The following is a 226,973-nucleotide window of genomic DNA, read 5'->3' as shown; positions in this document are numbered from 1 at the left end:
GGCCTGAGATTTACAGCGCCTGAAAGGCCATCTTCGCGAGCAAGCCCGCTCCCACATTTGAAATGCGGTCCACCCTGTGGGAGCGGGCTTGCTCGCGAAGGCGGACCATCAAGCGCCGCCTCCCTCAAGACCGATCCTGATGCCTCGGCCAACTCAAGCTGAAACAGGCTCCGCCAAGGCTCTTGCTCTTGCCGATCAGCGCCCGGCCGTCGTGCCAGTGAATGATTCGCCGCACGATTGAAAGCCCCAGGCCGTGGCCGCCGGAAGCCCGGGCGCGGCTGTCATCCAGGCGCAGGAAAGGCTTGAAGACCCGCTCCCACGCCGCCTCCGGCACGCCAGGCCCGTCGTCTTCCACATCCACCCGACAGCGCAACTGGCCCACCTGGTAGCTGACGGTCACCCGTGAACGGGCGTGGCGCATGGCATTGCCCACCAGGTTCTGCAGGGCACGATGCAGGAAGCGTGGCTCGGCCTCGACCCAGGCACCGTCGCAGTCGGCGGCCGACAGGCACAGGCCCCGCTCGACCGTGACCCCGGCCCGCAACGGCCCAAGTTCATCGATCACTTGATTGACCAGCGCATCCAGGTCCACCCGCTGGAAGTTCAGGGCCGGCGACCCTTGTTCCAGCCGCGCGTAGGTGAGCATCTCGTCCACCAGCCGATCCAGGTCTTCGATGTCGTGATCCATGCCCGCCAGGTACTTGTCGCGGGCCTGGGACGTGGTGGCGCTGCCAATCATTTCCAGGCCGAAACGCAGGCGCGCCACCGGGGTGCGCAATTCGTGGGACACCGCCCGCACCAGCTCACGCTGGATCGCCAACAGTTGCTGAAGGTGCTCGGCCATGCCGTTGAACGCTGCCGCCAGGCGCCCGACCGAGTCGGCACCCCGGGCCGGCACGCGGGTTTCCAGGCTGCCCTGGGCGATTTGCGTGGCGGCCGACTCCAGGCCACGCAGGCGCCGCTCCAGTTGGCGCACCAACAGATAGACGATCAGCCCGATCAGGCTCAGCCCCAGCGCTGCGATCAGCACCAGCCACTGCGGCGGATAAGGGTTCATCTGGTACAGCGGACCGATCTCCAGCACCCACGGTGTGCCGACCATGCCGGCGAACACCCGGATAGAGTCGCCGCCTTTGCCCAAGGCCATCACCGTATCGCCCTCGGACACGCGACGGCGCTGGTCTTCGTCCATGTCCGCCTGTTCGGCGGTCATGAGCCGCAGCGCGAAGCCGAAGCCTTTCTCCTGCTCCAATTGCGCGAGCCGCTTGGGCTGCTCGGCTACTGGATAGCGCACCAGCTCGTCGGCCAACAGGTAAATAGTCGCCCGGGCCAGTTGTTCACTGATCTGCTGGACTTCCCCCACCAGCATCAATTGCTCGACATCGTTGACCAGCCGATAAACTTTTGCCGCGTGCGGCCCCGTCTGCTCGACCAACGCCTGGCCGCGCAATACGCGGGTGCGCTGGCCGAGGTCGAGATCGGTCTGGGCGAAGGTCTGCAAGGCCAGCGGAATACCCAGCAGGCGCTCCCAGACCAACAGGGCCCGGCGCCGCTCGGTGTCGTTCATTGGCCGCAGATTGTCGGCCATCAATGAAAACGTGCCGTGGGCCAGGCGCTCGCGGTACTGCTCGCTGCGGGTCTGGTTGAGCAGGTGCAGGGCCAGCACGCCAAGGACCGCCACCAACACCAGCGCCGCACACATGCCGCCATATATACGCAGGAAGATCGAGTTCACGGCGCCGGGTCTACGCAAGCTTCAGGGACGAACAGATAGCCTTTGCTGCGGATGGTCTTGATCAGCCGCGGGTGGTCCGGGTCGTCGCCGATCTTGGGTCGGATGCGCGAGATGCGCACATCGATGGAGCGATCCTGGCCGTCATAGCCGATGCCGCGCAGGGCGGTGAAGATTTCTTCCCGGGACAGGATGCGCCCGGCATTGGACACCAGCAGCCACAGCAGGTCGAACTCGGCACTGGTCAGCTCGATCCCGTTGCCCTGCAACCAGGCTTCGCGCAAGGCATCGTCGACCACCAGCGGGCCGAACTGCAGCCGTCGCTGCTTTTGCGCCACGGACGGCTCCGGCTCGCTGCGTCGCAACAGGGCCTGGATACGCGCCAACAGCAAGCGCGGACGAACCGGTTTGCAGACGTAGTCGTCGGCGCCCAGGTCCAGGCCCTGGATCTGGTCGATGTCGTCGGTGCGGGCGGTGAGCATCAGGATCGGCCCGTCGTATTGCTGGCGGACTTTGCGGCAGATGCTCAAGCCGTCCTCGCCGGGAAGCATCAGGTCGAGGATCACCAGGTCCGGCTGCTCGGCAATGATCCGCGCCGCCGCCACCCCACCGTCACCTTCAATGGCGACGCGCAGCCCGTTGCCTTCAAGGTATTCACGGGTCAGTTCGGCCAGCCGCTGGTCATCTTCGACGATCAATATCTGCCAGGGTTCTTGTTCCACTGGGGGCCTCGTCTTGTTATGAAAATAAAGGACCGGATGGCCACAACCCTTGCAGATGGATCCCTCGCCACAACAATGCCCATTCCAGAGGTTCGAATAGGATCCTCCGTGTTTTTGTCACATTAAAGGAGGATAAACATGCCCATGCATGGGCCGATTGTATAAACGCCGGATGCACAGAAAACAAGCGAACAAATGCGTTCGGTCGCGGCAGGTTTAGTGTGGTAATGTCCGCGCCCGCAAAAACCACGGGGCTGTTTTTCGATCCGGTAATTCGATGAAAAATAGCCCACTCCAGCTAGGTCGCGGCCTACAGCGCAGTTCCACGTTTCGCACACAAATTACGCACAGGCTTATCCACAGGTAGTACGTTGCATTCACCCCCCAAAACGCATTATCTTGTAGCCCGCCGCGTAAAAAACCCTACATGTAGGGTTTTCGGCCCAAAACCAAACACAAGTTGGACAGAGAATTCAAGCGATTTTTCTTGCTTCTGTTCACCGGATACATCGCATTTCCCCAAGCCCAGACCGCCCCTGCGGATGGCAACTGTTTCGAGGTCGAAACGACCGAAACGGTACGGGTGTTGCAGTCCATTGCTGCCACCCTGGCAATCCGGTTTCGAGCCCAGGCTCGCAACTCAGAACTTCGGATGGAAGCGGCATTAAACGCCTGCTTCCTACTGTCCCGAAGTTGTTATGCCCGGCGCCCAGTCGGTTGTAGTGCTTCAGGACGGAACGGTGGGCACCGTAATGGCGCCCAAACAAACATAGAGAATGTGGAGACACCCATGCACACCGACACAACTCGCGAGAACCCGCAGGGCACCGCGCCGCTGGCCAACGATTCGAGCCCGGATCTGTCCGCCACCGCGCCGGGCCAATTGCGTGTGATCAAGCGTAACGGCACTGTCGTTCCCTACACCGATGACAAGATCACCGTCGCCATCACCAAAGCGTTCCTCGCAGTTGAAGGTGGCACCGCTGCCGCCTCGTCGCGAATCCATGACACCGTGGCCCGCCTGACCGAACAAGTCACCGCGACCTTCAAGCGTCGCATGCCCTCGGGCGGCACCATCCACATCGAAGAAATCCAGGACCAGGTCGAACTGGCCCTGATGCGCGCCGGCGAGCAGAAAGTGGCTCGCGACTACGTGATCTACCGTGACTCCCGCGCCAAGGAACGTGCCACGCGCACCCCGGCCGACGCACCGGTCCAGGCCCACCCTTCGATCCGCATCGCTCGCGCCGACGGCAGCCTGGCGCCGCTGGACATGGGCCGCTTGAACACCATCGTCACCGAAGCCTGCGAAGGCCTGGAAGAAGTCGACGGCGACCTGATCCAGCGCGAAACCCTGAAGAACCTCTACGACGGCGTCGCCCTCAAGGACGTCAACACCGCCCTGGTGATGACCGCGCGGACCCTGGTCGAGCGTGAGCCGAACTACTCCTTCGTGACCGCCCGCTTGCTGATGGACACCCTGCGTGCCGAAGGCCTGAGCTTCCTGGAAGTCGCCGAGAGCGCGACCCACCACGAAATGGTCGACCTGTACGCCAAGGCGCTGCCGGCCTACGTCGCCAAGGGTATCGAGTTCGAATTGCTGAACCCGGTCCTGGCCGAATTCGACCTGGAAAAACTCGGCAAGGCGATCAACCACGAGCGCGACCAGCAGTTCACTTACCTGGGCCTGCAAACCCTGTACGACCGTTACTTCATCCACAAGGACGGTATCCGCTTCGAACTGCCGCAGATCTTCTTCATGCGCGTGGCCATGGGCCTGGCAATCGAAGAGAAGCAGCGCGAAGACCGTGCGATCGAGTTCTACAACCTGTTGTCGTCCTTCGACTACATGGCGTCGACCCCGACCCTGTTCAACGCCGGCACCCTGCGTCCACAGCTTTCCAGCTGCTACCTGACCACCGTTCCGGACGACCTGTCGGGCATCTATGGCGCCATCCACGACAACGCCATGCTGTCGAAATTTGCCGGCGGCCTGGGTAACGACTGGACACCGGTTCGCGCATTGGGCTCGTACATCAAGGGCACCAACGGCAAATCCCAGGGCGTCGTGCCGTTCCTCAAAGTGGTCAACGACACCGCCGTAGCGGTCAACCAGGGCGGCAAGCGCAAGGGCGCGGTCTGTGCCTACCTGGAAACCTGGCACATGGACATCGAAGAGTTCATCGAGCTGCGCAAGAACACCGGTGATGACCGTCGTCGTACCCACGACATGAACACCGCCAACTGGATCCCTGACCTGTTCATGAAGCGCGTCTTCGATGACGGCAAGTGGACCCTGTTCTCGCCATCGGAAGTGCCGGACTTGCACGACCTGACCGGCAAGGCCTTCGAAGAGCGCTACGAGTACTACGAAGCCCTGACCGAGTACAACAAGATCAAGCTGTTCAAAGTCGTCCAGGCCAAAGACCTGTGGCGCAAGATGCTGTCGATGCTGTTCGAGACCGGCCACCCATGGCTGACCTTCAAGGACCCGTGCAACCTGCGCAGCCCGCAGCAGCACGTGGGCGTGGTCCACAGCTCGAACCTGTGCACCGAGATCACCTTGAACACCAACAAGGACGAAATCGCCGTCTGCAACCTGGGCTCGATCAACCTGCCGAACCACATCGTCGACGGCAAGCTGGACACCACCAAGCTGCAACGCACCGTGAACACCGCCGTGCGCATGCTCGACAACGTGATCGACATCAACTACTACTCGGTGCCGCAAGCGAAGAACTCGAACTTCAAGCACCGTCCGGTCGGCCTGGGCATCATGGGCTTCCAGGACGCCTTGTACCTGCAGCACATCCCGTACGGTTCCGATGCCGCCGTCGAGTTCGCCGACAAGTCCATGGAAGCGGTCAGCTACTACGCGATCCAGGCTTCCTGCGACCTGGCCGACGAGCGCGGCGCCTACGAGACGTTCCAGGGTTCGCTGTGGTCCAAAGGCGTGCTGCCGCTGGATTCGCAACAGATCCTGATCGCCCAGCGCGGCCAGAAGTACATCGACGTTGACCTGAACGAATCCCTGGACTGGGCACCGGTTCGCGCCCGTGTGCAGAAAGGCATCCGTAACTCCAACATCATGGCCATCGCACCGACCGCCACCATCGCCAACATTACCGGCGTGTCGCAGTCGATCGAACCGACCTACCAGAACCTGTATGTGAAATCGAACCTGTCGGGCGAGTTCACCGTGATCAACCCGTACCTGGTCCGCGACCTCAAGGCTCGCGGCCTGTGGGACTCGGTCATGATCAACGACCTGAAGTACTACGACGGTTCGGTGCAGCAGATCGAGCGCATTCCGCAAGAGCTCAAAGAGCTTTACGCCACCGCGTTCGAAGTGGACACCAAGTGGATCGTCGACGCCGCCAGCCGTCGCCAGAAGTGGATCGACCAGGCTCAGTCGCTGAACCTGTACATCGCCGGCGCCTCGGGCAAGAAGCTGGACGTGACCTACCGCATGGCTTGGTACCGTGGCCTGAAAACCACCTACTACCTCCGTGCCCTGGCCGCCACCAGCACCGAGAAGTCGACCATCAACACCGGCAAGCTGAACGCTGTTTCCAGCGGCGGCAACCACAGTGACGACTCGGTCCTGGCCGCTCCAGCAGGACCTGCGCCAGTGCCAAAGGCCTGCGCAATCGACGAGCCGGATTGCGAAGCTTGCCAATAAGCTGAGTAGGTGGGCGTGTGAAGACGCCTGCTGAAGAAACCCCCGATAGACCGCTGGTTTATCGGGGGTTTTCTTTTGTGTGTAGGAAGCTGGGTAAAAAAAACGGCAAAGCCTGATTGCGGGCTTTGCCGTTGGTGTTTTATCTCACCGCAACATCCGCTGAAATCGACAGATGGTGCGGTGGCCAGATGGACGCTTAGACCGGAAGAGTGAAAGAGTCGCCATTGTTGGTAAAGAACGTCTCGATGGTATTGCTTCCTGCGTACCAGTCTTTCAGGAAAACACCGGAGTCCAGGTTACCGCTCTGGTAATCGGCAGCGTTGAAGATGTAGGCGCCTGCATCGGTCTTGATCACCTGCACGTCGTTGACGCTCTGAATGTTGTTCAGCCTGACAGTGTCCACACCCGTCGTCCCGGTGTCTTCAATGGCGACCATGCTTTTTGAGTTGACGATGTAGGCATCCCCACCCTCCCCACCATAGGCATCGCCAGACGCATTCATATTGAAAATATCAAAACCCGCGCCCCCATGAAGTTCATAGGCGTAGCCGGCTCCCGTCAGGATATCGTTGCCATCGCCGCCATAGGCAATACCGGAGGAGACCGTCAACGTATCACTGCCGGCCTCGCCGTAAAGCGTGCTGCCAACGTCGTTGCCACTACTCTGCATGGTGTCATTGCCATTGCCGCCATACAGCGTATCGGCCTGGGCACCAGTGGAAGGCGTCAGCGCAAGGGTGCTGATATCCGTGACGGTACCGCCATAGATAAAGTCATCGCCATCACCGCCATAAAGCAAGTCGCTACCCGCTCCGCCTTCCAGTTTGTTGGAGTAGGCATTGCCCGTCAGTGTGTCGTTGAATTGCGAGCCGATCAGATTATCGATATTGGCCAGCACGTCGCCTTGCGCATCACCACCCGACGCGGTTCCCGTCAGCAGGTCGACCTGCACGGCATCGCTACTGGTCAGATACCAGGCGCCGTCGCCGCGGCCCAAGCCATTGAGCGTATCAGCGCCTGCACCACCAATGAAGTTTTCCGCAGCACCTGTACTTCCGGTGAAAGCATCAGCCTGGGCAGTTCCTTGGAAAATCTCGATGGAGGTGTAGCTATCGCCCGCAGCGACACCTGTCACCAGAGGCGCACTCAGGTCCAGCGTGATACCTGAGCTCTCATTGGCGAAGCTCAACAAGTCCAGGCCAGTGCCGCCGTTGAAGATGTTGGCGCCTGCGTCACCCACAAAGACATCACTGAAGTTGGAGCCGGTAATGGCTTCAATGCTGCTGTAGGTATCCCCTGTGGCGATGCCCGTGTGGATGCCCGTTTGGGTGTTGATGGTCAAACCCGCAGTGCTGTCAGCGTAGCTGACGGTATCGGTTCCCTCACCACCGATGAACTGGTCGGCCCCGGCCCCACCGAACAGAAGGTCGTTGCCGGCGCCACTGGTGATGATGTTGTCCGAAGCGTTGCCGCGACCGACAAAATTACCCGTGCCGGTGAAGGTCAGGCGCTCCACCTCTGTCGCCAGGGTCACATTGGCCTGATTGGTGCGTACCTCATCATCACCACCGCCAGCAAACTCTCGCACGAACTGGCTGGCAGTGCCGTTGATGACATAAACGTCATTACCGCCATCACCATAAAACTCGGTAGTACCCGCTGTGGTGGTAAATACATCGCCAAAGTTCGAGCCCCTGATGGTCTCGAAGCTGGTGAATGTATCGCCCTGCGCATCACCACCCACACCTGTCCCCGCCGTGGCGGAAGTCATCGTGATGTTGACGCCCTGTTCGGACTGCGAGTAAGTCAGCGTGTCGTTACCGGAGTAGCCATCCAAATTATCAGCGGCAGCACTGGCGTAGAAAGTATCGAGTGAGGCCGAGCCCCGGAAGGTTTCGATACCGTTGAAAGTGTCACCCAGCGCAGCTCCGGTATGTACTCCGGTTTTCAGGTTCAGGGTCACATTGCCAGAGTCTTCGTAACTGGCGGTGTCCACACCGGCACCACCAATCAACTGGTCCGCGCCTGCACCACCGATCAGGGTATCGTTACCCGCGCCGCCGGTAATGATGTTGTCCGAGGCATTGCCGCGACCGATAAAATTACCCGTGCCGGTAAAGGTCAGGCGCTCAACGTTAGCCGCGAGCGTCAGGTCCGCAAGTGTTGTCCGAACCTCATCGTTCCCCCAACCAGCTGCCTCGTAGACTGTTACGCCGATCCCGTTGACGACATAGACGTCATCACCGCCCCCTCCCTGTAGGGAATGTCCATTGGTCTGGGAGATCAGCGTGTCGTTGAAAGACGAGCCCACTACGGCTTCCATGCTTGTCAACGTATCGCCCTGCGCATCCCCACCCAGTCCAGTCCCTGTGGTCAGATTGACTGTCACCCCAGCGGTCGAATTGGCGTAGGACGCTGTGTCAGTCCCTGTCCCGCCATTGAGAGTGTCCGAACCTGCACCGCCCTCCAGCCAATCGTTGCCGTCCCCGCCGCTCAGCGAGTCATTCCCTTCCAACCCATACAACTGATCCGCACCCGTGGTACCAACCAGAGTGTCCGTACCCGATGTCCCATTAATCACTGCCATTTTTTCTTCCTTGCCCTGTTGATGATTCGGTTGCGCGCTGCTGATTCAGCAGAGCCTCATCCTTCCCGGAAGGCCCGCTGAGCATGATCGCTGATCGGTTTAAGCAAATAAGACATGACGTTCCTGGAGCCGGTCTGGATCATCGACTCCACGGGCATCCCCGGCACCAGGGCAAGCCCTTGGAGTTTTGCCAACTCACTTTGGGGAATCTTGATGCCCGCTCGGTAAAAGCCAATTCCGGTACGTTCGTCCTGAATCAAGTCCGCTGACAGGCGCACCACGGTGCCGGTCAGTTCCGGCGTGGTGCTGCGGTTGAAGGCGCTCAATCGCAAGATTGCCGACTGCCCGACCGTCAGTTGATCGATGTCCTGGGCGCTGATTTTCGCCTCCACCAGCAATTCATCATCGGCGGGGACGATTTGCATCAACCCTTCGGCAGGGGAAATCACGCCGCCAATGGTGTGCACCGCCAATTGCTGCACGCGGCCGGCAATAGGCGAGATGATGTCGACGCGCTTGAGCTGGTCGCTGGCAGTGATTTCCCGCTCGATCAACTCACCCTGCCGGGCAAGCAGATCACGCAACTCCTGGGACACCTCACTGCGGAAGGTCTGGTCAACCTGAAGGCGTTGCAATTCGGTTTCGGCGATCTTGCCCCGCGCTTCGGCAATGGAGGCCATCAGCTGGCCCCGCTCCCCACGCAGCCGGGCAATCCCCCGGGCCAAGGCATTGACCCGGTCGAGGGTCATCATGCCTTTGTCGAACAGTTTCTTGACGGCCTGGTATTCGCTGTCGATCAGCTCGATTTCTTCTTGCTTGGTTTTCTGCTGGATGTCGTGGCCGGCAATGGTTTCGTTGAGCTGCTGGACACGCTCACGCAGCTGCTTCTTCTGGCCTTCGCGGGAAGCCCGGCGGTCGAGGAACAGTTGCTGCTCGATGGCCATTACAGCCTTGGCCTCATCCACACTCATGCGGGTCAGCAGCTCTTGGGGTATCGCCACTTCGCTGGCATTGTCTCGCTCGGCCTCCAAGCGAGCCAGACGGGCCCAGGCCTGGTTCAATGATTTACTGACGATGGCCTGGCTGGCAGCGGGCAATGTGGCATCGAGGCGCAACAGCACGTCCCCCGCAGCGACTGCCTGCCCTTCCTTGACCAGGAGTTCGGCGACGACGCCGCCGGTAGGATGCTGGATAGTCTTGACGCTCCCCTCCACAGCCACAACGCCCGTGGCGATCACTGCGCCGGACAGATTGGTGCACACCGCCCAGGTCAACCCTCCACCGAGCAGCACCACCAATGAGATCGCCCCCCAGCGCAGATGACGGGACAAGGAAGCGGTCAGGGTGACTTCTTGATCGGTATGCATCAGTTCGACGCTCCCAGTTCCACCACATTATTGGAAGGCTTGGGAGGCGCTACGGGAGGTCGTTTAAGGACGACATCCCTGGGGCCGTAAGCGACTTGCACGCCGTTTTCGAGGATCAGTACCTGATCGATCACTGCCAGAATATTGGTGCGATGGGCAATCACCACCACGATTGCGCCACGGGCCTTGAGCGCCAGGATGGCCTTGGCCAGCGCCTGTTCGCCTTCGGCATCGAGGTTTGAATTCGGCTCGTCCAAGACCACCAGGAACGGATCACCAAACAATGCCCTGGCCAGGGCCACCCGTTGGCGTTGGCCGGCCGAGAGGTTGACCCCACCCTCGCCCACTTGGGTTTCATAGCCTTGGGGTAACTGCAGGATCAGCTCATGAACCCCGGCCAATTGCGCAGCGCTGACAATCGCGCTGTCCAGTGCCGAAGGATCTAGCCGGGCGATGTTCTGGGCGACGGTTCCAGTGAACAAACCAACGCTCTGCGGCAGATAACCGATCAGCTTGCCGCGAGCCTGCTCGGTCAGCAGGTCCAACGGCGCCCCATCGAGCCGGACATGCCCCCGCGCCGGCGCCCAGGCGTTGACCAGCACGCGCGCCAATGACGACTTGCCCGATGCACTCGGCCCCACCACGCCAACGGCGGTGCCTGCGGCGACCATGAAGTTTATATTCTGCAAGGTCAGGCGCTGCGCGCCGGGCGGCGCAGCAAAAATACTTTCGACCTGCAAACTGCGATGGGCAACGGGCAGCTCGGTCTTGCTCTGGGCATCCGGGAACATGGAAAACACTTCCAGCAACTTCTTCCAAGCAATCTGGGCACCCAACAGGCTGCGCCACGTGGCAATCACCTGCTCCGCCGGCGCCAGGGTCCGCGCCACAATAATCGAGGCTGCGATCATCGTGCCGCCGCTCATGTCCCCCTTGATCACCAGCCACGCCCCCAGCGCCAGGGCGGACGACTGGACGATCTGGCGCAGGGTTTTGGAAATGCCACCGTAAAAACCACCGATGTCGATCGAGCGTCGTTGCAGGGTGATGAAGGTGCTGTGATTCTTCTGCCAGACATTCGACGTGTTAGCCAACATGCCCATGGCCTTGAGGGCCTCGGCGTTCTGGTGGGCTTGCTGGCCCAGATGATTGCGCTTGTTCAATGCATCAGCCGAAGCCTGCATCAGTTTGCGGGTCTGCCGGTCAGTGGTTACGGTCAGCGCGATGAGGATGACCATCAGGCCGGCGGCCAAAAGACCGAACAGCGGGTGAATGTAAAAACACACCGCGAGGTAAACCGGCATCCAGGGCAAATCGAAAAACGCCACCAGACCCGGACCGCCTATGAAGTTCCGGATCTGGTCCAGTTCCTGGGCCGGTTTCAAGGCATCGCCAGTAATCGGCGTTTTCAGCGACGCACCGGCAATCACATTGAAGACCTGGGTGGACAGTGCCAGATCCAGCGAAGAAGCGATTCGCACCATGACACGGGAGCGAATGACATCCAGCAACCCCGAAAGCGCATAGACCCCCAACGCCAGCAAACCAAGCGCTATCAATGTCGGCACGCTCTGGCTGGGAATGACCCGGTCATACACTTCCAACATGAACACCGGGCCAATTAGCGCCAGGATATTGATCACACCGGAGAACAGCGCAGCGCCGAGCAGGCCCCGACGCAGTAGCGATTTCAATGGAGGCGCGACGACAGGCGCAATGACAGCGTTATGAGGTTTCAACGGGTATCCGTCCCTAGGTTCTTGGTGACATCCCTGTCGTCAGTCAATACAGGCTTGATGACAGTCGTATGGAAACTTGACGCTCTTTGAGCGATTTGGACTGAAGTGCAAATTCCGCACCAGCCCCCCGACAAACGGTCAACCGTTCAAAGTTCACCCATAAAAAAACCGACGCCCAAGACGTCGGTTTTTTGAAACAGCCCGCTATCAGGTCATCTGAATAATGGTCTGCATGATGGTGCTCTGGGTGGAGATGGTCTTGGCGTTCGCCTGGTAGTTGCTCTGGGCCTTGATCAGCTCGACCAGTTCGTTGGTCAGGTTGACGTTGGACTCTTCCAGGGAGTTGGAGACGATCGAACCCAGGGTGCCGGTTTCCGGGGCATCATAGCCTGGGATGCCCGACGCGAAGGTTTCCTTCCAACTGGTGCCGCCGACAGGTTGCAGGCCTTGTTCGTTGGTGAAGCTGGCGAGTGCGATCTGACCGATCGGCTTGGTCTGGTTGTTGCTGAAGTTGGCCAGCAAGACACCGCTGCCATCGATGGTCAGGTTGGTGATCTGGCCGGTGGCGTAACCGTTCTGGGCGGGAATCGACCGCGCGGTGTCCGCGTTGAATTGGGTGGTGTTGCCCATGGAGATTGTGATGGTTGGTGCACTCGCGGCGCCGTTGGCGGTCCATACGCCGTTGGTTACGGTGCCGGGAATCCAGCCAGTGAGCTTCAGGTCGCTGTCAGTGAGCGGCGCACCCGGCGGATTCGGGGTGCTGACCTGAACCAGCTTACCGCTTGAATCAAAGGTCATGGTCGAAGGGACCGGCGCATTCGCCCCAGTCGTAGTCGGCAAACTACCATTCAGGTTACGACCATCGATCAGCGTATACACATTCCAGGTATTACCAGCAGTCTTGACCATGTACTGGTCCATGGAATGCTGGTTACCCTGGGTGTCGTAGACCGGCGTGGTGAATTGCTTGGTGAACGTGGCCGTATCGGTCGGATTGAACGCAGCGGTGATCGGCAACGCCGTCGAGTTCAGATTGATCGTCGACGAAATCAGGCTGGTAGCACTCGGCGGCAGGTTCGAGGTGTCGATGCGCAGATCGGTCAGGATCCCGTTCTGGATCTTGCCATTGGCATCCACGCCATAGCCTTGCAAACGCGATGTACCATCACTGTTCGTGACGTAGCCGTCTTTATCGGTCTTGAAAGTACCGGCACGGGTGTAGCTCAAGGAGCCGTTGTTTTCCAGGACAAAGAAGCCCTGGCCTTGGATACCCATGTCCAGCACGTTGCCGGTGTTGTTCACATCACCCTGGCCGAACTGCTGGGAAACGTTGGCCAAGCGCACGCCGTTGCCGACGGTCTTGCTGCCCGAGCCCAGCTTGGTGGCCGAGTAGACGTCTTCGAATTCCGCGCGAGACGATTTGAAGCCGGTGGTCGCCACGTTGGCGATGTTGTTACCGGTCACGTCCAGCTGTTTGTTGGCGGCATAGAGACCGCTAAGGCCGATGTTAAAAGACATGTTGACTCCTTGTGCCGGTTAGTCGGCTCTATATACCAATAGTTTGTACTTTGGACAGGGCGATGCTGCCCAGCCCGGCCAGGTTGAGCATCAGCTCACCGCCCGTCTGGCTGATCGTCACGCTGCTGACCGTTGCCGGCAGGTTGGTGATCAGCGACGTGGCCTTGCCGTCGATGGTGGTCGAGGCCGCGAATGTGTATGTACCCGACTCGACAACCGTGCCCGCGTCGTTCTTGCCGTCCCAGATGAAAGCGGAGTTGCCGGCTTTCTGGGTGCCCAAATCGATGGTGCGGACGGTCTTGCCGTCTTTATCGACGATCTTGACCGCGACGGAGGCTACCGAAGCCGGAACCACCACCGTGCCGTTGAGGCTCTTGGAGGTATCGACCACGGCCTTGTCGCCCGGGGCGATGACTGAGCGCCCTACCAGTGACGAGGCCTGCAATGCCTGGGACGAGTTGTAGTTGCCGGCGATACCGCTCACGGTGGTGTTGAGGGTGGTGATGCCTTCCAAGCTGCTGAACTGTGCCAACTGGGCAACGAATTCACCGTTGTCCTGAGGCTCCAGCGGGTTCTGGTTTTTCAGCTGGGTGACCAGCAATTGCAGGAACGCATCCTTGCCCAGCTCTTTCTTGCCGGTCGCCGCGCCCGCTGCCGAGGCCAGGCCATCGGTGGTGGTGTTGGTCTTGACCGAAGAGTTGGCAAGGATCTCGTTGAGGCTCAAACCGCCAGTGGTATTGGTAACGCTCATGTGACTCGCCCCTTATCACTGACCGAGGGTCAGGACCTTCTGCATCATGGTTTTGGCGGTGTTCATCATTTCGGCGTTGGTCTGGAACGAACGACTGGCGGAAATCATGTCGGCCATTTCTTCGACGACGTTGACGTTCGGGTAGTAGACGTAGCCCTTGGCGTCCGCCGCCGGATGGTTGGGCTCGTAGCGCGCCTCGAGGTTGCTCTGGTCTTCGACCACGCCAAGCACCTGTACGCCCTGACCGGCCGCGTCTTGCTGCTGGAACAGCGAATCGCTGCCACCGGACTGGCCGCCCTGGAACATGGTGGCGAACACTGGATGGCGGGCGCGGTAGGTCTGGTCGATGCTCGAGGAAACGGTCTCGGCGTTGGCGATGTTACTGGCGACGGTGTTCAGGCGAGTGGTCTGGGCACTCATGGCACTGCCGGCGATGTTGAATACGCTCGCTATCGACATGGCTTATTCTCCACGCAGGGCCGATACCAGCCCTTTGAATTTGCTGTTGAGCAGGGTGAAGCTGGCCTGGAAGTTCACGGAGTTTTCCGCGTAGTTGGACTGTTCCAGTTGAGCATCCACGGTGTTCTGGTCGATCGAAGGCTGCATCGGCGTGCGATACATCAGCGATCCATCGCCGTTGCCCAGGCCTTCGGCCTCGATATGACGGCTATTGGTCATGTTCAGGGCGAAGGTGCCGTTCTTGGTCTTCTCGTTCTGCTCGGCGAGCACTTTGGAGAAATCCAGGTCCCGCGCCTTGTAGTTCGGGGTGTCGGCGTTGGCGATGTTGTTGGCCAGGACTTCGGCACGCTGGGCGCGGAAGCTCAGGGCCTGTTCGTGGATACCGAGCGCTTTATCGAAGCTGATGCTCATGTCGGAAACCTTTGGGTGACCAGAATGTACGTGCAGTCGATAAAGCAAGCGTCGTGCCATTTTCAAAAAGCCCGTAAACCGGGGCTTTGCGGGCATCGGCAAAGCGGCAATGCCAGAAAAGCGGCAACTGGCTTCCGCTGCCTGCCGCTTTTCTGCCGCTTTCATGGAGCAAATTCCACTCCATTGTAGGACCGAGCTTGCTCGCGATGGCGGTCTGTCATTTACATCGGTTTTGGATGTGCCACCGCATTCGCGAGCAAGCTCGCTCCCACAGGGGACGGTGGCGCGGGCTAACGCGCATAAAAAAACGGGAGCCTTTTGGGACTCCCGCTTTTTTTTTTGACAACCCAAGCCAATCACTTCGCCTGGTAAATAATCCCCGGACTGCACTGGACCATTTGATAGTGGTCCGGCAAGCCATTCAACGCTTCGGAAGCGCCAAGGAACAGGTAGCCGCCCGGCTTGAGCGTGCTGTGGATACGCAACAGGATGTCCTTCTTCACTTCGGCGGAGAAGTAGATCAGGACGTTGCGGCAGAACACGATGTCGAACTTGCCCAGGCTGGCGTAGCTGTCCAGCAGGTTGAACGAGCGGAACTCCACCCGGCTCTTGATCGGCGCCTTGACCACCCACTTACCCGGCCCTTTCGGGTCGAAGTAACGTTGCAGGCGATCGGGCGACAGGCCACGGCCTATGGCCAGGCTGTCGTACTCGCCGGTCTTGCAGTTGTTGAGCATGGTTCCGGACAGGTCGGTGGCGACGATTTGTACACCACCTTTCAGCTGGCCCAGGTTGGTCCGCTCGAACTCATCAATGGACATCGACAGCGAATAGGGTTCCTGCCCTGACGAACAGGCCGCCGACCAGATCCGCAGGCGTTGGCCCGGGCTGGCCTTGATGGCCGCCGGCAGCACCTTGTTCTTCAACACCTCGAACGGGTAGGTGTCGCGAAACCACAGGGTTTCGTTGGTGGTCATCGCATCCACCACCATCTCGCGCAAGCCGCTGCGCGGCTGCGTCTGGATACGCTGCACCAGTTCGCCCAAGGATTTGAGGCCCTGTTGTTCCATCAACTTGTTGAGACGGCTCGACACCAGGTATTGCTTGTTTTCACCAAGCAAGATGCCACAGGCTTTTTCCAGGAAGACCCGGAACTGTTCGAAATCCAAATTACCCGTAGACAAGATACCGCCTCTTTCATTGTGTTGACTTGCCGGACGCACAACGCGCCCGACCTTTATTCTGCTGCCTTGATCCGCTCGACGACCCGCGAAGCCAGGTCATCGGGCCGAAATTTCGCCAAGAAGTCGTCAGCGCCGACTTTCTTGACCATTGCCTGGTTGAATACCCCGGACAATGAAGTATGCAAGATGATATGCAACTTTTGCATACGCGGATCGCTGCGGATTTCCGATGTCAGGGTGTACCCGTCCATCTCTGGCATCTCGATGTCGGAGATCATCATCAAGAATTCTTCTTCGGGCTTCTTGCCCTCTGCGACCAGCTTTTGCAGGTAATCCAGCGCCTGACGCCCGTCATTCAACGCCACCACTTCGACGCCGACCGTTTGCAGGCAACGGGTCACTTGCTTGCGTGCCACCGAAGAATCATCGACGGTCAGTACGCGCAGCGAAACCGCCTTGTGCTGGGTTTCGGCATCCACCACACCCACGGAAATCGTTTCCGGGGTAGGTGCCACTTCGGCGAGGATCTTCTCCACGTCGATGATTTCCACCAACTGGTTGTCGACCCGGGTCACTGCCGTGAGGTAGTGATCGCGGCCGGTGCCCTTGGGCGGTGGATGGATTTCTTCCCAGTTCATGTTGACGATGCGCTCCACCGAGCGCACCAGGAATCCCTGGGTCTTGGTGTTGTACTCGGTGATGATCACAAACGGATTGCTCTGGTCCAGCAGACGACCGGAACCGGTCGCCATGGCCAGATCGAGAATCGGGATGGTCGCTCCGCGTATGTTCGCCACACCGCACACGACGGGACTGGACTTTGGCATCAGGGTCAGCTTGGGGCATTGCAGCACCTCCCGGACCTTGAATACGTTGATCCCATAGATTTGCTGGCCGTCGAGACGGAACAGCAACAACTCCAGGCGATTCTGACCGACCAGCTGTGTGCGCTGGTTTACCGAATCCATTACTCCCGCCATGCCCTGACTCCTACGTAACGCTAATGTGTCCGACGCGCATTCATCACTAAACGGCACGGGGCTTGCTATTCAACCGGCATGAACGCACAAACGACATTTTCTCGACGCCTGACCACTCGCTGCCGCCACTGGCTCGGTGCACTGCTGGCTGCCAGTCTGCTCGCATCGGGCGGCTTTGCCCGTGCCGATGCTCCGGTCACCTTGCCTGATCTCCTTATCGGCGTCACTCAGGGCTTTCTTGAATTCACCGTAGAAGACTATCTGGCAACCAGTCAAACCGAAGGTCGTTACGAAATCGAAGTCAACCAGCTCGATCCGCGCCTGCGCATGCCGATGTGCGACAAGGAATTGACTGCGTCCCTGGAGAGCCCTGCCAGGCCCCTGGGCCGCGTCACGGTGAAGGTTCGTTGCGACAGCGCCGCGCCCTGGACGGTGTTCGTGCCCGCTCAAGTGCGCCTGTTCCGGGAAATCGTGACCACCACTCGTCCGCTCAAGCGGGCCGGGATCGTCGAGCCTCAGGATGTAACGCTGCGTGAACGGGACATCAGCCAGATCACCCAGGGATTCCTGACGTCGGTGGATCAGGCCATCGGACAGAAACTTGTCCGACCAATGGTCGCCGATCAGATCGTGACGCTCGTGCATCTGGAGCAGGCCGAGGTGGTCCGCAAGGGCGATCAGGTCGTGATTACAGCCCGCAGCGGTACCCTGGCCGTGCGGATGCCGGGCGAGGCCCTGTCCAACGGTGGCATGCGTGAGCAGATTCGTGTGAAAAACCTCAATTCCCAACGGGTTATCAAGGCGCAGGTAATAGCCCCCGGCCAGGTGGAGGTGGCGATGTAGTGACCCGGTAGAGCCCCGGTAGAGACGGTAGAAAGCTGGCGCTTGGACCCGACGTTCCCTAGACTGTGCCTTACGCAAAGGCAAGCGCAGACGTGCGCACGTTCATTGAATAAATGAGCCTAAAGTTTTTTTGGGAATGGCCGAAAACATGGCAAGCGTCCAAATACCCAGAGGTTTTTTACCATGGTCATCGATTTCAACCGTTTGAACAGCTCTTCACCGTTGACAGGCACTACGCGTACCAACGCGAGCAAAGAAGCCGACAAATCTGCGCCGCTGCCTACGCCAGCCGAACAGGTCAGCAACGGAGAGTCCGTACACCTCAGCAATGAGGCTCAGCAGTTGCAGAAGGTCACTGACAAGCTGCGCGATCAACCTATCGTCGACAACGCCCGCGTGGCCGAGTTGAAAGCAGCCATCGCCGATGGCAGCTATAAAGTCGACAGCAACCGCGTAGCCAGCAAACTGCTCAACTTCGAAGCCCAGCGCTAGGCTGCCGCCTGCGCCAGGCTTTTGGACGCTTAAGACCCAAGGCCAGCCATGCACGACTCGACTTTATTGCAATTGATCACCGATGACTTTGTTCCAGCGCAACAACTGCTGGAATTATTGCGGGCCGAATCCCTGGCCCTGCACGGTCGCGACATGCCGCTGCTGGAAAACATCCTGGCGCAAAAACAGGCACTGATCATCTTGCTCGACCAGCATGGCCGCAAGCGCAGCGAGATTCTCGCCAGCCTTAAACTGCCCGCCAACCACGACGGCCTCGAACAGTTGGCGAGCCAGTCGTCGATTGGCGATCAGTTGCTGTCCCAGAGCGCAGTGCTCAATGACCTGCTCGCCCAGTGCCAGGCCACCAACGTGCGCAACGGCCAGTCGATCCAGATGCAGCAGGCCGCCACCGCCAATCAGTTGCGCATCCTCAATGGCGGCGAAGTTCCTACGCTGTATGATGCTCGCGGCTCGACCGCCAACATGGTCAAGCAACGCCCCCTCAGCCAGGCATGAAACGAACCATGGCTGCGCACTATCAACGCGCGATACATGCTGGCAAAATGCTGGCTATTCGTAGTCGTATTTTGCCTGGAGATTGACCCACCGTGTTCAACGACTCAAGCGCGGATGATGCTCCGCAGCCCCCCAAGGTCCTCTCGACGCCCCTGGAAATCGCCGGCAACCTGCGGATGCTTCAAGATAGCCACGACCCGCTGATCATTACCTTCCATGAACGCACCCAGCGCTTCCAAAGCTACCTGGTGGATATCGATCGCGACAACAACACCATCGCCCTGGATGAAATGATCCCCAGGGATGGCGAGCGCTTCCTGCAGGCGGGCGAGCCGTTTCGGGTCGAGGGTTTCCATGACGGCGTGCGCATCGCGTGGGACGGCAACGGCCCGTTCACCATCAAGGAATCCAGCGACGGTCGCTGCTACCGCGGCGCCCTGCCCGACGAAGTGGTTTACCACCAGCGTCGCAACGCCTTCCGCGCTGCCCTGAAGCTGGCGCAACTGGTGAACGTCGAGCTCGGTGGCGATAAGCTCAAGTCGGCGGTAAACGGTAAGCTGCTGGATATTTCCGCCACCGGTTGCAAGCTGCGCTTTGACGGCGACATTACCGAACGCCTGCAATTGGGCCAGGTCTACGAGCGTTTCATCGCCGCCCTGCCCTTTGGCAACATGACCGCGCCGGTCGAGCTGCGTTACCTGCATTTTGAAGAGCGATTCAACACCACCTTCGCCGGCGTTCGCTTCCACAACATCAGCGGCCTGGTGCAACGACAGGTCGAGCGTTTTGTCTACCAGCTCCAGCGTGAAGCCCGTCGTTTCGATAAAGACGACCTCTGATTTCCGAGCACATGAAAAAACGGGCAATCCTCGCGAAGGGATTGCCCGTTTTTTTATGCCCGCTTAAGGCCTGGCCTGAGTGAAATCGGAGGGTGGCGGCTCGTCCGCAGCCCCCTCGGTGACCGGTTCCAGCTCCGGCTCCGGCTCGACGTCCGGGCTGGGCGAGGCCTGCATCTGCTCCTGCACGACCTGTTCGTCAACCCGTGGATCGAGACACGCCACCAAAGGTGAACTGGTCATGTTGTCTGGCATGGCGACGTGATGCAGCGGTGCATCGTCGACCTGGTGCAGATTGGTCACCGCTTTCGGCCGGATCCGCCATACCAGCACCAGCGCGAAGAAGGCAAAAAAACCATACAGCATCTGACTGCCGAACAGTTTCATCAGCACCCCTGCGGCCAACGGCCCAATGCTGGCGCCAACGCCATAAGTCACCAGCAGCATTGCCGTCAGCGACACCCGCCGATCACCTTCTACGTGGTCGTTGGAAAAAGCCACTGCCAGCGGATACAGGCAGAACTGGACCAGCGAACAGAAGAACCCGGCGACGAACAGCACCTCCAAGGGCACCTGCGGCAGGATCGCCAGCGGCAAGGCACAGACTGCCAGGCACAGCGCAAAGCAACGGATCAGCAGTGCCCGGTCGTAACGGTCGGACAGCCAGCCCAGCGGCCACTGCACCAGCAAGCCGGCAAAAATGCAGCTACCCATGAACAGACCCACCTGCTCGGTCGATAGCCCCTGCTGAGACGCGTACAGCGGTGCCAGGCCATAGAACGAACCGACGATCAGCCCCGCGCCCAACACCGTACTCAACGACTGCGGCACACGCTTGATAAAAAAGCGCGGCTCCATCGGCGCCGGATGCAACGGCGCCGGGTGAATCCGCCGCGTCAGCGTCACCGGGACCAGGCACAGGGCGAAACACAGCGCCACCAGCATCAACAGCTCCAGGCCCAGGGCCGGATGCATGACCAGAATCAGCTGCCCCAGCACCAGCCCCAAGTACGAGGCGATCATGTAGCCGCTGAATACCGCGCCGCGCTGCTTGGCGTCGGCCTGTTCGTTGAGCCAGCTCTCGATGACCATGTATTGGCACATCATGCCGAGGCCGACAATCATCCGCAGCACGATCCACGCCGGCAGCCAGTCCACCAGACCGTGGCCCAGCACCGCGGCACCGACGATCCCGGCGCAGGCCGAATAGGCACGGATATGTCCGACGCGGGCAATCAGCCGGTGGCCGATCTTGCCGCCCAGTACCAGGCCGAAATAGTTGGCCGCCATCAGCGCACCGACCCAGAGGCTGTCCACATGGTCGGCGGCCAGGCGCAAGGCCAGGTAAGTACTCAGGAGGCCCGAGCCGATCAACATCATCAGCGAGGCGAAATAAAGCGCTCGAAAAGGTTTCCAGATTTGGCGCATCGACGTTCCGAGCGGCTCCTTGAGTTGAGTAAGGGCTATCTTGAAAGATAGCCCGAATGCGACGGTTCGTTATGCCTGGGCCGCTAGAACACGCCGCTCCCAGGGAGTGATTTCATCAAAGAAACTGGTCAGTTCCAGGGTTTTTGAAGCGATGTAGCCTTCGATGAACTCCGCACCGAACAGTTCCTTCGCCAGTTGACTACGCTTCAGACGCTCAAGGGCAGCATGTAAGGTACATGGCAGGGAAAGATTATCCGGCACTTGGAATTCGCCCTGGATCGCGGCGCTCGGCTCCAAGTGATGCTCGATGCCGTAGAGCCCGGCGGCCAGGCTGGCGGCAATCGCCAGGTAGGGGTTGGCATCAGCCCCGGGCAAGCGGTTCTCGACCCGACGGGCCACTGGCGAACTCGCGGGGATTCGCAAGCCGGCCGAACGATTGTCATAAGACCAACAGGCGTTATTCGGCGATGCAAACGGATGGCACAGGCGCTGGTAGGAATTCACGTTCGGCGCGAACAACGCAGTGAAATCCGCGAGACAGGCCTGTTGCCCACCGATGAAATGCCGGAAGGCCGCCGTCGGCTCGCCCGCCTCGTCGCTGAACACATTGCGGCCGCTCACCGATTCGACAACGCTCTGGTGGATGTGCATCGAACTGCCCGGGGTATGGGCCAGTGGCTTGGCCATGCAGACCACCGTCAGGCCGTGCTTGAGCGCCACTTCCTTGAGCAGGTGCTTGAACAGGAAGGTCTGGTCGGCCAGCAACAAAGGGTCGCCGTGAAGCAGGTTGATCTCGAACTGGCTCACGCCCATTTCATGCATGAACGTGTCACGCGGCAAGCCCAGCGCCGCCATGCATTCGTAGACTTCATTGAAAAACGGGCGCAGGCCATTGTTGGAACTGATGCTGAACGCCGAATGGCCGTCCTCGCGCCGCCCGTCCAGGCCCAGGGGCGGCTGGAACGGTTGGGTCGGGTCAGGATTGGGAGCGAACACGAAGAACTCAAGCTCAGTGGCGACGACCGGCGCCAGGCCCATTGCGGCGTAGCGAGCGACAACCGCCTTGAGCTGGCCGCGCGTCGAAAGGGCCGAGCTTTCACCGGTCAGCTCGTCCGCATCGCAAATCGCCAGGGCGCGTGGCTGCTGGCTCCAGGGCAGGCGGTGGATCTGCTTCGGGTCCGCCACCAGCGCCAGGTCACCGTCATCGCTGCCGTAGAAACGCGACGGTGGATAACCGCCCATGATGCATTGCAGCAGCACACCCCGCGCCAGCTGCAATCGCCGGCCCTCGAGGAAACCCTCCGCGGTCATTACCTTGCCTCGCGGCACGCCGTTCAAATCCGGCGTGACACACTCAATCTCATCAATGCCCGTCAGTCGCTGCGCGAGTGAACGCTGGCCATCGGTCGTCATGACGCAATCCTTGTTATGTGCGAGCCGCGAACGGCAACCCGTACAAAATAGGCTTCGGCTGTTCGGAATATCAAGCACCCGGAGGCAATTAAAATCCTACGCAATACGACCGTGCTCAGGGCAGGTAAAGCCGGAACACGCCTCCACCCAACACACCGCCATTGGCAATTTCCGTCCGCCCGCACACACCGCCGCGCTGATGCAGCCCGGCGATCCGCGCAGCGAAGTACAAGCCAAGTCCGGTGCTACCGCTGCTATGGTTGATGCCCTGCACATATTCGGCCTGACGCTCGATCATCTCGGCCGGGTAGCCTTCGCCATCGTCGTTGATGGTCAGCACCAACTGCCCGGCCTCATCGCTCACACTGATCAACAAGGCCTGGCGCGCGTGGCGAATGGCGTTGTTGATGCTGTTGTCGAGCACCGAGGCGATCAGCTCGCGGTCGAAAAAGCCCAGTGGGCTAAGCGGATCGACTTCGTAAGTGGCCATGATTCCACGGCTGCGAAACACGTCCTGATGCCCGGCCAGCTGCGCCTCGATAAAGTCGTCCAGCTCATGGTAGGCCGGATGCAGCGGCAACTGGTTGACACCGAGCTTGTACAGCCCCAGCAGTTGCACCAGCAAGCTATTGAGATGGGCGAACTCGAACTCGATGACGCCCTGCTCCGAGGACTGGCGCTCAGGCGCCGGCAAACGCTCCAGCCACTGCCCATGGGTCTGCATGAGCAAGGTCAGGGAGTTCTTCATGTCGTGCACGGTAGACGCGATCACCGTGGAAAAATCGAGGGCCTGTTCGCTGTCATTCATCGCCAAATGCCTTGCTTCGCAGTTTCTGATAACGCGCAAAACGCGCATCGGTGTCGGGCATCATGCCCACCAGTTTCAGACAGGCGCGGCACTCCGTCAGCAGCTCCGATTCCACACGGGTATCGGTACCGTGTAACAGAGACTGCGCCATATTCAGGGCAATACTGATGTTCTTCGGTTGCATCTTCAGGGCCCGGCGGAACAGTTCTCGCGCCTGCGGCAAGTCGCCGGTCTTGTAGACACGCACGCCTTCGCGGTTCAGCTCGGCGGCGGCATTGCCCTGGTTGAGAATATTCGGGTCATCGGTGAGCTTGGCGATGCCTTGCATCACGGTCGGATCGTCGCCGTAGATTTCTGCGCAGTTCTTGAGCATGGACTCGCCGGCACTGGCCTGGCCGAGCATCTGCAACTGCTTGGCCACCAGCAACGCGGCTTCAGCGCTCATGAACTGCTCCATGCCGTCGAGGCGCTGCATGGCCTGTTCGGTGAGCTTTTCGGCGGTTTCGGCGTCATTGAGCAGCAAACTCGTGGCTTTCATCAGCCGCGCCCGGATCTGCAACCCCGGATCGTTGAGATTTTCTTTCGCCACCGCACTGAGGGTAGTGTTGATTTCCAACCGGGTGCGGGTATCCAGGCCTTTCGCACTGCCCTTGCTGATCAGCGCATGGGCCAGGCCCAGGTTGCTTTCCGGGTCCTTGAAGCGCGATTGTGCGCCCTGCCCGACCGCCTGGCGATAAGCCTTGGACGCGGTGTCGTAGTCTTCGTTGGTCATTGCCAGCTTGCCCAGCAGCGACTGTCGGCGCACCGCCAGCGGCGACAGGCGCACCGCCTCTTCCAGCACGCTCTGCGCCTGTTTCGTGTCGCCTTCGGCCACCAGCACATCGGCCATGCCGTCATACAACGCTGGCATCATTGGGAATACTTTTAATGCCTTCTCATAAACGGCCTTGGCTTGCCCCACCTGGCCACGTTTGAACATCAACTTTCCCAGCCCCGCATAGGCCCACGGCAACGGGCGATCCGCGATGATCGAGTTGTACAGTCGCTCAAGGGCTTCGTTCTGATTCAGGTCGCGCAACGCATCGGCCCGATAACGCAGGCACAACGGCCCGTAGCGCGGGTCCTGCTTGCACAGGGCGATGCAGGCGTTCAGCACCTCCATCGGCTTGCCACGATCGAGGGCTTGCAGGATCGGCTTGAGCAGGGTTTTGCGCTGCTCCAGCCGCTCCAGCCGCTGGGCAAGGCCAGAGCGGTTGAACGGCTTGGTCAGGTACGCATCGGGTTCATGCTCCAAGGCACTGAGCACCATCGCCTGGCTGGTCTCGGCGGTGACCATGAGGAAGACACTTTCATGGCTGATCAGCTTCTCGACCATCAGGTCTTCAAGCACTTGCTGGCCATTCTTACGCCCATCGCCCAGGTGATAATCCTGCAAGATGAAGTCATAGCGTTTCTGCGAGCACATGCGCAGCGCCACCTCACCGGTGTCGGCGGTGTCCACGTCCTTGACGCCCAGCTCACGCAGCATGGAGCGGATCGAGCTGCGGAAATCCGAGAAATCATCGACGATCAGAAAACTTTTTTGGTGGTACGCCAGCATCGAGGATGTCCAGGCAAATAAGAAGATGCACCCAATGGCAAACAACGAAACATCATGTCGCAGCCCGGTATAGAACGCAGATGATAGCCATCAGCCAACCATGATCGAGGAGTTTTCCGAATCGCTTGGTGTGGCTGTGTTGCGGCGCACATTGCGAGCTGTTCCTGCGCGTCGAAACGCTGGAGAAAACGGGGCTCGACAGGTTATCGGCAGGGAATGGTGTTCCGTTAAGGGGATCGTGCGGGAGCGGTTGCAACGAATACGCTAACCCACTGAATATAATGGTGTCCCAGGGCAGGTTCGAACTGCCAACCTTCCCCTTAGGAGGGGGATGCTCTATCCAATTGAGCTACTGAGACACAAGTCGACCGCGAGAAACGCGGTGTACGGGACGGCGTGCATGTTAACGGCCTACCCTGCGTTTGTCATGTCGTGCATGGCTTTTTAAGTGTAGGCAAATGGTGCCGCCCATGAAGCTTGCATCCACCACTCATCTGTCCTTGGCGTACTAATGCTAGTAAATCGGCCATTTGCCACTATCCTTTACAAGACAAGGACGATAGGCGCCTTTGCTTCATTGCGGTTATCCGCCAGACGGTATGGCACAACGACACGATGCGACGGTCACAGCATGCAAACCTGTGGATTTTTCCAACCAGTCCGCATTTTTTGATGAAGGGTACTGGCATAACGCCTTTACCCGGATCAGAATTTGTCACAGAATTGGCGCCAATGATCTGGCAATTTTGAGGCATGATGCGGGCCTCTTAACAATTCAGGTTGAACATTTGGCCGCTGGGCTTGTCCTATTCGACATCCCGCGGCCAATCCCGAGAACCGCTCCCCTGAACTAACCGGTTAAATATATGCGCCCATTGAAACAGGCAATTTATTCCAGCCGTACGGCTGACAAGTTCGTCGTACGTCTGCCAGACGGAATGCGGGAACGCATTGCCGAGGTGGCTCGCAATCATCACCGCAGCATGAACTCCGAAATCATCGCGCGCCTTGAGCAAAGCCTTATCCAGGAAGGCGCGTTGGGTGAAGAGTTGAGCATGCGCCTGGACAGCCCGGAGCTGTCATTGCATGAGCGTGAGCTGCTTCAACGTTTCCGACAACTTTCTCATCGCCAGCAGAACGCTCTCGTTTCGCTGATCGCGCACGACGCAGAAATGGCCGCAGACGCGTCCTGATCGCAACCTTTTATTAAAGCCAGCCTCGTGCTGGCTTTTTTTTGCCTGGGATTTGGCCCTGATCCGCCTTTCCAGCGCCCATGAAAAAGCCCGCCAAACAGGGCGGGCTTTTTCATGGGAACGATTCAGAGCAGGAAAATAGTCGCCAGCCCCAGGAAAATAAAGAACCCCCCACTGTCGGTCACGGCGGTGATCATTACGCTGGCCCCCATGGCAGGGTCACGCCCCATGCGGGCCAGGGTCATGGGAATCAAGACCCCCATCAACGCCGCCAGCAACAAATTGAGCGTCATCGCGGCAGTCATGACCACGCCCAGCGACCAACTGCCATAAAGCAGATAAGCCACCACGCCGATCACCCCACCCCAGATCACACCGTTGATCAAGGCGACGGCAAGTTCCTTGCGCATCAATCGCGACGTATTGCCGGTACTCACCTGATCCAGCGCCATGGCACGGACAATCATGGTGATGGTCTGGTTGCCGGAGTTGCCGCCAATACCCGCAACGATAGGCATCAGTGCCGCGAGCGCCACCAGCTTCTCGATGGAGCCTTCGAACAAGCCGATGACCCGGGAGGCAACAAAAGCCGTGATCAGGTTGATTGCCAACCAGGCCCAGCGGTTACGCAGGGATTTCCAGACCGAGGCGAAGATGTCTTCCTCTTCGCGCAAACCGGCCATGTTGAGGACTTCGCTTTCGCTTTCCTCACGAATCAAGTCGACCATTTCATCGATGGTCAGACGGCCGATCAGCTTGCCGTTCTTGTCGACCACCGGAGCGGAAATCAAGTCATAACGCTCGAACGCCTGAGCTGCGTCATACGCATCTTCGTCCGGGTGGAACCTCACCGGATCGCTGGCCATGACTTCGGCCACCTGCTTTTCCGGATCGTTGACGAGCAAACGCTTGATAGGCAGTACGCCCTTCAGCACGCCGTCGTAATCGACCACAAAAAGTTTGTCAGTGTGCCCCGGCAGTTCCTTGAGACGACGCAGGTAACGCAATACCACTTCAAGGCTGACGTCCTCGCGGATCGTCACCATCTCGAAGTCCATCAGCGCACCGACCTGCTCCTCGTCGTAGGACAACGCCGAGCGCACACGCTCACGTTGCTGGCCGTCGAGGGTTTCCATCAGTTCGTGGACAACGTCCCGGGGCAGTTCGGGCGCGAGGTCGGCGAGTTCGTCGGCGTCCATTTCCTTGGCCGCCGCCAGCAACTCATGATCATCCATGTCAGCGATCAGGGTTTCACGAACCGAGTCGGACACTTCGAGCAGGATGTCACCGTCGCGATCAGCCTTGACCAACTGCCAGACCGTCAGACGCTCTTCCAGGGGCAACGCTTCAAGGATATAGGCGACGTCGGCAGAGTGCAGGTCATCGAGCTTGCGCTGCAGCTCGACGAGATTCTGCCGGTGGACCAGGTTTTCCACCCGGTCATGATGCGGACCTTCCTGGCGATGCGTCAGGTCTTCAACGACCCGCTGGCGCTGCAGCAACTCAACGACTTGAGCGAGACGATCCTGAAGGCTTTCCTGCGTTTTTTTTACTTCTACTTGGGTCATAGGCGAACTCCACTCCCAGCAGTGGAGCACGCCGGAAGGATCAATCAGTTAATTCATGATTGGTAAAACTGAATATTGAGTAACTACTGGGTAAGTCCATGGAGATATTCCAAAGCCCCGGCGGGGCTGACGGGCGCAATCATACACCGCTTGACGCTTTAAAACGTTAAAAAATCATGGCAAGAACAAGCGCTTGCGAGACATACCTGAACGCAGGCTGAACCTGGGTTTTGCGATGACTTATCCTGAAAAGAAAACACACACCCGGATAGAACGGCAGCGACTAACCTTCTCTTTTTCATCGTCAAGGAGGACGTTCGAATGCTTGTCAGGCGCCACCTGTTTTTGCTCGCTGCCCTGCCCTGCCTGCCCTTGTGGGCTGCCGGACAAACCGTGCATCGCTGCGAAGACCACACAGGGCATGTCACCTTCACCACGCTGAGCTGTAGCCCGGGAGACGCGTTATCGCTTCAGGAAATCCATCCTTTCAACGTGGGCACAATCGAACCAATGACTGAGCCGATGCTGCCCGAAGCCGAGTTTCCGCAAACATCCGGCAACAAAACCAAGCGCAAGGAACCGACAGTGGTCGGCCAGTTCGAAGACCGCTGCGGGAATCTCATCAACGCCAGCCAGCGCCGCGAAGCCATCATGGATCGGCGGATCCTTATCGGCATGAGCCAGTACGACGTGGAAAGCGCGCTGGGCAAGCCGGACGCGATCAAGATCAGGAATTCGAGCACACGGTATACCTACAAGGCGAAGAAGGGTCGCAGTGCAGAGGTCGTGTTCGATGAGAGGGGATGCGTGAAAGGCAAATCGTAGACAGCAAAAAGCCCGCGTTAAACGCGGGCTTTTTGGTGTTTGGTGCACTCGACAGGATTCGAACCTGTGACCGCTCGGTTCGTAGCCGAGTACTCTATCCAGCTGAGCTACGAGTGCAAGTTGTGGTTTTATACCAGATCACAACTGGTTGAAGCCAAGTTATTTGCATTGCTGCAAACAACTCTTAAATGGTGCACTCGACAGGATTCGAACCTGTGACCGCTCGGTTCGTAGCCGAGTACTCTATCCAGCTGAGCTACGAGTGCATTTGTTGCCGCGCATTATAGGTCGTCAAATCCTTTTGTAAAGCGCTTTTTCCAGTAATTTCAAACACTTACTGAACAAGCCAGGTTCTGACGCACTAAACGAATAATGGCGGAGAACGGGGGATTCGAACCCCCGACACCCTTTTGAGGTGTACTCCCTTAGCAGGGGAGCGCCTTCGGCCACTCGGCCAGCTCTCCGCAACACGGGGCGTATATTAACCACCTTCCTCCCCGTTTGCAAACATAAAAATCGATAAAAATTAATGGCTTGGTTCGTCGTCCTTCTCTTTCTTGATACGCAGGTAAATTTCCTCCCGGTGCACGGCAACCTCTTTCGGAGCATTGACGCCGATACGCACCTGGTTTCCTTTAACGCCGAGCACGGTCACGGTGATTTCGCCATCGCCAATAATCAGGCTTTCCGCGCACCGACGAGTCAGAATCAGCATACCTTTCTCCTCACGCAATTCACTTCAGGGACAACAGTCTGCAAAAAGAAGGCATTGGACCTACAACCGGAACGGTCGAAGCCTACAAGCCTCAGTATTGACCAGCGCGGGCAAAAGAACAGTCTTGGGGACGCGCCATTCAAAAAAACAAAGGGCGCGGTCAAGCCGCGCCCTCAAGGCAACGCTTACTCGCCCTGTCGGGCAGCAGCGTCGAGCTCGAAAGCCGTGTGCAGGGCGCGCACAGCCAGTTCCAGGTACTTCTCTTCGATCACTACGGAAACCTTGATTTCCGAGGTAGAGATCATCTGGATGTTGATGCTTTCCTTGGCCAGGGATTCGAACATGCGGCTGGCCACGCCTGCGTGAGAACGCATGCCGACACCGACGATCGAGACCTTGGCGATCTTGGTATCACCCACCACTTCCCGGGCACCGATTTCACCAGCGGTTTTTTTCAGCACAGCTTCGGCGGCCGGGTAATCGTTGCGGTGCACGGTGAAGGTGAAGTCAGTGGTGTTATCGTGCGCGACGTTCTGCACGATCATGTCGACTTCGATGTTCGCGGCGCTGATCGGGCCGAGAATCTTGAACGCCACGCCGGGGGTGTCTGGCACGCCACGGATGGTCAGCTTGGCTTCATCGCGGTTGAAAGCGATGCCGGAGATGATCGGCTGTTCCATGGATTCCTCTTCATCGATAGTAATGAGGGTGCCCGGACCCTCTTTGAAGCTGTGCAGAACGCGCAGCGGAACGTTGTACTTGCCAGCGAATTCGACCGCCCGGATCTGCAGCACCTTCGAGCCGAGGCTGGCCATTTCCAGCATCTCTTCGAACGTGATCTTGTCCAGTCGCTGAGCCACAGGCACTACCCGTGGGTCGGTGGTGTAGACGCCATCCACATCGGTGTAGATCTGGCATTCGTCAGCCTTGAGAGCCGCCGCCAGCGCTACGCCTGTCGTGTCGGAGCCACCACGGCCGAGGGTGGTGATGTTGCCCTGCTCGTCCACGCCCTGGAAGCCGGCGACGACGACGACACGCCCAGCCTTCAGGTCGCCGCGGATTTTCTGGTCGTCGATCTGCAGGATACGCGCTTTGTTGTGCGCGCTGTCCGTCAGGATACGAACCTGATTGCCGGTGTAGGACACCGCCGGCACGCCACGCTTGATCAGCGCCATGGCCAGCAAGGCAATGGTCACCTGCTCACCAGTGGAAACGATCACGTCCAGTTCACGAGGTACCGGTTGCTGGTCGCCACTGATTTGCTTGGCCAGATCGATCAGACGGTTGGTCTCGCCGCTCATTGCCGACAGCACAACCACCAGGTCATCGCCCGCTTCACGGAATTTCTTAACCTTGTCGGCGACCTGCTCGATTCTCTCGACAGTGCCGACCGAGGTGCCTCCAAATTTCTGTACGATCAAAGCCATTTCAAAGCCGCCTCTGCCCATGAAGGGCGCCCAATAATCAATCAACAGTAACCGGGCCCGTTACTAGACCACGAGCCCGGATCGCAGCCTTAAATACCCTGCTCTACAAATGCAACGGTTTGGGCCAGTGCCGCGTCCAGTGCGCCGGCGTCGGTACCACCGCCTTGCGCCATGTCCGGACGACCACCGCCCTTCCCGCCCACTGCCGCAGCGGCCTGCTTCATCAAATCACCGGCTTTGAGTTGGCCAGTCAGGTCTTTGGTCACGCCTGCGACGAGAACGACCTTTTCCTCATGGACACTGCCGAGCAGGATCACTGCGCGGCCGAGTTTGTTCTTCAACTGATCGACGAGCGCCAGCAGCGCCTTGCCGTCCTGGCCGTCGAGACGCACGGCCAGCACCTTCACGCCCTTGATGTCCACGGCCTGGGCCGACAGATCGTCGCCCGCCGCGCTGGCGGCCTTGGCCTGCAACTGTTCCAGTTGCTTTTCCAGCAGGCGATTGCGCTCCAGCACAGCCGACAGCTTGTCGATCAGGTTGTCACGACTGCCCTTGATCAGGCTCGCCGCTTCCTTGAGTTGTTCTTCTGCCGCGTTGAGGTACGCCAGCGCCGCAGCGCCGGTGACCGCCTCGATGCGGCGAACGCCCGAGGCCACGCCGCCCTCGCTGATGATTTTCAGCAGGCCGATGTCGCCGGTCCGGTTGGCGTGGATGCCGCCGCACAGTTCCACGGAGAAATCGCCCATGCTCAGTACGCGTACGCTGTCGCCGTACTTCTCACCGAACAGTGCCATCGCGCCCTTCTTCTTGGCGGTCTCGATGTCGGTTTCCTCGGTTTCTACCGGGGAGTTCTTGCGAATCTCGGCGTTGACGATGTCTTCCAGCGCCTTGAGTTGCTCAGGCTTGATGGCTTCAAAGTGGCTGAAGTCAAAGCGCAGGCGCTGACTGTCCACCAAAGAACCCTTCTGCTGGACATGCTCGCCCAGTACCTGGCGCAACGCGGCGTGCAGCAAGTGGGTGGCGGAGTGGTTCAGCGACGTGGCATGCCGAACGTCGGCGTCGACATGGGCGGCCACCGGGGCGGCGATCATCAGGCTGCCCGATGCCAGCACGCCGTGGTGCAGGAAAGCGCCGCCAGTCTTGGTGGTGTCGCGTACGTCGAAGCGCGAACTGCCGGCCTGCAGGTAGCCGCTATCGCCAATCTGGCCGCCGGATTCGGCGTAGAACGGCGTCTTGTCCAGCACGATCACGCCTTCCTGGCCTTCGCTCAGGATGTCGACCGACTGGCCGTCCTTATAGATAGCAACGATCTTGGCCGAACCGGTGGTACCAGCGTAGCCGGTGAACTCGGTGGCCACGTCAACCTTGACCAGGCTGTTGTAGTCCATGCCGAAGGAGCTGGCGGAACGCGCACGCACCCGCTGGGCTTCCATCTCGCGTTCGAAACCTTCCTCGTCGAGGGTCAGGTTGCGTTCACGGGCGATATCGCCGGTCAGGTCCATTGGGAAACCGTAAGTGTCGTACAACTTGAACACCACATCGCCCGGAACCACGTTGCCCTTGAGCTCGGCCAGGTCCTGTTCAAGGATCTTCAGACCTTGTTCAAGGGTCTTGGCGAACTGCTCTTCTTCAGCCTTGAGCACGCGCTCGATATGCGCCTGCTGGGACTTGAGCTCCGGGAAGGCCTCGCCCATCTCGGCCGCCAGAGCCGCGACGATCTGATAGAAGAAGCTGCCCTTGGCGCCCAGCTTGTTGCCGTGGCGGCAGGCGCGGCGAATGATCCGGCGCAGCACATAGCCACGGCCTTCGTTGGACGGCAGCACACCGTCAGCAATCAGGAAGCCGCAGGAACGGATGTGGTCGGCGACGACTTTCAGCGAAGCCTGGTTGTCGTTGGTGCAACCGATGGCCTGGGCCGAAGCGCTCAGCAGGCTCTGGAACAGGTCGATCTCGTAGTTGGAGTGAACGTGCTGCAACACCGCACTGATCCGCTCCAGGCCCATACCGGTATCGACCGACGGTGCCGGCAGCGGATGCAACACGCCATCGGCGGTGCGGTTGAACTGCATGAACACGTTGTTCCAGATCTCGATGTAGCGGTCGCCGTCTTCTTCCGGCGAGCCGGGTGGGCCGCCCCAGATGTCGGCGCCGTGATCGTAGAAAATCTCGGTGCAAGGGCCGCACGGGCCGGTGTCGCCCATGGTCCAGAAGTTGTCGGAGGCGTAAGGCGCGCCTTTGTTGTCGCCGATACGCACCATGCGCTCGGCCGGGACACCCACTTCTTTGGTCCAGATGTCATAGGCTTCGTCATCGGTGGCGTAGACCGTTACCCAGAGCTTCTCCTTGGGCAGGTTCAGCCACTTGTCGGAGGTCAGGAAGGTCCAGGCGAAGGTGATGGCGTCGCGCTTGAAATAGTCACCGAAGCTGAAGTTACCCAGCATTTCGAAGAAGGTGTGGTGACGAGCGGTATAGCCGACGTTTTCCAGGTCGTTGTGCTTGCCACCGGCGCGCACGCATTTCTGGCTGCTCACCGCGCGGGTGTAGGCACGTTTTTCCTGGCCCAGGAAGCAGTCCTTGAACTGGTTCATCCCCGCGTTGGTGAACAGCAGGGTCGGGTCGTTGCCCGGAATCAAAGAGCTGGAGGCTACTCGGGTATGGCCTTGCTCTTCGAAGAAGCGAAGGAAGGCTTCACGGATTTCTGCGCTTTTCATTAGGTTCTTCCACGGAGGCTGCGGCCAAAGGCCTGTGCAAAACGTCAACAGACGAAGCAACGGCAAAGGGCCGCATTATATCGGCCCTTCGCGTGGGGTACAGCGTGTTTATGCGATAGAAACTGTCAATTGGCCCGCTTGACGGGTCATTGGCAAGAAAATTCGACGAAAGCCTCGACTACCCGGTCGATCTGCGCACTGCTTACGTCCATGTGCGTGACCATTCGCAGCCGTGGGGCTGCGCTGAGCTTGATCCCACGTTCAGCGGCAAACGCCTTGATCGCCTCGGCCCGCTCGCCCATTTGCACGTACACCATGTTGGTCTGCACTGGCTCGACCTGGTAACCCGCCGTCCGCAATCCTTCGGCGAGGCGCTGGGCATTGGCGTGGTCGTCGGCCAGGCGCTGGACCTGATGCTCCAAGGCATACAACCCCGCCGCCGCCAGGATTCCGGCCTGGCGCATGCCACCGCCAACCATTTTGCGCAGCCGACGCGCCTTGCCGATCAGCTCGACGCTGCCGCACAGGACCGAGCCAACCGGAGCGCCGAGCCCCTTGGACAGGCACACCGAGACCGAATCGAAGTGCTGAGCGATCTCTCGGGCATCGACATTCAACTTCACGGCAGCGTTATACAGCCGCGCTCCGTCCAGATGCAGGGCCAGGCCATGCTCCCGGGTAAAACGCCGAGCCTGGGCCAGGTAATCCAGCGACAGCACCTTGCCCTGCATGGTGTTTTCCAGGGCCAGCAAGCGGGTGCGGGCAAAATGAAAGTCATCGGGCTTGATCGCCGCGGCCACATGCGCCAAGTCCAGGGAACCGTCCGCCAGCACTTCGAGGGGCTGGGGCTGGATCGAACCGAGCACCGCCGCACCGCCACCTTCATATTTGTAGGTATGGGCCTGCTGGCCGACGATGTACTCGTCGCCGCGCTCGCAATGGGCCATCAATCCCAACAGGTTGCTCATGGTCCCCGTGGGCACGAACAGCGCCGCCGCGAACCCCAGGCGCCCGGCCAGTTCGGCTTCGAGACGATTGACGGTCGGGTCTTCGCCATACACATCGTCGCCGGTCGGCGCGCTGGCCATGGCGTCGAGCATGCCGGCGGTGGGTTGGGTGACCGTGTCGCTGCGAAGATCGATAACGCTCATGAATCTGGCCTCGGGCTCAAGTGGTGGGAAATTCCTTTCGAACGGCAATTACTGCGGGCATGGCGAAGAATAATCAAGCCTGATCGACGGAATTTCGGTGGCGAGGGAGCTTGCTCCCGCTGGGCTGCGAAGCGGCCCCAAGATTTTTGCGGCTGCTTCGCACCCGAGCGGGAGCAAGCTCCCTCGCCACAGAAAGCTCCTGACTGGCCATGTGTTCGTTGTGGAATCCGCTCATGCGTTACGCTGAAATATGTGTTAAAAATCCTCCGCTGCCAAAACGATGGCGGCAAAAACGTTCTCAGGGCGGGGTGTAACTCCCCACCGGCGGTAATTGCACGCAACGTGCATAGCCCGCGAGCGCTTGGTGGTACACGGCTTTTGCGGTGTAGCGGCAAGGTCAGCAGACCCGGTGTGATCCCGGGGCCGACGGTCATAGTCCGGATGAAGAGAGAACGGGATTGACACCCAAGGGCCGACCGCGACTGTCTTGTATGCGGCGTACCCTCGAATCCCCTTCGATTCATGACGCCCTGTTTTTCACACAAACAGGAACCAGAACATGCAACCCACCGCAATCGACAGCAAGATCAAAAGCCACCCGGGCGAGCGCGTCGCGTTCATCCAAGCCTGCTGGCACAAGGAAATCGTCGACCAGAGCCGTAAAGGCTTCGTCGCTGAAATGGTCAATCAGGGTTATCAGGAGAGCGACATCGATTTCTTCGAAGTCGGCGGCGCCTTCGAAATCCCGCTGCACGCCAAACTACTGGCCAAATCCGGCCGTTATTCCGGCATCGTCGCCGCAGGCCTGGTGGTGGACGGTGGCATCTATCGCCACGAATTTGTCGCCCAATCGGTGATCAGCGGCCTGATGCAGGTTCAGTTGGAAACCGAAGTGCCAGTGTTCTCGGTCGTGCTCACACCGCATCACTTTCATGCTGGCGAAGAACACCAGAAGTTCTTCTTCGAGCATTTCGTGCACAAAGGTCAGGAAGCAGCGAAGACCTGCGCCGATACCCTGCACAAGACCCGGGCGTTGCGCCGCAGTGAGCAGCGGGCGGTAGCGAGCTAAAAACCGCTAGAAAAACCTGTGGGAGCGGGCTTGCTCGCGAAAGCGGTGTATCAGTAAACAATTTTTGACTGACACGCCGCTTTCGCGAGCAAGCCCGCTCCCACATTTGAACGATGTTGATTTCAGGCCAGGTTTTCATCCGTGGCCGGCACGATCAGGATCCCGGCTCGCAAGCCATTCTTGACCTTCGGGTTCGGGAAGATGATCCGCGCGCCCTCTTCTTCGATCACCCAGCGAGTCTGGGCGATGTCTTCGGCCAGTACGTAGCCTTTTTCAAGCTCCGAAAAGTTCTCGATATCCGCTGGCAGGTTCAGGCGGAAGCTGTCGCTGTGCTTGATGATTTCCCGCGCCACGCTGAAGAGTTGCAGGCCATCGAGCCCTTCGTCCAGTTCCGGCTCGTTGCCTTCGATGATCTGTTGCAGGCGGGTTTCCAGCAGGCTCACGTTGACGCCTTCGTTCTCGCCGAACGGCCGGGCCTTGCCCAGCTCCAGGGTAAAGGACTCGGCGTCGAGCTGGTCGTAGGTATAAGAACTGAAGACGATGGACGGTTTGTTCTGCAACAGCACCGCCTCCATGCCCGCCGCACGCAGGCGCGCCAGTTCACGGCGTGAATGCTGGCGGCCTTCTTTCCATGGGTACAGGGCGAACTGCTCGATCTTCGAACCACGGATGGCGGTGTGCAGGTCGTAATGCAGGCGACTGCGCTCGGGCCGATTGAAGAAACTGGCGGCCAGCCGCTCCAGCTCACAGGCCCGCAACGCCTCGGCACCGCCGCTCAGCTCATGGCGACCATTGAACAGCCGGTTGACGTCCTGTTCGACGAAACGCTCGCCGCGCCGAATGGCCTCGGGATTGCCGAACAGAAACAGAATGCGTGCCCGCGGCTTCAAATCCCCACGGGCGATGTCATGCAGCAAGCGGTCGAGCAATTCGATGGGCGCGGTTTCGTTGCCGTGGATACCGGCCGATAGCAGCAGGTCCAGGCCGTTGTCCCGGGCTTCGGGCGGCTTGACCTCCAGCGCGCCCTCGCTCAACCAGCGCATCCGTACGCCTTCGACAGTCAGTTGAGTCTTCTCCGCCGGTTCACGGCCGGCGAGGGTCAGTTCAAGCAGTTTGCCGAGGGCGAGCATAGCGCGGTTTCCTTAATGGTCGTGGCCGCAATCCGGGCCATGGACATGGTCATCGTCGCCGACGTCAGCCGGTTCCATTTCCAGTTGCAGGCTGACCAGGTTGGTCGCCAATGGACGCAGCAACAGGTTGGCGTATTCCTCGTCTCCTTCCTCGACATCCACGCCGATCAGCAACTGACCGCGGCCATCCTGCTGGATCCACAACTCCTTGCCTTGCCACATCACCGCGACGCGGGTGCAGGAGGTTTCCAGTTGGGTGCCGTCGGTGTCTTCAAGGATCAGCTGCAGGGTATCGCTCATGTTTTTACGTTCTCGTCTGGAGATAAAGGCAACGCGCCCTTCCTTGACTGTAGTCAGGTCGCGCGCGCTTTCAATTGATCTGGAAAGGATAAACCGCGCCAAGTTTAAGGATTTGTGTCAGTTCATCCAGTGCCGCACGGCATTCAAGCAGCAACTGCGGGTCCGCCAGATCATTTTCGGTCATGCGGTCGCGGTAGTGCCGCTCGACCCATTGGGTCAGCGAATCGTACAACGGCGCGGTCATGATAACCCCTGGGTTGACCGCCGCCAGCTCGGTTTCATTGAGGGCCACGCGCAACCGCAGGCAGGCCGGGCCACCACCGTTCTGCATGCTTTGCTTGAGGTCGAAGACCTTCACTTCGCGAATCACCCCGCCGGCGCCCGTCAGGCCTTGCAGATATTGCCAGACACGTTCGTTGCTGCGGCACTCTTCCGGCACGATCAATAGCATCGAGCCGTCTGGACGCGACAGCAATTGGCTGTTGAACAGGTAGGAACGCACCGCATCATCCACCGTGACCGCCGAACGCGGCACACACACCGACTGGAATTTGCCACCGACCTTGGCGAGCTTGCTGCTCAGCTCGGCCAGCATCTTGTCGGTCTCCAGAAACGCGTCCTCGTGATAGAACAGCACTTCACCGTTGCCCACCGCGATCACGTCATTGTGGAACACGCCCTGGTCGATCACCGACGGGTTCTGCTGGGCGTAGACCACGCCGTCCTCGCTCAGGCCATGCAGGCGGGCGACAGCTTGGGACGCTTCGAGCGTCTGGCGCGCCGGGTACTTCTGTGGCGCAGGGTAACGGGGATCAAAGGCACTACGACCGAACACAAAGAATTCGACACCGGCCTCGCCGTAGGCGCGGCAGAAACGGGTGTGGTTGGCTGCGCCTTCGTCGCCGAATTGAGCCACCGCCGGCAACGCGGCGTGATGGGCAAAATGCTGCTGATTGGCAAACATCGCCCCCAGGACGCGACTGGTGGTTGGATGCTCGATGCTGCGGTGGTATTTGCAGTTCAGGTTGGCGGCGGTGAAATGCACGCGTCCGTCAGCAGTGTCGGCGCTCGGGCTGACCGTGGCAGCGTTGGCCACCCACATGCTGGAGGCCGAGCAACTGGCAACCAACAACGGCATCGCTTCTTTTGCCGCCTGCTGGATGACCTGCGCATCGCTGCCGGCAAAACCCAACCGGCGCAGGGCCGCCACGTCCGGACGCTCTTGCGGCGCCAGCACGCCTTGCTGGAAGCCCATGTCCATCAGCGCTTTCATTTTCGCCAAGCCCTGCAACGCTGCTTCCTTGGGGTTCGAGGACTGCTGGCTGTTGCTCTGGGACGCGACGTTGCCGAACGAGAGTCCGCCGTAGTTATGGGTCGGCCCCACTAGACCGTCAAAGTTGACTTCATAGGATTTCATCAGCGAGGCTCCACGAGAATCTGTTTTTATAGGCATCAATTGCAACCGCGTCGCGGCCTTCGCGGGCAGGCCCGCTCCCACAGGGGCTTGCGCAATCCATGTGGGAGCGGGCTTGCTCGCGAATGGGGCTACACCATTTTTATGCCGGGGGTCAGGGCAGTCGGCATGACAAGCTTCGGCGTCTCCAGGGAAGCCACCGGATACGCGCAATAATCCGCCGCGTAATAAGCGCTGGCGCGATGGTTGCCCGAGGCGCCGATGCCGCCAAACGGCGCGCTGCTCGCGGCACCGGTCAACTGCTTGTTCCAGTTGACGATACCGGCCCGGCTTTGCAGCCAGAACTCTTCGTAGCGCGCCTGCGAGTCCGAGAGCAACCCGGCAGCCAAGCCATACTGAGTATTGTTGGCCTCGGCGATTGCCGCGGGGAAATCCGCATAGCGAATCACCTGCAGCAACGGTCCGAACAGCTCTTCATCAGGCCGCTCGGTCACTGCCGTCACGTCCAGGATGCCCGGCGTCAGCAACGCAGCCTGGGGCTGGGGTTGGGTCATGGCCAGCAGCGGCACGGCGCCTTTGCCCAGCAAATGGTTTTGCGCATCCATCAGCGCCTTCGCCGCGCCCAGGGAAACCACCGAACCCATGAACGGTGCAGGCTGTTGGTCAAAAGCCCCCACGTCTATGGTCGAGCTGACCGCCACCAGGCGTGCCAGCAGAGCATCGCCCCATGCCCCTTGCGGAACCAGCAAGCGGCGCGCACAAGTGCAGCGCTGGCCAGCCGAAATGAACGCAGACTGGATAATGGTGTAGACCGCCGCATCGACGTCCGCCACTTCATCCACTACCAGTGGGTTGTTGCCGCCCATTTCCAGCGCCAGGATCTTGTCCGGACGCCCGGAAAACTGTTGATGCAAGAGATTGCCGGTGCGGCTGGAACCGGTGAAAAACAGCCCGTCGATGCCCGGGTTGGCCGCCAGGGCGATACCGGTTTCCCGGGCGCCTTGCAGCAGGTTCAGCACGCCTGCCGGCAGACCGGCCTCGACCCAGCATTGAACCGTCAGCTCGGCGACTTTTGGCGTCAGCTCGCTTGGCTTGAACAGCACGCTGTTACCGGCCAGCAACGCCGGGACGATGTGGCCGTTAGGCAGGTGGCCGGGAAAGTTGTAAGGGCCGAACACTGCCACCACACCGTGAGGTTTGTGGCGCAGCACGGCGGTGGCGTCGCCCAGGGGGCCGCTCTTCTCACCGGTCCGCTCGCGGTAGCTCTGCACCGAAATGGCGACTTTGTTGACCATGCTGGTGACTTCGGTGGCGGCTTCCCACAGCGGTTTGCCGGTTTCTTCACCGATGCAACGGGCCAGTTCATCCGCGCGATTCTTCAGGGCGGCGGCAAACGCTTCCAGCACCTGGATGCGTTCGTCCAGCGTACGCCGGGCCCAGTCCGGGAAGGCCTGGCGTGCTGCTTGTATCGCCGACTCAACTTGCGCCGCCGTGGCGCCCTTGCCGGTCCACAGCACTTGCTGAGTCACTGGATTCAACGATTCAAAGACGTCGCCCTGGCCTTCGAGCCAAGTACCTGCGATATACAGCGACTTCATTATTTCGACTCCCGAGCAGCAGACAACGCGACGGCACGTACCTGATCGCCAGCGTTGAGTTGAAGACGTTTGGCGGTCAGCGGATCGACCACCAGAGTGCCTGCGGCAAAGCGCGCCGGCGCAGCGGTGATACGGCAGTCCTCGCGCTTGCGGTTATGGATGAGGAATGGCGTGGCATCGTCGCCCGGCGTGCCGATGGCCAGCACCAGCGCCTGGCTGTCGCGAACCGCACGGATCTTGGCGGTTTCGCACTCTACGGCGGGGCCGGCATCGAAGATGTCGACGTAACCCTGGTAGCTGAAGCCTTCGCTCTTGAGCATTGACAGCGCCGGTTCGGTATCGGGATGAACCTGACCGATCACCGCCCGCGCGTCCTCGGAAAGGAAGCAGGTGTACAGCGGGAATTTGGGCATCAATTCGGCGATGAACGCCTTGTTGCCCACGCCCGTCAGGTAATCGGCCTGGCTGAATTCCATCTTGAAGAAATGCCGGCCCAGGCTCTCCCAGAACGGTGAGCGGCCGTTGTCGTCGGACATGCCGCGCATCTCGGCGATGATCTTGTTGCCGAACAATTGCGGGAATTCGGCGATGAACAACAGCCGCGCCTTGGCCAGCATCCTGCCATTGAGGCCGTTGCGGTAATCGGCGTGCAGGAACAGCGAGCACAACTCGGAATTGCCCGTCAGGTCGTTGGCCAGGAACAAGGTCGGGATTTCCCGGTAGATGTTCAGTTCCTGGGAGGCGCTGACCGTCAGGCCGACCCGGAAGTTGTACCAGGGCTCCCGCAGGCCCACGGCACCGGCGATGGCGGAAATGCCCACCACCCGACCGTCGTCGTCCTCAAGCACGAACAGGTAGTCCGCATCGCCGCGCCCGGCTTCGCCGCGAAAGGTCTTCTCGGCCCAGCCGACCCGATGGGCCAGGCGCTCTTCGTTGGCCGGCAAGGTGGTCAGGCCGGTGCCGGTGCTGCGGGCCAGGGCAATCAGAGCGGGTAAATCGCTGCTGCGTACGGGACGAACGATCATGCTATCTCCTCAAACGGGTCGCTCTCGCCACCCGCGAAACTCAGCTGTAAAGCGTTAAACCGCCACCAGGCGCACGCTGGCACCCTCGCCAACACCCAGGGCTTCGGCCGCTTCCATGTCCAGCGTTACAGGCTTGCCCGGCGCGTAATCAAGCTCAAGCAACACGGCGCGGTAGTCCTGCAGCTGGGCATTGGCCACCAGGTATTGCCGGCCGGCGCCCTTGACCGGTTCGCCGATCTTCACCGGTACCACGCGGCTCTGGGCAATCGAGCGGATCCCCGAGACACGGGCATGCAAGGTCGGGCCACCGTCGAAAATGTCGATGTAATGATCGGTCTCGAAACCTTCGCGCATCAGGATGTCGAAGGTGATCTGCGCACGCGGGTGGACCTGGCCCATGGCTTCCTGGGCGGCGTCCGGCAACAGCGGCACGTAGATCGGGTAATGCGGCATCAGCTCGGCGAGGAAGGTACGGCTTTTCAGCCCGCACAGGCGCTCGGCGGCGGCGTAGTTGAGGTCGAAGAAGTTACGACCGATGGCGTCCCAGAACGGCGAGTCGCCATTTTCATCGCTATAGCCGACGATCTCGGTTACCACCGAATCGGCAAACCGCTCCGGATGGCTGGCGACGAACAGCAGGCGACCACGGGAATTGAGTTCCGACCACGGCGAACCCACCAGCTCCGGCACAACATAGAAACTGGTCAACAGGCTGTTACCGGTCAGGTCATGGCACTGGGAGAGCACGTGGATCTTGTTGTGGATCTTCAGCTCGCGGGAGGCGTGCACGAAGGTCTCGTTGCGAAAGCTGTAGAACGGCTCGGAATAACCGGCCGACGCGACGATGGCCGAACAGCCCGCCAGCTTGCCGGTCGCGGTGTCTTCAAGGACGAAGAAATAGCTCTCTTCACCGTTAAAGCTGACTTCAGCGGCAAACGAGGCTTCGCTCGCGGCGATCTTGTCGCTCAGGCGTTCCACGTCATCCGGCAAGGAAGTGACACCGATCGGACTGTCCGCAGCCAGACGCTGTACCTCGCCCAGATCAGCCATTTGCGCGGGGCGCATCACCAGCATGGTGTCACTCCTTAACTTGAAATAAACGGTTCGACTATTGAGGTCGATACACAGAGAAAAAAAACTGGGCGTGGGAGCGGTTTTGCTCGCGGAGAGGCCATCACTTCCAACGGAAATGTTGACTGATCAATCGCCTTCGCGGGCAAGCCCGCTCCCACATTTGGACCCTGTCAGGCCCTAAGCATCAGGCCTGGGTCAGCTTCGCCGCGGCCCGCTCGAAACGATCCAGGCCGGCATCGATGTCGGCGTCTTCCACCACCAGGCTCGGCGCGAAGCGAATCACGTCCGGGCCGGCTTGCAGGATCATCAGGCCTTCCTGTTCGGCGGCGTTGAAGATGTCCTTGGCCTTGCCTTTCCAAGCGTCGTTCAACACGCAGCCGATCAACAGGCCCAAACCGCGCACCTGGGTAAACAGGCCGTACTTCGCGCCGATCTGCTCCAGGCGTGCCTTGAACTTGGCATGCTTGGTTTTGACGCCGGCCAGCACTTCGGGCGTATTGATGACATCGATCACCGCTTCAGCGACCGCGCAGGCCAGCGGGTTGCCGCCGTACGTGGTGCCATGGGTGCCGACCACCAGGTGCTTGGCCAACGCTTCGGTGGTGAGCATCGCGGCAATCGGGAACCCCCCGCCCAGGCTCTTGGCGCTGGTGAGAATGTCCGGGACCACGCCGTAATGCATATAGGCGAACAAGTGGCCACTGCGGCCCATGCCGGTCTGCACTTCGTCGAACACCAGCAGCGCATCGTGGGCATCGCACAGGTCGCGAGCACCTTGCAGGTAAGCCTGTTCCGCCGGCAGCACACCGCCCTCGCCCTGAATCGGCTCCAGCACCACGGCGCAGGTCTTGTCCGAAATAGCCGCTTTCAGTGCAGCCAGGTCGTTGTAAGGAACGTGGGTGATGCCGGTGATTTTAGGACCGAAGCCGTCGGAGTACTTCGATTGCCCACCGACGTTGACGGTAAACAAGGTACGACCGTGGAAACTGTTGAGCGCGGCGATGATTTCGTATTTTTCGCTGCCGAACCGATCGAACGCGACACGACGGGCCAGCTTGAAGGCGGCCTCGTTGGCTTCCGCGCCGGAGTTACAGAAGAACGCACGTTCGGCAAATGTCGCGTTGACCAACTTATGGGCCAGGCGCAGGGCCGGCTCGTTGGTGAACACGTTGGACACGTGCCACAGCTTGTTGGCCTGCTCGGTCAACGCACCGACCAGCGCCGGGTGGGCATGGCCCAGTACGTTGACTGCGATACCGCCAGCGAAGTCGATCAACTCGCGACCGGACTGGTCCCACACGCGGGAACCGGCACCACGCACAGGAATAAAGGCAGCAGGTGCATAGTTGGGAACCATAACCTGGTCGAAATCGGCGCGTTGTACCGCGGCTTGCTCAACGGACATCGGAGTCTCCTGAAGAGGAACACCCGCCTGGAACTGGCGAGCTTGGTAGGGATTGTAAGGACAGTTTTCAGCCCGGCCTTGCCGCCAAGCGACAACTTCTTATAGCGCCAACCCACGTTTTTCGCGGGTTTACGGCAATGCGACAAATAGCGTCGCAAAGGCGCAGTTTAAACGGTGCAGCGGGATTTGAGGCGCCGGCATTTACATTTCCCTGGCCAGCCACAACTGGAGTTTTAGAGGAGTAATCTGTGGCGAGGGAGCTTGCTCCCGCTGGGGGCGCGCAGCATCCACCAGGAAAACCTCCAATCAATCTGACGCAACAGGGTTACCGTTTGGGCCCGCTTCGCGGCCCAGCGGGAGCAAGCTCCCTCGCCACAGGTAAGTTGCCTTACCGCAGGAGTCTTATCTGCCCTAGCCGCGCTCGGACGGCACCGAGGACAATTCGAACGGGCTGCTGCTGCGCCGCTGGTTGCGATCTTCCCGTGGCGTGGCGCCAAAGAAGTTGCGGTAGGCGCTGGAAAAATGCGGCCCCGAGGAGAAACCGCAGGACAGGCCGATCTGGATGATGGACTTGCTGGTCTGCATCAGCATCTGGCGGGCCTTGTTCAGGCGCAGCTCCAGGTAGTACTGGCTCGGTACGCGATTGAGGTATTGCTTGAAGATCCGCTCCAGCTGTCGACGGGACACGCACACATGCTGGGCGATTTCGTCGGTGGTCAGCGGCTCCTCGATGTTGGCCTCCATCAGCAGCACCGCCTGGGTGAGCTTCGGATGGCTGGAGCCGAGGCGATTCTGCAACGGGATGCGCTGGCGCTCGCCGCCTTCGCGGATACGCTCGACCACCAACTCTTCCGACACCGCACCGGCCAGCTCCGCGCCATGATCCCGGGCCAGCACCGCCAGCAACAGGTCGAGCACTGACATGCCGCCGCAGGCGCTCAGGCGATCGCGGTCCCAATCGAACAAATGACTGGTGGCGATAACCTTGGGAAAGCGTTCAGAGAAATCGTCCTGCCAGCGCCAGTGCACAGCCGCGCGGTAACCGTCGAGCAACCCCAACTGGGCCAGGGGATACACACCGGCGGACAAGCCACCGATCACACAACCGGCCCGCACCAACTGCTTGAGGGCGCTGCTCAAGGGCGACGCCAGGGTGGTCGGCGGTTCGTCGGCCAGCAGGAAAAGCTTCTGCAAGCCTTCAAGCTTGCCGGCCCAGGGTTCGCCCGGCAATTGCCACGGCCCCTCGGCTGCCGGCTCGGCCTGCAGGAACGACAATTCGTAGATCACATCCGGATGCACCCGCTGAGCAACGCGCAAGGCCTCCTCAGCCAGCGCCAGCGTCAAGGCTTTAGTGCTGGGCCAAATCAGGAAACCTATTCGATGGGCAGTCATGGCGGGCGATCCGAAGCGAAAACAGTGTTAAAGCCAAAAGCGGCTGCAACCAAATTAGACCATCTGGCGCGCGGTGCGCAGCATGACCCAAATCAGGTGCGTAGCGGGAGCGATTACTTGAGGCTGCCCGAAAGAAATTGCTGCAGGCGCTCCGATTGCGGATTGACCAGCACTTCGCGCGGGTTGCCGCTTTCCTCGACGACGCCCTTGTGCAGGAACACCAGCTGGTTCGACACTTCACGGGCAAAGCCCATCTCGTGCGTCACCACCACCATGGTCCGGCCTTCCAGGGCCAGGGCCTGCATCACCTTGAGCACATCGCCCACCAATTCAGGGTCGAGGGCCGAGGTCGGCTCATCGAACAGCATCACCTCGGGCTCCATCGCCAGGGCACGGGCAATCGCCACGCGCTGTTGTTCGCCGCCGGACATGTGGCCCGGGTAGGCATCCTTGCGATGCGCCACGCCCACCTTGTTCAGGTAATGCTCGGCCTTCTCGCGAGCCTCGGCCTTGGAAACGCCCAGCACATGCACCGGCGCTTCCATGATGTTTTCCAGCGCGGTCATGTGGGACCACAGGTTGAAATGCTGGAACACCATCGACAGCCGCGAACGCATGCGCTGCAGTTGCTTGGGGTCCGCAGCCTTCAACGCGCCATCCTTGTTGGCCACCAGCTTGAGCTCTTCGTTGTTGAGCAAAATCTTGCCGACATGGGGCTGCTCGAGCAGATTGATGCAACGCAGGAAGGTACTTTTGCCGGAACCACTGGAGCCGATGATGCTGATCACATCGCCAGCGGCGGCTTTCAGGGACACGCCCTTGAGCACTTCGTGACTGCCATAGCGTTTATGCAGGTCTTGGACTTCGAGCTTGTACATGCGGTCGGTTCTCACAAAACGTCAGTCGTTGAGCAGTCGATCGGATCGATGCGTTATCAGTGCTTGCGCGGAGCCAGGTAACCCAGCCAGCGGCGCTCGGCCAATTTGAACAGGCGCACCAGGATGAAGGTCAGGCACAGGTAGAAGACGCCGGCCGTGATGTAGGCCTCGAACGGCAAGTAATACTGCGCATTCACCGTGCGCGCGGCACCGGTGATGTCGATCAGGGTCACGATGGACGCCAGACTGGTGGTCTGCAACATCATGATGACTTCGTTGCTGTATTGCGGCAGCGCGCGGCGCAGGGCCGATGGCAACAGGATCCGGCGATACAGCTTGTAGCGCGACATGCCCATGGCCTTGGCCGCCTCGATTTCACCGTTGGGCGTGGCCCGCAGGCTGCCGGCAATGATTTCGGCGGTGTAGGCGCTGGTGTTGATGGCGAACGCCAGGCATGCGCAGAAGGTCGCGCTGGACAGCCATGGCCAGAGGAAGCTCTCGCGCACAATCGCAAACTGCGCCAGCCCGTAGTAGATCAGGAACAGCTGCACCAGCATCGGCGTGCCGCGAATCACATAGGTGTAGAGCCAGGCCGTCATGTTGACGATTGGCTGCTTGGACACGCGCATCAAACCCAGGGGCAGCGCCGCCAGCAGACCGAAGAACAGCGACAGTGCCAGCAGCTTCAGGGTGGTCACAAGGCCACTGAAGTACAGCGGCAAGGCATCGAAGATGACGTTGTAGTCGAAGATCATAGATCAGCCGCCCTTACGCCTACCGAGTAGCGCTTCTCAAGGTGACGCAATGCCAGCAACGAGACGCTGGTGATCACCAGGTACATCGCCGCCACTGCCAGGAAGAAGGTAAAAGGCTCGCGAGTGGCGTCTGCCGCCTGCTTGGCCTTGAACATCATGTCTTGCAGACCCACCACCGAAATCAGCGCGGTGGCCTTGGTCAATACCAGCCAGTTGTTGGTGAAGCCCGGAATCGCCAGGCGAATCATCTGCGGCACCAGCACCCGGAAAAACACCTGGAAGCCGTTCATACCGTACGCCATGCCCGCCTCGGCCTGCCCTTTGGGGATCGCCATGAACGCACCGCGAAAGGTTTCCGACAGGTACGCACCGAAGATGAAACCCAAGGTGCCAATACCGGCCGCCAACGGGTTCAGGTCGATGTAGTCGTCATAACCGAGCATCGGCGCGACGCGGTTGAGCAAGTCCTGGCCGCCGTAGAAAATCAGCAGGATCAGCACCAGGTCGGGAATGCCGCGAATGACCGTGGAATACAGGTCGCCCAGCCACGCCAGCCAGCGTACCGGCGACAGGCGCAATGCAACGCCGATCAGCCCCAGGACAATGGCCAGGGCCATGGACGACAAGGCGAGCTGAAGCGTCAACCATGCGCCATCGAGGATGACAGCCCCGTAGCCTTTCAACATGATTCAGGTCCTCGAATGTGGGATGAAAAAATGGCGCAAACCGCAGAGATTCTGTTGCTTGCGCCATTTCGCACTTATCAAAGCGACGTATTTACTTGCCGTAAATGTCGAAGTCGAAGTACTTGTCCTGGATTTGCTTGTACTTGCCGTTCTCGCGGATGGCTGCGATGGCAGCGCTGATCTTGTCTTTCAGCGCGTCACCCTTGCGCACCGCGATGCCCACGCCGTCGCCGAAATAGTTGACGTCGGTGAAGGCCGGGCCAACGAACGCGAAGCCTTTGCCGGCGTCTGTCTTCAGGAAGCCGTCATTCAGCAGCGTAGCGTCTGCCACCGTGCCGTCGAGACGACCTGCGGAAACATCGAGGTAGATCTCGTTCTGCGAACCGTACGGCTTGATCTCGGCGCCCAGCGGGGCCAGGACTTCACGGGCGAAACGCTCGTGGATCGAACCGCGCTGCACGCCAATGTTCTTGCCCTTGAGCTCGGTCAGGCCGTCGCTGACCTGGGTGCAGGCCTTCATCACCAGGCGAGCCGGGGTGTTGTAGTACTTGTTGGTGAAATCAACGGACTTCTTGCGGTCTTCGGTGATGGACATGGACGAAAGGATCGCGTCGATCTTGCGGACCTTGAGCGCCGGGATCAGACCGTCGAATTCCTGCTCGACCCACACGCACTTGACCTTCATCTCTTCGCACAGCGCATTGCCGATGTCGTAGTCGAAACCGACGATGTTGCCATCCGGGGCTTTCGAGGCAAACGGAGGGTAAGCCGCTTCGATACCGATTTTCAGAGGCTTTTCATCGGCGAAGGTCGGCAGCGACAGCACGGACAGTGCCAGGGCGCCAAGCAGCACAAGTTTCTTCATCTTGGGACTCCATCGGTAAAGGGCAAAAACGGCAGAGTGAGCAACAGCCCAATATGCGAATGGGTGAAACGAACTTTGGTGCTGCGTCCTAGGAAGCCCACGCTTTATTCAACGCAGGCCACGACGAGCGAGTGATCGGCATTCTAACGACAGGCCCGAAGCCGATATTTCTTCAATGCGACAACAAATTACAGAAGCACCAAGAAAGCGGATCGAGCACATTGACAGCCCCGCAAATTCATGCAAAGGCAAAAGAAGGGAAACCGATCTATGCTGCAAATAGCGGGCCCATTATTCGCAAACCCTTCTAATCCGGCAAGCACAGCGTGTCGGCTTATTTTCAGAGACGTCTGGAGCCGCCCTGTAGCAGGGCGTTACGTTTCACATCGCCCCGTTGTGGCGCCTTTGGTTACACATTTCGAAACATGGGTAACATTCGGAAGCGTCTGACGACAAAGCTCGATATTTATTCGCGGACCATGCCAGCCACACACACAACCCTGTGGCGAGGGAGCTTGCTCCCGCTCGGCTGCGCAGCAGTCGTAGGTCGGCCGATACGGTATGACTGAATGACCGCAGTGTCTGGTTTTGGGGCTGCTGTGCAGCCCAGCGGGAGCAAGCTCCCTCGCCACAGAGCTACGCGCTCGACATCCAAAAAAAGCCCCGCTCGGCACTGCCGGGCGGGGCTTTTCGGTTTTACGGGTTACCGTCAGGCGACGTTCATGGTCTTGTGCGTCTCGATCAAGTGCGCCACCACACTTGGATCGGCGAGGGTGGAGATATCACCCAACGCGTCGTATTCCGCCGTGGCGATCTTGCGCAGGATGCGGCGCATGATCTTGCCCGAACGGGTTTTCGGCAGACCCGGCGCCCACTGGATGACGTCCGGCGAAGCAATCGGACCGATCTCCTTGCGCACCCAGTTTTTCAGTTCCAGGCGCAGTGCCTCGCTGGTTTCTTCGCCAGCGTTCAGGGTGACGTAGACATAAATGCCCTGCCCCTTGATGTCGTGCGGCACACCGACCACCGCCGCTTCGGCGACTTTCGGGTGGGCGACCATGGCGCTTTCGATCTCGGCCGTGCCCATGCGGTGACCGGACACGTTGAGTACGTCATCCACCCGGCCGGTGATCCAGTAGTAACCGTCCTCGTCGCGACGCGCACCGTCACCGGTGAAATACATGCCGCTGAAGGTCTTGAAGTAGGTGTCGACGAAGCGGTCATGGTCGCCGTACAGCGTACGGGCCTGGCCTGGCCACGAATCGAGAATCACCAGGTTGCCTTCGGACGCGCCTTCGATCAGGTTGCCGAGGTTGTCCACCAGCGCCGGCACCACACCGAAGAACGGACGCGTGGCCGAACCGGGTTTCAACGCCGTGGCGCCCGGCAATGGGCTGATCAGCACGCCACCGGTTTCGGTCTGCCACCAAGTGTCGACGATCGGGCAACGTTCCTTGCCGACATTCTTGTAGTACCAGTCCCAGGCTTCGGGGTTGATCGGCTCACCCACCGAGCCCAACAGGCGCAGGCTGCTGCCATCCGCGCCTTCAACAGCGGCGGTACCCGACGCCATCATTGCGCGGATAGCGGTTGGCGCGGTGTAGAGGATATTGACCTTATGCTTGTCGATGACCTTGGCCACCCGGGTAATGTCCGGGTAGTTCGGCACGCCTTCGAACAGCAGCGTGGTCGCGCCGTTGGCCAGCGGGCCATAGACGATGTAGCTGTGGCCGGTGACCCAGCCGACGTCGGCGGTGCACCAGTAGACCTCGCCCGGCTTGTAATCGAACACGCGCTCGTGGGTCAGCGCCGCATACAACAGGTAGCCGGCCGTGGTGTGCTGCACACCCTTGGGCTTGCCGGTGGAACCGGAGGTGTAGAGGATGAACAACGCTTCCTCGGCGCCCATTTCCTTCGGCGCGCAAACGGTGCCGGCGACTTTCATCAGGTCTTCGTACCAGATGTCGCGGTGCTGGTTCCACTTGATGCCACCACCGGTGCGCTTGCACACGATGACTTTCTGGATGCTGCTGGTTTCCGGGTTGGTCAACGCATCATCGACGTTGGCCTTGAGCGGGATCTTCTTGCCGGCGCGAACGCCTTCGTCAGCGGTGATCACCACTTTGGATTTGCAGTCGATGATCCGGCCGGCCAGTGCTTCAGGCGAGAAACCGCCGAACACCACCGAATGAATCGCACCGATCCGGGCACAGGCCAGCATCGCGACCACGGCTTCAGGGATCATCGGCATGTAGATCGTCACCACGTCGCCGCGATGCACGTCCTGGCCGCGCAGGGCGTTGGCGAACTTGCAGACTTCTTCATGCAGCTCGCGATAGGTGATGTTGCGGCTCTCGGCCGGGTCATCGCCCTCCCAGATAATCGCAATTTGATCGCCGCGCTCGGCCAGGTGACGGTCGAGGCAGTTGTAGGAAACGTTCAAGGTGCCATCGGCAAACCACTTGATATCGACATGGTGATCGTCGAAGGACGTCTGCTTCACCGTGGTGAAGGGCTTGATCCAATCGAGGCGCTTGGCCTGCTCGCGCCAGAAGCCATCCGGGTTGACGACCGACTGCTGATACATCGCCTTGTAGGTCGCCTCGTCAGTCAACGTACTGGCCGCAACCTCGGGGCGAACGGGATACAGAGAAGCCGCACTCATCTTTCTTACCTCGGAGACATAGTTGTTTTTGTATGGTCCCGTTGTAGCCCGGGGCGGGCCTATAGAACCATTCGACGATGGTAGTAACAAGTCCCTACAAAATGTCGGTACTAACGTGCAAGGCGTTGCCAGCAGGAATTTCCCTGTGGGAGCCGAGCTTGCTCGCGATGACGGTGTGTCAGTCAACATCAACATTTGATGTAAATGCCGCCTTCGCGAGCAAGCCCGCTCCCACAGTTGAATGTCGGTGAATGCCTACTTTGTGTGCGACACAGATCCCCCTGTGGGAGCGGGCTTGCTCGCGAAGACGGCGGTAGATCCAACACAGATGTAACAGACAGCCACCGCTTCCTACGACGATTATTACCAGATCAACCAACAGTGTTTATCAAAACCGAGTCTGTTTACCCCTACCCTCACCTTCTAAAATCCGCCTCGCCAACCGGCAAACACGATTAACGCAACACAGCCCCCACGAAGGCCGTTAATCCAACTTCCAAAACTTGCTCCACACGCAACCCCAAAAAGGTTGCGTGACCCCATTCGACCTCAAAAAAGGTGAAATAAAGATGAAAGCTTTATGGGTTCTGGTCCTCGGCAGTCTTTGCGCAACCGCAATGGCAGACGAGGCCCCGACCGATGTCGCACAGCAAAAGCCAGCCATTGAGGAGTACACCTACTCCACTCACCTGGATATCGCCAAAGTCATCTCCATGAGCGAAATCCCCAATATCTGCGAAGTGGTCCCGGCAAAGATGGAATACGACGACTCCAAAGGCCAACGTCACATCCTGCGCTACAGCATCATGGGCAACGGCTGCTCCAACGGCTGATCAACGTATGAACGAACCAGGAGCAACCACCATGAAAAGCAAACTGTTCTTCGCCTTGACCCTGTCCGTACTGGCCGCCAATAGCTTCGCCGCCGACGGCTTCGATCGCACCGGTTCCGCCGCCGCCATCGATCGCTACAACCTGACGGATGCAGCCACTATCGCCACCGACGGTTTCGACCACAGCGACTCGGCAACCGTCGCCGCCGATGGCAGCGATCGCACCGGCTCAAGCCGTACCGATTGATCAATACTGGCATTTTCCATGGCCCGATTTCGATCGGGCCTGGTTGTGTCTGCAACCGCTGAAAACCCTTCATAAACACAACATGTAGTGCAAAACTGCAAAAAACGCTCGTTTTTTGATCAAAAAAAACGGCCATCCGACTCATGCAAAAAAAATCTTCAACGGCCAAAGCCTTGTAAACCCTCGCTCCCACGCGGATATGCCCTTCGCCACCCCTTCTGTGAGCCATTTCGCCGCAGCACGTAGGCAAAAAAGTCCTTATAATGCCGCCTTAAACGGGCCTGCAATATTCCCTTACAGGGAGTCAAGCCAACCTGAAGCCCACGCAGGGGCCCCTAGCCTCCTCGCGTACACAGCCGCTTCAGGATCGCCCGTACATTTTTCTGTTTATTGCCTGCGTTAGCTGCTGCAACAAACGATTTTCCAAGATCCACCGCGGCCAGTAGGCCTTCATCGGGCATCTGGCCCTCACGCAGGAGACGACACGTCATGCTGAGCTGGGACGAATTCGACAAAGAAGACGGCGAAGTTGCTGTAAAAGGCGCCAACGCCGGCCACGCTTCTGAAGCCAACATGGACCGCCTCGACAGCGCCGGCGGTGCCGCTGCTCTTGAAGCCCGGGCCGTGACGGCCAGCGACTCGGCCGCGATCATTCGCGCCAAGGCCGCCCTCGACAAACTCGACGTCGCCGAAGGCCTCGCCGAACTCGAAGGCGCCGCCGCCCGTGTCGCCGTCGATGAAAAGCGCATGATCAACTGCCGCGCCGACCTCAACCAGCTCGTGCCATTCAAATACGACTGGGCCTGGCAGAAGTACCTGGACGGCTGCGCAAACCACTGGATGCCGCAAGAAGTCAACATGACCGCCGACATCGCCCTCTGGAAAGACCCGGAAGGTCTGACCGACGACGAACGCCGCATCGTGATGCGCAACCTGGGCTTCTTCTCCACCGCCGATTCCCTGGTTGCCAACAACCTGGTCCTGGCCGTGTACCGCCTGATTACCAACCCGGAATGCCGCCAATACATCCTGCGCCAGGCGTTCGAAGAGGCGATCCATACCCACGCCTACCAGTACTGCATCGAATCGCTGGCCATGGATGAAGGCGAAATCTTCAACATGTACCACGAGATCCCATCGGTCGCGAAAAAAGCCGCCTGGGGCCTGAAATACACCCGTTCGATCTCCGATCCGAAGTTCGAAACCGGCACCCCGGACACCGACAAAGAGTTGCTGCGCAACCTGATCGCTTATTACTGCGTCCTGGAAGGCATCTTCTTCTACTGCGGCTTCACCCAGATCCTCTCCATGGGCCGCCGCAACAAAATGACCGGCGTCGCCGAGCAGTTCCAGTACATCCTGCGCGACGAATCCATGCACCTGAACTTCGGCATCGACGTGATCAACCAGATCAAAATCGAAAACCCACACCTGTGGGATGCCGAGATGAAGGAAGAAGCGACCCAGATGATCCTGCAAGGGACCCAGCTGGAAATCGAATACGCCCGCGACACCATGCCTCGCGGCGTGTTGGGGATGAATGCGGCGATGATGGAGGACTACCTCAAGTTCATCGCTAACCGTCGTCTGTCGCAGATTGGTCTTAAGGAAGAGTATCCAGGCACGACTAACCCGTTCCCTTGGATGAGCGAGATCATGGACTTGAAGAAAGAGAAGAATTTCTTTGAGACGCGAGTGATTGAGTATCAGACGGGTGGGGCTTTGAGCTGGGATTGATTCAGCTAGCTAAACTCACAGAGATTTTAAACACAAATAAAAAGCCCTGAGATATTCAGGGCTTTTTATTTGTACAAAAACTCATAACAATTACCAACTCACTCACACCCACTCTAAAACAGCAATACAATATGAAAGCAGAAACAACAAATAAATCTCGTCGCCTATCCAGCTCACCACAAACTAATTATCAACAATTACTACTGGGTGAGCTCTATCCGCCCCACCGCCAGCATATGAGGAAAACAAAACTCTCGAACCATCCACGATTGGCTTAGGCCCATACACACTTGACTTATGAAAAAAAACCCTTTGGCGATTAGAGTTAATATAGCCCCAAGCTTGATAGTTGAACTCACCAATAACGCCCTCGACACGAGTACTCCTCGCATAGCATAGCTGACCACATGACATTACCAGATCGTCCGCCGTAGGTCTTGCGCCTGGATCTTTATTCATGCATGCATTTGCAATATTTAACAAATCATTCGCAAGAGGACTGAATTGTGGATTATTCAAAACAAACACCGGAATCGCCGATGGAGGATCCCGAAGAATACGCATTACCGCCTTTAATCCGCTACCGAACGGTAGTTGCCCCGTAACGAGCTGAAAGATCATTGCGCCGATTGACCAAACATCAGCTGACGGCCCCACTTCTCTAGGCCTTTCGATTGCTTCAGGCGCCATGTAAGGTAAAGCACCTACTGCCGTCTGTGAGGTTGTTAGGGTCGAGTCACCACCTTCGGCAGCGTCAATAAGCTCCTCATCGGCCATTTTAGCAATGCCAAAATCGGTAATTTTAATATCAGTTAAAGAATACCCCCCACCTATCATTATATTCGTAGGTTTTAGATCCCGGTGCACTACATTCGCATGATGAGCAGCTGCCAATCCTTTAGCCAAATAATGAAATATCCTCGCAGCAAGATAAGGATCGATAAAAGAGTTATTGGTCAGCAATGCTACCTGTAGATCAGCCCCCGCGACATACTCCTCAATCAAATACCTATTATCTCCATCACGAATATAGTCTAGTGTTTTCGCTACGTTATGATGATTTACTTTAGCTGCAACAACTGCGCTACGCTTAAACCTTTTAGTAGCAGAACTATTCTTAGGAGTCTTTAGGGCAACATCTCGAAGCATGACCAAATCGGTCGCTTTATAAACGTATTGCATGCCTCCCTGCCCTATAAATTCTGTAATCTCGTATCGCCCACCAATTACATCTCCCTGACGGTGAGGACCAATCATAAAACTATCTCCGGATGTGAAAGATCAAAGGTTATAAATGCACGATTAAAACTCTCTCGCTGAGAGTTCCCTAACCCAACGACACAGCTTCCAGGTAGCTCATCACCTGTGGCTACAGCGGCGTTATTTATAAAAACCTCACCAGAAACCTTAACCACCTTAAACTGCAGCCCATCGTACTCAATCATTACATTTCCAATATTATTAATGGTTCCTCTCTCATTTAATTTAAGCGTAATCGTACGCTGCCTTGCCCCAAGATATTTAGCTTGACCTTTATATACAACCAACGCCTGGTGCATATCATATAATATGTGTCTCGCCAGCTCATCACGCACCACTGTAATAGGCGGCCTTGCAGTCGGATCAGGGTGTAAACATTGATTCAGCACATCTACAAGTGCCGGAGCGATATAAAATGATAAGCTTGAAAAAAAATCAGAATTCTCAACACGACTATATGAGTGCACTAATTCTTTTGGCAATCTTCCAAGCCCTAAAAAAAGCGCTGTCGCACCAAACGCATAGACATCCACCGCACTTGTAAACTCAGCAGAATGATGATAAAGCTCTGGCGCGGCAAATCCATGAGTACCAATGAACCCTAAAGTGCACGCCTCTGGCCCGTCGTTTCTCGCCAAGCCAAAATCAAAAATTTTTATCACACCCTCAGGATCAGTTTTAATATTATTCGGCTTGATATCTCGATGAATAACTCCCACATCATGAATATCACTAATGCCAGAGGCAATCTGCCATAAATCCTTATAAAAACTATTTGTTGACTGCCTTTTACCTTCCAAGGACTCAAATAAATCCATGCCGTCAATGTACTCTTGGACTATTCCCAATCCGCGTCCATTGATCTCTAGAAAATCATATACCTGAACAACATGCTTTGAGCGAACCTGCATCAATGCCGCCAGTTCATCAAGCATTCTTCTATGATCGGATTTATTGTTGATAATTTTAATAGCTACAGTTCTTTCCAACACCAAGTCATTACAAAAAATTACTGTACCCATCCCTCCCTCTGAGGAGTCCCCTAACTCTTTATAACGCTCCGGCAGATGAAGCATAGACTAGTCCTTACCTGGAAAAGAAATTTTTAGCTGCGGCGGTGTCTTCTCAATATTTTTTTCAGGATTATTTTTGCTTTCGCGATAATCGGCGTCAGCTTCAATATCTACATATCTTTCCTTTAAAACTTTATCCCACGAAGAAGGAAGAGCTTTTTTACCTACACTTAAGTTCTTTGGCTTTGTTTTGGCTCGACTCTTTGACTTACCTTCTTTTACATCCTTTACTTCACTCTCGCCCACCCGAGCATATTTTTTTTCAAAATGCTTCTCTTCGAAGAAAAACTGCAGATCCCCAAATGAGTCCCAAACCTCACAAACACCCCGCCCTGCAAATTCATCTTGAAAAAATAAACTTTCGCTCATAGCAAACATTACGGCACTACAGTTATCTTTTCCTCCGCACCATTTAGAAACATCTACCAACCGCTTTAAGCAAGCACCTGCATCGGGAGCATTGAGAGCAATATCTTGCAAGATTTTCTCATCAAGATAATGAACCCCATCCGTGGTCACAAGAAAATGATTAGCATCACTAAAACCAAAAAGTGAATAGTGCGGTTCCAATTCCTCCCCCATTCCGACAAACTGCAAAAGCTCTGAGCGATTTTTCAAGCCGCCAAATTTGTCGCCCAACTGCCCGGAGATAGTATCATCAGTTGTAAACTGCAATATACCACTATCCCGCACTCCATATATTCTACTATCCCCAACATTCAACCAAATACAATTCCCACTCGCATTAATGAGTAAAGCAGAAAGTGTCGCCCCTCCCCTACCTCCATATAAATCATAAACTGCTCTATTTGCATCCAGAGCAGACTCAATAATGCCCTCATCGAACCTTATACCCTCCCTACTTCGCACCATAAATGATGTAAAGAATGCAGCAAGAGTCGTTGCGGCACAGATGCCTCCAGACTGCATCCCTCCCATGCCATCACTAACCGCAACGAGCGTATACGTTTCTCCGCTGAAATCAGTAACGCGCATTATTGCTGCACGGTCTTGATTCTCCTCTCTAGAAGTTCCTATATCTGACGCTATGGCTCCTGCTATAGCTGACAAGCGTCGAACTCCACCTAAAGGGGTTTTCCGAAGAAACCATGCTTTTAGCCTATCAAAGCTTGTATATGATTCGACTCTCATGTTTCCCACTCAAATCTTAAAAATAGAAAAGCTGTTAACCACTACCGACTTCTACTATCACGCATAACCACAACTGTTATCGAAAAAAGTAAAAAAATTGTAAGGAAATCATAGTGCCATCAAGGCTTGCCAAGCCAACCCTACAACCAATTTAAGCATTTCACAATGCTATTCCCTTGACCATCGTAGTGTATTTCTCTAGCCTTCGCTCTGAGCCTAAGAAACTCGAAAACCAGAGCGGTTCTCCGCACCCGACAGTCATGCGGCTTTTTTTCGTCTGCGGATTTCCAACGCCTACGAAAAATTCCCCGTTAGGTCGGGAGTGGGCGAATACAAGACCCGAAAGGGGAATATGTCCGGCCCGTCTCTGGTGGGTTTCTTAGCTCCCGACACCCTTAACGAATGCCCTAAGAAAGCAGCCAGAGGTAAAGGATATGCCTGTAAATCTAACCTTCACGATGAAGGTAACCAGCCCCACCCGCTCGTCAGCTCATGCACAGCCGCTTCTGGAGGTCTGTCATGTCTGATCCGCTGATTCCGACTCAATTTATTCGACACAATATTCATCTGCATGCCCTCTTGGTTGAAAATCAGGCTTGGTTCAGCGCCTCCGACTTGGGACGCTTGATGAGCAAGCACCTCGATGAGCGCATGACCCGCAAGCTTGACCCTGACCAGCGTCGGATGATGCTCGTGCATATCCACGGTTTGACCGAAGAACGTCTGATGCTGAGCGAGTCGGGCGTTTATGCGTTGCTGGTTTATCATTACTGCCCTGAGTATCGGTTGCTGCGTGAGTGGATCACGCATCAGGTGGTGCCTACGCTGCGGGATGAACGCTGCTCACATAAGGTGGAGCGTCCTACGTTGAGCGTGTTGGATTGGCCGAAGATGTCGCTCTGCATGCTGCACTGGCAGGATGAGCCATGGATTCGTTTGCGGGATATGCCGGCGGTGTTGGTGGATGATCCGTTTAATCAGCATGAATCCTGGTGGCGGAAAGCGTCGCGGTTTTGCGGGGGTTTTGACTGTTGATGAGATGCCGTCGTCCGTGTTCGGGCGGCGGTTTTTTGTTGGCAATACGAATTGGGGCTGCTGCGCAGCCCAGCGGGGATAAATCCCCTCGCCACAATTTAGCGGCGGGCTTCATTACTGTGTTTTTTAAGATCACGAGCAGGCTCCCGTTGAGTTGCTCAAGAACGAGATTTTTGGAGATGTGCCATGGCTGAAAAATACAAAAGTGAAGCTTTCGAATCGATTCACAACTCGGCTGAAGCGCTGCTGAAGATCGGCGCTATCGACACGGCCACTATGCGGGAGTTCGACAAAGCCTGCATTGCTGAGCTGCCTGCTGAAACCTCAAATCAGGAAAATTCGTCCGAACTCACGGCCGCCCCTCAAAACCCTCGATGATGTCCCCGGGGGTGCGGTCAAAATCCGCCGACATCCGAATCTTCCCCTTCAACCGACCTGGCTTGCGCATCTGAGGCGTATCAGCATGAGGTAGCAGATCCAGAGGAGGCTTATCGGCCTTAGTGATCATCACCCTGTCGCCCTGCCATGCACGCGTACCTACGGATTTTGCGTCATCACTCATTCGATCCCCCTTGTCATCAACCTTGGCCTTCGCAATGCCTCACAGCGTAAGCAACGCTCGCTTCAGAAGCAGGCTTGTCCAACATAGTCGGAACTATAATTCCGATTGTCGTGGCTCACCCCTCCACTTCCGGCAATATAGTTCCGGTTATGCACGTGCGTGGTGAAGCGAGTTGTAATTGCGACGCTGTCGTCTGTGTTCGGGCAGTGGTTTTTGTTGGTGATATTGAAATGGGGGCTGCTGCGCAGCCCAGCGGGAGCAAGCTCCCTCGCCACAGGATCGGAGTCGTGCTGGAAGAATATCAGCAACGTCTCGGGCCTTGTCCATGGTCGGCACTGCTACATATTTACTTTGAGCTGAAAACAGTCAGTGCAACCCACCCCGCCTCCCGCTATTAATACCCTTCCCCACTCAAGGACCCGAGCCCCTCATGAAATTCGACCTCGCCTACTGCCGCAGCCTCGACGACAAGCTGTCGATCTATGACGTGCGCGATTTGAATTTCGACGAGACGGTGGCGTTCGATTCAGCGAAAGAACAGTTCCAATGCCCCAACGACGACTGCCGGGCAGCATTTGATGCGGCGAATGTGTTGGGGACGTTCAACGCCAAGAATGTGAACTACGTGCGTACGCCGCATTTCAAGAACATCCCCAGCACGCGGCATGTCGAGGGTTGTCCTTATGTCAGCCTGAAAGCACCGGCGTCGGGCCTGGAAGTGGATGGTGCGGAATCGGATGACGGTCGGGAGGAACATTTCCCTTCGGAGCTGTTGCTGGTTCGACGTGAATACGTGCGTAAGCCGTCCAGCCCGGCGGTGGACGCGGACGTGTTGCGTGATGAGCGAGTGCCTTCGATCGCCAGGCATGACGAGCACCCGAGCCGTGATTCGGCGCCCGACAAGACCCATGTCTTCGCCCATCCGGTGGAGTGCTTCGTGTCGAACTTCGCGGACAAGGATCTGCTCAAGCGCATGCCACTGAAGATTGGCGAGCACACGGCGCCCTACTGTTCTTTCTTCAAGAAAATCGAGTTCTTGCAGGACAACAAAGGGCTGATTTATTGGGGCAAGATCAAGAAAATCGAGGACTATCACAGCGCCAGTTTTCGCATCGATTTCGAACAGAAGGTCTGGGTCAAGCAACCGAGCGAGACAAAGAAGAAGCCTTACTCGGTCAACGTTTACCTGAGCAAGAAGCTGATCGACAACTACCGCAAGCGCAAAGCGTTTCTGGCAGAGATCAAGCACGCCATCGAGAGTGACGCGCCGTTGTATTGCTTCTTTTATGGCGTGACGCCGAAGTTGAAGCAGGTGCCGAGCAAGAAAAACCCCGAGCAGACGTTCGGGGTATTCAGTGCCAATATCGAGAACCTGGACCACTTCATTATCCGGGAAGCGCCGGGGTTGGCGGGTCAATAACGCCCCTACCCCAGCAACATCCCCCCCATCACCACCATCAACAACCCCACATACACTCGCGCATGCAGGCGATCCGGTATCCGCCCGATCCACGGCGTTGCCAGGCGAATACCCAGTAACGCGCCGAGTATGAGTGCAACAAAGGCCAGTAGGTCGACGTAACCGACAAACCATGGGCCGAAGTCTGTGTCAGTGAAGCTGGCCAAGGCCATGTAGGTAAAGGTGCCGGCCAGGGCGACGGGGACGCTCAACGGGTTGGCCATGGAGGTGGCCTGGGACATGTTCAAGCCACACCGGCGCAACAGCGGCACGGTCATGACACTTCCACCGACACCCAGGAATGTGGCAATGATTCCGACAGCAGTACCACCGAACGTCGTCTCCATTGTCGACAATGACCGTGGGATGGCATCGCTGGCGCGTGTCAGAAAACCTCGCCGCAGCAGGCAATCCAAAATGGTCAGGCCCAAGTAGGCAATGAAGGCGTAGCGGATAATCTCGCCGCTCATCCAGGTGGCGGCCGTTGCGCCGAGGGTCGCGCCCAGGGCGATGAAGCCGCCGAATGGCCACAAGTAATGACGAAGCAGTTGTCCGGCGCGGTGATGTTTTCGAGTGGCAACCAGGGCGTTGACGATCATGACGCAGGTGGAAGTGGCCACGGCGATGTGCATCGCCGATTCTCCGATAACGTCACCTGCGTGGCTTGAAACCAGCAGGCGATAGATCAAGGGCACCACGACAAAGCCGCCGCCGAATCCAAACAGCACGGCGGTGACGCCACTCAGGCAGCCGAAACAGGCGAGCAAAACGTAGAACATCTAGGAAAGTCCGAGGAATGGAGGCGTCCACGATAGGGAAACGAGGGCTGGCCTGCTGTAGCAAGTCGGACAATACTGTTCGCGTTCACGCCAATCTCGAGTCACCCTTCAATGCGCAACACTTCGATCGATTTATTGGATGCGACGCCCAGGGCCGTCGTCGCCATTGGTACCGATTACCCTCACGGACATTTACTGCCGCTGCACCATCACCGCCGGGCACAGTTGCTGTATGGCGCCACGGGTGTGATGCAAGTCAGCACCACGAACGGTAATTGGGTGGTACCACCGCAACGGGCAGTGTGGATTCCGCCCGGGGTCGACCATGAGGTGCTGATGGTGGGCGTCAGCACGCGAAGCCTGTATATCGAACCGGCCGCCGTGACGGGCATGGACGATCGTTGCCAGGTCATCAATGTCTCGCCCCTGATGCGCCACTTGCTGCTGGAGGCTGTGGAGCTTGCGCCGGACTATGACGAGGCTGGACGGGACGGCGCGTTGATTAATCTGCTGCTGCACGAATTGTCGCGCAGCGCCCATTTACCGCTGCACCTACCACTGCCCAAGGACCCGCGCCTCTTATCGCTGTGCCAAGCATTCCTCAAGCATCCCGACGCCCATGTTTCACCCGCGCAATGGGCCGCGCAGTTGCCTGTCAGCCTGCGTTCGTTCAATCGGCTGTTCAGCCGACAAACCACGCTGAGCTTCAGTCAATGGCGACAACGGGCGTGCGTGATGTCGGCGCTGCCACGCTTGGCTGAGGGGGACTCGGTGACCCGCATTGCCCTGGACCTGGGCTATGACAGTCCCGCAGCGTTTTCCACCATGTTTCGCCGGGTGCTGGGTCAAGCTCCTAGCGCCTGGCAGGAAGGGACCGCTGGGCATTGATCAAAAAAATGAGATTGATCCGGATTCAAAACAACTGTACAAAAACACAGTATTTTTGAATTCAACAGCTTTGGAGAACTCCCATGGCCTCTCTCGCAATCAAGACCACCCTGCAACGCATCGCTGTGTATCAATTCACCCCCGCCCATAGTGCGCAAGCCCGCGCCATGCTGGGCTGGAGTGTCGAGGAGTTATCGCGTCAATCCGGCGTCTCGGTCCAGGCCATCCGGCGTTTCGAAGCCGGAGGCCAATTGCTCGACGTGACGCGCCTGGCCCTGGCCTTTCGGCTGGAATCCGAAGGCCTGGTGTTCTTTCCCGGCTTCGCCCCGGGGCGTGGGATGAACATCAAGGGCGCCACGCCGGACCCAATGGAGCGGGCGGACTACGCCATGATCGAATGATGGGCATTGCTTCCGTTGTCAGGCCACGCCGGTCTGGTTCTGATAGGCCGAGGCCTCTACATCCAGCCACCAGGCCCGGCCACGTTGCGGCTGGCTCAGGGTGAATGCCTGGCCCATCTGCGGCGTGGTGATGGATACGCTGCGCTCCCACGCCAAGGCCAGGATGCGATCGAAGGGTTCATACCAGGCGTGCATCGCCAGGTCGAACGTACCGTTGTGGATCGGCAGCAGCCAGCGGCCCTTGAGGTCGATATGAGCCTGCAGGGTTTGCTCCGGCTGCATGTGGACATGGGGCCAATCGACGTTATAGGCACCGGTTTCCATCAGCGTCAGGTCGAAAGGTCCGTACTGCTCGCCGATGCGTTTGAAGCCATCAAAATAACCCGTGTCGCCGCTGAAGAAGATCCGCGTGCCGCCGTCGATCATGACCCAGGAGGCCCATAGCGTGCTGTTGCTATCGAACAGACCGCGACCGGAAAAGTGCTGCGACGGCGTGGCAACGAACTCGATACCGTCCACCTCGGTGCCTTGCCACCAATCCAGTTGGCGCACCTTGTTGGCCTCGATGCCCCATTTGACCAAGGTGTCACCCACGCCAAGCGGCGCCAGGAAATACTGGGTCTTGGCGGAAAGCTTGAGGATGGCCTGGTGATCGAGGTGGTCGTAATGATCATGGGAAAGGATCACCGCTTCGATCGGCGGCAAGTCTTCCAGGCTGATAGGCGGCTGATGGAAACGCTTGGGACCGGCCCATTGTACGGGCGAAGCGCGTTCGGAGAACACCGGGTCGGTCAGCCAGAATTTGTCCCGTAACTTGAGCAGCACGGTGGAGTGACCGAGGCGGAATACGCTGTGGTTCGGCGCGGCCAGCAACGCGGCGTGCGTCAACGGCTGAACATCGATAGCGCCCGCAGGCCGGGTGCTGCGCGGTTTGTGGAAGATCATGTTCCAGATGATACGCAGGGTCTTGCCGAACCCTTCCCGCGGTGTGTAGGCGCGATTGCGGTACTTGCCCTGTTCGTGCCGGGACGAATGATCGGCAGGTGGGTTGTCGGTCGAAAAAGAAGGAATGCTCATGGTGCGATAGCTCCAAGGACGTTGTCGCAATTGCGCTTCGCCGTGGTGGGACGCTGGATGGCCGTTGCATGCACGCTTAGCCGTTCGCTCGTGAAGTACACCACTCGGTGTAGTTTCTAGATTGCATGAATCCCGGGAGCAAGTAAACTGCCCAGTGCAAGTTCTCCTCTCTCAACCGACGAACGCCCATGACCGTACCGCAGCGCCTTACCGAACGAAAACGCGAAGCCATCCTTCAGGCCGCGATCGCCGAATTTCGTAGCAGCGGTTTCGAGATCACCAGCATGGACAAGATCGCAGCAACGGCCGGCGTATCGAAACGCACGGTGTACAACCATTTCCCCAGCAAGGAGGAGCTGTTTGCCGAGATTCTGAACCGGTTATGGAACAGCATTACGGCAGAACAAGACACTTCCTACGATTCAACAAAGCCGTTACGGGAACAGCTTCAAACGCTGCTTCAAGCCAAGTTGCACATGCTCGCTGATGAGAACTTCCTCGACCTGGCGCGCATCGCCATCGCCGCGACGATTCACTCTCCTGAACGAGCCCAGGACATGGTTGCGCGCATGGGCGAGCGAGAAGAAGGCCTGACGTCATGGATTCGCCTTGCCCAGGCCGATGGCCGGCTGAAACCGCTGGACCCGGCATTTGCCGCTCAACAGATGCATGGCTTGCTCAAGGCATTTGCTTTTTGGCCACAGATTTCCATGGGCCAGCCGAGCTTGTCCCTGGACCAGCAAACACAAGTGGTCGAATCAGCCTTGGATATGTTCCTGGCCTGTTACCAGGCCTGAACATCGCCTCGCACAGTCAAGCATTGGGACTGCTTGAGGATTACTGCGCCGGTGGGGCACTGACGAATTTCTGATGCATTTCCGTGGTCAAGCTATCGATACGTTCAGTCAACGCCTTGGTCATCTCTGTCAGGCGGGTGTTCTGTTCCAATAACTCAAGCAACTGCGCGGTGTTCTGAGCAGCTTGGGCCTGACGCTCACTGTTGGCGATGGCCAAGGCTTCACGATGCTGGGCATCGGCTTCGGCCTGGGCTTTGTCCCGGGCCGCCTGACGGGTTTGCGCCAGCAGGATCAACGGAGCGGCATAGGCCGATTGCAGGCTGAACGCCAGGTTAAGCAAAATGAACGGATAAGCATCGAAGTGCAAGACCCCCACCAAGTTCAGGCTTACCCATAACAGCACGATCAGCGTTTGCGCCCCCAGGAACATAGGCGTCCCGAAAAAACGCGCGAAAGCCTCCGCTCTCAGGGCGAAGCGGTCATTGCCGAACGTCGGGCCCAGATGAGCGTGGGGGCGATGAAAACGTAGATGGTCAACTGGAGCAGCGGTGGGTTGAGGCGATTTCGTCATCATGATGTTCTCGGCGGGGGTTGGAGCTCACAGCACTATAACCGTTGGCCGCTCATCCTCGATTAAACCGTGCGTACGCCGTTCGTTTAAGGTCAGCGCCAGCGCAGATTGCGCCCCAGCTCGTCGAACAAGGTCACCACCGAACGCAAGGCGCGGCAGTCCGGACGGGTCAGCAGCCAAAGCGCCGTGTCATACCCTGCCAACGGTTCGCCCAACGGAACCAGGCTCTGATGCTCGTCAATCAGGAAGTCCGGCAGCGCCGCAACCCCCAGGCCGGCCCGCACCAGCTCGGTGACCGAGAGCATGCTGTTGCAGCGATAGGCAGGCACGACGCCAGGAAGCTGTTGACGGCGCCAGGCCACGGTGGGGTGATCTGGAAGAAAATCATCCGGTGCTATCCAAGTCATGGAGGCCAGGTCTTGCTGTTGCATCGAGCGAAGGTAAGTGGCGCTGGCACAGACCCGGTACGCCACGTTGCCGAGGTTTCGACCGACCAGGTGTTCTGGCGGCGTACGGGTCAGCCGCAATGCGATGTCGGCGTCGCGGCGGCTGAGGTTGGCGAAGTCGTTCGAAGTGCTCAGTTCGAGGGTCAGCGCCGGATAGTTGGGCATGAACCGCGCCAGCGCAGGCAACAGCAATGCCTGCAGGACTGAGTCACTGCACGTCAGGCGTACCGTGCCGCTGATGACCTCACCGCCCTGCTCCACACCCACCCGCGCCGCCTCCAAGGCCTGCTCGGCGCGCTCGGCTTGTTCGGCCAATGTCTGGGCCAGACTCGTGGGCAAATACCCGGAACGGCTTTTTTCGAACAGAGGCTGACCCAGGGCCGCCTCAAGCCGGCGCACCGAGCGAAATACCGTGGACACGTCCACTTTCAGCAACCGCGAAGCCCGCGCCAGCGAGCCGCCACGGACAAGCGCCAGGATCAGGGAAAGATCGGGGTAGTCCAGACGATAGTGCGTCGATGCATTGATCACTTGGGGAAACGCCAATATTGATTGCGTGAGCGCCAATCTATAGTGGCAACCAGGAATCAACAAGCGGCGAGCCTCCCATGGAAAAACAGCATCCTTTGCACATTGCCTTGATCGGCGATTACGACCCACACATCACCGCCCACCGAGCGATCCCCATCGCACTGGAACTGGCCGGAAAACAAACCGGCCATGACATTCGTTTCCAGTGGGTGGCCACCGAGCTCATCGCCGACGACACGATGCTGAACGACTTCGATGGCGTCTGGTGTGTGCCGGGGAGCCCTTACCGAAACGAAGACGGCGCCTTGCGAGCCATTCGTTTTGCCCGCGAACAACGTCGCCCCTTCCTCGGCACGTGCGGCGGTTTTCAACACTCGGTACTGGAATATGCGCGCAATGTGATGGGCTGGGCCGATGCCGCCCATGGCGAAACCGCCCCCGACGCCGAACGGGCGCTGTTGACGCCGTTGAGCTGTGCCTTGATTGAAACCATCGACAGCCTCCGGTTCGAAGCAGATTCCCTGATTGCCAAAGCCTACGGACAGCAGACAGCTTTCGAGGGCTACCGCTGCCGATTCGGGGTCAATCCGGATTTCGAAAAGGATTTGCTGAGTGAACGCTTGCACGCCGTCTCCAGGGATTCGGCTGGCGATTTGCGAGCCGTGGAACTGCGCGACCATCCGTTCTTTGTCGCGACGCTGTTCCAGCCTGAGCGTGCTGCATTGGAAGGTCACGTACCGCCGCTAATCCAAGCATTCGTCGAAGCATGTGCCCATTCAATTCATAACATTCCTGTCAGCTAAAACAAAAACCTGTGGGAGCGAGCTTGCTCGCGATAGCGGTGGGTCAGTCAACATTGTTACCGACTGACAGTCCGCCTTCGCGAGCAAGCTCGCTCCCACATTTATTTCGGGCGCCTACCGATTCATTGTTCACCGCAAAGCCCAAGTGGGAGCAAGCTCACCCCCACAGGGCTTACATTTCAATTCAAGATTGCGGCTCAGCCTGCCACCAACTGCCGCACCGCCACGATTTCCGGCAGATCGCCGCGGGCCATGTAGACCCGCAGTGGTTCGCTGAGGTTGATGCGGTCGTCGATGTTCTGGTCCAGCAGCAACTGGATCCGCTCGCGCTTGAGGGCCATGGTGCCGTCTGCCGCGGGCGCCCAGACAAATTCGCTGGTGGGAATGATGCCGTCGTCGGCCACGTCCATGCCGAACGCGTCTTCGCTGAATCGCACAATGTATTGGCCGGTCTTGCGGTTCAGGCCAACGAAACCCTTGAGCTGGTCGGCGGCCTGACAGATGAATGTGGAGGTGGTGCGCATGGTAAACCTCATGAATGCGTCCTGCTGGACGTCCGGTCGATGGTTTACACACAGGGCATATGGAGCGATGGCTTCGCGTCTCCCTCTGCCGGGGAAACTGATGCGGCCAAGGGTACTGCAAAGCGACCCAAAAATGCGTGGGGAAAATCTGCTTTGCACATGTTTATGTCGGTATGGCGATAGCGCCAAAAGCGTTCAGTTGCTAAAAGATAGGTTTTGCAGAAAACCTACGAAAGGATCTCGAGCATGCCTGTTACTTTTACCCGCAGCGTCCTGATGCTGAGCCTGTTGCTCGGCTTCGGCCAGACACAAGCCTCGGAGGCGCCGAGCCCCAAGGTCCTGGCGACCCTCCAGGGCATTCCTCACCCAGCGGTCATCGCCCACCGTGGTGCCTCGTTCGACGCGCCGGAATCCACCGCCGCTTCCTACAAACTGGCCCGCGACTTGGGCGCGGATTATCTGGAACTGGACCTGCAACGCAGCAAGGACGGGGTACTGTTCGTGCTGCATGACGACAGCTTGCTGCGCACCACAGACGTCGCGATCAAATTCCCCGAGCGCAAGGACAGCACCGCCAACGCGTTCACCATGGCGGAACTCAAGACGCTCGACGCCGGCAGCTGGTTCAACACCGCCTACCCGGACCGCGCCCGTCCTTCGTTCGCGGGTCTGAAGATCCTCACTCTTGATGAAGTGATCGACATCGCCGAGGGCAACCCGCAGCAAAAACCGGGGCTGTACATCGAAACCAAGGAGCCGAAACTGTTCCCTGGCATCGAGCGCGATCTGAAGGACAAGCTGCAGGATCGCGGCTGGCTGAGCCCGTCCGGTTCCAAACTGGCCAAGCGCGCCACCGGGGTGGGCCAGGGCAAGGGCAAAGTTGTCTTGCAGACCTTTGAAAAAAGCAGCCTCGAATTGCTGCACAAAGAAATGCCGAAAGTGCCGAAGGTCCTGTTGTTGTGGGTCGGCGAAGGCAACATCGAACCCAAGTCCACGGTGCCTTTTGCCCAGTCCGGCGAAACCGACAAGGCGGCCTATTACGCCAAGCAGGAGCCCAAGGACAAGGCCGAGTTCGAAAAATGGGTCCAGTACGCCAAGGCCCAGGGCGCCATCGGCACCGGACCGTCCGCTGCGTTGACCCATGGCGGTAGCCAGAGCTACGCAGACTTGGTGCAACCGTGGATGAACCAATACACCCATGACCAAGGTTTGCTGGTGCATGTCTACACCGTGGATGAAGCGGTGGACTTCAAGAAAGTGATGGATGCCGGCGTCGATGGCATTTTCACCAACCGCGCCAGCGAACTGCTTAAATACTTCAAGCGCCCCGAAACTGGCAGCGTGGCGCAGCTGTTGGAGAAAAGCGGTTACTGACCCGAATACGCCCATGGGACTACGGTTTTATTTCCATGGGCTTATCCCGCGTTTCAAAAGTTTTCCGAATTAAGGGTGAGTTAAGTTGCCAGAGATAATCTGAACCCACTTGAACGACTCACCCTTAATGACACCAAGGAAAGAACTTATGAAAACGTTGACTGCCCTGTTCGCCGCTGCTGCCCTGACCCTCACCGCCGGCCTTGCCCAAGCGGATGTGCGGATCGACCAGATCCCTCAGTTGGTCAAGGATGGCAAGATCAAGTCCCTCGAATCGATGAACGAAGAAGCCCTGAAGTTGCACCCGGGCGCGACCATCACCGACACTGACCTGGACAATCACTTCAATGGCTATGAGTACGAAGTGGAACTGAAAACCGCTGACGGCAAAGAGTTTGATGTGGACTTCGATGCGACCACCGGCAAAGTCCTGAGCAACAAGCAAGACACTTGATCTAAAGCAAAACATAAAGAGCCGCGCAACTTTCGAGTTACGCGGCTCTTTTGCGTGCGCGGTGTAAATCTTTACCGGTCTGGCAAGGCAACCCAAGCTGTCACAAAAGCATCAAGAAAGCTTGCGATGATGCCATTCAAGTGAACCTGTCGCCGCCACAGGCACTTCCCGCCAGCGAGACCTCATGAACCACAGCATCGATCAAAGTCACCGCGATCCGGATCTGTTCGGCCTGCTTTACGGCTTTCGTTTCCGTCCTGGCGAACGCGGACGGGAAATCGATTCGGCCCAAGCCCTGCAAAGCCTGGAACAACCGCAAAATGAAGATGAGTTTCTCTGGCTGCACCTGAACCTGGCCCACGCGGCGTGCGAGCGCTGGATGAAAAGTCATCTGGCCTTGCCCGAGGATTTTTTCGAAGCCTTGCACGAAGGCTCGCGCTCGACCCGCATCGAACATGTGGACTCAGCGCTGTTGGCCGTGGTGAACGATGTCGTGTTCAACCTCAGCAACCTCGTCTCTTCGGATGTCTCCACCTTGTGGGTGTGCGTGCGCAGTCGATTGATCGTCAGCGCGCGGTTGCAGCCCCTGCACTCGGTCGACAAGCTGCGCTCATCGGTCAAGGCCGGCGAATGCTTTCGCTCACCACTGGAACTGCTCGTGCATCTGTTGCGCGACCAAGGCGAAGTGCTGACCCAGATCGTGCGCAAGACCAGCCTGAGCGTCGATCAGATCGAAGACCAATTGCTGTCTTCGCGATTGTCGACCAATCGCAGCGAATTGGGCAGCCAACGCCGGGTGCTGGTGCGCCTGCAACGGCTGCTGGCCCTGGAACCTGGATCGTTGCTGCGCCTGCTCAATCGTCCACCGCAGTGGTTGCAAAAGGAAGACGTCAAGGAGTTGCGCAAATCCACCGAGGAGTTCGCGCTGATCATCAACGACCTCACCGCCCTGGGTGAACGGATCAAACTGTTGCAGGAAGAAATAGCCGCCAACCTCAATGAACAAAGCAACCGCACCCTGTTCACCCTGACGGTGGTCACAGTGCTGGCATTGCCCATCAACATCATTGCCGGTTTCTTTGGCATGAACGTCGGCGGCGTGCCACTGGCCGGTGATCCCGAGGGTTTCTGGATCCTCGTGGCACTGGTGGCGACCTTCACGCTGATTGCCGGGCGATGGGCGTTCCGCAAGCGGCGTGATTATTGAGGTCGACCCTCTAGCCCCTAGCTCATCATGGGTTTTGTGGCGAGGGAGCTTGCTCCCTCGCCACAGGTCAGCAAATGTATGAGATCAAGCACTCAACCGCGCCGTTACTTCGTTCAACTGGCCCGACAGGCCATGCAGATTACGACCAGCGGCCTCGGTGCGCTGGACGTTGTCCAGGTTGGTGCTGGCGATGCTGGTGATTTCAGTGAGGTTGCGCGAAATGTCCTCGGCCACGGAGGTCTGTTCTTCCGCCGCAGTAGCGATCTGGCGGTTCATGTCGCGAATCGCTTCGACGGCCTGGGTGATGCGTTCGAGCATGGCGCCGGCCTGGGTCACCTGTTCCACGCTTTCTTCACTGCGCGACTGCCCGCTCTCGATAGCCTGGGCCGCGTCCACAGCGCCGGTTTGCACGGTCTGGATAATCTGATTGATCTCAATGATGGACGACGCCGTGCGCTGGGCCAGGCTGCGGACTTCATCGGCGACTACCGCAAAACCGCGTCCAGCCTCACCGGCGCGCGCTGCTTCGATGGCGGCGTTGAGAGCCAGCAGGTTGGTCTGTTCGGCGATCCCTCGAATCACCTCAAGCACCTTGCCGATGCGACCGCTGTCGGTTTCCAACTGGCGAATAACCGTGGCCGTGTTGGCGATTTCACCGCGCATGCGCGTGATGGTGTGAATGGTCCCTTGCATGACCTTCTCGCCCTGCTGCGCCGAATGATCGGCATCGTCGGCCGCCCGCGCCGCATCGGCGGCGTGACGGGCAACTTCCTGGGCGGTGGCGGACATTTCGTTCATCGCGGTCGCCACCTGGTCGGTGCGTTCGAATTGCTCATTGGTGCCATGGCTCATCAGGCCGGCGATGGCGTTGAGCTCGCCACTGGCGCTGTTCAGCTCAGTGGCACTGCGTTGCAGGCGAGTAAAGGTTTCGGCGAGGAAATCACGCAAGGTGTTGGCTGCCAGCGCCAGGTCACCCAATTCGTCCTGACGGCTGCTGACCACCCGCTCGGCAAAACGACCGCGACTCAGTTGGGTCACGTATTCGATCAGGCTACGGATGGGCTGCACCAGGCTACGGTTGACCAGCCACAGGCTGAACAGTCCGATGAGCAGGCTCGAAACCAGCATCACCACGGCACCGAGCAGGATCGTGCGTTCGGCCCCCGCGCTGATCGATACCGACTGCTCGGCCCCAAGCTTGTGCAGGTCGATTACCAGTTCGCTCATTTGCTCACTGGCCGCGCGGTCCACACCTTTTACTGCCGCATCGCCCGCTGCCGCATCGCTACCCGCCGCGACAAACGCATCACGTCCCTTCTGATAGGCTGCGCCCAACTGCCGATGCTCGTCACGCAGGCGCTCGATGCGCGCCTTGATCGGCGCCGGAACGCCTGCATGCCCGGTCAATTCGCCCAGAAGCGCCTGGACATCGTGCTGGCGGTCTTCGAATTGCTTCCAATATTTATCCAATTCCGCCGGCTGCTTGCCGCGCAACAGCACGTTTTTCCATTCCTGGACCTGCACCTTGAATTGCAGGTTGGCCTCGTCGATCAGCTGCGAAGCGCGCAACGGGCCGTCGATCAAGTTGCGGTAGTTCTGGACACCGTCGGAAAGGAAATGAAAGGACGCCAGGGCGATCAGCAACATTGCCAGCAGGCTGCCGCTCAGCAGAGCGAGAATCTGGGTTTTCAAGGACTTTTGTAGAAACATGAAGGGCGATCTCAGGGTACGAAAAAGGGCCAGGTTCAGAGAGCGACACGTCCCGACCTCCATGTCCGCGGTACGCGGCGTCGCAACCGAATGCGAGGGGATATGCCTGGGCTATCGGCCCGTAATCCGCGGTCTTGAGCGTTTCCGACCATCGGTCGAGAAAGCGAATCGCTGGTTATCAGACCTCTAAATGGACGTACCTGTGCAGACAACCCCATCTGTCGGCGCAACGGAAATTAATCGTCTATTTGTCATTTTCCCTGCTGTATCCTGCCCAGGCTTTGTAAAAGCGCGGATCTACCCGATCGATCAACAGACTTTGCGAGGAGCGCGATATGCACGAGATCCCTAATCTCCCCTTCCCAAGCCTGCACGACACTGAGCAGACGACCACGCTACAAGCCGGGGGGCAACCAGACGCCCAGCAACCCGAGCCGAAAGAAGCCACTGAACGCCGCCAGGCCGACAACGAAGACTGATACACCCGCATCACCAGACCGTGTGGAAAGCGCTAAGATGCGCTTTCCACACTGCCTGAATCCCGAGCCCCTACCATGACCGATGACCGCGACACCTTCAGCGAAGCCCAAGCCAGCGTGCTGATCGGCACCGCCGAAAAAATGGTCGAGATCTGGACACGCCTCTCCCCTGAGAAACAAGCCGCCCTGCTGGCCCGTTTCGGCACCGAAGAAAATGCCCTCGCCGCGCTGGTCACCACGCAACTGGTCGGCCAACGGCCCGACAGCTGAAAAACCGCTGGGCAAATAGTTTTACTTTTACCTCCGCTGACAGCACGCTCGCCGCTATCATAAGCAGCCTATCTATCCTGCTGCTCCGTGGACCCTTTCCCCATGTCAGATTCCCCGCGCGCCTTGGCGGTCACGCTGCAAGTCGTCTCCATCGTCCTGTTCACCTTCATCGGCTACCTGAACATCGGCATTCCCCTGGCAGTGTTGCCAGGCTACGTCCACAGCGAACTGGGTTTCGGCGCGGTGATGGCCGGGCTGGTGATCAGCGTGCAATACCTGGCCACCCTCCTCAGTCGGCCCTATGCAGGACGAATCATCGATAACCAGGGAAGCAAGCGCGCGGTCATGATCGGTCTCGCCGGCTGCGGGCTGAGCGGTGTGTTCATGCTGGTATCGGTCTGGACGCCGCATTTGCCCACGTTCAGCCTGATCAGCCTGTTGATCGGTCGCCTGGTGCTGGGCAGTGCGGAAAGCCTGGTGGGTTCGGGGTCGATTGGCTGGGGCATCGGCCGAGTGGGTGCGGCCAATACCGCCAAAGTGATTTCCTGGAACGGTATCGCCAGTTACGGCGCGCTGGCGATCGGTGCGCCATTGGGGGTGTGGCTGGTCAATAGCCTGGGGCTGTGGAGCATGGGCGTCAGCATTATCTTGCTGGGTTTGCTGGGTTTGGCACTGGCCTGGCGCAAGACTGCCGCGCCCATCGTCGTCGGCGAGCGTCTGCCGTTCATGCACGTGCTGGGGCGTGTTCTGCCGCACGGCTGCGGCCTGGCCTTGGGCTCCATCGGGTTTGGCACCATCGCCACCTTCATCACCCTGTATTACGCCACCCAGCACTGGGACAACGCGGTGTTATGCCTGAGCTTGTTTGGCGCCAGCTTCATCGGTGCGCGCTTGTTGTTCGGCAACCTGATCAACCGTCTGGGTGGTTTTCGCGTGGCGATTGCCTGCCTATCGGTGGAAACCCTGGGCCTGTTGCTGCTGTGGCTCGCCCCGGATGCCCACTGGGCCTTGGCAGGCGCGGCATTGAGCGGCTTCGGATTTTCCCTGGTGTTCCCGGCCTTGGGCGTGGAGGCGGTCAACCTGGTGCCGGCTTCCAGCCGTGGAGCCGCGGTAGGCGCCTATTCGCTGTTCATTGACTTATCCCTGGGGATTACCGGCCCCTTGGCTGGAGCGATTGCCGCAGGCTTCGGCTTTGCCTCGATTTTTCTGTTCGCGGCCCTGGCGGCCCTCGGCGGACTGGCGCTGAGCGTCTATCTGTACCGGCAGGCGCCGAGGTATCGCGAGGAACGGGAGAGAAGCTAGAAATCCACCTTGCCGCGCCCGGCCTTGATCGAGCCGCGCTTGGTCTTGGATTCCAGGCGGCGTTTTTTCGAACCCAGGGTCGGCTTGGTCGGGCGACGTTTCTTTTCAACCTTGGTGGCGCTCAGGATCAGTTCGGTCAGGCGCTCCAGGGCATCGGCGCGATTCTGTTCCTGGGTGCGATACTGCTGGGCCTTGATGATCAATACACCGTCGCTGGTGATGCGACTGTCACGCAGGGCCAGCAAGCGTTCCTTGTAGAACTCGGGCAAGGACGAGGCCGGGATGTCGAAACGCAGGTGCACGGCGCTGGACACCTTGTTGACGTTTTGCCCACCGGCCCCCTGGGCACGGATGGCTGTCAGCTCGATCTCGGCGTCCGGGATGTGCTCAGTGTTGGAAATCGCCAGCATGGGAAAGGGTCCGAAATCAGGCTCCACAGAATACCGCGAATCCCCAGGGCGACGCGTAACTCCTGTGGGAGCAGGCTTGCTCGCGAAAGCGGTGGGTCAATTTTGATGATGTTGGATGTGCCACCGGCTTCGCGAGCAAGCCCGCTCCCACAGGGGTTGGGGTCTTGCCTGAAACAACAAACCCGGCACTTGGCCGGGTTTGTTGTTTCTTTCAGGACTGCTTACTTGGCAGCAGCCGCCACAGCCAGCTCATGCCGGGCACTGCGCTTGTCCTTGATCAGGTAGCACACCCACATGAACACCAACCACACCGGAATCGCATACACCGAGATCTGGATGCCGGGGATCAGCAACATCACACCCAGGATGAACACCACGAACGCCAGGCAGACGTAGTTGCCATACGGATACCACAGCGCCTTGAACAACGGCGTCTGGCGGGTCTGGTTCATGTGCTGGCGGAACTTGAAGTGCGAGTAGCTGATCATCGCCCAGTTGATTACCAGGGTCGCGACCACCAGCGACATCAGCAGCTCCAGCGCATGCTGCGGGATCAGGTAGTTCAGCAGCACCGCCACCAACGTCACGGCAGCCGAAGCGAGGATTGAACGCACCGGCACGCCACGCTTGTCGATCTTGGCCAGAACCTTGGGCGCATCGCCCTGCTCGGCCATGCCCAGCAGCATGCGGCTGTTGCAGTAAGTACCGCTGTTGTACACCGACAGCGCCGCCGTCAACACCACGAAGTTGAGGATATGCGCCGCCGTGTTGCTGCCCAGCATCGAGAACACTTGCACGAACGGGCTGCCGCTGTAGGCATCGCCGGAGGCGTTGAGGGTGGTCAGCAGACTGTCCCAAGGCGTCAGGGACAACAGCACCACCAAGGCGCCGATGTAGAAAATCAGGATCCGGTAGATCACTTGATTGATGGCCTTGGGGATCACGGTTTTCGGTTTGTCGGCCTCGGCGGCGGTGAAACCGAGCATTTCCAGGCCACCGAAGGAGAACATGATGATCGCCATGGCCATCACCAGGCCGCTCACGCCGTTGGGGAAGAACCCGCCGTGGGACCACAGGTTGGTCACTGAGGCTTGCGGGCCGCCGTGACCGCTGACCAGCAGGTAGCTGCCCAACGCGATCATGCCGACGATCGCCACCACCTTGATGATCGCGAACCAGAACTCGGCCTCACCGAAAACTTTGACGTTGGCCAGGTTGATGGCGTTGATCAGGATGAAAAACGCCGCCGCCGATACCCAGGTCGGGATGTCCGGGGCCCAGTAATGGATGTACTTGCCAACCGCAGTCAGCTCGGACATGCCCACCAGAATGTAGAGAATCCAGCAGTTCCAACCCGACAGGAATCCGGCGAAACCGCCCCAGTACTTGTGGGCAAAATGACTGAAGGAACCGGCCACCGGCTCTTCGACGATCATTTCACCCAACTGGCGCATGATCATGAAGGCGATGAAGCCGCAAATGGCGTAGCCGAGGATCATCGACGGGCCGGCTGACTTCAGCACTCCCGCCGAGCCCAGGAACAGCCCGGTGCCGATCGCGCCGCCGAGGGCGATCAGTTGGATGTGGCGATTTTTCAGGCCGCGCTTCAGCTCGCCTGAATGCGAGTTTTGTCCACTCATGAAAAGGGTCTCACGCAAGGTTTGATGATGTTCGTTAGACGTTGCCGCTCGAATCGGATCTCAAGCAGCGCCGATCAAACCCCAGCGCAGGCACCAAGAATTCAGCGTTGTTTCAACAGTCATGCGTCACCTGTTTGTTTTTATCTGTGACGAAATCGAACCCGACACGCTTGTGACGTGGCGGAGTGAACAAGGTGGATAACCTTGAAAGTGCGTGGGAACGCGAAGGGTCACAGTAAAACGCGGCGCATTGTACACCGCCGACCCCCTGCTGCCAGACACCACCGGATCAGCGTGTCGTTTGCCGGGATTGCACGGGGCCGCCTCGAGCGTCTCGGGCGACTGCAAAAATGCGTCCAGGCCCTTGCGAGCCCTTGAAGGGTGTGGCGCGAAAAACGCCACGACGGGAGAAATGCGGTTGAGCTGCGGCGTTCATTGCGCCTCCTTCTTGTTATTCACCTGCACGACAGGCATGGAGCGCATCTGACCCTCCCCGCGTGTTTGAAACAAGCAGGCCAGAGCCTGCAATGAACCGCTGGGGCGGCGTCTGCGGAAGCTTTTTCTTACAACTCCCTGAGGCTGCCGCTGCGGCCTTCACAACCGGGTCCGGACGTCAGCATTTCTTTACAACCCGTAAGGAATTCTTGCCGAGTAGGAATATTCCGTCGGCTGCCTGCAAATTGACGGTAGGTAGCTACCTAATAAATAAACGCCCCAGACAGCTGTTTTTGAATGAGTAATGTTCGCCTTTCAATTTGGAATAAAAAGTTCATTCAAAAAAAATAAAATTATTTTTTGCAATCCAAAAATCCCTCGACTAGGTTTTCAGCGACTTGCCAAGGCATCGTGCCGACAAGTTTTGCGGTGCCGGTTCTGTGTAGTTTTTGCTCGCCGGATCGGCCCGCGTTTTCCGTAAAAAGTCCTCTAGGAGATTCACTATGCAAGCACTGGACAAAGACTTGGAAACCGAACTGCAACTGGACGAATGGTTTGAAGCGCCAACCCATGAAGCCGCTGTCGAAATGATGCAAGCCGATGCGGTCGTTCCGTTCGGCACGGCGATGTGGCCTCTGTAAGCGATACCCGGCGGAGCTGATCCGGCCGGTCGGCTCCGCCACTTTTGCAGGGACGTCAAATCAATCGTCAGGGAAGAATAAGCATGGACACACAACGAGCCATCTCACATTTCCTTTACTACCTCGAACACCACCCCGCCCTGGCCGGCATCCAGCCCGCCAAGGTGCTGCTCGGCCATACGGCAGACTACGAAGCGTTGGCCGGCGCCATCGCCGAACAGGCTGGCAGCGGCTCGCCCTTCCGGTTCAGCGCGATGCGCCTGGATATTGAATCCACCGAGCGCCTGTCCAAGGCGATTGCCGACAGCGATCTGTACATTTTCTTCTACGACTCATCCACTCTGCCCAACCCACGCCCGGACGGCCCGGACTTTGTCCGTGCGCTGCAAGGCGTCATGGCCGACAACTGGAAGAAATCGCTGCTGTTCAAGGACTACGGCGATTATTTCTACGACACCTTCAGCGTCATTCCCCAGCGTATCGCCGGGCTCAACAGCCATCTGATCCGGCGCATGTCCCAAGCGACTACCTTGAGTTTCGAGGATGACCACGGCTCGTATTTCGACACGGCTCTGAACAGCGTCAAGAAATGGACCGATATCAACGGTGTTGGCAATTACGACCTGGCCCCCGGGGAAATCGCCACCCACAGCGACACCATCAATGGCCGGGTGAAATTTGTCGGCACCTTCCTCAGCACTATTCCGTTCGCGCGCAAATACGGCGTGCTGCAATCGCCCCTGGAATTGTGGATCGAAGATTCGACCATCCAGAAAATCGCCACGGACGTGCCAGGCCTGGAACACGACTTCAACAAATACCTGGACGCCAATCCGTCCAATCGACGCATCGAGGAGCTGGGCATCGGCACCAACGAAGGGGTCAAGAGCCTGTACGCCCGCAATGCCGGTTTCGAGGAGCGCCATTGCGGCCTGCACCTCGGGCTCGGTGGCGGGGCCAAGGGCAGCCATCACCTGGATCTGATTTTCGAAAGCGGTGTGCTGGCGCTGGATAACCAACCGATGTTCGATGGGCGGTTTGTGCTTTAGGGGCAGTTGCAAGCGGCGAGCTTCGAGCGACAAGGAAGAGCGGGCAGTCTCTGGATGGTGGTGAGGCTGCTGGCCTCTTCGCGAGCAAGCTCGCTCCCACAATTGATCTTCGGTGAATGGAAGATTTGCGAGCAACTGCGCCCCACTGTGGGAGCGAGCTTGCTCGCGATAGCGGACGCACCGGCACCCAATCAATAAAGCCAGGGCAAAAAAAAAACGCCAACCCGAAGATTGGCGTTTTTTTCTTGCAGCTTGCAGCTAGAAGCCCACAGCTGCCTTACTCAGGCTTGCGACGCCCAAACCCAGGACGCTGTCCGGAGCCTGCCGGCGCGCCGCGGCGTTTGCCCGATGGCGCGTCGCGATCGGCCAACACGATACCTGGGCGTTTCTTCGGCGCCGGCTTGGCCGGACGCTTGGTGTCGGCCGGACGATCGGCAACTGGCGTACCACGGCCAGCAGGAGCACCACGGCCCTCACCGCGTTCGGTGCGACCGTTGGCTGGGCGTGGCGTGCGTGGACCGCGCTCGCCGTCCTGGCGTGGCGCAGGCTTGCGGGCCGGGCGCTCGCCTTCGATCTGTGGCTCGCGGGAAGGACGCGGGCCGGTCGCAACGCCTTCAGCGGCAGGACGCAGCGTACGTACCCGCTCGGTCTTGCCCATCGGACGCGAGGATTTACGCTGCATCCGCTCCAGCTTGTCCTTGCTCTTGGCGGTCATCTGCGGCATCGCCACCGGCTTGAGGCCTACTTCAGCCGCCAGGATGTCGACTTCGTACTGGCTCATTTCGCGCCAGCGGCCCATCGGCAAATCGGAGTTGAGGAACACCGGACCGAAACGCACGCGCTTCAGACGGCTGACCACCAGCCCCTGGGATTCCCACAGGCGACGCACTTCACGGTTACGACCTTCCATCACCACGCAGTGGTACCAATGGTTGAAGCCTTCACCGCCCGGCGCCTGCTTGATGTCGGTGAAACGCGCCGGGCCGTCTTCCAGGACCACGCCAGCCTTCAGCCGCTCGATCATCTCGTCATCGACTTCGCCACGTACACGCACGGCGTATTCGCGGTCCATTTCGTAGGACGGGTGCATCAGGCGGTTGGCCAGTTCACCGTCGGTGGTGAACATCAGCAAGCCGGTGGTGTTGATGTCCAGGCGACCGATATTGATCCAGCGGCCTTCTTTAGGACGCGGCATCTTGTCGAACACGGTCGGACGGCCTTCCGGGTCGTCGCGGGTGCAGATCTCGCCGTCGGGCTTGTTGTACATGATCACGCGGCGCACCGTTTCGGCGGCCTCTTCGCGCTTGATCACCTTGCCATCGATGGTGATGGCGTCGTGCATGTCGACACGCAGGCCCAAGGTGGCATCTTTACCGTTGACCTTGATGCGGCCCTGGGTGATCCAGGCTTCCACGTCGCGGCGCGAACCGACGCCGATCCGGGCGAGGACTTTTTGCAGTTTCTCGCCTGCTGGGCCGATTTCCTGGCTGTCGTTCTGGTCTAGGTCTTTCATTCTGGGCACCTCCCGGTGTGGTCGGGTCAGGCTTGGCCTGACGCTTTGGAAACAGGTCTGTGGCGAAGGGATCGCCAAAGGGTCGCGAATCATACGCCCGTTGAGGCGTTTGCGCATCAGAGACTAGCTGATGGATGCTGGCCCAGCGCTTTTTCCGCCGACCGGTGGTGCCCTGCTGTACCACATTACTCATGTGGGAGCGGGCTTGCTCGCGAAGAGGGCGTGTCAGGTTAATAGATGCTGGCCGACCCACCGCCTTCGCGAGCAAGCCCGCTCCCACAGGGGAATGACGGTGTATCAGTCAACTCAATCGTCGAACTGGCGCCGTTCGTTTTCGATCGCTTCAGCCAATGCACGAGCCTCGGCTTCTTCGTCGCTCAGTTCGGGTTCCGGCGGCTGGAGGGCGGCGACGGCGGCCAGCAGTTTTTCCCGGGCTTCGGCCACGCCGAGGATATCTTCTTCCGGTTCGGGCTCTGGCTCTGGCTCTGGCTCTGGCTCTGGCTCTGGCTCTGGCTCAGGTTCCACCTTGCTTTCAGGCTCCGGCAACTCATCCGTCTCCCCCTCAGGCCCCTCGCGCAGCAGGTCGTCGAAATCGGTCTTCAAGCCCTCCTCCATGGTGTCCAACTCCAGCAACAACGAGTGGAAACTGGTTTCTTCCTTGGGTTCCTCGGGCTCGGCGCTGGCGTCGGCCAGTTCCTGGAGGCCTTGGGGCACCGGGGCGTCGTCGAACTCCAGCATCGGCTCGGGCTCCAGCTCCCGCAGCTCGGCCAGGGGCGGCAGGTCATCGAGATTCTTCAGGTTGAAGTGGTCGAGGAAGGCCTTGGTGGTGGCGAACATTGCCGGTTTACCCGGCACGTCGCGATAACCGACGACGCGAATCCACTCACGCTCCAGCAGCGTCTTGACGATATGACTGTTGACCGCCACGCCGCGCACGTCCTCGATCTCACCGCGGGTGATCGGCTGGCGATAAGCGATCAATGCCATGGTTTCGAGCATGGCGCGGGAATAGCGCTGGGGCCGTTCCTCCCACAGGCGCCCGACCCAGGGGGCGAATTTTTCGCGGATCTGCAGGCGATAACCGGAAGCCACTTCCTTGAGCTCGAAAGCTCGCCCTTCGCAGGACTTCCCCAACAGCGTCAGGGCTTTCTTGAACACGGCCGGCTCAGGCCGCTCGCCCTCTTCGAAGAGTTCGAACAATCGTTCCATCGATTGCGGTTTTCCGGAAGCCAACAGGAAAGCTTCAAGCAAGGGTGCCAGCTCGCGGGGTTCAGTCAGATTCATTGATTTGCTCGTTATTCGGCTCGTGCCCGCACGTGGATCGCTGCGAACGGCTCATTCTGCACCAGCTCGACCAAGGATTCCTTGACCAGTTCCAGGACCGCCATAAACGTCACCACCACACCCAAGCGCCCCTCTTCGGCGGTGAACAGCTCGACGAAGGGCACGAAACCGCCGCCTTTGAGCCGTTCCAGCACATCGCTCATGCGCTCGCGGGTGGACAGCGCTTCGCGGCTGACCTGGTGACTTTCAAACATGTCGCCCCGGCGCAGGACCTCGGCCATGGACATCAGCAATTCTTCCAGGCTCACATCGGGCAGCAATTTGCGCGCCCGCGCTTCGGGCGCATCGAGCTTGGGCACCACCACATCGCGCCCGACCCGGTTCAAGCCATCAAGGCCTTCGGCCGCGACCTTGAAGCGCTCGTATTCCTGCAAGCGGCGGATCAGTTCGGCGCGCGGGTCGTCTTCTTCCGCTTCGACTTCCGCCGAGCGCGGCAGCAACATGCGTGACTTGATCTCGGCGAGCATGGCCGCCATCACCAGGTATTCGGCCGCCAGCTCCAGGCGCACCGACTGCATCAGCTCGACGTAACCCATGTACTGGCGAGTGATTTCCGCCACCGGAATGTCGAGGATGTTGATGTTCTGTTTGCGGATCAGGTACAGCAGCAGGTCGAGCGGCCCTTCGAAGGCTTCAAGGAATACCTCCAGCGCATCCGGTGGGATGTAAAGGTCCAGGGGCATTTCCATGACCGCCTGGCCATAGACCATGGCGAACGGCAGCTCTTGTTGCGCGCCAGCCTGGCTGTCTGCGCTGTCCACGGCGGTTTCCACAACCGACATTCAGGCCTCGGCCATGAACGGCGCGGGGTCGCCGCAGCCAACGCGGACCACTTGCGGCTCGCCGTCGGCCAGGTTGATCACGGTGGACGCCTTCATGCCACCGAAACCGCCGTCGATGATCAGGTCGACTTGATGCTCCAGCAACTGGCGAATCTCGTAGGGATCAGTCATCGGCTCAGTCTCGCCGGGCATGATCAGTGTCACGCTCATCAATGGTTCACCCAGCTCTGCCAACAGCGCCAGGGCGATGGGATGGCTCGGTACCCGCAGCCCGATGGTGCGCTTCTTCGGGTGCAGTAATAGTCGCGGCACTTCTCGCGTGGCATTGAGAATAAAGGTGTACGGCCCCGGCAAGTGGGCCTTGAGCAGGCGGAAGGTGCCGGTGTCGATCTTCGCGAACAGGCCCAACTGCGAGAGATCGCTGCAGATCAATGCGAAGTTGTGCTTGTCATCCAACTGACGCAGGCGTCTGACTCGCTCAACGGCGTTCTTGTCACCGATCTGGCAACCAATGGCGTACGCGGAATCGGTGGGATAGACCACCACACCGCCGCTGCGGATGATTTCCACGGCCTGTTTGATCAGGCGCGCTTGCGGGTTTTCCGGATGAATCTGGAAAAATTGACTCACGTGTTCTACCTGTTCAGACGGCGGCGGTAACGGGATCATGTTTGAATCTACACCAAAGCGGTGGCAGATCTTCCGGCAACGGGCGGTATTCGCCAATCTCGGACCAGCCCCCAGGGCCATGGAAATCACTGCCGGCGGTCACCAGCAGACCGAACTCACGGGCCAGGATCGCCAGGCTGCCGACCTGCTCGGCCGGCTGATGGCCATTGACCACCTCAATAGCGTGCCCCCCCGCTTGAATATAGTCGGCGATCAGGCGGCGGCGCTTGCTACGGGTGAAATCATAGTGCCACGGATGCGCGAGGCTGACCCAGGCGCCAGCCGCCCGCAGGGTTTCAACGGTTTCTTCCAGCGTCGGCCAATGCTGCTTGACGTCCCCCAGCTTGCCGGCCCCCAGCCATTTGCGAAACGCTTCGGCGCGATCCTTCACGAACCCTTCGCGCACCATCCAGTCGGCAAAGTGTGGGCGGGCCGGGGCGTTGCCGCTGTCGCCCAGTTCCTGCTGGATCTGCCGGGCGCCCTCCAGCGCACCGGGCATGCCCTTGAGGGCGAGCTTGCGGCTGATCTCCTCGGAGCGTAGCCAACGGCCGTCGCGCAATTGGGCGATGGCCTGAACCAGTGCCGGTGCATTCACATCGAAACCGTAGCCCAGCACGTGAATGGTCGCCCCACCCCAGGTGCAGGACAATTCGACCCCATTGACCAGTTGCATGCCCAGCGCGGTGGCAGCGCCGCGGGCCTCGTCGAGGCCTTCGAGGGTGTCATGGTCGGTCAGGGCCAGGACTCGCACGCCGTGCTCGAACGCCCGCGCCACCAGAACCGCAGGCGCCAGGGCGCCATCGGAGGCCGTGCTATGGCAGTGCAAATCAACATTCACGAGAGTTTGTTACCTCAAATCAGCTGGCCCTATCGCGGCCAAGGATGTTTGTTATTATGCCGCCACATCCTGCTTCTGGCTGCCACTGTGAAACAATTCATCGACTTCATCCCGCTGCTGCTGTTTTTCGTCGTCTACAAACTTGATCCCCGGACCGTCGACATCGCCGGTCACTCCTTGACTGTAGGCGGTATCTACAGCGCCACCGCCGTGCTGATCATCAGCTCCCTGGTGGTCTATGGCGCGTTGTTCGTGTCCCAGCGCAAGCTGGAGAAAAGCCAGTGGCTGACGCTGATCGCCTGCCTTGTCTTCGGCAGCCTGACCCTGGCGTTCCACAGCGAAACCTTCCTTAAATGGAAAGCCCCGGTGGTCAACTGGCTGTTCGCCCTGGCCTTCATCGGTAGCCATTTCGTCGGTGACCGCCTGCTGATCAAGCGCATCATGGGCCATGCCCTGAGCCTGCCAGACGTGATCTGGACCCGGCTTAACATCGCCTGGATCGCGTTTTTCCTGTTTTGCGGCGCCGCCAACCTGTTCGTCGCGTTCACGTTCCAGCAGTACTGGGTCGACTTCAAAGTCTTCGGCAGCCTGGGCATGACGCTGTTGTTCCTGATTGGCCAGGGCATTTACCTGTCCCGTCATCTGCACGATGCCGACCCCACCACGCCAAAAACCGAGGACTGACATGCTCTACGCAATCATTGCCACCGACGTCGCCGACTCCCTGGAAAAACGCCAGGCCGCTCGTCCCGCTCATCTGGAGCGCCTGCAAAAACTTCAGGCCGAAGGCCGCGTCGTGCTGGCGGGCCCGCACCCGGCGATCGACAGCAATGACCCGGGCGCCGCGGGTTTCAGTGGCAGCCTGATGGTAGTCGAATTCGACTCCCTGGCTGCCGCGCAAGCCTGGGCCGAGGCCGATCCGTTCGTGGCCGCAGGCGTCTATGCCAATGTCGTGGTCAAGCCCTTCAAGCAAGTCATGCCGTAAATCCCCCTGGCGCGATGAGCCTTCGCGGCTCATTGCGCCCAGTTGTTCATCTTTCCCATTTGCCTGCCGACAACCTGTCTAATCTCGATTGGAATTCAGGAGTTGCAATGCGCAAAGGTCCGTTGTGCCTGTTATTGGTCACGTTGGCGATCGGAGCCCCCGCCCATGGCGAGGACAGCACCGAGGGCAACCATTCGACCCCCTTGTCCCTGAGTGCCGGCGGCCAGATCGCCGAACTGCAGCAACGCTTGAAAGACAGCGAACGCCAGCGCGAAGAACTGAGTAAACAACTGCAAAGCGCCGACAGCGAACGCGAAAGTGCGTTGCTGGCCCGGTTGCGCCAGGAAAACCAGCGTCTGAAGCTGCAACTCAAGGAAGCCTTGGCGAGCCCATTGCCGCGCCTGTTGACCGATCAACAACAATGGTTCGTCATTGGCGCCGGGGTAGCGCTATTGGCCCTGCTCTGCGGTATCTTTGCCAGCGGTGGACGTAGACAACGTCGGCAATGGCTAAATTGAGTGAGTCATGAGCGAGCTGTTACTGATTGATGATGACCAGGAGCTGTGTGAGCTCCTCGTGAGTTGGTTGAGCCAGGAAGGGTTTCAGGTCCGGGCCTGCCACGACGGCCAAAGTGCCCGCAAGGCCCTGGCCGAAACCGCTCCGGCAGCGGTAGTACTGGACGTGATGCTGCCGGACGGCAGTGGCCTGGAACTGCTCAAGCAGTTGCGCAACGACCACCCGGAACTGCCGGTACTGATGCTCTCGGCGCGGGGCGAACCCCTGGACCGGATCCTTGGCCTGGAACTGGGGGCCGATGATTACCTGGCTAAGCCCTGCGACCCTCGCGAACTGACTGCCCGCTTGCGCGCCGTGCTGCGGCGCAGCCATCCGGCGGCAGTGTCCAGCCAGATCGAACTGGGGGACCTGACCTTCAGCCCGGTACGTGGCGTGGTCAGCATCGACGAGCAGGAACAGACCCTCACCGTTTCCGAAAGCCGCCTGCTCGAAGCGTTGCTCAAGCAGCCGGGCGAACCGCTGGACAAGCAGGAACTGGCGCAGATCGCCCTCGGGCGCAAGCTCACCCTCTATGACCGCAGCCTCGACATGCACGTGAGCAACCTGCGCAAGAAAATCGGCCCCCACCCCGACGGCCGGCCGCGCATCGTGGCGCTGCGCAGTCGTGGCTATTACTACAGTCTCTAGGCCCCACCGATCCCCTGTGGCGAGGGAGCTTGCTCCCGCTGGGTTGCGCAGCGACCGCAAAATCTTGGGGCCGCTTCGCAGCCCAGCGGGAGCAAGCTCCCTCGCCACCCGGTTACCTTATATTCAGCACAATCGTTGTGCAGGCTTATTGGTTTTGTAAGCCCCGCACCAAACCGTCTTTACCCAAGCTTTACGCCCCCCTGACCGCCGCTGACCTTGATCTCCGTAACCTGCACACATCCGGAACTGACCGGGAACGAGACAAGGAGAAACACCATGCGCAAGACCCTTATCGCTCTGATGTTCGCTACCGCCCTGCCTACCGTCGCCATGGCCATGCCTGAAGGTCCCGGCCCGATGGGTCCGATGGACGGCCCACGTCACGGCGGGATGATGCACGACAAAGGCCCCTTCAGCGAACTGGACCTGAGCCGCGAACAACGCCAACAGATCCGCAAGATCATGGGCGAACAGCGTCACGAGCGCCGCGAACTGGTAGAGAAGTACCTGGCCAAACTGTCGCCAGCCGACCAGAAAGCCATGAAAGACGAAATGGAAGCCCGGCATCAGAAAGTCGATGCCCAGATCCGCGGGCTGCTCAAGCCTGAACAGCAGAAAGAGTTCGACGCGATCCAGAAGAAGCAGGCCGAGCGTCGCGCCGAATGGGCCGAATTCAAGGCCTGGAAAGCGCAGCAGCCGCAAAAAGCGCAATAATGCGCTGAAGGTACCCAGCCCAACGGCGAATCGCCGTTGGGCTTTCTTTGTTTTCGAGGACTCAACGTGCGTTCATTGTTCTGGCGCATCCTGGCCAGTTTCTGGCTGGCCATCGCCCTGGTCGCGGGGCTTTCGATTCTCATGGGCCACATGCTGAACCAGGACGCCTGGATCCTCAGTCGCCACCCGGGCCTCAACACTCTGCCCGAAGAGTGGACGCAAACCTACGAAAGCCAGGGCGAAGACGCCGCGCAGGAGATCCTGCAGCAGCGCAAGCGCCAGTATCACATCGACGTCCAGGTGCTCAACGAAAGCGGCGACCCGGTGGTGCGCGGCACTTTTCCCCGTCGTGCCGCCGCTTTCGAGGCGCGGCAGAACAACGACGACCGACGCCTGCCCTGGCGACGCCTGACCGATGAATTCACCAGCGCCAAGACCGGCGACACTTACCTGTTCATCTACCGCATTCCCCATCCGGAACTGGACGCCTGGCACCGCGAAAGCCTGCTCTGGCCCCTCAGTGCCTTGGGCATCGCGCTGGTGGTGCTGACCTTGTTCAGCCTGCTGGTGACCCTGTCCATCACCCGTCCGCTGAGCCGCCTGCGCGGTGCGGTGCATGACCTGGGCCAGGCCACTTACCAACAGAACAGCCTCGCCAAGCTGGCCAACCGTCGGGATGAGTTCGGCGTACTGGCCACCGACTTCAACCGCATGGGCGCACGCCTGCAAAGCCTGATCGCCAGCCAACGTCAGCTATTGCGCGACGTGTCCCACGAATTGCGCTCACCCCTGGCCCGGCTGCGCATCGCCCTGGCACTGGCTGAACGGGCCGGCCCCGAGGAACGCGAAAAGCTCTGGCCGCGCCTGACCCGCGAATGTGATCGCCTGGAAGCGCTGATCAGCGAAATTCTCGTCCTGGCCCGGGTCGATGCCGATAACGCCAGCGCGGAAGAGGTGGAACTTAACAGCTTGCTGGTCACCCTGCAGAAAGATGCGCAACTGGCCTCACCCGACCAAAACGTGCAGTTGGACGCGGAGCCAAACCTGACCCTCAAGGGTTGGCCGACGATGATCGAACGGGCGGTGGACAACCTGTTGCGCAACGCCCAGCGCTTCAATCCCGCCGGGCGTTCGATCGAAATGCACGCGGTGCGCCAGGGCGAACGGATCCTGATCAGCGTGCGCGACCACGGGCCGGGGGTGGAAGCCGAACACCTGGGGCAGTTGGGCGAACCCTTCTACCGCGCGCCCGGCCAGACCGCTGCCGGTCATGGCCTGGGCCTGGCAATCGCTCGTCGCGCCGCCGAGCGCCATGGCGGTGCGCTGGTGTTGGGCAACCATCCGGGAGGTGGGTTCATCGCGACGCTGGAGCTGCCGTTGGTGCCGGGGGCTGTTGTCCAACCGTAGCCCGCAAATGAACAGTTAACTGTTTAGCCCAAGGCAACACTGCCCCCTGTGGCGAGGGAGCTTGCTCCCGCTGGGCTGCGAAGCGGCCCCAGGATTTTCGCGGCTGCTGCGCAACCGAGCGGGAGCAAGCTCCCGCGCCACAGGGAATCGAGCAAGCCTAAGCGAGCAGTGTTGCCAACCCAATAGCAAGAGCCCCTCAAACCAAACGATAATTCCTCTTATTCAAACTGCGCCGCCCTGTTAGACTTTGCGCCCCGTTTCACTCCTCTTCCAGGATGCCCGATGCCGTCGTTGCCTCTTCGTCTATGTGCACTGTTCATGGCCTTGGGCCTGAGTGCCTGCGATGATGCCCCGCGCTTTACCCAGGCCGAGCCCGGGGAAGCCCGGTCCGGTGGCGCCGCGACGGTACGCAAGACGGATCAGAATGCCTTTTCCCTGCCTTCGGCCAACCTGCCGCCTTCGCGGCGGGTGGATTTCAGCGTCGGCAACAGCTTTTTCCGCAGCCCCTGGGTGATCGCCCCTTCGACCACCACCGCCCGCGATGGTCTCGGCCCGTTGTTCAATACCAACGCCTGCCAGAACTGCCACATCAAGGACGGCCGCGGCCATCCTCCCGCGCCAGACGCGGCCACGGCAGTATCGATGCTGGTGCGCCTGTCGATTCCTGACGCAGCGCCTTACGCCAAGGTCATCGAACAATTGGGCGTGGTGCCAGAACCGGTCTATGGCGGGCAGTTGCAAGACATGTCCGTACCCGGCGTCGCTCCGGAAGGCAAGGTACGGGTCGATTACAGCCCCGTCCCGGTCAGTTTCACCGACGGCACCGTTGTGGAACTGCGCAAGCCAAACCTGCAGATCAGCCAGCTGGCCTATGGCCCGATGCACCCCGACACGCGGTTTTCCGCCCGCGTCGCACCGCCGATGATCGGCCTGGGATTGCTGGAGGCCATTCCCGACGAAGCCATCCTGGCGAACGCCGAGGCCCAGGCGCGGGAGAACAAAGGCATAGCCGGTCGTCCCAACCAGGTCTGGGACGATGTCCTGCAAAAAACCGTGCTGGGGCGTTTCGGCTGGAAGGCCGGACAGCCGAACCTCAACCAGCAGAACGTCCATGCATTCTCCGGTGACATGGGCCTGACGACGAGCCTGCGGCCCTTCGACGACTGCACCCAGACCCAGCTCGACTGCAAGCGCGCCCCCAGCGGCAACGGCCCGGACGGCGAGCCGGAAGTCAGCGACAACATCCTGCGACTGGTGCTGTTCTACAGCCGCAACCTCGCCGTGCCGGCCCGTCGTGAGGTGGGTTCGCCCCAAGTGCTGGCGGGCAAGAATCTGTTTTTCCAGGCCGGTTGCCAGTCCTGCCACACGCCGAAATACACCACGTCCGCCAACGCTGCCGAGCCGGAGCTGGCGAACCAGGTCATACGCCCCTACACCGACCTGCTGTTGCACGACATGGGCGAAGGCCTGGCCGACAACCGCAGCGAATTCAAGGCCGGCGGCCGTGACTGGCGAACACCGCCCTTGTGGGGCATCGGCCTGACCGAAACCGTCAATGGCCACACCCAGTTCCTGCACGACGGACGCGCCCGCAATCTGCTCGAAGCCGTGCTGTGGCATGGTGGCGAGGCGCAGGCGGCGCAACGACAAGTATTAGCGTTCGATGCCGAGCAGCGCACCGCGTTGCTGGCTTTTTTGAATTCCCTTTAAACGCACTTTCCGAAACACGGGAGCCCGACATGTTCCGTCCCAAGCTGTTGTTCACCAGCCTCGCCGCCATCGCCCTCGGCGCCTGCTCGCCCCAGGATCCGCAAGCGGTCACCTCGGCGGCCATCGCCAAGCAAGTGATCCTGCCGACCTACAGCCGCTGGGTCGACGCCGACCGGCAACTGGCGAGCAGCGCCCTGGCGTTCTGCCAAGGCAAGGAAAACCTGGAGGCCGCCCGCGCCGACTTTCTCAAGGCGCAAAAAGCCTGGGCTGAGCTGCAACCATTGCTGATCGGGCCGCTGGCCGAGGGCAACCGCGCCTGGCAGGTGCAGTTCTGGCCGGACAAGAAAAACCTGGTGGGCCGCCAGGTCGAGCAACTGGTCAACAGCGAGCCGCAGATCGACGCCGCCGGCCTGGCCAAGTCCAGCGTCGTGGTCCAAGGTCTTTCGGCCTACGAATACCTGCTGTTCGATGCCAAGATCGACATGGCCGACAACGCGCAGAAAGCCAAATACTGTCCGCTGCTGACCGCCATCGGTGAGCGCCAGAAGCAACTGGCCGAAGAGATCCTGTCGCGCTGGAATACCAACGACGGCATGCTCGCCCAGATGAGCAAGTTTCCTAACCAGCGCTACGCCGATTCCCACGAAGCCATCGCCGATCTGCTGCGTGTCCAGGTCACCGCCCTGGACACGCTGAAGAAGAAACTCGGCACACCGATGGGCCGCCAGAGCAAGGGCGTGCCCCAACCGTTCCAGGCCGATGCCTGGCGCAGCCAATCATCACTGCAAGGCCTGGAAGCCAGCCTGAGCGCGGCCAGGACCGTGTGGGCAGGCGTGGATAACAAAGGCTTGCGCGGCTTGTTGTCCAGCGAGCAGAAGCCTCTGGCCGACAAGATCGATGCCGCCTACGATGCGTCGTTGAAGTTATTCGCCAGCAGCCAGCGTTCGCTGACCGAGATGCTCAACGACGATGCCGGGCGCCAGCAACTCAACGATTTGTACGACAGCCTCAACGTCGTCCATCGCCTGCACGAAGGCGAACTGGCCAAGGCGCTGGGCATTCAACTGGGCTTCAATGCCAACGACGGTGACTGATCATGCTACGACGTCAGGCCCTGGCACTGGGCAGCTTGCTGCTCGGCGCCGTTACCCTTGGCGGCTGGACGCTGTTCAAGCAAAAGGACAAGAGTCCGCTATTGCTTTCGGCACGGGACGATGACGATGGCAAGCATTATGCCGTGGGCTATCGACTGGACGGTAGCCGGGTGTTCGCCACCCAGGTTGGCCAGCGCTGCCATGACATCATCAATCATCCGGCGCACCCGATCGCGCTGTTCGTCGCCCGTCGCCCGGGCACCGAGAGCTACCTGATCGATCTGCGCGACGGCACACTGCTGCAAACCATCACCTCGTTGCCGAACCGGCATTTCTACGGCCACGCGGTAATCCACAACAGCGGCGAATGGCTGTATGCCACCGAGAACGACACCACGGATCCGGGTCGCGGCTTGCTGGGCGTCTACCGATTCGAAGGCGAGCGGCTGGTCCACAGTGGCGAGATCCCCACCCACGGGATCGGCCCTCACCAGGTGTCGTGGATGCCCGACGGCGAGACGCTGGTAGTGGCCAATGGCGGCATCCGCACCGAGGCCGAAAGCCGCGTCGAAATGAACCTCGACGCCATGGAGCCGAGCCTGGTGCTGATGCGCCGCGATGGCACCCTGCTGAGCAAGGAAACCCTCGGCCAGTCGATGAACAGCGTTCGTCACCTGGGCATCGCCAGCGACGGCACCATCGTTTCCGGCCAGCAGTTCATGGGCCCTGCCCACGAGCCCTCGGAGCTGGTGGCGATCAAGCGGCCGGGCCAGCCATTTCAGGCATTTCCGGTGGCTGACGAGCAATTGCAGGCCATGGGGCACTACACCGCCAGCGTCGCCGTGCACAGCGACCTGCGCCTGGTCGCCCTGACCGCCCCACGGGGCAACCGGTTCTTCATCTGGGACCTGGACAGCGGCGCGGTACGCCTGGATGCGCCGCTGCCGGACTGCGCCGGCGTGGGCGCCGTGGCCGACGGCTTCGTCGTGACCTCGGGCCAGGGACGCTGCCGCTACTATGACTGCCGGCAATCGAACCTGGTGGCAAAACCGCTGGATCTGCCGGCGGGGCTCTGGGACAACCATTTGCATTTGGCCTGACGAGAGGACGGGAAACGTTAAAGAAAAGTTCTTACACATTAGCGGCAAACATCATTTGGAATGGCTGGCGTAGTCAGAGTAATGTGCCCGCCTGCCTGTCTTTTCTCTCAGTTTATTTCCAAGGAAGTGGAACATGCTGCGACGCCGCATGCTGATCATGTTGGGTGTTGTCCTGCTGGTGGTGCTGTTATTGGCCGGCTACAAGGCCTTTTCCGTTTATCAGCAAATCCAGATGTTTTCCGTGCCCAAGCCGCCGGTCAACGTTGCCGTGGCCAAGGCCACCGAGCAACCCTGGCAGGCCCGCCTGCCCACGGTTGGCAGCCTCAAGGCCCTGCAAGGCGTCGACCTGAGCCTGGAAATTGCCGGGACCGTGCAGAAGGTACAGTTCCAGTCCGGGCAGAAGGTCAAGTCCGGCCAGCCGCTGCTGCAACTCGACAGCGAGGTGGAAAGCGCCCTGCTGGAAACCGCCGAGGCCGACCTGGGCCTCTCCCAGCTGGATTTCGGTCGCGGCCGGCAACTGGTGGGCAGCCAGGCGATCTCCAAGGGCGAATTCGACCGACTCTCGGCACAGTTGAAAAAGAACCAGGCCACGGTCAACCAACTCAAGGCCTCGCTGGCCAAAAAACACATTCTTGCGCCATTCAGCGGCACCATCGGCATTCGCCAGGTGGACGTCGGCGACTACCTGGCCAGCGGCACGGTCATTGCCACCCTGCAGGACCTCAGCAGCCTCTATGTGGACTTCTACGTACCCGAGCAGATGGTGCCCCGGCTCGCGGTTGCCCAGCCGGTCAACGTCAGCGTCTCGGCCTATCCCGGGCAGAACTTCGTCGGCGCCATCAGCGCAATCAACCCCAAGGTCGAGGACAGCACCCGCAACGTGCTGGTGCGCGCCACCCTGGCCAACCCCGACGGCAAGCTGCTGCCTGGCATGTTCGCGGATCTGCAGGTGATTCTGCCGGACATTGCGGCCGGAATCGTCGTGCCGGAAAGCGCCGTGACGTACACCCTCTACGGCAATTCCATGTACGTGGTCACGCAGAAGAAAGCCGCGGACGGCAATGTCGAGAAGGATGACAAGGGCCAGCCGGTGCTGATTGCCGAGCGCCGCTTCGTCGAGACCGGTGAACGCCGTGACGGCCAGGTGCTGGTGGCCAAAGGCGTACAGAGCGGCGAACAAGTCGTGATTGCCGGCCAGATCAAGCTCGACAACGGTACGCACATCGCGATCAGCGATGACAAGACCCTGACCGAACAGAACAGCCCGCCACGCGCGGACTGATCAAGGAACCCCCATGGCTTTTACCGATCCGTTCATCCGCCGTCCGGTGCTCGCTACCGTGGTCAGCCTGTTGATCGTGCTGCTGGGCTTCCAGGCCTGGAGCAAGCTGCCGCTGCGGCAGTATCCACAAATGGAGAACGCCCTGATCACGGTGACCACCGCCTACCCCGGGGCAAACGCCGAAACCATCCAGGGCTACATCACCCAACCGATGCAACAGAGCCTGGCCAGTGCCGAGGGCATCGACTACATGACGTCGGTCAGCCGGCAGAACTTCTCGGTGATCTCGGTCTACGCCCGCATCGGCTCCAACAGCGACCGACTCTTTACCGAACTGCTGGCCAAGGCCAACGAGGTCAAGAACCAGTTGCCCCAGGACGCCGAGGACCCGGTCCTCAGTCGCGAGGCGGCCGATGCCTCGGCGCTGATGTACATCAGTTTCTTCAGCAAGGAACTGAACAACCCGCAGATTACCGATTACCTGTCACGGGTTATCCAGCCCAAGCTCGCGACGCTGCCTGGCATGGCTGAGGCAGAAATCCTTGGCAACCAGGTCTTTGCCATGCGCCTGTGGCTGGACCCGGTCAAGCTCGCCGGTTTTGGCCTGACCGCCGCCGACGTGACCAACGCCGTGCGCCAGCACAACTTCCTTTCCGCTGCCGGTGAAGTCAAGGGCGAGTACGTCGTCACCAGCATCAACGCCAACACCGAACTCAAGTCGGCCGAGGCCTTCGCAGCGATCCCGCTCAAGACCGACGGGGACAGCCGCGTACTGCTGCGGGACGTGGCTCGCGTGGAAATGGGCGCCGAGAATTACGACACCATCAGCTCCTTCGGTGGCACGCCCTCGGTGTACATCGGGATCAAGGCCACGCCCGGCGCGAACCCGCTCGATGTCATCAAGGAAGTGCGCAAGATCATGCCGGAGATGGAGGCCCAGTTGCCGACCAATCTCAAGGCCGAGATCGCCTACGACGCCACCCTGTTCATCCAGGCATCCATCGACGAGGTGGTGAAAACCCTGTTCGAGGCGGTGCTGATCGTCATCGTCGTGGTGTTCCTGTTCCTCGGCGCCTTGCGTTCAGTGCTGATCCCCGTGGTGACCATCCCTCTGTCGATGATCGGCGTGATGTTCTTCATGCAGTTGATGGGCTACTCGATGAACCTGCTGACGCTGCTGGCCATGGTGCTTGCCATTGGCCTGGTGGTGGACGACGCCATCGTCGTGGTGGAGAACATCCATCGGCACATCGAGGAGGGCAAGACGCCCTTTGACGCCGCAATCGAAGGCGCCCGGGAAATCGCCATGCCGGTGGTCTCGATGACCATCACGCTGGCGGCGGTGTACGCGCCGATCGGCCTGCTGCAAGGCCTGACGGGGGCCTTGTTCAAGGAGTTCGCCTTGACCCTGGCGGGGGCGGTAGTGATTTCCGGAATCGTCGCCCTGACCCTCTCGCCGATGATGTGCGCGATGCTGTTGCGCCATGACGAAAACCCGTCTGGGCTGGCCCATCGGCTGGACGTGATTTTCGAACGCTTGAAGAACCGCTACCAGCGCCTGCTTCACGGCACACTCAATTCCCGGCCGGTGGTGCTGGTGTTTGCCGGGATCATACTGCTGCTGATTCCGGTGCTGATCATGTTCACCAAGTCCGAACTGGCGCCCGACGAAGACCAGGGCATCATCTTCATGATGGCCAACGCCCCGAAGACGACCAACCTCGACTACCTGAACGCCTACACCGACCACTTCCTCACCATCTTCAAGGAATTCCCCGAATACTATTCCTCGTTCCAGATCAACGGCTACAACGGTGTGCAGTCCGGCATCGGCGGCTTCCTGCTCAAGCCCTGGAACGAACGCAGCCGCACCCAGATGGAAATCCTGCCAGAGGTCCAGGCCAAGCTGGAGACTATTCCTGGCTTGCAAATCTTCGGGTTCAACCTGCCCTCATTGCCCGGCACCGGCGAAGGCCTGCCATTCGCCTTCGTCATCAATTCGCCGAAGGATTACGCCACGCTGCTGGAGATCGCCGAACGCGTGAAGAAACGCGCCTTGGAATCGGGCAAATTCGCCTTCATGGATATCGACCTTGCGTTCGACAAACCCGAGGTCGTGGTCGATATCGATCGCGCCAAGGCGGCCCAGATGGGCGTTTCGATGCAGGACCTGGGCGGCACACTGGCGACCCTGCTAGGTGAGGCGGAAATCAATCGTTTCACCATCGAGGGGCGTAGCTACAAGGTCATTGCCCAGGTCGAGCGATCATTTCGGGACAATCCGGACCGGTTGAACAACTACTACGTAAAAAATGCCAAGGGCGAGTCCTTGCCGCTGTCGACCCTGATCAAGGTCAGCGACCGGGCGCGACCGCGACAACTGAATCAGTTCCAGCAGCTCAACGCGGTGACGATCTCAGGCTTTCCCATCGTGAGCATGGGTGAAGCCATCGAGACGGTCCGCCAGATCGCCCGGGAGGAGGCTCCGGTGGGCTTCGCCTTCGATTACGCCGGGGCTTCGCGGCAGTTCGTACAGGAGGGCAGCGCGCTGTGGGTCACCTTTGCCCTGGCCCTGGCAATCATCTTCCTGGTACTGGCCGCCCAGTTCGAGAGCTTCCGCGACCCGCTGGTGATCCTGGTGACGGTACCGCTGTCCATTTGCGGCGCATTGATTCCGCTGTTCCTCGGCTGGTCAAGCATGAACATCTATACCCAGGTGGGCCTGGTGACGCTGATCGGCCTGATCAGCAAGCATGGGATCCTGATCGTCGAGTTCGCCAACCAGTTGCGCAAGGAACAGGGCCTGACGCCGCGCGAAGCCGTGGAACTGGCAGCGTCGATTCGTCTGCGGCCGGTGTTGATGACCACCGCAGCCATGGTGTTTGGCATGGTGCCGTTGATCCTCGCCACAGGTGCCGGCGCGGTGAGCCGCTTCGACATCGGCACGGTGATCGCCACGGGCATGTCGATCGGTACGTTATTTACGCTGTTCGTGCTGCCCTGCGTCTACACCTTGCTGGCCAAGCCGGACAAACCCTGAGGCATCGGGTCCTGCTGGAGACTTGTGGCAAGTGGGAAAAATCCAAAAAAAAGCCTCGCACAAGCGAGGCCTTTTATCCTGGTTCCATGATGCTCAACTCTGCGGCTTCATCCCCTGGGAAAGACTGAACATGAACAGCAGCAGATCGTTGTCCGGCCGGATCGCCTCACTGGCCTTCGCCACGCGTGGCAAAGGACAGTGCGCATCAGCATTGGACACACTAAGGATCTGCGCGCGTGGCTGCTCCCAGACAGCCACCGCCATCGATGCAACTGCCAGGGCTCCCACTAAAAACACACCTCTAGCAATTTCTAGTTTCATGGCTATAAACCTTTGATAGCGCTGCCAAACGCCGCCTCATAAAAGTAGACGAGTTTTTTCCAGTCGGCATCGCTGAACGACGAATGGCGCCGCAGTTGCTTCATGTCGTGGGAAGCCGCTCGCTGAGCGGTCAGGCGCTGGCGACACTTCTCGAAATCAAGCAAGGCCACCTCGGGTTTGGCCGCCTCGCCTTCTCCCGTCACACGCACAAAAACGTGCTTGATGTAGATGCAGCCATGCTGCCAACGGCCCTTGTGCATGCGAGCCAGGCTTTCAGCCAGTGCCTGGAGCATTTGATCATGCACCGCTTCACCGTGACGCTCGCGCCCACCTGCGGCATACCAGTGTTCGATTTCTTCAAAGCCGTCGAGCGCCTTGGTCACCAGCAGCGCTCGCCACTTATGAACCGGGTCCCGCTGGGCGCCACAGAAAATCAGCTGGGGAACACGCACATCGAGCCGGGTCAACGCCAGCAGTGCATCCTGCTCGCGCAGCACCGTCGGTCGACCGAATGGGTGCAACCAACTGCGATAAATATGTCCGGTCTGACGCTTGGCATAAAGCAGCTTGCCGTCCTTGCTCCTGATCCGTTGCACACCGCTTTCACCGCCGCGACGCACGTTGGGTTCTTCCACCCACTCCCCCTGCTGGCTCCAGAAATGCTCGAAGTCATCGAGGGGGGTCGTTGATGTCTCTGCTGCTTGTATACCCATGCCATTACCTCTTGCGTAATACATAAACTCGCCACATGGCATAGAGCGGTAGAAAGTCCAGTCGTTCCTGAATGCGAAACCCGGCCTGCCGAAACTCTTCTTCTACTGTAGCAACCGGTAACACAAATCGATTCTGGTAGTCTTTCTGCCCACGAGTGCGTTCCTGACGCTTGCGTTTCCAGGCCTTGAAATTACCATCGACCCATAACGAAACAATCACACTGTCACGACTCACGCGCCCGAACTCCTTGAGGATCGCCAGGCGGTGCTCGGCTTGACCGATGTGATGCAACAGGCGCATGCAAAAAATGCTGTCGACGGCATTATCAGGTAACGCAATGTCGAACGCAGAAGTGTGCAAGGGTTGTACCCGTTTTACGACATCCGCCGGTTGAGCCTCCAAAGCAGTCTTGAGCATGGCCTCGGAATTGTCCGCGCCAATGATGACGCGATTCGGCTTTTCGGCCAATAAGGGCCAGAAACGCCCCGCGCCACAGGGCAAATCCAATACCAGCCCCGGGTCACCGGCGAGCGCCAGTGCGTGCCGGGCCAGTTGTTGATCACGAAGGTTGGAAAGGCGACGACTCAGACCGCTACGATGCTTTTGAAAATATTTACGGGCATGTTGCTCGTCGTACTTTTCAGAAAAATCGAGCTTGATGGGTTTGGACATGGGGAAGAGCTCCATAACTGATCAGCTCAACCTTATGAATCCCCATGTCATCTATTTGTGAAAAAGAAGTCATTTGACTGACGCAATGGTTACAAGATTTTTCAATCGAAGCTGTCAGGCTCCTGGGTCCAGCTGCACCTCGAAGCGGCAACCGTTGGGCTCCATTGTGCTGAGGCTCACCGTCCAGCCTTGGTTCTCGCAGATTCGTTGCACCAGGGAAAGCCCCAGCCCAAGCCCTTCGCCGCGCTGTTCATTACCGCGCACGAACGGCTCGAACATCGCCTCGCGCTTCTCTTCGGGAATGCCCACGCCACTGTCCTCGACCACAAATCCGGTGGCGGACAGTGAGAGGCGGATAAACCCCTGATCGGTGTAGTGCAAGGCATTGCGCAACAGATTGCCCATCACTGCCGTCAGGAATGTGGCGTTATACAGGGTATCGACGGGGTGCCCCGGTACGAAGACCAGCGTCAGGCCTTTGGATTCGATGGCAGCGCGCCACACACCAATGAGGTTCTCCGCCACCTGTCCAAGGGTCAAGCGAGGCGACATGCCGTTGTCTTCACGTTGGGCCCTGGCGAGCATCAGAAAGGTTTGCACCAGCTCGCGCATTTCTTCGCTGGCTCGGTTGATACGCTCGACCTGGGTACGGCCACGCTGGTCCAGCGCCGGGTTCTCCAACAGCAACTCGCATGAAGTCGCCAAGACCATCAACGGCGTACGCAACTCGTGGCTCACGTCGCTGGTAAACAACCGCTCGCGCGTCAGGGCCTGGCGTAACCGTCCCAGCGTTGCGTCGAACGCCACCGCCAGCTCACCCACCTCATCGGCGGCATAATCCGGTGCCAGCGGCGGAGCGAGCCCCAGCAGTTGATCGCGATGACGCACTTGCCGGGCGAGGCGAACCACGGGCGCCATTACCCGGCGCGCCAGCACCCAACCGAGGAAAACCGCCAGCGCCAGGCTGAGCACGAAGCCCACCAGCACCACGGCGAACAACACCCGTTCGCGCTCCTCGAAATCGCTCTGGTCTTGCAACAGCACGTAGTGTCGACCGTCGACGACTTCGACCATGGCGTGATACGACAACTGTTCGCGAAACACCTCGTGGAAACCGCGCTCCAGATGACGCAGATCCTTGGGCAGCTCGAAGTCACCGGGACCGCCACTGAAATAAAACAGCTGGTCGGGTTCCGGACGATGGCTCCAGTCAGAGACGCTGTCCATCAACAGCAGGCGTTGCAGATCGCCGCCAAGCCCGGCGGAAATCAGTTTCTCTTCCACCAAGTGAACCGTCGCCACGATGCCCATGGCGAATGCTCCTGCCACCAACGCGCTCATCAGCGCGAAAGCGATAATGATCCGTTGAGCAAGGCTCTGCTTAAACTCCATCTCGGCCCTCGGCCAGGCGATAGCCGACGCCGTGTACGGTGTGCAACAGCGGTTTGTCGAACGGTTTGTCGATCACCTGGCGCAATTGGTGGACGTGGCTGCGCAGGCTGTCGCTGTCCGGGCAATCATCACCCCACAATGCTTCTTCGAGAATTTCCCGGCGCAGCACATGAGGGCTTTTCTGCATCAACACCGCCAGCAGCTTGAGGCCTACAGGGTTGAGCTTGAGCAGTTTGCCCTGGCGGGTCACCTCAAGGGTATCGAGGTCGTAGGTCAGGTCGCTGACCTGCAAGGCCCGACGGCCGCCGCCCTGGGCCCGACGCATGACGGCTTCGATCCGTGCCGCCAGCTCCGACAAGGCAAAAGGCTTGATCAGGTAGTCATCGGCGCCGGACTTGAAGCCTTGCAGGCGATCATCCAATTGATCCCGGGCTGTGAGCATGATCACCGGCGTGTCGCGCCGGGCGTCTTCGCGCAGGCGCTTGCACAGGGTATAGCCATCGATGCCCGGCAGCATGATGTCCAACACGATCAGGTCGTAGTGCTCGGTAGCGGCCAGGTGCAACCCCGACAAACCGTCCTGGGCGCAATCGACGGTATAGCCCTTGAGGCCCAGGTAGTCGGCCAGGTTGGCCAGGATATCGCGGTTGTCTTCGACCAATAGAATTCGCATGGGCACCTCTGCGTACACGTTAACAGCCATCTTGGCCCGCGCAGCTTACGGCCAATGCCGACTCAGGGCTAGGCCTTGCGGCGCGCCAGCCATGACCTTCATTCCATCAGTTTTTTTTATGGATTTTTCACTATCGATTCACAAACTGACTACAGTCACAAGGCAACACTCTCGCACTATCGGATTGATCTAATAAGGAAATGTAGTAAATGGACTTTATTAAAATGGCGCCAATGCGCCTTCTGCTGCTGATCATCGGCATCTGGCTGTCGATTTTTTTCCTGACCCGAACCGTTTTGTTACTGACCCATCTGGATGAGGCGGCGGGATTCAGCGTTTCCACGTTCGGCATCGGCCTGCTGTATGACCTGGGTTTCCTTGCCTATGCGATCCTGCCGATGGGCCTGTATCTGCTGCTTTGCCCTCCGGCCTTATGGCGCCGTCGCGGTCACCGCTGGTTCCTTCAAGCGCTTTTGACCGTGAGTATTTTCATCATGCTGTTCACCTCTGTGGCCGAATGGCTTTTTTGGGATGAATTCGGCGTGCGCTTCAATTTCATCGCTGTTGACTACCTGGTCTATTCCGACGAAGTGCTCAATAACGTGCTGGAGTCGTATCCGATCGGCACCCTGCTGACGATTCTCGCCGTGCTGGCCGTGGGCTTGAGCCTGGCCTTGCGCAAATCCTTCAATGCCGCCCTGAGCGCCCCGTTACCGCCTATCAGAGGCCGCCTGTTCGGCGCGTTGGGCCTGCTGGCCATGGCCGGGTTGAGCCTACAGTTGCTTAGCCAGGACGCTCCGCGCGCCCACGGCGGTAATGCCTACCAGAACGAACTGGCGAGCAACGGCCCGTATCAGTTCTTCGCCGCATTCCGTAACAACGAGCTGGACTACGGACAGTTCTACAGCAGCCTGACCCCGGCCACTGTGGCCCAGCAGATACGTGCCGAATTGAACGAGCCCAATACCCGTTTCATCGGTGAAGACCCGCAAGACATCCGTCGAATGATCGACAACCCTGGCACCCCCCGTAAACCGAACATCGTGCTGGTGACCATCGAAAGCCTTAGCGCCAAATACCTGGGCAGCAATGGCGACAAACGCGACTTGACGCCCAACCTGGACGCCTTGCGTAAACAGAGCCTGTATTTCAACAATTTCTACGCCACGGGCACTCGCACCGACCGTGGCCTGGAAGCCATCACCCTGGCTATCCCCCCAACCCCGGGGCGTTCGATCGTCAAGCGCATCGGGCGTGAGAGCGGTTTTGCCAGCCTGGGCCAGCAATTGAGCGCAGTCGGTTACGACAGCGTATTTGTCTATGGCGGACGCGGTTACTTCGACAACATGAATGCATTCTTCAGCGGCAACGGTTATCGGGTTGTCGATCAGAGCAGCATCGACGAATCCGAGATCCATTTCAAAAATGCCTGGGGCATGGCCGATGAGGATCTGTATAAACAGACACTGAAGCTGGCCGATGCCAATTTCGCCAAGCAACAGCCCTTCTTGCTGCAGTTGATGACGACCTCCAATCACCGCCCCTACACCTATCCCGATAACCGGATAGACATCAAATCCGGCAATGGCCGTGATGGCGCGGTAAAGTACACCGATTACGCCATCGGTCAGTTTCTGGAACAGGCGCGGCAAAAACCGTGGTTCGATAACACCCTCTTCGTCTTCGTCGCCGACCACACCGCCGGCAGCGCAGGGAAGGAAGACCTGCCGATCAGCAACTATCAGATCCCGCTGTTCATCTACGCGCCGAAGCTGATCGAACCGCGGGAGAGCGACCAACTGGCCAGTCAGATCGATCTCGCGCCCACCTTGCTTGGATTACTGAACCTGGATTATCAATCAACGTTCTTCGGTCGCAACCTGTTGCAGGACAACCCGACGCCACCCCGCGTTGTCGTGGGCAATTACCAACACCTGGGTCTGTTCGATGGCAAGGATCTGGCAATTCTCAGTCCGCGCCAGGGTCTGCGACGGCATGACGATGCGCTGACCGAGAGCCGCGAGTCCAAGGCAACCGGCGACGATCCGTTGATCAAACGCGCAATCACGTATTACCAAACCGCCAGTTATGGCTTCAAGCAACAGCTGCTTGGCTGGAAGGCACCCAAGGAGGGTGTCGAGCAAATCAGCGAACGTTAACCGAACTGCCCCAGGCTGATGCCCTGGGGCGCTTTCATTGTTCAGGACCTGTCATGTCATCAAGCGTCATATGTTCCGCCCCTCGCCCATTGAACTTTTGGCTATGCCTTGCCATTCCCGCCGTCACAGCGGTCATCCTGGTTCTGCTGGAGTGGACCGATCTGGACATGGTCCTGGCCCGATTGTTCTATGATCCGGCCGTGGGCACCTTCATCGGACGTCACAGTTATTTCCTGGAAGATATTCTCCACGACCGGGCGAAGCAGGTGGTCATCGCCTTCTCGGTGTTTTCCATCGTCGGGTTCATAAGCGCGTTTTTTGTGCCCCGGCTCAAGCCGTTCAAGCGAGAACTGGGCTGCCTGGTGCTCTCCCTGGCGCTGGCGACGTCTTTCGTCACGCCAATGAAAGCGGTGACAGCAGTGCAATGCCCCTGGAGCCTGAAGGAGTTCGGGGGCAAGGAAACCTACAGTGAACTGCTGAGCCCACGCCCGGCCACCGATAAACCCGGCCGCTGCTGGCCCGGGGGGCATGCCGCCACCGGGTTCACGCTGTTCGCGCTGTTCTTCGTATTGCGTGACCGCCGTCCGCGCCTGGCGCGCCAGGCACTCATCTTTGCCTTCACCCTGGGAACGGTGTTCTCCATCGGCCGCATGATGCAGGGCGCACACTTCTTTTCCCACAATGTGTGGACCGCCGTATTCTGTTGGCTGATCTGCCTGGGCTGTTATTACTTCATCCTGTATCGCCCGGCTTTAAAGGCCGGGTCTGTAGCCGCCACCTTGCCTGTAAATGCTTGAAAATACATATCCCTGTGGGAGCGAGCTTGCCCGCTCCCACAGGGAACCCGTGTATTTCATAAACCGGGGTAAACCCAAGGCAATAAAAAACCCCGCCTGCTTTCGCAAGGCGGGGTTTTTCGCTACAGGGGTAAGGCTGGCTTACATCATGCCGCCCATGCCACCCATGCCGCCCATGTCTGGCATACCGCCGCCAGCACCGCTGTCTTTCTTCGGTGCATCAGCGATCGCCGCTTCGGTGGTCAGGATCAGGCCGCCGATGGAAGATGCTGCCTGCAGCGCGGAACGGGTCACCTTGGTTGGGTCCAGGATGCCCATTTCGATCATGTCGCCGTAGACGCCAGTCGCAGCGTTGTAACCGTAGTTACCTTTGCCGTTCTTGACTTCGTTGACCACAACGCTTGGCTCGTCGCCGGAGTTGGCAGCGATCTGGCGCAGCGGTGCTTCAACGGCACGGCGCAGTACTGCGATACCGACGTTCTGGTCGGCGTTGTCGCCGGTCAGGCCGGTCAGGGCTTCCAGAGCACGGATCAGCGCAACGCCACCGCCAGGTACCACGCCTTCTTCAACGGCTGCACGGGTTGCGTGCAGGGCGTCTTCAACGCGGGCCTTCTTCTCTTTCATTTCGACTTCGGAACCAGCGCCAACCTTGATCACTGCAACGCCACCGGACAGCTTGGCCAGACGCTCTTGCAGTTTTTCACGGTCGTAGTCCGAGGAAGTCTCGGCAACCTGGGCGCGGATCTGAGCGATACGCGACTCGATGTCGCCTTCAACGCCAGCACCGTCAACGATGATGGTGTTTTCCTTGGAGATGGTCACGCGCTTGGCGCTACCCAGGTTTTCCAGGGTGGCGCTTTCCAGGCTCAGGCCGATCTCTTCGGAGATAACGGTACCGCCGGTCAATACGGCGATGTCCTGCAGCATGGCCTTGCGACGGTCGCCGAAGCCTGGAGCCTTGACGGCTGCGACTTTGACGATGCCACGCATGTTGTTCACGACCAGGGTCGCCAGGGCTTCGCCTTCAACGTCTTCGGAAACGATCAGCAGTGGGCGGCCGGCTTTGGCGACGGCTTCCAGTACTGGCAACATTTCGCGGATGTTGGAGATCTTTTTGTCGACCAGCAGGATCAGCGGGCTGTCCAGCTCGGCAACCATGGTGTCCGGCTTGTTGACGAAGTACGGGGACAGGTAGCCACGGTCGAACTGCATGCCTTCTACAACCGACAGTTCGTTTTCCAGGCCCGAGCCTTCCTCAACGGTGATCACGCCTTCTTTACCAACTTTTTCCATGGCTTCGGCAATGATGTCGCCGATGGAGCTGTCGGAGTTGGCGGAAATAGTACCTACCTGAGCGATAGCCTTGGTGTCAGCGCATGGCTTGGACAGGTTTTTCAGTTCGGCAACGATGGCGATGGTCGCCTTGTCGATACCGCGCTTGAGGTCCATCGGGTTCATGCCGGCAGCGACGGCTTTGTAGCCTTCGTTGACGATGGCCTGAGCCAGAACGGTGGCGGTGGTGGTGCCGTCGCCAGCGTCATCGTTGGCACGGGAGGCAACGTCTTTGACCAGCTGCGCGCCCATGTTTTCGAAACGGTCTTCCAGTTCGATTTCCTTGGCTACGGAAACGCCGTCCTTGGTGATGGTCGGAGCGCCGAAGCTCTTCTCGATGATCACGTTACGGCCTTTCGGGCCCAGGGTCGCTTTTACTGCATCAGCCAGGATGTTGACACCGGTGAGCATTTTCTTGCGGGCGGAGTCGCCGAATTTAACTTCTTTAGCAGCCATGATCGATATTCCTTAAATACTTTGGTAGTAGCGGGAAAATGAGCGGGGGTATCAGCCTTCGATGACAGCGAGGATTTCGCTTTCGCCGATCACCAGCAGGTCTTCGCCATCTACTTTCACGGTGTTGCTACCGGAGTAAGGGCCGAAAACAACCTTGTCACCCACTTTCACGGACAGCGCACGTACTTCACCGTTTTCCAGTGCTTTGCCTGGGCCAACAGCGAGAACTTCACCCTGGTTTGGCTTTTCGGCAGCCGAACCTGGCAGGACGATACCGCCAGCGGTTTTCTTTTCTTCTTCGCTGCGACGGACGACGACGCGGTCATGCAGAGGACGAAGCTTCATTGTCGATCTCTCCTAATTTTTGGTTTTCATCGGCCGGTGTAGTCCCGGCGGGTTTTACAAAGCCGGCAAAGCCGGGTGCGGTTCGTCAGTCGAACCGCGGAAGTCTGTCCGGTGTTGCCACCGGAAACCTTGCGGTGACCCATACATAAGGGCGGGCAAGCCGATTACAAGGGCGGGGTAGAAAATTTTTTAGCTCGATGGCTTGAAACGAACACGGCACCCGAAGGTGCCGTGCGCAGTTTTTTACTTGGAGTCGCGGTGTTCGAATTCGCCTTCGATCACCTGGGGGTCGCGGCCCACGGGCTCGCGCGGAGCCGGACCGCCACGTGGCTGCAGGTCATCGGCAAAGGCCCGCTGGCGCATCGCCTGCTCTTCGGCGCGCTGGCGCATTTTATTGGCCAGCAATCGACGGGTGAAAGGCAACAGCAGCACCAGGCCCACCACGTCGCTGATAAAGCCAGGCAGGATCAGCAGGCCGCCACCCAAGGCCAGCATCAGGCCTTCAAGCATGGTCTGGGCCGGCAGTTCGCCACGGCTCAGGCTTTCACGGGCACGCAATGCGGTGGCGAGGCCGGCGATACGCAGCACGAACACACCGAGCATCGTGCCTAGAATGACCAGCAGCAGCGCCGGGAAAAACCCGATCGCACCGCTGATCTTGACGAATACGAACAGCTCCAACACCGGGAACAGCAGAAAGAGCAACAAAAAAGGGCGCATCAAATGGTTCCTCAACGCAAGAATGCCTTGCTATGAAACCTTAAATGACGTCGCCCTTTCGTGAAATCAAGCGTCGGCCTCAGCTTTTTTCGGCCAATGGACGGCGTGAGCCAGATAAACCAAGGCTTCGCGCACTTGTGTCGGCGTGTTGCAGGGTGCTTGGAAAGCCAGCCAATACAAGCCCTGGCCAATGCGCAAATGCATGCCTTCGCTGTCGATGCCCACCATTTGCGCCGGCTCGGTTGTCGGCAGGCCGGCCAGTTCCACGTAATGGGCGATGGCCTTGGCGTGATCAGCGTTCATATGCTCGATCATGCCCGCCTCGGCCTTGCCGGCGAACGGGTTGGCGAGGGTGACCTGGTCGAGCCAGTGGATGGCGCCAAAGCCACCGATATAGCGATGACGCACCGGATTGAGCACCCAGAAATCGAAATCATGGGCCTTGTGGTAGTTACGGGAGTCGGGGAAATAACGGTAGTAGCGCTCAGCGGCGGCGTCGATAGCGGCTTCATCCTGCAATTGCTGCGCTTCGGCCAGGTAGGTCAGGCGCCCGACAGCCTGCACATCCTCGGCGCCCCGCTCCCCCACCAGCATCGAGCACTTGGGATCTTTTTGCAGGTTGTGGGTGTGCTGGGCGATTCGACTGATCAGGATCAGCGGCCGGCCCTGCTCGTCCAGGCAATACGGTACGACGGAGCCGAACGGAAAACCGGGCATGGATTTGGAATGGGTGGAGAGCATTCCACGGTATTCCTTGAGCAGCAATTCTCGTGCATGCTTGGCAGCGTCAACGCTCAATTTATGACTCCTTTGATGAAATCCGTTTAAAAACCGGTCGGACAGCTGGGCAATGTTCCAGCGAGTCGTCGGGGCAGTTCTGCGCAGCCAGGCTGCACGTCGCAGATCGAGAAGCTTTCAAAGGACCTTATCCATCGTTCTGCCCGGGACATACGAAATGCAACTCACCGACAAAGTAATCATTATCACCGGCGGTTGCCAGGGTTTGGGCCGCTCCATGGCCGAGTACCTGGCCGGCAAAGGCGCAAAGCTGGCCCTGGTGGACCTCAACCAGGAAAAACTCGACCAGGCCGTTGCCGCGTGCGTGGCCAAGGGCGTCGAGGCCCGGTCGTACCTGTGCAACGTTGCCAATGAAGAACAGGTGAGCGACATGGTCGCCCGGGTGGCCGAGGATTTCGGCGCGGTACATGGCCTGATCAACAACGCCGGGATCCTGCGCGACGGCCTGCTGCTGAAGGTCAAGGATGGCGAAATGACCAAGATGAGCCTGGCCCAGTGGCAGGCGGTCATCGACGTCAACCTGACCGGTGTATTCCTCTGCACCCGTGAAGTGGCGGCGAAAATGGTCGAGCTGAAGAACAGCGGCGCGATCATCAATATTTCGTCGATCTCCCGCGCCGGCAATGTCGGCCAGACCAACTACTCGGCCGCCAAGGCCGGTGTGGCCGCCGCCACCGTGACCTGGGCCAAGGAACTGGCACGCTACGGCATTCGTGTCGCGGGCATCGCACCGGGCTTCATCGAAACCGAGATGACCCTGGGCATGAAACCCGAGGCCCTGGAAAAAATGACTTCGGGGATTCCGCTCAAGCGCATGGGCAAGCCCGAAGAGATCGCCCATTCGGCAGCCTATATCTTCGAAAACGACTACTACACCGGTCGGATCCTGGAGATGGATGGCGGGTTGCGGATCTAAACTCCGCGAAAACCAAATGTGGGAGCGGGCTTGCCCGCGAAGGCGGTGTGTCATTCAACAGATAAGTTGATGCTCTACCGCATTCGCGAGCAAGCCCGCTCCCACAGAGCCAGCGCGTAATTAATCGTCGCTGACGGTGATGTTCGGCATCGCCGGCGAGGCTGCTTCCTGCAACACGATCCGCGCGCCGACGTGGCGGGCCAGTTCCTGGTAGACCATGGCGATCTGGCTGTCCGGTTCGGCGATGACCGTGGGCTTGCCGCCGTCGGCCTGTTCGCGGATGAGCATCGACAGCGGCAGCGAGGCCAGCAGTTCGACGCCGTACTGGGTCGCCAGTTTTTCCCCGCCGCCTTCACCGAACAGATGCTCGGCATGCCCGCAGTTGGAGCAAATGTGCACGGCCATGTTCTCCACGACGCCCAGCACCGGAATGTTCACCTTGCGGAACATTTCGACACCTTTACGCGCGTCCAGCAGCGCCAAATCCTGGGGAGTGGTGACGATCACCGCGCCGGCCACCGGGACTTTCTGCGCCAGGGTCAATTGGATGTCGCCAGTGCCTGGCGGCATGTCGATCACCAGGTAATCCAGGTCGCCCCAGGCGGTTTGCGTGACCAACTGCAGCAAGGCGCCGGACACCATCGGGCCGCGCCAGACCATCGGCGTGTTGTCGTCGGTGAGGAAGGCCATGGACATGACTTCCACGCCATGGGACTCGAGCGGGACGAACCACTTCTGTTCCTTGATCTGCGGGCGCGTGCCTTCGGCAATGCCGAACATGATGCCTTGGCTCGGACCGTAGATGTCCGCGTCGAGAATCCCGACCTTCGCCCCTTCACGGGCCAGGGCCAGGGCCAGGTTGGCGGCGGTGGTGGACTTGCCCACGCCGCCCTTGCCCGACGCCACGGCGATCACATTCTTGACGTTCGCCAACCCCGGCACCTGCGCCTGGGCCTTGTGGGCGGCGATCACGCTGGTGACTTCGACCTTGGCAGCCGTTACGCCGTCCAGGGACTCGATGGCCATTTGCAGCATCTGCGCCCAACCGCCCTTGAACAGATCGGCGGCGTAGCCGATTTCCAGCTGGACGCTGACGCGATCGCCCTGGATATCGATGGCGCGCACGCATCCGGCGCTGATCGGGTCCTGGTTCAGGTAGGGGTCGGTGTACTGGCGAAGAACGGCTTCCACCGCTGCGCGATTGACGGCGCTCATGGGCAACTCCGATAGCAAGACTTGAAAAACAGGCCGCTATCCTACGCCGCGCGTGCCTGTGTGGCGAGGGAGCCTGCTCCCGCTCGACTGCACAGCAGTCGCCTTAAGGCTGACTCAGCCCAGTTATCAGGGCGCACAACCATTTTGGGGCGGCTTCGCCCCCCAGCGGGAGCAAGCTCCCTCGCTACAGAAGCCCTGCCAGCATTCGGAAACAGGCTCACAGGGTGAAAAAAAGCCGCCAGCGCTTTATAGTGGCCGACCTCCGTTTCATCAAGTAGCCGAGCCCCATGTCCGAGCCACGCAAGATTCTCGTCACCAGCGCCCTGCCCTACGCCAATGGTTCGATTCACCTCGGCCATATGCTGGAATACATCCAGACCGATATGTGGACGCGCTTCCAGAAACATCGCGGCAACCAATGCATCTATGTCTGCGCCGACGACGCCCACGGTTCGGCCATCATGTTGCGCGCGGAAAAAGAAGGCATCACCCCGGAACAACTGATCGCCAACGTCCAGGCTGAACACAGCGCCGACTTTGCCGAGTTCCTGGTGGACTTCGACAATTTCCACTCCACTCACGCCGAAGAAAACCGTGAGCTGTCGAGCCAGATCTACCTGAAGCTGCGTGACGCCGGCCATATCTCCACCCGCTCGGTCACCCAGTATTTCGACCCGGAAAAGAAAATGTTCCTGGCCGACCGCTTCATCAAGGGCACCTGCCCCAAGTGCGGCACCGAAGACCAGTACGGCGACAACTGCGAAAAATGCGGCGCCACCTACGCACCCACCGACCTGAAAGACCCGAAGTCGGCGATTTCCGGCGCCACGCCGGTGCTGAAGGACTCCCAGCACTTCTTCTTCAAGCTGCCGGATTTCCAGCAGATGCTGCAAGCCTGGACCCGCAGCGGCACGCTGCAGGACGCGGTTGCCAACAAGCTCGCCGAGTGGCTCGATTCCGGCCTGCAGGAATGGGACATTTCCCGCGATGCGCCGTACTTCGGCTTCGAAATTCCCGGTGAGCCCGGCAAATATTTCTACGTATGGCTGGACGCGCCCATCGGCTACATGGCGAGCTTCAAAAACCTCTGCGACCGGACGCCGGCGCTGGACTTCGATGCGTTCTGGGCGAAGGACTCCACTGCCGAGGTGTATCACTTCATCGGCAAGGACATCGTCAATTTCCACGCGCTGTTCTGGCCGGCGATGCTCGAAGGCGCCGGCTATCGCAAACCGACTGGCATCAACGTACACGGCTACCTGACCGTCAACGGCCAGAAAATGTCCAAGTCCCGTGGCACCTTCATCAAGGCCCGGACCTACCTGGATCACTTGTCGCCGGAATACCTGCGCTACTACTACGCGGCCAAGCTTGGCCGTGGCGTCGACGACCTGGACCTGAACCTCGAGGACTTCGTGCAGAAGGTCAACTCCGACCTGGTGGGCAAGGTCGTCAACATCGCCAGCCGCTGCGCCGGTTTCATCCACAAAGGCAACGCGGGCGTGCTGGTGGCCGGCAACGCCGCGCCGGAACTGACCGACGCCTTCCTGGCGGCGGCGCCCAGCATCGCCGAAGCGTATGAAGGTCGTGACTTTGCCCGTGCCATGCGCGAGATCATGGGCCTGGCCGACCGTGCCAACGCCTGGATCGCCGACAAGGCCCCGTGGTCGCTGGCCAAGCAGGAAGGCAAGCAGGACGAAGTCCAGGCCATCTGTGCCCTGGGTATCAACCTGTTCCGCCAGTTGGTGATTTTCCTCAAGCCGGTGCTGCCATTGCTGGCCGCCGATGCCGAGGCGTTCCTCAACGTCGCGCCGCTGACCTGGAACGATCACCAGACGCTGTTAAGCAACCATCAGTTGAACGAGTTCAAGCCGTTGATGACCCGTATCGACCCCGCCAAGGTGCAAGCCATGACCGACGCCTCCAAGGAAGACCTCACCGCCAGCCAGACCGACACCGGCGCCCCAGCCGGAAACGGCGAGTTGGCCAAGGACCCGTTGTCGCCGGAAATCGAATTCGACGCGTTTGCCGCCGTTGACCTGCGCGTAGCGCTGATCGTCAAGGCCGAGGCCGTAGAAGGTGCCGACAAACTGCTGCGCCTGACCCTGGACATCGGCGATGAGCAACGCAACGTGTTCTCGGGCATCAAGAGCGCCTATCCGGATCCAGCCAAGCTCGAGGGCCGGCTGACCATGATGATCGCCAACCTCAAGCCGCGCAAAATGCGCTTCGGTATTTCCGAAGGCATGGTCATGGCAGCGGGCCCCGGCGGTGAGGAAATCTACCTGCTGAGCCCCGACAGCGGCGCCAAGCCGGGCCAGCGGATCAAGTAACACGGTTGCGTGCTGCACCGATCCCACAGTCGCCTTGCAGGCGGCTGTGGGATTTTCATATCTGGCCCACGCTCCTCGGGTGCCGGATAATGCCTAATCTTGCAACAGGCCCTTTGTCGCCAACACGCCCATGACCGAAATTCTCCTCACGCTGTTCAGCGCTGCCCTGATCAACAACCTGGTGTTGCATTGGCCGCTGGGCGTCGATCCGCTGCTGGCGACCAACGGTAGAAGGCAAATGCATGCCTTGGGCCTGGCGACGGCGTGCCTGATGTTGGTTGTCGGCACCCTGGGTTATCTGGTCGATCACGGGGTGCTGGCGCCGACGAACCTGACCTCGCTGCGCCTGCTGGCGTGGCTGTGCTTGAACGTGTTGCTGATCGGCCCCTTGCTGCGCCTGTTGGCGCGCTGGCTGCCAGCGCTGCCGTTCGAGGGGTTGTGGCCATTGCTGCTCGGCAATGCCGGCGTATTGGGCGTCCCGCTGCTCAACGGCCAGGATGACCGAGGCCTGGGCCACGCCATGGCGCTGAGCCTGGGTGCCGGGCTGGGCTTCTGGTTGGTGCTGAGCCTGTTCGACGATCTGCGCCGGCGCACTTTGAATAACGATATTCCCTTGCCCTTTCGGGGCCTGCCGATCCAGTTGATCAGCGCCGGACTGATGGCGGTGGCATTTCTGGGTTTGCGCGGTCTGGTCAAAACATGAGCCTGATTCAACGTATCGACGCCCTGCTGCCGCAGACCCAATGCGGCAAATGCGGTCACCCTGGCTGCAAGCCCTACGCCGAAGGCATCGCCCAGGGCGAGCCGATCAACAAATGTCCACCCGGCGGTCGGGAAACCATCGCCGCCCTGGCCGACCTGATGAAGATACCGGTGCTGGAACTGGACACCAGTCGCGGTTCAGCCCCGGCGCAAATCGCCTTCATTCGCGAGGCTGAATGCATCGGCTGCACCAAGTGCATCCAGGCCTGCCCGGTGGACGCAATTGTCGGCGCGGCCAAGCTGATGCATACCGTTCTCATCGACGAATGCACAGGCTGCGATCTCTGCGTGGCGCCCTGCCCGGTCGACTGCATCGAAATGCGGCCCTTGCCAGTGGCGACCGTGGTGCCGATTGTCGCAGGCTTGGCCTTCAGCCTGGAAGAACAGCAGGCACGCGCCGTCAAGCGCAACCACGCCCGGCGGCGGTTCGAACAACGCAATGCGCGCCTGCGCCGCGAAGAAGAGCAGCGTCAGGCTGAACGCCTGGCCCGCTCCCAGCGCGCCGCCCAGGCTCAAACCCAGGCCCTGGATCCGGTGCAAGCGGCACTGGAGCGCGTGCGTGCGCAAAAAGCCGCCACTGCCGATGCTGCCCTGAAAAAAGCCAAGGTCGACCTGGCCATGAGCCGGGCACAGTTGAACAAATCCTTGAAAGCCTTCGGCCACCCGCCGACCTTCGAGCAGCAATCGCAATTGATCGTCCTGCAGCGTCAGTTCGAAGCAGCGGAACAAGCCCTGGCGCAGCTCGAGAGCGCCGCGTCGCCCGTGGCCCAAACCGTGGCACCGGTACAAAGTGCCGAGCTGAAGCGGGCCAAGATCCAACTGGCGATGCGCCGCGCCGAACTCAGCAAGGCCCGGACGGCGGCCGCATCGGATGAGCAGGTGCAGGCGTTGGAGCAAGCCGTGAAGGACGCCGAACGCCAGGTGGACGCTCATGCCACGGCCTGAGCCGCTGGACGAACGGCTGCGGCCAACGATGCAGCGCGTGCTGCTGGCGACGGTGCCCGGCGGGCTGGCATTGCTGTGGTTCCAAGGCTGGGGCATCGCGCTCAACCTGATATTGGCCGGGCTCACCGCACTGGCGGTCGAAGCACTGATGTTGCGTCTGCGCCGCCGTCCCCTCACACCCGATCTGAACGACGGCAGCGCGCTGGTCAGCGCCACGCTGCTGGCCCTGGCCTTGCCGGCCTATTGCCCTTGGTGGCTGACCGTCACAGCGGCCGCCTGCGCCTTGCTGTTTGGCAAGCACCTGTGGGGCGGTGTCGGCGCCAACCCCTTCAACCCGGCGATGCTCGGATACGCGCTGGTGCTGGTGGCATTCCCCGCCCACATGAGCCAATGGCCGGCGGCCCATGGCGTGGGTTTGCTGGACGGCTTGCAGCAGGTGTTCGGCGCTCAGCAAACGCCGGATGCCTGGGCCGGAGCCACCGCCCTGGATACCCTGCGAATCAACCGGAGCCTGACGGTCGACGAGCTGTTCGCCCACGATCCGGCATTCGGGCGCTTCGGTGGCCTGGGCAGCGAGTGGGTCAATCTGGGGTTCCTGGTTGGGGGGGTGTTCCTGCTGCAGCAACGGGTGTTCAGCTGGCACGCGCCGGTGGGCATGCTCGGCAGCTTGTTTATCGTCAGCCTGCTGTGCTGGAACGGCTCGGGTTCCGATTCCCACGGCTCATCGCTGTTTCATCTGTTCACGGGCGCGACCATGCTCGGAGCGTTTTTCATCGCGACCGAACCGGTCTCGGGCGCCAAGGCCCCCTTCGCACGGCTGTTATTTGGCGCCGGCATGGGCTTGCTGGTCTATCTGATCCGCACCTGGGGAGGCTATCCCGACGGCGTAGCATTTGCCGTGTTGTTGATGAACCTTGCCGTACCAGCCTTGGAGCGATTTGCCGAGGCGCGACAACGGCGGCAACCGGCATGAAGCATCCCGGCGGCGTGGCAATCCTCATTCTCTTGATCGCCCTGGGGATCGGTGCCACTTACTTCACGCACATCGGCACGGCCGGACGTATCGAGGCCCAACAGCACGCTATCGCCAACAGGAGCGTGCTCGAGGTACTGCCGGCCGACCGCTATGACAATCAGCCGCTGGCCCAGCCTGTGCTGACAGGTCCGCTGGCCTTGGCCCATAGCACGCTACTGGGCGGTTACCTCGCCACACGCAACGGCCAGCCCAGCGCCGTGTTGTTGCGCAGCCAGGCGCCAGGCTACGAAGGCAGCATCGAACTGCTGATCGCCATTGACCCGTTGGGTCGGTTGCTTGGGGTGAAAACCCTGCGCCAGTCCGAAACGCCCGGATTGGGCGCGGCGATTGCCGGTTGGCCGAACGCCTGGTTGCAGGCCTTTACCGGAAAATCACGGCAGGCGCCCGAGGACAGCGGTTGGGCCTTGAGCAAAGACGCGGGGCAGTTCGATCAGATCGCCGGCGCGACCGTGACCTCTCGAGCCGTGCTGCAGGCGGTTCATGATGCGTTGCGTTATTTTGACGAGCACAAGGCTCAATTGACCGGAGTGGCTGCAAATGAGTAAGCCATGGGTACTGACGCAGGGCCTGCTGCTCGTCCCGTTGGTCGGCGCGAGCGACTCGTTCGCCGGTGCACTGGGGTTATGGCTGGCCTGGACGTTGGTCATCCTCGGCCACGGCTCGGTGATGGGGCTGATTCGGCCCCGCCTGACTACGTATCAGCGGCTGCTCGCCTCGGTCGTGCTGGCCGCCACCCTGGCCACTTGTGCAGGCTTTGCCGTACAGGCCGGGGCGCTGGAAATGTTTCAACCGCTGAGCCTTTATTTTGGCTGGATCGCCTTGAGTTGCGTAGTGCTGGAGTATGAGGGTTTCTTCGCTGAATCCTCCCTGCCCGCGCGCCTCAGGCTGGTCGGGCTGTTTGGCCTGTGGATGACAGGGCTGGGAGCCTTGCGCGAGCTGACCGGCAGCAACATCCCCATGATCTTGCTCGCACCGGGCGGGTTCATTCTGCTGGGCCTGCTATTGGCTGCACACCAGGCCTGGACAACCGTCGCCCCCCATTCAATCGTCGAGGAAAAGCCGCGCCCATGAACGCCGCAAAACGCCTGGAAATATTCCGTCGCTTTCACGAGGACAACCCGGAACCGAAAACCGAACTGGCCTATTCTTCGCCGTTCGAATTGTTGATCGCGGTCATCCTGTCGGCCCAGTCCACCGATGTCGGGGTCAACAAGGCAACGGCCAAGCTGTTCCCAGTGGCCAATACGCCGGAAACGATCTACGCCCTGGGCGTCGAAGGCCTGTCCGAGTACATCAAGACCATCGGCCTGTTCAACAGCAAGGCCAAGAACGTGATCGAAACCTGCCGCCTGTTGATCGAACGCCACGGCGGTGAGATCCCGCAGACGCGTGAAGCATTGGAAGCCCTGCCCGGCGTCGGTCGCAAAACCGCCAACGTGGTACTCAACACCGCATTCCGGCAACTGACCATGGCGGTCGACACTCATATCTTTCGCGTCAGCAACCGGACCGGGCTGGCCCCAGGGAAGAATGTGGTGGAGGTGGAGAAAAAACTGCTGAAATTCGTTCCCAAGGAGTTCCTGCTGGACTCCCACCACTGGCTCATCCTCCACGGACGCTACGTCTGCCTGGCACGCAAGCCCCGCTGCGGCAGCTGCCGAATCGAGGATTTATGCGAATACAAGCACAAGACGTCCGACGATTGAGGCGCTATTGGTTTAATTGATCCATCGATTGAAAAAATCTTTTTTACCCGCCCGTGGTTTATCGATATAAGGAGCGCCAATGGCAGTCTTAGCCTGGAGTCGAACCCATGAGTGCTGGTAAAGAACAACTGGATGTGGAAGACGAATTCATCGCCGTTGAGGCCGACGACGTGGAACCTGTGGTCGTGGAAGTGGCGAAAACCAACCTGAGTAAACGCCGCACCATCGATAATCTGCTCGAAGAGCGCCGCTTGCAGAAGCAACTGGCCGATTACGACTTTGATCTCTGACACGTAAAAGCCTCCCTGATGGAGGCTTTTTACTGAATACGCGCTATCTGGGGCTCACACCAAACCATTACGTTGCGCCAGCTCGATCAGATCGACCAACGAGCGTGCGTTGAGCTTCAATAACAAGCGCGTCTTGTAAGTACTGACGGTCTTGTTGCTCAAGAACATGCCATCGGCAATTTCCTTATTGGTTTTTCCGCGAGCCAATTGCTGCAGGACCATCATTTCCCGTCCCGATAGGCGATCAACCATATCGGACTCGCTGGCGTTACCCAGACTTGAACGCACTGTATGCAGCGCCTGGTTGGGGAAATAACTGTAGCCCGACAGGACCGCCTTGATCGCACTCAATAATTCAGTCAGGTCCTGTTGCTTGCATACATAACCGGCGGCCCCCGTTTGCATGCATCGCATCGAGAAATGCCCGGGTGCCTGGGAGGTCAGTACCAACACTTTCAATGGTGAAGGGTTGGCGGTCAAGCGGGCAATAACCTCCAATCCGTCAAGTTTCGGAATGCCTATATCGAGAATGACAATATCGGGCGCCAAGTCGCGGGCGAATTGTAACGCATCGACGCCGTTATCCGTTTCGGCAACAACTTCATAACCATGACGCTCCATCAGCAAACGTACAGCAAGACGAATGACGGGATGATCATCCACGATCAGCACTTTATTCATGGGCAAATCCAACTTCGCTGTTCGAATTTTTAGAGCACGCACAATAGCCTAGTCATTTCTACCTTGGCATGCTGCCCCCCCCTGACCGCTCGCACCGAGAGACGCAACCTACAAGCTATACAGAAAAATCCTACAAATTACCCTGGAAAAAATGTGACATGAATTTGTCTGGCGAGGGGGAGCGAGTCTTCTTCATCACCCGTTGCCCCTACGGGTCGTGTGCTCTTTGATCGCCAAACCCGGCCGCGAGCAACCCGATAAAACAATTTCATTCATAAAGCGTAACTGAATTATTTACCGGCCATGCCACTTCCAATGCACTTCCAGCACCGAAACTCATATATAAAACAGACGTCACTCGAACCACTACTTCTTACTCAACACGGCCAGTCTAACCTGTGCCTACACTCGATCAACCACAGCCACTTCCAATTCATTCACGAGCCAGAACAATCCATGAGCCACCACCATGAACAAACCCTTGAAGACCATTACCAACCCCATGACACTTATCGCGATATTCGCAACTTTATCCGAAACTTCGGCGGCGATTTCCCTGCCCTTTCTCGATGACGACGATCGTGAATACTATCTTTGGTTCTTGATCAGTTTTCCGTTCTATCTGTTGCTGCTTTTCTTCATCACACTGAACTTCAACTATCGCTCACTCTATTCGCCCTCGGATTTTCGCAAGAGCAAGCATTTCATCAGAACCATGACTGACTCGACTTCCCGGCGTAAACGAATGCTGCGCAGGACCGCCCAGGCCAAGGCATCATTGCTCCCACATCGAGGTCGAAAACAGCCACTGCGGGTCATTTGTATTGTCTGCAGCCAATCGCAACCCCCGACCGAGGCTTGTCATTCAAAACCGGTCGCAGGCACCACGGACGTCATCGTGTACATCATTTACAACTATGCGGGCACCAAGGCGGGTATACACGCAGGTGAGCGGCCACGGGATGGTGCCGCGGCAGACGAGCGACCTGCGCACCAATAGGTACGCACCAAAAAAAACGGCCTGCTCAAAGGCAGGCCGTTTCTCGTATCACCCGGGTCAGAACAGCTTGCGACCCTTGTTCGCCGCGATGCGCATGCGCAGGGCGTTGAGCTTGATGAAGCCGGCTGCGTCGGCCTGGTTGTACGCACCGCCGTCTTCCTCGAAGGTCGCGATGTTGGCATCGAACAGCGAGTCGTCGGACTTGCGCCCGGTCACGATCACGTTGCCCTTGTACAGCTTCAGGCGCACGACACCGTTCACGTTGGTCTGGGAGGCGTCGATCATCTGTTGCAGCATCAGGCGCTCAGGGCTCCACCAGTAGCCGGTGTAGATCAGGCTCGCATACTTGGGCATCAGCTCATCCTTGAGGTGAGCCACTTCGCGGTCCAGGGTGATCGATTCGATCGCCCGGTGAGCGCGCAGCATGATGGTGCCGCCCGGGGTTTCGTAGCAGCCACGGGACTTCATGCCGACATAGCGGTTCTCGACGATGTCCAGGCGACCGATACCGTGTTCGCCACCGATGCGGTTCAGCGTAGCCAGCACAGTGGCCGGGCTCATTTCCACGCCGTCGAGGGCGACGATATCGCCGTTGCGATAGGTCAGCTCAAGGTATTGCGGAGCATCTGGGGCTTTCTCCGGGGAAACGGTCCAGCGCCACATGTCTTCTTCGTGCTCGGTCCAGGTGTCTTCCAGCACGCCGCCTTCGTAGGAAATGTGCAGCAGGTTGGCATCCATCGAGTACGGGGATTTCTTCTTGCCGTGACGCTCGATCGGGATCGCATGTTTCTCGGCGTAGTCCATCAGCTTTTCACGGGACAGCAGGTCCCACTCGCGCCATGGGGCGATGACTTTCACACCCGGCTTGAGGGCATAGGCACCCAATTCGAAACGTACCTGGTCGTTGCCTTTGCCGGTGGCGCCGTGGGAAATGGCGTCGGCGCCGGTTTCGTTGGCGATTTCGATCAGGCGCTTGGCGATCAGCGGACGGGCGATGGACGTACCCAGCAGGTACTCACCTTCGTAAACTGTGTTGGCGCGGAACATCGGGAACACGAAGTCGCGGACGAATTCTTCGCGCAGGTCGTCGATGTAGATCTCTTTGACGCCCATGGCCTGAGCCTTGGCGCGTGCAGGTTCAACTTCTTCGCCCTGCCCCAGGTCAGCGGTGAAGGTCACCACTTCGCAGTTATAAGTGTCCTGCAGCCACTTGAGGATCACCGAAGTGTCCAGGCCGCCGGAATACGCCAGAACGACCTTGTTTACGTCCGCCATGCCATCACTCCACGGGTTGTACGGAAAGCCGGGAAGTCTAACGTCCAGCGCGGATAATTTACAGGGGCGCGACAGCTTATGACGACGAAGCGACAGATTATGTCGATTGCGCGACGATCAATCTCGAATCAGGAGGTGCGCGCGGTCGCCGGGGCGGGCGTCGCAGCGGGAGCCTTGACTGGCGCCGCAGCCGGGGCCGGAACCTTCGCTGGCGCCGCTGTTGGCGCGGGCTGCGGCGCTGGCGTGGCCGGCACCTGGGTCACCGCCACGCGCTCCAGGCGCACGGCCACTCGCCGGTTCTTGGCCCGGTTGGCGGCGTTGGTATTGGGTACCAAGGGATAACGTTCGCCATGGAAACGCAAGGTGATCTGCGATTCCTGAAAACCGTTGGCCTTGAAAAAATCCTGCACCGCCAGGGCCCGGCGGCGTGACAACTCGCGGTTGGTCAGGCGATTGCCGCTGTTGTCGGAATGACCGTCAAGCTCGATGTGGTTGACGCTCGGGTCGGCCTTGATGAAGTCGAGCATCACCTGCAACTGGGCCTTGGCCCGTGCATCGAGCTCGACTTCTTCGCCAGGGAAACCGATCTGGGTCTGTTTCACCTGCTCGAAATTTTTCGGCAGCAGTTTCGCCACGCAGCCTTGATAGTCGTTGAAAGCCTTATTGAAACGTACAGGCAGCAACCGGACCTCCGACACCCGTCCGTCCTCGGTGTTGCGGCGCACGACCGGGCTACGGCCCTCCATCAACCCGCTGATCAAGCGACCAGCCTGGATCTGCGAGCTGTTGAACAGCACGTCGCCGCTGCCAATGCTGACCGACCCCAAGTTGATATCGCCCCGCCCCGGTTGCCACGGCGCAGCGGCCGCCAGCAAGGTAGCGGAACCGCCGCCGAGCATCGGGTTGTAAGCCTTGAGGCGGAACGTGGCCTGCTCGCCTGCCCGGCGCACGAATTCACCGCTGCCGAAATCGGTGATCGGCTGGCTCAGCCGGCACTCGAACTTGTCGCCTTCGACCGTCCACTCAATGCTCTCCAGACGGGTCTGGAAAGTGAGCGCCATGGCAGGAAAACTGGCAAACACACTGAGCAAGGCTAGATAACGCTGGCGCACGGGAGGCTCCACTGGCTTTTATACAAAAAATCGACTCGCGCTGAGAGTAAGACGCAGGTCCTCGGCGCTGCACGGATTCATGGCGCACCTATAGGCTCTATCGGTCACTGGGGCCAGAACTTGATAGCGGGTGCCTGAATCGGTCTTTTCCGGTAGCATTCCCCAGAGTTTGACCCGCCTGGAAGCCCCCCAATGTCCAACCGCCTGACCCTGCTGCGTCCCGACGACTGGCATATTCATCTTCGCGATGGTGCTGTGTTGACCCATACCGTCGCCGATGTCGCGCGTACCTTCGGGCGCGCAATCATCATGCCTAACCTGGTTCCGCCAGTGCGCAACGCCGCCGAGGCCGATGGCTATCGGCAGCGCATCCTTGCCGCGCGCCCGGCCGGCAGCCGCTTCGAGCCGCTGATGGTGCTTTACCTCACCGACCGCACCCAGCCCGAAGAGATCCGCGACGCCAAGGCCAGCGGCTTTGTCCACGCCGCCAAGCTGTACCCTGCCGGCGCGACCACCAACTCCGATTCCGGCGTCACCAGCATCGACAAGATCTTCCCGGCGCTGGAGGCCATGGCCGAAGTGGGAATGCCCTTGCTGATCCACGGTGAAGTGACGCGCGGCGACGTCGACGTATTCGACCGCGAGAAAATCTTCATCGACGAGCACATGCGCCGCGTCGTGGAGCGTTTCCCGACACTCAAGGTGGTTTTCGAACACATCACCACCGGTGACGCCGTGCAGTTCGTCAACGAGGCCTCGGCCAACGTCGGCGCGACCATTACCGCGCATCACCTGCTGTACAACCGCAACCACATGCTGGTCGGCGGAATCCGGCCGCACTTCTACTGCCTGCCGATTCTCAAGCGCAACACCCATCAGGAAGCCCTGCTGGACGCCGCCACCAGCGGCAGCGCCAAGTTCTTCCTCGGTACGGACTCGGCGCCCCACGCCCAGCATGCCAAGGAAGCCGCTTGCGGCTGCGCCGGCTGCTACACCGCCTATGCCGCCATCGAGCTGTATGCCGAGGCGTTCGAACAGCGCAACGCGCTGGACAAGCTCGAAGGCTTCGCCAGCCTGCATGGCCCGCGTTTCTATGGCCTGCCGGTGAACACCGATCGTATTACCCTGGTCCGCGACGAGTGGACCGCCCCCGCCAGCCTGCCGTTCGGCGAGCTGGCTGTCATCCCGCTGCGCGCCGGTGAAAAACTGCGCTGGCGCCTGCTGGAGGAAAACGCGTGAGTGAAGATCATTTCGACGAAGAACTGGACGGCAACGGTGGTTCGGGCGGCGCCCGTCACCCCATGGCGGCCCGGTTCCGCGGCTATCTGCCCGTTGTCGTCGACGTAGAAACCGGCGGCTTCAACTCCGCCACCGACGCCTTGCTGGAAATTGCCGCGACCACCATCGGCATGGACGAAAAAGGCTTCGTGTTCCCTGACCACACCTATTTCTTCCGCGTCGAACCGTTCGAAGGCGCCAACGTTGAAGCCGCCGCGCTGGAGTTCACCGGGATCAAGCTCGATCACCCGCTGCGCATGGCGGTGAGCGAAGAGACGGCCCTGACCGACATCTTCCGGGGCGTGCGCAAGGCGCTGAAGGCCAACGGCTGCAAGCGGGCAATCCTGGTCGGCCATAACAGCAGCTTTGACCTGGGCTTCCTCAACGCCGCTGTCGCGCGCCTGGACATGAAGCGCAACCCATTCCACCCGTTCTCCAGCTTCGACACCGCGACCCTGGCCGGTCTGGCGTATGGCCAGACGGTATTGGCCAAGGCCTGCCAGGCAGCGGACATCGATTTTGATGGCCGTGAAGCTCACTCGGCCCGCTACGACACCGAAAAGACCGCCGAGCTGTTCTGCGGCATCGTCAATCGGTGGAAGCAGATGGGTGGGTGGCAGGATTTCGACGACTGACCTAAAGCCTGGCTCTTTGTGGCGAGGGAGCTTGCTCCCGCTTGAGTGCGCAGCGCTCACAATATCTTGGGGGCGGCTGCGCACCCAGCGGGAGCAAGCCCCCTCGCCACGGGGGGCTGTGTTTTCATTTTGAAGTCCCATAAAAAAACCGGCCCATCGAGGGCCGGTTTTTTTATGCCTTGTGCGCTTACAGCTTGTCGCCGTGCTCGCCCAGGTAAGCAGCAACGCCTTCAGGCGATGCGGTCATGCCCTTGTCGCCTTTTTTCCAGTTGGCAGGGCAAACTTCGCCGTGCTCTTCGTGGAATTGCAGTGCATCGACCAGGCGGATCAGCTCTTCCATGTTACGGCCCAGCGGCAGGTCGTTGATGATCTGCGAACGGACAACGCCCTTGTCGTCGATCAGGAACGCGCCACGGAAGGCCACGCCGCCTTCGGACTCAACGTCGTAGGCCTTGGCGATTTCGTGCTTCATGTCGGCAGCCATGGTGTATTTCACCTGGCCGATGCCGCCACCGTTGATTGGGGTGTTGCGCCAGGCGTTGTGAGTGAAATGCGAGTCGATCGAGACAGCGATCACTTCAACATTGCGTGCCTTGAAGTCATCCATGCGGTGATCCAGTGCGATCAGCTCGGATGGGCAGACGAAGGTGAAGTCCAGCGGGTAGAAGAACACCAGGCCGTATTTGCCTTTGATGGCCGAGGACAGGGTGAAGCTGTCGACGATTTCGCCGTTGCCGAGCACGGCTGGGACGGTGAAGTCAGGGGCTTGTTTGCCTACGAGTACGCTCATTGGATATCTCCTGGTGTAATAACGTGAAAACAAGGTCCGGGCCAGCCTGCCACCCTCAGGCGACAGCCCTGTGACACGAACCCGCTTTGCAAGGACCGACCATCATACACCGCACATTTGGACTGTCTTCAACGGTTTTTAGGCGATGGCGCAAATTCCTGATTTCGTTTCAGCGCGCCTTCACACTCGATGAGAAAACCGTTCGTCAGTCAGGCGACATTCTGGCGCAAGGGCTTCAGAAACCACTTTGACAATCATTCTCGTTAACATTAAGATCCGTCTCAATTGAGTCACAACCAGCGACGGTTCTCACTTATGTATGTATGCCTCTGCACTGGCGTCACCGACGGGCAAATCCGCGAAGCGATCTATGAAGGTTGCTGCAGCTATCGCGAAGTCCGCCAGGCCACCGGCGTAGCCAGCCAATGCGGTAAATGTGCATGCCTGGCCAAGGAAGTGGTTCGTGAAACCCTCGCCAAGGTGCAAACCGCACAGGCGTCGATCCCCTACCCGGTAGAATTTACCGCCGCGTAAACATCAGCATTTCAAGGAACCGGACTTCATGTCCGGTTTTTTTATGCTCTTAAATCAGTTAGTTAGCTTCCAGACGCGGAACACAAACATTCTTATTCCGATTAATTTTCATTTATTATTCAATAACTTAGGTTTGACACTGGTAAATGCGCGGCTCAAACTCCGCTTTATACACAGCAATTACAGGACAGGCCCTCACCATGAAAGGCGACATTACAGTCATCCAGCATCTCAATAAGATCCTTGCCAATGAGCTGGTCGCGATCAATCAATACTTCCTGCATGCGCGCATGTATGAGGATTGGGGCCTGAACAAGCTGGGCAAGCACGAGTACCACGAATCCATCGACGAGATGAAGCACGCGGACAAGCTGATCAAGCGCATCCTGTTCCTCGAAGGCCTGCCGAATGTCCAGGACCTGGGCAAGTTGCACATTGGCGAGCACACCCGGGAAATGCTCGAGTGCGACTTGCGCATCGAACGCACCGGCCACGCTGATCTCAAGGCCGCCATCGCCCACTGCGAAAGCGTTGGCGACTTCGGTAGCCGTGAACTGCTCGAAGACATTCTCGAGTCTGAAGAAGAGCACATCGACTGGCTGGAAACCCAACTGGGCCTGATCGATAAAGTAGGCCTGGAAAACTACCTGCAATCGCAGATGGGTGAAGAGTAACCTTCACCGAAAGCGAGCCATTAAAAAGCCCCGCCCTCTTCGAGAGGCGGGGCTTTTTAATGCCTGGACTCCAGACAACTGCGATCTCCTGTGGGAGCGGGCTTGCTCGCGAAGGCGGTGGGCCAGATAAAAAATGCTAACTGACACACCTTCGCGAGCAAGCCCGCTCCCACAAAGTCCGTGTTCGACCACAACACGTGAGGCGAACAGGGCCTTCTCGATCACGCTTCGGTCTTGTTCGCCGCAGCTTCAACCGCTTGCTTGATCGTAGCCTGCAGCGAGCCGTCAGCGGCCATTTCGGTCATGATGTCGCTACCGCCGACCAGCTCACCGGCTACCCACAATTGTGGGAAAGTTGGCCAATTGGCGTACTTGGGCAGGTTGGCGCGGATTTCCGGGTTCTGCAGGATGTCCACGTAGGCAAACTTCTCGCCACACGCCATCACAACCTGAGCAGCCTTGGCCGAGAAGCCGCACTGGGGCGCGTTCGGCGAGCCTTTCATGTAGAGCAGGACGGTGTTATTGGCAATCTGGTCTTTAATCGTTTCGATGATATCCATGGAGCACCTCGGCTTAAACTTTCGCGACTTAAGTTGTCGACACGGTGGCGCATTGTAACGGAAAGCCGAGCATGCTGCTCGGTCTGGCCGAGAGACAAATTCACGCAGCAGCCACCTTCACCGGTACGCCATTGAGCGCCGCGTTGCCGGACAACTCGTCGAGCTGATGATGGTCGGTCAGGTCGTTGGCACTGGAGCCCGGCTGCTCGCAGGCGATGGTCATCTGCACGCCCGGCCGGGCATGGCCCCAGCCATGGGGCAGGCTGACCACACCTTTCATCATATCCAGGCTGCCCTGCACTTCGACTTCGATCACGCCCACCCGGGAGCTGACCTTCACCCGCTGGCCGTCGACAAGGTCGCGACTGGCGAGGTCATCGGGGTGCATCAGCAACTGATGACGGGGCTTGCCTTTGACCAGCCGATGAAAGTTATGCATCCAGGAATTGTTGCTGCGCACATGGCGACGGCCAATCATCAGCAGCTCATCGGGTGTGGGCGCCTGCAATGCGGCGAAGCGTTCAAGGTCGGCGAGAATCACGGCCGGGGCAGCTTGCACGCGCTGGTTTTCGGTCTTCAGACGCGGGGCCAGGTTAGGCTTGAGTGCGCCGAGGTCGATGCCATGAGGGTGATCGAACAAGGTGGCCAGCGACAGCTTGTGCGGCGAAGCATCACCATAGGCTCCACTGCGCAGGCCCAGGTCAATCATTTGTGCCGGCGGCAGGGTCGGCTTGAGTTCCTTGCCGGTTCGGGCGGCGAAGGCCTTGGCCAGGCCGACAAAGATTTCCCAGTCATGCAATGCACCCTCGGGCTTGGGCAGGATCGCCCGATTGAATCGCGTTACGTTGCGCACCGCGAACACATTGAACGTGGTGTCGTAATGATCGTTCTCCAACGCCGAGGTCGATGGCAGGATCAGGTCGGCGTAACGCGTGGTTTCGTTGATGTACAAATCGACGCTGACCATGAATTCCAGCCCATCGAGGGCCTGCTCCAGTTGTCGCCCGTTGGGTGTGGACAGCACCGGGTTGCCGGCCACGGTCACCAGTGCACGGATCTGGCCCTCGCCCTCGGTAAGCATCTCTTCGGCCAGGGCCGAAACCGGCAACTCGCCGGCATACTCGGGACGCCCGGATACCCGGCTCTGCCAGCGGTTGAAATGGCCTCCCGAGGTCGTCGCCACCAGATCCACCGCCGGCTCGGTGCAGAGCGCCCCGCCCACCCGGTCGACATTGCCGGTGACCAGATTGATCACTTGGATCAGCCATTGGCACAGCGTGCCGAACGCTTGGGTCGACACCCCCATTCGCCCGTAACACACCGCTGACGGCGCCGCGGCGAAATCCCGGGCCAATTGACGGATCTGCTCGGCCGGCACCGCACAGAGTGGGCTCATCGCTTGCGCCGTGAAGGGTGCGATGGCTTCACGCACCTCTTCCAGGCCGTCCACCGGCAAGTGGCTGTCACGGGTCAGATTTTCGCTGAACAAGGTATTGAGCAAGCCAAACAGCAATGCGGCATCGCCACCGGGGCGGACGAAAATATGCTGGTTGGCAATGGCTGCCGTTTCGCTGCGACGCGGATCGATCACCACCACCTTACCGCCACGGGCCTGGATCGCCTTGAGGCGTTTTTCCACGTCGGGCACAGTCATGATGCTGCCATTGGACGCCAGCGGGTTGCCGCCCAGGATCAGCATGAAATCGGTGTGGTCGATATCCGGGATCGGTATCAGCAGGCCATGGCCGTACATCAGGTGGCTGGTCAGGTGATGGGGCAACTGATCCACGGAAGTTGCCGAGAAGCGGCTGCGGGTTTTCAACAGGCCCAGGAAATAGTTGCTGTGGGTCATCAACCCATAGTTATGCACGCTGGGGTTGCCTTGATAAACCGCCACTGCATTCTGGCCATGACGTGCCTGGATGTCCGCCAGACGCTCGGCCACCAATGCGAAGGCGTCATCCCAGGCAATGGGGTGCCATTCGTTGCCAATTCGCTGCATGGGCTGGCGCAGACGGTCCGGATCGTTCTGGATATCCTGCAGGGCCACGGCCTTGGGGCAGATGTGACCGCGACTGAAGCTGTCCAGCGCATCGCCCTTGATCGACGTGATCGCCACGCCCTGGCCGTCGGTCTCGGTGGTTTCGAGGGTCAAGCCGCAGATGGCTTCGCACAGGTGGCACGCACGGTGGTGGAGAGTCTTGGTCATGGCCAGTCTCTGTTTTATTCGTGGCGGGCACTTTTGGCCGCGGGAACAAAACTATGGCGCGTGATTCGCGCCGGCGCCAGCGACGTTCGTCCTGTGAATCGCCGGGCATCAGGCGCACCCATGGCTGGCCTTACGATCAGTCGGGAGGCGGCGCCAGCAGTTGGATTTCCTCAACGGTTTCCACTTCCTCCTGGGCAATGGGCACCCCCGTCAGCTCGCCGATCAACCGCCAATGCTCATCGAGCCCGCTGCTGATCGTGGCCATGCGATCGATCATCCGGCGACCGGCCGCCTTGGTCACCTCGTCGTCGCTGCGCAACAACTCGAATGACATCGACGTGACCGATGCGGTCAGGTGCGTCAACGAGCGTGCCGTCAGCCCCAGCAATTCCATCAGTTGTTGCTCTTTCGAATCCATTTCGGGCCTCCTGTGTCGCTCGGGACTCATTTATAACCCAGCCCTTTGCATTAGGAAATGTTTCACAGCCTCCGGCCAGCGGTCCAAATCCGCTAATCACGGGCGGCAAATCGCCTGCCGACGCGGGGATGAATGCCGTGCTCAATTGCCAAGCCAAGCAACGCCAGTGTACAAATGGGTCGCTGCTGTCAGGAAACCGGCCTCAAAAACGTCATCACAGCCTCGTAATGACCTCGCTGAAATCCCCAAATACCGTAGCCCTATTGGTAAGACGCGACATTTCCTTATAAGATCGCGCCTTCCCCTATTTCGTCGCCCCGTGCGGCTTTTGCCGCAGGTCTCGCCCGTTTTTTCATTAGACAAGGCTTTGAGCATCTGCGGTCAGTTACAAAAAGGTAGTCAATCATGAGCGCAAGGCACTTTCTCTCCCTGATGGATTTCACGCCCGAAGAGTTGCTGGGCGTGATCCGTCGAGGCGTGGAGCTCAAGGACCTGCGTAAGCGCGGCGTACTGTTCGAGCCCTTGAAAAACCGTGTGTTGGGGATGATTTTCGAAAAATCATCGACCCGCACACGCATCTCTTTCGAAGCCGGCATGATCCAGTTGGGTGGCCAGGCTATCTTCCTGTCGCCCCGTGACACCCAACTGGGCCGTGGCGAACCTATCAGCGATTGCGCCATCGTCATGTCGAGCATGCTCGACGCCATGATGATCCGTACCTTTGCCCACAGCACCCTGACCGAATTCGCGGCCCATTCCCGCGTGCCGGTGATCAATGGCCTGTCCGATGATCTGCACCCCTGCCAGTTGCTGGCCGACATGCAGACTTTCCTCGAACACCGTGGCTCGATCCAGGGCAAGACCGTGGCCTGGGTCGGCGACGGCAACAACATGTGCAACAGCTATATAGAAGCGGCGATCCAATTCGATTTCCAGCTGCGCATCGCCTGCCCTGAAGGGTACGACCCCAACGCCGCGCTGCTCGCCAAAGCCGGGGACCGGGTGTCTATCGTCCGTGATCCGAAGCTGGCCGTGGCCGGTGCGCACCTGGTCAGTACCGACGTCTGGACCTCCATGGGTCAGGAAGAAGAATCCGCCAAGCGCCTCAAGCTTTTCGCGCCGCTCCAGGTCAACCGGGCGCTGCTCGACCTGGCGGATCCTGACGTACTGTTCATGCATTGCCTGCCGGCTCACCGTGGCGAAGAGATCAGCGTCGACCTGCTCGACGATCCGCGCTCGGTCGCCTGGGACCAGGCCGAGAATCGTCTCCATGCGCAAAAGGCCCTGCTCGAGTTCCTGGTCGAGCCGGCGTACCACCACGCATGAGCCATTCCCTGCTACTGAACCTGCACAACCTGGCGTGCGGCTACCAGGACCAACGGGTTGTCCAGCACCTCAACCTGCACCTCAATGCCGGTGACATTGGTTGCCTGCTCGGTTCGTCCGGGTGCGGCAAGACCACGACCCTACGGGCCATCGCCGGCTTCGAGCCGGTGCACGAAGGCGAAATCCAGCTGGCCGGGGAAACCATTTCCCGCCCAGGCTTTACCCTCGCCCCGGAAAAACGCCGTATCGGCATGGTGTTCCAGGACTATGCACTGTTTCCCCACCTGAGCGTGGCGCAGAACATTGCCTTTGGCATTGGCAAGCATCCGGACAAGCATCGCGTCGTCGAAGAGCTGCTGGAACTGGTCAACCTGAAGAACCTGGGCAAGCGTTATCCCCATGAGCTGTCCGGCGGCCAGCAGCAGCGCGTGGCCCTGGCCCGTGCGCTGGCACCGGAGCCGCAGTTGCTGTTGCTCGATGAACCCTTTTCCAACCTCGATGGCGAGCTGCGACGCAAGCTCAGCCATGAAGTGCGGGACATCCTCAAGGCCCGCGGCACCAGCGCGATCCTGGTCACCCACGACCAGGAAGAAGCCTTCGCCGTGAGCGACCATGTCGGCGTGTTCAAGGAAGGTCGACTGGAACAATGGGACACGCCCTACAACCTCTACCATGAACCCCTGACGCCTTTCGTCGCCAGTTTCATCGGCCAGGGTTATTTCATTCGCGGCCGCCTCGAAAGCCCGGAATCGGTGCAGACCGAGCTGGGCATCCTGCAGGGCAACCGCGCCTACACCTGGCCCATTGGTGCTGCGGTGGACGTGCTGCTGCGCCCGGACGACATCGTCTACGCACCGGACAGCCCGCTCACAGCCCATATCGTCGGCAAGACGTTCCTGGGGGCTTCCACCCTGTATCGCCTGCAATTGCCAACCGGCGCGCAACTGGAATCGATTTTCCCCAGCCATGCCGATCATCAGATCGGGGCCAGCGTCGGCATCCGCGTGGCGGCTGAGCATTTGGTGTTGTTCCAGGCTTCGGGCAGCACGGCGGCGCAGATACCGCTGGTGGAAAGCGGCGTGCGGCGATATAGCGCGGCCAGTTAACCCCAACAATAGGGGAGCCGCTTCTGTGGCGAGGGAGCTTGCTCCCGCTGGGCCGCGAAGCGGACCTCAAAACAGTCACCTCAGTCTGCGAACCTGATGAACCACCAGGTTGGTAGGTTTTGGGGCTGCTTCGCAGCCCAGCGGGAGCAAGCTCCCTCGCCACCCAGGTCAAAAAGCTCAAAGAAAGCGATCTCAGCCCAGCGTCAACGTCCCACTGGCCACCAACGTCGCGTCTCCGCCAATCTTCACCCGATCGCCCTCCAGCCGGCAAAACAGCGCCCCGCCGCGAGCTGAACGCTGATAAGCCGTCAGCCCGTGTTTACCCAAGCGCTTGGACCAGTATGGAATCAAGCTGCAATGGGTCGAGCCGGTCACCGGGTCTTCGTTGATGCCTATCGCCGGGGCAAAGTAGCGCGAGACGAAATCATGCTTGCTTCCAGGGGCCGTCACGATAGCCCCCGGCCATGGCAGTTTCGCCAGGGCCGCCATGTCCGGCTTGCAATCGAGTACCGCCTGCTCCGATTCCAGTACGACGAACAACTCATTGGAGCTCAACACATCCACCGCCTCGACACCCAACGCGCTCTGGACTGCCAGCGAAGCGCCCAGCTCGACCGGCACGATGGCCGGAAAATCGAGCCATAGCCGATCGCCTTCGCGGGTGACGCTCAACGGACCGGATCTGCAGATGAAATCCAGCCGCTCGGCGGTTTCGTGATAAATCTCGAACAGCACATGAGCGCTGGCCAACGTGGCGTGCCCGCACAGCGGCACTTCCGTGGTGGGTGTGAACCAGCGGATGTGCCAATACTGACCTTCGCGTACGAGAAATGCCGTTTCCGCCAGGTTATGTTCGGCGGCGATCTTCTGCATCAAATCATCGGCCAGCCAGGCGTCGAGACGATAGACCATCGCCGGGTTACCGCCAAACGGCCGGTCGCTGAACGCATCGATCTGATGAAACGCAAGCTGCATGGCACTTCTCCTTATTATTGATGTGCGAGCATGAGTTGCTTGGACACCGGTTTTCCAGTGACAGATCCGTTGAATTTTCGCCCTACAGCCCCGGATGAAGAATCGTATACCTCTCAAGCACGCCCGATATCGGCGAACGTCGCCCCGGTATGCTCCGCCAGGACTGCCGGCGCCAGTTCGACCTCCAGCCCGCGCCGTCCGGCACTGACATAAATGCTGGAATGTGATCGTGCGGATGCGTCGATAAAAGTGCGCAGCCGCTTCTTCTGCCCCAGCGGGCTGATGCCGCCGAGTAGATAGCCGGTCGAGCGCTGCGCCGCGGCCGGGTCGGCCATCTCGACCTTTTTTACCCCAGCCGCATGAGCCAGTCCTTTCAAATCCAGGCTTCCGGCCACCGGTACCACCGCTACCAGCAGTTCGCCTTTTTCGCTGGCCGCCAGCAACGTCTTGAACACTTGCGCCGGCTCCAACCCCAGCTTCTCAGCCGCCTCCAAACCGTAGGACGCAGCCTTGGGGTCGTGTTCGTAGCTGTGGATGCGATGTTCGGCACGCACTTTCTTAAGCAGATCCAACGCGGGTGTCATGACGGCCCCTCGATACGCTAATCAAAAAACATGGAGCGGATTCTAAGCGATCAACCGCAAAAAGGCTGCGACCCCATCGCCGCACCGTTATATGTCGCCGCTCGAAGAGACATTCACGAGACGAATAGTTGAAATGTGACCGATGGTTCACTTTCGACCTTTGACACCAGCGTTTCTTGTCTATATTTTTTCGAAACTGAAAGCCAGAACACAGGTCTCAAGCAACAACCCGAGAACAGGATGGGGATCCTGCCTCGGGGGACATCGCGCTATCGAGCTTTTTCGGATGCGCAGCAAAACAACAAAAAACCGAGGTTTGAATGACAACTGCTTTACAACAGCCATCCCTTTCCAGCCAATGCCTGGCCGAATTCCTGGGCACTGCCCTGCTGATTTTTTTTGGTACCGGTTGCGTTGCAGCGCTCAAGGTCGCGGGTGCAAGTTTCGGCTTGTGGGAAATCAGCATTATCTGGGGCGTCGGCGTCAGCATGGCCATTTACCTCAGCGCGGGCATTTCCGGCGCGCACCTGAACCCAGCCGTCAGTATCGCCCTGAGCCTCTTCACTGACTTCGAAAAGCGCAAACTTCCGTTCTATATCGTTTGCCAGATCGCCGGTGCTTTCTGTGGAGCCCTGCTGGTCTATACGCTATACAGCAATCTATTTTTCGATTTCGAACAGTCGCGGCACATGATTCGCGGCACAGAAGCCAGCCTCGAATTGGCCTCGGTGTTCTCGACCTACCCGCACCCGGCGCTGTCCACAGGCCAGGCCTTCCTGGTGGAGACGATCATCACTGCCATCCTGATGGGCGTGATCATGTCCCTGACCGATGACAGCAATGGCCTGCCTCGCGGCGCATTGGCGCCGCTGCTGATCGGCCTGCTCATTGCAGTGATCGGCAGCTCGATGGGGCCACTTACCGGCTTCGCGATGAACCCGGCGCGAGACTTCGGCCCTAAACTGATGACTTTCTTTGCAGGCTGGGGTGAAATTTCCCTCACGGGCGGGCGCGATGTCCCGTACTTCCTGGTTCCGATTTTTGCACCGATTCTTGGTGCGTGCCTTGGCGCTGCGGCTTATCGCGGGTTGATTGCCCGTCATCTGCCCAGCGCCATAACTGCTACAAAGGATGCAACACCTTCCATTGACGGGAAGCCCAGAACGTCCTGAAACAGTCGGCGCAGGCTTGTGCCATTCAAGCGTGCGCCGTGGCCTCTCCCCTTATTTTCGTCCCAAGGCAATCGACATGACCGATATTGAGAACAAGAACTACATCATTGCCCTCGACCAGGGTACGACCAGCTCGCGCGCGATCATTTTCGACCGTGACGCCAACGTGGTCTGCACCGCCCAACGCGAATTCGTCCAGCATTACCCGCAGCCCGGTTGGGTCGAACACGATCCAATGGAAATCTTCGCCACCCAAAGCGCGGTCATGGTCGAAGCCCTGGCCCAGGCCGGCCTGCATCATGACCAGGTCGCCGCCATCGGCATCACCAACCAGCGGGAAACCACTGTGGTGTGGGACAAGACCACCGGCCGCCCGATCTACAACGCTATCGTCTGGCAATGCCGCCGCAGCACCGAGATCTGCCAGCAGCTCAAGCGCGACGGTCACGAGCAGTACATCAGCGAAACCACCGGCCTGGTCACCGATCCGTACTTCTCCGGGACCAAGCTCAAGTGGATCCTGGACAACGTCGAAGGCAGCCGCGAGCGCGCGCGCAACGGTGAGTTGCTGTTCGGCACCGTCGACAGCTGGCTGATCTGGAAATTTACCGGTGGCAAGGTCCATGTCACTGATTACACCAATGCCTCGCGCACCATGCTGTTCAATATTCACTCGCTGGAGTGGGATGCGAAGATGCTCGACATCCTCGACATCCCTCGCGAAATGCTTCCGGAAGTGAAGTCTTCTTCGGAAATCTACGGCCGGACCAAAAGCGGTATCGCCATCGGCGGCATCGCCGGCGACCAACAGGCCGCCCTCTTCGGCCAAATGTGCGTGGAGCCGGGCCAGGCGAAAAACACCTACGGCACCGGCTGCTTCCTGCTGATGAACACCGGTAGCAAGGCCGTGAAATCCAACCATGGCATGCTCACCACCATCGCCTGTGGCCCGCGCGGCGAAGTGGCCTATGCCCTGGAAGGCGCGGTATTCAATGGTGGCTCTACCGTCCAATGGCTGCGCGACGAGCTGAAAATCATCAATGACGCGCTGGACACCGAATACTTCGCCAATAAGGTCAAGGACAGCAACGGCGTGTACCTCGTACCGGCCTTCACCGGTCTTGGCGCGCCGTACTGGGACCCCTATGCCCGCGGCGCGCTGTTCGGCCTGACTCGTGGCGTGCGGGTCGATCACATCATTCGCGCAGCGCTGGAATCGATTGCCTACCAGACCCGCGACGTACTTGACGCCATGCAGCAGGATTCGGGCGAACGCCTCAAGGCCCTGCGCGTCGACGGCGGTGCGGTGGCGAACAACTTCCTGATGCAGTTCCAGGCGGATATTTTGGGCACCCAGGTCGAACGCCCGAAAATGCGCGAGACCACTGCCCTGGGCGCCGCCTACCTGGCCGGCCTGGCGTGCGGCTTCTGGGGCAGCCTGGAAGAATTGCGCGGCAAAGCGGTGATCGAGCGCGAATTCGAACCGCAACTGGACGAGCAAGCGAAGGAAAAACTCTATGCCGGCTGGCAGAAAGCAGTCAGCCGCACCCGTGACTGGGAGCCTCACGAAGACGCTGAATAAGCCACGATAGGGTTCTGAAACTGGTCGGGAGTGGATTCCTGCGGCATCATGGGCAAATTTTGTACGGCAGCCCAAAGGAAGCCCCATGAATCTGCCTCCCCGCCAGCAGCAAATTCTCGAACTGGTCCGCGAACGCGGCTATGTCAGCATCGATGAAATGGCGCAGTTGTTCATCGTCACCCCGCAAACCATCCGCCGTGATATCAATCAATTGGCGGAAGCGAACCTGCTGCGCCGCTACCATGGCGGCGCAGCCTACGATTCAAGCGTGGAAAACACCGCCTACGCCATGCGCGCCGATCAGATGCGTGATGAGAAACAACGCATCGCCGAAGCCATTGCCGCGCAGATCCCCGACCACGCCTCGCTGTTCATCAACATCGGCACCACCACCGAATCCATCGCCCGGGCGTTGCTCAATCACAACCATCTCAAGGTCATCACCAACAACCTGCACGTGGCTTCGATCCTCAGCGCCAAGGACGACTTCGAAGTCCTGATCGCCGGCGGCAATGTACGTCGCGACGGTGGTGTAGTCGGCCAGGCCAGCGTCGACTTCATCAACCAATTCAAGGTCGACTTCGCCTTGGTGGGCATCAGCGGGATCGATGAAGACGGCAGCCTGCTGGATTTTGACTATCAGGAGGTTCGGGTTTCCCAGGCCATCATCGCCAACGCCCGGCAAGTACTGCTGGCGGCCGACTCCAGCAAGTTCGGACGCAATGCCATGGTCCGCCTGGGCCCCATCAGCCTGATCGATTGCCTGGTGACCGACCAGCAACCGGTGCCGGCCCTGGCGCAATTGCTCAGCCAGCACAAGATTCGGCTGGAAGTGGTTTAACCCCCTCCCTCTGTACCGGTGAGAGGATCACCCCTCACCACCTTCCATTCAGCATCTTCATGTTCGTAAATTTTCCTTTCAGCTTCCTTTGATCAGTATTTTCAATCGAAGTCGGCTGGCTGTTGCTGTGTTTATGGGCTAGTATTTTCGCAAATGAACATTTATGTTCGAATTCAAATATTACGAAAAGAGCCCGAGGCCAGCCGATGCCCACTTCTACCTTGCCTACGCCCCCTCTCGCCGAGATTTACGATATCGCCGTCATTGGTGGTGGAATCAATGGCGTGGGGATTGCCGCGGACGCTGCCGGTCGCGGTCTTTCGGTGTTCCTTTGCGAAAAAGACGACCTGGCCAGCCATACCTCCTCGGCCAGCAGCAAGTTGATCCACGGTGGCCTGCGCTACCTTGAACATTATGAGTTTCGCCTGGTGCGTGAAGCGCTGGCCGAACGGGAAGTGCTGCTGACCAAGGCTCCCCATATCGTCAAGCAGATGCGCTTTGTCCTGCCCCACCGTCCACATTTGCGTCCCGCCTGGATGATTCGAGCAGGCCTGTTCCTTTACGATCACCTCGGCAAACGCGAGCAACTCGCCGGCTCGAGAAGTTTGAAGTTCGGTGCCGACAGCGTACTGAAAAGCGAGATCACCCGCGGTTTCGAATACTCCGACTGCTGGGTCGATGACGCACGCTTGGTGGTGCTCAACGCCATGGCCGCCCGGGAAAAAGGCGCGCATATCCACACCCGTACACGCTGCGTCAATGCTCGGCGCAGCAAGGGCCTGTGGCATTTGCATATGGAACGTGCCGACGGCAGCCTGTTTTCGATTCGCGCCAAGGCGTTGGTGAACGCCGCCGGCCCGTGGGTCGCCAAGTTCATTCGCGACGACCTGAAGATGGAATCGCCCTATGGCATCCGCCTGATCCAGGGCAGTCACCTGATCGTGCCGAAACTCTACGAAGGCGAGCATGCGCACATTCTTCAGAACGAAGACCAGCGCATCGTGTTCACCATTCCGTACCTGAACCAGTTCACCCTGATCGGCACGACCGATCGCGAATACACTGGCGACCCGGCCAACGTGGCGATTACCGACGGCGAAACCGATTATCTGCTGAAGGTTGTCAATGCGCACTTCAAGAAGCAGGTCAGCCGCGACGACATCCTGCACAGCTATTCCGGTGTGCGCCCACTGTGCAATGACGAGTCCGACAACCCGTCGGCCGTGACCCGGGACTACACCCTTGCGCTCTCGGGCGGTGGCGAAGAAGCGCCATTGCTGTCGGTGTTCGGCGGCAAGCTGACCACCTACCGCAAACTGGCCGAATCGGCCATGGCGCAACTGGCACCTTATTTCACCCAGATGCGCCCAAGCTGGACCGCCGTAGCCACGCTTCCTGGCGGTGAGAACATGACCACCCCGCAGGCTTTGTGCTCGGCGATTCGCGACAAGTACGACTGGTTGCCGAAGGACATCGCCCGTCGCTGGTCCACCACCTACGGCAGCCGTACCTGGCGCATGCTCGAAGGCGTCCACACCCTCGGCGACATGGGCGAGCACATCGGCGCTGGCCTCTACACCCGGGAAGTCGATTACCTGTGCAGCGATGAATGGGCCCTCGACGCCCGAGACATCCTGTGGCGCCGCAGCAAGCTGGGCTTGTTCACCACCCCGGCCGAGCAGGAAAAGCTGCAGCAATACCTGGACAAGGTCGAGCACAACCGGCGCAAGATCGAAGCGGCGTGATCCGCTAGCGTGCCAAACCAAAGCCCCTGAATCTGGCGATTCAGGGGCTTTTTGCATTTTTGGCCCCGCTGAATATTCCTGTGGGAGCGGGCTTGCTCGCGAAGAGGGCAGTTCATCCAACATCGATGTCGACTGATCTACCGCTTTCGCGAGCAAGCCCGCTCCCACAGGATTGGGGACGGACTCAATTCATTCGGTTTTCCGAACGCGACCCATTGGTCAATTCGGTCAACCGGATAACCAGCGAGCCACTAAACCTGACACAGAACATTATTGTCGTTATTAAACAAAGATTTAGCCTTAAGCGCCTGGCCTGGCACGACTCATGCTCTACACTCCTGGAGACGAATACCTGCATGCCAACACAACAGGAGCTGCAGGCACTTCGAAGCACTCAGGGCCGACAAATCGGTCGAATAAAAAAAACAATGTCGAGGAAACATCGATGCGTATCGTTCCCCATCTCCTGGGCGCAGCCATTGCTGCCGCTCTGATCAGCACCCCGGTTTTCGCAGCCGAACTGACCGGCACGTTGAAAAAGATCAAAGAGTCCGGCTTTATCACGTTGGGTCATCGCGACGCTTCCATTCCGTTTTCCTACATCGCGGACGCCTCGGGCAAACCGGTTGGCTATTCCCACGACATCCAGATGAAAGTCGTCGAAGCGATCAAGAAAGACCTGGCTATGCCCGACCTGCAGGTCAAATACAACCTGGTCACCTCGCAGACCCGAATCCCGCTGGTCCAGAACGGCACCGTGGACCTGGAATGCGGCTCGACCACCAACAACGTCGAGCGTCAGCAGCAGGTTGACTTCTCCGTTGGCATCTTCGAGATCGGCACCAAGCTGCTGTCCAAGAAAGACTCCAAGTACAAGGATTTCGACGACCTCAAGGGCAAGAACGTCGTAACCACCGCCGGTACCACGTCCGAGCGCATCCTCAAGGCAATGAACGCCGACAAACAAATGGGCATGAACGTCATCTCCGCCAAGGACCACGGCGAGTCCTTCCAGATGCTGGAATCGGGCCGTGCCGTCGCGTTCATGATGGACGACGCCCTGCTGGCAGGTGAGGCAGCCAAGGCCAAGAAGGCCGATGACTGGGCCGTGACCGGTACGCCACAGTCCTATGAAATCTACGGCTGCATGATGCGCAAGGGCGATGAGCCGTTCAAAAAGGCTGTCGACGACGCCATCGTGGCAACCTACAAATCGGGCGAGATCAACACGATCTACGAAAAATGGTTCATGCAACCTATCCCGCCAAAAGGCCTGAACCTGAACTTCCCGATGAGCGACGAGCTCAAGGCCCTGATCGCCACGCCGACCGACAAAGCGGCTGACGACAAGAAATCCTGATTACTGACTAACCTTACCCTTGGAAGGGCTTGCCCCTTCCAAGGGATGGTCACTCCCTGCTGGCACTTCTGGAAACACTCGAACCGGTGGCTGTCGAGCCGATAGCGTGTGCCTGATCAACACGATCAGGATGGGAACGGAGCTTCCCCAGGCGGGCATTTGTACATCGAACGATCTGAGGGGAGACCCTAATGAATTACAACTGGGACTGGGGCGTGTTCTTCAAGTCTACCGGCGTGGGCAGCGAGACTTATCTCGACTGGTACATCGCCGGCCTGGGCTGGACCATCGCCATCGCCGTCGTGGCCTGGATCGTTGCCCTGCTGCTGGGCTCGATCCTCGGTGTAATGCGCACCGTGCCGAACCGGCTGGTGTCGGGTATCGCCACCTGCTACGTGGAGCTTTTCCGTAACGTGCCGCTGTTGGTGCAGTTGTTCATCTGGTACTTCCTGGTGCCCGACCTGCTGCCCGCCGATATGCAGGAATGGTACAAGCAGGACCTGAACCCGACCACTTCGGCCTACCTGAGCGTAGTCGTGTGCCTGGGCCTGTTCACCGCCGCGCGGGTCTGCGAACAGGTTCGCACCGGTATCCAGGCGTTGCCACGCGGCCAGGAATCGGCCGCCCGCGCCATGGGCTTCAAGCTGCCGCAGATCTACTGGAATGTGCTGCTGCCCCAGGCCTACCGGATCATCATTCCGCCGCTTACCTCGGAATTCCTCAACGTCTTCAAGAACTCTTCCGTGGCCTCGCTGATCGGCCTGATGGAACTGCTCGCGCAGACCAAGCAGACCGCCGAGTTCTCCGCCAACCTGTTCGAAGCCTTCACTCTGGCGACGCTGATCTATTTCACCCTGAACATGAGCCTGATGCTGCTGATGCGCATGGTCGAGAAGAAAGTCGCGGTGCCCGGCCTGATTTCCGTGGGGGGTAAATAATGGAATTCGACTTCACTGGCATCATCCCCGCCATTCCCGGCTTGTGGAACGGCATGGTGATGACCCTCAAGCTGATGGCCATGGGCGTGGTCGGCGGGATCGTCCTGGGGACCATCCTGGCGCTGATGCGCCTGTCCCATAACAAGCTGATTTCCAATATTGCTGGCGCCTACGTCAATTATTTCCGTTCGATTCCGCTGCTGCTGGTCATCACCTGGTTCTACCTGGCGGTGCCGTTCGTGTTGCGCTGGATCACCGGCGAAGACACGCCTATCGGTGCGTTCGGCTCCTGCGTCGTGGCGTTCATGATGTTCGAAGCCGCGTACTTCTGCGAAATCGTGCGGGCCGGCGTGCAGTCGATTGCCAAGGGCCAGATGGGCGCCGCCCAGGCACTGGGCATGAATTATGGCCAGACCATGCGCCTGATCATCCTGCCCCAGGCGTTTCGCAAGATGACCCCGCTGTTGCTGCAACAAAGCATCATCCTGTTTCAGGACACCTCGCTGGTCTACACCGTCGGCCTGGTGGACTTCCTCAATGCTTCGCGGGCCAATGGCGACATCATCGGCCGCTCCAATGAGTTCCTGATCATCGCAGGTCTCGTGTACTTCACAATCAGCTTTGCCGCCTCGCTGCTGGTCAAGCGTCTGCAAAAAAGGTTCGCCGTATGATCTCTATCAAGAATATCAACAAGTGGTATGGGGACTTCCAGGTACTGACCAATTGCAGCACCGAGGTCAGCAAGGGTGAAGTCGTGGTGGTGTGCGGCCCTTCGGGTTCGGGCAAGTCCACGCTGATCAAGTGCGTGAACGCGCTGGAACCGTTCCAGAAAGGCGACATCGTGGTCGACGGCACCTCCATCGCCGACCCGAAGACCAACCTGCCGAAACTGCGCTCCCGAGTGGGCATGGTATTCCAGCATTTCGAGCTGTTCCCGCACCTGACCATCACCGAAAACCTGACCATCGCGCAGATCAAGGTGCTGGGCCGCAGCAAGGAAGAAGCCACCCAGAAAGGCCTGCAATTGCTTGAGCGAGTCGGTCTGTCGGCCCACGCCCACAAGCATCCGGGCCAGCTCTCCGGCGGCCAGCAGCAGCGTGTGGCGATTGCCCGCGCCCTGGCGATGGACCCGGTGGTGATGCTGTTCGACGAACCGACTTCGGCCCTTGACCCGGAAATGGTCAACGAAGTGCTCGACGTCATGGTGCAACTGGCCCACGAAGGCATGACCATGATGTGCGTGACCCACGAAATGGGCTTCGCCCGCAAAGTGGCGAACCGGGTGATCTTCATGGACCAGGGGCAGATCATCGAAGACTGCAAGAAGGAAGAGTTCTTCGGCGACATCAGCGCCCGCTCCGAACGAGCGCAGCATTTCCTCGAGAAAATCCTGCAGCACTAAGCGCCACTTCCTTTGGACCGGCTCCTGTGGCGAGGGAGCTTGCTCCCGCTGGGTCGCGCAGCGACCCCAAAACCGGCGAATGCGGTGTATCTGGCACACCGCATCAACCCTATTGCGACTGCTTCGCAGCCGAGCGGGAGCAAGCTCCCTCGCCACAGGACCGCGTTCGAAGGACGACCGCCGCCACACTGGTTGACCCAAGGCTTCTGTGATGAAATGCGACCCCACCCTTTATCGCGCCGCGCCGCCATCACTTGCCGTGAAGCCCCGTCTGATTCGCCATCTGTTCCTGCCGCCGTTGGTCATCGCGTTGATGATCGGCCTGGGCTACCTCGGCTTTTGGATCAGCGAGCACTACGGCGTGCGCGGCCTTGCCGAGAACGGCGAGCGCCAGCTGGAGCTGCATGCCCGCGCGGTCGAAAGCGAGATCAGCAAGTACACCTACTTGCCCAGCCTGCTGGAGTTGGAGTCGAGCGTCTCCGTACTGCTCGACGACCCGACACCCGAACACCGCAAGACCGTCAACGAATACCTCGAAGGCCTGAACCGGCGCAGCCGCAGCCGGGCCATTTATGTCATGGACACCACCGGCCGGGTCTTGGCCACCAGCAACTGGCGCGACGTCGATAGCTATCTGGGGGAAGACCTGTCCTTCCGCGCCTATTTCCAGAACGCCGTGCGCGGTCAGCCGGGGCGCTTCTATGGGATCGGCAGCACCAACGGCGAACCGGGCTATTACCTGGCCCATGGCCTGGAACAACAGGGCAAGATTATCGGCGTCGCCGTGGTCAAGGTACGCCTCGAAGCCATGGAGGAACGTTGGCAGCGGGCGCGCCTGGAGGCTTTCGTCAGTGATGAGAACGGCATCATCATTCTCTCCAGCGACCCGGCGCGACGGCTCAAGTCGGTGCGCCCGCTGAGCGACGACACCAAGGAACGCCTGGCCCGCAGCCTGCAATATTACTGGTTCCCGCTGAACGAACTGGTGCCCCTGGCCCGGGAAAAACTCGCCGAAGGCATGGAGAAGCTGACCTTCCCGGCCAATACCGAACTGGTGTCCGACGAGCAGGCCATCAGTTACCTGTCGCAGACCCGGCCGCTAAGCGACACACCGTGGAATTTCACCTTGCTGACCCCGCTTGAAGACCTGCGGCGCCAGGCGATCAACCAAGGCATCCTGGTGGCCGTCGCCTTCGCCCTGGTGGCGTTCCTGTTGATCGCCTGGAATGAGCGACGCAAGGTCATCGCCACCCGCCTCGCGGCCCGGGAAGCCTTGCAGGAAGCCAACAACCAGCTCGAGCGTCGGATTACCGAACGCACCACCGACCTGCGTGCCAGCAACGAACGACTCAAGGGCCAGATCCGCGAGCGACGCCAGGCTGAAGAGACATTACGCAGGGCCCAGGACGAACTGGTCCAGGCCGGCAAGCTGGCGGCCATCGGTCAGATGTCCACCAGCATCGCCCACGAACTCAACCAGCCGCTGGCGGCGTTGCGCACCTTGTCCGGCAATACCGTGCGCTTTCTGGAGCGCGGTCAGTTAGACGTCGCCAGTACCAACCTCAAGACCATCAACGAACTGATCGACCGCATGGGCCGCATCACCGCCAGCCTGCGCGCGTTTGCCCGCCGAGGCGACGACCAGGGCCGGGCGAGCCTGGGCAAGGCCGTCGCGGCCGCCCTGCAACTGCTGGGCGGGCGCCTTGAACACCTGGATATCGAAATCCACAACGGTTTCGACGACGTCCAGCTGCAAATCGACCAGACGCGCCTGGAGCAGATCCTGGTGAACCTGATCGGCAATGCCCTGGACGCCATGCAGGCCCAACCCGAGCCGCGGCTGTGGCTCGAAGGCGAAATCAGCGACGGCAAATATCGCCTGCGGGTGCGCGACAACGGCCACGGCATCGATCCGCAGGCACGCAAGCACCTGTTCGAACCGTTCTTCACCACCAAGCCCGGCGAACAGGGGCTGGGCCTCGGCCTGACGCTTTCGGCGAGCCTGGCCGCAGCCGCCGGCGGACACCTGGGTGTCGAGTATCCGGTTGAGCGTGGCACCATTTTTGTCCTCAGTTTACCGTTGGTAAGCCTTTCTCCTGCCGAGCCGCTATGAACAACGACCTGAGCGTATTGATCGTCGAAGATGATCCCCATGTCCTGCTGGGCTGCCAGCAAGCCCTGAGCCTGGAAGACATTCCTTGCATCGGCGTGGGCAGCGCCGAAGAGGCCCTGGAGCGAGTCGACGATAACTTCGCCGGCATCGTCATCAGCGACATCCGCCTGCCGGGCATCGATGGCCTGGAGCTGCTGACACGCCTCAAGGCCCGGGATCGCAGCCTGCCGGTGGTGCTGATCACCGGCCACGGCGACATCTCCATGGCCGTCGGCGCCATGCAAAAAGGCGCTTATGACTTCATGGAGAAACCCTTCTCCCCGGAGCGCCTGGTGGACGTCGCCCGTCGCGCCCTGGAACAGCGCAGCCTGGCCCGCGAGGTTTCATCGCTGCGCCGGCAATTGGCCGAACGCGACTCCCTGGAAGGCCGGATCATCGGGCGCTCGCCAGCCATGCAACACCTGCGAGCGCTGATTGCCAACGTCGCCGACACCTCGGCCAACGTGCTGATCGAAGGCGAGACCGGCACCGGCAAGGAACTGGTTGCCCGTTGCCTGCACGACTTCAGTCGACGCCACGATAAGCAATTCGTCGCGCTGAACTGCGGCGGCCTGCCGGAAAACCTCTTCGAAAGCGAGATTTTCGGCCACGAGGCCAACGCCTTCACCGGTGCCGGCAAACGCCGGATCGGCAAGATCGAGCACGCCGATGGCGGCACGCTGTTTCTCGATGAAGTGGAAAGCATGCCCCTGCCCTTGCAGATCAAGTTGCTGCGGGTGTTGCAGGAACGCACCCTTGAACGCCTGGGCTCGAACCAGAGCGTGGCCGTCGATTGCCGGGTGATTGCCGCGACCAAATCCGACCTGGACGAAATGAGCCGCGCCGGGCAGTTTCGCAGCGACTTGTATTACCGCCTCAACGTGGTGACCCTGGAACTGCCGCCCCTGCGCGAGCGCCGCGAGGACATCCTGCAATTGTTCGAGCACTTCCTCCAGCAGTCGTCCCTGCGCTTCGACCGCACGGTGCCACAGCTGGACAACCAGACCCTGTCGAACCTGATGAGCCACGACTGGCCAGGCAACGTGCGCGAACTGCGCAACGTCGCCGAACGTTATGCCCTCGGCCTCCCCGCCTTCAAAAGAGCCGGCGCCAGCAGCGGCAACCAGAGCCTGGCCTTCGCCGAAGCCGTGGAAGCGTTCGAACGCAACCTGCTGGTGGACGCGTTGCAACGCAGCGGCGGCAACCTGACCCAGGCCAGCCAGGAACTGGGCATGGCCAAGACCACGCTGTTCGACAAAGTCAAAAAATATGGCCTGAGCCATTAACCGGACGGTGGATTTGTGGATCTGATTTTCAAAGCAGCGCTGGGTGCAGCCGTGGTGGTCATCCTGGCGATGCTGGCCAAGACCAGGAATTATTACATCGCAGGGCTGGTGCCGCTGTTCCCGACCTTTGCCCTGATCGCCCACTACATCGTCGGCAAGGGCCGTTCGGTCGACGAACTGAAGACCACCATCGTGTTCGGTATGTGGTCGATCATTCCTTATTTCGTGTACCTGGCGACACTCTATGTGATGGTCGATCGCATGCGCCTGGAGACGTCACTGGCCGTAGCGGCGGTGGCGTGGCTGATGGCGGCGACCGTGCTGGTCAGCGTCTGGGTGAGGGTTCACGGCTGAATCGGGAAGAATGTGGGAGCGAGCGTGCTCGCGAAAGCGCCGGGTCAGCTTGCATCGATGCAGGATAAGACGGCCCCTTCGCGAGCAAGCCCGCTCCCACACGGACTCGCGACGTGGTGGATCAGTAGCCGACGGTGTAGCGCGCGCGCGAAAACTGCGGTGTTTCCACTTCATCGATCAGCGCAATGGCGTAGTCGGCAAAGCTGATCCAGCTGCGTCCCGCGTCATCGAACAGCAGGTGATCCTTGCCGACACGGAACTGGCCGGTGCGCTCGGTTTCGACGAACTCCGCCGAAGGCGAGAGGAAGGTCCAGTCCAGGTCCTGCTCCTTGCGCAGCACGTCCAGGAACAACGCACCGGCCGTGGCTTCGGCCAGGTATTCCTCCGGGAAACCATCACTGTCGATCACTCGGCTGTTATCCGGTAGCAGCAACGAACCGGCCCCACCAACCACCAGCAAGCGCTTGACCCCGGCGGCTTTCACCGGGGCGACGAGTTTGTCGGCCGGCACGGTGGCGAAGTGAGCCGCGCTGATGACCACGTCGTGGCCGGCGACCGCAGCGGTCAGGGCCTCGCTGTCCAATATATCCACTTGCTTGCTGACAACCCCTGTCCTTTCGCCGATTTTCGTAGTGTTACGGGCAATGGCCGTCACGCTGTGGCCCCGACGCAGGGCTTCTTCCAACAGTTGGCTGCCGGCACGACCGGTGGCGCCGATGATTGCGATTTTGCTCATGATTTACTCCAGTGATGACCTATGGATGCCATTGAAGGTGTGCTCGAAACGGGCACGACAAATCTTTTGCGGTGGTACATCGTTGTGGCGAGGGAGCTTGCTCCCGCTCGGCTGCGAAGCAGTCGCTAAACGGTTCACGCGGTGTGTCAGGTACGCTCCATTTGCTGAAATTGGGCCGCTTCGCAGCCCTGCGGGAGCAAGCTCCCTCGCCACATGAAATCAATGAGTCACCACTTCATCTCGCCTTTAGCCACCTTGGCACTGAGCTCCAGCGAACTGTCTTCGCCCAGGTTCGGGTAGCGTTTTTTCATGGCGGCGATCAGCGCAGCGGAGTCCTTGGCGCGGGCGGTCTCCTCATCGAAGGCCTTGATGTAATTGGCGGTAAATCTGACCGGGGCCAATGAGCGGTCGCTTTCGCCCAGGTAATGACCCGGAATCACCGTGACCGGTTGCAGTTTCTCGATGCCTGCCAGCGTCGCCAGCCAGTCCTTGTGGGATTGCGGCGTCTGGGTGTCAGCCATCCAGACATGAATGTTCTGCGCCACCACCACACCGCCAACGACCGACTTGATCGATGGAATCCACACGAAGCTGCGGTCCGGCTGCGGGCCGTCGAGGCCGATGATCTGCAAACGCTGGCCCTCCAGGGTCAGGCTGTCGCCCTTGAGTACCTGGGGCAGGATGGCCTTGGCCGGTGCATCGGCCTTCAGGATCGGTCCCCAATATTTCAGCTTGCCGTCCATGGTTTGCTTGATGTGCTCGACCGTCGGCGCGGACGCCAGCACCTTGGCCTCAGGGAACGCGGCGGTCAGGGTTTCCAAGCCAAAATAGTAGTCTGGATCGCCATGGCTGATGTAGATCGTGGTCAAGCGCTTGCCGCTGGCGCGGATTTTTTCCACGACTTGCGCGGCTTGGGTCTTGCCGAACTGGGCGTCCACCAGAATCGCTTCTTTTTCACCGCTGACCAGGACCGAGGTCACCGGAAAAACCGCCGCTGCGCCTGGGTTGTAGACATCCAGTGTCAGGTCGGCCGCCCAGCTATGCGCCGCGAACGCCAGGGTTGCGGTTGCCAGCAGCAGTCGCTTGAGTGAAATGAAACCGGTCATGGTGTGCTCCGTTGTCCAAAAGCCCGAAGGGAATGAAAGGGAGCTTAGTGGCGCGGCTCGTTTCAAAAAATGCGATGCTTGGACATAGTTTGTTTCTGAAACCGGGCAAATCATGGATCGTCTACAAGCAATGCAGGTGTTCGTCACAGTGGTGGATCTGGGCAGCCAGTCGGCAGCAGCCGAACACCTGGAACTCTCCCGGCCGGTGGTATCGCGGTACCTGGCGGAGCTGGAAGACTGGGTCGGCGCCCGCCTGATGCACCGCACCACCCGCAAGCTGAGCCTGACGGCCGCCGGCACGGAAATCCTGCCGCGCTGCCGACAGATGCTGGAGCTGTCCGGTGACATGCAAGCGGCTGTCGGCACACCGGACGACGCCCCCCGGGGCATGCTGCGTATCAGCGCCAGCACCTCGTTCGGCCAGGCTCAACTGGCAACCGCCATGGCTGAATACGTCACGCGCTACCCAGGCGTGAGCGTCGACCTGCAGATGCTCGACCGCACGGTGAACCTGGTGGACGAGCGCATCGACCTGGCGATCCGCATGAGCAACGACCTGGACCCGAACCTTATTGCCCGCCGTCTCACGGTCTGCCGCTCGGTGATCTGCGCGTCGCCCGGTTACCTGCGTGGACACTCGACACCACAACGGGTCGAGGACTTGAGCCAGCACAACTGCCTGACCCATTCCTACTTCGGCAAGAGCCTGTGGCATTTCGAACAGGACGGCGAACAGGTTTCGGTGCCGGTGCAGGGCAATATCAGCGCCAACGAAGCCAGCACGCTGCTGTGCGCCACCATGGCCGGCGCCGGGGTGGCGATGCTGCCCAGCTACCAGGCCGGCGCCCACATCAAGAACGGTGAACTGATCCGCCTGCTGGCCCATGCCGAGCCCCGCCAGATGAGCATGTACGCGGTGTATGCATCCCGCAGGCACATGCCGTCGGCGCTGCGCAGCATGCTGGATTTCCTGGTGCTCAAGTTTCCCGAGACGCCTGAATGGGACGTGGGGTTGTAGGCAATATCGACTGCACCGCGCCCCCTTGTGGGAGCGGGCTTGCTCGCGAAAGCGGTGTATCAGTCGATATCTGCTTTGCTGACACTACGCTTTCGCGAGCAAGCCCGCTCCCACAGAGAAGTTCGGCATATTTCTCGAGAGCTGCACCAGTTTCACCAACACCCCGGCCCAAGGCATACTTGCCACCCTTCGCACTCCAGAAGCCAAAACCGCCCCATGCGTATCCACGTCAGCTTCATCGACCGCGTCGGCATTACCCAGGAAGTCCTGGCCTTGCTCGGTGGGCGCAATCTCAACCTGGATGCGGTGGAAATGGTGCCACCCAACGTCTATATCGACGCGCCGACCCTCAGCCCGCAAGTACTGGATGAGTTGCGCGAGGCGCTGTTCAGCGTGCGTGGCGTGCAGGCGGTGACGGTGGTGGACATCCTGCCGGGCCAGCGCCGGCATTTGCAGCTCGACGCGTTGCTGGCGGCCATGACCGACCCGGTGCTGGCCCTGGACAGCGCCGGCAAGGTGTTGCTGGCCAACCCGGCGCTGATCGCCTTGTACGGTCGGGAACCCGCCGGGCAAAGCGTCGCCGAGCTGTTCGGTGACGAAGCCCTGTTGGGTGCGCTGCTGGAAAATGGTTTTCGCCTGCCGCTGCGGGAAATCACCCTCAACGGCCAGACCTTGCTGCTGGACGCCACGCCCATCACCGACGCTGGCGCCCTGCTGACGCTCTACCAGCCCAACCGCATCGGCGAACGTTTGTCGGCCCTGCACCACGATCACGCCGAAGGCTTTGATGCATTGCTGGGCGAATCCCCGGCGATTCGTACACTCAAGGCTCGGGCCCAACGGGTCGCAGCGCTGGATGCACCGCTGCTGATCCAGGGCGAAACCGGCACCGGCAAGGAGCTGGTGGCCCGTGCCTGCCACGCCATCAGCGCCCGTCATGGCGCACCGTTCCTCGCCCTGAACTGCGCCGCGCTGCCGGAAAACCTGGCCGAAAGTGAACTGTTCGGCTACGCCCCCGGCGCCTTCACTGGCGCGCAACGGGGCGGCAAGCCAGGGCTGATGGAACTGGCGAACCAGGGCACGGTGTTTCTCGATGAGATCGGCGAGATGTCGCCGTATCTGCAAGCCAAGCTGCTGCGTTTCCTGAACGATGGCAGCTTTCGCCGAGTGGGCGGTGACCGGGAAATCAAGGTCAACGTGCGCATCCTCAGCGCCACCCACCGCAACCTGGAGAAAATGGTCAGTGAAGGCTCGTTTCGCGAAGACTTGTTCTATCGCCTGAACGTGCTCAACGTCGAAGTGCCGCCGCTGCGCGAGCGCGGCCAGGACATCCTGTTGCTGGCGCGTTATTTCATGCAGCAGGCCTGTGCGCAGATCCAGCGTCCGGTCTGCCGCCTGGCCCCCGGCACCTATCCGGCGCTGTTGGGTAACCGCTGGCCGGGCAACGTGCGGCAATTGCAGAACGTGATCTTCCGCGCAGCGGCCATCTGCGAAAGCAGCCTGGTGGACATCGGCGACCTCGACATTGCCGGCACCTCGGTGGCGCGCCAAGGCGATGTGGAGGTTGAGAGCCTGGAACAGGCCGTGGAGACCTTCGAGAAAGACCTGCTCGAAACGCTTTATGCCAACTATCCCTCCACCCGCCAGCTCGCCGCCCGCCTGCAGACTTCCCACACTGCGATCGCCCATCGGTTGCGCAAGTACGGGATTTCCGGAAAGCCATAGCTTTACTCGGTCCATGTGGGAGCGGGCTTGCTCGCGAAAGCGGTGTGTCAGTCGACATCAACTTAGCTGGCACACCGTCTTCGCGAGCAAGCCCGCTCGCACAAGGGATCTGCGTCTGCCCCAAAGCCGATCAAAAACGACCTCCACCTGTACTGAAAGCGCTACAGCGGAACGATATCGATACACTCATCGCTAAGCAGCGCTGCGCAAGGCTTTGATCCCACAACGATTTTTTCCAGCCTCCCAGCTGTAGCGATTTCGCTACAGCGAAGTCGATCCAAGCTTCGACAAAACCATTCAACCGATTGATATATAAGCAATTATGAAGATTGGCCGCATTCTTGCTATGGGTATAACCATTCGGCCGGGCCAAGCCCCGTGCCTTTCATCGCGTCCACCAGACGAGTCTGGCCCCAGGAGTTTCCATGAGCGAGTTGCGTTTCACTGAAGATCACGAATGGCTGCGTGCCGAAGCCGACGGCAGCGTAACCGTGGGCATCACCGCTTTCGCCCAGAATGCACTGGGTGATGTGGTCTTCGTGCAACTGCCTGAGCTGCAGGCCTACGCCAAAGGCGCCGAAGCCTCTACCGTAGAGTCGGTCAAGGCCGCCAGCGGTGTGTACATGCCTTTGGACGGTGAAGTCCTGGAAGTGAATGACAAACTCGACGCCAGCCCGGAACTGGTCAACGAAGACCCGATGGGCGAAGGCTGGTTCTTCCGCTTTAAACCGACCGATGCCGACGCAGTGACTAAGCTGTTGGATCAAGACGCCTACGACCGCTTGATCAAAGCCAACGCCGAAGCCTGAGGAGCGCACCATGACCGTTAATCTCGGCACCGCCAACGAATTCATCGCCCGCCACATCGGCCCGCGCGCCAGCGACGAGCAAGCCATGCTCGAACGCCTGGGCTACGACTCCCTGGAAGCCCTGAGCGCCAGTGTCATCCCGGAAAGCATCAAGGGCACCAGCGTCCTGGACATGGGCGACGGCCAGAGCGAAGCCGATGCACTGGCCTCGATCAAGGCCATCGCCGCCAAGAACCAACTGTTCAAGACCTACATCGGCCAGGGCTACTACAACTGCCATACCCCGGCGCCGATCCTGCGCAACCTGCTGGAAAACCCGGCCTGGTACACCGCCTACACCCCCTACCAGCCAGAAATTTCCCAAGGCCGTCTCGAAGCACTGCTGAATTTCCAGACCCTGATCAGCGACCTCACCGGCCTGCCGATCGCCAACGCCTCGCTGCTGGACGAAGCCACGGCCGCCGCCGAAGCCATGACCTTCTGCAAGCGCCTGAGCAAGAACAAAGGCAGCAACGCTTTCTTCGCCTCGGTACATAGCCACCCGCAAACCCTCGATGTATTGCGCACCCGCGCCGAGCCCCTGGGCATCGACGTGGTGGTCGGCGACGAACGCGAACTGAGCGACGTCAGCCGCTTTTTCGGCGCGCTGCTGCAATACCCGGCCAGCAACGGTGACCTGTTCGACTATCGTGAACTGACCGAACGCTTCCACGCCGCCAACGCCCTGGTGGCGGTCGCGGCTGATTTGCTGGCCTTGACCCTGCTGACCCCGCCAGGTGAGTTCGGCGCCGACGTCGCCATTGGCAGCGCCCAACGCTTCGGCGTACCGCTGGGCTTCGGCGGTCCGCACGCGGCGTACTTCTCCACCAAGGACGCCTTCAAGCGCGACATGCCCGGCCGCCTGGTCGGTGTTTCCGTAGACCGTTTCGGCAAGCCGGCCCTGCGCCTGGCGATGCAGACCCGCGAACAACACATCCGTCGCGAAAAAGCCACGAGCAACATCTGCACCGCCCAAGTGCTGCTGGCCAATATCGCCAGCATGTACGCCGTGTATCACGGCCCCAAGGGCCTGGTGCAAATCGCCAACCGCATCCATCACCTGACCGCGATTCTCGCCAAGGGCCTGGGCGCGCTGGGCCTGAGTGTCGAGCAAGAAAGCTTCTTCGATACCCTGACCCTGCACACCGGCGCACAAACCGCCGCCCTGCACGACAAGGCCCGTGCCCAGCGCATCAACCTGCGTGTGGTGGACACTGAACGCCTGGGCTTGTCCCTGGATGAAACCACCAGCCAGGCTGACGTCGAGGCCTTGTGGAACCTGTTTGCCGAGGGCAAGGCCGTGCCTGACTTCGCCGCCCTGGCCGCCAGCGTGCAAAGCCGTATCCCGGCCGAGCTGGTGCGCCAATCGGCGATCCTCAGCCATCCGGTGTTCAACCGCTACCATTCCGAAACCGAGCTGATGCGCTACCTGCGCAAGCTCGCCGACAAGGACCTGGCCCTGGATCGCACCATGATCCCGCTGGGTTCCTGCACCATGAAGCTCAACGCCGCCAGCGAAATGATCCCGGTGACCTGGGCCGAGTTCGGCGCCCTGCACCCGTTCGCCCCGGCCGAGCAAAGCGCCGGTTACCAGCAACTGACCGACGAATTGGAGGCCATGCTCTGCGCCGCCACCGGTTATGACGCGGTGTCGCTGCAACCCAACGCCGGTTCCCAAGGTGAGTATGCCGGCCTGCTGGCAATCCGCGCCTATCACCAGAGCCGTGGCGAAGACCGCCGCGACATCTGCCTGATTCCGTCCTCGGCCCACGGCACCAACCCGGCTACCGCCAACATGGCCGGGATGCGCGTGGTGGTCACCGCCTGCGATGCTCGCGGCAACGTCGACATCGAAGACCTGCGAGCCAAGGCCATCGAGCACCGCGAGCACCTCGCGGCGCTGATGATCACCTACCCGTCCACCCACGGTGTGTTCGAAGAAGGCATCCGCGAAATCTGCGGCATCATTCATGACAACGGCGGCCAGGTGTACATCGACGGCGCCAACATGAATGCCATGGTCGGCCTCTGCGCACCGGGCAAGTTCGGCGGCGACGTCTCCCACTTGAACCTGCACAAGACCTTCTGCATTCCTCACGGCGGTGGCGGCCCGGGCGTCGGCCCGATTGGCGTCAAGTCGCACCTGGCGCCGTTCCTGCCTGGCCATGCCAACATGGAACGCAAGGAAGGCGCGGTCTGCGCGGCGCCATTCGGCAGCGCCAGCATCCTGCCGATCACTTGGATGTACATCCGCATGATGGGCGGCGCCGGCCTAAAGCGCGCTTCGCAACTGGCGATCCTCAACGCCAACTACATCGCCCGTCGCCTGGAAGAGCATTACCCAGTGCTTTACTCCGGCAGCAACGGCCTGGTGGCGCACGAGTGCATTCTCGACCTGCGTCCTCTCAAGGACAGCAGCGGCATCAGCGTCGATGACGTGGCCAAGCGCCTGATCGATTTCGGCTTCCACGCCCCGACCATGTCGTTCCCGGTGGCCGGCACGTTGATGATCGAGCCGACCGAAAGCGAATCCAAGGAAGAACTGGACCGCTTCTGCGACGCCATGATCTGCATCCGCAAAGAAATCCGCGCAGTGGAAAACGGCAGCCTCGATAAAGACGACAACCCGCTGAAAAACGCCCCGCACACCGCGGCGGAACTCGTCGGCGAATGGACCCACCCCTACAGCCGCGAACAGGCGGTGTACCCGGTGGCGTCGTTGATCGAAGGTAAATACTGGCCGCCAGTGGGCCGGGTCGACAACGTGTTCGGCGACCGCAACCTGGTCTGCGCCTGCCCATCGATCGAAAGCTACGCTTGACCTGTGGAGGGGGCGGGTTTGCACGCCCTCTCAACAACACCGCATATCCCCTTGTGGGAGCGGGCTTGCTCGCGAAGGCGGTGTGTCAGCCAAGTAAATATCGACTGGCACACCGCCTTCGCGAGCAAGCCCGCTCCCACACTGGATCTGCTTCAACCTCACAGAACCGTCGATCCTCATAAAAAGAAACCGGAGAAACACCATGTCGTTAAGCGTGTTCGACCTGTTCAAGATCGGCATCGGCCCGTCCAGCTCCCATACGGTCGGCCCGATGCGTGCCGCTGCTCGTTTCGCCGAAGGGCTGCGTCGGGACGATTTGCTCGAAACCATCACCAGCGTCAAGGTTGAGCTCTACGGCTCGCTCGGCGCCACCGGCAAAGGCCACGGCAGCGACAAGGCCGTGCTGCTGGGCCTGGAAGGTGAACACCCGGACACCGTGGACACCGAGACAGTCAACGCCCGCCTGCAGGATATTCGCAGCAACGGTCGCCTTAACCTGCTCGGCCAGCACCCCATCGAATTCAATGAAAAACTGCACCTGGCGATGATCCGCAAACCGCTGCCCTTCCACCCCAACGGTATGATTTTCCGCGCCTTCGATGCGGCGGGGCTGCAAGTGCGCAGCCGCGAGTATTACTCGGTGGGTGGCGGTTTTGTCGTGGACGAAGGCGCGGCCGGCGCCGACCGGATCGTCGAAGATGCCACGCCCCTGACCTTCCCGTTCAAAAGTGCCAAGGATTTGCTGGGCCACTGCACCACTTATGGCCTGTCCATCAGCCAAGTGATGCTGACCAACGAAAGCGCCTGGCGCCCCGAAGCCGAAACCCGCGCCGGCCTGCTGAAGATCTGGCAGGTGATGCAAGATTGCGTCGCGGCCGGATGCCGCAACGAAGGGATCCTGCCGGGCGGGCTGAAGGTCAAGCGTCGGGCCGCGGCGCTGCACCGCCAATTGTGCAAGAACCCTGAAGCCGCCCTGCGCGATCCGCTGTCGGTGCTGGACTGGGTCAACCTGTACGCCTTGGCGGTCAACGAAGAAAATGCTTATGGCGGACGCGTAGTCACCGCCCCCACCAACGGCGCGGCGGGGATCATCCCGGCCGTGCTGCATTACTACATGCGCTTCATCCCCGGTGCCAACGAGGATGGCGTGGTGCGGTTCCTGCTGACCGCCGCCGCAATCGGCATCCTGTACAAGGAAAACGCCTCCATCTCGGGTGCCGAAGTCGGTTGCCAGGGCGAAGTCGGCGTGGCCTGTTCGATGGCGGCCGGCGCCCTCTGCGAAGTGTTGGGCGGTACCGTCCAGCAAGTGGAGAACGCCGCCGAAATCGGCATGGAACACAACCTTGGCCTGACCTGCGACCCCATCGGCGGCCTGGTACAGGTGCCATGCATCGAGCGCAACGCCATGGGTTCGGTGAAAGCCATCAACGCGGTGCGCATGGCCATGCGCGGCGACGGGCATCACTTCGTCTCTCTCGACAAAGTCATCCGCACCATGCGCCAGACCGGCGCCGACATGAAAAGCAAATACAAGGAGACCGCCCGCGGCGGTCTGGCGGTCAACATCATCGAATGCTGATGCGCCCGCTTTCTTCAACATTTTCCAGGAGCTGATATGTCCACCGAACAACTGCTGAAAACCCCGCTGCATGCGCTTCACCTTGAACTCGGCGCCCGCATGGTGCCGTTCGCCGGCTATGACATGCCGGTGCAATACCCACTGGGCGTGATGAAAGAACACCAGCACACCCGCGCTCAGGCCGGACTGTTCGACGTATCCCACATGGGCCAGATCCGGTTGATCGGTGCTGAAGCTGCCAAGGCCCTGGAAACGTTGGTGCCGGTGGACATCATCGATTTGCCGGTGGGTATGCAGCGCTACGCCATGTTCACCAACGCGAACGGCGGCATCCTCGACGACCTGATGGTTGCCAACCTGGGCAACGACGAGTTGTTCCTGGTGGTCAACGCGGCTTGCAAGGATCAGGACCTGGCGCATCTGCGTGCCCACATTGGCGAGCAGTGCAGCATCGAGCCGCTGTTCGAAACCCGTGCCCTGCTGGCCCTGCAAGGCCCGGCGGCGGTCACCGTGCTGGCACGCCTGGCGCCGGACGTGGCGAAGATGACCTTCATGCAGTTCCAGCGCGTCACGCTGTTGGGCGTGGACTGCTTTGTCAGCCGTTCGGGCTACACCGGTGAAGATGGCTTTGAAATCTCCGTACCTGCCGCTGATGCGGAAAAACTCGCCCGCGCCCTGCTGGCCGAGCCGGAAGTCGCGGCCATCGGCCTCGGTGCTCGTGACTCCCTGCGCCTGGAGGCCGGACTGTGCCTTTATGGCCACGACATGAACACCGAGACAACGCCGATCGAAGCCAGCCTGCTGTGGGCCATCTCCAAGGTGCGACGTGCCGACGGTGCTCGCGCCGGTGGTTTCCCCGGGGCTGAAACCGTATTCGCCCAACAACAGGGCGGCGTGAGCCGCAAGCGCGTCGGCCTGCTGCCCCAGGAACGTACCCCGGTGCGCGAAGGCGCCGAGATCGTCAACGAAGCGGGCGACATTATCGGAACGGTGTGCAGCGGTGGTTTCGGCCCGACTTTGGGCGGTCCGTTGGCGATGGGCTATCTGGACAGCGCCTATGTTGCGCTGGATACGCCTGTCTGGGCTGTTGTGCGTGGGAAAAAGGTGCCTTTACTTGTAAGCAAAATGCCATTCGTTCCACAACGCTACTACCGTGGTTGATTGACTGTTTCTATACGTAACGCAGTTGCGTTATACGTGCACTAATGTGTAACGCAACCGCCATAAAAAGGTGCATCTTAGACATTTCTGGATGCTTATAACGGTCACAACTTATTGAACTAGCCTATCGAATAAGCCCCGCCCGACAACCCCTGTAAATGGTGGCAGGCTGAGCAAATACGGGCTTCTGCGTGGGGGTTGTTTTTTCGTTGGTAGTTGGCGTAGAGTTTGATCACTGTGTTTGCATGGGTCGCTTGGAATCGTGACCTGGGCAGTAGCTAATGAAGTTCGCTACATCCCGTTCGACGTCTCTTACTTTCCTGCAACCCAGCCCCAGTACTCTTTCATGTGAAAGAGGCTGTCATCAATTTTAGCGTCAAAGGAAATAAGAAAATGTCTCAACGTCAGAGCGGTACCGTCAAGTGGTTCAACGACGAGAAGGGTTTTGGTTTTATCACTCCTGAAAGCGGTCCGGACCTGTTCGTGCATTTCCGAGCTATCCAGGGCAACGGCTTCAAGAGCCTGAAAGAAGGCCAGAAAGTCACTTTCGTTGCTGTGCAAGGCCAGAAAGGCATGCAGGCTGACGAGGTTCAAGCCGAGGCCTAAGGCTTTCGCGAACTAAAAAGCCCCTGATTGATATCAGGGGCTTTTTTATGGGCGTAAATCCGTAAAATGGCTTCTTTTTCATCCGAGGCCGTCATGCCCAAACACCTGCTCACTCCCCAAGGCGACTTTCCCCCCGTCGGCCTGGGCCGTCGCCTGGCAGCGATGTTCTATGACTTTTTACTCTGCACGGCCCTGCTGATTGTCACCAGCGGCGCCTACAAGATGATCCAGATGGCGATCATCGGTGAAGAAAAAATGCGCTCGCTCACCGAAGCCGGCGCGTTGGATGGCGACCCGCTGCTGTCCAGTGTGCTGCTGTTCGTGCTCTTCGGCTTCTTCGCCAAGTTCTGGACTCATAATGGCCAGACCCTCGGCATGCAGGTGTGGGGTGTCCGCGTACAGAACGCCGATGGCACCGCCATCAGCCTGTGGCAGGCGCTGCTGCGATTCGTCGTGTCGATTGCGTCGTTGCTGCTGCTGGGGCTGGGCTTTATCTGGGCGCTGTTCGATAAGCGCAAGCGCAGCTGGCATGACATCTATTCGGATACGCAGCTGGTGCGGATTCCGAAGAAGACCAAGTAAGAACGCACCACAAGCCCCGTGGCGAGGGAGCTTGCTCCCGCTCGACTGCGCAGCAGTCGTGGATGGCTTGTGTGGTTTATTTGAAGGTATCGGGCGCTGACAAGAGGGGCTGCTTCGCAGCCCAGCGGGAGCAAGCTCCCTCGCCACGGAAAGCCCCGCAAGTCTCAAGACCTCGACAATCAGGCATTTCCCGCCAGCTTCATCCGCGCCGCCTGGGTGAAGTCCAGCATGCGCTTGAGCGGGCGAATCGCCTGGGGGACCAGCGCCGGGTCGACAAAGATTTCGTTGGTGCCCGCCTGAAGACTCTTGAGCATCCGCTCCAGGGTATTCATCGCCATCCATGGGCAGTGTGCGCAACTGCGGCAGGCCGCGCCGTTGCCGGCGGTGGGGGCTTCGATGAAGACTTTGTCCGGGCACAGCTGCTGCATCTTGTAGAAAATGCCGCGGTCAGTGGCGACGATCAGTGTCTTGTTCGGCAGGCTCTGGGCCGCAGCGATCAACTGGCTGGTGGAGCCCACGGCATCCGCCAGCTCGATCACCGAGGTCGGCGACTCAGGATGCACCAGGATCGCGGCGTCCGGGTACAGGGCCTTCATGTCCTCCAACTGCTTGGACTTGAACTCTTCATGGACGATGCAGGCACCGTCCCAGAGCAGCATGTCGGCACCGGTCTGGCGCTGGATGTAGGTGCCCAAGTGCTTGTCCGGGCCCCAGATGATCGTCTCGCCGTTGTCCATCAGGCTCTCGACGATTTCCAGCGCACAGCTGGACGTCACCACCCAGTCGGCCCGGGCTTTGACCGCTGCCGAGGTGTTGGCGTACACCACCACGGTGCGCTCCGGATGCTGGTCGCAGAACGCCGAGAACTCGTCCACCGGGCAACCCAGGTCCAGGGAGCAAGTGGCTTCCAGGGTGGGCATCAGCACGCGTTTTTCAGGGTTGAGGATCTTGGCGGTCTCACCCATGAACTTGACCCCGGCCACCACCACCGTCTTGGCCGGATGGGCATTGCCGAAGCGAGCCATCTCCAGGGAGTCGGATACGCAGCCACCGGTCTCTTCGGCCAGGGCCTGGATGATCGGGTCGCAATAGAAATGCGCGACCAGCACCGCGTCCTGAGCCTTGAGCTCAGCGGCGATGGCGGCGCGATACCAGGCCTCCTGTTCGGCAGTCAGCGGCTTGGGCTGCTTGGCGTCGAGGTGGGCTTGAACCAGAAGACGTTCGGAAATTTGCGTCATGTTCGCAAGACCTGCAAGCGCGTATTGCGCGAAAGTCGAGTATACACCCGGCTCCGGACCACTCGGGTACCGCCGGGAAAGTGGGTATCAATCAGGCACGGACTGCGTGAAGCCGGCAAGGCTACAGGTTATCCCACCGTTGCAAAAGATCATTCTGACCTGCGCCCGCCCAAGCACCGGACGCGTTCCCCCGTGGCGAGGGAGCTTGCTCCCGCTGGGCTGCGAAGCAGCCCCAAAATGGCCGGTTCAACATCGATCACCCCACTTGCGCGCCCCTTCAAGCTGACTGAAATGTAATCACTCGCCCCGCTCGCCTGTGTCATCTTTTCGTTCAAACCTGCCCAGGGAATTTGCCCTGGGCACGTAGCGAATCGACTGACGGACTTCCATCGCATGCAAACAAAGACTTCCCGGCGAACCTTCGTCAAAGGCCTGACCGCCGCCGGTATCCTGGGCGGCCTGGGACTGTGGCGCGCGCCTGTCTGGGCGGTCGCCGGCCCCGGCCAGCCCAACGTGCTGACAGGCACTGAATTCGACCTGTTCATCGGCGAAAGCCCGGTCAATTTCACCGGCAACCCGCGCACCGCACAGACCATCAATGGCGGCGTCCCCGGCCCGCTGCTGCGCTGGCGTGAAGGCGACACCGTGACCTTGCGGGTGCGCAATCGCCTGAAGGACACCACGTCCATCCATTGGCACGGTATCTTGCTGCCAGCCAACATGGACGGCGTTCCGGGGCTGAGCTTCAAGGGCATCGAGCCCGATGGCATGTACGTCTACCAATTCAAGGTCCGGCAGAACGGCACTTACTGGTACCACAGCCATTCCGGTTTCCAGGAGCAATCCGGGGTCTACGGCCCGTTGGTGATCGACGCCAGGGAACCCGAGCCTTTCCAGTACGAACGGGACTACGTGGTGATGCTCACCGATTGGACCGACGAGGACCCCGGCGACGTCATTCGCAAGCTCAAGAAACAGTCGGACTACTACAACTACAACAAACGCACCGTCGGCGATTTCATTGACGATGTGAGCAAGAACGGCTGGGCCGCCACCGTGGCCGATCGCAAGATGTGGGCGCAAATGAAGATGAATCCCACGGACCTGGCCGATGTCAGCGGTGCCACCTACACCTATCTCATGAACGGCCAGGCGCCGGACATGAATTGGACCGGCTTGTTCAAGCCAGGTGAACGCATCCGCCTGCGCTTCATCAATGGCTCCTCCATGAGCTATTTCGACGTCCGCATCCCTGGCCTGAAAATGACGGTCGTGGCCTCCGATGGCCAATACGTCAAGCCGGTGAGCGTCGATGAATTTCGAATTGCCGTGGCTGAAACCTACGATGTCATCGTCGAGCCCACCGCAGAGGCCTATACCCTGTTCGCCCAATCCATGGACCGCACCGGGTATGCCCGCGGCACGCTCGCAACCAGGGCCGGGTTGTCGGCACCAGTGCCGCCCCTCGACCCTCGGCCACTGGTGACCATGGAAGACATGGGCATGGGCGGCATGGATCACGGCGGAATGAGCGGCATGGGCGACATGAAAGGCATGGACCACGGGTGGATGGCGGGCATGGCGGGAATGGATCAGGGCCAGATGCAAGGCATGGACGATGGCGACATGCAGGGCATGGATGACATGGCCGGCATGGACCATGGCGCCATGTCAGGTATGGGCGGAATGCAGGCCCATCCCGAATCGGAGAAAGACAACCCGCTGGTGGACATGCAGGCCATGAGCGTCAAGCCCAAGCTGGACGACCCCGGTATCGGCCTGCGGAATAACGGTCGCAGGGTGCTGACCTATTCGGACCTGCGTAGCACCTTTGCCGACCCGGACGGACGGGAACCGGGCCGCACCATCGAACTGCATCTGACCGGGCACATGGAGAAATTCGTCTGGTCGTTCAACGGCGTGAAGTTCTCCGATGCCGCACCGCTGCTGCTCAAGTATGGCGAACGCCTGCGCATCGTACTGATCAACGACACCATGATGACCCACCCCATCCACCTGCACGGCATGTGGAGTGATCTGGAGGACGAAAACGGTCAGTTCATGGTGCGCAAACACACCATCGACGTGCCACCGGGCTCGCGACGCAGTTACCGAGTCACCGCGGACGCCCTCGGGCGCTGGGCGTATCACTGCCATCTGCTGTACCACATGGAAATGGGCATGTTCCGTGAAGTCCGGGTGCAGGAATGAGGAGCCGACCATGACCACTGTTTTTCAATACCCCATGGCACTCATTGCCAGCCTTGCCCTCGGCGTCACCGCCCCGGCCTGGGCGGCAAGCAACGATATACAAGGCATGGATCACAGCCAGATGCCGGGAATGGATCACAGCCAGATGCAAGGCATGGACTCGATGCAGGGCATGGAACCCATGCAATCGGCGCCCACCATCAGCCGCACGCCGATTCCCGCGCTGACCGCCGCCGACCGCGCCGCCGTCTATGACGATCACGGCGGGCATGCGGTGCACGACAGCGCCGTCAATTCATTCTTCCTGATGGACCAACTGGAGTGGCAAGACGCCGACGACGGCAGCGCCCTGAGCTGGGATGCGTCGGGCTGGATCGGCGGCGATATCGACCGTTTATGGCTGCGCTCCGAAGGCGAACGCCTCAATGGCAAGACTGAAAAGGCCGAACTCCAGGCCCTGTGGGGCCACGCCATCAGCCCTTGGTGGGATGTGGTGGCCGGGGTTCGCCAGGACTTCAAGCCGGGCGATTCGCAAACCTGGGCCGCCTTCGGCCTGCAGGGCCTGGCGTTGTACAACTTCGAAGCCGAGGCCACCGCCTTCATCGGCGAAGACGGACAGAGCGCGGCGCGCCTGGAAGGGGATTACGACATCTTGTTGACCAACCGCTTGATTCTGCAGCCCACCGCCGAAGCCAATTTCTATGGCAAGAACGATCCGGGCCGCGGCATCGGTTCGGGGCTGTCGGACACCGAAGTGGGCCTGCGGTTGCGTTATGAAATACGCCGTGAGTTCGCACCGTACATCGGCGTCACCTGGAACCGCGTCTACGGCAACACTGCCGACTACGCCCGGGACGAAGGCGAGGACCGCAGCGAAGCACGCCTGGTCCTGGGCCTGCGCCTGTGGTTCTGACCCGCTGATCTGTTTCACTAAAACTAAAAACCAAGCTGTAGGAGTCCTTGCATGTCATACATCAAAACCGCTGTCGCCTTGTCCGTCGGCCTGTTGTTCAGTGGCCTGGCCCAGGCCCATCCAAAACTGCTGTCCTCCACTCCTGCCGAAGGTGCGGAGGGCGCGGCGCCGGCAAAAATCGAGCTGCACTTTTCCGAGAACCTGATGACCAAATTCTCCGGCGCCAAGCTGCTGATGACCGAGATGCCCGGCATGTCGGCGCATTCGCCGATGCCCATGCCAGCAAAGGTTTCCGGTAGCGATGATCCGAAAACCATGGTCATTAGCCCGAACGCCCCCCTCGCTGCCGGCACCTATCAAGTCCAGTGGCGCGCGGTGTCATCCGACACCCACCCGATCACCGGCAACGTCACGTTCAAGGTGAAATGAGTTGATGAGCGACTCGATCAACATCGCGCTGCGTTTTGCGCTGTACCTGGATTTGATGTTGTTGTTCGGCCTGGCTGCGTTCGGTCTCTATAGCCTGCGAGGCCAAGAGCGGGTGTCAGGCGCGCAGTTGCCTTTCGTACCGCTGTTGGGGACCACGGCGATGCTTGGCGGGTTGCTCTCCCTGGCTGCCATGGCCTGCATGGCCTGGGCCATGAGCGGTGTCTCGGACTGGGCCGAGTTGTGGCCGCACATTGAAATGATGGTGTTCGAGACGGATGTCGGCCTGAGTTGGACGCTGCGCATAGCGGTGCTGTTCCTGGCCGGGGTCGCCGTGACGCTCAATCGACGCTGGCCGACCGCCAGCCTCGGCCTGGTCATGCTGGGCGGGGCCGTGGCCTTGGCGACGCTGGCCTGGGCAGGACACGGCGCCATGGACGAAGGCACCCGTCGTAGCTGGCACTTCATCACCGACTTCCTGCATCTGTGGGCAGCGGGCGTTTGGGTCGGGGCCTTGGCCGCGTTTGCCCTGCTGCTTCGCCAGGCCAAGCCCCAACTGCCGGTACTGGCTCGGACGCTGACCGGATTTGAAACCGCCGGGGCGGTGATTGTGGCAGTCATCAGCGTGACAGGGGTGGTGAATTATCTGTTCATCGTCGGCCCCAGCGTCGAAGGGCTGCTCGACAGCCGCTACGGTCAGTTGCTGGCGCTCAAACTCGTCTTGTTCGCGGCCATGCTGGTGTTCGCCGCGCTGAACCGCTTTCATCTGAGCCCACTCCTGGAGAAAGCCCGACAGACCGGTGAACACGACGTCGCGGTGAATGCGCTGAGGCGCAGCATGGTGCTGGAGTTCTCCGTGGCGGTGATCGTCCTGGGGTTGGTGGCTTGGTTGGGGACGCTGAGCCCGGAGATGGAATAGGAAGCTGCGGGCTGCTTGTGGAGAGGGAGCTTGCTCCCTCTCCACACAAGTTCCTGAACCTTGATTGATTGAGTACGGTATTTAATTTTTCAATATTCCCCGCCAGTTTTCAGTTTGCCCATGACAAGCCGCACCCGCCTAAATGACGCTTTGTTAAGCCAAGGCCTTGTCATGGAAAACGTTAAAACCTCAAGCACCCATGCCGTCTGGCTGATGGTGAGCATCGTGCTGGTGGCGCTCAACTTGCGCCCCTCAATGGCGGCGGTGGGGCCGTTGTTGTCGGCCATTCGCGGCGAGGTGCCCCTCAGCTTCAGCACCGCCTCGCTGCTGACCATGCTGCCGGTCATGGCGATGGGCATGGCGATGTTCCTGGGCATGCGCATCGCCCTGCGCATCGGCGAACACCGCACCATCGTACTGTCGCTGTTGATCATCGGCATCGCCACCGCGTCGCGCCTGTACCTGAACAGTGCCGCCGATCTGATCATCAGTGCGGTGTTGGCCGGGATCGGCATCGCCCTGATCCAGGCGGTGATGCCGGCGCTGATCAAATCGCGCTTCTCCAATAACGTTTCATTGCTCATGGGGTTGTACGTCACGTCGATCATGGGAGGCGCTGCCATTGCCGCGTCCTTCTCACCCTTCGTCCTGGCACAGACCGGCAGCTGGCGCATCGGTCTGGCGATCTGGGCGCTGCTGGCGCTGGTCGCACTGGGTTGCTGGTACGCTCAGCGCTCGGCCGTCACGCCCTTGCCCGACGCACCGACACGGCGGCAGGAATCGTTCTTCGCCAACGGCCGGGCCTGGTTGCTGGCGATCTTTTTCGGCCTGGGTACCGCCTCCTACACCTGCGTGTTGGCCTGGTTGGCACCGTACTACGTGGAGAAAGGCTGGAGCGAACAGCACGCCGGCTTACTCCTGGGGTTTCTCACAGCGATGGAAGTATTGTCCGGCCTGCTCACCCCGGCGATTGCCAACCGCAGCCAGGACAAGCGCCTGGTGCTGGCCGTGTTGCTGGCCCTGATCATCGGCGGCTTCTGCGGCCTGATCCTCAGCCCGGAACGCTTCAGCCTGCTATGGCCCTGCCTGCTGGGGCTGGGCATCGGTGGCCTGTTCCCAATGAGCCTGATCGTGTCCCTCGATCACTTGGACAACCCCCGCCGGGCCGGCAGCCTCACCGCGTTCGTGCAGGGTATCGGCTACCTCATTGCCGGGCTCTCGCCGCTGATTGCCGGGATGATCCGCGATCAATTGGGGAGTTTCGAGTGGGCTTGGTGGTCGCTCACGGCGGTCATGGGGCTGATGATGGTGATGGTGTTGCGCTTGGACCCAAAACATTACGAACAGCACATCCGCTAAACCTATGGATCGAATATTTGGCGGCTGCGACTTGGCGTTACTATACCTGCCGGGAATTTTACCTCGTAAGGGAGCTACGCCTTGTCCGCTACACCTGACAGAACCTTCAACGAAGTGTTCAAGCACACCGCCAAACGCATTCTTTCCTATTGGACCCAGATCACCGTGAGCTTAGGCCTGTTCGCAACAGGGTTAGGGTTCACCACACTGTATCTTTATACCCGTACGATTGGACGAATCGACCTATTCCTGCCATCCATTGATGTGAAGTCCGCATTGTTGGTCTGGGTAGTCCTGGTCCTGTTGCTAATGCTTTCGTATCTATTCATCCTGGGCGCAACAACGTGGATGTTCGGTTGCTCGGTTTCGCTGTTTTCAAATATGAAGGACAACCAACCGAAAATTGTCTTCTATTTGATGCTCCCCACTGTTGTCGGCTTTAGTTCATTCATCTGGGCGACCTTCTTTTGGTCAAAATTGAATGCCTGGGTGACATTTTCAGGATTATTCCTGATCGTCTTCGCTGCGTGCTTTCTGATGTACGCACTCACGCCCTTCAAAAGAATCATCAGGAAAAGCATAATTGTCCAAGCCAGGTTAAATCGAGCTCGCTTGAAGCGTTTGGCGACCCATCAACCAGCAAAGCGAAAAAGACGACAAACGCATAAGACTGCCCGCACCCCAAGTGCTCGCCAACAAAAATGGCGCACCCGTTGGCAGGCAATCAAAAACAAGATAACTCCAGCGTGGCGCAGGGTAAAAGGAGCATGGCAGCGGCGACTGTCGTGGATACTCGCTCGTCAGGAATTCTGGCTCGTCACCTTGCTCTCGATCTCCATCTTTGTCACCGTTATCTTCGCAGCCTTCCCAATACTGTTGACGATACGTTCATATATGGAGAAGGAAACCTCGGGCACCGTCCCCTACGTGGCGGGTTTGTCCTGGCTGACACTCATTTTTACCCTGCTACCGGTCGTCATATTTTATTGCTTCAAGGGGGACATCTACAGCCGTACCTCCAAGGGCCTGGTGGCGATGATATTCGCCTTTGGCGCCTTCACATTGATTTCGCCAGGCAGTTTGAGCCAGATAACCTACATTGCAGCGGGAGGTTTATCAGTTCGCCAAAAAACGACTGAGCGATACGCCTTGCCAGAAGATATAAAGCTGCAGGACCTGAGCGCAACCATGTGGAAAACACGCCAAGTCACTTCGCAAAAAATAGACGTCGAGGCGTTCCAGTTGTATTCCTTTGGCGACGTACTGTTACTGTGCCCAAACGATATGCTGTCACTTGAACTCAAAGAACTTAAGAACTACTCGAAGTTCTGTATCAGCACGCTCAATAGCAAAGTTGTACGAAAGCCCCGGCTGCTCGCATTTGCCTCGCGACCACAGAGCGAATGGATCTGTCGGGTGCCTTCATGGCGGATCCTTGCAGGACGCTGGCTAGGGTGGGAAGCGCTGGGTCCGGGAATTTACCGCTCCGCTTCGGGCGAGAAAAAAGGCTGATAGCCCATCAAGCCATGAGCGTATGCCCCTTCGACTCCATTCCCCGCCCCTTGGGCGGGACCGGTTTATTCCAGACAAAAAAAAACCCGGAAATCCTCACTTACGTGGGCCTTCCGGATTTTCTAAACTGCTAAAAATGGTGGGTCGTGTGGGATTCGAACCTACGACCAATTGGTTAAAAGCCAACTGCTCTACCAACTGAGCTAACGACCCGCTGTGTGGTGGCGCGTATAATACTGATTTCTAAGGACTATTCAACACTTAATTTGAAATAAATCAAAAATAAGGGGTTGGATCGCTCACGCCCGCCGCTGCGAAGCCTTCCGCACGCAATCGGCAGCTGTCGCATTTGCCGCAAGCACGGCCCTGATCGTCGGCCTGATAGCAGGAAACAGTGAGCCCGTAGTCGACGCCGAGCTTCACACCGGCCCTGACGATGTCTGCCTTGCTGAGATTTTGCAGCGGCGCCTGGATGCGGAAGCCTTGTCCTTCTACGCCGGCTTTTGTCGCCAGGTTGGCCATGCGCTCGAACGCTTCGACGAACTCCGGACGGCAGTCCGGATAGCCGGAGTAATCCACCGCATTGACGCCGATGAAGATGTCGCGAGCGCCCAGTACTTCGGCCCAACCCAATGCCAGGGACAGGAATACGGTGTTACGGGCCGGCACGTACGTCACCGGAATGCCTTCGCTTGGCGCTTCGGGCACGTCGATGGAGCTGTCGGTCAGGGCCGAGCCGCCAATGCCGTTGAGGTTCAGGCCGATCACCTTGTGCTCCACCACGCCCAAGTCCCTGGCAACCCGCTCGGCAGCATGCAGTTCAGCACGATGACGCTGGCCGTAGTCGAAACTCATGGTGTAGCACCGGTAGCCTTCGGCACGGGCCATGGCCACCACCGTCGCCGAATCCAGGCCGCCGGACAGCAGGATGACCGCACGTTTCTCGGTATTCGATTGTTCAGTCATGTCAGCGCCCCGGCTCGTCGTTCCAAAGATATTTATGCAGCTGCAATTGCAGGCGTACCGGCAGGTTGTCCGCTACCACCCAGTCCGCCAGATCACGGGCGTTCAGGTCGTGATGGCTTGGCGAAAACAATACCTCGCCGGCCCGCTGGTCGAGCCCGTACTGGATCAACTTGGACGCCGCCCAGTCGTAATCGTCCCGCGAACAGATGACAAACTTGACCTGATCATGGGGCGTCAGCAGCTCGATGTTCTCGTAGCGGTTGCGATGCGCTTCCTTGGAGCCTGGGGTTTTCAGGTCCACGACGCGGCTGACACGCGGGTCGACGGCCGAGATATCCAGCGCGCCGCTGGTTTCCAGCGAGACCTCATAACCGGCATCGCACAACTGCTTGAGCAAAGGGATGGCGTTGGGTTGCGCCAACGGCTCGCCGCCTGTGACGCAGACATAACGCGGACGATAGCCGGCAACTTGCTCGAGGATATCGTCGAGGGAGCGCAAAGTGCCGCCGTTGAAGGCGTAGGCACTGTCACAGTATTGGCAACGCAGCGGGCAGCCGGTCAACCGCACAAATACGGTGGGCAGCCCGGCCGTTCGCGTTTCACCCTGCAACGAGTAAAAAACTTCGGTAATTCTCAATGTGTCTTGCATAGTCGCCACGGGCGTAACAGCTAAACAGGCTGTCCGCCTCCGTCAGGCACTTCAAGGAACCCCGCCAACGCGCAGATCCCAAAAAGCGTGTTTCATAAAAAGGGCGTGAATTCTAACGAAAAAACCCGCGACAAGCGCGGGTTTCTTCAATTCAACGTCAAGCCGGCTTACATGCGTTGCAAATCACGCTGGGCCAACTGGGCGGCGGATGTACCCGGATACTGGGCCACCACCTGCTGCAGGATGCCCTTGACCTTGTCGGTGTGACCCAGGCGGCGCTCTACGTCAGCCAGTTTGTACAGCGAATCCGGTACCTTGGCGTGCTTGGGATACAGCTGGGAAACCTTGGCAAACGCCTGGCCGGCACCTTGTAGGTCGCCCTTGGCCAGGTTCACTTCGCCCAGCCAGTATTGGGCGTTGCCCGCGTACTGGCTGTTGGGGTATTTGCGCAGGAAAGCGGCAAAGGCCTGGCTGGCCTTGTCGAAATCCTTGGCCTTGATCAGGTCGAAGGCAGCGTCGTAATAGAGCTTTTCCTTCGCCGGATCAGCCGGCTCGCCACTGGCGGCAGGTGCTGCCGGAGCAGCGGCCCCCGCGCCAGCGCCTGCGGCTGCACCGGGGGCGTTCAAATCGCCACCGGCATTAGAATTCTCAGGAGTCGCGGCAGGTGCAGCACCACTTCCTATGCGCCGATCAAGATCCTGGTATCGCTCCAGGTTTTCCTGTTTCATGCGCGAAATATCATTCTGCAGAACTTCGATCACGCCTTGCTGGCGCGACAGTTGATCCTGCATTTGCTGGAGCTGGTTGAACAGCTCGCCCTGTGCCGAGACAGGGGCCGAAACCCCTCCCCCGGCATAGGCGCCGTTCGTACCGTAACCTGCAGGCGGATAGCTGCTCCCGCTATTGTTATAGCCGGCATCGTTATCGACCACAGGAACCGCAGCCCACGCCGCAAGCGGCGCGAGGCTGAGAGCCAGAACAGTTACAGCACGACGGCACGTTCGCATGACGAATTACTTACGCAGTTCGACGCGACGGTTTTGAGCCCAGGACTGCTCGTCGTTGCCGGTAGCAACTGGACGCTCTTCGCCGTAGGAAACCAGTTCCAGCTGAGCTGGGGAAACACCTTGCAGTACCAGGTAGCGTTGAACGGCTTTCGCACGACGCTCGCCCAGTGCCATGTTGTACTCACGAGTACCACGTTCGTCGGTGTTGCCTTCCAGAACAACGCGAGCGCCGTTTGCTTTCAGGTCTTTGGCGTGAACGTCCAGAGCGCGCATGGCTTCTGGCTTCAGGTCCGAGCTGTCGTATTCGAAGTAGAAGGTGGTGATTGCGCGCAGAGCAGCTTCTTCGCTCAGGGAGCCATCAACAGCACCAGTGTTAGCGCCGTAACCAGCGTTTGGATCGACAGCGCCTTCACCGGCATTGTCGCCGCCTTTGGACGAGCAACCTACAGCTACAGCCATGGCCAGAGCCAGCGCAGCAAATTTACCAAACTTCAGCATTTCCATCGTGAAACTCCTAATGAACCCCAGTGTGTTAAGTAAAACGTATTGCGCCGCGTCAGTTCAGGTAAGGGGACCAGGACGGTTCTCTGACTTCGCCTTGTGCGGTAGGAAGCGGGAGCCTCACGCGTCCATTAATGGACACGAGCATCAAGACTCCCCGGCCCTGCTGGCGGGTGGCGTAGATTACCATGGTGCCGTTGGGCGCAACAGTAGGTGACTCGTCCAGAGTGCTATCAGTGAGGATTTTTACGCTACCGCGCTGCAAATCCTGGGCCGCCACCTTGAAATTGGTGAAACCATCCTGGCGATGGATCATCACCAGGGTCTTTTCGTCCGCCGACAATTTAGGGTTGGCGTTGTAGTTACCGACGAAAGTCACGCGCTCGGCACCACCGCCACCGGCGCTGGTCTTGTAGATCTGAGGCTTGCCGCCACGGTCGGAGGTGAAGTAGATGGTCGAGCCATCCTTTCCCCAGAACGGTTCGGTGTTGATGCCCGGGCCATTGGTGACGCGAGAGATCGAACGCGAGGCCAGGTTCATCACGTAGATGTCCGGGTTGCCGTCCTTGGACAGCACGAACGCCAGGCGCGAACCGTCCGGCGACCAGGCTGGCGCGCCATTCAGGCCTTCGAAGTTGGTGATCTGCTCACGACGACCGGTGTCGATGTGCTGCACGAAGATGCGCGGACGCTTCTGCTCGAACGACACATAGGCGATGCGCTTGCCATCGGGGGCAAAACGCGGCGACAGGATCGGCTCGCGCGATTGCAGCAGGGTCACCGCACGGGCGCCATCATAGTCGGAACGCTGCAGGGTGTAGCGGGTATTGTTCTCGGAGAAACGTTCCGCCGTCACGTAGAGCATGCGAGTGGAGAACGCGCCCTTGATGCCGGTGAGTTTCTCGAACGACTGGTCGGCGATGTAGTGCGACATATCGCGCAACTGATCGACACTGCCCGATACGCTGCCGGTCAGCACTTGCTGCTCGGTGGCGACGTTGAACAGGGCGTATTGCACCTGCAGGCGACCGCCGGCCGGGACAATGCTGCCGACCATGATGTACTGGGCGCCCAGGGCCTTCCAGTCACGGTAGATGACTTCACTGGCCTGGGTCGGCAGGCTGATCATGTTCTGTTTCGGAATCGGCGAGTAATAGCCCGAGTTGCGCAGGTCGTTGCCGATGATCTCCGCCATGTCGTCCGGCAGGACACTACCGCCCTGCCAACCGAATGGTACGACGGCGATCGGGGTAGCCCGATCGCTGCCGCTGGTGACCAGGATGTTCTTTTCCTCTGCTACCGCTATCCCTGCCAGGCAGCAGATAACGACAAGCATTCCTCGAAGAAGGTTTCTCACAAGGCTAGATCCTCAGGTGTGAATGTCATCTTGAATGAACGATAGGGAGCGAAGTCGCTCGGTTTCATTCCTTGCATTTCCGTCAATCGTCCAATGTTCTTGACCGCTGCGACCGCCGAGGCGTCGAACGGACCGTCACCGCTGGACTTGTTAACCGTGACCGAGGTAACCGTACCGTCGGGCAGCATGCCAATTTGCAACTCTACGCTCATGCCTTTGCGCGCCGAAGGTGGACGAGCCCAGCCTTCCGCCGCTCGGGCGCGAATCAAATCGTCGTAACTGCCGGCGACTTCATCGCCCTGTTCATCGGCCAATGCCTGCTGGCGCTCTGGCGTGTCGGAAAGCAAATCTGCCAGGGCCTGGGCCTTTTTGTCTTCGGCGGATTTACGCGCTGCGTCCTGGGCCTTTTTCTTGGCGGCGTCGGCGGCGGCTTTCTTCTTCGCGTCTTCGGCGACTTTCTTTTTCGCCTCGTCAGCTTCAGCTTTCTTCTTGGCGTCTTCGGCCGCTTTTTTCTTCGCGTCCTCGACGATTTTCTTCTTCGCTTCTTCCGCGGCCGCTTTCTTGGCCTCTTCTTCAGCGGCTTTCTTGGCTTCTTCTTCGGCCTTCTTCTTGGCTATATCAGCCAATTGTTTCTCTTCTGCCTTTTTCGCTTCGGCGGTTTTCTTCGCTTCGTCGGCCTTCTTGGCTTCGTCAGCCTTTTTTGCCTCGTCCGCTTTCTTCGCCTCATCGGCCTTCTTGGCTTCTTCGGCCTTTTGAGCGGCTTCCTCTTTCTTTTGTTCCGCAGCCTTTATTGCTTCCTGCTCAACCTTCTTCTGTTCCATCTGCTCGACTTCGGTCTGGCGCGCGGCGGATTTTTTCGCCTCACCGGCAAGCTTCTGGTTCGTCTGGGTCGTAGCCTGGCTTTTGGACTTGAGCTGATACAACGTCGCCTGCACGATCGGCTTGGCCGGCGGCAATTCAGGCGTCATGGCAAAACTGACGAACAGCATGCCGAACACCAGCACATGCAAGCCGATGGCAAGGACACTGGGCCAGAAGTAGCTTTCCGAGGCGGACGGCTCTCGCTGTTGCTGCATCAGGGCGCCTCGGTAATCAAGCCAACATTACCGACCCCGGCTTTCTGCAGGCCACCCATGGCGCCCATCACGGCGCCGTAGTCGACGGTCTTGTCGCCACGAATGAAGACTTGCGTGCGCTTGCCGGCGTCATTGCCGACACGAATGATCTTGGTCACCGCGTCGGTCATCTGCGGCAGGGTCATGGCCCGGTCCTGCTGCTTCTCGGTATCGACTTCGCTGCCAAGGTTCCAGTAGTAGGTCTTGTCAGCCTTGATCGAAATGGTCAGGACCTGGGTGTTGTTGTCCTGCGGCAAGGCTTCGCTGGAAACCTTGGGCAGATCGACCTTTACGCCCTGATTGAGCATGGGCGCGGTCACCATGAAGATGACCAGCAGCACCAGCATCACGTCGATGTAGGGCACCACGTTCATCTCGGCAACCGGCTTGCGCTTTTTTCGGGCTCGAGCGATTAAAGCCATTGGGAAATACCTGCTTATTCTTCGCTGGTGTGCACTTTGCGGTGCAGGATCGCCTGGAACTCATCGGCGAAGGTGTAGTAACGGCCAGTCAGCGTTTCGCTGCGGGCAGCGAAGCGGTTGTAGGCGATAACGGCTGGAATCGCCGCGAACAGGCCGATAGCGGTGGCGACCAATGCCTCGGCGATGCCCGGGGCCACGGTGGCCAGGGTCGCTTGCTGGGCGGAAGCCAGGCCACGGAAGGAGTTCATGATCCCCCACACGGTGCCGAACAGACCGATGTACGGGCTGACCGAACCGACGGTGGCCAGGAACGACAGCCCCTGCTCGAGTTTTTCTTCCTCGCGGGAGATGGCGACGCGCATGGCACGGGCCACACCTTCCATGACCGCTTCCGGATCGACGCCGGGTTGCTGGCGCAGGCGGGAAAACTCCTTGAAGCCGGCACGGAAGATCTGCTCCACGCCCGAATCCGGGTCCGGGTTGCTGCCGGCCTGGCGGTAGAGTTTGGACAGGTCGATGCCGGACCAGAAGCGCTCTTCGAAGCTCTCCAGGGCACGGCGACCGGCGCGCAGCATGTTGCTGCGCTGAAAGATCATGATCCATGAGGTCACCGATGCGGCTACCAGGATCAGCATTACCAACTGCACCACGACGCTGGCATTGCTGACCAGGCTCCACATGGAGGAATGGTCGACGACGTTAGCTTCCACGCTTTATCTCCTGCTCTGAGTGTGTACCCGCGCCGCTCACGTCGGCAAAGGCCGCACGTAGAGCTTCGGGAATGGCCCGGGGTTTCAAACTATAGGTGCGCACACAGGCCACCAAAAACTGCCCTTCGCAGAGCAGCACGTTATCCGTAGCCCGCCTGACCTGCTGCTTGAAGCGCAGGCTGACACGGTTCAACTCGATGACATCGGCACTTACCAGAAGCTCATCGTCCAGTCGCGCCGGCGCGTGATACCGCGCTTCGCTGGAATGCACGACGAATAACAGGTCCTCCCCTGCCAGCGCGGATTGGGCAAAACCCAGTTCCCGCAGCCGTTCGGTTCGAGCCCGTTCCATAAACTTGAGGTAATTGACGTAGTAAACGATGCCGCCGGCATCGGTGTCCTCGTAATAAACGCGACAGCGATGTGCGAACGACTCCAGCCCGTTTTGCGCGCGCATACTCTAGTGCTTACTCCTCAGGTTGCCAATCGGCCAGGCAACTGTTTTTTCATTCTCGAACGCATTGACGCTCCGGGCCTCGTCTGGGACAGCACGAACCAGGAAAAAGTCGGCGTATAGAGGCTCGTTCAATCGTCCACGGCATCGAGGAATTCGTCTACCACCGGCATCTCGCCCATTCGTGTCGGGATGTTTAAGCCAAAATGCAAATAAGCATGGCGGGTCACTACGCGTCCGCGTGGGGTGCGCATGATATAGCCCTGCTGGATCAAGTACGGTTCCAGCACATCTTCAATGGTATGGCGCTCTTCGCTGATGGCCGCTGCCAGACTGTCCACACCCACCGGGCCACCGTCGAACTTCTCGATCATGGTCAGCAACAGGCGCCGGTCCTGGTGATCGAAACCACGCTCATCGATGTCCAGCAGGTTCAACGCCAGGTCGGCAATCGGTTTGGTGATGTGCCCCTTGGCCCGGACTTCGGCGAAATCGCGCACCCTGCGCAACAGCCGGTTGGCGATCCGCGGCGTTCCCCGGGCCCGACGAGCGATTTCATAGGCGCCGTCCGGGTCCAGCGGCAGCCCGAGGATACCCGCCGAGCGGCTGACGATCGTCGCCAGGTCTGCGTTGTTGTAGAACTCCAGGCGCTGGACGATACCGAAACGGTCGCGCAGCGGGTTGGTGAGCATGCCGGCGCGGGTGGTGGCGCCCACCAAGGTGAAGGGCGGCAAGTCGAGTTTGATGGAACGCGCCGCCGGCCCTTCGCCGATCATGATGTCGAGCTGGAAATCTTCCATGGCCGGATACAGCACTTCTTCGACGATCGGCGACAGCCGATGAATTTCGTCGATGAACAACACGTCATGGGGTTCCAGATTGGTCAGCAGCGCCGCCAAATCGCCCGGTCGTTCGAGGACCGGCCCCGACGTGCTCTTGATCGACACGCCCATTTCCTGGGCAATGATGTTGGCAAGCGTGGTCTTGCCCAGGCCCGGCGGGCCGAAGATCAGCGTATGGTCCAACGACTCGCTGCGCCCGCGGGCTGCCTGGATGAACAGCTCCATTTGCTCGCGCACGGTCGGTTGGCCGATGTAGTCGGCCAGGCTGGCTGGGCGAATCGCGCGGTCCTGGATTTCTTCGCGGTCACGGGGCGCACCCGTGGCCGCGATCAGACGATCAGCTTCAATCACTTAAATCATTCCCTTCAGGGCGCGACGAATCATGTCTTCAGTGCTCAAGCCTTTTTCCTTGATGGCGGAAATCGCCTTGCTGGCTTCCTGCGGCTTGTAGCCCAGGGAGATGAGCGCGGTGACCGCATCGTTTTCGGCGCTGATGGCAGGCGCCGGCGCGTCTGGCTGGTTCGGCACCAGCGCGAACATGGCCGGTACCGCTTCCCAGGCCTTGAAGCGATCCTTGAGCTCGACCAGCAGGCGCTCGGCGGTTTTCTTGCCGACACCCGGCACCTTGGTCAGGGCCGAGGTGTCCTGGGATTGCACGCAGCGCACCAGCTCATCGACTTCCAGGCTCGACATCAAGGCCAGGGCCAGTTTCGGACCGACACCATTGAGACGGATCAACTCGCGGAAAAAGTCTCGCTCGCGCTTGCCGACGAAACCATAGAGTAACTGCGCATCTTCGCGTACGACCAAATGGGTATGCAGTGTCAGCGGCTCGCCGACCGACGGCAGGCGATACAGGGTGGTCATGGGCACTTCCAGCTCATAGCCGAGCCCGTTCACATCCAGAATCAGGTGCGGCGGCTGTTTTTCAGCCAGGGTGCCACGCAAGCGTCCAATCACGTTTCAGATCCTTGGGCATAGGCCAGCCGCTGGCTGGCGAGTAACAACCGGAGCAGGAACGCCGACAACACAGGCGTAAAAAGGCTCGGGCTCACGAGAGATTGCGCTGATGCTATCAGAGACGCAGGCGCCCGCCACGACTGCGTGCGGTTCCCAAGCCATGGGGCAACAGACTGGAACGGGTATGGGCGTGGCAAATGGCGATAGCCAGGGCGTCGGAGGCGTCGATCTGCGGTTTGCTGACCAGCTTCAACAGGTGCATCACCATCATCTGTACCTGTTCCTTGTTTGCCGCCCCGGTTCCGACGACCGCCTGCTTGACCTGGGTCGCGCTGTACTCGGCGATCTCCAGGTTTTCCTCGGCGCCGGCAACGATCGCCGCGCCCCGGGCCTGCCCCAGTTTCAGGGCAGAATCGGCATTGCGCGCCATGAAGACCTTTTCGATGCCCATAGTGACCGGACCGTAGGTCTGGATGACCTCACGCACGCCGCGATAAACAATCTGCAGGCGCTCATGCAGCTCGCCGGCACCGGTGCGGATGCAGCCGGACGCAACGTACACGCAGCCGCGCCCGGTATCACGAACCACGCCGTAGCCGGTGATGCGCGAACCGGGGTCGATGCCAAGGATTAGAGTCATAGCGCCTGCGGTTTGAAGAGGGGGTTACCTGGACATGTGGGAGCGGGCTTGCTCGCGAAGAGGGCGTCACATCCGACATGAATATCGACTGATGCACCGCATTCGCGAGCAAGCCCGCTCCCACCCTGGCAATCATGCATTTGGGTAGAACGCGTTGCACACAAGAATATCAGCCTAGCTGCTCAGCCACCGACTCCGGGATATCGGCATTGGAATAAACGTTTTGCACGTCGTCCAGGTCTTCGAGCATGTCGATCAGCTTGAGCACCTTCTCGGCGCCTTCCAGGTCCAGTTCGGCGCTGGTGGTCGGCTGCATGACGATTTCCGCATCGGCGGGCTTGAAACCGGCCGCCTCCAGGGCGTTGCGCACGGCGTAGAAGCTGGCGAACGAGGTGAACACCTCGAACGAGCCGTCGTCATGACCGATCACATCGTCGGCGTCGGCTTCCAGGGCCGCCTCCGTCAGGGCGTCCTCATCGAGGCCCGGCGCGAAGCTGATCTGCCCCTTGCGCTCGAACAAATAGGCCACCGAACCGTCGGTGCCCAAGTTGCCGCCGCACTTGCTGAAGGCGTGACGCACGGCTGCCGCGGTGCGGTTGCGGTTGTCGGTCATGCACTCGACCATCACTGCCACACCGCCCGGACCGTAACCTTCGTAGGTCAGCTCTTCGACGTTATCGGCCTCGGTCGCACCCGCGCCACGGGCGACGGCCCGGTCGATGATGTCGCGGCTCATGTTGGCACTCAACGCCTTGTCCAGGGCAAGGCGCAAGCGCGGGTTGGAACCCGGATCACCGCCACCCTGGCGTGCCGCGACCGTCAGCTCACGGATCCACTTGGTGAAGATCTTGCCTCTCTTGGCATCCTGACGTTCTTTGCGGTGCTTGATGTTCGCCCACTTGGAATGACCTGCCATAACTCGCTCCGGTTTCTCTTTGGAACATTGCCCGCCCCGCGCATGCGCAGCCGGCAACCAGAAATATCGACCCCAACGAAAAGGCGCATCCGAAGATGCGCCCTTCTCAGGTGCCGGCCTTACTCAGCCTTGGGCTGTTCACGCAGACGGATGTGCAGCTCACGCAGGGCTTTGGCATCCACCACACCCGGAGCCTGGGTCATGACATCGGCCGCGCTCTGGGTTTTCGGGAACGCGATCACTTCCCGGATCGATTGGGCGCCAGTCATCAGCATGACCAGTCGATCCAGGCCGAAGGCCAAGCCACCGTGGGGCGGCGCACCGTATTTCAGCGCATCGAGCAGGAAGCCGAACTTCTCTTCCTGCTCGGCTTCGTTGATGCCCAGCAGGCGGAACACTGCCTGTTGCATTTCCTTGCGATGGATACGGATCGAACCGCCACCCAGCTCGGTGCCGTTAAGAACCATGTCATAGGCACGGGACAGGGCGGTGGCCGGGTTGGCCTCCAGCTCTTGCGGCGAGCACTTCGGCGCGGTGAACGGGTGGTGCAACGCGGAGAAGCTGCCGTCGTCGTTTTCTTCGAACATCGGGAAGTCCACGACCCACATCGGTGCCCATTCGCACGTCAACAGCTTCAGGTCATGACCCAGCTTGATGCGCAGCGCGCCCAAGGCTTCGCTGACGATCTTGGCCTTGTCGGCGCCGAAAAACACGATATCGCCATCAACCGCGCCAACGCGGTCGAGGATTACGTTGAGGTTGGCCTCCGGGATGTTTTTCACGATCGGCGATTGCAGGCCGTCAATGCCCGCGGCGCGCTCGTTGACCTTGATGTACGCCAGGCCCTTGGCACCGTAGATGCCGACAAACTTGGTGTAATCGTCGATCTGCTTGCGCGGCATGCTGGCGCCGCCTGGAACACGCAGGGCCGCAATGCGGCATTTCGGGTCGTTGGCCGGGCCGCTGAACACCTTGAATTCAACTTCTGTAAGCTGGTCGGCCACGTCGACCAGTTCCAGCGGGTTACGCAGGTCTGGCTTATCGGAACCGTAGCGGCGCATCGCCTCTTCGAAAGTCATGTGGGGGAATTCGCCGAATTCCAGGCCCAGCACTTCCTTGAACAGGTTGCGGATCATGCCTTCGGTCAGGCCCATGATGTCTTTTTCGTCGAGGAAGCTGGTCTCGATGTCGATCTGAGTGAACTCAGGCTGACGGTCGGCACGCAGGTCTTCGTCGCGGAAGCATTTGGCGATCTGGTAGTAACGGTCGAACCCGGCCACCATCAGCAGTTGCTTGAACAGCTGCGGCGATTGCGGCAAGGCGAAGAAGCTGCCGGGGTGGGTACGGCTCGGCACCAGGTAGTCGCGGGCGCCTTCCGGGGTGGCGCGGGTCAGGATCGGCGTCTCGACGTCGAGGAAGCCGTTCTCGTCCAGGTAACGACGGATACTGGTGGTCATGCGCGAACGCAGACGCAGCTTCTCGGCCATTTCCGGGCGACGCAGATCGATGAAGCGATAGCGCAGGCGGGTTTCTTCGCCGACGTCGGAGTATTCGTTGAGCGGGAACGGCGGGGTTTCCGATTCGTTCAGAACCTCCAGCTCGTAACCCAGCACCTCGATCATGCCGGAGGCCATGTTGGCGTTGCCGGCACCGGCTGGACGCAGGCGCACCTTGCCAGTGATCTTGACCACGTATTCGCTGCGCACGCGGTCGGCGGTGGCGAAAGTTTCCGCGCGGTCCGGATCGAACACCACTTGGGCCAGGCCTTCCCGATCACGGATATCGAGGAAAATCACCCCGCCATGGTCACGGCGACGATGGACCCATCCGCAAAGAGTAATTTCCTGACCTTCCAGGCTTTCGTTCAGTTGGCCGCAATAATGGCTGCGCATCATGGTAGTGGTTTCACTTCTCGTAATTCGAAATTCGGTTGGAGGCCCTGCCCGTGCAAGAACTCGCGCGTGTTCAACTCAGTCAGCTTTGTCGCCACCGGCCAGGTTTTTCTTGGCACCGGTCTTGAAGTCGGTTTCATACCAGCCCGTGCCGCCGAGGCGGAAACCAGGCATGGACAGCATCTTTTTCAGTTCCGGCGCCTGGCAGGCAGGGCAATCGACCAGCGGTGCCGCGCTGATCTTTTGAATGGCTTCCATCTGATGACCACAGGAAGCACATTGATAGTCGTACATCGGCATGGGGTTGTCTCGGCGATCAGGTTACACGCGCAAAGGCTGGGCTTTGCGGCAAAGAGCGGGATTATATCCATTAAATGCAGCCTGTGCAGCCGTTAGACAGCACAGGCCGCTGCCATCATCGACAGGGCTCAGGGACTCGCCCTGCCGAGGAAGGCTCTACAGCCGCGACCCCGGTTTCCTTCAAGCTGTGCACCACACAGACCACTCGCACCAGGCCGCTGAAATTGCGTACGCCGCCATGACGCAGGTGCACCTCCCGGTCCACATGGGACAGTAAGGTGCTGATGGAGCAGCTGTTGAGCAGGGCCATGTCCCTGAGAATATCCCAATAGACCTGCTCCAGCCGCAGACAAGTAGCGAACCCGTTCAGGCGGATGGAACGAGCCAGGGGCCGGGCCAGCTGCATGTCGAACCCCCTGACGAACGGATCGACGTGTATGAGCGGCAAGCGCCCACGCACCGCTTCGCCGGATTCTTTTCCTTGGATCATACCGTTGACACTCCTTTGCCATACGAGCCTCTCAATTGGAACAACCAATCTGTGGCTCTATGGAAGCTCAACGGCATCGCCAGATCCAGCCGACTTTATGACCATGGACGTAGGACAAGCCAACAGCAGGCAGGCGACGAATTACGCCGTCCTACCCACGAGGCGCAGGCAATATCGCACCTCGCCACCCCATACAAAGCGCGCCTTACTGGTTTTCCAGGAGCGAGCGCAGCATCCAGGCGGTCTTTTCGTGAACCTGCATACGCTGGGTCAGCAAATCGGCTGTGGGCTCATCGCTGACCTTGTCCAATAAAGGAAAGATGCCGCGAGCGGTACGTGTCACCGCCTCCTGGCCTTCGACCAGCTGCCGGATCATGTCTTCCGCGCCCGGCACGCCCTCCTCCTCCTTAATAGAAGAAAGGCGCGCGTACACCGAATAGGCACCGGGAGCCGGGAAGCCGAGGGCGCGAATCCGCTCGGCAATTGAATCGACCGCCAGCGCCAGCTCGTTGTACTGCTCCTCGAACATCAAGTGCAGCGTCCGGAACATCGGGCCGGTAACGTTCCAGTGGAAGTTATGGGTCTTGAGGTACAGCACATAGGTGTCCGAGAGCAGGCGCGAAAGCCCGTCAACAATGGATTTGCGATCCTCTTCACTGATTCCGATATCAATAGCCATGTGGGTTGAACTCCTGACGGTGATGAATTCGACAGCGGCCACCGCAACTCTAGTGGTTTTTGCCGCCTTCGGCCTGCGACAGATCGCCGGCCCCTCCTGAACCGACAAGCCGGAACACCGGACGGTTCCGACCATCAGGGGAATTCAACACCCAATGCCTGCGCCCCTCAAGCACCAGCTGGGCGTCTTGGCCGACGAACAGCGTGGTGGGCGCCCGTAACGCGTTTGAGAAGGCCGAGGCTTTGCTGTTAAATAGGCAGTGTGTCGCTACGCCTATTTTCCCGGGCATGGCGCATAGGCTGATTCGGGTACGTGTCCAACGCCTCTCATTGTTTCGAAGCGAACCGCCCCGACCAGCTCTTCCTTGTGATCTGTCTTAACCGTGAGCCAATCAAAATGTTGAAAATCGTCCACTTGCTAATGGGCGCAGCTGCCCTGCTGCTGTCCTTCATCCCTAGCCTGGGTTCCGAAGCCACACCTTACCTGCAACACCCCGATGCGCTGTACCTGGCCTTTTTCGGCCTGCTCAACCTGACCCTCGCCCCTGTTATCCCTTACTGGAACAAAGGTCCTCGTCATCAACTGCAAAACCTCGTCAGCGTCTTGCTGGTACTGGCCGTTGCCCTGCAAACTTTGGCGCTGCTGGCACCCATGCCGGAAATCGGCGGCCAACCGGCCATTCTGTTCAGCCTGGGCGCGGCACTGCTGGCCGTCGCTCTGCACCTGGCCGTGAGCTTCTACAAGAAGTCGTCGCCAGCCGCTGCGACGCAGAACTACGACATGTCCAACCGCGATACCGGCACGGTGAAGTGGTTCAACACGTCCAAGGGGTTCGGTTTCATCTCCCGCGATTCCGGCGATGACATTTTCGTGCACTTCCGGGCGATTCGTGGCGAAGGCCACCGCGTCCTGGTGGAAGGCCAGCGCGTGGAATTCTCCGTCATGAACCGCGACAAAGGTTTGCAAGCCGAAGACGTGATCGCCGCGCTGCCGCGTCGCTGATCCGAGCGTAAAAAAACCGCGATGCAGCCTGGCTGCTCGCGGTTTTTTATTGCCTGCCCGTCGGAGCCATCAATAATGAGGGGGCGGTGCCTCTTCTTCAAAAGCCTCGAATTGCCCCGCCATGTCCTCCTGACGCTTGAGCAACGCCGCCATCTGCAGCTGCAAACGCTCGACGACCCGCTGCTGCTCCACCAGTACGTCATTCAATGCCTGGATGGTGTCATCCTGAAATGCCAGGCGGCTTTCCAGATCGGTTACTCGCTGTTCAAGGTTCATGGTTCAGCCCTCCAGAAACTTGAAATCATCGGCCAGGACCCTGCGCAACCGTTCGCGAATGGCTGCGACCTGTTCTTCATTATAAGGCCGGGCCGGATGTTTGCCCCAGACCGGCGCCGGCCAGGCGGCATCGTCATGCTTGCGAACGATGACATGCATGTGTAACTGACTGACAACGTTACCCAAGGTTGCAACGTTCAGTTTATCGGCATCGAACGAATCCTTGAGGGTCTCGGCCAACGTCGTGGTTTCCCGCCACAGCTGCAATTGACCAGCGTCATCCAACTGAAACAATTCGCTGATATCTTCCCGCCGCGGCACGAGGATGAACCACGGGTAATTGGAATCATTGGACAGCAGCAGCCGGCACAGTGGGAAATCGCCGATAGGCAATGTGTCTTGTTGCAGTCGTGGATCTAAGGCAAACACCGCGCGTACTCCTCGTTATTGATTCTGCCCGGCCCGACAGCCCGCAGGCCTGTCTCGGGCGCAGGCTTGCAGCATACCCGCGAATGCCGGTCTGATCACTGCGTACCGTCCAGGCCGAAACGGGTGATTACACGATTTTCCGAGAGCGTGGCATCAACAGGTGCAGCCTCACGCACCAACACAGCGCAAAAGACCTCGCCCAAGGCAGGAACGATCGCCTGGCGCTCAGGCTCGGCACCCGAACTGTTGGATTTTCGTACAGCTTGTAAATTTTTTGCACCAAAACAGCACAGTGAGTCTACGCTCAGTGCACAAAGCATCCGGGATTTACCCAACAGGTAGGGTGAACCGGTAACGTTTTTGGTTGTCGGGTGATGCTTTCCGGTTTCAAACACGGGAGCCGTACTCAGTCAACCCTATTTAAAACAAGGCCTTTGGAGCCCGGTTTCATGAGCTTTCACCGAGTCCACCCGTAAAATGTGAAAAAAATGTAAAAGAAATTCGGGTTTGTGCATGCTTGTTGCATTCATCCCCGCATCATCTAAAGGCCCCGCCGGAAGCGGACCCCGCAGATACTTAGAATTAAAGTGGCAAGGCTGCCCTCAGGAGCTTCAAGCGCGGTAATGACGGACTCTTTGCACCGATGCCGGAGAAAAAAAACAACATCCAAGTTGTGAATCCGATTGCGTCGGCTCAGCCAAAATGCGACATGGATCGAGCCATTGGCGACATGGTCGTAAAGAAGCTGAAAGGTTGTATGGGCAAGTATCGCCAATAGGGTCGGCGTGATATAAGTTTGCGCCGACACAAAAAGAAAGAGCCGCCCAGATAATAAAACAGGTGGGACGGCAGTACTCTTCTAAAACCAAAGGAGCAAATCACGATGCGCGTGATGAAGTGGAGCATGATCGCACTGGCCGTTGCTGCAGCAGCCAGTACTCAAATGGCTACGGCCGCACCTTTCGTAAGTGACCAGGCTGAAGCCAAAGGTTTCGTTGAAGATGCCAGCGCTAAACTGCTGCTGCGCAACTACTACTTCAACCGTGACCGCAAAGACGGCGCTACCGATCAGAAAGACTGGACCCAGGGTATCTGGGGCAACTTCAACTCCGGTTACACCCAAGGTACCGTAGGCGTCGGCGTCGATGCATTCGGTTACCTGGCAGTCAAGCTGGATGGCGGTGACGGTACTGGCGGCACTGGCAACATGAGCCGCGATGCCGATGGCGACGTCAACGACAGCCAAGGCAAGGCCGGTGCGGCAATCAAGTTCCGCGTATCCAAGACCGAGCTGAAAATCGGCGACCAACAGCCAAGCACTGCTCCAGTGTTCGCTGTAGGTGGTTCCCGCGTCCTGCCTCAATCTGCCAGCGGTTTCCAACTGCAGAGCAGCGAAGTCAAAGACCTTGACCTCGAAGCCGGCCACTTCTACTCGGCAACCAGCCAGGACCGCAACGCTCGCAATGGCGGCCTGTTTGCAACCTACGCTGGTGTAGAAGCCAACACCATCGACTACGCTGGCGGCAAATATGCATTCAGCGACAACCTGAGCGCATCGATCTATGGCGCCCAGTTGGAAGACATCTGGAACCAGTACTACGGCAACCTGAACTACACCATCCCAATGGGTGGCGATCAGTCGTTGAACCTGGACGGTAACATCTACCGCACCACTGACACCGGCAGCTCCAAGGCCGGCGACATCAGCAACACCGCGTTCTCCCTGGCAGCTGCTTTCTCGTTCCTGAAAGCGCACACCATCACCGTAGCCTTCCAGAAAATCAACGGCGACACGCCGTTCGACTACATCGGCGTGGGCACGAACAACCGTGGTGGCGACTCGATCTTCCTCGCCAACTCCATCCAGTACTCTGACTTCAACGCCCCTGGCGAGAAGTCTGCCCAGATCCGTTACGATCTGAAAATGGCTGAGTATGGCGTTCCTGGTCTGAGCTTCATGACCCGTTACGTCAAAGGTTGGGACATCGACGGCACCAACACTCCAGCAGGCAGCCCTTACGCTGGTCTGTACGGTGAAGATGGCAAGCACAACGAAACCAACTTCGAAGCCAAATATGTTGTTCAGTCTGGCCCGGCAAAAGATCTTTCCTTCCGTGTTCGTCAAGCCTGGCACTACGCTAACGCTGATGAAGGCGAAGGCGATATCAAAGAGTTCCGCCTGATCGTCGACTACCCGATTTCGGTTCTGTAATTGCCGAAGCTTAGTTCGCGGTAATCAAAAAAAGGCCCATCTTCGGATGGGCCTTTTTTGTTGAATCAACTTTTTACGCAACGCCTGACTTTAAAGTCAAACAACAACCGATCGAGCGTTAAGCCAACGTAGATTCCTGAACCACCCGAATCACTCGCTGTGGAAACGGGATATCGATGCCCGCATCCTTCAAACGATCCCGCGCCTGTTCATTCAGCATGAACATGACACTCCAGTAGTCCGCCGTCTTGACCCAAATACGCAGCGACACCGTGATGGAACTGTCGCCCAAGGTGGAAATCACCGCCTCAGGTGCCGGATCGGCCAGCACGCGCTCATCCTTGGCCAGCGCCAACAGTACTTCCCGGGCCTTTTGCAGGTCGGCCTGATAATCCACGCCCACATCGAACACGACCTTGCGAGTCGGTTGGCGATTGGTGTTGGTGATGATGCCGTTCGACAGGTTGCCGTTGGGCACGATGACGGTCTTGTTGTCACCGGTACGCAACACCGTGTGAAAGATCTGGATGCTATCGACCGTACCGGCTACGCCTTGGGCTTCGATCCAGTCACCGATGCGAAACGGGCGGAACAGCAGGATCAGCACGCCGCCAGCGAAGTTCGCCAGACTGCCCTGCAATGCCAGGCCAATTGCCAGGCCTGCTGCACCGATGGCGGCAACGAACGAGGTGGTTTCCACACCGATCATCGACGCGACGCTGACGATCAGCAGTATTTTCAGAATGATGTTCGCCAGAGTACTGATAAACCCCTGCAACGCGAGGTCAGCATTGCGCAGGGCCAGCAAAGCGCCCAGTTTCTGCGTCACCTTGTTGATCAACCACCAGCCGACGGCCAGGGTGATGATCGCCAGCAGCACCCGGCTGCCGTATTCCATAATCATCGGGATCCAGGCTTGGGAAACCTTGACCAGGTTGTCCACTTCAGCATTCAAGTCCATCGTTATCTCCTATTCCTGTCACCACTAAAAGACCTGCAGAGGCACATTGTGGCGAGGGAGCTTGCTCCCGCTGGCTGCGTAGCAGCCCCTTATAGGTGGGCACTTCACTTCGCACCCAAGCGGGAGCAAGCTCCCTCGCCACAGGCCTCCATACAACTGAAGGATCAGTCGCGGAAGTTATTGAACTGCAGCGGCATGCCGAATTCCTTGCCCCGCAGCGCCGCGATGGCTTCCTGCAGGTCGTCACGCTTCTTGCCAGTGACTCGCACCTGTTCGCCCTGGACGGCAGCCTGCACCTTGAGCTTGGCGTCCTTGATGTGAGCGACGATTTTCTTCGCCAGCTCCTTATCGATGCCTTCCTTGAGCACAGCTTCCTGCTTCATCAGCTTGCCCGAGGCATAAGCGTCCTTGACCTCGAGGCACTGCACGTCGATCTTGCGCTTGACCAGCGCCAACTTGAGGATCTCGATCATCGCCTCGAGCTGGAACTCGGCCTCGGCGGTCAGATTGACGGTCAGTTCCTTGAACTCGAAACTGCCCTTGCCCTTGAGGTCATAACGACGGTCGAGTTCCTTGACGGCATTTTCAACCGCGTTGGTGACTTCGTGCTTGTCCAGTTCGGATACCACGTCGAATGACGGCATGTAGTGTTCTCCAAATAAAAAGGCGCGCCAGTACAAAGGCGCGCGCTTGGCTTGTGGTTAAAATCGGGCTCATTATAACGGGTCTTTTCCCGCCGATACTGCGAGCCCTGAGATGCCTGCGCCAATCCGAGCAAAAAACTGATGTCTACGACCTGGCATGTCCTGGGGGCCGGCAGCCTCGGCACGTTGTGGGCCGCGCGCCTGGCCCGGGCCGGTTTACCGGTGCGCCTGGTGCTGCGCAACGAGGAGCGCCTACAGGCCTATCGAGCCGTCGGCGGATTGACCCTGGTGGAACAGGGCCAGGCGCAATGCTACCCGGTACCTGGCGAAACGGCCCACAGCCCGGAACCGATCAAGCGCCTGCTACTGGCGTGCAAAGCCTACGACGCGGTGGCGGCGGTCAGTTCGGTGGCCCATCGACTGAGCGCCGATTCGGAGCTGATCCTGTTGCAGAACGGTCTCGGCAGCCAGGACGCCGTGGCCCAGTGCGCGCCCCTGGCCCGCTGCATCAGCGCCTCGAGCACTGAAGGTGCGTTCCGCGACGGTGATTGGCGCGTGGTGTTCGCCGGCCATGGCTTTACCTGGCTCGGCGACCCCGCCCATCCGGTGGCGCCGTTCTGGCTGGACGACCTGGCCATCGCCGGCATCCCTCATGAATGGAGCGCCGATATCCTCACCCGTCTCTGGCGAAAGCTGGCGCTCAACTGTGCGATCAATCCCCTGACCGTACTGCACCATTGCAACAACGGCGGCTTGCAGGCACATCGCTGCGAAGTGGCTACTTTGTGCGCAGAACTCACCGACCTGCTCGAACGCTGCGGCCAACCCTCGGCGGCCGAAGATCTACAACCCGAAGTGGAGCGGGTGATCCAGGCCACCGCCGTCAATTACTCCTCGATGTACCAGGATGTCAGCCATCGGCGCCGTACCGAGATCAGCTACCTGCTCGGCCATGCCTGCAAGGCCGCGAGACGACATGAGCTGGCGGTGCCACACTTGGAACAAGTGCGACAGCGACTGATCGCCCACCTGGAAAACCTTGGATTGCCCAGCGACTGACCAGCGGCTACGCTGGCCCTCGTGTTCCTTTTTTAGCGACGAGTCTGATGCCATTGCGCCAGCGCCTTGAAAACCTCCCGGTCGGCCAGAAACTTTTAGCCGCCCTGTTGGTGTTATTGACCACTGTCCTGCTGGTGGCCAACCTGACCTTTATCAGCGCCGCCTACTACATCTCCCAGGAAAGCATGGCGCCCCAAGCTCTGCAAACCATCGGCCGGCTGGTGGCCAACCCGAGCCTGATCTCCGATGCCCTGCAATCGCCACAGAGCGCCAAACGCCTGCTCGACGAACTCAACAGCTACGCACCGCTGCGGGCGGCGGCGCTGTATGACGGCCAGGGCGAACGTCTCGCGCAATTGCAGCATGCCGAAAAACTCAAGCTGCCGGACCATTTCCGGCACTTGCAGGCCTGGCAGGCCAGCGAGTTCCGCAGCAACCAGGTCATTACCCTGCCCCGCCCCGGTACCGAGCCCGGCCATCTCTTGCTGGTGGCCAGCAGCGAACTGCCGACAGCGTTCTATACCGGCACCCTGACCGCCAGCCTTGGCATCCTGATTTTCAGCGTGCTGCTGTGGCTGGTCATCGCACAGCAGATCAAGCGGCTGATCACCCAGCCGATTCACCAGCTCGAAGAACTCTCACGCCAGGTCACCCGTGAGGAGAACTACGCCCTGCGCGCTGCTCGCGGCAATCACGATGAAATCGGCAGCCTGGCCGAAGCATTCAATACCATGCTGTCGCGGATCGAAGCCCGGGAGCAGCAACTCAAACGTGCGCGGGACGACTCCCAGGCGGCCTATGACCAGGCCCAGGGCCTGGCGGAAGAAACCCGCCACACCAACCGCAAGCTGGAACTGGAAGTCCAGGTGCGCAGCAAGATCGAGAAAAAGCTCACCGGATTCCAGAACTACCTCAACAGCATCATCGACTCCATGCCCTCGGCGCTGATCGCTCTCGACGAACAGCTCTACGTCACCCAGTGGAACCAGGAAGCCAGCGCCCTCTCCGGCACGCGCCTGGACGAGGCCCTGAACCAGCCGATCTTCCTTGCCTTCGAACCACTCAAGCCGTACCTGCCACAGCTCAAGCAGACCGTCGAGCAGCATACCGTCGCCAAGATCGAACGCGTCACCTGGACCAAGGACGACGAGGCCCGGCACTACGCCCTGACGTTTTACCCCTTGATGGGCGGCGCCGGGCGTGGCGTGGTGATCCGCATCGATGACATCACCCAGCGTCTTTCATTGGAAGAAATGATGGTGCAATCGGAGAAAATGCTCTCGGTCGGCGGCCTCGCGGCAGGCATGGCCCATGAGATCAACAACCCGCTGGGCGCCATCCTGCACAACGTGCAGAACATCCGTCGACGCCTGTCCCCGGAACTGCCCCGCAATCTCGAACAAGCCGAGCAATTGGGCATCGCCCTGGAAGAGGTCAATCGTTACCTTCAGGGCCGGGAAATTCCACAGCTGCTCGATGGCATCCAGCAAGCCGGTGCCCGGGCGGCGAAGATCGTCACCCACATGCTCAGCTTCAGCCGCCGCAGCACCCGGCAAATGGCGCCTTGCGATTTGCCGGCGCTGATCGACCAGGCCGTGGAAATCGCCGGCAATGACTTTGATCTGGCGATCGGTTTCGACTTCAAAGGCCAGGCGATCATCCGCCAGTTCGACCCGAACCTGGGCCCGGTGCCCGGCACGGCGAACGAGCTGGAGCAAGTGCTGCTCAACCTGCTGAAGAACGCCGCCCAGGCGATCCACCAGCGCCAGGACGATGGCGAACCCGGGCGCATTATCCTGCGCACGCGGTTGAATCCGCCGTGGGCGGAAATCCAGGTCGAAGACAACGGTATCGGCATGAGCGAGAACGTACGCAAGCGGACCTTCGAGCCGTTCTTCACCACCAAGGAAATCGGCCAAGGCACCGGCCTGGGATTGTCGGTTTCGTATTTCATCATCACCAACAACCACAAGGGCCAGATGGAAGTCCAGTCGGCGCCGGGCCAAGGCACCTGCTTCACCTTGCGCCTGCCCTTGGCGGGCACTTCAATCGTGCCGCAGGAAAACAAGCAATTGGAGCGTTGAACATGGGCTTTCGCCTGTCGAAGATTTACACCCGCACCGGCGACAAAGGTGAAACCGGGCTGGGCGATGGTCGCCGCGTGGCGAAGGACCATCCACGGGTCGAGGCCATTGGTGAGGTGGATACGTTGAACAGCCAGCTGGGTTTGCTGCTGGCTGGCCTCGCCGCTGAAACAACTCAATACCCGGCATTGCAGGAGATCAGCGAGGTGTTGGCACCGTGTCAGCATCGGCTGTTCGACCTGGGCGGCGAACTGGCGATGCCGGCCTACCAGGCGCTAAACATGGCGGAAGTCGAGCGGCTGGAAGCGGCAATCGACGTGTGGAACGAGGAGCTGGGGCCGCTGGAGAATTTCATCTTGCCCGGTGGCTCGTCCCTGATCGCCCAGGCTCATGTCTGCCGCAGCCTGGCCCGCAGCGCCGAGCGGCGTTGCCAACAGTTGAATGCGGTGGAACCACTGGAAGGACCGGGGCTGGCCTACATCAATCGGTTATCGGATCTGCTGTTCGTAGCGGCGCGGGTCATTGCCCGGCGACAAGGAATAGCCGAGGTGCTTTGGGAGGCGGCTGCCAAGCCTGAGGTTTGAACCGGGAACTGTATTGCCTGACAGACCGTATTCGCGAGCAAGCCCGCTCCCACAGGGGATCTATTTCGTACACAAAGTCTGTGTCCGCTGATGACTCATGTGGGAGCGGGCTTGCTCGCGAAGGGGTCAGCAGCCACACCCCAGAATCAAACCCCAGGCCAAAACGCCCGAATCCCCGCCACGCCTTGCGCCCCCGCTTCCCAAGCCTGCTGCCGCTCACCAGGCCCCACCCCACCTAACAGATAAACCGGCCGATTGAAGCCCTCGATCAAGCGCGCAGCCTCGGCCCAGCCCAACGGCTGGGCGTCGGGATGGGTCTCGGTCGGTTGGACCGGTGACAGGGTCACGAAGTCCACGTCCATCTGTTGCGCCAGGGACAGCTCCTCGACGCTGTGGCAAGACGCGGCCAACCAGCGGTCCTTGCCAAATGGTCGACCGGCCGCCGCATGCTTGCGCAATTGCGCGGCGGTGATGTGCCAGCCGGCGGAAGGGAAATCCCCCAGCCATTCGAACGGCCCCTTGAGCATCAATTGGGCCTTGCCGGCACACAACCCCACCGCGTCCACCGCCAGGTCGCGGTATTGCGGGTCGTAGCCGTTGGGGGCACGCAGCTGGAGCAACTTGATCCCGCCAGCGATGGCCTTCTGCATGCCGCGCAACAAAGCAGGGGTTTCGAGGCCTTCCGGCGTAATCAGGTATTCGCCCGGCAGACGAGCCGCCGCGACAATCGGCTGGTTGGCCGCCGGAAATTCATAGCTCGTCAGGTCGCGGGCCGTGACCCAGGCCAGCGGTTGCCCTTCGGCACCATGGGGCTCGCCGGTGAATGTCGAGACCTCCCAGACATCCAGCAACACCTGTTTGTCCGGGTAATCGTGGCGCACCTTGATCAGCGGCCGGGCGACGCCGACGACAATGCCCAACTCTTCATGAAGCTCACGGGCCAGGGCGGTCTCGACGGACTCATCGGCCTCGACCTTGCCGCCGGGAAACTCCCACAAGCCGCCCTGGTGCTGGGTATCGGCCCGTCGGGCGATCAGGATTTTGCCGGCGGCGTCACGAATGACCGCCGCCGCTACGTGTATTCGTTTCACCGTGCAATTCCTCCAGGCCGGTGGTGGCTGTCCTGGCCCCATCGCGAGCAAGCTCGCTCCCACAGGTGATCATCATTGTGGGGGCGAGCTTGCTCGCGATGGACGCCACTCGATCCCGAACCGTTAAGTCCGATACTCGGCGTTGATCTTCACGTACTCGTGGGACAGGTCGGTGGTCCAGATGGTTTCGCTGCAATCACCCCGTCCAAGTTCGATGCGGATAGTGATTTCTTCCTGTTGCATCACCGCCGCCCCCTGGGCCTCGGTGTAGGTCGCAGCGCGGGCGCCTTCACTGGCGATGCAGACTTCACCGAGGAAGACATCGATCTTGCTCACGTCCAGCTCAGGCACGCCGGCCCGGCCCACGGCAGCGAGAATCCGGCCCCAGTTCGGATCGGAGGCGAACAGTGCGGTCTTGATCAGCGGCGAGTGCGCCACGGTGTAGCCGACGTCCAGGCATTCCTGATGATTGCCACCGCCGTTGACCTGCACAGTCACGAACTTGGTCGCGCCTTCGCCGTCACGGACGATGGCCTGGGCCACTTCCATGCACACCTCGAAAACCGCCTGCTTCAGCGCTGCGAACAGCGGGCCGCTGGCTTCGGTGATCTCTGGCAGGTTGGCCTTGCCGGTGGCGATCAGCATGCAGCAGTCGTTGGTGGAGGTATCGCCGTCGATGGTGATGCGGTTGAACGACTTGTTGGCACCGTCAAGCATCAGGTCCTGCAACACCTGGCGGGAAACCTTGGCGTCGGTGGCGATGTAGCCCAGCATGGTCGCCATGTTCGGGCGGATCATCCCGGCGCCTTTGCTGATACCGGTCACAGTCACGGTTACGCCGTCGTGCTGGAACTGGCGGCTCGCGCCCTTGGGCAGGGTGTCGGTGGTCATGATGCCGGTGGCGGCCGCGGCCCAGTTGTTTTCCGACAGGTCGTCGAGCGCGGCTTGCAGCGCGCCTTCGATTTTCTCGACGGGCAGCGGCTCGCCGATCACGCCGGTGGAGTACGGCAGCACTTGGCTGGCGCCGACACCGGTCAGCTCGGCCAGCTTGGCGCAGGTGCGCTCGGCGGCGGCCAGGCCAGGTGCGCCGGTGCCGGCGTTGGCGTTACCGGTGTTGGTCAGCAGGTAGCGCACCGGCCCTTGCACACGCTGCTTGGCAAGGATCACCGGCGCGGCGCAGAAAGCGTTGAGGGTGAACACGCCCGCCACCGTCGAGCCTTCGGCGCAACGCATGACCACGACATCCTTGCGCCCGGGGCGCTTGATGCCCGCCGAAGCGATACCAAGTTCAAAACCGGCAACCGGGTGCAACGTTGGCAACGGACCAAGACCAACAGCCATGAATGCGCTCCTTAAATAGATGTATATCGGCACCGTTTTTATCGGAACGGTGGATCAAAATGGCAAAACGCCGCGAGGGTTGGTCGCGGCGCGGGTCGTTCTGCGTTGAAACGGGGTTACTGGATCTGCCCGTGGCAATGCTTGTATTTCTTGCCCGAACCGCAATAGCACAGTTCGTTACGGCCCAGCTTCTGTTCGTTACGCACCGGCGCGGTAGCCAAGGCCACATCCACGTCTACGCCCTCTTCGGCGACCACTTCCAGGCCTGGCGCTTCGGCATGTTCGAACTGCATCCGCGCGGCCAAGGCTTCGGCCTCCTGGCGCAGGCGAGCTTCTTCTTCGGCCGGGTCTTCGCGGCGAACCTGAACGTGGGACAGCACACGGATCGAGTCGCGCTTGATCGAATCCAGCAGCTCGGAGAACAGCGTGTAGGACTCGCGCTTGTACTCCTGCTTCGGGTTCTTCTGGGCGTAGCCGCGCAAGTGGATACCGTGACGCAGGTGATCCATGGTCGACAGGTGGTCTTTCCACAGGTCGTCCAGGACTCGCAGCACAATCTGCTTCTCGAAGGAGCGCAGCGCTTCGGCGCCGGCCTGGTCTTCTTTCTCGTTGTACGCGGCGATCAGTTCGGCCAGCAATTTCTCGCGTAGGGTTTCTTCGTACAGGTGGTCGTCTTCGTCGAGCCATTTCTGGATCGGCAATGCCACGCCGAAGTCGCTCTGCAACGCGGCCTCCAGACCGGCCACATCCCACTGCTCGGGCAGCGACTGCGGCGGAATGTGCGCACTGACGGTGGCGTTGAGCACATCCTGGCGGAAATCGGCGATGGTTTCGCCGATGTTGTCGGCGGCCAACAAACTGTTACGCATGTGATAGATCACTTTGCGCTGTTCGTTGTTGACGTCGTCGAATTCCAGCAATTGCTTGCGGATATCGAAGTTGCGGCCTTCGACCTTGCGCTGGGCTTTTTCGATGGCGTTGGTCACCATGCGGTGCTCGATCGCCTCGCCTGGCTGCATGCCCAGGGCCTTCATGAAGTTCTTCACCCGGTCAGAGGCGAAGATGCGCATCAGGCTGTCTTCCAGGGACAGGTAGAAACGGCTGGAACCGGCATCGCCCTGGCGACCGGCACGGCCACGCAACTGGTTGTCGATACGACGCGATTCGTGGCGCTCGGATGCGATCACCTGCAAGCCGCCCGACTCGAGCACTTGCTGGTGGCGCTTCTGCCAGTCGGCCTTGATCTGTGCGATCTGCTCGGGGGTCGGGTTTTCCAGGCTGGCGACTTCCACTTCCCAGTTGCCGCCCAGCAGGATGTCGGTACCCCGACCGGCCATGTTGGTGGCGATGGTCAGCGCACCCGGGCGACCGGCCTGGGCGATGATCTCGGCTTCTTTTTCGTGGAACTTGGCGTTGAGGACCTTGTGCTCGATGCCTTCCTTGTTCAACAAGGCGGACATGTGCTCGGAGGTCTCGATGGTGGCGGTACCCACCAGGATCGGCCGGCCCTGGGCCATGCCTTCCTTGATGTCATTGATGATCGCCGCGTATTTCTCTTCGGCGGTCAGGAACACCAGGTCGTTGTAGTCCTTGCGAGCCAGCGGCTTGTTCGGCGGAATCACCACCACTTGCAGGCCGTAGATCTGGTGGAACTCGAACGCTTCGGTGTCGGCGGTACCGGTCATGCCGGACAGTTTGTTGTACAGGCGGAAGTAGTTCTGGAACGTGGTCGAGGCCAGGGTCTGGCTCTCGGCCTGGATGTTCAGGCCTTCCTTGGCTTCGATGGCCTGGTGCAAGCCTTCGGACAGGCGACGGCCCGGCATGGTACGGCCGGTGTGCTCGTCCACCAGCACGACCTGGCCATCCTGCACGATGTATTCGACGTTGCGATGGAACAGCTTGTGGGCACGCAGGCCGGCATAGACGTGGGTCAACAGGCCCAGGTTATGGGCCGAGTACAGGCTCTCGCCCTCGGCCAGCAGGCCGACGCGGGTGAGCACTTCCTCGATGAACTGGTGACCGGCTTCGTTGAGTTCGACCTGGCGGGTCTTCTCGTCGATGGTGTAGTGACCGGCCTGGGTCACTTCGCCTTCGACTTCCTCGACGTGCAACTTGAGCTGCGGGATCAGTTTGTTGATCTCGATGTACAGCTTGGAGCTGTCCTCGGCCTGACCGGAAATGATCAGCGGGGTACGGGCTTCGTCGATGAGGATGGAGTCGACTTCGTCGATCACGGCAAAGTTGAGTTCGCGCTGGAATTTTTCTTCCATGCTGAACGCCATGTTGTCGCGCAGGTAGTCGAACCCGAATTCGTTGTTGGTGCCGTAGGTGATGTCGGCGGCGTAGGCGGCGCGCTTCTCTTCCGGCGGCTGGAACGGCGTGACGACGCCGACGGTCAGGCCGAGGAATTCATAGAGCGGACGCATCCAGTTGGCGTCGCGACGGGCCAGGTAGTCGTTGACCGTTACTACGTGCACACCCTTGCCGGACAGTGCGTTGAGGTACACGCCCAGGGTCGCCACGAGGGTCTTGCCCTCACCGGTACGCATCTCGGCGATCTTGCCTTCGTGCAAGGTCATGCCACCGATCAACTGAACGTCGAAGTGGCGCATGCCCATGATCCGCTTGCCGGCTTCACGGGCAACCGCAAAGGCTTCGGGCAGGAGCTGGTCAAGGGTTTCACCCTTGGCGATGCGGTCCTTGAATTCGGCAGTCTTGGCGCGTAACTGATCGTCCGAAAGGGCCACCATTTGCTCTTCGAAGGCATTGACAGTCTGTACCGTCTTGAGCATGCGCTTGACTTCACGCTCGTTCTTGCTTCCAAAAAGTTTCTTTAACAAAGGCGCAAACATATCGGCAGGATCTTCCACACTAAAGGGATGGAGGGCGGCCCCGTGAGTCGCCCGTGCAGCCCTCATGGCCGCATGCGAACGAGCATTCTACCCGGAAACGATGGAGAGGAAAGTGGCGTTATTCCACGATGCTGGCACAGCGCTGTGGCGGGGCTTGCATAAAATAAGGGCTTTTGCGCGAACTTCAACCCACCAGGCGCAGAAGTTACTTATCGATTGGGCAGGTAAAACGCCGCTGGGCGAGAGGGTCGAGGCGCATCCGGCGCTTTCTGCTACCATGGCGCCTCTGTCATTTGCGGTATTAGTTCATGGCCTTCCGCCCTCTTCCAGCCAAGGCACCCGCCGTTCTGCTGCGCGAAGCCAAGCCGCTCAAAGCCATCTTCGGCCACGCCAAGCGCCTGGGCCACCTGCAACGGCTGCTGGACAGCCAACTGCAACCCGCCGCCCGTGAGCATTGCCACGTTGCGTCCTGGCGCGAAGGCAGTTTGTTGCTGATCGTCACCGATGGCCATTGGGCCACGCGTTTGCGCTATCAGCAAAAGCGTCTGTTGCGTCAATTGCAGGCCTTTGAGGAGTTTGCCAGCCTGACGCGGATTTTGTTCAAGGTGCAGCCGCCTACGGTGCAGGTGGGCGTCAAGGGACACACGCTGGACCTGTCTACCGATGCGGCCGCGACCATCCAGGCTACGGCGGATGGTATTAGCGATCCTAATCTGCGGGCGGCGTTGGAGCGGTTGGCTGCGCATGCTCGGCCCAAGGATTGACCTGAGTTTCTTGGTTGGGTGTAGGACCGCTATGGGTGGGGGGTTGTAGTTTGTGTGTATATCCGTTTTTTTGGTAACGGCTGCTGGCGGTTCCGCTCTTACAGCGGCTCACTTTTGAGAAGCCTGCGCGGCCCGGCGAAAAGTAAGCAAAACGCTACATGCCCCACCACTCGGTGCCTCGCCTAGGCTCGGCATGCCCTCACTCCGGCATTGCTCCGTGGGCCCGCTGCGAAGGGCCATCCATGGCCCAGCGCAGCTATCCCGGCATCCATGCCGGGATGCCCACTCCACAATGCCTGCGTTCGGCCAGCGTGGTTAATGGGGCGCCGAGATCAACGTCCATCGCGAGGCGGCCTGATAGCCGACCTAGTTCAGGTGGGACCGCGTTCTTCCTGTGGGAGCGGGCTTGCTCGCGAAAGCGGAGGATCAGTTTGTGATGATGTTGGATGTGCCGACGCCTTCGCGGGCAAGCCCGCTCCCACAGGTTTTTGTGTCGCTTGCAAATGCTGTGAACACCCGCAACTCCATGTGCGAGCTTGCTCGCGATAGCGGTGGTTCAGCCACATAGATGCTGGAAGTGCCTTGCTCTTGCTCTTGCTCTTGCTCTTGCTCTTGCTCTTGCTCTTGCTCTTGCTCTTGCTCTTGCTCTTGCTCTTGCTCTTGCTCTTGCTCTTGCTCTTGCTCTTGCTCTTGCTCTGCTTTTGATCTTGATCTGGCCGCCCCGTTAAACCACGCTGGCCGAACGCAGACATTGCGCAGTGGGCACCTCGGCATGGATGCCGAGGTAGCCGCGCTGGACCATGGATGGTCCTTCGCGGCGGCCCACGGAGCAATGCCGGAGTGAGGGCATGCCGAGCCTAGGCGAGGCACCGAGTGGTGGGGCAAAGCGTTTTTGGTTACTTTTGGCGCTCTTCCAAAAGTGACCCGCTGTAAGAGCGGAACCGCCAGCAGCCGTCACAAAAAAAACGGATATACACACAAAATACCCCCCTGTGAACGCTATCTTGAAGGGGCTAACTCAGTCTTGCCTACCGGCGCTTGCTCCTGCCCAGCAATGACCCCATCAACCCCCGCACCAATTGCCGCCCCAACTGATTGGCCGCCTGGCGCATCGCCGATTTCAACGCCTGGCCAGCCGCCGTGCCAAGGAACTCCCCAGCCTTTTCGGTAAAACTCGGCTCTTCGCCCGCCGGTTTGCCCGGAACCACTTCGGCCTGAGGCTCCAACCCCTTACGCCCCATCAACACTTCATAGGCCGACTCGCGATCAATCGGTTTGTCATAGCGCCCCTGCAACGGCGAACTGGCGATCAGCCCGGCGCGCTCGGCCTCGCTCAGCGGCCCGATGCGCGACTGCGGTGGCGCCACCAACACGCGCTGAACCATCTCCGGCGTACCTTTTTCCTGCAAGGTGCCCACCAGGGCCTCACCGATACCCAGTTCGGTGAGCACCGCCAGGGCATCGAACTGCGGATTAGGCCGAAAACCATCCGCCACCGCCCGCAACGACTTCTGCTCCTTGGCAGTAAACGCCCGCAGGCCATGCTGGATGCGCAACCCCAACTGAGCCAGAACATCATCCGGCAAGTCGCCGGGCGACTGGGTGACGAAATACACCCCCACGCCCTTGGAGCGGATCAGCCGCACCACCTGTTCCAAACGCTCCTGCAAGGCCTTGGGCGTGCCGGCAAACAGCAGGTGCGCCTCATCGAAGAACAGCGCCAGCAGCGGTTTGTCCGCATCGCCGCGCTCGGGCAATTGCTCGAACAGTTCGGCCAGCAGCCACAGCAGGAACGTCGCGTAGACCTTCGGTGCTTCATGCACCAGGCGGCTGGCATCCAGCAAGTGAATGCGGCCACGGCCATCGCTGGCCGGTTGCAGGATGTCTTCGAGCTGCAAGGCCGGTTCGCCGAACAACGCTTCCGCGCCCTGCTGTTCCAAGGTGGACAGGCGCCGCAACAAAGCCTGGCTGGAGCCGGTGGTCATCAACGCCGCGTCATCGCCCAGCAACTCGGGGTTGTCCCTGAGGTGATTGAGCAGCGCCTTCAGGTCCTTGAGATCCAGCAGCAACAAGCCTTCGCGGTCGGCCACCTTGAAGGCGGCATACAACGCCGATTGCTGGCTGTCCGTCAGTTCAAGCAGGCTGCCGATCAGCAAGGGGCCCATTTCGCTCAATGTGGTGCGCAATGGATGACCCGATTGACCGTGGATGTCCCACAACGTCACGGGATAAGCCTGAGGCTTGTGGTTTAGCCAAGGCATGCCGGCGATCCGCTCGGCGATCTTGCCCTGGGGGTTGCCGGCGGCGCCGAGGCCGCACAGGTCGCCCTTGATGTCTGCGGCAAACACTGCCACGCCGGCATCGCTGAACATCTCGGCCAGGCGCTGCAAGGTGACGGTCTTGCCGGTACCGGTGGCACCCGCCACCAGACCATGACGGTTCGCCAGGCGCATGGCCTGGGCGACAGGCTGGCCGGCAAGGTCGGCCCCGATTATGAGTTGCGATGAGTCAGGCATTTGGTCACCTGTGAGAGTTGCGATATGACGCCATTTTGCACGCTTATATAAAAGCACGCCTGGCGCATCAAGGCCCCGGGCGCTGGAAATAAAAATGTGGCGAGGGAGCTCGCTCCCTCGCCACCTCATTTGCAGAGCCGCTACGTCACCACAACCCCAACCGAACATCTATTCTTCATAAAGGTCAACACAGGAGAACACTGACCGGAGGGATGTTCATCGTGCATATAGCGGACATAACCATGTTCTACGCCCCCGCCAGCGGAGGCGTGCGCACTTATCTGGATGCCAAGCATCGGCGCCTGGGTGATCGGCCCGGTATTCGCCATAGCCTGCTGATTCCCGGCGCACATTTGAGCGAGCACGACGGGATCTACAAGGTTCCGGCCCCTGCACTGCCGTTTGGCAAAGGCTATCGCTTCCCGCTTCGCCTGGCGCCCTGGCGTAATGTCCTGCGTGATCTACAGCCGGATCTGATCGAAGTCGGCGATCCCTACCTCACCGCATGGGCGGCGCTGGATGCCCGCCGTCAGCTCGACGTGCCCGTCATCGGTTTCTATCACTCCGACCTGCCATTGCTGGTCAGCAACCGCATGGGCAACTGGTTCACCCCCAATATCGAAGCCTATGTCAGCAAGTTGTATGGCAATTTCGACCGGGTCCTGGCGCCCAGCCAGGTCATGGCCGACAAACTGACCGGCCTGGGGGTTCGCAACGTCTATGTGCAGCCTCTGGGCGTCGACTTGCAAACCTTCAACCCCGCCGCCCGCGACCCGGAGTTGCGCGCGGAGCTGGGCATCGCCGAAGACACGCGCCTGCTGATATTTGCCGGTCGCGGCTCCAAGGAGAAAAACCTGCCGGTGCTGCTCAAGTGCATGAAGCGCCTGGGCGAGCGCTACCACTTGCTCTTGGTGGGCTCGTCGATGCCCGCCGTGGTGCCGGACAACGTCACGGTGGTCGATGAATTCTGCCCGGCGCCGCAGGTCGCCCGGCTCATGGCCAGCGCCGACGCCCTGCTGCATGCCGGCGACCAGGAAACCTTCGGCCTGGTGATTCTCGAAGCCATGGCCAGCGGCATTCCGGTGGTGGCGGTGGCGGCCGGGGCGTTCACCGAAATCGTCCATGAAGACTGCGGCTTGCTGTGCACGCCCAACAACCCCCAGGCCATGGCCAACGCCGTGCGCCAGCTCTTTTCCGAAGGCTGCCAGCGCCGCGGCATCCTGGCGCGCCGTCATGTGGAACGGCATTACGCCTGGGACTGCGTGGTCGACAGCCTGCTGGGGCATTATCACGCCGTGCTCGGCGAACAGATGCCGTTGCTGGCCAACGGTTGAGGCGAGGTCCGTGTCGATGAATCATTCGCCCACCGTATTATTGGTGTTGCACGATGTCGCGCCGCAAACCTGGCCCGATTACCAGCCTTTCGTTGAAGCCGTTGACGCCCTCGGCCATGTGCCCATGACCTGGCTGGTGGTGCCCGACTTTCACCGCACCAACGCGCTGCAAGCCCATCCCGGCTTTCGGCACCTGCTCGACAGCAGGGTCGAGCGCGGCGACGAACTGGCGCTGCATGGCTACTACCATTGCGACGATGGCCCTGCGGTCCGTCACCCCAAGGACTGGTTCATGCGCCGGGTCTATACCCATGAAGGCGAGTTCTACGGTTTGTCCGAACAAGCCGCCCTCGCCCGCCTGCGCGCTGGCATCGAAACCTTTGAGCGCTACCAATGGCCGCTGGAAGGTTTCGTCGCCCCGGCCTGGCTGATGAGCGAAGGCACGCGCCAAGCCCTGCGCCAACTGCCACTGAGCTACACCAGCGATCCCCAGCATCTTTATCGTCTGCCCGACTTCACCACCATCGATGCTCCGGGACTGGTCTGGAGCGCCCGCAGTGCCTGGCGTCGAGGCCTGTCGAAAGTCATCAGCGACCAACGTGAACAGCGCTGGCGCCAGGCGCCGGTGATTCGCCTGGGCCTGCACCCGGTGGACATGCGCCACCCGTTCTCCCGGGATTATTGGCTGCGAACCCTCGAACGCCTCCTGGAGGACGGGCGCGTGCCGATGACCAAGATCGGCTGGCTGGCGAACCAGGGCCTGCGGGTCAGCAGCGCCGCATGAAACGGCTGATCTGGCTGGGCGCCGCGCTGCTTACGGCGTTGCTGATTCCATTGTTAGTGGGCGGCGGGGAAATGTGGTCGCGGGTGCAGCGCTTTCCCTTGTCGCTGCTGCTGGCCATGCTCAGCATGATTGTCCTGTGCTGGGCCCTTAACTCGGTGCGCCTGCGCTTGTTGTTGGGCGAGCACCGTGGGCGCATCGGCGGTCTGAAAAGCCTGGGCGTGGTGATGTCCACGGAGTTCGCCATGTGCGCGACGCCCGGTGGCAGTGGCGGCCCGCTGACCTTGATGGCCCTGCTGGCGCGCAACGGCGTGCGCCCAGCCCATGGCAGCGCGGTGTTTGCCATGGACCAGTTGAGTGACCTGCTGTTTTTCCTTTGCGCCTTGGTGGGCATTCTGTTTTACGCGTTGTTCCAGAACCTCAGCCAGCGCATGGAATGGATGCTCGCCTTGAGCGCGATTTCAATGTTTGGCGGGCTGTTCGGCTGCGTGCTGGTGGCCCGCTATCACCGCCGGCTGATCCTGCTCGGGGCGCGACTGTTGCGGCATTTGCGGGTGAAGAGCACCACCCGGCGACGCTGGGGGCGCAAGATCCTGCATTTCCTGGCGGCGTTCACCGACACCTTGAAATTGCCGCGCCAGACCCTGTTCCAGGTGTTCGGCCTGACCTGCCTGCATTGGGCCTTGCGCTATAGCGTGTTGTATCTCGCACTGAAGGGACTGGGGGCGAATTTGCAGTGGGCCTGGAGTTTCCTGATCCAGATGCTGTCCTTGAGTGCGGGACAATTCAGCCTGCTGCCGGGCGGTGCCGGGGCGGCGGAGTTGACATCGGCGGCTCTGCTGGCGCCCATGGTGGGCAAATCCACAGCCGCAGCGGCCATCCTGATCTGGCGGGCGGTGACCTATTATTTTTATCTGGTGGCCGGCGGGCCGGTGTTCTTCTTGATGGTCGGACGACCGTTGATCAAGAAGCTGATCAAATTCAGGCAGGCCTGATCGATCAGCGCTTCTGTTCGGGCTCATCCTGGGGATGTAACTGTTCCCACAATTGCGCCGCATCGGGAAACTCCGTGCCGTCGTCCGGACTCAACGCGTCGGGGTCGTAGCGGCTCAGGCAGCCCTCGCCCAGGGTTGCCGGCGCTTTTGAGGTGGCTTTATCCAACGGATCGGTCATGGCTGGCCTCATGAAAAAGGGCCTGGCGATTGCTCGTCCAGGCCCCTTGAGTGTACTCAGAACACCACGGTCTTGTTGCCGTGCACCAACACCCGATCTTCCAGGTGATAGCGCAAGCCCCGCGCCAGGACCATTTTCTCCACGTCACGGCCGAAACGCACCATGTCTTCAATGCTGTCGCTATGGCTGACGCGCACCACGTCCTGCTCGATGATCGGCCCGGCGTCCAGCTCCTCGGTCACGTAATGGCAGGTGGCGCCAATCAGCTTCACGCCCCGCATCGAGGCCTGATGGTACGGCTTGGCCCCGACGAACGAGGGCAGGAAGCTGTGGTGAATATTGATGACCTTGTGGGCGTATTCGCTGCACAAGGCTGGCGGCAGGATCTGCATGTAGCGGGCCAGGACCACCACCTCGGCGTCGTGCTGCTTGACCAGCCGCGAGACTTCGGCGAACGCCGGCTGCTTGTCCTGCGGATTGACCGGTACGTGGTAATACGGAATGCCGTGCCACTCCACCATGCTGCGCAAGTCGTCATGGTTGGAAATGACACAAGCGATGTCGCAATCGAGCTCATCGCTGTGCCAGCGGTGCAACAAGTCCGCCAGGCAGTGAGACTCGCGGCTGGCCATCAGTACCACGCGCTTTTTCTGCGCGGTGTCGGTGATGCGCCAGTCCATCGAGAATTCTTCGGCAATCGGTGCGAAGGCCTCACGAAAAGCTTCGATGCCAAAGGGCAGCGAGTCGGCACGAATCTCGTGACGCATGAAAAACCAGCCGCTCTGATTGTCCGAGTGATGGCTCGCTTCAGTGATCCAGCCGTTGTGGGACGCCAGGAAGTTACTGACTTTAGCAACGATACCGACGCGGTCCGGGCAAGCAATCACCAACCGAAAAGTGCGCATTAGGGAACTCCAGAACTTCGCAAAGGCGGCCATTCTAGCCATTGCGCAGCAAAACTGCAGTATTCGATGACACGCCGTGCCGTCCGAGGCGAAGCCAGCAGCGCTGGTCGGCCCGATGAGAGCCGCTATATGGCGGAACAAAGGCTCATCGATATTTAAACTGCAATAGCTTTTTTGTGGCACAGCGCTAGTTAATTAAATAAAACACCGGTTAAATGTTTACTTGATGAAACTGTCTGATTACTATTACCGCACTGTCTCCTTGTCACCCGCGTCCTACATAAGGTAGTCCAAATGTCCTTGATCAACGAATACAACGCCACAAAACAAGCCATTGAAGATCTGCAACAACGTCTGGCCGACCTGTCCAAAGACGACAAACTGCAAAAAGAGCTGGAATTCGAAGGCAAACTGCGCACGCTGATGGGTGAATACTCCAAGTCCCTGCGTGACATCATTGCCCTGCTGGATCCAGAAGCCAAGTCGAGCAAAGCACCGCGTGGCGCCGTGAAAACTACCGGCACCAAACGCGCTCGCAAAGTTAAGCAATACAAAAACCCGCACAACGGCGAAGTCATCGAAACCAAAGGTGGCAACCACAAGACTCTGAAAGAGTGGAAAGCCAAGTGGGGCGGTGATGTGGTTGAAGGCTGGGCAACCCTGCTGGGCTAAGCCTCATCGGTTCGCGCTGTTCTTTGCGAACAAAAAACGCCAGCATTTGCTGGCGTTTTTTTATGCCTGTGATTTTGTCTTCATTGTGTCTCGAGGCTAAAACGTTTGCGCAATTGCTGGCTGTAATCCTGCCATTGCAGCAGTACTTCTCGCTGCGCAGGCGTAGCAAGCACCGTCCACTCGGCCATCGCCTCGTCAAAACTTTGCAGGGTATTAGGTGCCCCCCATTGCGGAGCGGTCAGACGTTGTCGGCAGAAAACTCTCCAGCGCGCCTGCTCTTCAGGACTCAACGTATCTGCAAAGTTGCGTGCGCGATAACGGAACAATAGTTCCGGCAAACGTTCATCGTCGAACGGCCAACGCTCCCGTGCCAATTGCGCTGGGTCCGCCAGGCGCACTTGTTCACATAAACGCCGATCACGATCCCCCATGAAGCCTGTGTATAACTGCTGTTCGGGATCCTCACTGGCGGTGAAATCTTCGCGACCATAAATAGCTTCAAGTTTGTCTTGCCAAACTTTCTGTGCGTCAGTTAGCCGCAACGCCCGCTCCCGGTACCCCTCCATATCCAGTTGCAGCCGCTCCTGATCTTCGGCGCGCAGTACCGTCAACGGCGCAATCACCGGGCATTTGTTGATATGAATGAGTTTGAGCGGCACCGGCAATTCGCCTTCGAGCAACGCGTCACGGCGAGTGTATAAGCGCTGACGAAGGTGATCGGCATCGTGGTCCAGCAGACCCTGGGGATCGAGGTGCAGATCGCAGACAATCAGGGCATTGCGGTTTTTCGGATGCCAGGCCAGCGGCAGGACGACGCCGATGTAGTTTCGCTCGGCCGAGAAACGTCCGGAAATATGCACCATCGGTTGCAGCAGGCGCACCTGATCCATCACCTTTTGCTTGCTGCGCAACTGGAACAGCCAGTCGTAGAGCCGTGGCTGTTTTTGGCGGATCAGTCGAGCCAGGGCGATGGTTGCGCGCACGTCCGACAAGGCATCATGGGCCTGTCCATGATCGATGCCATTGGCGGCGGTCAAGCGCTCGAGCTTGAGCGTGACGCGGCCCTCCTCCTGCGGCCAGACAATCCCTTGCGGACGCAGCGCATAGGCGGCGCGCACCAGGTCGATCAGGTCCCAGCGGCTGTTACCGCCCTGCCATTCCCGGGCGTAGGGGTCGAAAAAATTTCGATACAGGCTGTAGCGGGTCATCTCGTCGTCGAAGCGCAGGGTGTTGTACCCAGCGCCGCAAGTGCCGGGGGCGGCCAGGTGGCCATGGACACGGGTCATGAAGTCAGCTTCGCTCAGGCCTTTTTCGGCCAGGCACGCCGGGGTAATCCCAGTGATCGCGCAGGCTGCCGGATGGGGCAGGATGTCATCGCTGGGCCGGCAATACAGGTTCACCGGTTCGTCGATTTCATCGAGTTCGAAATCGGTACGAATACCCGCCACTTGCAGGGGCCGGTCGCAACGCGGGTTGATGCCGGTGGTTTCGTAGTCGTACCAGAAGATGGAAGTCACGGGCTGTTCCTGAGCTGAAGACTGGCGAAGTCTAGGCGCTGCAACCCGCCTGAGACCAGCAATCCTGTAACTTTTGAATTCCGTATGGGAGCGGGCTTGCTCGCGATGGCGGTGGGCAATTTGCAGCAGTGTTGGCTGTGCAGCCGCCTTCGCAAGCAAGCTCGCCCCCAACAGTTAACCTTGGTGCCGGCAGATTCCCGTATCGTTTGCCCGCACAAAGGCTGCTAGCATCGACGCCAAACTTGAACATTCGAACCGGCCCATCATTCAGGTAGCCCATGCTCGAGACACCAGCACTGCAAAGGAACGCGACGCTGCCTGCGCCCCTGGACACGCGCTATCAGGTCGAAACACCCGAAGGTATCGACCTGCCCTTGCGTCCGGCGGGGTTGATGTCCCGCGCAATCGCCTTCGCCATCGACCTGGCTATCCGCGGTCTGGTGCTGGGTGTGTTCTTTCTCGTGCTGGCGTTTTTCGGTGAACTGGGGGTCGGCCTTGGTTCCATCCTGCTGTTTGTCGTCAGCTGGTGGTACATGGTGCTGTTCGAAGTGCTGAACCAGGGGCGATCCCCCGGCAAACAGTTCATGAAGCTGCGGGTGGTGCAGGACGATGGCCGACCCATCGGCTGGTCGGCTTCGCTGATCCGCAACCTGTTGCGCTTTGTCGACATGCTGCCCTTCGGCTACACCTTCGGTGCGATCAGTTGCCTGCAACATCCAGCCTTCAAGCGCCTGGGCGACATCGCGGCGGGCACGCTGGTGGTGTATCTGGAACAGCCGATCAAACGCCCGGCATTGCCCATGGCCCAACCGCTCAGGGCGCCTTTCGCCCTGAGCCTGAACGAGCAACGCGCCGTACTGGGCTTTGCCGAACGGCGGGCAGACCTTTCCCCCGCGCGGGTCAACGAACTGGCAGCCATCCTGGCCGCGCCGCTGAACGTGCCGACGCCAAACGCTGCGGCCGAACTCGATGGCATCGCCCGCGGCCTGCTGGGGTCCGCATGAAACAAAGCCAATTCGAAAGCCGTTATCAAGGGGAATGGGAGCAGTTGTCGGGCCTGCTCGATCAACTGGAGCGCAGCCGCAACGTGGCCCAGAGCAGCGACTTTCCCGGCGCCTATCGGCGGCTGTGCCATCACTTGGCGTTGGCCCAGGCCCGGGGCTACAGCAGTTTGCTGGTGGATACCCTGCAACAATTGGCGCTGCGCGGTCATCAGCAACTCTACCGGGACCGCGGCCGGCCATCGGCCAGCGTCTCGACGTTCATCCTGGCCGGTTTTCCCCGGTTGGTCCGCGAACAGTGGCCGTTCGTATTGGCTGCCAGCCTGATCTTCCTGGGCAGCCTGCTCGGCATCGGGCTGCTGGTCTATCTGTTTCCAGAGCTGATCTACAGCGTCGTGAGCACCGATGAAGTCAACCAGATACGCAGCATGTACGACCCCACTTCCGGGCACCTGGGACGTTCGGTCGAGCGGGCTTCCAGCGAAGACTGGGTGATGTTCGGCTACTACATCATGCACAACATCGGCATTGCCTTTCAGACCTTCGCCAGCGGCCTGATGTTCGGGTTTGGAACCGTGTTCTTCCTGCTCTTCAACGGGCTGACCATCGGCGCGATAGCCGGGCACCTGACCCAGATCGGTTCCGGTGGGACATTCTGGTCGTTCGTGATCGGCCATGGCGCCTTCGAACTCACCGCCATCGCCCTGGCCGGTGCCGCCGGCCTGCAACTGGGCTGGGCCCTGATCGCTCCGGGACGCTTCAGCCGGGGTGAAGCCTTGCGGCTCGCCGCCGGCAAAAGCGTGCTGATGATCGCCGGCGTGATGCTGTTTTTGCTCACCGCCGCGTTCATCGAAGCGTACTGGTCCTCCAGTGCCGTGACGCCGGCGACCAAATACACAGTCGGCGCCCTGTTGTGGCTGCTGGTCATCAGCTATCTGTCGCTTGCCGGACGGGCCCGCCATGCGCCTGAGTGATGCCACGGTTGTCATTCGCCCGCGCACGAGCTGGGAAGCCATGGACCTCGGCGTGCTGATGAGCCAGCAACATCGGCGCCTGCTGATGACCAGTTGGGCGATTGTCACGCTGCCGGTCTACGCATTGTTGGCCGTGTTGCTGTGGGATTCACCGTCCCTGGTCGTGATGCTGTTCTGGTGGTTGAAACCGGCCTTCGACCGCCTGCCGCTGTACATTTTGTCCAAGGCCCTGTTTGGCGAGACGCCCACGTTGTGGCAGGCCTTGCGCCAGTGGCCGGCGCTGCTCAAGCCCCAGTTACTGGCCAGCTTGACTTGGCGCCGGCTGAGCCTGAGCCGCAGCTTCCTGATGCCCGTGGTGCAACTCGAAGGGCTCGCCGGTGAGGCGCGGGAGCAGCGCTTGCGCGTGTTGCTGCAACGCAACGGCGGTGCCGCGCAATGGTTGACCATCATCGGCGCGCACCTGGAAACCGCCCTGTGGTTCGGCCTGATGGTGCTGTTCTATCTGTTCGTGCCGCAACAGGTTGAATTGGAATGGGACTGGCAGATGCTCGTTGCCGCAGCCGAGCACGACTGGCTGTGGTTCGAACACCTGATGAATTTCCTTTACCCGCTGTTGCTGATCGTCTGGGAGCCGATCTACGTCGCCTGCGGCTTCAGCCTCTATCTGAACCGACGCACCATTCTCGAAGCCTGGGACATCGAGTTGGTGTTTCGGCGCCTGCGCCAGCGCCTGAGCGCTGTAGCACCCGTATTGTTGCTGCTGGCGCTGATACTGCTGCCGCCATCGCCAGCGGCGTGGGCCGGCGAAGATCCCATTGCACCCGACAGCCCGCGGCTACTCAACCAGCCGCTTACCAGCGAAGCCTCCCGGGACAGTATCAAGGCGATCCTCGACGCCCCGCCCTTCAAGAATCCGCAGACGGTCACCCGCTATCGCTTCGGCGAGGAAACCCCCAAAGAAACCGCCGAAGCGCCCGAGACCGACGCGAAACCGGGCTGGCTCAGGGGCTTGCTCAAATGGCTCGGCAGCCAACGCTTCGACTTGGCCGCCGCGCTGATCCAAGTGATGCTCTGGGCCTGGCTGGCCGGCGCCATCGCCTGGCTGGTCTGGCGTTATCGCGACCGGCTCAAGCAATTGGCGAATCGCCGGCCGACACAACGGTCAAGCGTGGAACGAGCGGCGCCCGCCCGGATGTTCGGCCTGGATATTCGCGAAGAGAGCCTGCCGGCCGACGTGGCGGCCAGCGTCGAGCAACTGTGGGCCAGCCAACCTCGCGAGGCGCTGGGCCTGCTGTACCGGGCGCTGCTCAGTCGCTTGCACCATGACTACAACATCGCGTTGAAACCGGCCGACACCGAAAGCCAGGTCCTGCAACGTGTCGAGCAGCTTCAACATGAGGACCTGCTGGCGTTCGGCAAAAGCCTGACCCTGCATTGGCAGAACATTGCCTATGGACACCGCGCACCACCGCCCCATCTGCAACACGAATTGTGCGACGGCTGGCGCGGCCTGTTCGGCCCGGGAGCGTCTCGATGAGCCGGCGCGCAGGGATGCTGACCGGAGCATTGCTGGCCGCGCTGGTGTGCGCCCTGGCTATCTTTCTCTACGCCAAGGCGGTGCCGTACCAGGAGATCGTCGAGCACGGCCCATCCCCCGAAGCCCAGGCCAATCCATACCTGGCCGCCGAGCATTTCCTGCGCCAGCAAGGCATCAACGTCGAGCATGCCAACAACCTGAGCGTGCTGCCCAACCTCGAGCCTCGCCAGCGCAGCCTGCTGCTGTTGGGTGAACGCACCCAAATGACGCCACGGGAAGTCGACCAGTTGATGAACTGGACCCGGGCCGGTGGGCGACTGCTCTTCGTGGCCGAGGCCTTGTGGGACGACAACACCGGCAGCAGCGGCGATTTGCTGCTCGACCGGGTGCACCTGCATCAACTCTTGAGCAAGGATCTCAAGGCGCAGGCACCCGAACTCATCAAGGACCGTTATCCGGAACTGACCAAGTTGTATCTGGAAGACGAAGAGGCACCGGCGTATGTCGGTTTCGACACGGCCTTCCATCTCGAAGACCCGCAGAACCTGGCCCAGGCCTGGGCGAACAGCGCATTGGCGACCCACATGATGCAACTGACCCTGGGCCTGGGCTCGATCACCGTGATCACCGACGCCGAGCTGTGGAAGAACGAGCACATCGACCAGTACGACAATGCCTGGCTGCTCTGGTACCTGAGCGCCGATACCGACGTCACGCTGCTGTTCAACACCGATCACGACAACCTGCTGACCTTGCTGCTGCGCTATTTTCCCCAGGCGCTGGTCGCGCTGCTGGCCTTGGCAGGCCTGTGGCTATGGCGCTCGGCGGTGCGGCATGGCCCGCTGCAGCAACCGGCGCCCAAGGCGCGGCGTCAACTGGAAGAACACTTGCAGGCCAGCGCCGCTTTCCATCGGCGGCACAACGGCCAGGAGCACCTGTTGCACGCCTTGCAACAAGACGTGCTGCGCCGCGCACGCCATCTGCACCCAGGCTTCGAACAACTGGTCGTCGCCGAACAATGGCAGGTGCTCGCCCGCCTGACCCGGCAACCCACCCGGGCCATCAGCCAGGCCTTGAGTCCCCGGCCGAAACAGCGCCTGTCCAGCGCCGAGTTCTGTCGCCAGGTCGCCCATTTGCAAACGATCAGGAATGCCTTATGAGTTTTCCGCAAAAAAATCCGCAAAAACGCTGCACATCATCTATCGTACGGTATCGCCATACCTAGCATTTACGGGAATTAAAGACCATTTAACTTTCCGAAAAAATTTCCGCAGATTTACCTAAAAAGTAGCCGTTTGTGTTCGCTGGAAACAAACCGATGATCACCTCGAAAACGTACCTTGACCCTGTACTGCCAGAGAATCTGCCCGACTCGATCATCCAGGCGGCGGACCAATTGCCGCGAAAGGCAGAGTTTCTTGCCGGACGGCTCGCTGATGAAACATCCAGGCAACTAGCGAGCCTGTTGCGCATCACCAATACCTACTACTCGAACCTGATCGAAGGGCATCGAACCGAGATCGCTGACCTCCAGGCTGCTCGCACGACGCCAAAACGGGAACGAAAAGAGCTCAAAGCGCTTGCGGTGCACCACATGACACAGCAGGAGGTGATGGAGCGGCTGCTTCGCATGCGTCCTGTGAACAGCTTCTCTGCCATGTTCGATCCCAAGTTGATCGCTAACCTGCATCGTCGGCTGTTCAAGGACGCTTCGACGCAAGAACTGACCCTGGGCGATGGTCGCTTGATGGAACCCGGCCGATTGCGGGCCGAAGAGAACGAACAGGTCCAGGTCGGCGCTCATATCGCCCCAGCGGCTGCGGCTGTATTGCCCATGCTTGAGCACTTGCAGTTGCACTATGGCCGAATCAAGGATCCGCGGCGCCAATTGATCGCAGCCCTGGCCGGCCACCATCGAGTGGCGCTCGTTCACCCGTTCCTGGATGGCAATGGCCGAGTGATTCGGATGCTCACCCACCTGCAACTTGTTCAACTGGGGCTAAAACCTTTCCTCTGGTCACTGTCGCGCGGCCTGGCTCGCAGGCAAGATGACTATTACCGCTTCCTGGCCTTGGCTGATCGCCCTCGTGAAGGTGACCATGACGGTCGCGGCCAACTCTCGCAGCGGCACTACTTCAACTTCATCGAGTTCATGCTCGATGTCTGCCATGACCAGATCGACTACATGACGACCGCGCTGAACCCGGCCAAGCTGCGCGAGCAGGTTGTCCATGTGTTTTCAACGGATCCTGGCCTTCGCGATGCTGGCATCCGGCCCACCAGCGCAGCGGCCGTGCTGGCGCTTCTCACCCAGGGGGCGATGCCGCGTGCGGAGTTCAAAGTGTTTACCGGCTTGAAGGATCGGCTTGCAACAGAGGAACTGAGCCGCTTGATCGACGCGGGGATCGTGGTCAGCAGCACCCCCAGGTCCCGCACGGTGGAAGCGGGTTTGCCCGCACGCTTCGCCGGATTGATCTTTGCGAACCTGCATTTTCAAATGGGCTAAGGTGTGCCAGGGACTCAGTTGTCACCACCCGGCACTCCAAGCATGAAAGAGTTGGATCATGTAACCGCAGCATGTCGCTAGTCATAGGATTGAACCGTTAGGAGAACGCCAGAATTGACGACTGAACAGAACGAACCTGCCGACGGCCAGACCCACGCCGCCCAACAGCGCCAGCGCGCCAGCCAACTGGCCCAGGCCATCCGCACCGAACTGCATAAGGCGGTGGTCGGCCAGGGCGCGGTGATCGACGACGTGCTGACGGCGCTGATCGCTGGCGGCCACGTCCTGCTCGAAGGCGTCCCGGGGCTGGGCAAGACCTTGCTGGTACGGGCCCTGGCCCGTTGTTTCGCCGGGGAGTTCGCGCGCATCCAGTTCACCCCCGACCTGATGCCCAGCGATGTCACCGGGCACGCGGTGTACGACTTGCAGACCGAGCAATTCAAGCTGCGCAAAGGGCCGGTGTTCACCAACCTGCTGCTGGCCGACGAGATCAACCGCGCCCCGGCCAAGACCCAGGCCGCGCTGCTCGAAGCCATGCAGGAGCGCCAGGTCACCCTGGAAGGCCGTGCCCTGCCCATCGCCCAGCCGTTCATGGTGCTCGCCACCCAGAACCCCATCGAACAGGAAGGCACCTACCCCCTGCCGGAAGCCGAGCTCGACCGTTTCATGCTCAAGGTGCGCATGGACTACCCCGACGCGGACCAGGAATTGAACATGGTGCGTCAGGTCAGCCGCTCGACCCGCGCCGACATGCTCGATGTGCAACCGTTGCGCACCGTGTTGCAGGCCAAGGATGTGCAGGCGCTGCAGCGCATTGCCAGCGATTTGCCGATGGACGACCAAGTGCTCGACTACGCCGTGCGCCTGGCCCGCACCACCCGCACCTGGCCGGGGCTGACCCTCGGCGCCGGGCCTCGCGCCTCGATTGCGCTGGTGCGCTGTGCCCGGGCAAGGGCGTTGTTGCGCGGCGGTGAATTCGTGGTGCCGGACGACATCAAGGGCTGTGCCCTGGCGGTGCTGCGCCATCGGGTAAGGCTGGCGCCGGAGCTGGACATCGAAGGGCTGTCGGTGGACCAGGTGCTCGGGCAGTTGCTCGACCAAGTGCCGGCGCCGCGGTTGTGAATGCCCACATCATGAGCCCGAGGGGGCCGGCCGTGGCAATTAAGCCGCATCAAGCAACACATTCCCCCGTGGCGAGGGAGCTTGCTCCCGCTGGGCTGCGAAGCGGCCCCCTGGTTTTGCCTGACACACCGCAAGGGGACGCTGCGCGTCCAGCGGGAGCAAGCTCCCTCGCCACGGGGAATCTCACAGCCGCAGATGCCCTTGCCGAGGCAGACGGCCTCTGCGAAGGAATTCAGCCATGAAACCCTCACGCCTGTTGCTGACCTGGCTCGCGGTCTTGCTGGCGGTGAGCATCGTGCTGGGCGCGCTGCGGGCACTGGGCGTGGCGCTGCCATCGGCGCTGCTGTCGATCAATTGGGGCCTGCTGCTGGCCTTGCTGGCCCTGGCGCTGCTCGACGCGGTGCGCCTCAAGCGCTTGCCCTCGCCGCGGGTGCAACGGCAAATGCCCGGGAGCCTGGCGCTCGGGCGTTGGAGCGAAGTGCGCCTGCACATCCAGCATGAATGCGCGCAACCCCTGGCCATCGAGATTTTCGACCATATCCCCCAAGGCCTGGACTTCGAAAACCTGCCCTTGTCGGTGGAGCTGCAACCCGGCCAACACAGCCAGGTCGGCTATCGCCTGCGCCCGCTCAAGCGCGGCCATTTCACCTTCGCTCACTGCGAAACCAGCCTGCCGAGCCCATTCGGTCTGTGGGCGGACAAACGCCTGCTGGATGTGGTCGACCACACCCGCGTCTACCCGGATTTCGCCCGGCTCTACGACGGCCAGCTATTGGCTGTGGATAACTGGCTCAGCCAGCTCGGCATCCGCCAACGTCAACGGCGCGGCCAGGGTCAGGAATTCCATCAACTGCGCGAATTTCGCGAAGGCGACAGCCTGCGCCAGATCGACTGGAAGGCCACCGCTCGCCACCGCACCCCGATCGCCCGGGAGTACGAAGACGAGCGCGACCAGCAGATCATTTTCATGCTCGACTGCGGCCGGCGCATGCGCAGCCAGGACGGCGAGCTGTCGCATTTCGACCACGCCCTCAATGCTTGCCTGTTGCTCAGCTACACCGCGCTGCGCCAGGGCGATGCCGTGGGCCTGAGCACCTTCGCCAGCGAGCAAACCCGCTACCTTGCGCCAGTCAAGGGCAGCGACCAGCTCAAGGTCTTGCTCAACGCCGTCTACGACCTGGACAGCAGCCAACGCCCCGCCGATTACCAGGCGGCCGTGACCCAACTGCTGGCCCGGCAAAAACGCCGGGCCCTGGTGGTGCTGGTGACCAACCTGCGCGACGAAGACGACGAGGAACTGCTGGCGGCCGTCAAACGACTCGGCCAGCAACATCGCGTGTTGATCGCCAGCCTGCGGGAGGAGGCACTCGACCGCTTGCGCCAGACGCCGGTGCAAACCTTGCCTGAAGCCTTGGCCTATTGCGGGACGGTGGACTACTTGAACGCCCGGGCCGAGCTGCACAAGCAATTGAGCGCCCACGCCATCCCGGCCCTGGATTCACGCCCGAGTGAATTGGGGGCGCAATTGGTGACGCAATATCTTGCATGGAAAAAGGCGGGGACCGCATAGGTCCTACGGCGAGCAAGCCAAACTCCGGCTGACTACAACGCCTTGCGTAACGGACTACAGATCCGCCAGAATCCGCCGGCTTGTGCGCCTTGGCCCTGCCCCGTAACTTGATTCGCATCGCTGATATCCAGCGATCGGGTTTAGTCGCCCGGTGGTAAGAACGGTATGCACAAGCGTCATCCAGTCGGGTTCCCCTATCCCCGCACTTGATGGTGGCTGTGCGCAGGGCGCCCTCGGGCGCGCCGGTCTTCGTTTTTCCACCGGTCGACTAACCTGCGTCCAGCCGCCACCCCTCGTTTAGTCGCGAACAGGGTGGCAGCGCCAATCATGGAAAAACGAATATGATCAAACCAACCCCCAATCCACCCCATACCGACCCGCTCTCCCCCCACGAAACCCTCGACCCCGAAAAGCTCGACCAAGCCGCCCAAAGAGCCCTGGATTATTACCTCAAGCCCAACAACGGCCAGCCCGAGCAGAAAACCGCCAAGCAAGTGGATTACTTCATCGTCGCCCCCGACGCCGATCCCGAAGGCATGCTCGCCCACACCTACGAAACCTTCTGCTCGGTGAGTACGTTGATCCTGGATTTATCGGAAGACCTGGAAGGCGCCCCGCGCAACCTGGCCCTGGCGATTCATCAGATGGGCGAGATGGGCGTGTTGTTGCTGGAGAAGATGCTGGATAACGAGGCGAAGGTTCAGCGCTGAAGATCGAACGCCCCATAGCAGTACAGGATGCATGGAGAACCTGTGGGAGCGGGCTTGCTCGCGAAAGCGGCGGTACATTCAGCGTCGATGCAAGCTGAACCTCCGCCTTCGCGAGCAAGCCCGCTCCCACAGTTGAAGTGAGGTATACCCACGAGAGTCAGGCCAGCTATCAGGCCGATTCCGGCAACGGATGAAAACTGAAATATTGCTGCAACGCGCTGATCAACTGCCCGTACTCAGGCGGTGCCCACTGCAGGCTGAAACCGGCGTCGAAATGCTGTGGCGTTACGTCTTCGCGGCACCACAGGCAATTGGCCCTGAGCACGATGTTCTGCTGCGGCCCTTCGTCGGCCGGGATTTTAAGTTGCAGATCAAAATCTGCACCCACCATCAACGGCAAATGGCTGATCAGCATCAAGCCATCTTCGGAAACGTTGCCCAGGAACCCGATAGGCCTACCGTTCACACCATTGAATACCTTGAGGAAATACGGCAACTGCTGCCGCTCGATTTTCCGTTTTTTGTACATGTCTTGCATCGCTTTTTGAACGAGCCCGAACAAGGGCAACCGAACACTTCGGAACGAGCACACATCAGCCCGCTCTCCCCGATCCCGGTGCCAGACGCTCATACGCGTCTCAGCCCTGTTGCCGCCGGTCACAGGTGCCTCTTAAATTTAGAGGTTAAGCTCTAATACAACTTGTACAATATAGCTCAAGGTTGGAGGGGAGCCAGTGCCGACACGAACCTTTCATCCAACCCATGGAACAGGCGCAGCGGTACCCAGCCGCAATCTTAAAACCAGGTCAGGAAGCTGTCGGGCGGACCGCCGAGGCGCTGCGGGTCGGATAATGGCCCAGGCTCTGCAAGGTTTCGAGACGGGCGCGGGCGCGGAAGGCGTATTCGCTGTTAGGGTACTGCATGATGATGAACTGGTAGGTCTGCGCAGCATCGACAAACAGCTTCTGCCGCTCCAGGCATTGGCCACGCAGCATCGAGACTTCTGGCTGCATGTAGCGGCGGGCACGGCTGGCGCGGTCGACCTGGGACAGTTCGAGCATGACCTGCTCGCAATTGCCGCGGTCATAGGCTTTGTAGGCCAGGTTCATGTGGTGGTTCATCGACCAACGGGTGCAGCCCGTGATGCTCAGGGCCAGGGCAACAAAAAGCACGAATCGCATGGGGAGGTTCTCCTGTCTTGAGCCCTGTATCGGCCTGGGTGGGAAAATCTTCAGCCTGAAGCTGCAAGCGCAAATCCCGTGGCGAGGGAGCTTGCTCCCGCTGGGGCGCGCAGCGGCCCTGAAACCGGCCCCTCGGTGTATCAGGCAGCCCGCGTCCGACGTGTTTGGGGTCGCTTCGCAACCCAGCGGGAGCAAGCTCCCTCGCCACAACTACCTTTGGCAAGCTTTAAAGAGGCGTGAAAATTTTCAAGAATGTTCATTTCGAAAAACAAACGAAAAAGTAGTGCATATGAACAATGACTACACCCAAAGAGCATAGTAGCCTTCGCTGGCGCTTGAACTTGAGGAGTCTTGCATGTCCGTCCGTCGTACCAAAATCGTCGCTACCCTTGGCCCGGCCAGTAATTCGCCGGAAGTTCTCGAACAGCTGATTCTGGCTGGCCTGGACGTTGCCCGCCTGAACTTTTCCCACGGCACCCCCGAAGAGCACAAGGCTCGTGCCAAGCTGGTGCGCGACCTCGCCGCCAAGCACGGCCGCTTCGTTGCCCTGCTGGGTGACCTGCAAGGCCCCAAGATTCGTATCGCCAAATTCGCCAACAAGCGCATCGAGCTGAAGATCGGTGACAAATTCACCTTCTCCACCAGCCATCCGCTGACCGAAGGCAACCAGCAGGTGGTGGGTATCGACTACCCGGACCTGGTCAAGGATTGCGGCGTGGGTGACGAGCTGCTGCTCGACGACGGCCGCGTGGTGATGCGCGTCGACACCGCCACTGCCACCGAACTGAACTGCACCGTGACCATCGGCGGCCCACTGTCGGACCACAAAGGCATCAACCGTCGCGGCGGTGGCCTGACGGCACCGGCCCTGACTGAAAAAGACAAGGCCGACATCAAGCTGGCCGCGGAAATGGAAGTCGACTACCTGGCCGTGTCCTTCCCGCGCGACGCCGCTGACATGGAATACGCTCGTCAGCTGCGCGACGAAGCCGGCGGTACCGCTTGGCTGGTGGCCAAGATCGAACGCGCCGAAGCCGTGGCCGATGACGAAACCCTCGACGGCCTGATCAAGGCTTCCGACGCCGTGATGGTTGCCCGTGGCGACCTGGGCGTGGAAATCGGCGACGCCGAGCTGGTGGGCATCCAGAAGAAGATCATCCTTCACGCACGCCGCCACAACAAAGCGGTGATCGTGGCGACCCAGATGATGGAGTCGATGATCCAGAACCCGATGCCGACCCGCGCCGAAGTGTCCGACGTAGCCAACGCCGTGCTCGACTACACCGACGCCGTGATGCTCTCGGCCGAAAGCGCCGCCGGCCTCTACCCGCTCGAAGCGGTGCAGGCCATGGCGCGAATCTGCCTGGGCGCCGAGAAGCACCCCACCGGCAAAACCTCCAGCCACCGCATCGGCAAGACCTTCGAGCGCTGCGACGAGAGCATCGCGCTGGCGACCATGTACACCGCCAACCACTTCCCGGGCGTGAAGGCGATCATCGCCCTGACCGAAAGTGGCTACACGCCGCTGATCATGTCGCGCATCCGTTCCTCGGTGCCGATCTACGCGTTCTCCCCGCACCGCGAAACCCAGGCCCGTGCCGCCATGTTCCGTGGCGTCTACACCGTGCCGTTCGACCCGGCCGCCCTGCAACCGGGCGAAGTCAGCCAGGCGGCAGTGGACGAACTGGTCAAGCGCGGCGTGGTGCAAACCGGCGACTGGGTCATCCTGACCAAGGGCGACAGCTACCACACCATCGGCGGCACCAACGGGATGAAGATCCTGCACGTTGGCGACCCGATGGTCTGAGTGAGCGCTTGCTGAAAACAAAAGCCCCGCCATGTGAATGGCGGGGCTTTTTGGTTTTTGCCTTCTGAAGAATGTGCTGCCTGATCTACCGCCTTCGCGAGCAAGCTCGCTCCCACAGGGGATCTGCGTCGTTAACAAAAAGCGGTTCAACGCAAAACCAATGTGGGAGCGAGCTTGCCCGCGAAGGGGCCTGGCCAGGCGCTACCAATTCAATGCCTGTTGATAAACCCCGACAACGCCGCCAGCGCCTCGGGCGAGCGCAGGCGTTGGGTGAACAGCGTGCCCTCTTCTTCGATTACCTTGCGCAGGTGTTCCCGGTCCGGCGCTTTCATCAGTTGCTTGCTGATGCGCACCGCTTCAGGTGGCAATGACTCGAAACGCAGCGCAGCGTCCCGTGCCCGGGCGAATGCGGCATCGCCGCTGTCCAGCGCTTCGGTGGCGATGCCCCAAGCTGCCGCCTGCTCACCGCTGAAACCCTCGCCCAGCAGCAACAATTGCGCAGCCCTGGCCTGGCCGAGCAGGCGTGGCAGGATCAGGCTGGAGCCGAACTCCGGGCATAACCCCAGGTTGACGAACGGCACGCGCAGTCGCGCATCGCGGCTGACGTAGACCAAGTCGCAGTGCAGCAACAACGTGGTGCCGATGCCCACCGCCGGCCCGGCCACGGCGGCGATCACCGGTTTGCGGCAATCGAGCAACGCAAGCATGAAGTGGAACACCGGGTTGTCGAGGTCGTTGGGCGGCTGTTCGAGGAAGTCGACGATGTCGTTGCCGGCGGTGAAGCAATCGCTGGAACCGGTGAGCAGCACCGCGCGAATCTGCGGGTCCGCATCGGCCATCGCCAGGGCCTGCGCCAATTGACTGTACATGTCCCGAGTCAGGGCGTTTTTCTTGTGCGCGCGGTTCAAGCGCAGGGTCAGCAGGCCGCGTTCGCGTTCGAGCAACAGGGTTTCAGTCATGGTCGGTCTCGCGTCTGGAAATCAGCGCTCAACCACGGGGCAGGAAGACGTCGGCCAGCAGTTGATTGCGCGGCAAGCCGGCCAGGTACAAACGTTTGGCAAAGGCCTCGACCCGGTCGGGATGGCCGCAGAGTAAGGCTTGGGTTTGTCGGGAAACAAGCCGCAGTTGCGCCAACGCAGGCGGCGCCTCGGCCGTGGTCAGCAGCTCGACGGTGAGATTTTCATGCTTGGCCGCCAGCGCCTCCAGGGGTTTGGCCAGGTAATGCCCCGGCGCATCATGGGCCACATGAATAAGACGTATCGCGCCTTGGTGATGTTGACGCAGGGCTTCGCGCAGCAGACCGAACAGCGGCGCCAGGCCGGTGCCGGCGGCGAGCAGCCACAGCGGCTTCTCGCGCCAGTCAGGGTCGTAATGCAGGGCACCGCCGCGCAGTTCGCCAAGGCGGATCGGATCGCCAATCTTCAGCTGTCGAGCCACGTTGACGAATTGGCCGGGCTCGCGGCAATCGAGGTGAAATTCCAGGAAACGATCCTCCTCGGGCAGGCTCGCCAGGGAGTACGGCCGGGCGACACCGTCAGCCCACAACACCAAGTGTTGGCCGGCCCGATAACGCAGCGACCGCTGCGGGACGACGCGCAGGCGCAGCACCTCGGCGCCCAACCAATCCACAGCCGTCACCTCGGCGGCCTGGCCGTCGCGTTGCGGGTCGAAGGTGTGGATCTGCACATCCTCGACCACCTGGCATTGGCAAGCGAGCCGCCAGCCCTGGTCGCGCTGCGTCGGGCTCAAGGCGTCGGGCCGGCTGTCGCGCACGTCGCCGCCCACGCATTGCACCAGGCACGCATGGCAGCTACCCGCGCGGCAACTGTAGGGCACCGGCACACCGGACTGATTCAACGCGTCCAGCAGGTTACTGCCCGCCGCCACCGTCCATTGCCGACCGGCGACCGTGAGTTCAGGCATCGACATTCTCCCAGGCGGCGGCACAACGATTGCGCCCGTCTCGCTTGGCCCGGTACAGCGCCTGGTCGGCACGCTGCAAGGCGTTGTCGAGGTCGTCGCCCATCTCCAACATGGTCAACCCCGCTGACAGACTGAGGGGGCCGACCTGCAAGCCGATCAGTTCGACTTCGGTAAAGGCCAGCCGCAACCGCTCGCAGCAGGCCGTCAGGCGCGAAGGGTCACAGGCGGGCAGCAGCATGACGAACTCTTCGCCGCCATAACGCGCCAGTACGTCGCCTTCGCGCAGGCACGCCGTGGCGACGGCGGCAAACGCCTGGAGCACCTGGTCGCCGGCAGCGTGGCCGTACAGGTCGTTGATGCGCTTGAAATGGTCGAGGTCGATCAAGGCCAGGCCATGGGCGACGCCAGGCCTGAGGGTGTTGAGTTCGCGGGAAGCCAGGCGCAGGAAGTGTCGGCGATTGAACAGCCCGGTCAGCTCATCCGTGGCCACCAGGTCTTCGAGCTGGCGCATCATGCCGCGCAGGGTGTCCTGGTGTGCCTGCAAGGCAAACCGCCGCTGGCGCATGCGCTGGCGGGAGGTCTGGACGTAGCGGGCATAGAACACCAGCCATACCAGCACCATGAACAACACGCACACTTGCAACCCGGCCAGGGTGGGATCGGGAAGCCGGAAAAAGTAACCGTCCCAGAGCGTTATGCCGGTAAAGCTGAAAAACACCAGGGCCGCGCAACGCACGAAGGCCCGGCGCGAAAGATGAAACAGACCGAACAGCAGGATCAGCACATAGAACACCAGGAACACGCCCCGGGCCTGATCCAGGTGGGCCATCATCCAGGTCTGCCAGCCCAGGCCGATCAACACCTGGATTTCGGTGAGGCTGGGGTCGGCGAACCGCAGGTTGCGGTCAGTGATAAACAACGCGAACAGCCCCGCCTGGCACAACACCACCAACACGCTGCCGACGATCGCGCCGCGCAACGAATCCAGGTAATGACCACTGAAAAATGCCAGCCACAACAACACCAGTGCCAGCGCGTAAGTCGCGGCCGCCAAAGCGAAGCGTTTCAGCAAAAGACGTTGAATGGCGTTATGGGTCAATCGTTGACTCACCATGGGAAAAATAAACTGACAGGAGGCGTCCTACGCTACAGGCCAGACGCCACTTTAGTGGCGTGTAGGACAAATGACCATTCAATTCTGGAGCAGAAAAATGGCGTCAAAGCAATGGCCCGATTGACGCATCACTGAGTGCTGGCAGATGCCCCCTGTGGCGAGGGGATTTATCCCCGCTGGGCTGCGAAGCAGACCTGAAAGCTGCCACTGCGGTGTGTCAGGTTAATGGCCATCTGTCTTTTTGGGGCTGCTTCGCAGCCCAACGGGGATAAATCCCCTCGCCACAGACAAATCCCCTCGCCACAAAGGCAGCTCGCTCCCACAGGGTGCCAGCCTGCGATATACTGCCGCGCCTTTTTAGCGTCGCGCCAGCATGCCCGGCGTGCCTTATAGAGGTGCCGCCCGTCGACCGATGCACCCAAGCGGCCGGCACCTTATTGAATGTTCCCGTCTTTAGAGAGGAGCGCGACTCATGACCGTGATCAAGCAAGATGACCTGATTCAGAGCGTTGCCGACGCCCTGCAGTTCATTTCCTACTACCACCCCGTGGACTTCATCCAGGCGATGCACGAGGCCTACCTGCGCGAAGAATCGCCGGCAGCCCGCGATTCCATGGCGCAGATCCTGATCAATTCGCGCATGTGCGCCACCGGCCATCGGCCGATCTGCCAGGACACCGGCATCGTCACCGTGTTCGTGCGTGTGGGCATGGACGTGCGTTGGGATGGCGCGACCATGGGCCTGGACGACATGATCAACGAGGGCGTGCGTCGCGCCTACAACCTGCCGGAAAACGTCCTGCGCGCCTCGATCCTGGCCGACCCGGCCGGTGCGCGTAAAAACACCAAGGACAACACCCCGGCGGTCATCCACTACTCCATCGTCCCGGGCAACACCGTGGAAGTGGACGTGGCGGCCAAGGGCGGCGGTTCCGAGAACAAGTCGAAGATGGCCATGCTCAACCCGTCCGACTCCATCGTCGACTGGGTACTGAAAACCGTTCCGACCATGGGCGCCGGCTGGTGCCCACCGGGCATGCTCGGCATTGGCATCGGCGGCACCGCTGAGAAAGCCGCAGTGATGGCCAAGGAAGTGTTGATGGAGTCCATCGACATCCACGAACTCAAGGCCCGCGGCCCGCAGAACCGTATCGAAGAGATGCGCCTGGAGCTGTTCGAGAAGGTCAACCAACTGGGCATCGGCGCCCAGGGCCTGGGTGGCCTGACCACCGTGCTCGACGTGAAGATCATGGATTACCCGACCCACGCCGCCTCCCTGCCGGTGTGCATGATCCCCAACTGCGCCGCCACCCGCCACGCCCACTTCGTGCTCGACGGCACTGGCCCGGCGTCGCTGGAAGCGCCACCCTTGGACGCCTACCCGGAAATCGTCTGGGAAGCCGGCCCGTCGGCCCGTCGCGTCAACCTCGACACCCTGACCCCGGAAGACGTGCAGAGCTGGAAACCGGGCGAAACCGTGCTGCTCAACGGCAAGATGCTCACTGGTCGCGACGCGGCGCACAAGCGCATGGTCGAGATGCTGAACAAGGGTGAAACCTTGCCGGTGGACCTCAAGGGCCGCTTCATCTACTACGTCGGCCCAGTCGACCCGGTAGGCGACGAAGTCGTCGGCCCGGCCGGCCCGACCACCGCCACGCGGATGGACAAGTTCACCCGCCAGATCCTCGAGCAGACTGGCCTGTTGGGCATGATCGGCAAATCCGAGCGCGGCCCGACCGCCATCGAAGCGATCAAGGACAACAAGGCGGTCTACCTGATGGCCGTCGGCGGCGCCGCCTACCTGGTGGCCCAGGCGATCAAGAAATCCAAAGTCCTGGCGTTCGCCGAACTGGGGATGGAAGCGATCTACGAGTTCGAAGTCAAGGACATGCCAGTGACCGTAGCGGTCGATAGCAAAGGCGAGTCGGTGCACATCACCGGCCCAGCCATCTGGCAGAAGAAAATCAGCGACAGCCTGGCGGTAGAAGTGCAGTAACAAACACTTTGATGCTGTAGAAAGGCCGGTGGGGCAACAAGCTCACCGGTTTTTTTTGTCGTCGAGAAACCCTGCGGGATGGGCGGTGGGCGAAGATTTTTGTTCGCGTGCGATCTGGTGTGGGAACGAGCTTGCTCGCGATGAGGCCAGGTCAGATAACCAGGATTTAATGCTGGGCAGGAAAACGCTTGTGGCGAGGGAGCTTGCTCCCGCTGGGTCGCGCAGCGGCCCCAAAACCAGACGCTGCGATGTGTCAGCCAAGTTGAGTCGGCTGCCTTGGGTCTGCTGCGCAGCCCAGCGGGAGCAAGCTCCCTCGCCACATAGACAGTGGCCTGTCAGATCCGCCCGGGTAGCGTTCCGGGCAGGGGGCGATAAGTACCGACGTCATCGCGAGCAAGCTCGCTCCCACAGGGGATGGGCGGTGGGTTTGAAGTACATGATCGCTCCGGGCAAGCGCCATGCTATCGTGCCCGCCCCGACTTTTGACCTGTTCGCGCCAGCATGCTGCCAACCACCCGTACCCTGCGTCTGTCGTTGTACACCCTGCTGATCCTCACCGGTGCGGCGGTTGCCGCCGGCCTGGCCGTGCGTCACGCCGAGCGCGAGGCGCTGGAGGAAGACGCCAACCGTGCCAACCAGCAACTGGCGCTGTACGCCAATTCGTTGCACACCCTGATCGAACGCTACCGCGCCCTGCCCGCCGTGCTGGCGCTGGATCCGGAGTTGCGCTCGGCCCTCCAGGCACCGGTCAGCCCCGCGCAACAGGATGCATTGAACCGCAAGCTGGAACAAATCAACGGTGCCGCGCAGTCGTCTACCCTGGAATTGCTCGATCACAACGGCCTCGCCGTCGCCGCCAGCAACTGGCGGCTGCCCAGCAGTTATGTCGGGCACAACTACGGCTTTCGGCCCTATTTCCTCCAGACTCGCACCCAGGGCACCGGGCGTTTTTATGCGGTGGGTGTGACCAGCGGCATTCCCGGGTATTTCCTGTCCAGCGCCGTGACCGGGGACAACGGCGAGTTCCTCGGTGCGATGGTAGTGAAGCTGGAATTTCCAGAGCTTGAGCGCGAATGGCGCCAGGGCAGCGACACGCTGCTGGTCAGCGATGCCAAAGGAATTATCTTCATCGCCAACCGACCCGGCTGGCGTTATCGCCACCTGCTACCCCTGACCGACAGCGACCGCGCCGAACTCAAGACGACCCGCCAATACGACAAGCAGCCGCTGCAACCGCTGCTCTTTGAGCCTCTGCGTAACTTTGACGAGAACAGTCGCCTGGCCCGGGTCGAGGCTTTCGACGGTCCGGCGCAATATCTCTGGGAATCCCTGCCGCTGACCGCCGAAGGCTGGACACTGCACTTGCTGCGCCGTCCGCAGATCGCCTTCGAAGACCTTCGCAACGCCGGGCTTGCCGCCGCCGGCTTGTGGTTGGCGCTGGTATTCCTGCTGCTATTCCTCAACCAGCGCTGGCGCCTGGCGAGACTGCGGCAGCGCAGCCGCGAAGAGCTTGAGCGATTGGTGGAAGAACGTACCCGGGATTTGCGCACGGCCCAGGACGGCCTGGTGCAGTCAGCCAAGCTGGCGGCGCTGGGGCAGATGTCGGCGGCCCTGGCCCATGAAATCAACCAGCCGTTGACGGCCCAGCGCATGCAACTGGCGACCTTGCGCCTGCTGCTCGATCACGGTCGGGTCGACGACGCCTACAAGGCCCTCAAGCCGGTGGACGATATGCTGACCCGCATGGCGGCCCTTACCGGTCACCTGAAGACCTTCGCCCGCAAAAGCCCCAGCGGCCTGCGCGAGCGCCTGGACTTGGCCGCGGTGGTGGACCAGGCGCTGCAATTGCTGGACGCGCGCCTGCGGGACGAACAAGTCAGCACCGTGTTGCACCTGACCCGTCCGGCGTGGGTGCGCGGCGATGCGATCCGCCTCGAACAGGTGCTGATCAACCTGCTGCGCAATGCGCTTGACGCCATGGCCGAGCCGCCCCTCAAGCGCCTGGAAGTACGCTTGGAGGCGGATGATCAATTGTGGCGCCTGACGGTCAGTGACAGCGGCACCGGAATCGCCGAGGAACACTTGGCCCAGGTGTTCGATCCCTTCTTCACGACCAAGGCTGTGGGCGATGGCCTGGGCCTGGGCCTGGCGGTTTCGTTTGCGATTGTCCATGAATCCGGCGGGCGACTGACGGCGGACAATCACGCGAACGGCGCGGTGTTCTGCATGACCTTGCCTATCGATCAGGAGGCGCAGCGTGCTTGATTCAGTGATGGTGGTGGACGACGAAGGCAGCATTCGCAGTGCCGTCGAGCAATGGTTGAGCCTGTCAGGGTTCCAGGTACAGCTGTTCAGTCGCGCCGAGGAATGCCTGGCGAAACTGCCGGAGCACTTTCCCGGGGTGATCCTGAGCGACGTGCGCATGCCGGGTCTCAGTGGCCTGGAACTGCTGGCCGAAGTACGGCGCCGGGATCCGGACCTGCCGGTGATTCTGTTGACCGGCCACGGCGACGTACCGATGGCCGTGGAGGCCATGCGCGACGGCGCCTACGACTTCCTCGAAAAACCCTTCAGCCCCGAAGCCCTGCTCGGCAGCCTGCGCCGCGCCCTGGACAAGCGCACGCTGGTACTGGAGAACCGCCGCTTGCATGAACAGGCCGACGCCAGGGCCCGGCTCGATGGAACGCTTTTGGGCGTGTCCCGTGCGCTGCAAAACCTGCGGCGCCAAGTGCTGGACCTGGCGACCCTGCCGGTCAACGTGTTGATCCGCGGCGAAACCGGCAGTGGCAAAGAACTGGTCGCCCGTTGCCTGCACGATTTCGGCCCCCGGGCGAACAAGCCCTTCGTCGCGTTGAACTGCGCGGCGATTCCCGAACCGCTGTTCGAGGCCGAACTGTTCGGCCATGAAAGCGGCGCGTTCACGGGCGCCCAGGGCAAGCGCATCGGCAAGCTCGAATACGCCGACGGCGGCACACTGTTTCTCGATGAAATCGAAAGCATGCCCTTGGCCCAACAGGTCAAGCTGCTGCGGGTCTTGCAGGAACAGAAACTCGAACGCCTGGGTTCCAACCAGAGCATCCCGGTGGACCTGCGTATCATCGCCGCCACCAAACCCGACCTATTGGACGAGGCCCGCGCCGGGCGTTTTCGCGAAGACCTGGCCTACCGCTTGAACGTCGCCGAACTGCGCTTGCCGCCGCTGCGTGAGCGGCGCGAAGACATCCCGTTGCTGTTCGAACATTTCACCCACAGCGCCGCCGAACGCCTCGCTCGTCCCGCCGCGCCCCTGAGCGGCCCGCAACTGAGCCATCTGCTCAGCCACGACTGGCCGGGCAACGTTCGCGAGCTGGCCAACGTCGCCGAACGCCAGGTGCTGGGGCTGGATCAACCGCACACCCTGGAGGCCGAGCCCGGCCAGTCCCTCGCCGCCCAGCAGGAAGCTTTCGAAGCCCAATGCCTGCGCGCCGCCCTGACGCGACACAAAGGCGATGTGAAAGCGGTGCTCGAAGAACTGCAACTGCCGCGCCGCACCTTCAATGAAAAAATGCAGCGGCATGGGTTGAATCGGGAGATGTTTTTGTCGGGGGGCTGAATTTTCTGCGCCTGTTCCGGCCTCTTCGCGAGCAAGCTCGCTCCCACAGGGTTATGTGTACACAGGATAAAGTGTGGGAGCGAGCCTGCTCGCGATGAGGCCGGTACAAACAACACTGCCCCCCAAGTAAGCGGATTCCCGCTCATCCACAATCAAAAACAAGCGGATTTCCGCTCACCAAAGCACCCCACCCCCTCTAAACCGGCCCTGTGCCATGTGGCACAGCTCCTGCTATAGCCCTGGCAGGCTGCGTTCCCACGCGCTCCACAAAAACAATTAAACGAAGGATCCTTCAATGGATAACTCCAACGCCCTGCCCATTGGGTCGGCCGCCGTGCCCGCCCGTGAAAGAACCACCGCCAGCCGGATCAAATCGATTTTCAGCGGCTCGGTCGGCAACATGGTCGAGTGGTATGACTGGTACGTCTACGCCGCGTTCTCGCTGTACTTCGCCAAAGTCTTCTTCCCCAAGGGCGACACCACCGCCCAATTGCTCAACACCGCCGCGATCTTCGCCGTGGGCTTCCTGATGCGCCCGATCGGTGGCTGGCTGATGGGCCTGTACGCTGACCGCGCTGGTCGTAAACGTGCGTTGATGGCCTCGGTGTACTTGATGTGCTTCGGCTCGCTGATCATCGCCCTGAGCCCCAGCTACGAAACCATTGGCGTCGGCGCACCGATCCTGCTGGTATTCGCCCGTTTGCTCCAAGGCCTGTCGGTGGGTGGCGAGTACGGCACTTCGGCGACCTACCTGAGCGAGATGGCGACCAAGGAACGTCGCGGTTTCTTCTCCAGCTTCCAGTACGTGACCTTGATTTCCGGCCAGCTCATCGCCCTGGGCGTGCTGATCGTGTTGCAACAGTTCCTCACCACCGAACAGCTGTACGCCTGGGGCTGGCGCATCCCGTTCGCCATCGGCGCGCTGTGTGCGGTCGTGGCGCTGTACCTGCGACGCGGCATGGAAGAAACCGAGTCGTTCACCAAGAAAGAGAAGTCCAAGGAAAGCGCGATGCGCACCTTGATGCGCCATCCCAAAGAGCTGATGACCGTGGTCGGCCTGACCATGGGCGGCACCTTGGCGTTCTACACCTACACCACCTACATGCAGAAATACCTGGTGAACACAGTCGGCATGAGCATTTCCGACTCCACCACCATTTCCGCTGCCACGCTGTTCCTGTTCATGTGCCTGCAACCGGTGATCGGCGGGCTGTCGGACAAGATCGGTCGCCGGCCGATCCTGATTGCCTTCGGCATTTTGGGCACGCTGTGCACCGTGCCGATCCTCACCACCTTGCACACCATCCAGACCTGGTGGGGCGCGTTCTTCCTGATCATGGCCGCGCTGATCATCGTCAGTGGCTATACCTCGATCAACGCCGTGGTGAAAGCCGAGTTGTTTCCCACCGAAATCCGCGCCCTGGGCGTCGGCCTGCCCTACGCGCTGACCGTGTCGATCTTCGGCGGCACCGCTGAATACATCGCGCTGTGGTTCAAGAGCATCGGCATGGAAACCGGCTACTACTGGTACGTGACGGCATGCATCGCCGTCTCGTTGCTGGTGTACATCACCATGAAAGACACCCGCAAACATTCGCGGATCGTGACCGACTGACGAGGTTTCACAGTCACTGCAACGGTGACTCTCATGGCCCCATCGCGAGCAAGCTCGCTCCCACAGGGTTAGCGTAAATCCCTGGGGGAGCGAGCTTGCTCGCGATGGGAGACGACCAGGTCTCAAGTCAACTCAGCGGTGCCCTGCTTGCCATAACGGTTTTGCGCATACGCCGCGCCAGCGATCATCACAATCAAAACCCCCGCCAATACCGCCGATGAGCCGACAGTGCCGAAGTCCAGGCCGCCCTTTTCGTGAGGCTTGGTCATCAAGTCGCCCAACGTCGCGCCAAGGGGACGGGTCAGCACGAACGCTATCCAGAACAACACCACCGACGAAATCCTGGTGAAGTACTTGAGCAGTACGACCACGGCAATGGTCGAGCTGATCAGCAATGCGCCGCCAGCAAAACCCAAGCCCGAATCGTCGGCCAGGTAGTCACCGAGCGCGGTGCCCAAGGTGTTGGAAAATAGAATCGCCATCCAATAGAACATCTCGCCGCGAAAGGTCTGCACCTTGGTGACGTTGAGTGAATCACCGCTCAGGCGCCAGGCAGCGAAGATTCCCAGCAGAATCGCGATCAGGATCATCGACCCGGTGGCGTACCCCAACTCAAGGGTGCGGTCCATGAAGTCGGACATGGTGGTGCCCGCCGTGCTGGTGGACAGGATCACGATCCAGTACAGCAGCGGCTTGTAGGTCTTGGCCATCAGTTGCATGACCAGGGTCAAGACAAACACGCTGATCAGGATCAGCGAGCTGATGGCGTAACCGACGTTGAGGGTCATCGAGAGCAAATCCCCTGCGGTTTCGCCCAGGGTCGTCGCGCAGATTTTCATCACCCAGAACGCCAGGGTGATTTGGGGCAGTTTATTCATCGCTAGGTCAAGCTCCAGTGTGGGTGTCGGCCGGCTCTTGGCGGCCATGCGCCGCAGACTGGGGGCGCGACGGTGAAAAACAGGTCGGGAATATATGAAAAAACTGTCATGCATGCCCCCAACAGCGATTAATCACCGCTTAACGCTGGCACCGCACCCTGGTTGCATGTGATCGGAGACCCGCGCGACGTTCGCCCCAATGGGCAGGCGATTTAATTGGGCCCCGCTTAACATCTACTTAATCGATTAAATTCAGCATTATTTTGCGCTTTTTAATCGATTTAATTGGCGTAGCATTCAATCCATGCAAGACACATCGCCAACGAACCTGGAGTAACAAATCATGAAAACCAAACTGATTCTCGCCCTGACCCTGTCCGTACTGGCCGCCCACACCTTCGCTGCCGACGGCTTCGACAAAACCGGTACCGCCTCCTTTGGCTCCGGCGCCAGCGCTGCCATCGAACGCAGCCACGCGGGTAGCCACGCCGCCGATGGTTTCGACAAGACCGGCACCGCCGACGCCATCGCTGCCGATGGCTTCGACAAGACTGGCACCGCTGACGCCATCGCTGCCGACGGCTTTGACAAGACTGGCACCGCTGACGCTATCGCCGCCGACGGCTTCGACAAGACTGGCACCGCTGACGCCATCGCTGCCGATGGCTTTGACAAGACCGGTACTGCCGAAGCAATCAGCTGATTGATGAAGCTCATGCCAAAGGATCGCAGCCTTCGGTAGCGCTGTCGGGTGGGCTGGCCCGCTGGCCGCGACCACAGGCTGCGATGTTTTTTGCGTAATCCAATCTGGAAATAAAAGGCTGCGCCTTGCACTATTGGCCGCCTACGAAGGCTCTTCCAGGACACCCGCTAATGCCCGATGACATCCATTTCTACGAACCCGCCAACGGCCACGGCCTGCCTCACGATCCGTTCAATGCCATCGTTGGCCCGCGTCCCATCGGCTGGATTTCCTCGCAGGATGCCGAGGGTCGCCTGAACCTGGCGCCCTACAGTTTCTTCAATGCCTTCAATTACATTCCGCCGATCATTGGTTTCTCCAGTGTCGGGCGCAAAGACAGCCTGAACAACATCGAACAGACCGGCGAGTTCGCCTGGAACTTGGCCACTCGCCCGCTGGCCGAGCAGATGAACCAGAGCTGCGCGATGGTGGCGCCTGAGGTCAACGAATTTGAGCTGGCCGGCCTGACGACAGCGGCGTCACGGGTGATTCGCGTGCCGCGGGTGGCTGAAAGCCCGGTGTCTTTCGAATGCAAG

At 60.0% G+C, this 226,973-nt stretch carries 211 protein-coding genes, 5 tRNA genes, 1 pseudogene and 1 riboswitch (2 of these 218 cut by a window edge); of the genes and pseudogenes, 106 read left to right on the top strand and 111 right to left on the bottom strand.

Translation table 11 applies throughout. From position 1 onward, the window contains the following. A protein-coding gene (locus AD663_RS06140; protein ID WP_003178941.1) for a 4'-phosphopantetheinyl transferase crosses the window boundary here: on the top strand, positions 1 to 7 show its final stretch. It extends 719 nt beyond the left edge of the window; 7 of the gene's 726 nt are visible here — the last part of the coding sequence; its start codon lies off the left edge, out of view; it ends in the stop codon at positions 5 to 7. Positions 8 to 124: 117 nt separating this feature from the next. Here AD663_RS06140 and AD663_RS06135 read toward each other — a convergent pair whose 3' ends face one another. Together AD663_RS06135 and AD663_RS06130 are read right to left on the bottom strand one after the other, a co-directional pair. Then, entirely contained in the window at positions 125 to 1,735 is a 1,611-nt protein-coding gene (locus tag AD663_RS06135) for an ATP-binding protein (RefSeq protein WP_003178938.1), read from the bottom strand. Then, the gene (locus AD663_RS06130; RefSeq protein WP_053213437.1) at positions 1,732 to 2,454 is read right to left on the bottom strand and encodes a response regulator; all 723 of its coding nucleotides are present in this window, start codon (positions 2,452 to 2,454) and stop codon (positions 1,732 to 1,734) included. The genes AD663_RS06135 and AD663_RS06130 overlap by 4 nt, the downstream gene beginning before the upstream one ends. Positions 2,455 to 3,244: 790 nt before the next feature. Here AD663_RS06130 and AD663_RS06125 point away from each other — a divergent pair. Next, complete coding sequence (locus AD663_RS06125; protein WP_053213436.1) at positions 3,245 to 6,136, top strand: ribonucleoside-diphosphate reductase subunit alpha; 2,892 nt, start codon at positions 3,245 to 3,247, stop codon at positions 6,134 to 6,136. Positions 6,137 to 6,332: 196 nt separating this feature from the next. Here the strand turns inward: AD663_RS06125 and AD663_RS06120 are convergent, their stop codons facing one another. From AD663_RS06120 to AD663_RS06080, 9 genes are all read right to left on the bottom strand, one after another. Continuing rightward, positions 6,333 to 8,723: a calcium-binding protein gene (locus tag AD663_RS06120; protein ID WP_053213435.1), complete on the bottom strand. Its 2,391-nt coding sequence runs from the start codon at positions 8,721 to 8,723 to the stop codon at positions 6,333 to 6,335. Between the two features lie 56 nt (positions 8,724 to 8,779). Continuing rightward, a complete protein-coding gene (locus tag AD663_RS06115) occupies positions 8,780 to 10,090 on the bottom strand; it encodes an HlyD family type I secretion periplasmic adaptor subunit (RefSeq protein ID WP_053213434.1) in 1,311 nt (436 codons plus the stop codon). Next, complete coding sequence (locus tag AD663_RS06110) at positions 10,090 to 11,829, bottom strand: type I secretion system permease/ATPase (RefSeq protein ID WP_003178928.1); 1,740 nt, start codon at positions 11,827 to 11,829, stop codon at positions 10,090 to 10,092. The genes AD663_RS06115 and AD663_RS06110 overlap by 1 nt, the downstream gene beginning before the upstream one ends. Positions 11,830 to 12,036: 207 nt before the next feature. Then, complete coding sequence (flgE, locus tag AD663_RS06105; protein ID WP_003178926.1) at positions 12,037 to 13,347, bottom strand: flagellar hook protein FlgE; 1,311 nt, start codon at positions 13,345 to 13,347, stop codon at positions 12,037 to 12,039. 28 nt (positions 13,348 to 13,375) lie between these two features. Next, complete coding sequence (gene flgD, locus AD663_RS06100) at positions 13,376 to 14,098, bottom strand: flagellar hook assembly protein FlgD (protein WP_003178924.1); 723 nt, start codon at positions 14,096 to 14,098, stop codon at positions 13,376 to 13,378. A 15-nt stretch (positions 14,099 to 14,113) separates the two neighbouring features. Next, the gene (gene flgC / locus AD663_RS06095; RefSeq protein WP_003178923.1) at positions 14,114 to 14,557 is read right to left on the bottom strand and encodes a flagellar basal body rod protein FlgC; all 444 of its coding nucleotides are present in this window, start codon (positions 14,555 to 14,557) and stop codon (positions 14,114 to 14,116) included. A 3-nt stretch (positions 14,558 to 14,560) separates the two neighbouring features. After that, positions 14,561 to 14,968: a flagellar basal body rod protein FlgB gene (gene flgB, locus AD663_RS06090; RefSeq protein WP_003178921.1), complete on the bottom strand. Its 408-nt coding sequence runs from the start codon at positions 14,966 to 14,968 to the stop codon at positions 14,561 to 14,563. 356 nt (positions 14,969 to 15,324) lie between these two features. Beyond that, the gene (gene cheR / locus AD663_RS06085; RefSeq protein ID WP_003178919.1) at positions 15,325 to 16,152 is read right to left on the bottom strand and encodes a protein-glutamate O-methyltransferase CheR; all 828 of its coding nucleotides are present in this window, start codon (positions 16,150 to 16,152) and stop codon (positions 15,325 to 15,327) included. A 53-nt stretch (positions 16,153 to 16,205) separates the two neighbouring features. Further along, complete coding sequence (locus AD663_RS06080) at positions 16,206 to 17,132, bottom strand: chemotaxis protein CheV (RefSeq protein ID WP_003178917.1); 927 nt, start codon at positions 17,130 to 17,132, stop codon at positions 16,206 to 16,208. A gap of 78 nt (positions 17,133 to 17,210) precedes the next feature. On the opposite strand from AD663_RS06080, the gene flgA reads away from it, so the two are divergent. The 4 genes from flgA (at position 17,211) to AD663_RS06060 (ending at position 19,822) form a co-directional block, all read left to right on the top strand. Further along, positions 17,211 to 17,975: a flagellar basal body P-ring formation chaperone FlgA gene (flgA, locus tag AD663_RS06075; RefSeq protein WP_003178915.1), complete on the top strand. Its 765-nt coding sequence runs from the start codon at positions 17,211 to 17,213 to the stop codon at positions 17,973 to 17,975. 183 nt (positions 17,976 to 18,158) lie between these two features. Then, the gene (flgM, locus tag AD663_RS06070) at positions 18,159 to 18,467 is read left to right on the top strand and encodes a flagellar biosynthesis anti-sigma factor FlgM (RefSeq protein ID WP_053213433.1); all 309 of its coding nucleotides are present in this window, start codon (positions 18,159 to 18,161) and stop codon (positions 18,465 to 18,467) included. A gap of 48 nt (positions 18,468 to 18,515) precedes the next feature. Further along, entirely contained in the window at positions 18,516 to 18,983 is a 468-nt protein-coding gene (locus AD663_RS06065; RefSeq protein WP_003178911.1) for a flagella synthesis protein FlgN, read from the top strand. A gap of 92 nt (positions 18,984 to 19,075) precedes the next feature. Then, positions 19,076 to 19,822 (top strand): flagellar brake protein, encoded by a 747-nt coding sequence (locus AD663_RS06060; RefSeq protein WP_003178910.1) that lies wholly within the window; start codon positions 19,076 to 19,078, stop codon positions 19,820 to 19,822. 63 nt (positions 19,823 to 19,885) lie between these two features. On the opposite strand, the gene AD663_RS06055 is transcribed toward AD663_RS06060, so the two are convergent. The 5 genes from AD663_RS06055 to AD663_RS06035 all read right to left on the bottom strand — a co-directional run bounded on the left by AD663_RS06055 (position 19,886) and on the right by AD663_RS06035 (position 25,427). Further along, positions 19,886 to 21,247 carry an MFS transporter gene (locus AD663_RS06055; RefSeq protein WP_003178908.1) on the bottom strand — a complete coding sequence of 454 codons (1,362 nt, stop codon included), beginning with the start codon at positions 21,245 to 21,247 and terminating at the stop codon, positions 19,886 to 19,888. Between the two features lie 69 nt (positions 21,248 to 21,316). Further along, complete coding sequence (locus tag AD663_RS06050) at positions 21,317 to 22,558, bottom strand: glutamine synthetase family protein (RefSeq protein ID WP_172680587.1); 1,242 nt, start codon at positions 22,556 to 22,558, stop codon at positions 21,317 to 21,319. Between the two features lie 217 nt (positions 22,559 to 22,775). Further along, a complete protein-coding gene (locus AD663_RS06045) occupies positions 22,776 to 23,468 on the bottom strand; it encodes a sensor histidine kinase KdpD (RefSeq protein WP_003178904.1) in 693 nt (230 codons plus the stop codon). After that, on the bottom strand, positions 23,461 to 25,068 hold the full coding sequence (locus AD663_RS06040; RefSeq protein WP_003178901.1) for a tetratricopeptide repeat-containing response regulator: 1,608 nt from the start codon (positions 25,066 to 25,068) through the stop codon (positions 23,461 to 23,463). The genes AD663_RS06045 and AD663_RS06040 overlap by 8 nt, the downstream gene beginning before the upstream one ends. Before the next feature lie 282 nt (positions 25,069 to 25,350). Next, positions 25,351 to 25,427: transfer RNA gene (locus AD663_RS06035), tRNA-Arg, on the bottom strand. 507 nt (positions 25,428 to 25,934) lie between these two features. Between AD663_RS06035 and AD663_RS06030 the strand changes: the two genes are divergently transcribed. Next, complete coding sequence (locus tag AD663_RS06030) at positions 25,935 to 26,261, top strand: Arc family DNA-binding protein (protein ID WP_003178899.1); 327 nt, start codon at positions 25,935 to 25,937, stop codon at positions 26,259 to 26,261. Positions 26,262 to 26,386: 125 nt separating this feature from the next. Here the strand turns inward: AD663_RS06030 and mgtE are convergent, their stop codons facing one another. Further along, positions 26,387 to 27,829, bottom strand: a complete 1,443-nt coding sequence (gene mgtE, locus AD663_RS06025) for a magnesium transporter (protein WP_003178875.1) — start codon at positions 27,827 to 27,829, stop codon at positions 26,387 to 26,389. A 321-nt stretch (positions 27,830 to 28,150) separates the two neighbouring features. On the opposite strand from mgtE, the gene AD663_RS06020 reads away from it, so the two are divergent. After that, positions 28,151 to 28,654 carry a hypothetical protein gene (locus AD663_RS06020; protein ID WP_003178874.1) on the top strand — a complete coding sequence of 168 codons (504 nt, stop codon included), beginning with the start codon at positions 28,151 to 28,153 and terminating at the stop codon, positions 28,652 to 28,654. A gap of 40 nt (positions 28,655 to 28,694) precedes the next feature. Here the strand turns inward: AD663_RS06020 and AD663_RS06015 are convergent. The 7 genes from AD663_RS06015 to ltaE form a co-directional block, all read right to left on the bottom strand. Beyond that, positions 28,695 to 28,771, bottom strand: a tRNA-Arg gene (locus tag AD663_RS06015). Between the two features lie 72 nt (positions 28,772 to 28,843). Continuing rightward, positions 28,844 to 28,920, bottom strand: a tRNA-Arg gene (locus AD663_RS06010). A gap of 107 nt (positions 28,921 to 29,027) precedes the next feature. Continuing rightward, positions 29,028 to 29,118: transfer RNA gene (locus tag AD663_RS06005), tRNA-Ser, on the bottom strand. 62 nt (positions 29,119 to 29,180) lie between these two features. Then, a complete protein-coding gene (csrA, locus tag AD663_RS06000; protein ID WP_003178872.1) occupies positions 29,181 to 29,369 on the bottom strand; it encodes a carbon storage regulator CsrA in 189 nt (62 codons plus the stop codon). Positions 29,370 to 29,554: 185 nt separating this feature from the next. Then, a complete protein-coding gene (locus AD663_RS05995) occupies positions 29,555 to 30,796 on the bottom strand; it encodes an aspartate kinase (protein ID WP_003178870.1) in 1,242 nt (413 codons plus the stop codon). Between the two features lie 89 nt (positions 30,797 to 30,885). Beyond that, positions 30,886 to 33,507 (bottom strand): alanine--tRNA ligase, encoded by a 2,622-nt coding sequence (gene alaS, locus AD663_RS05990; protein WP_003178868.1) that lies wholly within the window; start codon positions 33,505 to 33,507, stop codon positions 30,886 to 30,888. 146 nt (positions 33,508 to 33,653) lie between these two features. Beyond that, positions 33,654 to 34,658, bottom strand: coding sequence for a low-specificity L-threonine aldolase (gene ltaE / locus AD663_RS05985; RefSeq protein WP_053213432.1), 1,005 nt, complete (start codon positions 34,656 to 34,658; stop codon positions 33,654 to 33,656). Positions 34,659 to 34,948: 290 nt separating this feature from the next. Beyond that, a riboswitch (FMN riboswitch) is annotated at positions 34,949 to 35,116 on the top strand. A gap of 101 nt (positions 35,117 to 35,217) precedes the next feature. Here ltaE and AD663_RS05980 point away from each other — a divergent pair. Further along, complete coding sequence (locus tag AD663_RS05980; protein WP_003178865.1) at positions 35,218 to 35,727, top strand: 6,7-dimethyl-8-ribityllumazine synthase; 510 nt, start codon at positions 35,218 to 35,220, stop codon at positions 35,725 to 35,727. Positions 35,728 to 35,849: 122 nt separating this feature from the next. Here AD663_RS05980 and astE read toward each other — a convergent pair whose 3' ends face one another. The 13 genes from astE to acs all read right to left on the bottom strand — a co-directional run bounded on the left by astE (position 35,850) and on the right by acs (position 50,914). Then, positions 35,850 to 36,857: a succinylglutamate desuccinylase gene (gene astE, locus AD663_RS05975; RefSeq protein ID WP_053213431.1), complete on the bottom strand. Its 1,008-nt coding sequence runs from the start codon at positions 36,855 to 36,857 to the stop codon at positions 35,850 to 35,852. A 12-nt stretch (positions 36,858 to 36,869) separates the two neighbouring features. Beyond that, positions 36,870 to 37,157 carry a hypothetical protein gene (locus AD663_RS05970; protein WP_003178862.1) on the bottom strand — a complete coding sequence of 96 codons (288 nt, stop codon included), beginning with the start codon at positions 37,155 to 37,157 and terminating at the stop codon, positions 36,870 to 36,872. A 70-nt stretch (positions 37,158 to 37,227) separates the two neighbouring features. Beyond that, on the bottom strand, positions 37,228 to 38,574 hold the full coding sequence (gene astB, locus AD663_RS05965; RefSeq protein WP_003178860.1) for an N-succinylarginine dihydrolase: 1,347 nt from the start codon (positions 38,572 to 38,574) through the stop codon (positions 37,228 to 37,230). Positions 38,575 to 38,702: 128 nt separating this feature from the next. After that, a complete protein-coding gene (gene astD / locus AD663_RS05960) occupies positions 38,703 to 40,172 on the bottom strand; it encodes a succinylglutamate-semialdehyde dehydrogenase (RefSeq protein ID WP_172680586.1) in 1,470 nt (489 codons plus the stop codon). Then, positions 40,169 to 41,194 carry an arginine N-succinyltransferase gene (gene astA, locus AD663_RS05955; protein ID WP_003178854.1) on the bottom strand — a complete coding sequence of 342 codons (1,026 nt, stop codon included), beginning with the start codon at positions 41,192 to 41,194 and terminating at the stop codon, positions 40,169 to 40,171. Before astA ends, astD begins: the two co-directional genes overlap by 4 nt. A gap of 54 nt (positions 41,195 to 41,248) precedes the next feature. After that, positions 41,249 to 42,268 carry an arginine/ornithine succinyltransferase subunit alpha gene (gene aruF, locus AD663_RS05950; protein ID WP_003178851.1) on the bottom strand — a complete coding sequence of 340 codons (1,020 nt, stop codon included), beginning with the start codon at positions 42,266 to 42,268 and terminating at the stop codon, positions 41,249 to 41,251. 184 nt (positions 42,269 to 42,452) lie between these two features. Beyond that, on the bottom strand, positions 42,453 to 43,673 hold the full coding sequence (locus AD663_RS05945; protein ID WP_003178849.1) for an aspartate aminotransferase family protein: 1,221 nt from the start codon (positions 43,671 to 43,673) through the stop codon (positions 42,453 to 42,455). A gap of 411 nt (positions 43,674 to 44,084) precedes the next feature. Beyond that, entirely contained in the window at positions 44,085 to 45,065 is a 981-nt protein-coding gene (locus AD663_RS05940; RefSeq protein ID WP_003178842.1) for a GlxA family transcriptional regulator, read from the bottom strand. A 113-nt stretch (positions 45,066 to 45,178) separates the two neighbouring features. Continuing rightward, positions 45,179 to 45,943: an ABC transporter ATP-binding protein gene (locus AD663_RS05935; RefSeq protein WP_053213429.1), complete on the bottom strand. Its 765-nt coding sequence runs from the start codon at positions 45,941 to 45,943 to the stop codon at positions 45,179 to 45,181. A gap of 56 nt (positions 45,944 to 45,999) precedes the next feature. Next, the gene (locus tag AD663_RS05930) at positions 46,000 to 46,698 is read right to left on the bottom strand and encodes an ABC transporter permease (RefSeq protein WP_003178837.1); all 699 of its coding nucleotides are present in this window, start codon (positions 46,696 to 46,698) and stop codon (positions 46,000 to 46,002) included. Continuing rightward, on the bottom strand, positions 46,695 to 47,384 hold the full coding sequence (locus AD663_RS05925) for an ABC transporter permease (RefSeq protein ID WP_003178836.1): 690 nt from the start codon (positions 47,382 to 47,384) through the stop codon (positions 46,695 to 46,697). Before AD663_RS05925 ends, AD663_RS05930 begins: the two co-directional genes overlap by 4 nt. A 91-nt stretch (positions 47,385 to 47,475) precedes the next feature. Beyond that, complete coding sequence (locus AD663_RS05920; protein ID WP_053213428.1) at positions 47,476 to 48,249, bottom strand: ABC transporter substrate-binding protein; 774 nt, start codon at positions 48,247 to 48,249, stop codon at positions 47,476 to 47,478. A gap of 709 nt (positions 48,250 to 48,958) precedes the next feature. Further along, positions 48,959 to 50,914, bottom strand: a complete 1,956-nt coding sequence (gene acs, locus AD663_RS05915; RefSeq protein WP_003178833.1) for an acetate--CoA ligase — start codon at positions 50,912 to 50,914, stop codon at positions 48,959 to 48,961. A gap of 569 nt (positions 50,915 to 51,483) precedes the next feature. Between acs and AD663_RS05910 the strand changes: the two genes are divergently transcribed. The 3 genes from AD663_RS05910 to AD663_RS05900 all read left to right on the top strand — a co-directional run bounded on the left by AD663_RS05910 (position 51,484) and on the right by AD663_RS05900 (position 53,731). After that, a complete protein-coding gene (locus AD663_RS05910; protein WP_003178831.1) occupies positions 51,484 to 51,747 on the top strand; it encodes a DUF2790 domain-containing protein in 264 nt (87 codons plus the stop codon). A gap of 31 nt (positions 51,748 to 51,778) precedes the next feature. Beyond that, a complete protein-coding gene (locus AD663_RS05905; RefSeq protein WP_003178829.1) occupies positions 51,779 to 51,994 on the top strand; it encodes a hypothetical protein in 216 nt (71 codons plus the stop codon). Between the two features lie 489 nt (positions 51,995 to 52,483). Continuing rightward, positions 52,484 to 53,731 (top strand): ribonucleotide-diphosphate reductase subunit beta, encoded by a 1,248-nt coding sequence (locus tag AD663_RS05900; RefSeq protein ID WP_003178826.1) that lies wholly within the window; start codon positions 52,484 to 52,486, stop codon positions 53,729 to 53,731. A gap of 183 nt (positions 53,732 to 53,914) precedes the next feature. Here AD663_RS05900 and AD663_RS28195 read toward each other — a convergent pair whose 3' ends face one another. Genes AD663_RS28195 through AD663_RS05895 form a run of 3 tightly spaced genes read right to left on the bottom strand, consistent with a single transcriptional unit; the run spans position 53,915 to position 57,216 of the window. Beyond that, positions 53,915 to 54,988 carry a serine/threonine-protein kinase gene (locus tag AD663_RS28195; RefSeq protein WP_083455107.1) on the bottom strand — a complete coding sequence of 358 codons (1,074 nt, stop codon included), beginning with the start codon at positions 54,986 to 54,988 and terminating at the stop codon, positions 53,915 to 53,917. After that, entirely contained in the window at positions 54,985 to 56,067 is a 1,083-nt protein-coding gene (locus AD663_RS28190; RefSeq protein WP_083455106.1) for a serine/threonine-protein kinase, read from the bottom strand. The genes AD663_RS28195 and AD663_RS28190 overlap by 4 nt, the downstream gene beginning before the upstream one ends. Before the next feature lie 3 nt (positions 56,068 to 56,070). Beyond that, complete coding sequence (locus tag AD663_RS05895; protein WP_157062706.1) at positions 56,071 to 57,216, bottom strand: PP2C family serine/threonine-protein phosphatase; 1,146 nt, start codon at positions 57,214 to 57,216, stop codon at positions 56,071 to 56,073. A gap of 519 nt (positions 57,217 to 57,735) precedes the next feature. Between AD663_RS05895 and AD663_RS05890 the strand changes: the two genes are divergently transcribed. The 3 genes from AD663_RS05890 (at position 57,736) to AD663_RS05875 (ending at position 60,233) form a co-directional block, all read left to right on the top strand. Next, positions 57,736 to 58,251, top strand: coding sequence for a Bro-N domain-containing protein (locus AD663_RS05890; protein ID WP_053213426.1), 516 nt, complete (start codon positions 57,736 to 57,738; stop codon positions 58,249 to 58,251). Positions 58,252 to 58,437: 186 nt separating this feature from the next. After that, entirely contained in the window at positions 58,438 to 58,629 is a 192-nt protein-coding gene (locus AD663_RS05885) for a DNA-binding protein (RefSeq protein ID WP_053213425.1), read from the top strand. 614 nt (positions 58,630 to 59,243) lie between these two features. After that, complete coding sequence (locus AD663_RS05875; RefSeq protein ID WP_053213424.1) at positions 59,244 to 60,233, top strand: hypothetical protein; 990 nt, start codon at positions 59,244 to 59,246, stop codon at positions 60,231 to 60,233. Between the two features lie 5 nt (positions 60,234 to 60,238). On the opposite strand, the gene AD663_RS05870 is transcribed toward AD663_RS05875, so the two are convergent. Next, positions 60,239 to 61,051, bottom strand: coding sequence for a sulfite exporter TauE/SafE family protein (locus AD663_RS05870; protein WP_003178813.1), 813 nt, complete (start codon positions 61,049 to 61,051; stop codon positions 60,239 to 60,241). A gap of 111 nt (positions 61,052 to 61,162) precedes the next feature. Between AD663_RS05870 and AD663_RS05865 the strand changes: the two genes are divergently transcribed. After that, a complete protein-coding gene (locus AD663_RS05865) occupies positions 61,163 to 61,939 on the top strand; it encodes a helix-turn-helix domain-containing protein (RefSeq protein ID WP_003178811.1) in 777 nt (258 codons plus the stop codon). Between the two features lie 83 nt (positions 61,940 to 62,022). Beyond that, positions 62,023 to 62,340, top strand: a complete 318-nt coding sequence (locus AD663_RS05860) for a helix-turn-helix transcriptional regulator (RefSeq protein WP_003178809.1) — start codon at positions 62,023 to 62,025, stop codon at positions 62,338 to 62,340. 18 nt (positions 62,341 to 62,358) lie between these two features. On the opposite strand, the gene AD663_RS05855 is transcribed toward AD663_RS05860, so the two are convergent. Further along, complete coding sequence (locus tag AD663_RS05855; RefSeq protein ID WP_053213423.1) at positions 62,359 to 63,417, bottom strand: MBL fold metallo-hydrolase; 1,059 nt, start codon at positions 63,415 to 63,417, stop codon at positions 62,359 to 62,361. Positions 63,418 to 63,605: 188 nt separating this feature from the next. On the opposite strand from AD663_RS05855, the gene AD663_RS05850 reads away from it, so the two are divergent. Next, positions 63,606 to 64,214: a TetR/AcrR family transcriptional regulator gene (locus AD663_RS05850; RefSeq protein WP_003178805.1), complete on the top strand. Its 609-nt coding sequence runs from the start codon at positions 63,606 to 63,608 to the stop codon at positions 64,212 to 64,214. A 40-nt stretch (positions 64,215 to 64,254) separates the two neighbouring features. Here the strand turns inward: AD663_RS05850 and AD663_RS05845 are convergent, their stop codons facing one another. Both AD663_RS05845 and AD663_RS05840 read right to left on the bottom strand, forming a co-directional pair. Then, positions 64,255 to 64,785, bottom strand: coding sequence for a DUF1003 domain-containing protein (locus tag AD663_RS05845; protein ID WP_053213459.1), 531 nt, complete (start codon positions 64,783 to 64,785; stop codon positions 64,255 to 64,257). A gap of 92 nt (positions 64,786 to 64,877) precedes the next feature. Next, positions 64,878 to 65,825 (bottom strand): LysR family transcriptional regulator, encoded by a 948-nt coding sequence (locus AD663_RS05840; protein WP_083455105.1) that lies wholly within the window; start codon positions 65,823 to 65,825, stop codon positions 64,878 to 64,880. Positions 65,826 to 65,839: 14 nt separating this feature from the next. On the opposite strand from AD663_RS05840, the gene AD663_RS05835 reads away from it, so the two are divergent. Next, a complete protein-coding gene (locus AD663_RS05835) occupies positions 65,840 to 66,565 on the top strand; it encodes a CTP synthase (RefSeq protein WP_053213422.1) in 726 nt (241 codons plus the stop codon). Between the two features lie 197 nt (positions 66,566 to 66,762). On the opposite strand, the gene AD663_RS05830 is transcribed toward AD663_RS05835, so the two are convergent. After that, the gene (locus tag AD663_RS05830; RefSeq protein WP_003178797.1) at positions 66,763 to 67,089 is read right to left on the bottom strand and encodes a DUF2025 family protein; all 327 of its coding nucleotides are present in this window, start codon (positions 67,087 to 67,089) and stop codon (positions 66,763 to 66,765) included. Positions 67,090 to 67,335: 246 nt separating this feature from the next. Here AD663_RS05830 and AD663_RS05825 point away from each other — a divergent pair, with 246 nt between their 5' ends. The 3 genes from AD663_RS05825 to AD663_RS05815 all read left to right on the top strand — a co-directional run bounded on the left by AD663_RS05825 (position 67,336) and on the right by AD663_RS05815 (position 70,124). Then, positions 67,336 to 68,463, top strand: a complete 1,128-nt coding sequence (locus tag AD663_RS05825; RefSeq protein ID WP_053213421.1) for a glycerophosphodiester phosphodiesterase — start codon at positions 67,336 to 67,338, stop codon at positions 68,461 to 68,463. 148 nt (positions 68,464 to 68,611) lie between these two features. Next, on the top strand, positions 68,612 to 68,917 hold the full coding sequence (locus AD663_RS05820; protein ID WP_003178793.1) for a PepSY domain-containing protein: 306 nt from the start codon (positions 68,612 to 68,614) through the stop codon (positions 68,915 to 68,917). 184 nt (positions 68,918 to 69,101) lie between these two features. Then, positions 69,102 to 70,124, top strand: coding sequence for a transporter (locus AD663_RS05815; RefSeq protein WP_003178791.1), 1,023 nt, complete (start codon positions 69,102 to 69,104; stop codon positions 70,122 to 70,124). A gap of 84 nt (positions 70,125 to 70,208) precedes the next feature. On the opposite strand, the gene AD663_RS05810 is transcribed toward AD663_RS05815, so the two are convergent. After that, positions 70,209 to 71,834 carry a methyl-accepting chemotaxis protein gene (locus tag AD663_RS05810; protein ID WP_053213420.1) on the bottom strand — a complete coding sequence of 542 codons (1,626 nt, stop codon included), beginning with the start codon at positions 71,832 to 71,834 and terminating at the stop codon, positions 70,209 to 70,211. Positions 71,835 to 72,169: 335 nt separating this feature from the next. Here AD663_RS05810 and AD663_RS29040 point away from each other — a divergent pair, with 335 nt between their 5' ends. The 3 genes from AD663_RS29040 to AD663_RS05800 all read left to right on the top strand — a co-directional run bounded on the left by AD663_RS29040 (position 72,170) and on the right by AD663_RS05800 (position 73,885). Next, entirely contained in the window at positions 72,170 to 72,313 is a 144-nt protein-coding gene (locus AD663_RS29040; RefSeq protein WP_003178787.1) for a hypothetical protein, read from the top strand. A 75-nt stretch (positions 72,314 to 72,388) separates the two neighbouring features. Further along, positions 72,389 to 72,583: a hypothetical protein gene (locus AD663_RS05805; protein WP_003178786.1), complete on the top strand. Its 195-nt coding sequence runs from the start codon at positions 72,389 to 72,391 to the stop codon at positions 72,581 to 72,583. 102 nt (positions 72,584 to 72,685) lie between these two features. Then, complete coding sequence (locus AD663_RS05800) at positions 72,686 to 73,885, top strand: MFS transporter (protein WP_003178785.1); 1,200 nt, start codon at positions 72,686 to 72,688, stop codon at positions 73,883 to 73,885. On the opposite strand, the gene arfB is transcribed toward AD663_RS05800, so the two are convergent. Both arfB and AD663_RS05790 read right to left on the bottom strand, forming a co-directional pair. Next, positions 73,882 to 74,295, bottom strand: coding sequence for an alternative ribosome rescue aminoacyl-tRNA hydrolase ArfB (gene arfB / locus AD663_RS05795; protein WP_003178784.1), 414 nt, complete (start codon positions 74,293 to 74,295; stop codon positions 73,882 to 73,884). The two genes, AD663_RS05800 and arfB, sit on opposite strands and share 4 nt — an antisense overlap. 221 nt (positions 74,296 to 74,516) lie before the next feature. Next, on the bottom strand, positions 74,517 to 75,935 hold the full coding sequence (locus AD663_RS05790; protein ID WP_003178783.1) for an amino acid permease: 1,419 nt from the start codon (positions 75,933 to 75,935) through the stop codon (positions 74,517 to 74,519). Between the two features lie 938 nt (positions 75,936 to 76,873). Here AD663_RS05790 and AD663_RS29035 point away from each other — a divergent pair. After that, entirely contained in the window at positions 76,874 to 77,011 is a 138-nt protein-coding gene (locus tag AD663_RS29035; RefSeq protein ID WP_003178782.1) for a hypothetical protein, read from the top strand. Between the two features lie 83 nt (positions 77,012 to 77,094). Further along, positions 77,095 to 78,060 (top strand): hypothetical protein, encoded by a 966-nt coding sequence (locus AD663_RS05780; protein ID WP_003178781.1) that lies wholly within the window; start codon positions 77,095 to 77,097, stop codon positions 78,058 to 78,060. A gap of 277 nt (positions 78,061 to 78,337) precedes the next feature. Here the strand turns inward: AD663_RS05780 and rluB are convergent, their stop codons facing one another. From rluB to AD663_RS05755, 5 genes are all read right to left on the bottom strand, one after another. Continuing rightward, entirely contained in the window at positions 78,338 to 79,573 is a 1,236-nt protein-coding gene (rluB, locus tag AD663_RS05775) for a 23S rRNA pseudouridine(2605) synthase RluB (protein WP_003178780.1), read from the bottom strand. Positions 79,574 to 79,879: 306 nt separating this feature from the next. After that, positions 79,880 to 80,857, bottom strand: a complete 978-nt coding sequence (scpB, locus tag AD663_RS05770) for an SMC-Scp complex subunit ScpB (protein ID WP_053213419.1) — start codon at positions 80,855 to 80,857, stop codon at positions 79,880 to 79,882. Positions 80,858 to 80,868: 11 nt separating this feature from the next. Beyond that, on the bottom strand, positions 80,869 to 81,567 hold the full coding sequence (locus AD663_RS05765) for a ScpA family protein (RefSeq protein WP_165826070.1): 699 nt from the start codon (positions 81,565 to 81,567) through the stop codon (positions 80,869 to 80,871). Positions 81,568 to 81,699: 132 nt separating this feature from the next. After that, entirely contained in the window at positions 81,700 to 82,329 is a 630-nt protein-coding gene (locus AD663_RS05760) for an L-threonylcarbamoyladenylate synthase (protein ID WP_003178777.1), read from the bottom strand. Between the two features lie 13 nt (positions 82,330 to 82,342). Then, positions 82,343 to 83,206: a PHP domain-containing protein gene (locus tag AD663_RS05755; RefSeq protein ID WP_003178776.1), complete on the bottom strand. Its 864-nt coding sequence runs from the start codon at positions 83,204 to 83,206 to the stop codon at positions 82,343 to 82,345. A gap of 87 nt (positions 83,207 to 83,293) precedes the next feature. On the opposite strand from AD663_RS05755, the gene AD663_RS05750 reads away from it, so the two are divergent. The 11 genes from AD663_RS05750 to AD663_RS05700 all read left to right on the top strand — a co-directional run bounded on the left by AD663_RS05750 (position 83,294) and on the right by AD663_RS05700 (position 95,741). Beyond that, entirely contained in the window at positions 83,294 to 83,890 is a 597-nt protein-coding gene (locus tag AD663_RS05750) for a septation protein A (RefSeq protein WP_003178775.1), read from the top strand. A gap of 1 nt (position 83,891) precedes the next feature. Further along, a complete protein-coding gene (locus tag AD663_RS05745; protein ID WP_003178774.1) occupies positions 83,892 to 84,191 on the top strand; it encodes a YciI family protein in 300 nt (99 codons plus the stop codon). A gap of 107 nt (positions 84,192 to 84,298) precedes the next feature. After that, positions 84,299 to 84,709, top strand: a complete 411-nt coding sequence (locus AD663_RS05740) for a hypothetical protein (RefSeq protein ID WP_003178773.1) — start codon at positions 84,299 to 84,301, stop codon at positions 84,707 to 84,709. 7 nt (positions 84,710 to 84,716) lie between these two features. Further along, a complete protein-coding gene (locus AD663_RS05735) occupies positions 84,717 to 85,394 on the top strand; it encodes a response regulator transcription factor (RefSeq protein ID WP_003178772.1) in 678 nt (225 codons plus the stop codon). Between the two features lie 276 nt (positions 85,395 to 85,670). Further along, complete coding sequence (locus AD663_RS05730; RefSeq protein ID WP_003178771.1) at positions 85,671 to 86,108, top strand: Spy/CpxP family protein refolding chaperone; 438 nt, start codon at positions 85,671 to 85,673, stop codon at positions 86,106 to 86,108. Positions 86,109 to 86,174: 66 nt separating this feature from the next. Next, positions 86,175 to 87,515 (top strand): HAMP domain-containing sensor histidine kinase, encoded by a 1,341-nt coding sequence (locus AD663_RS05725; RefSeq protein ID WP_003178770.1) that lies wholly within the window; start codon positions 86,175 to 86,177, stop codon positions 87,513 to 87,515. 282 nt (positions 87,516 to 87,797) lie between these two features. Further along, a complete protein-coding gene (locus AD663_RS05720) occupies positions 87,798 to 89,225 on the top strand; it encodes a di-heme oxidoredictase family protein (protein WP_003178769.1) in 1,428 nt (475 codons plus the stop codon). Positions 89,226 to 89,254: 29 nt separating this feature from the next. Then, the gene (locus tag AD663_RS05715; protein WP_003178768.1) at positions 89,255 to 90,319 is read left to right on the top strand and encodes an imelysin family protein; all 1,065 of its coding nucleotides are present in this window, start codon (positions 89,255 to 89,257) and stop codon (positions 90,317 to 90,319) included. Between the two features lie 2 nt (positions 90,320 to 90,321). After that, complete coding sequence (locus tag AD663_RS05710; protein WP_003178767.1) at positions 90,322 to 91,419, top strand: DUF1513 domain-containing protein; 1,098 nt, start codon at positions 90,322 to 90,324, stop codon at positions 91,417 to 91,419. Between the two features lie 133 nt (positions 91,420 to 91,552). After that, on the top strand, positions 91,553 to 92,701 hold the full coding sequence (locus AD663_RS05705; protein ID WP_003178766.1) for an efflux RND transporter periplasmic adaptor subunit: 1,149 nt from the start codon (positions 91,553 to 91,555) through the stop codon (positions 92,699 to 92,701). Positions 92,702 to 92,714: 13 nt separating this feature from the next. After that, on the top strand, positions 92,715 to 95,741 hold the full coding sequence (locus AD663_RS05700) for a multidrug efflux RND transporter permease subunit (protein ID WP_003178765.1): 3,027 nt from the start codon (positions 92,715 to 92,717) through the stop codon (positions 95,739 to 95,741). A 93-nt stretch (positions 95,742 to 95,834) separates the two neighbouring features. Here AD663_RS05700 and AD663_RS05695 read toward each other — a convergent pair whose 3' ends face one another. From AD663_RS05695 to colR, 5 genes are all read right to left on the bottom strand, one after another. After that, positions 95,835 to 96,062 (bottom strand): hypothetical protein, encoded by a 228-nt coding sequence (locus AD663_RS05695; RefSeq protein ID WP_033045933.1) that lies wholly within the window; start codon positions 96,060 to 96,062, stop codon positions 95,835 to 95,837. 2 nt (positions 96,063 to 96,064) lie between these two features. Next, complete coding sequence (locus AD663_RS05690) at positions 96,065 to 96,775, bottom strand: lipopolysaccharide kinase InaA family protein (RefSeq protein WP_003178761.1); 711 nt, start codon at positions 96,773 to 96,775, stop codon at positions 96,065 to 96,067. 4 nt (positions 96,776 to 96,779) lie between these two features. After that, a complete protein-coding gene (locus tag AD663_RS05685) occupies positions 96,780 to 97,448 on the bottom strand; it encodes a class I SAM-dependent methyltransferase (protein WP_003178759.1) in 669 nt (222 codons plus the stop codon). A gap of 114 nt (positions 97,449 to 97,562) precedes the next feature. Then, the gene (locus tag AD663_RS05680; protein WP_053213418.1) at positions 97,563 to 98,840 is read right to left on the bottom strand and encodes a HAMP domain-containing sensor histidine kinase; all 1,278 of its coding nucleotides are present in this window, start codon (positions 98,838 to 98,840) and stop codon (positions 97,563 to 97,565) included. Beyond that, positions 98,830 to 99,513, bottom strand: a complete 684-nt coding sequence (gene colR, locus AD663_RS05675) for a two-component system response regulator ColR (RefSeq protein ID WP_003178755.1) — start codon at positions 99,511 to 99,513, stop codon at positions 98,830 to 98,832. The genes AD663_RS05680 and colR overlap by 11 nt, the downstream gene beginning before the upstream one ends. A 209-nt stretch (positions 99,514 to 99,722) precedes the next feature. Between colR and AD663_RS05670 the strand changes: the two genes are divergently transcribed. Beyond that, positions 99,723 to 101,672 (top strand): LTA synthase family protein, encoded by a 1,950-nt coding sequence (locus tag AD663_RS05670; RefSeq protein ID WP_053213417.1) that lies wholly within the window; start codon positions 99,723 to 99,725, stop codon positions 101,670 to 101,672. A 53-nt stretch (positions 101,673 to 101,725) separates the two neighbouring features. Further along, positions 101,726 to 102,469, top strand: coding sequence for a phosphatase PAP2 family protein (locus AD663_RS05665; protein ID WP_003178750.1), 744 nt, complete (start codon positions 101,726 to 101,728; stop codon positions 102,467 to 102,469). Positions 102,470 to 102,610: 141 nt separating this feature from the next. On the opposite strand, the gene groL is transcribed toward AD663_RS05665, so the two are convergent. From groL to AD663_RS05645, 4 genes are all read right to left on the bottom strand, one after another. Further along, on the bottom strand, positions 102,611 to 104,257 hold the full coding sequence (gene groL, locus AD663_RS05660) for a chaperonin GroEL (protein WP_003178748.1): 1,647 nt from the start codon (positions 104,255 to 104,257) through the stop codon (positions 102,611 to 102,613). A 51-nt stretch (positions 104,258 to 104,308) separates the two neighbouring features. Further along, positions 104,309 to 104,602, bottom strand: a complete 294-nt coding sequence (locus AD663_RS05655) for a co-chaperone GroES (protein ID WP_003178744.1) — start codon at positions 104,600 to 104,602, stop codon at positions 104,309 to 104,311. 243 nt (positions 104,603 to 104,845) lie between these two features. Then, positions 104,846 to 105,322 (bottom strand): FxsA family protein, encoded by a 477-nt coding sequence (locus AD663_RS05650; protein ID WP_003178741.1) that lies wholly within the window; start codon positions 105,320 to 105,322, stop codon positions 104,846 to 104,848. Positions 105,323 to 105,388: 66 nt separating this feature from the next. After that, entirely contained in the window at positions 105,389 to 106,120 is a 732-nt protein-coding gene (locus AD663_RS05645; protein ID WP_053213416.1) for a HugZ family protein, read from the bottom strand. A 157-nt stretch (positions 106,121 to 106,277) separates the two neighbouring features. On the opposite strand from AD663_RS05645, the gene AD663_RS05640 reads away from it, so the two are divergent. After that, positions 106,278 to 107,036, top strand: coding sequence for an SDR family oxidoreductase (locus AD663_RS05640; protein WP_003178736.1), 759 nt, complete (start codon positions 106,278 to 106,280; stop codon positions 107,034 to 107,036). A 120-nt stretch (positions 107,037 to 107,156) separates the two neighbouring features. On the opposite strand, the gene apbC is transcribed toward AD663_RS05640, so the two are convergent. Continuing rightward, entirely contained in the window at positions 107,157 to 108,251 is a 1,095-nt protein-coding gene (apbC, locus tag AD663_RS05635; protein ID WP_053213415.1) for an iron-sulfur cluster carrier protein ApbC, read from the bottom strand. A gap of 287 nt (positions 108,252 to 108,538) precedes the next feature. Between apbC and metG the strand changes: the two genes are divergently transcribed. The 8 genes from metG to AD663_RS05595 all read left to right on the top strand — a co-directional run bounded on the left by metG (position 108,539) and on the right by AD663_RS05595 (position 115,323). Next, entirely contained in the window at positions 108,539 to 110,584 is a 2,046-nt protein-coding gene (metG, locus tag AD663_RS05630) for a methionine--tRNA ligase (protein ID WP_053213414.1), read from the top strand. Between the two features lie 130 nt (positions 110,585 to 110,714). Further along, on the top strand, positions 110,715 to 111,287 hold the full coding sequence (locus tag AD663_RS05625) for an Rnf-Nqr domain containing protein (RefSeq protein WP_053213413.1): 573 nt from the start codon (positions 110,715 to 110,717) through the stop codon (positions 111,285 to 111,287). Beyond that, positions 111,284 to 112,291 carry an electron transport complex subunit RsxB gene (rsxB, locus tag AD663_RS05620; protein WP_053213412.1) on the top strand — a complete coding sequence of 336 codons (1,008 nt, stop codon included), beginning with the start codon at positions 111,284 to 111,286 and terminating at the stop codon, positions 112,289 to 112,291. Before AD663_RS05625 ends, rsxB begins: the two co-directional genes overlap by 4 nt. Next, positions 112,278 to 113,264: an RnfABCDGE type electron transport complex subunit D gene (locus AD663_RS05615; RefSeq protein WP_053213411.1), complete on the top strand. Its 987-nt coding sequence runs from the start codon at positions 112,278 to 112,280 to the stop codon at positions 113,262 to 113,264. Before rsxB ends, AD663_RS05615 begins: the two co-directional genes overlap by 14 nt. Then, on the top strand, positions 113,261 to 113,872 hold the full coding sequence (locus AD663_RS05610) for an RnfABCDGE type electron transport complex subunit G (RefSeq protein ID WP_053213410.1): 612 nt from the start codon (positions 113,261 to 113,263) through the stop codon (positions 113,870 to 113,872). The genes AD663_RS05615 and AD663_RS05610 overlap by 4 nt, the downstream gene beginning before the upstream one ends. Further along, positions 113,865 to 114,398 carry an Rnf-Nqr domain containing protein gene (locus AD663_RS05605; protein ID WP_053213409.1) on the top strand — a complete coding sequence of 178 codons (534 nt, stop codon included), beginning with the start codon at positions 113,865 to 113,867 and terminating at the stop codon, positions 114,396 to 114,398. The genes AD663_RS05610 and AD663_RS05605 overlap by 8 nt, the downstream gene beginning before the upstream one ends. Continuing rightward, positions 114,395 to 115,033 (top strand): endonuclease III, encoded by a 639-nt coding sequence (gene nth, locus AD663_RS05600; RefSeq protein WP_003178720.1) that lies wholly within the window; start codon positions 114,395 to 114,397, stop codon positions 115,031 to 115,033. The genes AD663_RS05605 and nth overlap by 4 nt, the downstream gene beginning before the upstream one ends. A 107-nt stretch (positions 115,034 to 115,140) precedes the next feature. Next, the gene (locus AD663_RS05595) at positions 115,141 to 115,323 is read left to right on the top strand and encodes a PA3496 family putative envelope integrity protein (RefSeq protein WP_003178717.1); all 183 of its coding nucleotides are present in this window, start codon (positions 115,141 to 115,143) and stop codon (positions 115,321 to 115,323) included. 54 nt (positions 115,324 to 115,377) lie between these two features. On the opposite strand, the gene AD663_RS05590 is transcribed toward AD663_RS05595, so the two are convergent. Next, positions 115,378 to 116,004, bottom strand: coding sequence for a response regulator transcription factor (locus tag AD663_RS05590; protein ID WP_003178715.1), 627 nt, complete (start codon positions 116,002 to 116,004; stop codon positions 115,378 to 115,380). 469 nt (positions 116,005 to 116,473) lie between these two features. Between AD663_RS05590 and AD663_RS29030 the strand changes: the two are divergent. Further along, positions 116,474 to 116,723, top strand: a pseudogene (locus tag AD663_RS29030) (hypothetical protein); the annotation flags it as partial. Positions 116,724 to 117,061: 338 nt separating this feature from the next. Here AD663_RS29030 and AD663_RS05580 read toward each other — a convergent pair. Together AD663_RS05580 and AD663_RS05575 are read right to left on the bottom strand one after the other, a co-directional pair. Further along, on the bottom strand, positions 117,062 to 118,279 hold the full coding sequence (locus tag AD663_RS05580; RefSeq protein ID WP_003178711.1) for an argininosuccinate synthase: 1,218 nt from the start codon (positions 118,277 to 118,279) through the stop codon (positions 117,062 to 117,064). 128 nt (positions 118,280 to 118,407) lie between these two features. Further along, positions 118,408 to 119,391, bottom strand: coding sequence for an OmpA family protein (locus AD663_RS05575; protein WP_003178710.1), 984 nt, complete (start codon positions 119,389 to 119,391; stop codon positions 118,408 to 118,410). 192 nt (positions 119,392 to 119,583) lie between these two features. On the opposite strand from AD663_RS05575, the gene pyrC reads away from it, so the two are divergent. Together pyrC and rnt are read left to right on the top strand one after the other, a co-directional pair. Beyond that, positions 119,584 to 120,630, top strand: coding sequence for a dihydroorotase (gene pyrC, locus AD663_RS05570; protein ID WP_003178709.1), 1,047 nt, complete (start codon positions 119,584 to 119,586; stop codon positions 120,628 to 120,630). Continuing rightward, positions 120,627 to 121,304, top strand: coding sequence for a ribonuclease T (gene rnt, locus AD663_RS05565; protein WP_003178708.1), 678 nt, complete (start codon positions 120,627 to 120,629; stop codon positions 121,302 to 121,304). The genes pyrC and rnt overlap by 4 nt, the downstream gene beginning before the upstream one ends. A gap of 187 nt (positions 121,305 to 121,491) precedes the next feature. Here the strand turns inward: rnt and AD663_RS05560 are convergent, their stop codons facing one another. Next, on the bottom strand, positions 121,492 to 122,094 hold the full coding sequence (locus AD663_RS05560; RefSeq protein WP_003178707.1) for a peroxiredoxin: 603 nt from the start codon (positions 122,092 to 122,094) through the stop codon (positions 121,492 to 121,494). Positions 122,095 to 122,409: 315 nt separating this feature from the next. Between AD663_RS05560 and AD663_RS05555 the strand changes: the two genes are divergently transcribed. Both AD663_RS05555 and bfr read left to right on the top strand, forming a co-directional pair. Continuing rightward, positions 122,410 to 122,628: a bacterioferritin-associated ferredoxin gene (locus AD663_RS05555; RefSeq protein WP_003178704.1), complete on the top strand. Its 219-nt coding sequence runs from the start codon at positions 122,410 to 122,412 to the stop codon at positions 122,626 to 122,628. A gap of 200 nt (positions 122,629 to 122,828) precedes the next feature. After that, positions 122,829 to 123,302, top strand: a complete 474-nt coding sequence (bfr, locus tag AD663_RS05550) for a bacterioferritin (RefSeq protein WP_003178701.1) — start codon at positions 122,829 to 122,831, stop codon at positions 123,300 to 123,302. A gap of 221 nt (positions 123,303 to 123,523) precedes the next feature. Here bfr and grxD read toward each other — a convergent pair whose 3' ends face one another. The 3 genes from grxD to AD663_RS05535 form a co-directional block, all read right to left on the bottom strand. Next, positions 123,524 to 123,862, bottom strand: coding sequence for a Grx4 family monothiol glutaredoxin (gene grxD / locus AD663_RS05545; protein WP_053213407.1), 339 nt, complete (start codon positions 123,860 to 123,862; stop codon positions 123,524 to 123,526). Positions 123,863 to 123,962: 100 nt separating this feature from the next. Beyond that, positions 123,963 to 126,071 carry a molybdopterin oxidoreductase family protein gene (locus AD663_RS05540; protein ID WP_053213406.1) on the bottom strand — a complete coding sequence of 703 codons (2,109 nt, stop codon included), beginning with the start codon at positions 126,069 to 126,071 and terminating at the stop codon, positions 123,963 to 123,965. Between the two features lie 136 nt (positions 126,072 to 126,207). Continuing rightward, positions 126,208 to 126,489, bottom strand: coding sequence for a hypothetical protein (locus AD663_RS05535; protein ID WP_003178697.1), 282 nt, complete (start codon positions 126,487 to 126,489; stop codon positions 126,208 to 126,210). Between the two features lie 405 nt (positions 126,490 to 126,894). Between AD663_RS05535 and argF the strand changes: the two genes are divergently transcribed. Together argF and AD663_RS05525 are read left to right on the top strand one after the other, a co-directional pair. After that, the gene (argF, locus tag AD663_RS05530; protein ID WP_003178695.1) at positions 126,895 to 127,815 is read left to right on the top strand and encodes an ornithine carbamoyltransferase; all 921 of its coding nucleotides are present in this window, start codon (positions 126,895 to 126,897) and stop codon (positions 127,813 to 127,815) included. Beyond that, complete coding sequence (locus AD663_RS05525; protein ID WP_003178693.1) at positions 127,812 to 128,921, top strand: ABC transporter ATP-binding protein; 1,110 nt, start codon at positions 127,812 to 127,814, stop codon at positions 128,919 to 128,921. The genes argF and AD663_RS05525 overlap by 4 nt, the downstream gene beginning before the upstream one ends. A 192-nt stretch (positions 128,922 to 129,113) precedes the next feature. Here AD663_RS05525 and AD663_RS05520 read toward each other — a convergent pair whose 3' ends face one another. After that, positions 129,114 to 129,896: a PhzF family phenazine biosynthesis protein gene (locus AD663_RS05520; protein WP_003178691.1), complete on the bottom strand. Its 783-nt coding sequence runs from the start codon at positions 129,894 to 129,896 to the stop codon at positions 129,114 to 129,116. 113 nt (positions 129,897 to 130,009) lie between these two features. Further along, on the bottom strand, positions 130,010 to 130,480 hold the full coding sequence (gene ybaK / locus AD663_RS05515; protein WP_003178690.1) for a Cys-tRNA(Pro) deacylase: 471 nt from the start codon (positions 130,478 to 130,480) through the stop codon (positions 130,010 to 130,012). Between the two features lie 320 nt (positions 130,481 to 130,800). Between ybaK and AD663_RS05510 the strand changes: the two genes are divergently transcribed. The 11 genes from AD663_RS05510 (at position 130,801) to AD663_RS05460 (ending at position 143,312) form a co-directional block, all read left to right on the top strand. Next, a complete protein-coding gene (locus tag AD663_RS05510; protein ID WP_003178688.1) occupies positions 130,801 to 131,652 on the top strand; it encodes an MIP/aquaporin family protein in 852 nt (283 codons plus the stop codon). A 76-nt stretch (positions 131,653 to 131,728) separates the two neighbouring features. Further along, positions 131,729 to 133,234 (top strand): glycerol kinase GlpK, encoded by a 1,506-nt coding sequence (gene glpK / locus AD663_RS05505; RefSeq protein ID WP_003178687.1) that lies wholly within the window; start codon positions 131,729 to 131,731, stop codon positions 133,232 to 133,234. Between the two features lie 85 nt (positions 133,235 to 133,319). After that, positions 133,320 to 134,075: a DeoR/GlpR family transcriptional regulator gene (locus AD663_RS05500; protein WP_003178686.1), complete on the top strand. Its 756-nt coding sequence runs from the start codon at positions 133,320 to 133,322 to the stop codon at positions 134,073 to 134,075. 206 nt (positions 134,076 to 134,281) lie between these two features. Further along, positions 134,282 to 135,820 carry a glycerol-3-phosphate dehydrogenase gene (gene glpD / locus AD663_RS05495; protein WP_003178685.1) on the top strand — a complete coding sequence of 513 codons (1,539 nt, stop codon included), beginning with the start codon at positions 134,282 to 134,284 and terminating at the stop codon, positions 135,818 to 135,820. 445 nt (positions 135,821 to 136,265) lie between these two features. Then, positions 136,266 to 137,180, top strand: a complete 915-nt coding sequence (locus AD663_RS05490; RefSeq protein WP_003178683.1) for a glutamate/aspartate ABC transporter substrate-binding protein — start codon at positions 136,266 to 136,268, stop codon at positions 137,178 to 137,180. A 191-nt stretch (positions 137,181 to 137,371) separates the two neighbouring features. After that, positions 137,372 to 138,118 (top strand): amino acid ABC transporter permease, encoded by a 747-nt coding sequence (locus AD663_RS05485; protein WP_003178681.1) that lies wholly within the window; start codon positions 137,372 to 137,374, stop codon positions 138,116 to 138,118. Next, on the top strand, positions 138,118 to 138,789 hold the full coding sequence (locus tag AD663_RS05480) for an amino acid ABC transporter permease (RefSeq protein WP_003178680.1): 672 nt from the start codon (positions 138,118 to 138,120) through the stop codon (positions 138,787 to 138,789). Before AD663_RS05485 ends, AD663_RS05480 begins: the two co-directional genes overlap by 1 nt. Continuing rightward, positions 138,786 to 139,520: an amino acid ABC transporter ATP-binding protein gene (locus AD663_RS05475; RefSeq protein WP_003178678.1), complete on the top strand. Its 735-nt coding sequence runs from the start codon at positions 138,786 to 138,788 to the stop codon at positions 139,518 to 139,520. The genes AD663_RS05480 and AD663_RS05475 overlap by 4 nt, the downstream gene beginning before the upstream one ends. A gap of 211 nt (positions 139,521 to 139,731) precedes the next feature. Then, entirely contained in the window at positions 139,732 to 141,633 is a 1,902-nt protein-coding gene (locus AD663_RS05470) for an ATP-binding protein (RefSeq protein WP_003178676.1), read from the top strand. Then, on the top strand, positions 141,630 to 142,958 hold the full coding sequence (locus AD663_RS05465) for a sigma-54 dependent transcriptional regulator (RefSeq protein WP_003178674.1): 1,329 nt from the start codon (positions 141,630 to 141,632) through the stop codon (positions 142,956 to 142,958). The genes AD663_RS05470 and AD663_RS05465 overlap by 4 nt, the downstream gene beginning before the upstream one ends. Before the next feature lie 24 nt (positions 142,959 to 142,982). Then, complete coding sequence (locus AD663_RS05460) at positions 142,983 to 143,312, top strand: GlpM family protein (RefSeq protein WP_172680585.1); 330 nt, start codon at positions 142,983 to 142,985, stop codon at positions 143,310 to 143,312. A 121-nt stretch (positions 143,313 to 143,433) separates the two neighbouring features. On the opposite strand, the gene AD663_RS05455 is transcribed toward AD663_RS05460, so the two are convergent. Further along, positions 143,434 to 144,048 (bottom strand): NAD(P)-dependent oxidoreductase, encoded by a 615-nt coding sequence (locus AD663_RS05455; RefSeq protein WP_003178670.1) that lies wholly within the window; start codon positions 144,046 to 144,048, stop codon positions 143,434 to 143,436. Positions 144,049 to 144,275: 227 nt separating this feature from the next. Further along, the gene (locus tag AD663_RS05450; RefSeq protein WP_003178668.1) at positions 144,276 to 145,154 is read right to left on the bottom strand and encodes an MBL fold metallo-hydrolase; all 879 of its coding nucleotides are present in this window, start codon (positions 145,152 to 145,154) and stop codon (positions 144,276 to 144,278) included. A gap of 112 nt (positions 145,155 to 145,266) precedes the next feature. Here AD663_RS05450 and AD663_RS05445 point away from each other — a divergent pair, with 112 nt between their 5' ends. The 8 genes from AD663_RS05445 to AD663_RS05410 all read left to right on the top strand — a co-directional run bounded on the left by AD663_RS05445 (position 145,267) and on the right by AD663_RS05410 (position 155,494). After that, positions 145,267 to 146,172 carry a LysR family transcriptional regulator gene (locus AD663_RS05445; protein WP_053213405.1) on the top strand — a complete coding sequence of 302 codons (906 nt, stop codon included), beginning with the start codon at positions 145,267 to 145,269 and terminating at the stop codon, positions 146,170 to 146,172. 216 nt (positions 146,173 to 146,388) lie between these two features. Beyond that, positions 146,389 to 147,897: a sigma-54-dependent transcriptional regulator gene (locus AD663_RS05440; RefSeq protein ID WP_003178664.1), complete on the top strand. Its 1,509-nt coding sequence runs from the start codon at positions 146,389 to 146,391 to the stop codon at positions 147,895 to 147,897. Between the two features lie 425 nt (positions 147,898 to 148,322). After that, complete coding sequence (gene gcvH, locus AD663_RS05435) at positions 148,323 to 148,706, top strand: glycine cleavage system protein GcvH (protein WP_003178662.1); 384 nt, start codon at positions 148,323 to 148,325, stop codon at positions 148,704 to 148,706. A gap of 10 nt (positions 148,707 to 148,716) precedes the next feature. Beyond that, positions 148,717 to 151,566 (top strand): aminomethyl-transferring glycine dehydrogenase, encoded by a 2,850-nt coding sequence (gene gcvP, locus AD663_RS05430; RefSeq protein WP_053213404.1) that lies wholly within the window; start codon positions 148,717 to 148,719, stop codon positions 151,564 to 151,566. Positions 151,567 to 151,768: 202 nt separating this feature from the next. Continuing rightward, positions 151,769 to 153,145 carry an L-serine ammonia-lyase gene (locus AD663_RS05425; protein WP_003178659.1) on the top strand — a complete coding sequence of 459 codons (1,377 nt, stop codon included), beginning with the start codon at positions 151,769 to 151,771 and terminating at the stop codon, positions 153,143 to 153,145. Positions 153,146 to 153,181: 36 nt separating this feature from the next. Then, a complete protein-coding gene (gene gcvT / locus AD663_RS05420) occupies positions 153,182 to 154,306 on the top strand; it encodes a glycine cleavage system aminomethyltransferase GcvT (protein ID WP_053213403.1) in 1,125 nt (374 codons plus the stop codon). A 393-nt stretch (positions 154,307 to 154,699) separates the two neighbouring features. After that, a complete protein-coding gene (locus AD663_RS05415; RefSeq protein ID WP_003175786.1) occupies positions 154,700 to 154,912 on the top strand; it encodes a cold-shock protein in 213 nt (70 codons plus the stop codon). A 93-nt stretch (positions 154,913 to 155,005) separates the two neighbouring features. Continuing rightward, entirely contained in the window at positions 155,006 to 155,494 is a 489-nt protein-coding gene (locus AD663_RS05410; protein WP_003178654.1) for an RDD family protein, read from the top strand. Between the two features lie 179 nt (positions 155,495 to 155,673). Here the strand turns inward: AD663_RS05410 and nadA are convergent, their stop codons facing one another. Then, complete coding sequence (gene nadA / locus AD663_RS05405; protein ID WP_003178652.1) at positions 155,674 to 156,732, bottom strand: quinolinate synthase NadA; 1,059 nt, start codon at positions 156,730 to 156,732, stop codon at positions 155,674 to 155,676. Between the two features lie 393 nt (positions 156,733 to 157,125). On the opposite strand from nadA, the gene AD663_RS05400 reads away from it, so the two are divergent. From AD663_RS05400 to AD663_RS05375, 6 genes are all read left to right on the top strand, one after another. Next, the gene (locus tag AD663_RS05400; protein ID WP_003178650.1) at positions 157,126 to 158,943 is read left to right on the top strand and encodes a copper resistance system multicopper oxidase; all 1,818 of its coding nucleotides are present in this window, start codon (positions 157,126 to 157,128) and stop codon (positions 158,941 to 158,943) included. Between the two features lie 10 nt (positions 158,944 to 158,953). Beyond that, a complete protein-coding gene (locus tag AD663_RS05395; protein ID WP_053213402.1) occupies positions 158,954 to 159,856 on the top strand; it encodes a copper resistance protein B in 903 nt (300 codons plus the stop codon). A 51-nt stretch (positions 159,857 to 159,907) separates the two neighbouring features. Beyond that, positions 159,908 to 160,285 carry a copper homeostasis periplasmic binding protein CopC gene (gene copC / locus AD663_RS05390; protein WP_003178647.1) on the top strand — a complete coding sequence of 126 codons (378 nt, stop codon included), beginning with the start codon at positions 159,908 to 159,910 and terminating at the stop codon, positions 160,283 to 160,285. A 4-nt stretch (positions 160,286 to 160,289) separates the two neighbouring features. Continuing rightward, entirely contained in the window at positions 160,290 to 161,201 is a 912-nt protein-coding gene (copD, locus tag AD663_RS05385) for a copper homeostasis membrane protein CopD (protein WP_053213401.1), read from the top strand. Between the two features lie 171 nt (positions 161,202 to 161,372). Then, complete coding sequence (locus AD663_RS05380; protein ID WP_053213400.1) at positions 161,373 to 162,560, top strand: cyanate transporter; 1,188 nt, start codon at positions 161,373 to 161,375, stop codon at positions 162,558 to 162,560. Between the two features lie 81 nt (positions 162,561 to 162,641). Next, the gene (locus tag AD663_RS05375; protein WP_053213399.1) at positions 162,642 to 164,072 is read left to right on the top strand and encodes a hypothetical protein; all 1,431 of its coding nucleotides are present in this window, start codon (positions 162,642 to 162,644) and stop codon (positions 164,070 to 164,072) included. A gap of 137 nt (positions 164,073 to 164,209) precedes the next feature. Here AD663_RS05375 and AD663_RS05370 read toward each other — a convergent pair. The 18 genes from AD663_RS05370 to AD663_RS05285 form a co-directional block, all read right to left on the bottom strand. Continuing rightward, a tRNA-Lys gene (locus tag AD663_RS05370) sits at positions 164,210 to 164,285 on the bottom strand. A 63-nt stretch (positions 164,286 to 164,348) separates the two neighbouring features. Then, positions 164,349 to 165,038 carry a 7-cyano-7-deazaguanine synthase QueC gene (gene queC, locus AD663_RS05365; protein WP_003178638.1) on the bottom strand — a complete coding sequence of 230 codons (690 nt, stop codon included), beginning with the start codon at positions 165,036 to 165,038 and terminating at the stop codon, positions 164,349 to 164,351. Between the two features lies 1 nt (position 165,039). Further along, positions 165,040 to 165,687 carry a 7-carboxy-7-deazaguanine synthase QueE gene (gene queE / locus AD663_RS05360; RefSeq protein ID WP_053213398.1) on the bottom strand — a complete coding sequence of 216 codons (648 nt, stop codon included), beginning with the start codon at positions 165,685 to 165,687 and terminating at the stop codon, positions 165,040 to 165,042. Positions 165,688 to 165,854: 167 nt separating this feature from the next. Beyond that, positions 165,855 to 166,694: a tol-pal system protein YbgF gene (gene ybgF, locus AD663_RS05355; protein WP_003178635.1), complete on the bottom strand. Its 840-nt coding sequence runs from the start codon at positions 166,692 to 166,694 to the stop codon at positions 165,855 to 165,857. A 6-nt stretch (positions 166,695 to 166,700) separates the two neighbouring features. Next, positions 166,701 to 167,198, bottom strand: coding sequence for a peptidoglycan-associated lipoprotein Pal (pal, locus tag AD663_RS05350; protein WP_003178634.1), 498 nt, complete (start codon positions 167,196 to 167,198; stop codon positions 166,701 to 166,703). Between the two features lie 52 nt (positions 167,199 to 167,250). Beyond that, positions 167,251 to 168,552 (bottom strand): Tol-Pal system beta propeller repeat protein TolB, encoded by a 1,302-nt coding sequence (gene tolB / locus AD663_RS05345; RefSeq protein WP_003178610.1) that lies wholly within the window; start codon positions 168,550 to 168,552, stop codon positions 167,251 to 167,253. After that, positions 168,549 to 169,628 (bottom strand): cell envelope integrity protein TolA, encoded by a 1,080-nt coding sequence (gene tolA, locus AD663_RS05340; RefSeq protein WP_053213397.1) that lies wholly within the window; start codon positions 169,626 to 169,628, stop codon positions 168,549 to 168,551. The genes tolB and tolA overlap by 4 nt, the downstream gene beginning before the upstream one ends. Then, positions 169,628 to 170,080, bottom strand: coding sequence for a protein TolR (gene tolR / locus AD663_RS05335; protein ID WP_161798348.1), 453 nt, complete (start codon positions 170,078 to 170,080; stop codon positions 169,628 to 169,630). The genes tolA and tolR overlap by 1 nt, the downstream gene beginning before the upstream one ends. A gap of 23 nt (positions 170,081 to 170,103) precedes the next feature. Next, complete coding sequence (gene tolQ, locus AD663_RS05330; RefSeq protein WP_003178603.1) at positions 170,104 to 170,799, bottom strand: protein TolQ; 696 nt, start codon at positions 170,797 to 170,799, stop codon at positions 170,104 to 170,106. Next, complete coding sequence (gene ybgC, locus AD663_RS05325; protein WP_003178601.1) at positions 170,789 to 171,256, bottom strand: tol-pal system-associated acyl-CoA thioesterase; 468 nt, start codon at positions 171,254 to 171,256, stop codon at positions 170,789 to 170,791. The genes tolQ and ybgC overlap by 11 nt, the downstream gene beginning before the upstream one ends. A gap of 128 nt (positions 171,257 to 171,384) precedes the next feature. Then, on the bottom strand, positions 171,385 to 172,446 hold the full coding sequence (gene ruvB, locus AD663_RS05320) for a Holliday junction branch migration DNA helicase RuvB (protein ID WP_053213396.1): 1,062 nt from the start codon (positions 172,444 to 172,446) through the stop codon (positions 171,385 to 171,387). Further along, positions 172,447 to 173,055 (bottom strand): Holliday junction branch migration protein RuvA, encoded by a 609-nt coding sequence (gene ruvA / locus AD663_RS05315; protein WP_053213395.1) that lies wholly within the window; start codon positions 173,053 to 173,055, stop codon positions 172,447 to 172,449. 115 nt (positions 173,056 to 173,170) lie between these two features. Further along, on the bottom strand, positions 173,171 to 173,695 hold the full coding sequence (ruvC, locus tag AD663_RS05310; protein ID WP_003178595.1) for a crossover junction endodeoxyribonuclease RuvC: 525 nt from the start codon (positions 173,693 to 173,695) through the stop codon (positions 173,171 to 173,173). 169 nt (positions 173,696 to 173,864) lie between these two features. Beyond that, entirely contained in the window at positions 173,865 to 174,611 is a 747-nt protein-coding gene (locus AD663_RS05305; protein ID WP_003178593.1) for a YebC/PmpR family DNA-binding transcriptional regulator, read from the bottom strand. A gap of 119 nt (positions 174,612 to 174,730) precedes the next feature. Then, a complete protein-coding gene (gene aspS, locus AD663_RS05300; protein ID WP_003178591.1) occupies positions 174,731 to 176,506 on the bottom strand; it encodes an aspartate--tRNA ligase in 1,776 nt (591 codons plus the stop codon). A 75-nt stretch (positions 176,507 to 176,581) separates the two neighbouring features. Beyond that, positions 176,582 to 176,803: an FmdB family zinc ribbon protein gene (locus tag AD663_RS05295; protein WP_003178589.1), complete on the bottom strand. Its 222-nt coding sequence runs from the start codon at positions 176,801 to 176,803 to the stop codon at positions 176,582 to 176,584. Positions 176,804 to 176,918: 115 nt separating this feature from the next. Next, positions 176,919 to 177,293 (bottom strand): ribbon-helix-helix domain-containing protein, encoded by a 375-nt coding sequence (locus AD663_RS05290; protein ID WP_003178587.1) that lies wholly within the window; start codon positions 177,291 to 177,293, stop codon positions 176,919 to 176,921. A gap of 205 nt (positions 177,294 to 177,498) precedes the next feature. After that, complete coding sequence (locus tag AD663_RS05285) at positions 177,499 to 177,972, bottom strand: Dps family protein (RefSeq protein WP_003178585.1); 474 nt, start codon at positions 177,970 to 177,972, stop codon at positions 177,499 to 177,501. A 396-nt stretch (positions 177,973 to 178,368) separates the two neighbouring features. On the opposite strand from AD663_RS05285, the gene AD663_RS29500 reads away from it, so the two are divergent. Then, a complete protein-coding gene (locus AD663_RS29500) occupies positions 178,369 to 178,974 on the top strand; it encodes a cold-shock protein (protein WP_003178583.1) in 606 nt (201 codons plus the stop codon). Between the two features lie 69 nt (positions 178,975 to 179,043). Here AD663_RS29500 and AD663_RS05275 read toward each other — a convergent pair whose 3' ends face one another. The 3 genes from AD663_RS05275 to AD663_RS28875 form a co-directional block, all read right to left on the bottom strand. Further along, the gene (locus tag AD663_RS05275) at positions 179,044 to 179,250 is read right to left on the bottom strand and encodes a SlyX family protein (protein WP_003178581.1); all 207 of its coding nucleotides are present in this window, start codon (positions 179,248 to 179,250) and stop codon (positions 179,044 to 179,046) included. 3 nt (positions 179,251 to 179,253) lie between these two features. After that, the gene (locus tag AD663_RS05270) at positions 179,254 to 179,679 is read right to left on the bottom strand and encodes an HIT domain-containing protein (protein ID WP_003178579.1); all 426 of its coding nucleotides are present in this window, start codon (positions 179,677 to 179,679) and stop codon (positions 179,254 to 179,256) included. A gap of 95 nt (positions 179,680 to 179,774) precedes the next feature. Beyond that, positions 179,775 to 180,074 (bottom strand): hypothetical protein, encoded by a 300-nt coding sequence (locus AD663_RS28875; RefSeq protein ID WP_157062705.1) that lies wholly within the window; start codon positions 180,072 to 180,074, stop codon positions 179,775 to 179,777. 488 nt (positions 180,075 to 180,562) lie between these two features. On the opposite strand from AD663_RS28875, the gene AD663_RS05265 reads away from it, so the two are divergent. Continuing rightward, positions 180,563 to 181,891 carry an OprD family porin gene (locus AD663_RS05265; protein ID WP_003178578.1) on the top strand — a complete coding sequence of 443 codons (1,329 nt, stop codon included), beginning with the start codon at positions 180,563 to 180,565 and terminating at the stop codon, positions 181,889 to 181,891. Between the two features lie 118 nt (positions 181,892 to 182,009). On the opposite strand, the gene AD663_RS05260 is transcribed toward AD663_RS05265, so the two are convergent. Further along, positions 182,010 to 182,852 carry a mechanosensitive ion channel family protein gene (locus tag AD663_RS05260; protein WP_003178576.1) on the bottom strand — a complete coding sequence of 281 codons (843 nt, stop codon included), beginning with the start codon at positions 182,850 to 182,852 and terminating at the stop codon, positions 182,010 to 182,012. A gap of 164 nt (positions 182,853 to 183,016) precedes the next feature. Beyond that, positions 183,017 to 183,496 (bottom strand): YajQ family cyclic di-GMP-binding protein, encoded by a 480-nt coding sequence (locus AD663_RS05255; RefSeq protein ID WP_053213394.1) that lies wholly within the window; start codon positions 183,494 to 183,496, stop codon positions 183,017 to 183,019. 141 nt (positions 183,497 to 183,637) lie between these two features. Here AD663_RS05255 and AD663_RS05250 point away from each other — a divergent pair, with 141 nt between their 5' ends. From AD663_RS05250 to AD663_RS05240, 3 genes are read left to right on the top strand one after another with little or no spacing between them, the layout of a single operon-like run. Further along, on the top strand, positions 183,638 to 184,555 hold the full coding sequence (locus AD663_RS05250; RefSeq protein WP_053213393.1) for a putative 2-dehydropantoate 2-reductase: 918 nt from the start codon (positions 183,638 to 183,640) through the stop codon (positions 184,553 to 184,555). 47 nt (positions 184,556 to 184,602) lie between these two features. Beyond that, entirely contained in the window at positions 184,603 to 186,639 is a 2,037-nt protein-coding gene (locus tag AD663_RS05245; RefSeq protein WP_003178570.1) for an ATP-binding protein, read from the top strand. Between the two features lie 2 nt (positions 186,640 to 186,641). Then, on the top strand, positions 186,642 to 187,223 hold the full coding sequence (locus tag AD663_RS05240) for a cob(I)yrinic acid a,c-diamide adenosyltransferase (protein WP_003178568.1): 582 nt from the start codon (positions 186,642 to 186,644) through the stop codon (positions 187,221 to 187,223). Between the two features lie 146 nt (positions 187,224 to 187,369). Here AD663_RS05240 and AD663_RS05235 read toward each other — a convergent pair whose 3' ends face one another. The 3 genes from AD663_RS05235 to secA all read right to left on the bottom strand — a co-directional run bounded on the left by AD663_RS05235 (position 187,370) and on the right by secA (position 192,507). Next, positions 187,370 to 188,314: a Nudix family hydrolase gene (locus AD663_RS05235; protein WP_053213392.1), complete on the bottom strand. Its 945-nt coding sequence runs from the start codon at positions 188,312 to 188,314 to the stop codon at positions 187,370 to 187,372. 123 nt (positions 188,315 to 188,437) lie between these two features. Then, complete coding sequence (argJ, locus tag AD663_RS05230) at positions 188,438 to 189,655, bottom strand: bifunctional glutamate N-acetyltransferase/amino-acid acetyltransferase ArgJ (RefSeq protein ID WP_053213391.1); 1,218 nt, start codon at positions 189,653 to 189,655, stop codon at positions 188,438 to 188,440. A 116-nt stretch (positions 189,656 to 189,771) separates the two neighbouring features. Next, a complete protein-coding gene (gene secA / locus AD663_RS05225; protein WP_003178561.1) occupies positions 189,772 to 192,507 on the bottom strand; it encodes a preprotein translocase subunit SecA in 2,736 nt (911 codons plus the stop codon). A gap of 308 nt (positions 192,508 to 192,815) precedes the next feature. Between secA and AD663_RS05220 the strand changes: the two genes are divergently transcribed. Further along, the gene (locus AD663_RS05220; RefSeq protein ID WP_003178559.1) at positions 192,816 to 193,271 is read left to right on the top strand and encodes a DUF721 domain-containing protein; all 456 of its coding nucleotides are present in this window, start codon (positions 192,816 to 192,818) and stop codon (positions 193,269 to 193,271) included. Positions 193,272 to 194,299: 1,028 nt separating this feature from the next. Here the strand turns inward: AD663_RS05220 and AD663_RS05215 are convergent. Then, a complete protein-coding gene (locus AD663_RS05215) occupies positions 194,300 to 195,787 on the bottom strand; it encodes a helicase HerA-like domain-containing protein (protein ID WP_053213390.1) in 1,488 nt (495 codons plus the stop codon). Between the two features lie 212 nt (positions 195,788 to 195,999). Here AD663_RS05215 and AD663_RS05210 point away from each other — a divergent pair, with 212 nt between their 5' ends. The 3 genes from AD663_RS05210 to AD663_RS05200 are packed head-to-tail and all read left to right on the top strand — an operon-like array spanning position 196,000 to position 198,897. After that, positions 196,000 to 197,121 carry a glycosyltransferase family 1 protein gene (locus AD663_RS05210; RefSeq protein WP_033045930.1) on the top strand — a complete coding sequence of 374 codons (1,122 nt, stop codon included), beginning with the start codon at positions 196,000 to 196,002 and terminating at the stop codon, positions 197,119 to 197,121. Between the two features lie 16 nt (positions 197,122 to 197,137). Then, entirely contained in the window at positions 197,138 to 197,905 is a 768-nt protein-coding gene (locus tag AD663_RS05205; RefSeq protein WP_033045929.1) for a DUF2334 domain-containing protein, read from the top strand. Continuing rightward, entirely contained in the window at positions 197,902 to 198,897 is a 996-nt protein-coding gene (locus AD663_RS05200; RefSeq protein ID WP_053213389.1) for a lysylphosphatidylglycerol synthase transmembrane domain-containing protein, read from the top strand. Before AD663_RS05205 ends, AD663_RS05200 begins: the two co-directional genes overlap by 4 nt. Before the next feature lie 4 nt (positions 198,898 to 198,901). Here the strand turns inward: AD663_RS05200 and AD663_RS29025 are convergent, their stop codons facing one another. Beyond that, positions 198,902 to 199,075 carry a hypothetical protein gene (locus tag AD663_RS29025; RefSeq protein WP_003178547.1) on the bottom strand — a complete coding sequence of 58 codons (174 nt, stop codon included), beginning with the start codon at positions 199,073 to 199,075 and terminating at the stop codon, positions 198,902 to 198,904. Positions 199,076 to 199,131: 56 nt separating this feature from the next. Continuing rightward, the gene (purU, locus tag AD663_RS05195; protein ID WP_003178545.1) at positions 199,132 to 199,980 is read right to left on the bottom strand and encodes a formyltetrahydrofolate deformylase; all 849 of its coding nucleotides are present in this window, start codon (positions 199,978 to 199,980) and stop codon (positions 199,132 to 199,134) included. 294 nt (positions 199,981 to 200,274) lie between these two features. On the opposite strand from purU, the gene mvaT reads away from it, so the two are divergent. Then, on the top strand, positions 200,275 to 200,652 hold the full coding sequence (gene mvaT / locus AD663_RS05190; RefSeq protein ID WP_003178543.1) for a histone-like nucleoid-structuring protein MvaT: 378 nt from the start codon (positions 200,275 to 200,277) through the stop codon (positions 200,650 to 200,652). 80 nt (positions 200,653 to 200,732) lie between these two features. On the opposite strand, the gene sbcB is transcribed toward mvaT, so the two are convergent. Further along, the gene (gene sbcB / locus AD663_RS05185) at positions 200,733 to 202,169 is read right to left on the bottom strand and encodes an exodeoxyribonuclease I (protein WP_053213388.1); all 1,437 of its coding nucleotides are present in this window, start codon (positions 202,167 to 202,169) and stop codon (positions 200,733 to 200,735) included. Positions 202,170 to 202,447: 278 nt separating this feature from the next. Between sbcB and AD663_RS05180 the strand changes: the two genes are divergently transcribed. The 8 genes from AD663_RS05180 (at position 202,448) to AD663_RS05145 (ending at position 211,589) form a co-directional block, all read left to right on the top strand. Next, entirely contained in the window at positions 202,448 to 203,173 is a 726-nt protein-coding gene (locus AD663_RS05180) for an RDD family protein (protein ID WP_053213387.1), read from the top strand. Continuing rightward, positions 203,170 to 204,144: a stage II sporulation protein M gene (locus AD663_RS05175; RefSeq protein ID WP_053213386.1), complete on the top strand. Its 975-nt coding sequence runs from the start codon at positions 203,170 to 203,172 to the stop codon at positions 204,142 to 204,144. Before AD663_RS05180 ends, AD663_RS05175 begins: the two co-directional genes overlap by 4 nt. Beyond that, positions 204,131 to 205,681 carry a DUF4129 domain-containing protein gene (locus AD663_RS05170; protein ID WP_053213385.1) on the top strand — a complete coding sequence of 517 codons (1,551 nt, stop codon included), beginning with the start codon at positions 204,131 to 204,133 and terminating at the stop codon, positions 205,679 to 205,681. Before AD663_RS05175 ends, AD663_RS05170 begins: the two co-directional genes overlap by 14 nt. Further along, complete coding sequence (locus tag AD663_RS05165; protein WP_053213384.1) at positions 205,678 to 206,841, top strand: DUF4350 domain-containing protein; 1,164 nt, start codon at positions 205,678 to 205,680, stop codon at positions 206,839 to 206,841. The genes AD663_RS05170 and AD663_RS05165 overlap by 4 nt, the downstream gene beginning before the upstream one ends. 158 nt (positions 206,842 to 206,999) lie before the next feature. Beyond that, entirely contained in the window at positions 207,000 to 208,187 is a 1,188-nt protein-coding gene (locus AD663_RS05160) for a Fic family protein (RefSeq protein ID WP_003178532.1), read from the top strand. 114 nt (positions 208,188 to 208,301) lie between these two features. Beyond that, positions 208,302 to 209,309, top strand: coding sequence for a MoxR family ATPase (locus AD663_RS05155; protein ID WP_003178530.1), 1,008 nt, complete (start codon positions 208,302 to 208,304; stop codon positions 209,307 to 209,309). A 238-nt stretch (positions 209,310 to 209,547) separates the two neighbouring features. Beyond that, the gene (locus AD663_RS05150; RefSeq protein ID WP_003178528.1) at positions 209,548 to 210,879 is read left to right on the top strand and encodes a DUF58 domain-containing protein; all 1,332 of its coding nucleotides are present in this window, start codon (positions 209,548 to 209,550) and stop codon (positions 210,877 to 210,879) included. Between the two features lie 341 nt (positions 210,880 to 211,220). Beyond that, positions 211,221 to 211,589: a DUF6124 family protein gene (locus AD663_RS05145; protein ID WP_003178526.1), complete on the top strand. Its 369-nt coding sequence runs from the start codon at positions 211,221 to 211,223 to the stop codon at positions 211,587 to 211,589. 169 nt (positions 211,590 to 211,758) lie between these two features. On the opposite strand, the gene AD663_RS05140 is transcribed toward AD663_RS05145, so the two are convergent. Together AD663_RS05140 and AD663_RS05135 are read right to left on the bottom strand one after the other, a co-directional pair. Then, entirely contained in the window at positions 211,759 to 212,118 is a 360-nt protein-coding gene (locus tag AD663_RS05140) for a PilZ domain-containing protein (RefSeq protein WP_003178524.1), read from the bottom strand. Between the two features lie 277 nt (positions 212,119 to 212,395). After that, complete coding sequence (locus AD663_RS05135) at positions 212,396 to 212,770, bottom strand: tol-pal system YbgF family protein (protein ID WP_003178522.1); 375 nt, start codon at positions 212,768 to 212,770, stop codon at positions 212,396 to 212,398. 355 nt (positions 212,771 to 213,125) lie between these two features. On the opposite strand from AD663_RS05135, the gene pyk reads away from it, so the two are divergent. After that, on the top strand, positions 213,126 to 214,577 hold the full coding sequence (pyk, locus tag AD663_RS05130; protein WP_003178520.1) for a pyruvate kinase: 1,452 nt from the start codon (positions 213,126 to 213,128) through the stop codon (positions 214,575 to 214,577). A gap of 209 nt (positions 214,578 to 214,786) precedes the next feature. On the opposite strand, the gene AD663_RS05125 is transcribed toward pyk, so the two are convergent. Genes AD663_RS05125 through AD663_RS05115 form a run of 3 tightly spaced genes read right to left on the bottom strand, consistent with a single transcriptional unit; the run spans position 214,787 to position 217,599 of the window. Continuing rightward, positions 214,787 to 215,536: an enoyl-CoA hydratase-related protein gene (locus AD663_RS05125; RefSeq protein ID WP_053213383.1), complete on the bottom strand. Its 750-nt coding sequence runs from the start codon at positions 215,534 to 215,536 to the stop codon at positions 214,787 to 214,789. A gap of 28 nt (positions 215,537 to 215,564) precedes the next feature. Continuing rightward, the gene (locus tag AD663_RS05120) at positions 215,565 to 216,500 is read right to left on the bottom strand and encodes an iron-sulfur-binding ferredoxin reductase (RefSeq protein ID WP_003178516.1); all 936 of its coding nucleotides are present in this window, start codon (positions 216,498 to 216,500) and stop codon (positions 215,565 to 215,567) included. Then, positions 216,493 to 217,599 carry a diguanylate cyclase gene (locus AD663_RS05115; RefSeq protein ID WP_003178513.1) on the bottom strand — a complete coding sequence of 369 codons (1,107 nt, stop codon included), beginning with the start codon at positions 217,597 to 217,599 and terminating at the stop codon, positions 216,493 to 216,495. The genes AD663_RS05120 and AD663_RS05115 overlap by 8 nt, the downstream gene beginning before the upstream one ends. 487 nt (positions 217,600 to 218,086) lie before the next feature. Here AD663_RS05115 and AD663_RS05110 point away from each other — a divergent pair, with 487 nt between their 5' ends. The 4 genes from AD663_RS05110 (at position 218,087) to AD663_RS05095 (ending at position 224,817) form a co-directional block, all read left to right on the top strand. After that, complete coding sequence (locus AD663_RS05110) at positions 218,087 to 219,610, top strand: fumarate hydratase (protein ID WP_003178511.1); 1,524 nt, start codon at positions 218,087 to 218,089, stop codon at positions 219,608 to 219,610. Between the two features lie 501 nt (positions 219,611 to 220,111). Beyond that, complete coding sequence (locus AD663_RS05105; protein ID WP_053213382.1) at positions 220,112 to 221,875, top strand: ATP-binding protein; 1,764 nt, start codon at positions 220,112 to 220,114, stop codon at positions 221,873 to 221,875. Beyond that, positions 221,868 to 223,202, top strand: coding sequence for a sigma-54 dependent transcriptional regulator (locus AD663_RS05100; RefSeq protein WP_003178507.1), 1,335 nt, complete (start codon positions 221,868 to 221,870; stop codon positions 223,200 to 223,202). Before AD663_RS05105 ends, AD663_RS05100 begins: the two co-directional genes overlap by 8 nt. A gap of 295 nt (positions 223,203 to 223,497) precedes the next feature. After that, complete coding sequence (locus AD663_RS05095) at positions 223,498 to 224,817, top strand: MFS transporter (protein WP_003178505.1); 1,320 nt, start codon at positions 223,498 to 223,500, stop codon at positions 224,815 to 224,817. Positions 224,818 to 224,939: 122 nt separating this feature from the next. On the opposite strand, the gene AD663_RS05090 is transcribed toward AD663_RS05095, so the two are convergent. Further along, positions 224,940 to 225,695, bottom strand: a complete 756-nt coding sequence (locus tag AD663_RS05090; protein ID WP_003178503.1) for a membrane protein — start codon at positions 225,693 to 225,695, stop codon at positions 224,940 to 224,942. Positions 225,696 to 226,038: 343 nt separating this feature from the next. On the opposite strand from AD663_RS05090, the gene AD663_RS05085 reads away from it, so the two are divergent. Together AD663_RS05085 and AD663_RS05080 are read left to right on the top strand one after the other, a co-directional pair. Continuing rightward, positions 226,039 to 226,398, top strand: a complete 360-nt coding sequence (locus AD663_RS05085; RefSeq protein ID WP_053213381.1) for a hypothetical protein — start codon at positions 226,039 to 226,041, stop codon at positions 226,396 to 226,398. Between the two features lie 170 nt (positions 226,399 to 226,568). Next, positions 226,569 to 226,973 carry the 5' portion of a flavin reductase family protein gene (locus tag AD663_RS05080; protein WP_003178499.1) on the top strand. Its footprint extends 216 nt past the window's final position, so only the first 405 of its 621 coding nucleotides appear in the window; the start codon lies at positions 226,569 to 226,571; its stop codon lies off the right edge, out of view.

The organism is Pseudomonas sp. Q12-87 (genome assembly GCF_001269755.1).
Taxonomy (GTDB): Bacteria; Pseudomonadota; Gammaproteobacteria; order Pseudomonadales; family Pseudomonadaceae; genus Aquipseudomonas; species Aquipseudomonas fluorescens_S.
Note: the sequence above shows the minus strand (reverse complement) of the source record. Positions and strands in the feature narration are given on the sequence as shown.

What these genes read in the sequence shown, in the direction of transcription:
- AD663_RS06125 (WP_053213436.1), top strand. Translation starts at nt 3,245, where the DNA reads ATGCACACCGACACAACTCGCGAGAACCCGCAGGGCACCGCGCCGCTG.
- AD663_RS06120 (WP_053213435.1), bottom strand. Translation starts at nt 8,723, where the DNA reads ATGGCAGTGATTAATGGGACATCGGGTACGGACACTCTGGTTGGTACC.
- AD663_RS06115 (WP_053213434.1), bottom strand. Translation starts at nt 10,090, where the DNA reads ATGCATACCGATCAAGAAGTCACCCTGACCGCTTCCTTGTCCCGTCAT.
- flgE (WP_003178926.1), bottom strand. Translation starts at nt 13,347, where the DNA reads ATGTCTTTTAACATCGGCCTTAGCGGTCTCTATGCCGCCAACAAACAG.
- flgD (WP_003178924.1), bottom strand. Translation starts at nt 14,098, where the DNA reads ATGAGCGTTACCAATACCACTGGCGGTTTGAGCCTCAACGAGATCCTT.
- flgC (WP_003178923.1), bottom strand. Translation starts at nt 14,557, where the DNA reads ATGTCGATAGCGAGCGTATTCAACATCGCCGGCAGTGCCATGAGTGCC.
- flgB (WP_003178921.1), bottom strand. Translation starts at nt 14,968, where the DNA reads ATGAGCATCAGCTTCGATAAAGCGCTCGGTATCCACGAACAGGCCCTG.
- AD663_RS06080 (WP_003178917.1), bottom strand. Translation starts at nt 17,132, where the DNA reads ATGGCGGGAGTAATGGATTCGGTAAACCAGCGCACACAGCTGGTCGGT.
- flgA (WP_003178915.1), top strand. Translation starts at nt 17,211, where the DNA reads ATGAACGCACAAACGACATTTTCTCGACGCCTGACCACTCGCTGCCGC.
- flgM (WP_053213433.1), top strand. Translation starts at nt 18,159, where the DNA reads ATGGTCATCGATTTCAACCGTTTGAACAGCTCTTCACCGTTGACAGGC.
- AD663_RS06065 (WP_003178911.1), top strand. Translation starts at nt 18,516, where the DNA reads ATGCACGACTCGACTTTATTGCAATTGATCACCGATGACTTTGTTCCA.
- AD663_RS06055 (WP_003178908.1), bottom strand. Translation starts at nt 21,247, where the DNA reads ATGCGCCAAATCTGGAAACCTTTTCGAGCGCTTTATTTCGCCTCGCTG.
- AD663_RS06050 (WP_172680587.1), bottom strand. Translation starts at nt 22,558, where the DNA reads ATGACCGCGGAGGGTTTCCTCGAGGGCCGGCGATTGCAGCTGGCGCGG.
- AD663_RS06045 (WP_003178904.1), bottom strand. Translation starts at nt 23,468, where the DNA reads ATGAATGACAGCGAACAGGCCCTCGATTTTTCCACGGTGATCGCGTCT.
- AD663_RS06040 (WP_003178901.1), bottom strand. Translation starts at nt 25,068, where the DNA reads ATGCTGGCGTACCACCAAAAAAGTTTTCTGATCGTCGATGATTTCTCG.
- AD663_RS06030 (WP_003178899.1), top strand. Translation starts at nt 25,935, where the DNA reads ATGCGCCCATTGAAACAGGCAATTTATTCCAGCCGTACGGCTGACAAG.
- mgtE (WP_003178875.1), bottom strand. Translation starts at nt 27,829, where the DNA reads ATGACCCAAGTAGAAGTAAAAAAAACGCAGGAAAGCCTTCAGGATCGT.
- AD663_RS06020 (WP_003178874.1), top strand. Translation starts at nt 28,151, where the DNA reads ATGCTTGTCAGGCGCCACCTGTTTTTGCTCGCTGCCCTGCCCTGCCTG.
- csrA (WP_003178872.1), bottom strand. Translation starts at nt 29,369, where the DNA reads ATGCTGATTCTGACTCGTCGGTGCGCGGAAAGCCTGATTATTGGCGAT.
- AD663_RS05995 (WP_003178870.1), bottom strand. Translation starts at nt 30,796, where the DNA reads ATGGCTTTGATCGTACAGAAATTTGGAGGCACCTCGGTCGGCACTGTC.
- alaS (WP_003178868.1), bottom strand. Translation starts at nt 33,507, where the DNA reads ATGAAAAGCGCAGAAATCCGTGAAGCCTTCCTTCGCTTCTTCGAAGAG.
- ltaE (WP_053213432.1), bottom strand. Translation starts at nt 34,658, where the DNA reads ATGAGCGTTATCGATCTTCGCAGCGACACGGTCACCCAACCCACCGCC.
- AD663_RS05980 (WP_003178865.1), top strand. Translation starts at nt 35,218, where the DNA reads ATGCAACCCACCGCAATCGACAGCAAGATCAAAAGCCACCCGGGCGAG.
- astE (WP_053213431.1), bottom strand. Translation starts at nt 36,857, where the DNA reads ATGCTCGCCCTCGGCAAACTGCTTGAACTGACCCTCGCCGGCCGTGAA.
- AD663_RS05970 (WP_003178862.1), bottom strand. Translation starts at nt 37,157, where the DNA reads ATGAGCGATACCCTGCAGCTGATCCTTGAAGACACCGACGGCACCCAA.
- astB (WP_003178860.1), bottom strand. Translation starts at nt 38,574, where the DNA reads ATGAAATCCTATGAAGTCAACTTTGACGGTCTAGTGGGGCCGACCCAT.
- astA (WP_003178854.1), bottom strand. Translation starts at nt 41,194, where the DNA reads ATGATCGTTCGTCCCGTACGCAGCAGCGATTTACCCGCTCTGATTGCC.
- aruF (WP_003178851.1), bottom strand. Translation starts at nt 42,268, where the DNA reads ATGCTGGTGATGCGCCCCGCGCAAATGGCTGATCTGGGCGAGGTACAG.
- AD663_RS05945 (WP_003178849.1), bottom strand. Translation starts at nt 43,673, where the DNA reads ATGTCCGTTGAGCAAGCCGCGGTACAACGCGCCGATTTCGACCAGGTT.
- AD663_RS05940 (WP_003178842.1), bottom strand. Translation starts at nt 45,065, where the DNA reads ATGACTGCCCATCGAATAGGTTTCCTGATTTGGCCCAGCACTAAAGCC.
- AD663_RS05935 (WP_053213429.1), bottom strand. Translation starts at nt 45,943, where the DNA reads ATGTACAAGCTCGAAGTCCAAGACCTGCATAAACGCTATGGCAGTCAC.
- AD663_RS05930 (WP_003178837.1), bottom strand. Translation starts at nt 46,698, where the DNA reads ATGATCTTCGACTACAACGTCATCTTCGATGCCTTGCCGCTGTACTTC.
- AD663_RS05925 (WP_003178836.1), bottom strand. Translation starts at nt 47,384, where the DNA reads ATGTTGAAAGGCTACGGGGCTGTCATCCTCGATGGCGCATGGTTGACG.
- AD663_RS05920 (WP_053213428.1), bottom strand. Translation starts at nt 48,249, where the DNA reads ATGAAGAAACTTGTGCTGCTTGGCGCCCTGGCACTGTCCGTGCTGTCG.
- acs (WP_003178833.1), bottom strand. Translation starts at nt 50,914, where the DNA reads ATGAGTGCGGCTTCTCTGTATCCCGTTCGCCCCGAGGTTGCGGCCAGT.
- AD663_RS05910 (WP_003178831.1), top strand. Translation starts at nt 51,484, where the DNA reads ATGAAAGCTTTATGGGTTCTGGTCCTCGGCAGTCTTTGCGCAACCGCA.
- AD663_RS05905 (WP_003178829.1), top strand. Translation starts at nt 51,779, where the DNA reads ATGAAAAGCAAACTGTTCTTCGCCTTGACCCTGTCCGTACTGGCCGCC.
- AD663_RS05900 (WP_003178826.1), top strand. Translation starts at nt 52,484, where the DNA reads ATGCTGAGCTGGGACGAATTCGACAAAGAAGACGGCGAAGTTGCTGTA.
- AD663_RS28195 (WP_083455107.1), bottom strand. Translation starts at nt 54,988, where the DNA reads ATGATTGGTCCTCACCGTCAGGGAGATGTAATTGGTGGGCGATACGAG.
- AD663_RS28190 (WP_083455106.1), bottom strand. Translation starts at nt 56,067, where the DNA reads ATGCTTCATCTGCCGGAGCGTTATAAAGAGTTAGGGGACTCCTCAGAG.
- AD663_RS05895 (WP_157062706.1), bottom strand. Translation starts at nt 57,216, where the DNA reads ATGAGAGTCGAATCATATACAAGCTTTGATAGGCTAAAAGCATGGTTT.
- AD663_RS05890 (WP_053213426.1), top strand. Translation starts at nt 57,736, where the DNA reads ATGTCTGATCCGCTGATTCCGACTCAATTTATTCGACACAATATTCAT.
- AD663_RS05885 (WP_053213425.1), top strand. Translation starts at nt 58,438, where the DNA reads ATGGCTGAAAAATACAAAAGTGAAGCTTTCGAATCGATTCACAACTCG.
- AD663_RS05875 (WP_053213424.1), top strand. Translation starts at nt 59,244, where the DNA reads ATGAAATTCGACCTCGCCTACTGCCGCAGCCTCGACGACAAGCTGTCG.
- AD663_RS05870 (WP_003178813.1), bottom strand. Translation starts at nt 61,051, where the DNA reads ATGTTCTACGTTTTGCTCGCCTGTTTCGGCTGCCTGAGTGGCGTCACC.
- AD663_RS05865 (WP_003178811.1), top strand. Translation starts at nt 61,163, where the DNA reads ATGCGCAACACTTCGATCGATTTATTGGATGCGACGCCCAGGGCCGTC.
- AD663_RS05860 (WP_003178809.1), top strand. Translation starts at nt 62,023, where the DNA reads ATGGCCTCTCTCGCAATCAAGACCACCCTGCAACGCATCGCTGTGTAT.
- AD663_RS05855 (WP_053213423.1), bottom strand. Translation starts at nt 63,417, where the DNA reads ATGAGCATTCCTTCTTTTTCGACCGACAACCCACCTGCCGATCATTCG.
- AD663_RS05850 (WP_003178805.1), top strand. Translation starts at nt 63,606, where the DNA reads ATGACCGTACCGCAGCGCCTTACCGAACGAAAACGCGAAGCCATCCTT.
- AD663_RS05845 (WP_053213459.1), bottom strand. Translation starts at nt 64,785, where the DNA reads ATGACGAAATCGCCTCAACCCACCGCTGCTCCAGTTGACCATCTACGT.
- AD663_RS05835 (WP_053213422.1), top strand. Translation starts at nt 65,840, where the DNA reads ATGGAAAAACAGCATCCTTTGCACATTGCCTTGATCGGCGATTACGAC.
- AD663_RS05830 (WP_003178797.1), bottom strand. Translation starts at nt 67,089, where the DNA reads ATGCGCACCACCTCCACATTCATCTGTCAGGCCGCCGACCAGCTCAAG.
- AD663_RS05825 (WP_053213421.1), top strand. Translation starts at nt 67,336, where the DNA reads ATGCCTGTTACTTTTACCCGCAGCGTCCTGATGCTGAGCCTGTTGCTC.
- AD663_RS05820 (WP_003178793.1), top strand. Translation starts at nt 68,612, where the DNA reads ATGAAAACGTTGACTGCCCTGTTCGCCGCTGCTGCCCTGACCCTCACC.
- AD663_RS05815 (WP_003178791.1), top strand. Translation starts at nt 69,102, where the DNA reads ATGAACCACAGCATCGATCAAAGTCACCGCGATCCGGATCTGTTCGGC.
- AD663_RS05810 (WP_053213420.1), bottom strand. Translation starts at nt 71,834, where the DNA reads ATGTTTCTACAAAAGTCCTTGAAAACCCAGATTCTCGCTCTGCTGAGC.
- AD663_RS29040 (WP_003178787.1), top strand. Translation starts at nt 72,170, where the DNA reads ATGCACGAGATCCCTAATCTCCCCTTCCCAAGCCTGCACGACACTGAG.
- AD663_RS05805 (WP_003178786.1), top strand. Translation starts at nt 72,389, where the DNA reads ATGACCGATGACCGCGACACCTTCAGCGAAGCCCAAGCCAGCGTGCTG.
- AD663_RS05800 (WP_003178785.1), top strand. Translation starts at nt 72,686, where the DNA reads ATGTCAGATTCCCCGCGCGCCTTGGCGGTCACGCTGCAAGTCGTCTCC.
- arfB (WP_003178784.1), bottom strand. Translation starts at nt 74,295, where the DNA reads ATGCTGGCGATTTCCAACACTGAGCACATCCCGGACGCCGAGATCGAG.
- AD663_RS05790 (WP_003178783.1), bottom strand. Translation starts at nt 75,935, where the DNA reads ATGAGTGGACAAAACTCGCATTCAGGCGAGCTGAAGCGCGGCCTGAAA.
- AD663_RS29035 (WP_003178782.1), top strand. Translation starts at nt 76,874, where the DNA reads ATGCAAGCACTGGACAAAGACTTGGAAACCGAACTGCAACTGGACGAA.
- AD663_RS05780 (WP_003178781.1), top strand. Translation starts at nt 77,095, where the DNA reads ATGGACACACAACGAGCCATCTCACATTTCCTTTACTACCTCGAACAC.
- rluB (WP_003178780.1), bottom strand. Translation starts at nt 79,573, where the DNA reads ATGAAAGACCTAGACCAGAACGACAGCCAGGAAATCGGCCCAGCAGGC.
- scpB (WP_053213419.1), bottom strand. Translation starts at nt 80,857, where the DNA reads ATGAATCTGACTGAACCCCGCGAGCTGGCACCCTTGCTTGAAGCTTTC.
- AD663_RS05745 (WP_003178774.1), top strand. Translation starts at nt 83,892, where the DNA reads ATGCTCTACGCAATCATTGCCACCGACGTCGCCGACTCCCTGGAAAAA.
- AD663_RS05740 (WP_003178773.1), top strand. Translation starts at nt 84,299, where the DNA reads ATGCGCAAAGGTCCGTTGTGCCTGTTATTGGTCACGTTGGCGATCGGA.
- AD663_RS05735 (WP_003178772.1), top strand. Translation starts at nt 84,717, where the DNA reads ATGAGCGAGCTGTTACTGATTGATGATGACCAGGAGCTGTGTGAGCTC.
- AD663_RS05730 (WP_003178771.1), top strand. Translation starts at nt 85,671, where the DNA reads ATGCGCAAGACCCTTATCGCTCTGATGTTCGCTACCGCCCTGCCTACC.
- AD663_RS05720 (WP_003178769.1), top strand. Translation starts at nt 87,798, where the DNA reads ATGCCGTCGTTGCCTCTTCGTCTATGTGCACTGTTCATGGCCTTGGGC.
- AD663_RS05715 (WP_003178768.1), top strand. Translation starts at nt 89,255, where the DNA reads ATGTTCCGTCCCAAGCTGTTGTTCACCAGCCTCGCCGCCATCGCCCTC.
- AD663_RS05710 (WP_003178767.1), top strand. Translation starts at nt 90,322, where the DNA reads ATGCTACGACGTCAGGCCCTGGCACTGGGCAGCTTGCTGCTCGGCGCC.
- AD663_RS05705 (WP_003178766.1), top strand. Translation starts at nt 91,553, where the DNA reads ATGCTGCGACGCCGCATGCTGATCATGTTGGGTGTTGTCCTGCTGGTG.
- AD663_RS05700 (WP_003178765.1), top strand. Translation starts at nt 92,715, where the DNA reads ATGGCTTTTACCGATCCGTTCATCCGCCGTCCGGTGCTCGCTACCGTG.
- AD663_RS05695 (WP_033045933.1), bottom strand. Translation starts at nt 96,062, where the DNA reads ATGAAACTAGAAATTGCTAGAGGTGTGTTTTTAGTGGGAGCCCTGGCA.
- AD663_RS05690 (WP_003178761.1), bottom strand. Translation starts at nt 96,775, where the DNA reads ATGGGTATACAAGCAGCAGAGACATCAACGACCCCCCTCGATGACTTC.
- AD663_RS05685 (WP_003178759.1), bottom strand. Translation starts at nt 97,448, where the DNA reads ATGTCCAAACCCATCAAGCTCGATTTTTCTGAAAAGTACGACGAGCAA.
- AD663_RS05680 (WP_053213418.1), bottom strand. Translation starts at nt 98,840, where the DNA reads ATGGAGTTTAAGCAGAGCCTTGCTCAACGGATCATTATCGCTTTCGCG.
- colR (WP_003178755.1), bottom strand. Translation starts at nt 99,513, where the DNA reads ATGCGAATTCTATTGGTCGAAGACAACCGCGATATCCTGGCCAACCTG.
- AD663_RS05670 (WP_053213417.1), top strand. Translation starts at nt 99,723, where the DNA reads ATGGACTTTATTAAAATGGCGCCAATGCGCCTTCTGCTGCTGATCATC.
- AD663_RS05665 (WP_003178750.1), top strand. Translation starts at nt 101,726, where the DNA reads ATGTCATCAAGCGTCATATGTTCCGCCCCTCGCCCATTGAACTTTTGG.
- groL (WP_003178748.1), bottom strand. Translation starts at nt 104,257, where the DNA reads ATGGCTGCTAAAGAAGTTAAATTCGGCGACTCCGCCCGCAAGAAAATG.
- AD663_RS05655 (WP_003178744.1), bottom strand. Translation starts at nt 104,602, where the DNA reads ATGAAGCTTCGTCCTCTGCATGACCGCGTCGTCGTCCGTCGCAGCGAA.
- AD663_RS05650 (WP_003178741.1), bottom strand. Translation starts at nt 105,322, where the DNA reads ATGCGCCCTTTTTTGTTGCTCTTTCTGCTGTTCCCGGTGTTGGAGCTG.
- AD663_RS05640 (WP_003178736.1), top strand. Translation starts at nt 106,278, where the DNA reads ATGCAACTCACCGACAAAGTAATCATTATCACCGGCGGTTGCCAGGGT.
- apbC (WP_053213415.1), bottom strand. Translation starts at nt 108,251, where the DNA reads ATGAGCGCCGTCAATCGCGCAGCGGTGGAAGCCGTTCTTCGCCAGTAC.
- metG (WP_053213414.1), top strand. Translation starts at nt 108,539, where the DNA reads ATGTCCGAGCCACGCAAGATTCTCGTCACCAGCGCCCTGCCCTACGCC.
- AD663_RS05625 (WP_053213413.1), top strand. Translation starts at nt 110,715, where the DNA reads ATGACCGAAATTCTCCTCACGCTGTTCAGCGCTGCCCTGATCAACAAC.
- rsxB (WP_053213412.1), top strand. Translation starts at nt 111,284, where the DNA reads ATGAGCCTGATTCAACGTATCGACGCCCTGCTGCCGCAGACCCAATGC.
- AD663_RS05615 (WP_053213411.1), top strand. Translation starts at nt 112,278, where the DNA reads ATGCCACGGCCTGAGCCGCTGGACGAACGGCTGCGGCCAACGATGCAG.
- AD663_RS05610 (WP_053213410.1), top strand. Translation starts at nt 113,261, where the DNA reads ATGAAGCATCCCGGCGGCGTGGCAATCCTCATTCTCTTGATCGCCCTG.
- AD663_RS05605 (WP_053213409.1), top strand. Translation starts at nt 113,865, where the DNA reads ATGAGTAAGCCATGGGTACTGACGCAGGGCCTGCTGCTCGTCCCGTTG.
- nth (WP_003178720.1), top strand. Translation starts at nt 114,395, where the DNA reads ATGAACGCCGCAAAACGCCTGGAAATATTCCGTCGCTTTCACGAGGAC.
- AD663_RS05595 (WP_003178717.1), top strand. Translation starts at nt 115,141, where the DNA reads ATGAGTGCTGGTAAAGAACAACTGGATGTGGAAGACGAATTCATCGCC.
- AD663_RS05590 (WP_003178715.1), bottom strand. Translation starts at nt 116,004, where the DNA reads ATGAATAAAGTGCTGATCGTGGATGATCATCCCGTCATTCGTCTTGCT.
- AD663_RS05580 (WP_003178711.1), bottom strand. Translation starts at nt 118,279, where the DNA reads ATGGCGGACGTAAACAAGGTCGTTCTGGCGTATTCCGGCGGCCTGGAC.
- pyrC (WP_003178709.1), top strand. Translation starts at nt 119,584, where the DNA reads ATGTCCAACCGCCTGACCCTGCTGCGTCCCGACGACTGGCATATTCAT.
- AD663_RS05560 (WP_003178707.1), bottom strand. Translation starts at nt 122,094, where the DNA reads ATGAGCGTACTCGTAGGCAAACAAGCCCCTGACTTCACCGTCCCAGCC.
- AD663_RS05555 (WP_003178704.1), top strand. Translation starts at nt 122,410, where the DNA reads ATGTATGTATGCCTCTGCACTGGCGTCACCGACGGGCAAATCCGCGAA.
- bfr (WP_003178701.1), top strand. Translation starts at nt 122,829, where the DNA reads ATGAAAGGCGACATTACAGTCATCCAGCATCTCAATAAGATCCTTGCC.
- grxD (WP_053213407.1), bottom strand. Translation starts at nt 123,862, where the DNA reads ATGGATATCATCGAAACGATTAAAGACCAGATTGCCAATAACACCGTC.
- AD663_RS05540 (WP_053213406.1), bottom strand. Translation starts at nt 126,071, where the DNA reads ATGACCAAGACTCTCCACCACCGTGCGTGCCACCTGTGCGAAGCCATC.
- AD663_RS05535 (WP_003178697.1), bottom strand. Translation starts at nt 126,489, where the DNA reads ATGGATTCGAAAGAGCAACAACTGATGGAATTGCTGGGGCTGACGGCA.
- argF (WP_003178695.1), top strand. Translation starts at nt 126,895, where the DNA reads ATGAGCGCAAGGCACTTTCTCTCCCTGATGGATTTCACGCCCGAAGAG.
- AD663_RS05525 (WP_003178693.1), top strand. Translation starts at nt 127,812, where the DNA reads ATGAGCCATTCCCTGCTACTGAACCTGCACAACCTGGCGTGCGGCTAC.
- AD663_RS05520 (WP_003178691.1), bottom strand. Translation starts at nt 129,896, where the DNA reads ATGCAGCTTGCGTTTCATCAGATCGATGCGTTCAGCGACCGGCCGTTT.
- ybaK (WP_003178690.1), bottom strand. Translation starts at nt 130,480, where the DNA reads ATGACACCCGCGTTGGATCTGCTTAAGAAAGTGCGTGCCGAACATCGC.
- AD663_RS05510 (WP_003178688.1), top strand. Translation starts at nt 130,801, where the DNA reads ATGACAACTGCTTTACAACAGCCATCCCTTTCCAGCCAATGCCTGGCC.
- glpK (WP_003178687.1), top strand. Translation starts at nt 131,729, where the DNA reads ATGACCGATATTGAGAACAAGAACTACATCATTGCCCTCGACCAGGGT.
- AD663_RS05500 (WP_003178686.1), top strand. Translation starts at nt 133,320, where the DNA reads ATGAATCTGCCTCCCCGCCAGCAGCAAATTCTCGAACTGGTCCGCGAA.
- glpD (WP_003178685.1), top strand. Translation starts at nt 134,282, where the DNA reads ATGCCCACTTCTACCTTGCCTACGCCCCCTCTCGCCGAGATTTACGAT.
- AD663_RS05490 (WP_003178683.1), top strand. Translation starts at nt 136,266, where the DNA reads ATGCGTATCGTTCCCCATCTCCTGGGCGCAGCCATTGCTGCCGCTCTG.
- AD663_RS05485 (WP_003178681.1), top strand. Translation starts at nt 137,372, where the DNA reads ATGAATTACAACTGGGACTGGGGCGTGTTCTTCAAGTCTACCGGCGTG.
- AD663_RS05480 (WP_003178680.1), top strand. Translation starts at nt 138,118, where the DNA reads ATGGAATTCGACTTCACTGGCATCATCCCCGCCATTCCCGGCTTGTGG.
- AD663_RS05475 (WP_003178678.1), top strand. Translation starts at nt 138,786, where the DNA reads ATGATCTCTATCAAGAATATCAACAAGTGGTATGGGGACTTCCAGGTA.
- AD663_RS05470 (WP_003178676.1), top strand. Translation starts at nt 139,732, where the DNA reads ATGAAATGCGACCCCACCCTTTATCGCGCCGCGCCGCCATCACTTGCC.
- AD663_RS05465 (WP_003178674.1), top strand. Translation starts at nt 141,630, where the DNA reads ATGAACAACGACCTGAGCGTATTGATCGTCGAAGATGATCCCCATGTC.
- AD663_RS05455 (WP_003178670.1), bottom strand. Translation starts at nt 144,048, where the DNA reads ATGAGCAAAATCGCAATCATCGGCGCCACCGGTCGTGCCGGCAGCCAA.
- AD663_RS05450 (WP_003178668.1), bottom strand. Translation starts at nt 145,154, where the DNA reads ATGACCGGTTTCATTTCACTCAAGCGACTGCTGCTGGCAACCGCAACC.
- AD663_RS05445 (WP_053213405.1), top strand. Translation starts at nt 145,267, where the DNA reads ATGGATCGTCTACAAGCAATGCAGGTGTTCGTCACAGTGGTGGATCTG.
- AD663_RS05440 (WP_003178664.1), top strand. Translation starts at nt 146,389, where the DNA reads ATGCGTATCCACGTCAGCTTCATCGACCGCGTCGGCATTACCCAGGAA.
- gcvH (WP_003178662.1), top strand. Translation starts at nt 148,323, where the DNA reads ATGAGCGAGTTGCGTTTCACTGAAGATCACGAATGGCTGCGTGCCGAA.
- gcvP (WP_053213404.1), top strand. Translation starts at nt 148,717, where the DNA reads ATGACCGTTAATCTCGGCACCGCCAACGAATTCATCGCCCGCCACATC.
- AD663_RS05425 (WP_003178659.1), top strand. Translation starts at nt 151,769, where the DNA reads ATGTCGTTAAGCGTGTTCGACCTGTTCAAGATCGGCATCGGCCCGTCC.
- gcvT (WP_053213403.1), top strand. Translation starts at nt 153,182, where the DNA reads ATGTCCACCGAACAACTGCTGAAAACCCCGCTGCATGCGCTTCACCTT.
- AD663_RS05415 (WP_003175786.1), top strand. Translation starts at nt 154,700, where the DNA reads ATGTCTCAACGTCAGAGCGGTACCGTCAAGTGGTTCAACGACGAGAAG.
- AD663_RS05410 (WP_003178654.1), top strand. Translation starts at nt 155,006, where the DNA reads ATGCCCAAACACCTGCTCACTCCCCAAGGCGACTTTCCCCCCGTCGGC.
- nadA (WP_003178652.1), bottom strand. Translation starts at nt 156,732, where the DNA reads ATGACGCAAATTTCCGAACGTCTTCTGGTTCAAGCCCACCTCGACGCC.
- AD663_RS05400 (WP_003178650.1), top strand. Translation starts at nt 157,126, where the DNA reads ATGCAAACAAAGACTTCCCGGCGAACCTTCGTCAAAGGCCTGACCGCC.
- AD663_RS05395 (WP_053213402.1), top strand. Translation starts at nt 158,954, where the DNA reads ATGACCACTGTTTTTCAATACCCCATGGCACTCATTGCCAGCCTTGCC.
- copC (WP_003178647.1), top strand. Translation starts at nt 159,908, where the DNA reads ATGTCATACATCAAAACCGCTGTCGCCTTGTCCGTCGGCCTGTTGTTC.
- copD (WP_053213401.1), top strand. Translation starts at nt 160,290, where the DNA reads ATGAGCGACTCGATCAACATCGCGCTGCGTTTTGCGCTGTACCTGGAT.
- AD663_RS05380 (WP_053213400.1), top strand. Translation starts at nt 161,373, where the DNA reads ATGGAAAACGTTAAAACCTCAAGCACCCATGCCGTCTGGCTGATGGTG.
- queC (WP_003178638.1), bottom strand. Translation starts at nt 165,038, where the DNA reads ATGACTGAACAATCGAATACCGAGAAACGTGCGGTCATCCTGCTGTCC.
- queE (WP_053213398.1), bottom strand. Translation starts at nt 165,687, where the DNA reads ATGCAAGACACATTGAGAATTACCGAAGTTTTTTACTCGTTGCAGGGT.
- ybgF (WP_003178635.1), bottom strand. Translation starts at nt 166,694, where the DNA reads ATGCGAACGTGCCGTCGTGCTGTAACTGTTCTGGCTCTCAGCCTCGCG.
- pal (WP_003178634.1), bottom strand. Translation starts at nt 167,198, where the DNA reads ATGGAAATGCTGAAGTTTGGTAAATTTGCTGCGCTGGCTCTGGCCATG.
- tolA (WP_053213397.1), bottom strand. Translation starts at nt 169,628, where the DNA reads ATGCAGCAACAGCGAGAGCCGTCCGCCTCGGAAAGCTACTTCTGGCCC.
- ybgC (WP_003178601.1), bottom strand. Translation starts at nt 171,256, where the DNA reads ATGCGCGCGCAAAACGGGCTGGAGTCGTTCGCACATCGCTGTCGCGTT.
- ruvC (WP_003178595.1), bottom strand. Translation starts at nt 173,695, where the DNA reads ATGACTCTAATCCTTGGCATCGACCCCGGTTCGCGCATCACCGGCTAC.
- AD663_RS05305 (WP_003178593.1), bottom strand. Translation starts at nt 174,611, where the DNA reads ATGGCAGGTCATTCCAAGTGGGCGAACATCAAGCACCGCAAAGAACGT.
- aspS (WP_003178591.1), bottom strand. Translation starts at nt 176,506, where the DNA reads ATGATGCGCAGCCATTATTGCGGCCAACTGAACGAAAGCCTGGAAGGT.
- AD663_RS05295 (WP_003178589.1), bottom strand. Translation starts at nt 176,803, where the DNA reads ATGCCGATGTACGACTATCAATGTGCTTCCTGTGGTCATCAGATGGAA.
- AD663_RS05290 (WP_003178587.1), bottom strand. Translation starts at nt 177,293, where the DNA reads ATGATCCAAGGAAAAGAATCCGGCGAAGCGGTGCGTGGGCGCTTGCCG.
- AD663_RS05285 (WP_003178585.1), bottom strand. Translation starts at nt 177,972, where the DNA reads ATGGCTATTGATATCGGAATCAGTGAAGAGGATCGCAAATCCATTGTT.
- AD663_RS29500 (WP_003178583.1), top strand. Translation starts at nt 178,369, where the DNA reads ATGTTGAAAATCGTCCACTTGCTAATGGGCGCAGCTGCCCTGCTGCTG.
- AD663_RS05275 (WP_003178581.1), bottom strand. Translation starts at nt 179,250, where the DNA reads ATGAACCTTGAACAGCGAGTAACCGATCTGGAAAGCCGCCTGGCATTT.
- AD663_RS05265 (WP_003178578.1), top strand. Translation starts at nt 180,563, where the DNA reads ATGCGCGTGATGAAGTGGAGCATGATCGCACTGGCCGTTGCTGCAGCA.
- AD663_RS05260 (WP_003178576.1), bottom strand. Translation starts at nt 182,852, where the DNA reads ATGGACTTGAATGCTGAAGTGGACAACCTGGTCAAGGTTTCCCAAGCC.
- AD663_RS05255 (WP_053213394.1), bottom strand. Translation starts at nt 183,496, where the DNA reads ATGCCGTCATTCGACGTGGTATCCGAACTGGACAAGCACGAAGTCACC.
- AD663_RS05250 (WP_053213393.1), top strand. Translation starts at nt 183,638, where the DNA reads ATGTCTACGACCTGGCATGTCCTGGGGGCCGGCAGCCTCGGCACGTTG.
- AD663_RS05245 (WP_003178570.1), top strand. Translation starts at nt 184,603, where the DNA reads ATGCCATTGCGCCAGCGCCTTGAAAACCTCCCGGTCGGCCAGAAACTT.
- AD663_RS05240 (WP_003178568.1), top strand. Translation starts at nt 186,642, where the DNA reads ATGGGCTTTCGCCTGTCGAAGATTTACACCCGCACCGGCGACAAAGGT.
- argJ (WP_053213391.1), bottom strand. Translation starts at nt 189,655, where the DNA reads ATGGCTGTTGGTCTTGGTCCGTTGCCAACGTTGCACCCGGTTGCCGGT.
- secA (WP_003178561.1), bottom strand. Translation starts at nt 192,507, where the DNA reads ATGTTTGCGCCTTTGTTAAAGAAACTTTTTGGAAGCAAGAACGAGCGT.
- AD663_RS05220 (WP_003178559.1), top strand. Translation starts at nt 192,816, where the DNA reads ATGGCCTTCCGCCCTCTTCCAGCCAAGGCACCCGCCGTTCTGCTGCGC.
- AD663_RS05215 (WP_053213390.1), bottom strand. Translation starts at nt 195,787, where the DNA reads ATGCCTGACTCATCGCAACTCATAATCGGGGCCGACCTTGCCGGCCAG.
- AD663_RS05210 (WP_033045930.1), top strand. Translation starts at nt 196,000, where the DNA reads ATGTTCATCGTGCATATAGCGGACATAACCATGTTCTACGCCCCCGCC.
- AD663_RS05205 (WP_033045929.1), top strand. Translation starts at nt 197,138, where the DNA reads ATGAATCATTCGCCCACCGTATTATTGGTGTTGCACGATGTCGCGCCG.
- AD663_RS05200 (WP_053213389.1), top strand. Translation starts at nt 197,902, where the DNA reads ATGAAACGGCTGATCTGGCTGGGCGCCGCGCTGCTTACGGCGTTGCTG.
- AD663_RS29025 (WP_003178547.1), bottom strand. Translation starts at nt 199,075, where the DNA reads ATGACCGATCCGTTGGATAAAGCCACCTCAAAAGCGCCGGCAACCCTG.
- purU (WP_003178545.1), bottom strand. Translation starts at nt 199,980, where the DNA reads ATGCGCACTTTTCGGTTGGTGATTGCTTGCCCGGACCGCGTCGGTATC.
- mvaT (WP_003178543.1), top strand. Translation starts at nt 200,275, where the DNA reads ATGTCCTTGATCAACGAATACAACGCCACAAAACAAGCCATTGAAGAT.
- AD663_RS05180 (WP_053213387.1), top strand. Translation starts at nt 202,448, where the DNA reads ATGCTCGAGACACCAGCACTGCAAAGGAACGCGACGCTGCCTGCGCCC.
- AD663_RS05175 (WP_053213386.1), top strand. Translation starts at nt 203,170, where the DNA reads ATGAAACAAAGCCAATTCGAAAGCCGTTATCAAGGGGAATGGGAGCAG.
- AD663_RS05170 (WP_053213385.1), top strand. Translation starts at nt 204,131, where the DNA reads ATGCGCCTGAGTGATGCCACGGTTGTCATTCGCCCGCGCACGAGCTGG.
- AD663_RS05165 (WP_053213384.1), top strand. Translation starts at nt 205,678, where the DNA reads ATGAGCCGGCGCGCAGGGATGCTGACCGGAGCATTGCTGGCCGCGCTG.
- AD663_RS05160 (WP_003178532.1), top strand. Translation starts at nt 207,000, where the DNA reads ATGATCACCTCGAAAACGTACCTTGACCCTGTACTGCCAGAGAATCTG.
- AD663_RS05150 (WP_003178528.1), top strand. Translation starts at nt 209,548, where the DNA reads ATGAAACCCTCACGCCTGTTGCTGACCTGGCTCGCGGTCTTGCTGGCG.
- AD663_RS05145 (WP_003178526.1), top strand. Translation starts at nt 211,221, where the DNA reads ATGATCAAACCAACCCCCAATCCACCCCATACCGACCCGCTCTCCCCC.
- AD663_RS05140 (WP_003178524.1), bottom strand. Translation starts at nt 212,118, where the DNA reads ATGTACAAAAAACGGAAAATCGAGCGGCAGCAGTTGCCGTATTTCCTC.
- AD663_RS05135 (WP_003178522.1), bottom strand. Translation starts at nt 212,770, where the DNA reads ATGCGATTCGTGCTTTTTGTTGCCCTGGCCCTGAGCATCACGGGCTGC.
- pyk (WP_003178520.1), top strand. Translation starts at nt 213,126, where the DNA reads ATGTCCGTCCGTCGTACCAAAATCGTCGCTACCCTTGGCCCGGCCAGT.
- AD663_RS05125 (WP_053213383.1), bottom strand. Translation starts at nt 215,536, where the DNA reads ATGACTGAAACCCTGTTGCTCGAACGCGAACGCGGCCTGCTGACCCTG.
- AD663_RS05120 (WP_003178516.1), bottom strand. Translation starts at nt 216,500, where the DNA reads ATGCCTGAACTCACGGTCGCCGGTCGGCAATGGACGGTGGCGGCGGGC.
- AD663_RS05110 (WP_003178511.1), top strand. Translation starts at nt 218,087, where the DNA reads ATGACCGTGATCAAGCAAGATGACCTGATTCAGAGCGTTGCCGACGCC.
- AD663_RS05105 (WP_053213382.1), top strand. Translation starts at nt 220,112, where the DNA reads ATGCTGCCAACCACCCGTACCCTGCGTCTGTCGTTGTACACCCTGCTG.
- AD663_RS05095 (WP_003178505.1), top strand. Translation starts at nt 223,498, where the DNA reads ATGGATAACTCCAACGCCCTGCCCATTGGGTCGGCCGCCGTGCCCGCC.
- AD663_RS05090 (WP_003178503.1), bottom strand. Translation starts at nt 225,695, where the DNA reads ATGAATAAACTGCCCCAAATCACCCTGGCGTTCTGGGTGATGAAAATC.
- AD663_RS05085 (WP_053213381.1), top strand. Translation starts at nt 226,039, where the DNA reads ATGAAAACCAAACTGATTCTCGCCCTGACCCTGTCCGTACTGGCCGCC.